Annotated in this window: 204 protein-coding genes, 2 tRNA genes and 2 pseudogenes; 117 read left to right on the top strand and 91 right to left on the bottom strand. The window is 67.8% G+C overall.

Annotation, left to right across the window (positions count from 1 at the left end; translation table 11 throughout):
- Window positions 1-277: 277 nt before the first annotated feature.
- Window positions 278-1,267: a phosphatase PAP2 family protein gene (locus LRA89_RS15320; RefSeq protein WP_230771504.1), complete on the top strand. Its 990-nt coding sequence runs from the start codon at window positions 278-280 to the stop codon at window positions 1,265-1,267.
- On the opposite strand, the gene LRA89_RS15315 is transcribed toward LRA89_RS15320, so the two are convergent.
- Together LRA89_RS15315 and LRA89_RS15310 are read right to left on the bottom strand one after the other, a co-directional pair.
- Complete coding sequence (locus tag LRA89_RS15315; protein WP_230771501.1) at window positions 1,209-2,432, bottom strand: ABC transporter permease; 1,224 nt, start codon at window positions 2,430-2,432, stop codon at window positions 1,209-1,211. The two genes, LRA89_RS15320 and LRA89_RS15315, sit on opposite strands and share 59 nt — an antisense overlap.
- Window positions 2,429-3,367 carry an ABC transporter ATP-binding protein gene (locus tag LRA89_RS15310; protein WP_443024985.1) on the bottom strand — a complete coding sequence of 313 codons (939 nt, stop codon included), beginning with the start codon at window positions 3,365-3,367 and terminating at the stop codon, window positions 2,429-2,431. The genes LRA89_RS15315 and LRA89_RS15310 overlap by 4 nt, the downstream gene beginning before the upstream one ends.
- Window positions 3,368-3,429: 62 nt before the next feature.
- Here LRA89_RS15310 and queG point away from each other — a divergent pair, with 62 nt between their 5' ends.
- Entirely contained in the window at window positions 3,430-4,506 is a 1,077-nt protein-coding gene (queG, locus tag LRA89_RS15305; RefSeq protein ID WP_230771497.1) for a tRNA epoxyqueuosine(34) reductase QueG, read from the top strand.
- Here queG and LRA89_RS15300 read toward each other — a convergent pair.
- From LRA89_RS15300 to LRA89_RS15290, 3 genes are all read right to left on the bottom strand, one after another.
- A complete protein-coding gene (locus LRA89_RS15300; protein WP_230771496.1) occupies window positions 4,482-5,057 on the bottom strand; it encodes a class I SAM-dependent methyltransferase in 576 nt (191 codons plus the stop codon). The two genes, queG and LRA89_RS15300, sit on opposite strands and share 25 nt — an antisense overlap.
- Window positions 5,058-5,067: 10 nt before the next feature.
- Window positions 5,068-5,286 (bottom strand): hypothetical protein, encoded by a 219-nt coding sequence (locus LRA89_RS15295; protein WP_055758498.1) that lies wholly within the window; start codon window positions 5,284-5,286, stop codon window positions 5,068-5,070.
- A gap of 95 nt (window positions 5,287-5,381) precedes the next feature.
- Window positions 5,382-5,732, bottom strand: a complete 351-nt coding sequence (locus LRA89_RS15290; protein ID WP_055758501.1) for a hypothetical protein — start codon at window positions 5,730-5,732, stop codon at window positions 5,382-5,384.
- A 101-nt stretch (window positions 5,733-5,833) separates the two neighbouring features.
- Here LRA89_RS15290 and LRA89_RS15285 point away from each other — a divergent pair, with 101 nt between their 5' ends.
- Window positions 5,834-6,853: a glycosyltransferase family 2 protein gene (locus tag LRA89_RS15285; RefSeq protein WP_055758503.1), complete on the top strand. Its 1,020-nt coding sequence runs from the start codon at window positions 5,834-5,836 to the stop codon at window positions 6,851-6,853.
- 237 nt (window positions 6,854-7,090) lie between these two features.
- On the opposite strand, the gene LRA89_RS15280 is transcribed toward LRA89_RS15285, so the two are convergent.
- The 6 genes from LRA89_RS15280 to LRA89_RS15255 all read right to left on the bottom strand — a co-directional run bounded on the left by LRA89_RS15280 (window position 7,091) and on the right by LRA89_RS15255 (window position 15,155).
- Window positions 7,091-7,774, bottom strand: a complete 684-nt coding sequence (locus LRA89_RS15280; RefSeq protein WP_230771494.1) for a Fe2+-dependent dioxygenase — start codon at window positions 7,772-7,774, stop codon at window positions 7,091-7,093.
- Between the two features lie 85 nt (window positions 7,775-7,859).
- On the bottom strand, window positions 7,860-10,199 hold the full coding sequence (locus LRA89_RS15275) for a TonB-dependent receptor (protein ID WP_230771524.1): 2,340 nt from the start codon (window positions 10,197-10,199) through the stop codon (window positions 7,860-7,862).
- 324 nt (window positions 10,200-10,523) lie between these two features.
- The gene (locus LRA89_RS15270; protein ID WP_230771492.1) at window positions 10,524-10,775 is read right to left on the bottom strand and encodes a ribbon-helix-helix domain-containing protein; all 252 of its coding nucleotides are present in this window, start codon (window positions 10,773-10,775) and stop codon (window positions 10,524-10,526) included.
- On the bottom strand, window positions 10,772-12,601 hold the full coding sequence (gene cobT, locus LRA89_RS15265) for a cobaltochelatase subunit CobT (RefSeq protein WP_230771489.1): 1,830 nt from the start codon (window positions 12,599-12,601) through the stop codon (window positions 10,772-10,774). Before cobT ends, LRA89_RS15270 begins: the two co-directional genes overlap by 4 nt.
- Before the next feature lie 102 nt (window positions 12,602-12,703).
- On the bottom strand, window positions 12,704-14,794 hold the full coding sequence (locus LRA89_RS15260; RefSeq protein WP_230771487.1) for a RelA/SpoT family protein: 2,091 nt from the start codon (window positions 14,792-14,794) through the stop codon (window positions 12,704-12,706).
- Between the two features lie 61 nt (window positions 14,795-14,855).
- Window positions 14,856-15,155, bottom strand: coding sequence for a CC_3452 family protein (locus tag LRA89_RS15255; protein WP_056491964.1), 300 nt, complete (start codon window positions 15,153-15,155; stop codon window positions 14,856-14,858).
- Between the two features lie 136 nt (window positions 15,156-15,291).
- Here LRA89_RS15255 and LRA89_RS15250 point away from each other — a divergent pair, with 136 nt between their 5' ends.
- Entirely contained in the window at window positions 15,292-15,762 is a 471-nt protein-coding gene (locus LRA89_RS15250) for a winged helix-turn-helix transcriptional regulator (RefSeq protein WP_055758515.1), read from the top strand.
- A gap of 48 nt (window positions 15,763-15,810) precedes the next feature.
- Here LRA89_RS15250 and LRA89_RS15245 read toward each other — a convergent pair.
- From LRA89_RS15245 to LRA89_RS15235, 3 genes and pseudogenes are all read right to left on the bottom strand, one after another.
- Window positions 15,811-16,239 (bottom strand): annotated as a pseudogene (locus LRA89_RS15245) (DUF4142 domain-containing protein).
- Between the two features lie 178 nt (window positions 16,240-16,417).
- Window positions 16,418-16,816: an MAPEG family protein gene (locus LRA89_RS15240; protein ID WP_230771485.1), complete on the bottom strand. Its 399-nt coding sequence runs from the start codon at window positions 16,814-16,816 to the stop codon at window positions 16,418-16,420.
- 182 nt (window positions 16,817-16,998) lie between these two features.
- Window positions 16,999-18,210 carry an LL-diaminopimelate aminotransferase gene (locus LRA89_RS15235; protein ID WP_056491973.1) on the bottom strand — a complete coding sequence of 404 codons (1,212 nt, stop codon included), beginning with the start codon at window positions 18,208-18,210 and terminating at the stop codon, window positions 16,999-17,001.
- 77 nt (window positions 18,211-18,287) lie between these two features.
- Between LRA89_RS15235 and LRA89_RS15230 the strand changes: the two genes are divergently transcribed.
- From LRA89_RS15230 to LRA89_RS15210, 5 genes are all read left to right on the top strand, one after another.
- A complete protein-coding gene (locus LRA89_RS15230) occupies window positions 18,288-20,015 on the top strand; it encodes a PHA/PHB synthase family protein (protein WP_230771483.1) in 1,728 nt (575 codons plus the stop codon).
- A gap of 189 nt (window positions 20,016-20,204) precedes the next feature.
- Complete coding sequence (gene phaP / locus LRA89_RS15225; RefSeq protein ID WP_230771481.1) at window positions 20,205-20,942, top strand: phasin family protein; 738 nt, start codon at window positions 20,205-20,207, stop codon at window positions 20,940-20,942.
- Window positions 20,943-21,027: 85 nt separating this feature from the next.
- Window positions 21,028-21,897: a prolipoprotein diacylglyceryl transferase gene (gene lgt / locus LRA89_RS15220; RefSeq protein WP_230771522.1), complete on the top strand. Its 870-nt coding sequence runs from the start codon at window positions 21,028-21,030 to the stop codon at window positions 21,895-21,897.
- A 71-nt stretch (window positions 21,898-21,968) separates the two neighbouring features.
- Window positions 21,969-22,295, top strand: coding sequence for an ATP-dependent Clp protease adapter ClpS (gene clpS / locus LRA89_RS15215; protein WP_230771479.1), 327 nt, complete (start codon window positions 21,969-21,971; stop codon window positions 22,293-22,295).
- Window position 22,296: 1 nt separating this feature from the next.
- Window positions 22,297-22,818 carry a hypothetical protein gene (locus LRA89_RS15210; RefSeq protein ID WP_230771477.1) on the top strand — a complete coding sequence of 174 codons (522 nt, stop codon included), beginning with the start codon at window positions 22,297-22,299 and terminating at the stop codon, window positions 22,816-22,818.
- Here LRA89_RS15210 and LRA89_RS15205 read toward each other — a convergent pair.
- Complete coding sequence (locus tag LRA89_RS15205; RefSeq protein WP_230771475.1) at window positions 22,799-23,260, bottom strand: hypothetical protein; 462 nt, start codon at window positions 23,258-23,260, stop codon at window positions 22,799-22,801. The two genes, LRA89_RS15210 and LRA89_RS15205, sit on opposite strands and share 20 nt — an antisense overlap.
- A gap of 80 nt (window positions 23,261-23,340) precedes the next feature.
- On the opposite strand from LRA89_RS15205, the gene murA reads away from it, so the two are divergent.
- On the top strand, window positions 23,341-24,624 hold the full coding sequence (gene murA / locus LRA89_RS15200; RefSeq protein ID WP_056491991.1) for a UDP-N-acetylglucosamine 1-carboxyvinyltransferase: 1,284 nt from the start codon (window positions 23,341-23,343) through the stop codon (window positions 24,622-24,624).
- Window positions 24,625-25,299: 675 nt separating this feature from the next.
- Here murA and LRA89_RS15195 read toward each other — a convergent pair.
- From LRA89_RS15195 to LRA89_RS15180, 4 genes are read right to left on the bottom strand one after another with little or no spacing between them, the layout of a single operon-like run.
- Window positions 25,300-26,217, bottom strand: a complete 918-nt coding sequence (locus tag LRA89_RS15195) for a cation diffusion facilitator family transporter (protein WP_230771473.1) — start codon at window positions 26,215-26,217, stop codon at window positions 25,300-25,302.
- The gene (locus tag LRA89_RS15190; RefSeq protein WP_230771471.1) at window positions 26,217-26,663 is read right to left on the bottom strand and encodes an EF-hand domain-containing protein; all 447 of its coding nucleotides are present in this window, start codon (window positions 26,661-26,663) and stop codon (window positions 26,217-26,219) included. The genes LRA89_RS15195 and LRA89_RS15190 overlap by 1 nt, the downstream gene beginning before the upstream one ends.
- Window positions 26,664-26,679: 16 nt before the next feature.
- Entirely contained in the window at window positions 26,680-27,729 is a 1,050-nt protein-coding gene (gene queA / locus LRA89_RS15185) for a tRNA preQ1(34) S-adenosylmethionine ribosyltransferase-isomerase QueA (RefSeq protein WP_230771469.1), read from the bottom strand.
- 16 nt (window positions 27,730-27,745) lie between these two features.
- Window positions 27,746-28,426, bottom strand: a complete 681-nt coding sequence (locus LRA89_RS15180; protein WP_230771467.1) for a peptidylprolyl isomerase — start codon at window positions 28,424-28,426, stop codon at window positions 27,746-27,748.
- Between the two features lie 437 nt (window positions 28,427-28,863).
- Between LRA89_RS15180 and petA the strand changes: the two genes are divergently transcribed.
- The 5 genes from petA to LRA89_RS15155 all read left to right on the top strand — a co-directional run bounded on the left by petA (window position 28,864) and on the right by LRA89_RS15155 (window position 33,592).
- A complete protein-coding gene (gene petA / locus LRA89_RS15175) occupies window positions 28,864-29,448 on the top strand; it encodes a ubiquinol-cytochrome c reductase iron-sulfur subunit (protein ID WP_055758552.1) in 585 nt (194 codons plus the stop codon).
- An 11-nt stretch (window positions 29,449-29,459) separates the two neighbouring features.
- Window positions 29,460-30,770: a cytochrome b gene (locus tag LRA89_RS15170; protein ID WP_056492007.1), complete on the top strand. Its 1,311-nt coding sequence runs from the start codon at window positions 29,460-29,462 to the stop codon at window positions 30,768-30,770.
- 9 nt (window positions 30,771-30,779) lie between these two features.
- Window positions 30,780-31,649: a cytochrome c1 gene (locus tag LRA89_RS15165; RefSeq protein WP_230771464.1), complete on the top strand. Its 870-nt coding sequence runs from the start codon at window positions 30,780-30,782 to the stop codon at window positions 31,647-31,649.
- Window positions 31,646-32,197 carry an adenine phosphoribosyltransferase gene (locus LRA89_RS15160; protein WP_230771462.1) on the top strand — a complete coding sequence of 184 codons (552 nt, stop codon included), beginning with the start codon at window positions 31,646-31,648 and terminating at the stop codon, window positions 32,195-32,197. The genes LRA89_RS15165 and LRA89_RS15160 overlap by 4 nt, the downstream gene beginning before the upstream one ends.
- 678 nt (window positions 32,198-32,875) lie before the next feature.
- The gene (locus LRA89_RS15155; protein ID WP_230771460.1) at window positions 32,876-33,592 is read left to right on the top strand and encodes a hypothetical protein; all 717 of its coding nucleotides are present in this window, start codon (window positions 32,876-32,878) and stop codon (window positions 33,590-33,592) included.
- On the opposite strand, the gene LRA89_RS15150 is transcribed toward LRA89_RS15155, so the two are convergent.
- From LRA89_RS15150 to LRA89_RS15130, 5 genes are all read right to left on the bottom strand, one after another.
- Entirely contained in the window at window positions 33,589-34,035 is a 447-nt protein-coding gene (locus tag LRA89_RS15150) for a MaoC family dehydratase (protein ID WP_230771458.1), read from the bottom strand. The two genes, LRA89_RS15155 and LRA89_RS15150, sit on opposite strands and share 4 nt — an antisense overlap.
- A 38-nt stretch (window positions 34,036-34,073) precedes the next feature.
- Window positions 34,074-35,324: an alkaline phosphatase family protein gene (locus LRA89_RS15145; RefSeq protein ID WP_230771456.1), complete on the bottom strand. Its 1,251-nt coding sequence runs from the start codon at window positions 35,322-35,324 to the stop codon at window positions 34,074-34,076.
- Between the two features lie 81 nt (window positions 35,325-35,405).
- Entirely contained in the window at window positions 35,406-36,506 is a 1,101-nt protein-coding gene (ychF, locus tag LRA89_RS15140; RefSeq protein WP_230771454.1) for a redox-regulated ATPase YchF, read from the bottom strand.
- Between the two features lie 60 nt (window positions 36,507-36,566).
- The gene (locus LRA89_RS15135; protein WP_230771452.1) at window positions 36,567-37,151 is read right to left on the bottom strand and encodes a TIGR02466 family protein; all 585 of its coding nucleotides are present in this window, start codon (window positions 37,149-37,151) and stop codon (window positions 36,567-36,569) included.
- A 40-nt stretch (window positions 37,152-37,191) separates the two neighbouring features.
- Window positions 37,192-38,088, bottom strand: coding sequence for an alpha/beta hydrolase family esterase (locus LRA89_RS15130; protein WP_230771450.1), 897 nt, complete (start codon window positions 38,086-38,088; stop codon window positions 37,192-37,194).
- Between the two features lie 202 nt (window positions 38,089-38,290).
- On the opposite strand from LRA89_RS15130, the gene LRA89_RS15125 reads away from it, so the two are divergent.
- From LRA89_RS15125 to LRA89_RS15065, 13 genes are all read left to right on the top strand, one after another.
- A complete protein-coding gene (locus LRA89_RS15125) occupies window positions 38,291-39,403 on the top strand; it encodes a DUF1972 domain-containing protein (RefSeq protein WP_230771448.1) in 1,113 nt (370 codons plus the stop codon).
- An 83-nt stretch (window positions 39,404-39,486) separates the two neighbouring features.
- Window positions 39,487-40,884 (top strand): O-antigen ligase family protein, encoded by a 1,398-nt coding sequence (locus tag LRA89_RS15120; RefSeq protein ID WP_230771446.1) that lies wholly within the window; start codon window positions 39,487-39,489, stop codon window positions 40,882-40,884.
- Window positions 40,884-41,942, top strand: a complete 1,059-nt coding sequence (locus tag LRA89_RS15115; protein ID WP_230771443.1) for a glycosyltransferase family 2 protein — start codon at window positions 40,884-40,886, stop codon at window positions 41,940-41,942. Before LRA89_RS15120 ends, LRA89_RS15115 begins: the two co-directional genes overlap by 1 nt.
- 32 nt (window positions 41,943-41,974) lie before the next feature.
- A complete protein-coding gene (locus tag LRA89_RS15110; protein ID WP_230771441.1) occupies window positions 41,975-42,214 on the top strand; it encodes an acyl carrier protein in 240 nt (79 codons plus the stop codon).
- A gap of 20 nt (window positions 42,215-42,234) precedes the next feature.
- Complete coding sequence (locus tag LRA89_RS15105; RefSeq protein WP_230771439.1) at window positions 42,235-43,773, top strand: MBOAT family O-acyltransferase; 1,539 nt, start codon at window positions 42,235-42,237, stop codon at window positions 43,771-43,773.
- A 7-nt stretch (window positions 43,774-43,780) separates the two neighbouring features.
- The gene (locus LRA89_RS15100; RefSeq protein ID WP_230771437.1) at window positions 43,781-44,833 is read left to right on the top strand and encodes a hypothetical protein; all 1,053 of its coding nucleotides are present in this window, start codon (window positions 43,781-43,783) and stop codon (window positions 44,831-44,833) included.
- Window positions 44,830-45,960, top strand: a complete 1,131-nt coding sequence (locus tag LRA89_RS15095; RefSeq protein WP_230771435.1) for a glycosyltransferase — start codon at window positions 44,830-44,832, stop codon at window positions 45,958-45,960. The genes LRA89_RS15100 and LRA89_RS15095 overlap by 4 nt, the downstream gene beginning before the upstream one ends.
- 39 nt (window positions 45,961-45,999) lie before the next feature.
- Window positions 46,000-46,785 carry a WecB/TagA/CpsF family glycosyltransferase gene (locus LRA89_RS15090; RefSeq protein WP_230771432.1) on the top strand — a complete coding sequence of 262 codons (786 nt, stop codon included), beginning with the start codon at window positions 46,000-46,002 and terminating at the stop codon, window positions 46,783-46,785.
- A gap of 46 nt (window positions 46,786-46,831) precedes the next feature.
- On the top strand, window positions 46,832-49,240 hold the full coding sequence (locus tag LRA89_RS15085) for a sialidase family protein (RefSeq protein ID WP_230771430.1): 2,409 nt from the start codon (window positions 46,832-46,834) through the stop codon (window positions 49,238-49,240).
- 10 nt (window positions 49,241-49,250) lie between these two features.
- Entirely contained in the window at window positions 49,251-51,284 is a 2,034-nt protein-coding gene (locus LRA89_RS15080) for an acyltransferase family protein (RefSeq protein WP_230771428.1), read from the top strand.
- Window positions 51,285-51,323: 39 nt separating this feature from the next.
- Window positions 51,324-51,773, top strand: coding sequence for a hypothetical protein (locus tag LRA89_RS15075; protein ID WP_230771426.1), 450 nt, complete (start codon window positions 51,324-51,326; stop codon window positions 51,771-51,773).
- On the top strand, window positions 51,745-52,059 hold the full coding sequence (locus tag LRA89_RS15070) for a hypothetical protein (RefSeq protein WP_230771424.1): 315 nt from the start codon (window positions 51,745-51,747) through the stop codon (window positions 52,057-52,059). Before LRA89_RS15075 ends, LRA89_RS15070 begins: the two co-directional genes overlap by 29 nt.
- A gap of 9 nt (window positions 52,060-52,068) precedes the next feature.
- Window positions 52,069-53,949, top strand: coding sequence for an HAD-IIIC family phosphatase (locus LRA89_RS15065; protein ID WP_230771422.1), 1,881 nt, complete (start codon window positions 52,069-52,071; stop codon window positions 53,947-53,949).
- A gap of 174 nt (window positions 53,950-54,123) precedes the next feature.
- Here the strand turns inward: LRA89_RS15065 and LRA89_RS15060 are convergent, their stop codons facing one another.
- A complete protein-coding gene (locus LRA89_RS15060; RefSeq protein WP_230771419.1) occupies window positions 54,124-55,110 on the bottom strand; it encodes a cell wall hydrolase in 987 nt (328 codons plus the stop codon).
- Window positions 55,111-55,223: 113 nt separating this feature from the next.
- Between LRA89_RS15060 and LRA89_RS15055 the strand changes: the two genes are divergently transcribed.
- From LRA89_RS15055 to LRA89_RS15020, 8 genes are all read left to right on the top strand, one after another.
- Window positions 55,224-55,592: a Rap1a/Tai family immunity protein gene (locus tag LRA89_RS15055; protein WP_230771417.1), complete on the top strand. Its 369-nt coding sequence runs from the start codon at window positions 55,224-55,226 to the stop codon at window positions 55,590-55,592.
- A 283-nt stretch (window positions 55,593-55,875) separates the two neighbouring features.
- Window positions 55,876-57,216: an EAL domain-containing protein gene (locus tag LRA89_RS15050; RefSeq protein ID WP_230771415.1), complete on the top strand. Its 1,341-nt coding sequence runs from the start codon at window positions 55,876-55,878 to the stop codon at window positions 57,214-57,216.
- A gap of 40 nt (window positions 57,217-57,256) precedes the next feature.
- Window positions 57,257-59,737, top strand: a complete 2,481-nt coding sequence (locus tag LRA89_RS15045) for an ATP-binding protein (protein ID WP_230771413.1) — start codon at window positions 57,257-57,259, stop codon at window positions 59,735-59,737.
- The gene (locus LRA89_RS15040; protein ID WP_055758611.1) at window positions 59,734-60,126 is read left to right on the top strand and encodes a response regulator; all 393 of its coding nucleotides are present in this window, start codon (window positions 59,734-59,736) and stop codon (window positions 60,124-60,126) included. Before LRA89_RS15045 ends, LRA89_RS15040 begins: the two co-directional genes overlap by 4 nt.
- A 121-nt stretch (window positions 60,127-60,247) precedes the next feature.
- Window positions 60,248-60,454 (top strand): 30S ribosomal protein S21, encoded by a 207-nt coding sequence (rpsU, locus tag LRA89_RS15035; RefSeq protein ID WP_055758614.1) that lies wholly within the window; start codon window positions 60,248-60,250, stop codon window positions 60,452-60,454.
- A gap of 87 nt (window positions 60,455-60,541) precedes the next feature.
- The gene (locus LRA89_RS15030) at window positions 60,542-61,153 is read left to right on the top strand and encodes an FKBP-type peptidyl-prolyl cis-trans isomerase (RefSeq protein WP_055758616.1); all 612 of its coding nucleotides are present in this window, start codon (window positions 60,542-60,544) and stop codon (window positions 61,151-61,153) included.
- 380 nt (window positions 61,154-61,533) lie between these two features.
- The gene (locus tag LRA89_RS15025) at window positions 61,534-62,841 is read left to right on the top strand and encodes an exopolysaccharide biosynthesis polyprenyl glycosylphosphotransferase (RefSeq protein ID WP_230771411.1); all 1,308 of its coding nucleotides are present in this window, start codon (window positions 61,534-61,536) and stop codon (window positions 62,839-62,841) included.
- The gene (locus tag LRA89_RS15020; protein ID WP_230771408.1) at window positions 62,831-63,850 is read left to right on the top strand and encodes a M48 family metallopeptidase; all 1,020 of its coding nucleotides are present in this window, start codon (window positions 62,831-62,833) and stop codon (window positions 63,848-63,850) included. Before LRA89_RS15025 ends, LRA89_RS15020 begins: the two co-directional genes overlap by 11 nt.
- A 100-nt stretch (window positions 63,851-63,950) precedes the next feature.
- Here the strand turns inward: LRA89_RS15020 and LRA89_RS15015 are convergent, their stop codons facing one another.
- Together LRA89_RS15015 and LRA89_RS15010 are read right to left on the bottom strand one after the other, a co-directional pair.
- Complete coding sequence (locus tag LRA89_RS15015) at window positions 63,951-64,196, bottom strand: hypothetical protein (protein ID WP_230771406.1); 246 nt, start codon at window positions 64,194-64,196, stop codon at window positions 63,951-63,953.
- 195 nt (window positions 64,197-64,391) lie between these two features.
- The gene (locus LRA89_RS15010) at window positions 64,392-65,150 is read right to left on the bottom strand and encodes a metallophosphoesterase family protein (protein ID WP_230771404.1); all 759 of its coding nucleotides are present in this window, start codon (window positions 65,148-65,150) and stop codon (window positions 64,392-64,394) included.
- A 166-nt stretch (window positions 65,151-65,316) separates the two neighbouring features.
- Here LRA89_RS15010 and galU point away from each other — a divergent pair, with 166 nt between their 5' ends.
- On the top strand, window positions 65,317-66,183 hold the full coding sequence (galU, locus tag LRA89_RS15005; protein WP_230771402.1) for a UTP--glucose-1-phosphate uridylyltransferase GalU: 867 nt from the start codon (window positions 65,317-65,319) through the stop codon (window positions 66,181-66,183).
- A 7-nt stretch (window positions 66,184-66,190) separates the two neighbouring features.
- On the opposite strand, the gene LRA89_RS15000 is transcribed toward galU, so the two are convergent.
- The 9 genes from LRA89_RS15000 to LRA89_RS14960 are packed head-to-tail and all read right to left on the bottom strand — an operon-like array spanning window position 66,191 to window position 73,497.
- Window positions 66,191-66,526: a DsrE family protein gene (locus LRA89_RS15000; protein WP_230771400.1), complete on the bottom strand. Its 336-nt coding sequence runs from the start codon at window positions 66,524-66,526 to the stop codon at window positions 66,191-66,193.
- Entirely contained in the window at window positions 66,514-67,263 is a 750-nt protein-coding gene (locus LRA89_RS14995; protein ID WP_230771398.1) for a HesA/MoeB/ThiF family protein, read from the bottom strand. The genes LRA89_RS15000 and LRA89_RS14995 overlap by 13 nt, the downstream gene beginning before the upstream one ends.
- Window positions 67,260-67,688, bottom strand: coding sequence for a hypothetical protein (locus tag LRA89_RS14990; RefSeq protein ID WP_230771396.1), 429 nt, complete (start codon window positions 67,686-67,688; stop codon window positions 67,260-67,262). Before LRA89_RS14990 ends, LRA89_RS14995 begins: the two co-directional genes overlap by 4 nt.
- Window positions 67,685-68,122, bottom strand: coding sequence for a dUTP diphosphatase (dut, locus tag LRA89_RS14985; RefSeq protein ID WP_230771394.1), 438 nt, complete (start codon window positions 68,120-68,122; stop codon window positions 67,685-67,687). Before dut ends, LRA89_RS14990 begins: the two co-directional genes overlap by 4 nt.
- Window positions 68,119-68,931, bottom strand: a complete 813-nt coding sequence (locus LRA89_RS14980; protein WP_230771392.1) for an alpha/beta hydrolase family protein — start codon at window positions 68,929-68,931, stop codon at window positions 68,119-68,121. The genes dut and LRA89_RS14980 overlap by 4 nt, the downstream gene beginning before the upstream one ends.
- Window positions 68,918-70,093 carry a bifunctional phosphopantothenoylcysteine decarboxylase/phosphopantothenate--cysteine ligase CoaBC gene (gene coaBC / locus LRA89_RS14975; RefSeq protein ID WP_230771390.1) on the bottom strand — a complete coding sequence of 392 codons (1,176 nt, stop codon included), beginning with the start codon at window positions 70,091-70,093 and terminating at the stop codon, window positions 68,918-68,920. The genes LRA89_RS14980 and coaBC overlap by 14 nt, the downstream gene beginning before the upstream one ends.
- A complete protein-coding gene (locus LRA89_RS14970) occupies window positions 70,090-71,187 on the bottom strand; it encodes a hypothetical protein (RefSeq protein WP_230771386.1) in 1,098 nt (365 codons plus the stop codon). Before LRA89_RS14970 ends, coaBC begins: the two co-directional genes overlap by 4 nt.
- Window positions 71,184-72,713 carry a 2-polyprenylphenol 6-hydroxylase gene (gene ubiB, locus LRA89_RS14965; RefSeq protein WP_230771384.1) on the bottom strand — a complete coding sequence of 510 codons (1,530 nt, stop codon included), beginning with the start codon at window positions 72,711-72,713 and terminating at the stop codon, window positions 71,184-71,186. The genes LRA89_RS14970 and ubiB overlap by 4 nt, the downstream gene beginning before the upstream one ends.
- A gap of 52 nt (window positions 72,714-72,765) precedes the next feature.
- Window positions 72,766-73,497, bottom strand: a complete 732-nt coding sequence (locus LRA89_RS14960) for a class I SAM-dependent methyltransferase (protein WP_056492096.1) — start codon at window positions 73,495-73,497, stop codon at window positions 72,766-72,768.
- A gap of 107 nt (window positions 73,498-73,604) precedes the next feature.
- On the opposite strand from LRA89_RS14960, the gene mutM reads away from it, so the two are divergent.
- The 3 genes from mutM (at window position 73,605) to dnaA (ending at window position 76,651) form a co-directional block, all read left to right on the top strand.
- On the top strand, window positions 73,605-74,417 hold the full coding sequence (gene mutM / locus LRA89_RS14955) for a bifunctional DNA-formamidopyrimidine glycosylase/DNA-(apurinic or apyrimidinic site) lyase (RefSeq protein WP_230771382.1): 813 nt from the start codon (window positions 73,605-73,607) through the stop codon (window positions 74,415-74,417).
- 97 nt (window positions 74,418-74,514) lie between these two features.
- On the top strand, window positions 74,515-74,778 hold the full coding sequence (gene rpsT / locus LRA89_RS14950; protein WP_055757092.1) for a 30S ribosomal protein S20: 264 nt from the start codon (window positions 74,515-74,517) through the stop codon (window positions 74,776-74,778).
- 475 nt (window positions 74,779-75,253) lie between these two features.
- Window positions 75,254-76,651, top strand: a complete 1,398-nt coding sequence (dnaA, locus tag LRA89_RS14945; RefSeq protein ID WP_230771379.1) for a chromosomal replication initiator protein DnaA — start codon at window positions 75,254-75,256, stop codon at window positions 76,649-76,651.
- Between the two features lie 302 nt (window positions 76,652-76,953).
- Here the strand turns inward: dnaA and LRA89_RS14940 are convergent, their stop codons facing one another.
- From LRA89_RS14940 to secB, 4 genes are all read right to left on the bottom strand, one after another.
- A complete protein-coding gene (locus tag LRA89_RS14940) occupies window positions 76,954-78,591 on the bottom strand; it encodes an alpha-D-glucose phosphate-specific phosphoglucomutase (protein WP_230771377.1) in 1,638 nt (545 codons plus the stop codon).
- Window positions 78,592-78,660: 69 nt separating this feature from the next.
- Window positions 78,661-79,665, bottom strand: coding sequence for a tryptophan--tRNA ligase (trpS, locus tag LRA89_RS14935; RefSeq protein WP_055757088.1), 1,005 nt, complete (start codon window positions 79,663-79,665; stop codon window positions 78,661-78,663).
- Window positions 79,666-79,676: 11 nt separating this feature from the next.
- On the bottom strand, window positions 79,677-81,257 hold the full coding sequence (gene murJ / locus LRA89_RS14930; protein ID WP_230771375.1) for a murein biosynthesis integral membrane protein MurJ: 1,581 nt from the start codon (window positions 81,255-81,257) through the stop codon (window positions 79,677-79,679).
- A gap of 30 nt (window positions 81,258-81,287) precedes the next feature.
- Complete coding sequence (secB, locus tag LRA89_RS14925) at window positions 81,288-81,788, bottom strand: protein-export chaperone SecB (protein ID WP_055757085.1); 501 nt, start codon at window positions 81,786-81,788, stop codon at window positions 81,288-81,290.
- Window positions 81,789-81,972: 184 nt separating this feature from the next.
- On the opposite strand from secB, the gene LRA89_RS14920 reads away from it, so the two are divergent.
- Genes LRA89_RS14920 through LRA89_RS14910 form a run of 3 tightly spaced genes read left to right on the top strand, consistent with a single transcriptional unit; the run spans window position 81,973 to window position 84,441 of the window.
- Window positions 81,973-82,617 (top strand): Tim44/TimA family putative adaptor protein, encoded by a 645-nt coding sequence (locus LRA89_RS14920; RefSeq protein WP_156349266.1) that lies wholly within the window; start codon window positions 81,973-81,975, stop codon window positions 82,615-82,617.
- A 5-nt stretch (window positions 82,618-82,622) separates the two neighbouring features.
- The gene (gene mltA / locus LRA89_RS14915; protein WP_230771372.1) at window positions 82,623-83,921 is read left to right on the top strand and encodes a murein transglycosylase A; all 1,299 of its coding nucleotides are present in this window, start codon (window positions 82,623-82,625) and stop codon (window positions 83,919-83,921) included.
- The gene (locus tag LRA89_RS14910) at window positions 83,902-84,441 is read left to right on the top strand and encodes a Smr/MutS family protein (protein WP_055757080.1); all 540 of its coding nucleotides are present in this window, start codon (window positions 83,902-83,904) and stop codon (window positions 84,439-84,441) included. Before mltA ends, LRA89_RS14910 begins: the two co-directional genes overlap by 20 nt.
- Before the next feature lie 131 nt (window positions 84,442-84,572).
- Here the strand turns inward: LRA89_RS14910 and dapE are convergent, their stop codons facing one another.
- Window positions 84,573-85,703, bottom strand: coding sequence for a succinyl-diaminopimelate desuccinylase (dapE, locus tag LRA89_RS14905; RefSeq protein WP_230771370.1), 1,131 nt, complete (start codon window positions 85,701-85,703; stop codon window positions 84,573-84,575).
- An 81-nt stretch (window positions 85,704-85,784) separates the two neighbouring features.
- Here dapE and LRA89_RS14900 point away from each other — a divergent pair, with 81 nt between their 5' ends.
- Entirely contained in the window at window positions 85,785-86,756 is a 972-nt protein-coding gene (locus LRA89_RS14900; RefSeq protein WP_230771367.1) for an esterase-like activity of phytase family protein, read from the top strand.
- Between the two features lie 74 nt (window positions 86,757-86,830).
- Here the strand turns inward: LRA89_RS14900 and rpmB are convergent, their stop codons facing one another.
- Window positions 86,831-87,124 (bottom strand): 50S ribosomal protein L28, encoded by a 294-nt coding sequence (rpmB, locus tag LRA89_RS14895; RefSeq protein ID WP_055757074.1) that lies wholly within the window; start codon window positions 87,122-87,124, stop codon window positions 86,831-86,833.
- 164 nt (window positions 87,125-87,288) lie between these two features.
- Here rpmB and LRA89_RS14890 point away from each other — a divergent pair, with 164 nt between their 5' ends.
- Together LRA89_RS14890 and LRA89_RS14885 are read left to right on the top strand one after the other, a co-directional pair.
- Complete coding sequence (locus LRA89_RS14890; RefSeq protein ID WP_056492112.1) at window positions 87,289-87,522, top strand: hypothetical protein; 234 nt, start codon at window positions 87,289-87,291, stop codon at window positions 87,520-87,522.
- Between the two features lie 58 nt (window positions 87,523-87,580).
- Entirely contained in the window at window positions 87,581-88,009 is a 429-nt protein-coding gene (locus LRA89_RS14885; protein WP_230771520.1) for a nucleoside deaminase, read from the top strand.
- Between the two features lie 395 nt (window positions 88,010-88,404).
- On the opposite strand, the gene LRA89_RS14880 is transcribed toward LRA89_RS14885, so the two are convergent.
- The gene (locus LRA89_RS14880) at window positions 88,405-89,082 is read right to left on the bottom strand and encodes an OmpA family protein (protein WP_055757071.1); all 678 of its coding nucleotides are present in this window, start codon (window positions 89,080-89,082) and stop codon (window positions 88,405-88,407) included.
- 154 nt (window positions 89,083-89,236) lie between these two features.
- On the opposite strand from LRA89_RS14880, the gene LRA89_RS14875 reads away from it, so the two are divergent.
- Window positions 89,237-90,538 (top strand): hemolysin family protein, encoded by a 1,302-nt coding sequence (locus LRA89_RS14875; RefSeq protein WP_230771365.1) that lies wholly within the window; start codon window positions 89,237-89,239, stop codon window positions 90,536-90,538.
- Window positions 90,539-90,591: 53 nt separating this feature from the next.
- Here the strand turns inward: LRA89_RS14875 and LRA89_RS14870 are convergent, their stop codons facing one another.
- The 3 genes from LRA89_RS14870 to purD form a co-directional block, all read right to left on the bottom strand.
- A complete protein-coding gene (locus LRA89_RS14870) occupies window positions 90,592-91,416 on the bottom strand; it encodes a serine aminopeptidase domain-containing protein (protein WP_230771363.1) in 825 nt (274 codons plus the stop codon).
- 69 nt (window positions 91,417-91,485) lie between these two features.
- Window positions 91,486-92,175, bottom strand: a complete 690-nt coding sequence (locus tag LRA89_RS14865; protein WP_230771361.1) for a hypothetical protein — start codon at window positions 92,173-92,175, stop codon at window positions 91,486-91,488.
- Window positions 92,176-92,184: 9 nt separating this feature from the next.
- Window positions 92,185-93,453: a phosphoribosylamine--glycine ligase gene (gene purD / locus LRA89_RS14860; RefSeq protein ID WP_230771358.1), complete on the bottom strand. Its 1,269-nt coding sequence runs from the start codon at window positions 93,451-93,453 to the stop codon at window positions 92,185-92,187.
- Here purD and xseA point away from each other — a divergent pair.
- The 5 genes from xseA (at window position 93,452) to LRA89_RS14835 (ending at window position 97,794) form a co-directional block, all read left to right on the top strand.
- A complete protein-coding gene (xseA, locus tag LRA89_RS14855) occupies window positions 93,452-94,948 on the top strand; it encodes an exodeoxyribonuclease VII large subunit (RefSeq protein ID WP_230771356.1) in 1,497 nt (498 codons plus the stop codon). The two genes, purD and xseA, sit on opposite strands and share 2 nt — an antisense overlap.
- A 165-nt stretch (window positions 94,949-95,113) precedes the next feature.
- The gene (locus LRA89_RS14850; RefSeq protein WP_055757058.1) at window positions 95,114-95,311 is read left to right on the top strand and encodes a DUF2093 domain-containing protein; all 198 of its coding nucleotides are present in this window, start codon (window positions 95,114-95,116) and stop codon (window positions 95,309-95,311) included.
- Window positions 95,308-96,123 (top strand): M23 family metallopeptidase, encoded by an 816-nt coding sequence (locus LRA89_RS14845; RefSeq protein WP_230771354.1) that lies wholly within the window; start codon window positions 95,308-95,310, stop codon window positions 96,121-96,123. Before LRA89_RS14850 ends, LRA89_RS14845 begins: the two co-directional genes overlap by 4 nt.
- Before the next feature lie 37 nt (window positions 96,124-96,160).
- Entirely contained in the window at window positions 96,161-96,679 is a 519-nt protein-coding gene (locus LRA89_RS14840; protein ID WP_230771352.1) for a superoxide dismutase family protein, read from the top strand.
- 35 nt (window positions 96,680-96,714) lie between these two features.
- Window positions 96,715-97,794, top strand: coding sequence for a lactonase family protein (locus tag LRA89_RS14835; RefSeq protein WP_230771350.1), 1,080 nt, complete (start codon window positions 96,715-96,717; stop codon window positions 97,792-97,794).
- A 97-nt stretch (window positions 97,795-97,891) separates the two neighbouring features.
- Here LRA89_RS14835 and LRA89_RS14830 read toward each other — a convergent pair whose 3' ends face one another.
- Entirely contained in the window at window positions 97,892-98,497 is a 606-nt protein-coding gene (locus tag LRA89_RS14830; RefSeq protein ID WP_230771347.1) for a 5'-methylthioadenosine/S-adenosylhomocysteine nucleosidase, read from the bottom strand.
- Between the two features lie 345 nt (window positions 98,498-98,842).
- Between LRA89_RS14830 and acnA the strand changes: the two genes are divergently transcribed.
- Window positions 98,843-101,518 carry an aconitate hydratase AcnA gene (gene acnA, locus LRA89_RS14825; RefSeq protein WP_230771345.1) on the top strand — a complete coding sequence of 892 codons (2,676 nt, stop codon included), beginning with the start codon at window positions 98,843-98,845 and terminating at the stop codon, window positions 101,516-101,518.
- Window positions 101,519-101,741: 223 nt separating this feature from the next.
- Here the strand turns inward: acnA and LRA89_RS14820 are convergent, their stop codons facing one another.
- The 3 genes from LRA89_RS14820 to LRA89_RS14810 are packed head-to-tail and all read right to left on the bottom strand — an operon-like array spanning window position 101,742 to window position 103,611.
- The gene (locus LRA89_RS14820; RefSeq protein ID WP_230771343.1) at window positions 101,742-102,488 is read right to left on the bottom strand and encodes an HAD-IIB family hydrolase; all 747 of its coding nucleotides are present in this window, start codon (window positions 102,486-102,488) and stop codon (window positions 101,742-101,744) included.
- 59 nt (window positions 102,489-102,547) lie between these two features.
- Entirely contained in the window at window positions 102,548-102,919 is a 372-nt protein-coding gene (locus LRA89_RS14815) for a hypothetical protein (RefSeq protein WP_230771341.1), read from the bottom strand.
- Window positions 102,886-103,611 (bottom strand): EI24 domain-containing protein, encoded by a 726-nt coding sequence (locus LRA89_RS14810; protein WP_230771339.1) that lies wholly within the window; start codon window positions 103,609-103,611, stop codon window positions 102,886-102,888. The genes LRA89_RS14815 and LRA89_RS14810 overlap by 34 nt, the downstream gene beginning before the upstream one ends.
- A 133-nt stretch (window positions 103,612-103,744) precedes the next feature.
- Between LRA89_RS14810 and LRA89_RS14805 the strand changes: the two genes are divergently transcribed.
- Window positions 103,745-104,743: an adenosine kinase gene (locus tag LRA89_RS14805; protein WP_230771336.1), complete on the top strand. Its 999-nt coding sequence runs from the start codon at window positions 103,745-103,747 to the stop codon at window positions 104,741-104,743.
- A 162-nt stretch (window positions 104,744-104,905) separates the two neighbouring features.
- Here LRA89_RS14805 and LRA89_RS14800 read toward each other — a convergent pair.
- The 9 genes and pseudogenes from LRA89_RS14800 to hisB all read right to left on the bottom strand — a co-directional run.
- Window positions 104,906-106,428 (bottom strand): annotated as a pseudogene (locus LRA89_RS14800) (amino acid permease); the annotation flags it as partial.
- Between the two features lie 107 nt (window positions 106,429-106,535).
- Entirely contained in the window at window positions 106,536-106,913 is a 378-nt protein-coding gene (locus tag LRA89_RS14795; RefSeq protein WP_055757415.1) for a histidine triad nucleotide-binding protein, read from the bottom strand.
- Between the two features lie 5 nt (window positions 106,914-106,918).
- Window positions 106,919-107,236 (bottom strand): phosphoribosyl-ATP diphosphatase, encoded by a 318-nt coding sequence (locus LRA89_RS14790; protein ID WP_230771334.1) that lies wholly within the window; start codon window positions 107,234-107,236, stop codon window positions 106,919-106,921.
- Between the two features lie 2 nt (window positions 107,237-107,238).
- Window positions 107,239-107,385 (bottom strand): hypothetical protein, encoded by a 147-nt coding sequence (locus LRA89_RS14785; protein ID WP_200909856.1) that lies wholly within the window; start codon window positions 107,383-107,385, stop codon window positions 107,239-107,241.
- Window positions 107,382-108,146: an imidazole glycerol phosphate synthase subunit HisF gene (hisF, locus tag LRA89_RS14780; protein WP_230771333.1), complete on the bottom strand. Its 765-nt coding sequence runs from the start codon at window positions 108,144-108,146 to the stop codon at window positions 107,382-107,384. The genes LRA89_RS14785 and hisF overlap by 4 nt, the downstream gene beginning before the upstream one ends.
- Window positions 108,143-108,871: a 1-(5-phosphoribosyl)-5-[(5-phosphoribosylamino)methylideneamino]imidazole-4-carboxamide isomerase gene (gene hisA, locus LRA89_RS14775; protein ID WP_230771331.1), complete on the bottom strand. Its 729-nt coding sequence runs from the start codon at window positions 108,869-108,871 to the stop codon at window positions 108,143-108,145. Before hisA ends, hisF begins: the two co-directional genes overlap by 4 nt.
- Window positions 108,859-109,458 (bottom strand): imidazole glycerol phosphate synthase subunit HisH, encoded by a 600-nt coding sequence (hisH, locus tag LRA89_RS14770; RefSeq protein WP_230771329.1) that lies wholly within the window; start codon window positions 109,456-109,458, stop codon window positions 108,859-108,861. Before hisH ends, hisA begins: the two co-directional genes overlap by 13 nt.
- Window positions 109,455-109,760 (bottom strand): YciI family protein, encoded by a 306-nt coding sequence (locus LRA89_RS14765; protein WP_230771327.1) that lies wholly within the window; start codon window positions 109,758-109,760, stop codon window positions 109,455-109,457. The genes hisH and LRA89_RS14765 overlap by 4 nt, the downstream gene beginning before the upstream one ends.
- A gap of 2 nt (window positions 109,761-109,762) precedes the next feature.
- Window positions 109,763-110,350 (bottom strand): imidazoleglycerol-phosphate dehydratase HisB, encoded by a 588-nt coding sequence (gene hisB / locus LRA89_RS14760; protein ID WP_055757032.1) that lies wholly within the window; start codon window positions 110,348-110,350, stop codon window positions 109,763-109,765.
- Between the two features lie 81 nt (window positions 110,351-110,431).
- On the opposite strand from hisB, the gene LRA89_RS14755 reads away from it, so the two are divergent.
- From LRA89_RS14755 to gmk, 6 genes are all read left to right on the top strand, one after another.
- On the top strand, window positions 110,432-110,914 hold the full coding sequence (locus LRA89_RS14755) for an SspB family protein (protein WP_055757030.1): 483 nt from the start codon (window positions 110,432-110,434) through the stop codon (window positions 110,912-110,914).
- Complete coding sequence (locus LRA89_RS14750) at window positions 110,911-111,327, top strand: GNAT family N-acetyltransferase (RefSeq protein ID WP_230771325.1); 417 nt, start codon at window positions 110,911-110,913, stop codon at window positions 111,325-111,327. Before LRA89_RS14755 ends, LRA89_RS14750 begins: the two co-directional genes overlap by 4 nt.
- A 23-nt stretch (window positions 111,328-111,350) precedes the next feature.
- The gene (fumC, locus tag LRA89_RS14745) at window positions 111,351-112,736 is read left to right on the top strand and encodes a class II fumarate hydratase (RefSeq protein WP_230771322.1); all 1,386 of its coding nucleotides are present in this window, start codon (window positions 111,351-111,353) and stop codon (window positions 112,734-112,736) included.
- Between the two features lie 56 nt (window positions 112,737-112,792).
- On the top strand, window positions 112,793-113,008 hold the full coding sequence (locus tag LRA89_RS14740) for a hypothetical protein (protein ID WP_056492171.1): 216 nt from the start codon (window positions 112,793-112,795) through the stop codon (window positions 113,006-113,008).
- Window positions 113,005-113,211 carry a hypothetical protein gene (locus LRA89_RS14735; RefSeq protein WP_055757022.1) on the top strand — a complete coding sequence of 69 codons (207 nt, stop codon included), beginning with the start codon at window positions 113,005-113,007 and terminating at the stop codon, window positions 113,209-113,211. The genes LRA89_RS14740 and LRA89_RS14735 overlap by 4 nt, the downstream gene beginning before the upstream one ends.
- 98 nt (window positions 113,212-113,309) lie before the next feature.
- Entirely contained in the window at window positions 113,310-113,969 is a 660-nt protein-coding gene (gene gmk, locus LRA89_RS14730) for a guanylate kinase (RefSeq protein WP_056492173.1), read from the top strand.
- Between the two features lie 234 nt (window positions 113,970-114,203).
- On the opposite strand, the gene LRA89_RS14725 is transcribed toward gmk, so the two are convergent.
- From LRA89_RS14725 to LRA89_RS14710, 4 genes are all read right to left on the bottom strand, one after another.
- Window positions 114,204-115,442, bottom strand: a complete 1,239-nt coding sequence (locus tag LRA89_RS14725; protein WP_230771320.1) for an SDR family oxidoreductase — start codon at window positions 115,440-115,442, stop codon at window positions 114,204-114,206.
- Between the two features lie 65 nt (window positions 115,443-115,507).
- Window positions 115,508-115,717: a DUF1289 domain-containing protein gene (locus LRA89_RS14720; RefSeq protein ID WP_055757017.1), complete on the bottom strand. Its 210-nt coding sequence runs from the start codon at window positions 115,715-115,717 to the stop codon at window positions 115,508-115,510.
- A 4-nt stretch (window positions 115,718-115,721) separates the two neighbouring features.
- A complete protein-coding gene (locus tag LRA89_RS14715) occupies window positions 115,722-117,128 on the bottom strand; it encodes a DEAD/DEAH box helicase (RefSeq protein ID WP_055757015.1) in 1,407 nt (468 codons plus the stop codon).
- Window positions 117,129-117,220: 92 nt separating this feature from the next.
- Complete coding sequence (locus tag LRA89_RS14710) at window positions 117,221-117,709, bottom strand: hypothetical protein (RefSeq protein WP_230771318.1); 489 nt, start codon at window positions 117,707-117,709, stop codon at window positions 117,221-117,223.
- A gap of 75 nt (window positions 117,710-117,784) precedes the next feature.
- Here LRA89_RS14710 and LRA89_RS14705 point away from each other — a divergent pair, with 75 nt between their 5' ends.
- From LRA89_RS14705 to LRA89_RS14695, 3 genes are all read left to right on the top strand, one after another.
- On the top strand, window positions 117,785-119,227 hold the full coding sequence (locus LRA89_RS14705) for an FAD-binding oxidoreductase (protein WP_230771316.1): 1,443 nt from the start codon (window positions 117,785-117,787) through the stop codon (window positions 119,225-119,227).
- A 79-nt stretch (window positions 119,228-119,306) separates the two neighbouring features.
- Window positions 119,307-120,092: a SapC family protein gene (locus LRA89_RS14700; RefSeq protein ID WP_055757012.1), complete on the top strand. Its 786-nt coding sequence runs from the start codon at window positions 119,307-119,309 to the stop codon at window positions 120,090-120,092.
- Window positions 120,092-120,610, top strand: coding sequence for a cytochrome b (locus tag LRA89_RS14695; RefSeq protein ID WP_230771314.1), 519 nt, complete (start codon window positions 120,092-120,094; stop codon window positions 120,608-120,610). The genes LRA89_RS14700 and LRA89_RS14695 overlap by 1 nt, the downstream gene beginning before the upstream one ends.
- 174 nt (window positions 120,611-120,784) lie before the next feature.
- Here the strand turns inward: LRA89_RS14695 and LRA89_RS14690 are convergent, their stop codons facing one another.
- Window positions 120,785-121,597, bottom strand: coding sequence for an N-formylglutamate amidohydrolase (locus tag LRA89_RS14690; protein WP_230771311.1), 813 nt, complete (start codon window positions 121,595-121,597; stop codon window positions 120,785-120,787).
- Window positions 121,598-121,735: 138 nt separating this feature from the next.
- Between LRA89_RS14690 and cpdR the strand changes: the two genes are divergently transcribed.
- From cpdR to LRA89_RS14675, 3 genes are all read left to right on the top strand, one after another.
- Window positions 121,736-122,113 carry a cell cycle two-component system response regulator CpdR gene (gene cpdR / locus LRA89_RS14685; protein ID WP_230771309.1) on the top strand — a complete coding sequence of 126 codons (378 nt, stop codon included), beginning with the start codon at window positions 121,736-121,738 and terminating at the stop codon, window positions 122,111-122,113.
- 74 nt (window positions 122,114-122,187) lie between these two features.
- Window positions 122,188-122,262: transfer RNA gene (locus LRA89_RS14680), tRNA-Val, on the top strand.
- A gap of 111 nt (window positions 122,263-122,373) precedes the next feature.
- Window positions 122,374-123,540 (top strand): nucleotide sugar dehydrogenase, encoded by a 1,167-nt coding sequence (locus LRA89_RS14675; RefSeq protein WP_230771307.1) that lies wholly within the window; start codon window positions 122,374-122,376, stop codon window positions 123,538-123,540.
- Here LRA89_RS14675 and LRA89_RS14670 read toward each other — a convergent pair.
- From LRA89_RS14670 to LRA89_RS14615, 12 genes are all read right to left on the bottom strand, one after another.
- Complete coding sequence (locus tag LRA89_RS14670) at window positions 123,512-124,726, bottom strand: glycosyltransferase (RefSeq protein ID WP_230771305.1); 1,215 nt, start codon at window positions 124,724-124,726, stop codon at window positions 123,512-123,514. The genes LRA89_RS14675 and LRA89_RS14670 overlap by 29 nt on opposite strands.
- Window positions 124,726-125,730 carry a glycosyltransferase family 2 protein gene (locus tag LRA89_RS14665; protein WP_230771303.1) on the bottom strand — a complete coding sequence of 335 codons (1,005 nt, stop codon included), beginning with the start codon at window positions 125,728-125,730 and terminating at the stop codon, window positions 124,726-124,728. The genes LRA89_RS14670 and LRA89_RS14665 overlap by 1 nt, the downstream gene beginning before the upstream one ends.
- 2 nt (window positions 125,731-125,732) lie before the next feature.
- Window positions 125,733-126,938 (bottom strand): Coenzyme F420 hydrogenase/dehydrogenase, beta subunit C-terminal domain, encoded by a 1,206-nt coding sequence (locus LRA89_RS14660; RefSeq protein ID WP_230771301.1) that lies wholly within the window; start codon window positions 126,936-126,938, stop codon window positions 125,733-125,735.
- Window positions 126,935-128,095 carry a polysaccharide pyruvyl transferase family protein gene (locus tag LRA89_RS14655; protein ID WP_230771298.1) on the bottom strand — a complete coding sequence of 387 codons (1,161 nt, stop codon included), beginning with the start codon at window positions 128,093-128,095 and terminating at the stop codon, window positions 126,935-126,937. The genes LRA89_RS14660 and LRA89_RS14655 overlap by 4 nt, the downstream gene beginning before the upstream one ends.
- Complete coding sequence (locus tag LRA89_RS20630; RefSeq protein ID WP_443024984.1) at window positions 128,095-128,706, bottom strand: CatB-related O-acetyltransferase; 612 nt, start codon at window positions 128,704-128,706, stop codon at window positions 128,095-128,097. The genes LRA89_RS14655 and LRA89_RS20630 overlap by 1 nt, the downstream gene beginning before the upstream one ends.
- Entirely contained in the window at window positions 128,703-130,010 is a 1,308-nt protein-coding gene (locus LRA89_RS14645; RefSeq protein ID WP_230771296.1) for a lipopolysaccharide biosynthesis protein, read from the bottom strand. The genes LRA89_RS20630 and LRA89_RS14645 overlap by 4 nt, the downstream gene beginning before the upstream one ends.
- Entirely contained in the window at window positions 129,997-131,295 is a 1,299-nt protein-coding gene (locus LRA89_RS14640) for an O-antigen ligase family protein (RefSeq protein WP_230771294.1), read from the bottom strand. Before LRA89_RS14640 ends, LRA89_RS14645 begins: the two co-directional genes overlap by 14 nt.
- A gap of 10 nt (window positions 131,296-131,305) precedes the next feature.
- Window positions 131,306-132,475, bottom strand: coding sequence for a glycosyltransferase family 4 protein (locus LRA89_RS14635; protein WP_230771292.1), 1,170 nt, complete (start codon window positions 132,473-132,475; stop codon window positions 131,306-131,308).
- A 58-nt stretch (window positions 132,476-132,533) separates the two neighbouring features.
- On the bottom strand, window positions 132,534-133,841 hold the full coding sequence (locus LRA89_RS14630) for an SGNH/GDSL hydrolase family protein (protein ID WP_230771290.1): 1,308 nt from the start codon (window positions 133,839-133,841) through the stop codon (window positions 132,534-132,536).
- Window positions 133,838-134,263: a hypothetical protein gene (locus LRA89_RS14625; RefSeq protein ID WP_056492218.1), complete on the bottom strand. Its 426-nt coding sequence runs from the start codon at window positions 134,261-134,263 to the stop codon at window positions 133,838-133,840. Before LRA89_RS14625 ends, LRA89_RS14630 begins: the two co-directional genes overlap by 4 nt.
- 102 nt (window positions 134,264-134,365) lie before the next feature.
- A complete protein-coding gene (locus LRA89_RS14620; protein ID WP_230771288.1) occupies window positions 134,366-136,822 on the bottom strand; it encodes a PepSY domain-containing protein in 2,457 nt (818 codons plus the stop codon).
- A 16-nt stretch (window positions 136,823-136,838) separates the two neighbouring features.
- Complete coding sequence (locus LRA89_RS14615; RefSeq protein ID WP_230771286.1) at window positions 136,839-138,998, bottom strand: TonB-dependent siderophore receptor; 2,160 nt, start codon at window positions 138,996-138,998, stop codon at window positions 136,839-136,841.
- A gap of 396 nt (window positions 138,999-139,394) precedes the next feature.
- Here LRA89_RS14615 and LRA89_RS14610 point away from each other — a divergent pair, with 396 nt between their 5' ends.
- The gene (locus LRA89_RS14610) at window positions 139,395-143,633 is read left to right on the top strand and encodes a beta strand repeat-containing protein (RefSeq protein WP_230771284.1); all 4,239 of its coding nucleotides are present in this window, start codon (window positions 139,395-139,397) and stop codon (window positions 143,631-143,633) included.
- A 55-nt stretch (window positions 143,634-143,688) separates the two neighbouring features.
- Entirely contained in the window at window positions 143,689-143,931 is a 243-nt protein-coding gene (locus LRA89_RS14605; RefSeq protein ID WP_055756983.1) for a hypothetical protein, read from the top strand.
- Between the two features lie 134 nt (window positions 143,932-144,065).
- Here LRA89_RS14605 and LRA89_RS14600 read toward each other — a convergent pair whose 3' ends face one another.
- Both LRA89_RS14600 and LRA89_RS14595 read right to left on the bottom strand, forming a co-directional pair.
- On the bottom strand, window positions 144,066-144,311 hold the full coding sequence (locus tag LRA89_RS14600) for a hypothetical protein (protein ID WP_055756981.1): 246 nt from the start codon (window positions 144,309-144,311) through the stop codon (window positions 144,066-144,068).
- 171 nt (window positions 144,312-144,482) lie between these two features.
- Entirely contained in the window at window positions 144,483-145,850 is a 1,368-nt protein-coding gene (locus LRA89_RS14595; protein ID WP_230771281.1) for a M20/M25/M40 family metallo-hydrolase, read from the bottom strand.
- A 178-nt stretch (window positions 145,851-146,028) separates the two neighbouring features.
- Between LRA89_RS14595 and ettA the strand changes: the two genes are divergently transcribed.
- Genes ettA through LRA89_RS20560 form a run of 3 tightly spaced genes read left to right on the top strand, consistent with a single transcriptional unit; the run spans window position 146,029 to window position 148,094 of the window.
- Entirely contained in the window at window positions 146,029-147,708 is a 1,680-nt protein-coding gene (gene ettA / locus LRA89_RS14590) for an energy-dependent translational throttle protein EttA (protein ID WP_055756979.1), read from the top strand.
- On the top strand, window positions 147,708-147,872 hold the full coding sequence (locus LRA89_RS20565; protein WP_329958521.1) for a hypothetical protein: 165 nt from the start codon (window positions 147,708-147,710) through the stop codon (window positions 147,870-147,872). The genes ettA and LRA89_RS20565 overlap by 1 nt, the downstream gene beginning before the upstream one ends.
- A gap of 12 nt (window positions 147,873-147,884) precedes the next feature.
- Entirely contained in the window at window positions 147,885-148,094 is a 210-nt protein-coding gene (locus LRA89_RS20560) for a hypothetical protein (protein WP_329958520.1), read from the top strand.
- Window positions 148,095-148,395: 301 nt separating this feature from the next.
- Here LRA89_RS20560 and LRA89_RS14580 read toward each other — a convergent pair whose 3' ends face one another.
- From LRA89_RS14580 to dapA, 7 genes are all read right to left on the bottom strand, one after another.
- Window positions 148,396-149,172 (bottom strand): NYN domain-containing protein, encoded by a 777-nt coding sequence (locus LRA89_RS14580; RefSeq protein WP_230771279.1) that lies wholly within the window; start codon window positions 149,170-149,172, stop codon window positions 148,396-148,398.
- Window positions 149,173-149,217: 45 nt separating this feature from the next.
- Window positions 149,218-149,652 (bottom strand): hypothetical protein, encoded by a 435-nt coding sequence (locus LRA89_RS14575; protein WP_230771277.1) that lies wholly within the window; start codon window positions 149,650-149,652, stop codon window positions 149,218-149,220.
- A 71-nt stretch (window positions 149,653-149,723) separates the two neighbouring features.
- Window positions 149,724-151,382, bottom strand: coding sequence for a YbaL family putative K(+) efflux transporter (gene ybaL, locus LRA89_RS14570; RefSeq protein ID WP_055756971.1), 1,659 nt, complete (start codon window positions 151,380-151,382; stop codon window positions 149,724-149,726).
- A gap of 67 nt (window positions 151,383-151,449) precedes the next feature.
- Window positions 151,450-152,004: a DUF2062 domain-containing protein gene (locus LRA89_RS14565; protein ID WP_443024983.1), complete on the bottom strand. Its 555-nt coding sequence runs from the start codon at window positions 152,002-152,004 to the stop codon at window positions 151,450-151,452.
- Window positions 151,997-152,479: an SsrA-binding protein SmpB gene (gene smpB / locus LRA89_RS14560; RefSeq protein ID WP_056492236.1), complete on the bottom strand. Its 483-nt coding sequence runs from the start codon at window positions 152,477-152,479 to the stop codon at window positions 151,997-151,999. Before smpB ends, LRA89_RS14565 begins: the two co-directional genes overlap by 8 nt.
- A gap of 254 nt (window positions 152,480-152,733) precedes the next feature.
- Window positions 152,734-155,346, bottom strand: a complete 2,613-nt coding sequence (locus LRA89_RS14555; RefSeq protein ID WP_230771274.1) for an ATP-binding protein — start codon at window positions 155,344-155,346, stop codon at window positions 152,734-152,736.
- A gap of 12 nt (window positions 155,347-155,358) precedes the next feature.
- Complete coding sequence (gene dapA / locus LRA89_RS14550) at window positions 155,359-156,243, bottom strand: 4-hydroxy-tetrahydrodipicolinate synthase (protein WP_056492242.1); 885 nt, start codon at window positions 156,241-156,243, stop codon at window positions 155,359-155,361.
- Window positions 156,244-156,322: 79 nt separating this feature from the next.
- Between dapA and LRA89_RS14545 the strand changes: the two genes are divergently transcribed.
- The 8 genes from LRA89_RS14545 (at window position 156,323) to LRA89_RS14510 (ending at window position 168,421) form a co-directional block, all read left to right on the top strand.
- Window positions 156,323-158,371, top strand: coding sequence for a lytic transglycosylase domain-containing protein (locus LRA89_RS14545; RefSeq protein ID WP_230771515.1), 2,049 nt, complete (start codon window positions 156,323-156,325; stop codon window positions 158,369-158,371).
- A complete protein-coding gene (gene greB / locus LRA89_RS14540; protein ID WP_230771272.1) occupies window positions 158,368-158,850 on the top strand; it encodes a transcription elongation factor GreB in 483 nt (160 codons plus the stop codon). Before LRA89_RS14545 ends, greB begins: the two co-directional genes overlap by 4 nt.
- Window positions 158,851-159,149: 299 nt before the next feature.
- Window positions 159,150-161,225, top strand: a complete 2,076-nt coding sequence (locus tag LRA89_RS14535) for a M13 family metallopeptidase (protein ID WP_443024982.1) — start codon at window positions 159,150-159,152, stop codon at window positions 161,223-161,225.
- Between the two features lie 449 nt (window positions 161,226-161,674).
- Window positions 161,675-164,065: an ATP-binding protein gene (locus tag LRA89_RS14530; protein ID WP_055756956.1), complete on the top strand. Its 2,391-nt coding sequence runs from the start codon at window positions 161,675-161,677 to the stop codon at window positions 164,063-164,065.
- A 51-nt stretch (window positions 164,066-164,116) separates the two neighbouring features.
- Window positions 164,117-164,470, top strand: coding sequence for a response regulator (locus LRA89_RS14525; RefSeq protein ID WP_230771270.1), 354 nt, complete (start codon window positions 164,117-164,119; stop codon window positions 164,468-164,470).
- Between the two features lie 92 nt (window positions 164,471-164,562).
- Window positions 164,563-165,765, top strand: a complete 1,203-nt coding sequence (locus LRA89_RS14520) for a hypothetical protein (RefSeq protein ID WP_230771267.1) — start codon at window positions 164,563-164,565, stop codon at window positions 165,763-165,765.
- A 262-nt stretch (window positions 165,766-166,027) separates the two neighbouring features.
- A complete protein-coding gene (gene recA, locus LRA89_RS14515) occupies window positions 166,028-167,113 on the top strand; it encodes a recombinase RecA (RefSeq protein WP_200909852.1) in 1,086 nt (361 codons plus the stop codon).
- Between the two features lie 663 nt (window positions 167,114-167,776).
- Window positions 167,777-168,421, top strand: a complete 645-nt coding sequence (locus LRA89_RS14510; RefSeq protein WP_230771265.1) for a glutathione S-transferase family protein — start codon at window positions 167,777-167,779, stop codon at window positions 168,419-168,421.
- A 5-nt stretch (window positions 168,422-168,426) separates the two neighbouring features.
- Here the strand turns inward: LRA89_RS14510 and LRA89_RS14505 are convergent.
- The 3 genes from LRA89_RS14505 to LRA89_RS14495 form a co-directional block, all read right to left on the bottom strand.
- Window positions 168,427-168,499, bottom strand: a tRNA-Thr gene (locus LRA89_RS14505).
- Window positions 168,500-168,556: 57 nt separating this feature from the next.
- Window positions 168,557-169,420, bottom strand: coding sequence for a hypothetical protein (locus tag LRA89_RS14500; protein WP_230771263.1), 864 nt, complete (start codon window positions 169,418-169,420; stop codon window positions 168,557-168,559).
- A complete protein-coding gene (locus tag LRA89_RS14495) occupies window positions 169,417-170,727 on the bottom strand; it encodes a replication-associated recombination protein A (RefSeq protein WP_230771261.1) in 1,311 nt (436 codons plus the stop codon). The genes LRA89_RS14500 and LRA89_RS14495 overlap by 4 nt, the downstream gene beginning before the upstream one ends.
- 143 nt (window positions 170,728-170,870) lie before the next feature.
- Between LRA89_RS14495 and LRA89_RS14490 the strand changes: the two genes are divergently transcribed.
- The 5 genes from LRA89_RS14490 to LRA89_RS14470 all read left to right on the top strand — a co-directional run bounded on the left by LRA89_RS14490 (window position 170,871) and on the right by LRA89_RS14470 (window position 173,671).
- Complete coding sequence (locus LRA89_RS14490; protein ID WP_329958518.1) at window positions 170,871-171,443, top strand: PadR family transcriptional regulator; 573 nt, start codon at window positions 170,871-170,873, stop codon at window positions 171,441-171,443.
- The gene (locus tag LRA89_RS14485; RefSeq protein WP_230771258.1) at window positions 171,440-171,757 is read left to right on the top strand and encodes a DUF2218 domain-containing protein; all 318 of its coding nucleotides are present in this window, start codon (window positions 171,440-171,442) and stop codon (window positions 171,755-171,757) included. The genes LRA89_RS14490 and LRA89_RS14485 overlap by 4 nt, the downstream gene beginning before the upstream one ends.
- A gap of 31 nt (window positions 171,758-171,788) precedes the next feature.
- Window positions 171,789-172,055, top strand: a complete 267-nt coding sequence (locus LRA89_RS14480; RefSeq protein WP_230771256.1) for a UvrB/UvrC motif-containing protein — start codon at window positions 171,789-171,791, stop codon at window positions 172,053-172,055.
- Window positions 172,056-172,120: 65 nt separating this feature from the next.
- Window positions 172,121-172,996: a dienelactone hydrolase family protein gene (locus LRA89_RS14475; RefSeq protein WP_230771253.1), complete on the top strand. Its 876-nt coding sequence runs from the start codon at window positions 172,121-172,123 to the stop codon at window positions 172,994-172,996.
- 51 nt (window positions 172,997-173,047) lie between these two features.
- Window positions 173,048-173,671 carry a glutathione S-transferase family protein gene (locus LRA89_RS14470; RefSeq protein ID WP_230771250.1) on the top strand — a complete coding sequence of 208 codons (624 nt, stop codon included), beginning with the start codon at window positions 173,048-173,050 and terminating at the stop codon, window positions 173,669-173,671.
- A 37-nt stretch (window positions 173,672-173,708) separates the two neighbouring features.
- Here LRA89_RS14470 and LRA89_RS14465 read toward each other — a convergent pair whose 3' ends face one another.
- Window positions 173,709-174,362 carry a peptidylprolyl isomerase gene (locus LRA89_RS14465; RefSeq protein WP_230771248.1) on the bottom strand — a complete coding sequence of 218 codons (654 nt, stop codon included), beginning with the start codon at window positions 174,360-174,362 and terminating at the stop codon, window positions 173,709-173,711.
- Window positions 174,363-174,475: 113 nt separating this feature from the next.
- On the opposite strand from LRA89_RS14465, the gene LRA89_RS14460 reads away from it, so the two are divergent.
- A complete protein-coding gene (locus tag LRA89_RS14460) occupies window positions 174,476-174,748 on the top strand; it encodes a hypothetical protein (RefSeq protein WP_055756933.1) in 273 nt (90 codons plus the stop codon).
- Between the two features lie 51 nt (window positions 174,749-174,799).
- A complete protein-coding gene (locus LRA89_RS14455) occupies window positions 174,800-175,870 on the top strand; it encodes an alpha/beta fold hydrolase (protein ID WP_230771508.1) in 1,071 nt (356 codons plus the stop codon).
- Window positions 175,871-176,099: 229 nt separating this feature from the next.
- On the opposite strand, the gene LRA89_RS14450 is transcribed toward LRA89_RS14455, so the two are convergent.
- The gene (locus tag LRA89_RS14450; RefSeq protein WP_230771247.1) at window positions 176,100-176,579 is read right to left on the bottom strand and encodes a hypothetical protein; all 480 of its coding nucleotides are present in this window, start codon (window positions 176,577-176,579) and stop codon (window positions 176,100-176,102) included.
- 252 nt (window positions 176,580-176,831) lie between these two features.
- Between LRA89_RS14450 and rpsL the strand changes: the two genes are divergently transcribed.
- From rpsL to rplQ, 31 genes are all read left to right on the top strand, one after another.
- The gene (rpsL, locus tag LRA89_RS14445) at window positions 176,832-177,203 is read left to right on the top strand and encodes a 30S ribosomal protein S12 (RefSeq protein ID WP_055757399.1); all 372 of its coding nucleotides are present in this window, start codon (window positions 176,832-176,834) and stop codon (window positions 177,201-177,203) included.
- Window positions 177,204-177,292: 89 nt separating this feature from the next.
- A complete protein-coding gene (gene rpsG / locus LRA89_RS14440; RefSeq protein ID WP_055756929.1) occupies window positions 177,293-177,763 on the top strand; it encodes a 30S ribosomal protein S7 in 471 nt (156 codons plus the stop codon).
- 95 nt (window positions 177,764-177,858) lie between these two features.
- Entirely contained in the window at window positions 177,859-179,952 is a 2,094-nt protein-coding gene (gene fusA / locus LRA89_RS14435) for an elongation factor G (protein WP_055756926.1), read from the top strand.
- Window positions 179,953-180,154: 202 nt separating this feature from the next.
- Entirely contained in the window at window positions 180,155-181,348 is a 1,194-nt protein-coding gene (gene tuf, locus LRA89_RS14430) for an elongation factor Tu (protein ID WP_055756924.1), read from the top strand.
- Between the two features lie 152 nt (window positions 181,349-181,500).
- On the top strand, window positions 181,501-181,809 hold the full coding sequence (rpsJ, locus tag LRA89_RS14425; RefSeq protein ID WP_033921125.1) for a 30S ribosomal protein S10: 309 nt from the start codon (window positions 181,501-181,503) through the stop codon (window positions 181,807-181,809).
- 323 nt (window positions 181,810-182,132) lie between these two features.
- Entirely contained in the window at window positions 182,133-182,855 is a 723-nt protein-coding gene (gene rplC, locus LRA89_RS14420; RefSeq protein WP_055757390.1) for a 50S ribosomal protein L3, read from the top strand.
- A 3-nt stretch (window positions 182,856-182,858) separates the two neighbouring features.
- Window positions 182,859-183,485 carry a 50S ribosomal protein L4 gene (gene rplD / locus LRA89_RS14415; RefSeq protein WP_055756922.1) on the top strand — a complete coding sequence of 209 codons (627 nt, stop codon included), beginning with the start codon at window positions 182,859-182,861 and terminating at the stop codon, window positions 183,483-183,485.
- Window positions 183,478-183,792 (top strand): 50S ribosomal protein L23, encoded by a 315-nt coding sequence (locus LRA89_RS14410; RefSeq protein WP_055756919.1) that lies wholly within the window; start codon window positions 183,478-183,480, stop codon window positions 183,790-183,792. Before rplD ends, LRA89_RS14410 begins: the two co-directional genes overlap by 8 nt.
- Window position 183,793: 1 nt before the next feature.
- Entirely contained in the window at window positions 183,794-184,642 is an 849-nt protein-coding gene (rplB, locus tag LRA89_RS14405) for a 50S ribosomal protein L2 (protein WP_055756917.1), read from the top strand.
- A gap of 4 nt (window positions 184,643-184,646) precedes the next feature.
- Window positions 184,647-184,925 carry a 30S ribosomal protein S19 gene (gene rpsS, locus LRA89_RS14400; RefSeq protein ID WP_055756915.1) on the top strand — a complete coding sequence of 93 codons (279 nt, stop codon included), beginning with the start codon at window positions 184,647-184,649 and terminating at the stop codon, window positions 184,923-184,925.
- A complete protein-coding gene (gene rplV / locus LRA89_RS14395) occupies window positions 184,925-185,302 on the top strand; it encodes a 50S ribosomal protein L22 (RefSeq protein WP_055756913.1) in 378 nt (125 codons plus the stop codon). The genes rpsS and rplV overlap by 1 nt, the downstream gene beginning before the upstream one ends.
- Entirely contained in the window at window positions 185,302-186,012 is a 711-nt protein-coding gene (rpsC, locus tag LRA89_RS14390) for a 30S ribosomal protein S3 (protein WP_055756912.1), read from the top strand. Before rplV ends, rpsC begins: the two co-directional genes overlap by 1 nt.
- A gap of 12 nt (window positions 186,013-186,024) precedes the next feature.
- On the top strand, window positions 186,025-186,456 hold the full coding sequence (gene rplP, locus LRA89_RS14385) for a 50S ribosomal protein L16 (RefSeq protein WP_055756910.1): 432 nt from the start codon (window positions 186,025-186,027) through the stop codon (window positions 186,454-186,456).
- A 2-nt stretch (window positions 186,457-186,458) separates the two neighbouring features.
- The gene (rpmC, locus tag LRA89_RS14380) at window positions 186,459-186,662 is read left to right on the top strand and encodes a 50S ribosomal protein L29 (RefSeq protein ID WP_055756906.1); all 204 of its coding nucleotides are present in this window, start codon (window positions 186,459-186,461) and stop codon (window positions 186,660-186,662) included.
- Between the two features lie 11 nt (window positions 186,663-186,673).
- A complete protein-coding gene (rpsQ, locus tag LRA89_RS14375) occupies window positions 186,674-186,946 on the top strand; it encodes a 30S ribosomal protein S17 (RefSeq protein WP_055756904.1) in 273 nt (90 codons plus the stop codon).
- A 229-nt stretch (window positions 186,947-187,175) separates the two neighbouring features.
- Complete coding sequence (gene rplN, locus LRA89_RS14370; protein ID WP_055756902.1) at window positions 187,176-187,544, top strand: 50S ribosomal protein L14; 369 nt, start codon at window positions 187,176-187,178, stop codon at window positions 187,542-187,544.
- Window positions 187,544-187,858 (top strand): 50S ribosomal protein L24, encoded by a 315-nt coding sequence (rplX, locus tag LRA89_RS14365; RefSeq protein WP_055756900.1) that lies wholly within the window; start codon window positions 187,544-187,546, stop codon window positions 187,856-187,858. Before rplN ends, rplX begins: the two co-directional genes overlap by 1 nt.
- Window positions 187,851-188,435: a 50S ribosomal protein L5 gene (gene rplE / locus LRA89_RS14360; protein ID WP_055756898.1), complete on the top strand. Its 585-nt coding sequence runs from the start codon at window positions 187,851-187,853 to the stop codon at window positions 188,433-188,435. The genes rplX and rplE overlap by 8 nt, the downstream gene beginning before the upstream one ends.
- Window positions 188,436-188,495: 60 nt before the next feature.
- On the top strand, window positions 188,496-188,801 hold the full coding sequence (gene rpsN / locus LRA89_RS14355; RefSeq protein ID WP_055756896.1) for a 30S ribosomal protein S14: 306 nt from the start codon (window positions 188,496-188,498) through the stop codon (window positions 188,799-188,801).
- 12 nt (window positions 188,802-188,813) lie between these two features.
- The gene (rpsH, locus tag LRA89_RS14350; protein ID WP_033921102.1) at window positions 188,814-189,209 is read left to right on the top strand and encodes a 30S ribosomal protein S8; all 396 of its coding nucleotides are present in this window, start codon (window positions 188,814-188,816) and stop codon (window positions 189,207-189,209) included.
- Window positions 189,209-189,742, top strand: a complete 534-nt coding sequence (rplF, locus tag LRA89_RS14345) for a 50S ribosomal protein L6 (RefSeq protein WP_055756890.1) — start codon at window positions 189,209-189,211, stop codon at window positions 189,740-189,742. Before rpsH ends, rplF begins: the two co-directional genes overlap by 1 nt.
- Entirely contained in the window at window positions 189,742-190,098 is a 357-nt protein-coding gene (gene rplR, locus LRA89_RS14340; RefSeq protein ID WP_230771245.1) for a 50S ribosomal protein L18, read from the top strand. Before rplF ends, rplR begins: the two co-directional genes overlap by 1 nt.
- A gap of 3 nt (window positions 190,099-190,101) precedes the next feature.
- Entirely contained in the window at window positions 190,102-190,836 is a 735-nt protein-coding gene (rpsE, locus tag LRA89_RS14335) for a 30S ribosomal protein S5 (protein ID WP_055756886.1), read from the top strand.
- 6 nt (window positions 190,837-190,842) lie between these two features.
- Window positions 190,843-191,019, top strand: a complete 177-nt coding sequence (gene rpmD / locus LRA89_RS14330; RefSeq protein WP_055756884.1) for a 50S ribosomal protein L30 — start codon at window positions 190,843-190,845, stop codon at window positions 191,017-191,019.
- Between the two features lie 97 nt (window positions 191,020-191,116).
- Window positions 191,117-191,647: a 50S ribosomal protein L15 gene (gene rplO / locus LRA89_RS14325; protein ID WP_055756882.1), complete on the top strand. Its 531-nt coding sequence runs from the start codon at window positions 191,117-191,119 to the stop codon at window positions 191,645-191,647.
- 168 nt (window positions 191,648-191,815) lie between these two features.
- Window positions 191,816-193,186: a preprotein translocase subunit SecY gene (gene secY, locus LRA89_RS14320; protein WP_055756880.1), complete on the top strand. Its 1,371-nt coding sequence runs from the start codon at window positions 191,816-191,818 to the stop codon at window positions 193,184-193,186.
- A 28-nt stretch (window positions 193,187-193,214) separates the two neighbouring features.
- A complete protein-coding gene (locus LRA89_RS14315; RefSeq protein ID WP_056492286.1) occupies window positions 193,215-193,856 on the top strand; it encodes an adenylate kinase in 642 nt (213 codons plus the stop codon).
- Between the two features lie 282 nt (window positions 193,857-194,138).
- Window positions 194,139-194,507, top strand: a complete 369-nt coding sequence (rpsM, locus tag LRA89_RS14310; RefSeq protein WP_055756875.1) for a 30S ribosomal protein S13 — start codon at window positions 194,139-194,141, stop codon at window positions 194,505-194,507.
- Window positions 194,508-194,611: 104 nt separating this feature from the next.
- Window positions 194,612-195,001, top strand: coding sequence for a 30S ribosomal protein S11 (gene rpsK / locus LRA89_RS14305; RefSeq protein WP_055756871.1), 390 nt, complete (start codon window positions 194,612-194,614; stop codon window positions 194,999-195,001).
- Between the two features lie 93 nt (window positions 195,002-195,094).
- A complete protein-coding gene (locus LRA89_RS14300; protein ID WP_055756869.1) occupies window positions 195,095-196,159 on the top strand; it encodes a DNA-directed RNA polymerase subunit alpha in 1,065 nt (354 codons plus the stop codon).
- Between the two features lie 227 nt (window positions 196,160-196,386).
- Window positions 196,387-196,809: a 50S ribosomal protein L17 gene (gene rplQ / locus LRA89_RS14295; protein ID WP_055756866.1), complete on the top strand. Its 423-nt coding sequence runs from the start codon at window positions 196,387-196,389 to the stop codon at window positions 196,807-196,809.
- Between the two features lie 139 nt (window positions 196,810-196,948).
- Here rplQ and ogt read toward each other — a convergent pair whose 3' ends face one another.
- A complete protein-coding gene (gene ogt, locus LRA89_RS14290) occupies window positions 196,949-197,533 on the bottom strand; it encodes a methylated-DNA--[protein]-cysteine S-methyltransferase (RefSeq protein WP_329958517.1) in 585 nt (194 codons plus the stop codon).
- Window positions 197,534-197,684: the final 151 nt, after the last annotated feature.

Raw genomic sequence — 197,684 nt, 5'->3', positions numbered from 1 at the left:
TCCCGCAGGTCCATCGATAACGGCTTGCCCATCTGACCGGCCTCCTGTCGCCGGTGACAGGCTTGAATCAGACTTCAGTCCCCTTGGGAATCCCTCAACGATTCACGCCGTTCGGATTATGCTCTAGGCGACCATCGTTCGAGGCGATCTGCCGGTTGGGATTGTCGATCGTGACGTTGGTGGAGCGGGGCTGACCGCCGTCATGCCGCCTGCCGGAGCCTGTCGCGCGGGTGACGGATTTGCGCATCGTTAAGGGATGAGGGTGCAGGAAGTGGCGATGCCGGCCGCCGCCCTCCACGCCATGCCGATCGGGTGCCAGCGACCGTTCGCGGTCGGGGCGGTGCCGGTCTACCTGTTCCTGCTGCTCGGCTGGGTGGGAATGCCGATCGCGCTGCACCGGACCGGGCTGCATATCGCGGTCGACGAGTTCGCGATGTTCGGCGGGATGATGCTCGGCATCCTATGGTTCGCATGGTGCCTGCGCGCGCGCGGTCTGCTCCGGCTGGCGACGATGATCGAGGGCTATGCGCTGTTCACCGCGATCTGCGCCACCGTCTGCCTGCTGACCTTCGTGCTGGCGGCGGGGCCGCATCCCTATTTCGACGGCGCGCTCGCCCGCGCCGACCGGATATTGCTCCCGGGGTTCGACTGGCCGCGCGCGATGCTGGCCTTCGACCGGTCCGGCCTTCCGGTGCGGATCGCCAACATCGCCTATGCCAGCATCGGCTGGCAACCCGCGCTGCTGATCGCGCTCCATGCGCTGGGCGGGCGGCACCGGCGGCTGTGGCATTTCCTTGCCGCATGGGTCCTGACGCTGTGCGTGGTCATGGCGTTCTTCGCCCATCATCCGGCACTGGGCGCCTATCATCACTTCGGCATCGCGGCGGCGCAGGTGCCCGCGATGCTCGATCCGGTGCCGTGGAACCAGCCGCGACTGCTGCTGGCGTTACAGGACGGGACGATCGGCACCATCTCGTTCGCGACGCTGGACGGCATCATCAACTATCCGAGCTTCCATGCCGGGGCGGCGGTGCTGCTCGGCTATGGCTTCTGGCACCTGCCGCCGCTGCGCTGGCCGTTCGCGCTGCTCAACGCGCTGATGCTGGCGGCGGCGGTGCCGATCGGCGGCCATTATGTCGTCGATCTGGTGGCGGGCATCCTCGCCGCCGCGATCGGCATCGTCGGCGGGCGCTGGATGGTCGATCAGGTCAGCCCCGCTTCCACCACCGCCATTTCGGCCCCGCCGACTGCAACACCCCGCGCCTGAACAGCCGCGCGCCCAGCGCGATCGTCAGCGTCACCCACAGCAACTGCCACGCGATCGCGGCGAAATGCGGCCACAGCGCGCCATCGGTCGCGGCGCGGGCGGCCATGGCGAAGGGCGAGCTGAACGGGAAAAGCTGCGCGGCGGTGGCGATCCACGTGCCGGGCTTGCCGACCGCCGAGAGCGCGAAGCCGAACATCGCCATCTGGAAGATGGTGATGGGCAGCGACAGCATCTGGATTTCGCGCGGGGTCGATGCCTGTGCGCCGACGGTCAGGAACACCGATCCGAGCAACATGTACGCCATGGTAAAATAGACGACATAGAGCGCGGCGAAGGCGGGCAGGCCGATCGCGGGGGCGATGCCGCTCAACCCCTGCGCCATATCCTCGGGCAGCAGCGCGCCGACATTGGCCCCGATCGTCACCCAGAAGGCGAGGAACAGCACCGCCACGCCAAACATGCCGATCAGCTTGCCGAGGAACACCGATTCCAGGGGCACGGCGGCGGCGAGCACCTCGATCACCTTGTTCGAACGTTCCTCCGCCATGGTGCCGACCGCCTGTCCCGCCAGCATCAGCGTGACGATGAACAGCGTGACGACCGAGAAGAAGCCCGCCGCATTCTTGCCGCCGAGCGACGTGCCGCTGCGCGCGACGCGGACGAAGGTCGGGCGGGTCAGCGGCGCGTCGGTCAGGTCGGGGCGGGTGCGCAGCGCCTGTTCGGCGAGGCCGGCGAGATAGTCGGCCGAGGTCGAGGTCTTGTTGGCGTGCAGCACGGTCGGCCGGTCGATCGTGCCGTAGAGGACGGCGGGCACGTCGATCTTCGGATCAGCGAGCAGCTTGCGCGCCTGCGCCGCCGGATCGGCCGACGGGGCGAGCGTGAACAGCGGCGGCGGTCCGCGTTCCTCGGGCAGCGCCGGGCGGAGCGAACGATCGACCGCGCGCAGCCGCGCGGCGTCGGCGGGGGCGGCGATGGCGTAGATGCGCACCTTCCCCTCGGTCCCGCCGCGTGCCGCCGACGCGCCGAGGCCGCCAACCGCGCCGAAGCCGACGAAGAACAACGGCGCCAGCAGAAACACGAGGAACATCGGCGTCATGACGGTCGCGGTGAAATCGCGCCGCGCGATGGTCAGCGTCTGGCGGATCAGTTTGCGGGTGCCGCTCATGCCGCCATCTCCGGGTTGGCGGCGGCTTCGCCGACGATGCGGACGAAGGCGTCGTGCAGGCCGGGGCGCTCGATCGACAGTCCCGAAATGCCGTAGCCCGCGTCGATCAGCCGCACCAATATTCCTTCGATGCCTTGCGCGGGCAGGGTGAAGCGCCAGCCGCCGCCGCGCGTGGGGTCGACCGGCTGCGCGTCCGTCGGTAGCAGCCGGGCGATGTCGGGCGAGGGGTGGTGCGGCACGTAGTGCGCCTTCATCGGCAGCATCGCGCGGGCGTCGTCGACGGTCCCCTCGAATCGGCGTTTGCCGCCGGCGATGATGCACAGCCGGTCGCACAGCCGTTCGGCATGGGCCATGACATGCGTCGAGAACAGGATCGTCGCTCCGCGATCGCGCTCGGCGCGGATCAGCCCTTCCAGCCGTTCCTGATTGACCGGATCGAGGCCGGAAAAGGGTTCGTCGAGGACGAGGAATTCGGGCTGATGCACCACGCTGCCGAGCAACTGGACGAACTGCGCCATGCCCTTGGACAGCTTGCGGATCTTCTGGTCTGCGGCGTGGCCGAGGCCGGCGGCCTCCATCATCGAGCCGGCGCGCTTGCGCCCGGTCGACCAGTCGAGCCCGCGCAGCGCGCCCATAAAGGCGATCGCCTCGCGCGCCTTCATGCCGGGATACAGGCCGCGTTCCTCGGGCAGATAGCCCACCCGGTCGGAGGCGTCGCGTGGGGCAATGTGGCCGAGCAGGCTGCGCTGCCCCTCATCGGGTTCGATGATGCCGAGCAGCATGCGCAGCGTCGTCGTCTTGCCCGCGCCATTGGGGCCGAGCACGCCGTAGACCGATCCGGTCGGCACGGCGAGGTCGATGCCGTCCACCACGCGCCGGTCGCCGAACCGTTTGACCAGTCCGGTGGCGCTGAGCGCCAAAGCATCGCTACGCAAACTGATCGCCCCCCTGCTCGCCGGGACTTTTGCCCGGTGCCGCAAGAGGGTAGCGGGGGTTGATGCGCGAACACAAGGCCCCCCCCGCCGATATTGCCGCCGCCATCCGGGCGAAGGCGGCGGAACTGGGCTTCGTCGCCTGCGGCATCGCGCGTGCCGATGCCGCGCCGCGCACCGCCGAGCGGCTGCGCCAGTGGCTGGACGAGGGGCGGCACGGATCGATGATCTGGATGGAGGAACGCAGCCACCAGCGCGGATCGCCCGCCGCGCTGTGGAGCGAGGTGCAAAGCGTCATCGCGCTCGGCATGAGCTATGCCCCGCCGGTCGATCCGCTGGCGCTGGCCGGGGTCGGCGACCGCGGGCGCATCTCGGTCTATGCGCAGGGTGGCGATTATCATGACGTGGTCAAGAAGGCGCTCAAAGCGCTGGGCCGCTGGCTGGCGCAGACGGCGGGCTGCGACCTGAAGGTGTTCGTCGATACCGCGCCGGTGATGGAAAAGCCGCTGGCGGAAGCGGCGGGGCTGGGCTGGCAGGGCAAGCACACCAACCTCGTCAGCCGGACCCATGGGAGCTGGCTGTTCCTCGGCGCGATCTACACCACGCTCGACCTGACGCCCGACCGGGCGGGGGCCGACACCTGCGGATCGTGCGATGCCTGCCAGCGGGCGTGCCCGACCGATGCGTTTCCCGCACCCTATCGGCTCGATGCGCGGCGCTGCATCTCGTATCTGACGATCGAACATGCAGGTCCCATCCCACATGAGTTTCGCGCCGGCATCGGCAACCGCATCTATGGCTGTGACGATTGCCTCGCGGTGTGCCCGTGGAACAAGTTCGCCGATGCCGCCGCCGCCAACCGCGCATTCGCCGCGCGCGCCGAGTTCGCCGCGCCACGGCTGGCCGATCTGCTCGACCTCGACGATGCGGGCTTTCGCGAGGTGTTTCGCGGATCGCCGATCAAGCGCATCGGCCGCGACCGGATGGTGCGCAACGCGCTGATCGCGGCGGGGAACAGCGGCGATGTGGCGCTGGTCCGGCCGGTGCGGGCGTTGCTGGACGATGCCGACGCGGCGGTGGCGGAAGCGGCGCAGTGGGCGCTGGCACGGCTGGAGGGTCAGCCGGCGACGGCATCGACATAGTCGTTCCCACCGGCATCGCGGACGATGTCGGTCAGGCAGCAGCCGGCGTCGGCGAGCAGCGCGCGATACCGCGCTTCGCCCAGCGACTGCGACGGTTGGCCGGTCAGGCTGTCGGTCCAGCGGCAGGCCATGCGCGGCGCGGTGAACAGCAACCGTCCGCCGGGCAACAGCGCACGGCCGATCCGGTGAATCGCGGCCTGCTGCGCCGCTTCGGGCAAAAGGAACAGGACGCCGATCATCACGATCGCGTCGAAGCGGCGGTCGAAGAAGCGGCTGTCCTGCACGGTTTCGCAGGCAGCGCCGGCATGGCGCACCTGTGCGCGGAACCGGGCGAGCATCGTCGGCGACGGATCGATGCCGTACAGCGCGAACCCCGCATCGGCGAGCGTCGTGGCCACCGGCATGCCAGTGCCGCAGCCGATGTCGAGCACGCTGCCACCGGGCGGCAGGTGGCGCGACCAGTGGCGCACGATCTCGGCACCGACCCCTGAGCGGACGGCCGCGAAGTCCGGCGCGACCGCTTCCCAGCCGAGCGACGGGTCGCCGGTCACGCCCTGCCGGTCAGGTACGCTCGACCCGCCGCGCCTTGATCGCGCGCCATGCCGGGTCGGCGCGGTCGTTGCGGACGACGATCGCCTCGACCTCCTCGAACGCTTCGATGTCGAGTGCCTCGGCGACGCTCACCGGGAAATAGCAATTCTCGTCGGTATCCTTGCGGACGCCGAACGCGCCCTTGCCTTCAAGACTGGAGGTGATGATGCAGTGGATGACTTCGGCCACGGTACAGGAGTCCTTGGGGTAAGTAGATAAAATGAGACTGGATGGTAGCTATCCGCCTCCTGCCTAGGGCGGGTGGCGGTGGCGGGCAAGGGGCGTCAGCGGCCGGCCTTGCGCTCGCGACCCTGCGCGCGCCGGGCGTCGACCAGTCCGCGCAGGCCGAGCAACGCCGTGGTTTGCTGCGGGCCGATCCCGGCGGACAGGCCGCCCGAGGTGCGACCGATCGCGCCGGCCTGCGCGCGCAGTTCGCGGCCCTCGCGCCGGGTGAGTTCGCCGCGCCGCACACCGTCGCGGATCGAACGGTCGATCCCGCGCGCCTCGCGCGATCGGGCGAAGGCATCGGGGTCGAGCTGCCGGGGGGCGGGCCGCGCGACGCTGCGCCCCCCGTCCCAGATTTGTGCCATGGCTGGCGTGGCGACGATCAGCAGCGGCAACAGGATGAGGCGCATCGGCGGTTCCTACGGTGGAGGCGATACCCTAACCGCGTGGTGCGGCGATGCAATCGCCACCCGCTTTTCCTGTCGCGCGCCATAGGGTAACGCGGACGCCTATGAACCGTCCCGCGCTCTCCGTCGTCGTCCCCTGCTATAACGAGGCCGCCTGTCTCGACGTGCTGCATGCGCGCGTGTCGGCGGCGGTGCGCGCGGTCGTCGGCGACGATCACGAGATCGTGCTGGTGAACGACGGATCGCGCGACCAGAGCTGGGCGGTGATGGAGCGACTCGCCGCCGTCGATCCCCGGCTGGTGGCGATTAACCTGTCGCGCAACCACGGCCATCAACTGGCGCTGACGGCGGGGCTGGACCTGTGCGCGGGCGAGCGCATCCTCATCATCGATGCGGACTTGCAGGACCCGCCCGAACTGCTCGGCGAGATGCTTAGCGTGATGGACGCGCAAGGGGCCGATGTCGTCTATGCCGTGCGGCGCAAGCGCGAGGGTGAGACGTTCTTCAAGAAGCTGACCGCATCCGCCTTCTACCGCGTGCTCGACCGCGTGACCGACACGCCGATCCCGCTCGACACCGGCGATTTCCGGCTGATGAGCAGGCGGGCGCTCGATGCGCTGCTGAGCTTGCCCGAACAGGCGCGATTCATTCGCGGCATGGTGGCGTGGGTCGGATTCCGGCAGGTGCCGTTTCCCTATGATCGCGACGAGCGGCTGGCGGGCGAGAGCAAATATCCGCTGGGCAAGATGATCCGCTTCGCGCTGGACGCGGTGACGGGATTCTCCACCGCGCCGCTGCGGCTCGCCAGCCATCTCGGGCTGGTGCTGACCGGGCTGTCGCTGCTGCTGTTCGCCTATATCGCGGTCGGCTGGCTGTCGGGCAGCGCGGTGCAGGGGTGGACCTCGACGATGCTGGTCGTCGTGTTCCTCGGCGCGGCGCAGATGTTCGTACTGGGGATGATCGGCGAGTATCTCGGGCGGCTGTACGTCGAATCGAAGCGGCGGCCGCTGTATCTGGTCGCCGACGTCGCCGGACCGGTACGCGGGCGGGCGAGTCTCGGCTATCGCGCGGGCGATCATGGCGAGGTGACGGTGGCGCCGGTGTTGCCCGATCAGGGCGCTTAGGAGTCGTTTTTACGCGAAGGCGCGGAGGCGCTAAGAAGTAGAAGCAATGGTTCGCGCGGAGGCGCGGAGGCGCAGAGGGGTTGCGCATGCGGCAAAGCCGCCTTTCACCCTCCACGAGAACGATAAGGCCGCTGACGCGGCAGACGCACCTGCAAGCGCAACCCCTCCGCGCCTCCGCGCCTCTGCGCGATCAACCCTGCTTCTTCGTGCCTTCGCGCCTTCGCGTGAAACCGACTCTCACACCTCGGCCCACCGCCGCAGCAGGTTGTGGTACACCCCGGTCAGCTCGATCACCGAGCGGTCGCCGTGGCCGACCTGCCCGACGAGCCGCTGGATCGCGCGGTCCATGTCGAACAGGATGCGGCGCTCGCCGTCGCCGCGCACCATCGACTGGATCCAGAAGAACGACGCCACCCGCGCGCCCGCCGTCACCGGTTCGACGCGGTGGAGCGACGAGGCGGGATAGAGCACCAGATGCCCGGCGGGCAGCTTTACCGATTGCGTGCCGAACAGATCCTCGATCACCAGTTCGCCGCCGTCGTACGTCTCGGGATCGGACAGGAACAGCGTCGCCGACAGGTCGCTGCGGATGCGGAAGTCCGAGCCGCGCTGGATGCGCACCGCATTGTCGACATGCGCGCCGAACGCCTGACCCCCGGCATAGCGGTTGAACAGCGGCGGAAAGACCTTCGCCGGCAGCGCGGCGGCGACGAACAGCGGATTGGCCCCCAGCGCATCGAGCACGCGCCCGCCGCCCTCGCGCGCCGCCGCCGACCCCTCGACCAGTTGCGCGTTGCGCTTGGCCAGCGCCGATTGCGGACCGGAGGTGACGTTGCCGTCGATCCAATCGCCACCGTCGATCAGGGCGCGCAGGCCGGCAACCTGATCGGGGGTCAGCACGTCGGGAATGGCGATCAGCATGGGCGGTGGTCCCTCAACCGAAAAATGCCCGTTCCCGGTGGCAGCACCGGGAACGGGCAGGAAATCCGACCGGCGGGGTGCGCGGTCAGAAGCTCTTGAACACGCTCAGCACCGCCTGTCGCCGGTCGCCGGGCATCGCCCAGCCGCCGGTGACGACGCCGGTCGTCGCGTTGATGTTGTTGCGCACGCCGGTCAGATAGCGTTCGTCGGTCAGGTTCTGGACGTTGAGCTGCAGGCTCCAGCCCTGACCGATCGTGTAGCCGAGATAGGCGCGGTGGATCAGATAATCCTCCGCCTTCAGCGCATTGGCGTTGGCGAGGTTCGGGACATAGGTGGTGAAGCTGCCCTGATAGGTCAGGCCGTACCCGATCTCGAGGCCGAAGGGCAGGCGGAAGGTCGTGAACAGGCTGCCCGAATGGTCGGGGGTCTGTACCAGCTTCGCGCCGGCTTGCGGATCGGGATTGGCGACGGAGTTGCCGCAGCCGATGCTGCCGGGGCGGGCGAGGCAGAAGTCGCTGACCGACTGGCGCACTTCGCTGTCGAGATAGGTGTAGTTGGCGAACACCGTCCATGCCGGGGTGATCGTCCCCGAGACGCCGAGCGCCACGCCGTCGACCCGGCTCTTGCCGTCGAGCACCTGGACGGTCGGCAGCGCGGGATCGTTCGAGGGGATGCGGTAATTGGTGCGTTCGTTGCGGAACACCGCCGCCGTCAGTTCGAGCTTGCCGTTCAGCAGCCCGGCCTTGATCCCGGCTTCATAGTTCTTCGCGGTTTCGGGTGCGACGTCGCAGGTGTTGGTCACGACCGTGCCCGACACCGCCACGCAGCCGCCGCGCACGCTGATCGACGAGGGGGTGCGCGCATTGCCATAGCCGGCGTAGACGCTGACCCGCTCGACCGGGTGGAACACCGCGCCGACGCGGTAGCTGAACAGCGTTTCGTCGTTGACCTGCCGCGCCTGAAGCGCCGCCGCCGGCTGGGCCACGCCCGGCGCGAGCGTCAGCAGCGGCAACGCCTGGAACACCGAGCGTTGATGCTCCCAGCGCACCCCGCCGTTCAGTTCGAACATCCGCCCGAGTTCGAGCGTGTCGAACGCATAGACGGCGACGTTGCGCGACGTGCCGCGCGATTTCGCGGTGGTGACGAAGTTCACCGGCCCGCGATAGACCGTGTCGGGGTTGACGATCGCTAGCAGCGGCAGCGGCGTCGTCGCCGATCCGTCGGCGTTGCGCAGCAGCGACCCGCTGGTGATCGCATAATCCTCGATCATGCCGCTGACGCCGATGTTGGCGACGTTGCGGATGCCGCCGCGCGCGCCGTGTTCGAGGCGCAGGTCGGTCTGGTTGACCAGCAACTGGTTCTCCTGATCGCGCACCAGCCCGCGCGGGCCGCTGGGCAGCCAGTTGCCGGGCGTCACCCCCGCCGGACAGGCGAGGCCCGCCGGGTTGGTCGCGCTGGTCGCGACCGGCTGGCGGTTGGTCGACAGGCAGAAGGTGCCCTGCGGCGCGCTGGTCACGGTATCCTGGCCGACGCGCTGCCAGCGGGTGAGGTTGCGCACCGACACATGGGCATCGACCGCATGGGCGAAGGTGGCGGTGAAGCGGTCGACCGTCGTCTGCTGCCGGTCGAGGTTGCGATAGCCGTAATAATCGCTGCGATCGGTGCCGGGCAGGAAGCCGCCGACCGTGCCGTTGTCGAAATAGGGCAGGCCGTACAGCGGCGTATTGTCGTCGCGCTGGTGGACATAGGCGAGGGTCAGGCTGGTCGGCGTGCCGAGCCCGATCGTGATCGAGGGGGCGACACCCCAGCGTTCGAACTTCTCGACATCGCGGCCGGGCACGTCGTTGTGGTGATAGGCGGCGTTCAGGCGCACGCCGACCGTGTCGGTGATACGGCGGTTGGCGTCGATCGCGCCGCGATAATAGCGATCGGTGCCGACCGAGCCCTGCACGATCGTCAGGTCGTCGCCGCCCGGCGTCTTGCTGACGAGGTTGATCGTGCCGCCGACCGATCCCGATCCGTTGAACACCGAATTGGCGCCGTTGTAGACCTCGATCTGTTGCAGGTTGAACGGATCGGTCCGGCTGTATTGCGCGCTGTCGCGGATGCCGTCGACAGTGATGTCGTTGTTCGCCGAAAAGCCGCGCAGGTTGATCGAATCGCCATAACCGCCGCCGCCTTCGCCCGCGCCGAAGGTGATGCCGGGCACGGTCTGGAGGATGTCGCGCAGCGTCTGGAGGTTCTGCTTGCGGATCACCTGATCCGACACGACGGTGATCGTCTGCGGCGTGTCGATCAGTTCGGCGGTCGCCTTCGGGCTTTCGAGCGTCTTGGTGCGCTTGCCTTCGACGAGGATCGTCTGCGGATCATTGTCGGTCGCATCGGCGCGGGCGGCGGGCGCGGCGGTGTCGCGCGGGGCGGCCATGGCCGGGGCCGATGCGATGAACCCCACGCAGGCGAGCGCGAGGAAGGCTGGCGAGCTGCTGCCGGTAGTATGGGTGTCGGTCACGAAAATCCCCTTTCGATACCGACGCCGCTATTGCGATGCGTTCGCAGAGTCAATGCTAATGCGAGTGGCTTTCATGTTTGTCGCAAGATTGTCGCGGGCCGTTCCGATTACTCCCCTCCCTGACAGGGAGGGGTTGGGGGTGGGTCGGGTTGCAAGGGAACGGCGGCATCCGCCCCAGACCTACCCACCCCCGGCCCCTCCCTTGTCAGGGAGGGGAGCAGGTTGTGCCAATGCCTGGCGTCAGCCGGCGGCCACCGCCGCCAGCAACCACGACCGGATCGCGCTTGCGAGGTTCGGCGGATCGGCGCTTTCGATCCGCGCGGCGTCGATCGCCGCGACCAGCGCCGATAGCGGCAGGGCGTGAGCCACCGCCTGCGCCTCCAGCGCCGCCCAGAAACCGGGTTCGAGGCTGATCGAGGTGGCGTGGCCGGCGATGGTGATCGATCGCTTCACCGGCCCGCGAAAGCCGCCGGGCGGGGCGGCGACCTTCACGGGCTGTCGAAGAGCGACGCGAGCTGTTCGATCATCGTGCCCGCCAGTTGCTCGGCATCCATGATCGTGACCGCGCGGCTGTACCACCGCGTCACGTCATGGCCGATGCCGATTGCGACCAGTTCGACCGGCGACTTGCCCTCGATATAGGCGATGACCTGCCGCAGATGGCGTTCGAGATAGCTGCCCGAATTGACCGACAGCGTTGAATCGTCGACCGGCGCGCCGTCGCTGATGACCATCAGCACCTTGCGATCCTCGGGCCGCGCGATCAGCCGGCCGTGCGCCCACAGCAACGCCTCGCCGTCGATATTCTCCTTGAGGAGTCCCTCGCGCATCATCAGCCCGAGCGACTGTTTGGCGCGCCGCCACGGCTCATCGGCCTGTTTGTAGACGATGTGACGCAGGTCGTTGAGCCGGCCGGGCTGCGGCGGGCGGCCGGCGGCGAGCCATGCTTCGCGGCTCTGCCCGCCCTTCCAAGCGCGGGTGGTGAAGCCGAGGATCTCGACCTTCACCCCGACCCGTTCGAGCGTGCGGGCGAGGATGTCGGCGCTGATCGCGGCGATGCCGATCGGGCGGCCGCGCATCGACCCCGAATTGTCGATCAACAGCGTGACGACGGTGTCGCGGAAATCGGTGTCGCGCTCGATCTTGTAGCTGAGCGATTGCGCCGGATTGATGACCACCCGTGCCAGCCGTGCGGCGTCGAGCATTCCTTCTTCCTGATCGAAATCCCACGAGCGCGACTGCTGCGCCATCAACCGCCGCTGCAGCCGGTTGGCGAGCTTGGTGACGACACCCTGCAACTGCACCAGTTGCTGGTCGAGATAGGCGCGCAGCCGTTCCAGTTCGTCGGCTTCGCAGAGTTCGGTGGCCGCGACCACTTCGTCGAACTTCGTGGTGAACGGGCGATAGTCGAACTGGGCGTTCAGGTCGGGCACCGGGCGGTTGGGGCGGACCGGCATCATGCCGCCCTCGTCTTCGCCATCGGCCATGTCGTCGCCCTGCGCGTCGTCGTTCTCGGCGCTGTCGTCCGATTCGCCGGTTTCGCTATCGTCGCCGCTGTCTTGGCCCCGTGCCTCGACCTCGCCTTCGCCGCCCTGCTGTTCGCCGGAATCGTCGCCGTCATCCTCAGGGGTCTGGTCGTCCTCGCCCTCGGCATCGTCGCCGCCGTCGTCGGCCTGTTCGGGTTCGACCTCGCCCTCGATCAGTTCGAGGTCCTCGAGCAATCGGGTGATGCCGCGCCCGAATGCCGACTGGTCGGCGACCAGCGCCGACAGCGTATCGAGCTGCGTGCCCGCGCGCGCCTCGATCCAGTCGCGGATCAGCGCCATGCCGGGGGCCGTGACTGCCGGGGGCAGCCGGCCAGTCAGCCGTTCGCGCACCACCAGTTGCACCGCGGTCGACAATGGCACCTCGGCACGGGTGCGTGCGCGGGTGATCGGATCGGAGCGCATTCGCAGATTGAGCGCATGGTCGAGATTGTCGGCGATGCCGGCATAGCCGTCCGACCCGAGCGCATCGACCCGCGCCTGTTCGACCGCGTCGAACACCGCGCGCGCCACCGCGTCGCCGGGCGCACCGCGCGCGTGGAGCGCGGCGTCGTGGTGGCGCATCCTGAGCGCGAAGCCGTCCGCCAGACCTCGTGCCTCGGCCACCTGATCGGCGGGCAGCGCGCGGGCGGGCATCGGCACCTTGATATGCTTGCCCGACGCGACCGGCGCGTCGGCGGTGAACGCCAGCTCGATCTCGGGTTCTTCGGCGATCGCGCGCGACGTGCCGCGCAATACGTCACGAAACCGGTCGAGCGGGGAGTCCTGTACCATGGGGCATGCTTTGGGGATTGGTGGGGGCGAGGGCAAGGGCGGTCGGCGTCATCCCACAACCTTCGTCATTCCCGCCTGCGCGGGAATGACGAAAGGGGGTGGTTACACCCGCTCCGCCGCGTTCACCGCGTCCGCCGCGCGCAGGCCGGCGAGCAGTTTCATCAGATGCGCCGCGTCGCGCACCTCGACGTCGATCGTGTTGGTGTGGAACGTCGTGTCGCGATTGTCGAGCCGGAGCCCGAGGATGTTCGCGCGGTGGCCGCCGATCACGGTGGCGATCACGCCCAGTGCGCCGGGTTCGTTCTTCAGCGTCACCGCGATTCGCGCGGTCGCCCCTTCGGCATTGTCGCCCCACGTCAGGTCGATCCAGTGATGCGGATCGATCGCGTCGACCTGACGACAGGCGATGTCGTGGACCTCGAACCGGCCGTCGTCGCTGCGCACGCCGATGATGCGGTCGCCAGGCACCGGATGGCAGCAGGTGGCGAGGTCGTAGCCGACCCCGGCAGTCAGCCCCTTGATCTCGATCGGCGCGCGCTGCGCCGGGATCGGTTCGATCTTCGGATCGGCGATGGCACCGGGCATCACCGCCTCCATCACCGCTTCCTCGGTCAGCTTGCCGCGCGCCAGCCCCTCGAACAGCGTCGCCTCGTCTGCGATCTTGAGCCGCTTGAGCGCCTCGCCCAGCGCGTCGCTGCCGGCGGGGACGGGCAGGCGGGCGACCAGTTCGTGGTACAGCTTGGTGCCCAGCGCGACCGTTTCCTCACGCTCGCGGTGGCGGATATAGCGGCGGATCGCGGCGCGCGCCTTGCCGGTGATCGCGAAGTTCAGCCAGTTCGCCTGCGGCCGCTGCGCCTTGGAGCGCAGGATCTGCACCTGGTCGCCGTTCTTCAGTTCGGTGCGCAGCGGCACGACGCCGCCGTTGACCTTCGCGCCCACCGCCTGATCGCCCAGATCGGTATGCACCGCATAGGCGAAGTCGATCGGCGTGGCGCCCTTGGGCAACTGGTGCAGTTCGCCCTTCGGGGTGAATGCGAAGATGCGGTCGGCGTACATCGCCATGCGGGTGTGTTCGAGCAGCTCCTCGGGGCTCTCGGCGTTGTCGAGGATTTCGACGAGGTCGCGGATCCAGCGCACCTGCGTGTCGGGGCGCACCGCATCCTGCTTGTAGGCCCAGTGCGCGGCGAGGCCGAATTCGGCCTGCGCGTGCATCTCGCGCGTGCGGATCTGCACCTCGATCCGCATGTTCTCGGCATGGATCACCGCTGTGTGAAGCGAGCGATAGCCGTTGCGCTTGGGCGTCGAGATATAGTCCTTGAACCGTCCCGGCACCATCGGCCAGCGGCGGTGGATGATGCCCAGCGCGCGGTAGCATTCCTCCTCGCTGTCGACGATCGCACGGAAGGCGACGATGTCGGAGAGCTGTTCGAGGCTGACGTGCCGCTCGGACATCTTGCGCCAGATCGAATAGGGATGCTTGCGCCGTCCCGACACGTCGGCCGCGATGCCATGGCGGTCGAGCATCGCTTTCAGGTCGCCGCCGATCTTGGTGACGCGGTCGCCGCCGCCTTCCTCCAGTTGTTCGAGGCGGCGGGTGATCGATTCATACGCCTCGGGTTCGATCTCGCGAAATGCCAGCGTCTGCATCTCGTTCATGAATTCGTACATGCCGATCCGCTCGGCAAGCGGGGCATAGATGTCCATCGTCTCGCGCGCGATCCGCTTGCGCTTCTCGGGCTTCGATATGTGATGGAGCGTGCGCATGTTGTGCAGCCGGTCGGCCAGCTTCACCAGCAGCACGCGAATGTCGTCCGACATGGCGAGCAGGAACTTGCGCAGGTTTTCCGCCGCGCGCTCGTTCTCGGTCTGCGCTTCGATCTTGCTGAGCTTGGTCACGCCCTCGACCAGCCGGGCGACGTTGACCCCGAATTTGGCCCGAATCTCCTCGTGCGTCGCCACCGTATCCTCGACCGTGTCGTGCAGGATCGCGGTCGCGATCGTCTCGTCGTCGAGGTGCAGGTCGGTCAGAATCCCCGCCACCTCGATCGGATGGCTGAAATAGGGATCGCCCGAGGCACGTTTCTGACTGCCATGCGCGTGCATCGAGAACACATAGGCGCGGTTGAGCAAGGCCTCGTTTGCATCGGGATCATAGGCCTTGACCCGCTCGACCAATTCATACTGGCGCAGCATGGGATCTAGATGGGGCGAGCCGGGCGGGCAATGCAACCGTTTTTGCCCGCCCATCATCCGATCACTTCGCGCGGGCGTTGCACTTTTCGAGCTGATCGGCCGCAAAAGCGGTGCCGTTGGCGACGAACGCGGTCAGCGGACCCAGTTGCCGCGCGGTCAACTGGCACATCGCCAGCGGGCTGCCGGCGGTCTTGCCGGCGGTGCAGACGGTGTCGCCGCAGGTCCAGGGCGTGCTGCGGGTAATGAGGCTGTCGACCGCGGGCGCGGTCGCCGGGGTCGCGCTATAGCCCTTCGCCGGCTGCGCCGCAGCCGCGAACGGCAGGGCGAGGAGGGCGGCGGCGAACAGGGCGAAGGGCTTCATCGAACGGGACTCCGGTGGCTTGAATCAGTCGCCATCGGGTAATGGACATTGTTGTAAGTAGCAATATGCTACTGGTGCTGCATCGCAAGCTTCGCGGTGTTTCCTTTCGCCGGGGCGATGCGCTAGACCGGCGGCCATGACGACGCTTCGAGAGCCGCTGCGCGAACTGGCCAGCCGTTGCAGCCTGCCCGCCGCGCTGGAGGCGATGGGCGAGCGCTGGTCGCTGCTGATCCTGCGCGCCGCGTTCAACGGGTTGCAGCATTTCGAGGAATTCCAGTCGGAACTGGGCATCGCTCGCAACATCCTCGCCAGCCGGCTGTCGCGGCTGGTGGGGCATGGCATCCTCGAGCGCTGCACGGTGGAGGCGGATCGCCGCAAGATCGAATATCGCCTGACCGACAAGGGCCATGCGCTGCTGCCGATGCTGGTGGCGCTGCGCCAATGGGGCGAACGCTGGGAAACCGGCAAGCCCGCCACGCCGGTGCTGGTCGACGCGCGCGATCGGCGACCGGTGGCGGCGGTCGCCGTGCTGTCTGAGGACGGGCGGGTGCTGGGGCAGGGCGACCTGCTCTGGTCGCTGCCGCAGGACGTCGCGGCGGGGGCATGAGGAAATCTCCCCTCCCTTGTCAGGGAGGGGAGCCGCACGGGGCGACCGTTACATCGCCTGCAACATCTCGATATGATGCTGGACGACCGGGGCGGTGGCGGCGGCAACGGTCTTGAGCGGCGCGGCGCTGCCCTGCTGCGCATAGCCGCTGTGCAGCGCCAGCGCCTGCTGGTGCGCGGTCTGCTGCTGCTGGACGTACAGCCGGTCGCGCGCCGGGCCGGTCGCGCGGCGCAGGTCGGCGATCATCCGCGCCTACATCGGCTCCAGCTTCGGCGCGGGCGCGCGGACGCGGGCCTGCATCGCGGCGCGCTTCACGTCGGCGGTGCTCTTGGCATGGTCGCGCACCATCATCGTCGCGAAATCGCGGACCTTGGGGTCGCGGGTCGATTGCAGCACGAGCTGGCTCGACTGGCGCTCGTACATGTCGCTGGCGCCGGCCTTGGCGACATACGTGGTGGCATCGGTGGTCTGCGCCATCAGCGGCGCGGCGGCCGCCATGGCCGCGGCGGCGGCGAACATCGTCAGTCGGAACATCATCATCTCCTTCGCGTTCGCGCAACAGCGGGACAGGCCGCCAACGCGCACCATCGGCGGAAGGGGACGGTGGAACGCAACTAGCTGATTTATATCAGTACGATTGTTCGGGTCGAACCCGTCACACCAATCGGACGAACATCAGCAGCAACCCGACCATCGACGCGAGCCAGACGAGGCTGCGCAGATAGGGCACGCCGAACAGATAGAGCGGGTGATAGACGATCCGCGCGACCAGCCACAGCAGCGCGCCCGCCGATCCCAGCCCCCCGGTCCGCCCACTCACCGCCAGCGCGAGCGCGAGCGCGATGAACGCCGGATAGGTTTCCTTGAGATTGTCGAGCGCACGCTGCGCGCGGCCGGCATAGACATTCTTGGGATGGGCATCGCCGTCGCGTGCGCCCGCGTTCCACCCGACGCCCAGCTCGCGGGTGACGAGTTGGCCTTGCAACATAATCGCGACGACCAGCAGCACCGTCGACCACGCAAGCACCAGCAGTTCGGTCGGCAGGTCGGTCATCGTCGGTGCTCCGGTGTGGTTGTGCGCTATAGCGACGGGTGTGGGCGCGGGTTCCATGGGGGCCGCTCCCCTCCCTTGAACAAGGGAGGGGCCGGGGGTGGGTTGGCTCGTTGTCGCACGGTAGCCTTCCCTCGCGGGCCGACCCACCCCCGCCCCCTCCCTGCCAGGGAGGGGAGAAGAAACTACACCGCGTTGCGTCCAGCCGGCGTGTTGACGCCCATCGACTGGAGATATTTCTTCACGTTGCGCGCCGCCTGGCGCAGCCGCTGCTCGTTCTCGACCATGGCGATGCGGACATAGCCCTCGCCGTTCTCGCCATAGCCGACGCCGGGAGCGACGGCGACTTTGGCCTCGGTCAGCAACTGCTTGGAGAACTCGAGCGATCCGAGATGGGCGAGCGCGGGGGGCAGCGGTGCCCATGCGAACATCGATGCGCGCGGCGAGGGGATGTCCCATCCGGCGCGGGCGAAGCTTTCGACCAGCACGTCGCGGCGCTTGTGATAGAGCTGTCGGTTCTTCTCGACGATGTCCTGCGGGCCGTTCAGTGCCGCGCATGCCGCCGCCTGGATCGGGGTGAATGCGCCATAGTCGAGATAGGATTTCACCCGCGTCATCGCCGCGATCAGCTTCTTGTTGCCGACGCCGAAGCCCATCCGCCAGCCGGCCATCGAATAGGTCTTGGAGAGCGAGGTGAACTCGATCGCCACGTCCTTCGCGCCCTTGACCTGCAGGATCGAGGGCGTCGGGCAGCCGTCGTAATACAGTTCGCTATAGGCGAGGTCGGAGATGACCCAGAGGCCATGTTCTTTCGCAAAGGCGACGACCCGTTCGTAGAACGCCAGATCGACGACCTCGGCGGTCGGGTTCGACGGATAGCCCATCACCAGCACGCTGGGCTTGGGCACGGTGAATGCCATCGCCTTTTCGAGACTCTCGAAATACTGCTCGTCGGGGGTCGTCGGCACCGCACGGATCGTGGCCCCGGCGATGATGAAGCCGAACATGTGGATCGGGTAGCTGGGGTTGGGTGCGAGGATGACGTCGCCAGGCGCGGTGATCGCGGTCGCAAGGCTGGCCAGCCCCTCCTTCGATCCCATCGTCACCACAACCTCGGTTTCGGGATCGATGTCGACGCCGAAGCGGCGGCCGTAATAATTGGCCTGCGCGCGGCGCAGCCCGGGAATGCCGCGCGACTGCGAATAGCCGTGCGCCGAGGGCATGCGGGCGACCTCGACCAGTTTTTCGATCACATGGTCGGGCGGGGGCAGGTCGGGATTGCCCATGCCGAGGTCGATGATGTCCTCGCCACCGCTGCGCGCCGCTGCCCGCATCGCGTTCACCTCGGCGATGACATAGGGCGGCAGGCGTTTCATGCGGTAGAATTCGTCGGACATTCTCGTTCCTTTCGTCATCGCCCTTACGCGAGTAAGCGGCTAATCGGTAGACCTGCACGGCGCCCGAGGAGAGGAAAATGCCCGACGAGACGAAGTCCGCCGTACCACCGGCGGCGATGACGCTCGAGGAACTGCAACACTGGACGCAGATGCTGGGCCGCGCGCAGCAACTGATGCTCGAACAGGGTATCGACCTGATGGAGCGCGCGCCGGTCGGGCCCGATCCGACGGGGATGATCCGGGCGCAGACCGATTTCTGGGCGGATACGATGAAGCTGTGGCAGCGCTTCCTCGACCCCGCCGCGCAGCCCGCGCCCGAATCGCCCGAACGCGCCCGCGACCGCCGGTTCAAGGCGAAGCAGTGGCACGACGATCCGGTCTATGCCTTCATCCGCCAGAGCTATTTCCTCGTCGCCGACCATATGCTCAAGGGCGTCGACGCGATCGACGGCGTCGATCCGAAGCAGAAGGAGCAGCTCCGCTTCGCCACGCGCGGCCTGATCGATGCGATGAGCCCCACCAATTTTCCCGCCACCAATCCGCTGGTGATGGAAAAGATCATCGAGACGCGCGGCGAGAATCTGCTGAAAGGCGTGCAGAACCTGCTCGCCGACATGGCCAAGGGCCAGATGACGCAGAGCGACACCAGCGCGTTCGAACTCGGCCGCAACGTCGCGATGACTCCGGGCAAGGTCATCCGGCGCACCCCGCTCTACGAACTGATCCATTATGCCCCGACCACCGAAAAGGTGGGGGCGGTGCCGCTGCTGATCTTCCCGCCGTGGATCAATCGTTTCTACATCCTCGACCTGACGCCCGAGAAGAGCTTCATCCGCTGGGCGGTGGAGCAGGGGCTGTCGGTGTTCGTCGTGTCGTGGCGCTCGGCCGATGCGTCGATGAAGGACGTGACGTGGGACGATTATGTCGTGCGCGGGCAGATCGACGCGATCGACACCGTGCGCGAGGTGCTCGACGTCGAATCGGTCCACACGATCGGCTATTGCGTGGCGGGCACCACGCTCGCCGCGACGCTGGCGCTGCTGGAGGCGCGGGGGCAGGCGGCGAAGGTCGCCACCGCCACCTTCTTCACCGCGCAGGTCGATTTCGCCGATGCGGGCGAATTGTCGCTGTTCGTCGATGACGAGCAGTTGAAGATGATTCGCCAGGTCGGGAAGGACGGCTATCTCGACGGGCGCTACATGGCGATGACGTTCAACCTGCTGCGCGGGCGCGACCTGATCTGGAATTACGTCACCAACAATTATCTGCTCGGCAACGATTATGCGCCGTTCGACCTGCTCCACTGGAACGCCGACGTCACCAACCTGCCCGCGACCTGGCATCTGGGCTATCTGACCGATCTCTACCGCGACAACCGGCTGGCGCAGCCCGGATCGATGCGCGTCGACGGCGTGGGCATCGACCTCACGACCGTCAGGACGCCGTCCTATATCCAGGCGGGGCGCGAGGATCATATCGCCCCGCCCGAAAGCGTGTGGAAGATCACCGACCATTTCGCCGGCCCGCTGCGCTTCGTGCTGGCCGGATCGGGGCATATCGCCGGGGTGGTGAACCCGCCCTCGGCGCAGAAATACCAGTATTGGACCAACGACCATCCCGCCGCCTCGCTCGCCGACTTCGTCGCCGGTGCCAGCGAGACGAAGGGGAGCTGGTGGCCCGACTGGCGCGCGTGGATCCGCGCTGCCGATGGCGCGGAAGTGCCCGCCACCGGCATCCGGGTGCCCGGGGAAGGCAAGCTGCCCGCGCTGGCCGACGCGCCGGGGGAGTATGTCCGAACCCGTTGATAACGCTACCACAAAATAATTGCTGCACCGCACCATATGGCGTCTTGAAAACGTCATGCGAAGCGCGTAGATGCTGCGGTGCAGCAGCAACATAGTGGAGGATGTCTAGTGGCCAGCAGAGGTCCGAAGACCGGCACGCGCAAGCCTGCCAATTCCCGGTCGAGGCCGGTGACGTCTCAGGCACCCGCCGTGGCTGCCGCGCCGGAACCGGTCGTGGTCGATGCCGAACCGGTGCAGGCGGCCGTGCCGCCCGTGCCCTTCGTCGCCGATCCCGCGCCCGCTCCGGTCGAGCTTGAGCAAAAGATCGAAGCGGCGATCGCCGAGGTGGTCGAGCATCAGGAACCGGTCGCCCCGACCGTGACCGAAACGCCCGCCGAAGCAACGCCCGAAGCAACCCCCGCGGTCGACATCGTCGCCGCCCAAGTCGAGGAAAAGACCATGGACGTCACCAACGAAGCGACCGCCACCGCCCAGACCGCCGCCGACAAGGCGCAGGCCTTCACGCAGGACGCGACCGCCAAGGCGCAGGCGATGACCGCCGAATTCAACGAGAAGGCCAAGGCCGCCATGGAAAAGGGCGCCAAGGGCTTCGAGGAAATGAACGAGATGGCCAAGGGCAACATCGAAGCGATGGTCGAAGCCAGCCGCATCGCCGCCAAGGGCCTCGAGACGCTGGGCCAGGAAATGGCCGAATACGGCCGCAAGTCGTTCGAGCATGCAACCTCGACCGCCAAGACGCTGGCCTCGGTCAAGTCGCCGACCGAGTTCATGAAGCTGCAGTCGGACTATGTCCGCCAGTCGTTCGACTCGTTCGTCGCCGAAGCGTCGAAGACCACCGAAATGATGATGAAGCTGGCCGGCGACGCCGCGCAGCCGATCAGCAACCGCGTTGCGGTTGCCGCCGACAAGGTGAAGACCGCCGCGTAAGCGATGGTTCTGCCGATTGGCAAGCAAGGGGGCGGTCGCGCGAGCGGCCGCCCCTTTCGCGTGATAGGCCTTTCGCGTGATACGGATGCGTGATGGCGGTGAATCGGGGGAAGTGGCGATGACGGGCGATGCGACCGCGGCGTTGCGATGGCAGGATCTCGGCCTGTCGCCGGTGGCGTTCGATCTGGGGCCGCTGCCGGTCCGTTGGTACGCGCTGGCCTTTCTCGCGACGTTCCTGCTCGGCGGCTGGTATCTCCGGCGGCTGTTGCGCGAACCGGGCGCGCCGATGCGGCCGGAGCTGGTCGACGACCTGTTCCTGTATGCCGTGGCCGGTGTGATCCTTGGCGGACGACTGGGCTATGCGACCTTCTATCAGCCGGGGCTATGGGCAGCACCGCTCGAACTGGTGCAGCCATGGCATGGCGGCATGTCGTTCCACGGCGGGCTGATCGGGCTGCTGATCGGTCTGACGCTGTTCGCGCGCAACCATGGCGTGCCGCTGCTGCGGTTGCTCGACTATGTCGGCTGCGCGACGCCGTTCGGGATGATCCTCGTCCGGCTGGCCAATTTCGTGAACGGCGAACTGTGGGGCCGCCCGACGACGCTGCCATGGGGCATGGTGTTTCCGGGCGCGGGCGACGGCGTGCCGCGCCACCCCAGCCAACTCTACGAAGCGCTGCTCGAAGGCGTCGTGATGTTGCTCCTGCTCGGCTTCCTGTTCTGGCGGACCGGCGCGCGCCATGTGCCGGGCCGGCTGGCCGGCGCGGGCCTCACCTGGTACGCGGTCGCGCGCTTTTCCCTCGAATGGGTTCGTCAGCCCGATCGCGGGCTGGAACATCTGTCGTGGGGGCTGACGATGGGACAGACGCTCAGCGTGCCGATCCTGTTCGGCGGGCTGGCGCTGCTGATCCTGCCGCCCCGGATCGGCACGGTCCGCCATCCGGCCGGTGCGTGACGCACCCCCTTGCCCCAAGGCTGTCCGATGCCATATTTCCGTGTGACATGTATCGACAGCTCAGCCCCCTGATGGCCGGTAACGACCGCGACCATGACGACGATCGCACGACCGGCCTCGGCGTCGCGACCCAGACCCGCGTCAAGAAGCCCACGCCCTACCGCGTGCTGATGCTGAACGACGATTACACGCCGATGGAATTCGTCGTCCTCGTCCTGCAACGCTTCTTCCGCATGACGATGGAGGAGGCGACGCGAGTGATGCTGAGCGTCCACCAGCGCGGCGTGGGTGTGTGCGGCGTCTTCACCTACGAGGTCGCCGAAACGAAGGTCGCGCAGGTGATGGACTTCGCCAAGCAGAACCAGCACCCGTTGCAATGCACGCTGGAAAAGGCGTGAGGTGAGTCGCGGCGCGCCGCTCGCCTGCGCGCTGTTGATCGCGGGCTGCTCGACCGAGCCGCCGGCACCGCCACCCCCGACTGAAAATCTCGAGACGCTCGCCGAACGGATGGCGGGCAATCGCACGGCGCCTCCGGTGCGGCCATCGTCCGAACCCGAAACTCCACTCGACGATCGCGCCGCCGCCGCGCTTGCGCGTGAATTCGGCCTGCCGCGCTGCTCCAATATCGCCCGCCTGCGCGACGTGCGTGGGGAGGGGATGCTGGTCGGAAGCTGGCGCGTGCGCGGCGACGACGCCTGTTTCGCCGACTGGGCGGAGCGGCAGCGCAGATTCGGCATCCTGGAACGGATCATGGCCGGCGAGTCGAAGGCCGATATCGATCGCCTGCCATGGCGCTGCGGCGACGGCGGCGATCACGTCGCGCAATGCTCGACCCAGGGCAGACCGGTGACGCTGGTGATCGAAAACCCCAACTTCGCCCCGTTCCTGCTGTTCCGGCGGATTAGCCGCGCGGCGAAGTGAACCGTGCCGGTCGCACGGACCGTGTCGCATCGGCCGCTTCGAACCACCACTGATCGTCGACCGCGCTGCTGGTGTAATATTGCGCGGTCTGGCGCGCCACCTCGGCCGGCGTCTTGCCGCTGGCATGGACGATCGTCCCGGTCACGCAGACCGCAGTGTTCTCCCGCAAATCCACGCCCGGTCGCCGGGGTACGAACACCCCGACCCGTCCGTGCATCACGCTACCCTCGCCATCGGGCGAATAGAGTGGAAATCCGTACGTCTTGCCGTCAAAGCCGCTCTGATAGGCCCCGCCCGGATCGCCGCACAGCCGGATCGTTCGCCCGAAGAACGTTGCCGGGTGTTGCGCCGCCGCCGTAATCGCGACCGACGGTGGCGGCGATGCGCAACTGCCAAGGAACACCGTCGACACCGCAATAAGGCTGATAACCAACCGTGGCATGACGGGAGGATGAGCGTTCCGGCGACCGGCGGCAAGTGTCCCCCCTTGCGCCAGCACCATCAACCATTAGAAGCCACGCGATGGACCGTATCGTCATCCGCGGCGGCAATCGCCTTTCCGGCCGCATCATGATTTCGGGCGCGAAGAATGCCGCGCTCACCCTCCTGCCATGCGCGCTGCTCACCGAAGAGCCGCTGACGCTGCGCAACCTGCCGCGCCTCGCCGACGTCGACAGCTTCGGCCATCTGCTCAACCAGTTCGGCGTGTCGACGATGGTCGAGGGGTCGCACCCGTCCGAATTCGGCCGGGTGATGACGATGCGCGGGCAGCGGCTGACCTCGACGGTCGCGCCCTATGACATCGTGCGCAAGATGCGCGCCTCGATCCTCGTGCTGGGGCCGCTGGTCGCGCGCGCGGGCGAGGCGACGGTATCGCTGCCCGGCGGCTGCGCGATCGGCAACCGCCCGATCGACCTCCACCTGAAGGCCCTCGAAGCGCTGGGTGCCGAGATCGAGCTGGCGGCGGGCTATGTAAAGGCGACCGCGCCGGGCGGACGGCTGCCGGGCGGGCGCTATCGCTTCCCGGTCGTCTCGGTCGGCGCGACCGAGAATGCGGTGATGGCCGCCGTGTTGGCGCGCGGCACCTCGGTCCTCGAAAACGCGGCGCGCGAGCCCGAGATCGTCGACCTGTGCCGCTGCCTCGTCGCGATGGGCGCGGCGATCGACGGCATCGGCAGCGACACGCTGACCATCGAGGGCCGCGCGAAGCTCCATGGCGCGACCTATGCGGTGATGCCCGACCGGATCGAGGCGGGCAGCTATGCCTGTGCCGCCGCGATCACCGGCGGGTCGGTCGAACTGGCCAATGTCGTGCCGTCGGACATGCGCGCGACGATCGACGCGCTGGTCGAGGCCGGCGTGGTGGTGCGCGAGGAAGCGACCTCGCTGTTCGTCGAGGCCGGCGGCGACATCCGCCCGATCGACCTGTCGACCGCGCCCTATCCCGGTTTCGCGACCGATATGCAGGCGCAGTTCATGGCGCTGCTCACCCGTGCGCATGGTGCCAGCGTGCTGACCGAGACGATCTTCGAGAACCGCTACATGCACGTCCCCGAACTGGCGCGGATGGGGGCGGACATCACCGTCACCGGCCGCTCGGCGGTGGTGAAGGGGCCGGCACCGCTGATCGGCGCGCCGGTAATGGCGACCGACCTGCGCGCGTCGATGAGCCTCATCATCGCCGGCTTGGCGGCGGAGGGCGAGACCTCGGTCAGCCGGGTCTATCACCTCGATCGCGGGTATGAACGGCTGGAGGAAAAGCTTCAGGCGGTCGGCGCCGACATCGAACGGTTGGGCGACGGCTAGAACCAATCGACGGTCAGCGGCGACCGGAAATGTTCGTCAGTCCCGCGCAGGCGGGAATCCATAGCCGCTGACGTTTCGGCTGGATTCACGACGCTGGCACCTGTGAACGTCCGCCTCCGCCGGAATGACGACAGGGCAAGGGGCAGTCGTTCCGTGTCTGCGCGTTGAATGCCGGTCCAGTCCAAGGGCTTTGCGCGCAGAGGACGCGAAGGACGCAGAGACGTCTTCGGACGCGGCAGCGTCTCGTCCGTCCAACGGGCGGCGGCATGACGCTACGATAGCGACTCCGCGCAAACCCCTCTGCGCGCTCTGCGTCCCCTGCGCGGACATCTTTTGGCAAAGGAAGGATGGTTCACGCGGAGGCGCGGAGGGGGTTTCCGAATGCGGCGTTGTGGTCGTCCTTCCACTGACCAGCGCCGTATTCGACAGCGCTCCGCACGAACCGACTCCCAGAATGATTCACGCGAAGGCGCGAAGGCGCGAAGGCGCGAAGGGCTATCGCCAGGCGATACCGGTCGCCCGATCCACCGACGCCGGTAACAGGAAAGGACGCTACCGCGTCCGGAACCCGCTTCTCGCCTCCGCGCCTTCGCGTGAATCAAACGCCTCAAACGGAACGGCGGTCACAGCCCCCTCCGCGTCTCCGCGCCTCCGCGTGAACCAATCCTCGCGATCCTAATGCGCGTGCGCCAGCCCGCATTCGGCATCGCGCTCGATCTGGATCGTCGCATGCCCGATCGCAAAGTCATGCTCCAGCCGCTCCGCCGTTTCGCTGAGAAACGGGTCGCCGGGATGGCCCGCTGGCATCACCAGATGCGCGGTCAGCGCGGTCTTGGTCGTGCTCATCGGCCAGATGTGCAGGTCATGCACCCGCTCGACGCCGGGCAGGCCGCGCAGCATCGCCTCGACCGCGCCGGCATCGACGCCCGGCGGCACCGCCTGCAACGCCAGCAGCAGCGATTCGCTGAGCAGCCCCCATGTCCCGATCAGGATCACCGCAACGACGATCAGGCTGACCAGCGGATCGATCCACGTGGCACCCGTCCACAGGATCACCAGCCCGGCGATCACCACCCCGGCCGACACCGCCGCATCGGCCGCCATGTGCAGATAGGCACCACGAATGTTCACGTCGCCATGCCGCCCGCGCGCGAACAGCATCGCCGTGCCAAGGTTCACCGCGATCCCCGCCAGCGCCACCCACACCACCGGCCAGCCATCGACCGGCCGGGGATCGCCCAGCCGCTGCACCGCTTCGAGCAGGATCGCGCCGACCGCCAGCAACAGCACCAGCGCATTGGCGAGTGCGGCGAGGATCGTCGACGCCCCCAGCCCATAGGTGAAGCGCGCCGACGCCGGCCGCTTGGCCAGTTCCGCCCCGCCCCACGCGATCAGCAGCCCCAGCACGTCGGACAGGTTATGCCCGGCATCGGCCAGCAGCGCGACCGAATTGGTCCAGAAGCCGGCCGCCCCCTCGACCACCACGAAGCCGAGGTTGAGCAGCGTGCCGATCAGGAACGCCCGCCCGAAATCGGCCGGAGCGTGGCTATGGCCGTGATGATGCCCATGCCCATGGTCGTGATGCGCGCCCATCAGCGCCGCCCCCGTCGCATATCGCCCGGCATCGCCCGGATCGTCAGCAGTTCGGCGCGGGTCAGCACCCCGTCGCCATTGCGATCGATCCGCGCAAAGATCGCCGCGATCCGCCCCTGCACCTCGGCCAGCGTGATGCGGTTGTCGTTGTCGCGATCGACCTCGAACGGGCCGGGCAGCGCGGCGCGGTCGCCCAGCCAGCGCTCGGCCCAGTCGGCATAGGCGATATAGCCGATCGTCGGCTGCCCCTTCGCCACCTCGGCAAAGCCGCGCGCGATGCCCGCCTCCGCCTCGGCGCGGGTGGTGCGCGCATCGCCATCGGCATCGAACCCCGCCAGCATCATGCCGACCGGCTCGACGACGACGGTCGCCGCCGCCGGCCGCTCGCCGGGGGGCAGGGGCGGTGGTGATACGGCCTGAAGGGCAAGGGCGAGGGCGACGATCATGCCTCCCCTCTGCCAGCTAGTCGGCGCGCTGGCCAGATGCGGGCAGCAGCAGCGACGCATCCCCGTACGAATAGAACCGATAGCCCTGCGCGATCGCATGCGCATAGGTCGCCTGCATCCGCTCGCGCCCCATTAGCGCCGAGACCAGCATAAACAACGTCGATCGCGGCAGATGGAAATTGGTCATCAACCCGTCGATCCCGCGAAAGCGATAGCCCGGCGTGATGAAGATCGCGGTGTCGCCCTCGAACGGCTGGACCTGCCCGTCCTCACCACAAGCGCTTTCGATCAGGCGCAGGCTGGTGGTGCCGACGGCGATCACCCGGTTGCCGCGCGCGCGCACCGCGTTCAGTCGCGCGGCGGTGGCGGCATCGATCCGCCCCCATTCGGCGTGCATCCGGTGGTCGTCGGTATCGTCGGCCTTCACCGGCAGGAAGGTGCCCGCGCCGACATGCAGCGTCAGCGTGGCATGCCCGATCCCCGCCGCTTCCAGCGACGCCATCAAGTCGGGTGTGAAGTGCAGTGCGGCGGTGGGCGCCGCCACCGCCCCGGCCTCGCGCGCGAACAGCGTCTGGTAATCCTCGGCATCGCGGGCATCCGCTCCACCGCGTTTGGCAGCGATATAGGGAGGCAGCGGCATGCGCCCGGCACGCTCCAGCAGCAGTTCGACCGGCTCGTCCCCGGCGAAGTCGAGCACGAAGCTGCCGTCGTCGCCGCGTTCGCCCGCCACCGCCGTCACGCCGTTACCGAAATCGATCGTGTCGCCGTCGCGCAGCCGCCGCCCGTTGCGCACGAACGCGCGCCAGCGCCGTGGACCCTCGCGCTTGTGGAGCGTCGCGCCGATCGTCGCCTCGCCGCGCCGTCCTTCCAGTTGCGCCGGAATGACCCGCGTGTCGTTGAAGACCAGCAGGTCTCCGGCACGCAGGCAGTCGGCTAAGTCGCCCACCCCCCGGTCGAGCGTGACGTCGCCGTCCAGCACCAGCATCCGCGCCGAATCGCGCGGGGCCGCCGGGCGCAGCGCGATGCGCTCGGCCGGCAGCTCGAAATCGAACAGGTCGACGTTCATGGAGCGGGTGAGAGCGTTACTTCGCCGGAGCGGGGCGGCGGGCAGGGGCCGTCCGGCGCGGCGCGGTGGCCGGCAGCGGCGCGACCGTCTCGGGCAGCGGAGCGACCGCGGCGGCTTGATACGGCGGCGGATTGTCGCTCGCCATATAGGCATGGACCACCCGCGTCGGGTTCGCCGGCGGTTCGCCGCGCTCGATCGTGTCGACATATTGCATGCCGTCGATCACCCGGCCGAACACGGTGTATTTCTTGTCGAGGCCAAGGCGCGGGGCAAGCATGATGTAGAACTGGCTGTTCGCGCTGTTCTCGTCATTGGCGCGCGCCGCCGCCACCGCGCCGCGCACGTGGGGGAGATAGTTGAACTCCTTTTCCACGTTCGGCAGCTTCGATCCGCCGGTGCCGTCGCCGGTCGGATCGCCGCCCTGCGCCATGAAACCCTCGATCACGCGGTGGAAGGTGAGGCCGTCGTAGAATTTCTCGCGGGTCAGCGTCTTGATCCGTGCGACCATCTTGGGCGCGACATCGGGGCGCAGCCACACCGTCACCCGCCCGCCGGTCGACAGGTCGAGCAGCCACAGATTGCGCGCGTCGGTGGTCGCAGGCGGCGGGGCGCGGCCGGGCACGTCGATGATCTGGGCAGCCGCCGGCCAGGCGAGGAGCGAGGCGACGAACGCGAACAGCAGGGCGAAGATACGCATGGATTTCCCGTTACACGCAAGGATGGGGAAGGAATATGGTCGCGTCGCATAGACCAAGTCATCGCGCCCGCCAATCCGAACATCGGGTGAGGCGGAAGAGGTCCGTCATTCCCGCGAAGGCGGGAATCCATACACGCCAACGTCCGGGCAGGGGCGCAAGCGTCGCGGCTATGGACTCCCGCCTTCGCGGGAATGACGAACTGGGGACTTGGAATAGAACCCCATCGCGCCGTGACGGCCCCCGATGCGGCCGACCGGACCGCCATCGACACCCGCCATACCCAAAAGGAGGTTGGCAAAGTCGCCCCGCGCCGTCTATCACCCGGTAAGACTGGACGGAACACCGTCTCGGTCCGGCGATGCCTACCGAAATGGGTGCGCCGGAGAGGGGCTTATACAGGGCGCGCACTCACGCGCCCGACGACAAGGGCGGTTGAATGGCGACTGACAACGATCAGCACGAGGCCACCGGCGGCGCGGCGGCGCTGGACGGCGCGCCCGAAAATCCGCGCCGGCGCGACTATCTCTCGATCGGGGCGGTCGCCTTCGCCGGGGTCGGCGCGGGCGTGATCGCGCTCCCGCTCATCAACCAGATGTCGCCTGCCGCCGACACGCTCGCGCTGTCGACGACCGAGATCGATCTGTCGTCGATCGAGCCGGGACAGGCGATCAAGGCCACCTTCCGCAAACAGCCGCTGTTCGTGCGCAACCTGACCCCGGCCGAGATCGCCGAGGCGAACGCGGTCGCGGTCAGCGACCTGCGCGATCCGCAGACGCTGGCCGAGCGGACCAAGGAGGGCAAGGCGAACTGGCTCATCACCTTGGGCGTCTGCACCCATCTGGGCTGCGTGCCGCTGGGCGCGGGCGAGGGTGAGAACAAGGGGCCGTTCGGCGGCTATTTCTGCCCGTGCCACGGGTCGGCCTATGACACCGCCGGGCGCATCCGCTCCGGCCCCGCGCCGCAGAACCTGCATGTCCCCGAATATGCGTTCACGTCCGACACCGTCGTGACGGTCGGCTGAGGAGAGAGACGATGAGCTTCCCCTGGGCCAAGCATTACGCGCCGAAGAACCCGCTGATGCAGTGGGTCGACGCCCGCCTGCCGCTGCCACGCCTCGCCTATAACGCGATCGGTGCTGGCTATCCGGTGCCGCGCAACCTCAACTATTTCTGGAACTTCGGCGTGCTCGCCGGGGCCGCGCTCGCGGTACAGATCATCACCGGCATCGTGCTGGCGATGCACTATGCGGCGAACGGCGCGGTCGCGTTCGATTCGGTCGAGCGCATCATGCGCGACGTGCCGTCGGGCTGGTTCCTGCGCTATGCCCACGCGAACGGCGCGTCGATGTTCTTCATCGTCGTCTACACCCATATCTCGCGCGGCATCTATTACGGGTCGTACAAGGCCCCGCGCGAGATGGTGTGGCTGCTCGGCGTCGTCATCTTCCTGCTGATGATGGCCACCGCCTTCATGGGCTATGTCCTTCCTTGGGGGCAGATGAGCTTCTGGGGGGCGCAGGTCATCACCGGCTTCTTCTCGGCGATCCCGGGCGTGGGCGAGACGGTGCGCGTGTGGCTCTTGGGCGGCTATGCGCCGGACAATGCCGCGCTGAACCGCTTCTTCTCGCTCCATTATCTGATGCCGTTCGTCATTGCCGGCGTCATCATCCTCCACATCTGGGCGCTGCACATTCCCGGCTCGAACAACCCGACCGGCGTCGAGGTGAAGGGCGAACAGGATACCGTTCCCTTCCACCCCTATTACACCGCGAAGGACGGCTTCGGGCTCGGCATCTTCCTGATCGTGTTCGCCTCGCTGATCTTCTTCGCGCCCAACCTGCTCGGCCACCCGGACAATTACATCCCGGCCAACCCGCTCTCGACCCCGGCGCACATCGTTCCCGAATGGTATTTCCTGCCGTTCTACGCGATCCTCAAGGCGTTCACCGTCGACTTCATCTTCCCCGCGAAACTGTGGGGCGTGCTGGCGATGTTCGGGTCGATCCTGCTGCTGTTCTTCCTGCCGTGGCTCGACAAGTCGCCGGTCAAATCGGCCAACTACCGCCCGACCTACCGCATCTTCCTGATCGTGCTGCTGCTCGACGTGCTGCTGCTCGGCTATCTGGGCGGGGCGGAAGCGTCGCCGGTGACGGTGCTGCTCAGCCAGATCGCGGCGGCCTATTATTTCGCGCATTTCCTCGTGATCCTGCCGATCGTCTCGGCGATGGAGCGTCCGCGCCCGCTGCCCAATTCGATCACCGAAGCGGTGTTGAAGGGCGAAGGCGGCACGTCGCCTGCGCAAACCGCCGCCCATGGTCATGCCACCCCGGCCGCGGCCGAGTAAGGATCTCAGATGCTGTCCTTCGCGTCTCGCTTCCTCGCCCGCAATCTCAACCTCGTCATCGGGGCGGGCTTCCTCTTTGCGCTGCTGCTCGGCATTTTCTCGACCGTCGGCGGCATGCTGACCGAGCATCCGGCCGAATCGGCCGAGCATGAATTCCACATTAAGGACATGCGCGACGCCGAGCTGCAATCGGCGGGCCTGTTCGGCACCTTCGACAAGCAGCAGCTCCAGCGCGGTTTCCAGGTCTACAAGGAAGTCTGTTCGGCCTGCCATTCGATCCGGCTGGTGTCGTTCCGCGATCTCGGCCAGCTCGGCTATGACGAGGGGCAGGTAAAGACGATCGCCACCGACTGGCAGATCGAACAGCCGAGCGTGAACCCGGAGACGGGCGAGCCGGCGACGCGCAAGAATCTGGCGTCGGACCGTTTCCCGCTGGTGTTCGCCAACGACGTCGCGGCGCGTGCCGCCAACAACAATGCGGTCCCGCCCGACCTGTCGCTGATGACCAAGGCGCGCGACGACGGTTCGAACTATGTCTATTCGCTGCTGACCGGCTACGGTCCGCAGCCGGCCGAGCTGCTCAAGAAATTCCCGCAGGCCAAGACGCCGCAGGGGCTGCACTACAACCCCTATTTCGCGACGCTGAATCTTGCGATGGCCCCGCCGCTGACGGCGGCCGATCAGGTCCAGTATCAGGACGGCACCCGCGCGACCGTGGATCAGATGGCGAAGGACGTCGCCGCGTTCCTGACGTGGACCGCCGAGCCGAACCTTGAAAAGCGCCATTCGGCGGGTCTGGCGGCGGTGATCTTCCTGCTGATCTTCACCGGTCTGGCCTTTGGTGCCTATCGCAACATCTGGCGCGGCATCAAACATTGAGCGGATTGGAGGACGCCGGGCGCGATGCGATCGCCCGGCGTATCCGCACCATTCCCGACTTTCCCAAACCCGGCATCCAGTTCCGCGACATCACCACGCTGATCCTCGATCCGCAGGGCCTGCGCCTCGCGGTCGACGGACTGGTGGCGATGGTTGACGGCCCGATCGATATGGTGGCGGGGATCGAGGCGCGCGGCTTCGTGTTCGCGCCCGCCGTCGCGCTGGCGCTGGGCGCGGGCGTGCTGCTGATCCGCAAGGACGGCAAGCTGCCCGGCGCGACCATCGCCGAGGATTATGCGCTGGAATATGGCACCGACCGGATCGCGATCCACGCCGACGCTTGCACGCCCGGCGCCCGCGTCCTGCTGGTCGACGATCTGATTGCCACCGGCGGCACCGCCCGCGCCGCCGTCCGCCTGCTACGCAAGGCTGGCGCGACCGTTGAACAGGCCGCGTTCGCGATCGACCTGCCCGATCTGGGCGGCGCCGACGCGCTCCGGGCGGATGGCATCGCCGTTTCGGCGCTGGTCGGCTTTCCGGGGCACTGACCGCCCGAGCCGTTTCAACGGCATATCAGCCCCAGAGCGATCATAACCCTCGCGTGAGGCCATTGGGCTGTAGTTCGCGCGAAGGCGCAAAGCAGGAAGAAGGAATGGTCGCGCAGAGGCGCTGAGGCGCTGAGGCGCTGAGGGGTTGGGTCGTGGCTGCTGCCCTGCCGCGTCAGCGGCCTTCGTCCTCGCAGCCCCGGACACCAACGTCTCCCGGACGCAAAGGAAGCGCCACCGGCGCAACCCCCCTGCGCCTCCGCGCCTCTGCGCGACCATCCTCTTCTTCCTTCGCGTCTCCACACCTTCGCGTGAACCAACGCCACCCGAACGAGTCGCTGTCCTACAACCCAGCTTCCATGCCAGTCTCCGGTCATGTCCGACGCGACTGCCACCAAGCGTCCGAAACGCACCAACCGCCGAAGCGTAAATTTCACCGTGGAAAAGTGTAAATCCGATCCTGCCCAAGTGTAAACTTACCGCCGTCCAAGTGTAAACTTCCGCAGCACATGCCGCCAAACGACCCTCTGTATTCAGACGCTATTCACCCCGAATCCACCACTGTTACGTATAACCTTTGTAAACTTTCGCCGCCCCGGCACCGCTGGAACCGTGTCGGCACCGGCTTCGTTCTTAACCATCATTCGCGGGCGCATTGCCCCGCGGTTCGGGAGCTTTCGCATGATCCAGCGGCTTCGCATGATCGCCTTGGCGATCGCGGCAGGTGTCGGCGTTTCGGCCTGCGTCTACGATGATTACGGCTATGGTGGCGTGTCGGTCGGCTATGGCGCCGGGGGATACGGCAATGGCGGCTATGGCTATTACGACGGCCTCGGCGGTCCGGGCTTCGGCGGGGGCGGCGCGTTCGGCGATCCCTATTGGGGCTGGTACGGCGACTATTATTATCCGGGCACGGGTTATTACGTCTACGACCGCTACCGTCGCCCGTTCCGTTGGAACGATCGCCAGCGCGACTATTGGAGCGGCAGGCGCGGCGCATGGCGTGGCGACCGGTTCGATCGTCCGCGCTGGGATAGCTGGGACCGGCCGCGCGGCGATTACGGCCGCCCCGGCTTCGATCGCCGTCCCGGGTTCCAGAACGTGCCGCGCGGCAGCAGCCAGTCGCCCTATCCCGGCCAGCGTCCCGGCTGGCAACGGCCCGATCGCGGCGCACCCGGAGCCGATCGTGGCACATGGCGTCGCCCGGACGGCGCGACGCCGGGCGCGGGTCGTGGCGGCTGGCGTCGTCCCGACGGTGCCACCCCCGGCGCGGGTCGCGGCGGCTGGCAACGTCCCGAAGGTGCCACCCCCGGTGCGCAAAGCTGGGGTGGCCGGCGCGGTCCAGACGGCGGCGGGCGTGGCAATCGTGGCGGCGGCGGCCGGCCCAACCGCGACTAGACGGGTCGGGTAGCGACCAGCAGGAGCGAGACGAAGGTCAGCACGACCTCGCCCTGCTGGTTGCGCACGTGCATCCGGCTGCGCACCCGCCCCATGTCGCTGCGCTTGGGCGTCGTTTCCTTTTCCAGCACCTCGGTTTCGCAGGTGAGGGTGTCGCCGGGATAGACCGGCCGCCGCCAGCGCAGCTCGTCGATCCCCGCCGCGCCTTGGCTCGCGATCGGGTTGCGTTCCAGTTCCTCGACCAGCATCGCCATGCTCATCGAACAGCTATGCCACCCGCTGGCCGACAGCCGCCCGAAATGGGTTGCGGCGGCGGCCTCGTCGGACAGGTGGAACGGTTGTGGATCATAGCGCCGGGCGAAGTCGAGCACCTCCTCGCGCGTCACCGCATAGCTGCCGAACCGGGCGGTCTCGCCGACCTGCATATCCTCGAAATAGCGCATCGCCGGAGTGTCCGCCCGAACCCGCCCCGCCGCAACCGCTATTTGAGGGCAGGGGCGAACACCGCCGCATCGCCGTCGAGGCTTGGGTCGGCCGCCATCCCCAGTACCCTGCGCAGCAGCGGGTGGATCGCGGTGTTGCGGAACGCCGGCAACCGCCCGGCGGCGCGAAACGCCGGTCCCCCGGCGACGAACAGCGCCTGCATCTCCGGCGCGGCGTCGTCATAGCCATGCGCGCCCTTGTCCGTATCCTTCACGGGCCGGGTCGCCAGCACGATCCAGCCGGGTTCGGCAAGGCACAGCCACGCCGGCACGCGCGGATGGGTGCCATAGCGCAACCGCGCCGGGATCGCCGCCTTGGGCCAGCACCGCATATGCGGCACCGGCCTAGACAGCGCGGCGGCCAGCACCGCTTGCCTGCCCGGCTGCGGCTCGATCGAGGCATAGGGGCCGGTTTCGATCGTGCGGAAGCTGTCCGCCGGGGCGATGGTGTCGAGCGCGATGAACTGCCCCGCCGGGGTCGCCGCCATGCCATGGTCGGCGACGACGATCAGATTGACCGGCTGACCCAGTTCCGCCAGCTCGCGCTGCAACCGCCCGATCTCGCTGTCGACCATGTGCATCGCCGCCCGCGTCGCCGGCGCATCGGGGCCATTGTCGTGCCCGGCAATGTCGACATCGTCGAAATACAGCGTCACGAAGCGCGGCCGGGTGGCGGCGGGACGTCGCAGCCAGTCGACCACCGCATCGACCCGCTTGGGTGCGGGAATGGCGCTGGCGAACGCCTGCCAGTCCGATGGGTAGCTTCCGCCGGCATAGACGCCGTGGTCGGCCTTGCCGCTGCCGCCCCAGCCGATCGTGCTGCCCGGCCAGAACATCGTGGCGCTGCGGATGCCGGCTTCTTCGGCGGCGATCCAGATCGGCTTGGCGGCGTTCCACCAGAACGGATCGTCGGTCGCCATGGTGAAGCGCTCGCCCGGCCGGGCGGCATCCTCCATGGTGTTGCCGACGATCCCGCTGCGGTCGGGCCGGACCCCGGTCGCCATCGTCCAGAAATTGGGAAAGGTCTTGGTCGGGAACGACGGCTGCATCGCCGCCGACACGCCCGCCGCCGCCAGCCGCGCGAGGTTGGGGGTGAGCCCGGCGGACAGATAGTCCTGCCGCGCGCCGTCGACCCCGATCAGGATCGTGACCGGTTCCCGCCGCTCGGGGGCGGCCCGCGCTGCCGGGCGCGGCGTGGCGGCACAACCGGCAAGCGCCGCCAGACCGAGGAACAGGGCAGGGATACGCATGACACAACTCACCGGAACAGGAGGCGAAGCCGCCCCGCTACTCCCGGCCCATGACAGCAATATGGCGTGATGCGCCGGGGGTCAGACGTTGAAGCGGAACAGCAGCACGTCGCCGTCCTGCACGACATATTCCTTGCCCTCGGCGCGCAGCTTGCCTGAATCGCGCGCGCCGCTCTCGCCCTTGTGCGCGACGTAATCGGGATAGGCGATCGTCTCGGCGCGGATGAAGCCGCGCTCGAAGTCGCTGTGGATCGCGCCCGCCGCCTGCGGTGCCTTGGCCCCGACCGGAATCGTCCACGCCCGGGCTTCCTTCGGCCCCACCGTGAAGAAGGTCAGCAGATGGAGCAGCGAATAGCCGGCGCGGATCACCCGGGCGAGGCCGGTTTCGGCCAGACCCAGATCGGACAGGAATTCGGCACGGTCGGCCGGCTCCATCGTCGCGATCTCCGCCTCGATCGCCGCCGAAACCACGACCGCCTCGGCACCTTCGGCCTTCGCCTTGGCGAACACCTTGGCCGACAGGTCGTTGCCCTCGGCGGCATCCTCCTCGTTCACGTTGCAGACGTAGAGAACGGGCTTGGCGGTCAGGAGTTGCGCCTGATCGAACAGCCGCTGCTCCTCCTCGTCCTTCACGTCGGTCAGCCGCGCGGGCTTGCCTTCGCGGAGCAGATCGAGCGCGCGACCGAGCACGGCGGCGGCGATCTTGGCTTCCTTGTCGCCCTGCTGGCCCTTCTTGGCCAGATTGGGAACGCGCTTCTCGAGGCTTTCGAGGTCGCTCAGCATCAGCTCGGTATCGACGGTATCGGCGTCGGCGATCGGATCGACCCGGTCGTCGACATGCTGGATGTCGTCATTCTCGAAACAGCGCAGGACGTGGACGATCGCGTCGACCTCGCGGATGTTGCCGAGGAACTGGTTGCCCAGCCCCTCGCCCTTCGACGCGCCGCGGACCAGTCCGGCGATGTCGACGAAGGCGAGTTGCGTCTCGATGATCTTCGCCGATCCGGCGATTCCCGCCAGCGTGTCGAGCCGCGGATCGGGCACCGCGACGTTGCCGACATTCGGTTCGATCGTGCAGAACGGGTAGTTGGCGGCCTGCGCCGCCTGCGTCTGCGTCAGCGCGTTGAACAGGGTGGACTTGCCGACATTCGGCAGGCCGACGATACCGCAGCGAAAACCCACTTGGCGCAATCCCGGTGATGATGGAAAGCCCGTGCCTTTAGCGGGTGATCCTCCGTTTTGCTACCAGCGATAGTTGAAGCTTACGCTGATCCGCTCGCCCTTGCCGGCATGCGGCAGGACCTCGTGGCGCAGCCAGCTTTCCCACAGCAGCAGCGTGCCTGGGTGCGGTCGTACCGTCTCGAACGTGCCCGGCCGGGTCGGGGCGGCCATCAACAGGCCGAGACGCGGGTCCTCGAACCGGATGCCGCCGGCACCCTCGGGCACCGCGACATAGAAGGTGCCCGACACGACACTGTGCGGATGCACATGCCCCGAATGACCGCCACCGGGTTTGAGCAGGTTGACCCACAGGCTGTCGAGCTTGAGCTTTCGCCCGGCCAGTTCCATGCCGCACTCGGCGGCGAACCTGGCGGCATGTTTGTCGAGCATGCGCTTCAGGTCGGCGAATACGGGATCGCGCAGCGGCAGGTCGTTGAGCGAGGCATAGGAGGTATAGCCGCGATAGCCATGTTCCTTCGACCAACCGTGCCCGGCGCGATCCTCCTGTGCCAGCGCGCGGACCGAGGCGTCGAGCTCCTCGATCAGCCCGGCGTCGTCGATAGCGGCTTCATAGAGCGTGGTCGGGAACAGGGCACGGCTGGTCATGGCTGGAGCGCTTGCCCCAATCGCCGTCCCAAGGAAAGGGTTAGCGCCGGTGCGCCGACAGGAACGTCCACAGCGCGTCATTGTCGACGACCCAGCGATGGCCACCACCGACGGTGATCCGCCCGACGACGTCCGCCCCACCGCGACAGCCGGTGTAGCGCTCCTCATACACGGTCGCGGCGACCCGGCGGGTGGTGGGCGGCGCGGTACAGCCGTTGATCGTCGCCCAGCGCTGCTCGGCGGCGTGCATCGAATAGGACCAGTAGGATGCGCCGCCGCCGGCGATCGGGTTGGTCGTATCGGCATCGCCGGCAAAGGCGATCACCGGGACGGGGCGGGCAGGATGGCAGGTCGCGGGATCGGGCCGGCGAGGATCGCTTGCCAGCGGATTGCCGGCGCGCAGGCCCACGACCGGGGCGATCGCCGCGAACCGACCGGCGGCGACGCAGCCGAGCCACGACGTCATCCGCCCGCCGCCCGACAGGCCGGTCACATAGACCCGCGCGCGATCGACGCAGCCGGCACGGACTAGCCGGTCGATCATCGCGCCGAGGAACGCCACGTCATCGGGAGCATCGGGTCCGGGCACCGTTCCCGCGACGGTCGGCACGCCGGGAATGTTCCAGACATAGCCCTGTTCATGCACGATCCCGGCGTCGGGCGCGACGACGAGGAAGCCATGGCGATCGGCGCTATCGCCCAGCCGGGAGTTGCGCAAAAGCGCCGCGCCGGTACCGCCGCTGCCGTGCAGGAGCAGGACGAGCGGAAGCGGGCGGTTCGGGACTGCCGATAATGGCCGGTGCATCGCCGTCGTCCGTCCGGTCGTACCCGTCGCGACCGAGACGATCGTCCCCGCAGTGCATTGCGGCGCGGCCGTTGCCGGAACGGCGCACAGCGCGAGAAAAAGTGCGACGATGAAACAGGATATGCAGAGCATGGCCATGCTTCTCGCCGATGGTCGACGTGGTGGCAATCCTTGCCCGTCGAGGCGGACCGGCGCAACGCACCCATTATAGCTCGATTATCGTCTCCATTTCGCGATCAAAATAGTCATGGCCTTGTCGGATCGTACATCTTATCCCTTCCGCTGGAGCGATCGTGGCGGTGGGTGCACCGTGCGGGAGTCGAAACGGGGACAGATGCGGCAGCTCGTGGTGCTGGGCGTACGGGGGATTCCTGCGGCCCATGGCGGCTTCGAAACATTCGTCGAAGTCCTGGCGCCGTATCTGGTCGGCATCGGCTGGGACGTACTGGTCTATTGTCAGGGCAGCGAGCGCGACACGCGGTTCGAAGACGAGTGGAACGGTATCCGGCGCGTGCATATCCCGGTGACGGCGAAAGGCCCGATCGGCACGGTCGAGTTCGACATCAAGGCGACGGCGGACGCGCTGCGCCGACCGGGCGTGCTACTGACGCTCGGCTACAATACCGGCTTCCTGTGTTTCAAGACTGCCGCCTTCCGCCGCAGGAACCTCGTCAACATGGACGGGCTCGAATGGAAGCGCGCCAAATACCGGTGGGCGCACCGGATCTATCTCTGGATCAACGAGCGACTGGCGGCGATGGCGGCGACCCGGTTGATCGCCGATCATCCCGCGATCGCCGACCATCTCGCCCGTCATACGTCGCGGCGGCGGATCACCACGATCCCCTATGGCGCCGAATCGATCGAGACGGCCGATCCCGCCCTTCTCGCGCCCTTCGATGTCGAGCCCGATCGCTATTTCACGCTGATCGCCCGGCCCGAGCCCGAAAATTCGGTACTGGAGATCGTGCGCGGTTTCTCGGCCCGGCCGCGCGGGTATCGGCTGATCCTGCTCGGCACCTATTGCCGCAGCAATGCCTATCAGGCCGCCGTGCTCGATGCCGCCGGCAGCGAGGTCGTGTTCGCCGGTGCAATCTATGACAAGGCGATCCTGCGGGCGTTGCGGTTCCATTGTTTCGCCTATCTCCACGGACACCGGGTCGGCGGAACCAACCCGTCGCTCGTCGAGGCGCTGGGGGCGGGCAATGCGGTGATCGCGCACGACAATCGCTTCAACCGCTGGGTGTGTGGCGACGCCGGACGCTTCTTTGCGACCGCGGAGGAATGCGATGCTGCGATCGAGGCGTTGATCGCGGCCCCTGCGCAGCGATCGGCGATGCGATCGGCGGCAAGGGCGCGTTGGCAGGCGGACTTCACATGGGACTCGGTTCTGGCGCAGTATGCGGCGCTGCTCGCCGAATTTGCCGAGCGTGCCGTGAAGCGCTAGACAAAATTGGGTCGCGTCGGAACCAATTGCTGATTCGTCGAACGACGCGCCGACGTTTCCCGAACAACCAATGCCGACGTGGAGTGAAGATCGTCATGGAGCCGTCGGGCGCGAGCAGCCGCTTGTTCGAGCAATTGCAGGTCGGGGCACGGCGTGAAACCGTGACCGGGGGCTATGTCGACCTGCGCGACCAGATGCTGCGCGTCGCGGCCGTCGCCTTCCTCGTCATGGTGGTCTTGGCGCCGCTCATGACGTTGAACGAGGCCAGCCTGACCGGTGCCGGCAGTATCTATCGTCAGACCAGCTACCTCGTCATTCTGGGCATGGCGCTGTGGGCGGTCCGGCCGCTGGAACAGGGCCTCGGCATCATCGCCATTCCCTGGCCGATCCTGCTCGCGCTCGGGTGGTGCTATCTCAGCCTTTTCTGGGCGATCGATCCCGACATCGGTTTCCGGCGCCTGTTGCTGACCACGATCGCGATCTGGACGGTGTTCGTCTTGGTGAAGTTCGGTGGCGATCGCGTGATGATGGATATTTTGCGCGGCGCACTCGTCGTCGCCCTGGTTGTCAATTATTTCGTCGTGTTCAATGATCCAGTAGTCGGCGTCCACTTGCAAACGGATGCCAACACGTTAACCGCGCTGGTCGGAAACTGGCGCGGCATCATGGCGCACAAGAACTTTGCCGGTGCGGCATCGGCGATCCTGATCCTGCTGTTCCTGTTCGACGCCAAACGGATTCCGGCGATATTGCGCATCGTCGTGATCGTCGCCGCCGGCTATTTCCTGTTCAGGACCCAGTCGAAGACGTCGGCCGGCATGGTCGCCATGGCGATCCTGACCGGATGGATGTTCCAGACGCTGACCCGTCGGCTGCGCAACTATCTCGTCCCGATCACCATGATCGTCGGTGCTACGATCTGGGTGATGACGAGCGCCTATCGCGACGTGCTGGAGCTCAACTATCTCGAACCGCGGGCCTTTACCGGGCGGGGGCAGATCTGGGCGGTGCTGGCCCGCTATGCCGGGGACAATCTGGTCACGGGTGCCGGGTTCGGATCGTTCTGGAACATCGGCGGCAACAGCCCGGTGTATCGCTATGCCGTTGGGTTTCCGACGCTCGTGTCGGTCGGGCACAACGGTTATCTCGATCTGCTCGTGACGGTCGGCGTGCCCGGCCTGTGCCTGATCGTGTTCGCGATGATCGTCTGGCCGGTGTGGCGGTTGTTGTCGAGCACCCGAATCACTGCGGCGCGGGGCGCGTTGCTGACCGCGCTGATGCTGTTCTGTCTGGGGCACAACGTCACCGAGAGCAGCATCTTCGAGCGTGACGCGCTGGTCGGGGTGCTGATGATGTTCGCGGTCGCCTTCGCGCAATATGCGACGCCCGATGTCGATCAGCGCCGGACCAAACGCGATGTCGGCGACGACGTGCTGCGCACGATGCGCCGGCGTCGGCGGGGCGGGGCGAAGCTCGCCTGATGCCGCCGCTGGAAGGTTCGCATTCGCCGGTCGCGATCGAGGACCGGGAGGCCGATACCGCGCCGCTGACCATCGGCATCAAGGCGCTGAACGAAGAACGCCATATCGCCGCCTCGCTCGAAAGCGCGCTGGCGGCGGTGGCACTGGTCGGTGGCGAGGTCGTGCTTGCCGACAGCGGATCGACCGACGCGACGATCGCCATCGCCCGGCGCTATCCGGCGGTGCGGATCGTGCAACTCGCCGATCCGGCACAGCGATCGTGCGGGACCGGCGCGCAACTGGCCTTTCAGGCGGCGCGCGGGCGGTATTTCTACCTGCTCGACGGTGACATGGTGCTCGACCCCGCGTTCGTAGCTGCCGGTATCGCGTTTCTCGAAGCCAATCCCGGCCATGCCGCCGTCGGCGGCATCGTCCGCGAGGCCGAAACCAGCAGCATCGAATTCCAGATTCGCCAGCGCAACGACCGTGAAAAGGGCAGCGCGATCAGCGGCGACGTCGACCGGCTCGACTGCGGCGGGCTGTACCGGAGTGCGGCGGTGCGCAGCGTCGGCTGGTTCGCCGACCGCAACCTGCACGCCTTCGAGGAATATGAACTGGGTGCGCGGCTGCGCGCCGCAGCGTGGAAGCTCGCCCGGCTTGGCGTGCATGCAGTCGACCATCATGGCCATGCGACCGGCGGCTATCGCCTGCTGTGGCGGCGGATTCGCAGCGGCTATGCCGGCGGGGCGGGCGAGGTGCTGCGCGCGGCGCTGGTCGGTCCGCACCGGCGGGCAGTGCTGCTCGGCTTCAGCAATCTGCGCCATGCCGCCGTCGTCGTGGTCTGGTGGCTGGTACTGGTGGCGCTGCTGTTCTCCGGCAAATTCGTCGCCACCGGGATCGTGCTGCTGCTGCCGGCGCTGTTCCTGTCGTGGCGGCGCGGGGGGGGGCGCCACGGGCTGTATTCGCTGGCGACGTGGAATGTCATCGCCATCGGGTTGCTGCAAGGCATCGTGCGCCGCCGCCTGCCGCCCGATCAGGCGATTCCGGCGCGGACAATCGCGCCCGACGCGCTTCCTTGACCGGCCGGCGATTTGCGACAAGGGGAGACGGCATGACCCGCGACCAGGTAATCGAGCGACTGACCGACGTATTGATCGACACGTTCGACGATGACGACCTCGTCTATCGCGAGGATCTGACCGCGCGCGACGTGGGCGGATGGGACAGCCTCAGCAACATCCGCTTCATGGTCGCGGTGGAGCAGGCGTTCGGCACGCGGCTGACGATCGCCCAGTGGCAGTCGATGGCGCGGGTCGGCGATCTGGTCGATCTGCTGACCCCCACCGCCTGACCGCACGCGGCGGGGGCGGCGTGGCGTTCAATTCCGACGGCTATCTGCTGCTGTTCCTGCCGCTGGTGGTGCTTTGTCACTGGCTGGCGGTCGCGGCATTCGGGGTGCGCGCGCGCGCGCCGGTGCTGATCGTCGCGACGCTCGCTTTCTATACGCTGGCGGCGGCTTGGGCGCTGCCGGTCCTGCTCGGATCGGTCGTTGGCAACTGGCTGTTGTCGCGGGCGATCGTCCGCAGTACCGGGGCCACGCGGCATCGCTGGGTGACGTTCGGAGTGGTCGCCAATGTCGCCGTGCTGTTCGGCGTCAAATATGGCGCCTTCCTCGGCAGTAATCTGCCGGCGATCGTCGGCGGCAATGCCTTTCTCGTCACGATCGCCCTGCCGCTCGGTATTTCCTTCTTCACCTTTCAACAGGTCGCGTTCCTCGTCGATACCGCGCGCGAGCGCACCGGACCGGCGAAGCCGCTGTCCTATGCCGCCTCGATCCTGTTCTTCCCGACGATCGTCTCCGGCCCGATCACCTATTTCCGTGAGTTCGCGCCGCAACTGGAAGCACCCGCCGATCGGGCACGGGTTCCCGCCGATCTGCTCGTCGGGCTTGTCCTGCTGTCGATCGGGCTGTTCAAGAAGGTCGTGATCGCCGACACGCTGGCCTTGTGGGTCGATCCGCTGTTCGCCGGTGCGGCGAGCGGCGAGACGACGGGGGCTGCTGTGGCATGGGGCATGACGCTCGGCTATCTGATGCAGCTCTACTTCGACTTTTCGGGCTATAGCGACATGGCGATCGGTGCCGCGCGGATGATGGGGGTGCGGCTGCCCGCCAATTTCCATTCGCCACTGCGCGTGACCAGTATCATCGACTGGTGGCGGCGGTGGCACATGAGTCTGGGCCGGTTCGTCGGCGACTATATCTTCCAGCCGCTGGCGCTGCCGCTCACCCGTTTCGCCGCGACCCGCCGCATGGGGCGCCAGGCGATGCAGGCGTGGGGCGTATTGCTGCCGACCTTCTGTTCAATGTTCGTGATCGGGGCGTGGCACGGCGGGAACTGGACGTTCATCGTGTTCGGCCTGCTCCATGCCAGCTACATGGTCGTGGCGGAAAGCTGGCGCTTCGCTTGGCGCAAGCGCCGCAAGGGGCGGGTAACGCGGTGGTGGCACGGCCTGCTCGGCAATCAATTGACGCTGTTGGCGGTGCTCGTCGCGCTGGTGCCGTTCCGCGCCGCCGACATGACGACCGCGCGGCATCTGTGGCAGTCGATGATCGGTGCCGGATCGGGCACGGCCAACCTGCCGCTACTCCCCGCCGCCGGGTGGAGTGCGTTCGCCGCCCTCATCGCGCTGGCGCTCGCGATCTGCTGGATGCTGCCCAATTCGATGCAGTGGCTCGACCGGTTCGAGCCCGTGCTCGACTGGCGCGGCTGGCGCGGGGTGTCGGTGCCGGCGATCCGCCTGACGTGGGCGCCGACCGCCGGCTGGGCGATCGTTACCGCCATTATGCTGTTCCCTGCGCTGGCGTTGATCGCGCGCGGATCGGGCAGCTTCGTGTATTTCGGCTATTGATCCCGCGATGACCACCGACGCCGCCCCCGAACCGATCGCCCCGCGCCGGGTGTTGCGCATATTGGCGGTGATGGCCGCGACGATCGTCCTCGCGCTGGGCGCGACGCTGGCGCTGCCGTTCGATCGCTATCTTGCGTGGCAGGCGGCATCGGGCACGCAGATGTTCCATGCGCGTTGGATCTACGAACGCATCGTCTTCGACCGCACGCCGATCGAGGTCGCGGTGATCGGATCGTCACGGCTGGAATCGGGGATCAGTCCCGCCATTCTCTCGGCCGACCTGTCGCGCCGCCTCGGCCGGTCGGTGCCGGTCGCCAATCTGTCGCTGGTGATGCCCGGCCGCGACTTTACCGCCACAACGGTGCGGCTGCTGCTCGAGCATCATCCGGAAGTGCGGCTGATCCTGCTGACCGATGACGGCGACATCGTCAATTCGCACCCGATGTTCCGCGAAACCGCCAGCGCCCGCGACCTGCTGGCCGCGCCGGCGCTGGTGAACGGCAGCTATCTGCCGAACCTGCTGGCGCTGCCGTACCGCAACCTGACCAACGTTGCGCAGCAGGTCTGGCCGGCGGCGTTCGGCATCACCCGCCGGTTCGATTCCGCCGCCTATGCCGGGGCGGGGCTCGACCGCACACTCGGCTACCGCGTGCCGGGTGGCGAATCGATCAACGGCGATCTCCACCGCCCCGCGCCTGAGTTGGCGGCGATGAGCCGCGCGGCGGTCGCGCGGCAGGTGGCGGGGCTGCGCTGGACCCGCTGGCTGCCTGACGACCGGCGGCTGGCGGTCGACCGCCACTATGTCGCGACGATCGCCGCCGATGCACGCGCAAAGGGCGTCCGCGTCGCGTTCCTCAAGCTGCCGCTTTATGGCCCGGTCCAGTCGCCCGGCGAGGACCGCGCCTATCGCGCGATCGGCCCGGTATTCGCCTTCCGCGACCTGTCGCGCGATCCGACGCTGTACCAGAGCGCGGCGCACCTCAATCGTCGCGGCGCGGAACAGGCATCGGTGCGGGTGGCGGCGGCGGTCGCGCCGTTGCTGGCGGGGGCGGCACGATGACCGGCGGGATCTGGTTCGCGACGACCCATTCGGCGGCCGGTGGTCTGCGCGAATTGTGGAACGATGTCAGCCAAGGGCTGGCGGCGCGGGGCCACGATGTCGGCTGCTTCGCGCTCTATCCCGCCGAATCATGCCTCGAAGCGCCCGATGACGGGACCCGGCCATGGGAGCATGTCGTGCCATGGCGTCCGGCGGGCGGTCGCGATCTGCCCCGGTTGTTGTTCGCACTGGTCGGCTGGCTGCGGCGACAGCGTCCGGCGGCGGTGGTGACGGCGATGCCGCTCGCCAATGTGCTGATGCCGGTCGCGGTGACGTTGGCGCGGGTGTCGACACGGGTCTATCCGTCGCACCATTCGCCGACCGATACCGATCACGCCGGGATCGACCGGATCGACGACTGGACCGGTTGCCTGCCCTGTGTCGCTTCGGTCATCAGCGTTTCCGACGCGGTCGGGGCGTCGCTCGCCGGGAAACCGGGGTGGCACCGCGCCAAACGGCGGACGATCCACAACGCGCTGCCCGTGGGTGTCGAACGCGCGATCGACGCCGCCCCGCGCACCGGTGGTGACGGACATCATGTCGTCGCGGTCGGCCGGCTGACCGCGCAGAAGAATTATCCGCTGCTCCTTCGCGCGATGGCGCTGGTCGGACAGGCGACGCTGACGATCGTCGGCGGCGGCGAGGACGAAGCGATGCTCCGCGCGCTGGCCGATCGCGAGGGGGTCGCCGACCGCGTCCATTTCACAGGGCAAGTGACGCGCGGCGAAGCGCTGGTCCATGCCGCCGCCGCCGACCTGTTCGTGCAGGTCAGCCTGTTCGAAGGCCATAGCCTCGCGCTGATCGAAGCCGCCCGGTTCGGCCTGCCGCTGATCGTGTCGGACATTCCGGTGCAGGTCGAGGGGATTACCGATGCCGCCGGCACGCGCTGTGGCGTGATCGTCCCGCTGGACGATTCCACAGCGCTCGCCGCCGCGATCACCCGGGTGCTGGACGATCCGGTGCTCCGTGCCGATCTTGCCGCCAAAGCCAGTACGCTCGGCCATGCCGCATCCAACCGGGCGATGATCGATGCCTATGAAGCGCTGCTCGTCCCCGGCCACGGTCTTGCCGACGGACAAGGGGCATGACAAAGCGGTACGGACGGACAGCGGGCGGGGGCGGCAACGATGGCTGAGGCGGCTTCGGGTTCCGGCAGGCCGGATACGCTGACGATCGGCGGCCTGCCGATCGCCCGGCTGACCCGGCCCGAACTCGCCGCGCGGATGAGTGCCGATGTCGCGGCCGCCCGCGCCGGAACGCTCGAGCGGCCGCGTATCGTCACGTCGGCCAACGGCAGCGTCGTGGCGGCCTATCACCTCGACCCCGCGTTCCGTCGATCACTCGACGCCGCAGACATCATCGATGCCGACGGCATGCCGCTGGTGTTCGCCAGCCGGCTGCGCTGCCGCCATCCGCTGACCGAGCGGACCGCGACGACCGATTTCCTGCTCGATGCGGCGCAGGCGGCGGCCGAACAGGGGATACGCTTTTATTTCCTCGGCGCGCGGCCGGGGGTCGCGGCGCGCGCGGCGGAGCATCTGCGCAGCCGCTTTCCGGCGCTCCAGATCGTGGGCACGCGATCGGGTTATTTCCCGCCTGACCGGCTGGAGGCGATCTGCGATCGCATCGTCGCGGCGCGGACCGACGTGCTGTGGCTTGCGATGGGCAGCCCGTTACAGGAACGGATCGCAGTCGAGATGCGCGACCGGCTGCCCGGCGTCGCATGGGTCCGCACCTGTGGCGGGCTGTTCGACCATTACGGCGGCGGCGTATCGCGCGCGCCGGCATGGATGCAGGCGGTCGGGCTCGAATGGATCTACCGCGCGGCGCGCGATCCATGGCGGCTGGGGCGGCGTTATCTTGTGACCAGTCCGATTGCCCTCTATCATCTGGCGCTCAAGACTCATGACTGACGAACGGACGACCCCGCGCCGCAGGCCCGCCGGGTCGGGGGATGCGATGCAGCGACGGGACCGAAGTGCGATCCGCTACGACCAGTTCGTCAAGCCCAAGCGCAAACGCTGGCCATGGGTGGTGCTGGGCGCCCTGCTGCTCGTGGCGCTCGCCGCCGGCGCATGGTGGTGGCTGACCCGTCCGGCCGAAGCCGCGCCGACCCCGCCCGCGCTGTCGCAGGCGGGACGGCCGGTGGCGAACGAGGCGTATCAGTGGAAAGCGGTCGCGATCGGTGGCGGCGGCTTCGTCACCGGTCTGTCGCTTGATCCGAAGGGCGAGACGTTCGTCGCGCGCTCGGACGTCTATGGCGCGTATATCTGGGATAAAAAAGCGGATCGCTGGCAACAGCTCGTCACCGCCGCGACGATGCCCGCTGCCGACCGCGTGCAGGACGGGATCGCGACCGGCGTCTATGCGCTGGCGGTCGCGCCATCGCGGTCGCAGCGCATCTATATGGCGGTCGACGGCAAGGTGTATCGCAGCGACGATCGCGGCGCGCATTTCATCCTGACCGGTGCCGGCGGCCCATTCCCGCTGCCATGGGACGCGAACAGCGAATTCCGCCTGCACGGCCCGTTCATGGCGGTCGATCCGGCGAATCCCGATGTGGTGCTGCTCGGCACCCCACAAAGCGGCCTGTGGCGTTCGGCCAATGCCGGGGCAAGCTGGAGCCGGGTCGGATCGGTGCCGGTCAGCGCCGATCGCAAGCCCGGTCCGGGGCTTCAGGCCCCCGGCACGATGCTCTGGTTCGAACCCGGCGCAAACGGGCGCGTGTTCGCGATGGCCGCCGGGCGGGGCATGTTCGTCTCGGCCGATCGCGGCGCCAGCTTCCGTGCGCTCGCCGCCGCCGGGGCCGCGCCGCTCACCCTCAAGCACGGCACGTTCGATCGCAAGGGCGTGTTCTTCGGCGCGGACGAGGAGACGCAGACGCTCTGGTCACTGCGCGACGGGCAATGGCACAATCTGACCAGCGAAGCGGGCCTGCCGACCAAACGCTATGGCGCAATCGCCGCCAATCCCAATGCCGATCAGGTCGTGGTGTTCGATTCGGGCGGCGGCGGCCATCAATCGACCGATGGCGGGCGGACGTGGCGCACGCTGTCGCACACCGCCAGTGCAGGGCCGGGCGATCCGCCGTGGCTGCGGCTCGCCGATCAGGCCTATTTCCCGACCGCCGACATCCGCTTCGATCCCGTCGTGCCCAACCGGCTGTGGGTCGCGGGCGGCATGGGCGTGTTCCATGCCGACGTGACGCCCGACAGCGTCTCGGCCGACTGGGTCAGCCAGTCGCGCGGAATCGAGGAGATCGTCGCCAACGACATCGTCCAGACGCCGGGCCATGCGCCGCTGTTCGCCGGCTGGGACTTCGGCATCCATATCAAGCCCGATCTCAACGCCTATTCGACGACGTTCCAGCCGGGCGAGCGCACGCTGATCGCCGCGCAGCAGCTCGACTGGTCGCCGGCCGATCCGTCGTTCGTCGTCACCAATGCGTCGGACACGCGGATGAACTGCTGTTCGCAGGACGGCAAGGCGGTGATGGCGGGGTACAGCCGCGACGGGGGACAGCGCTGGTCGATGTTCGCCAGCCTGCCGACGCCGCCGGGGACGAAGGACGACGATCCGTGGCGCATGTCGTTCGGCACGATCGCGGTATCGTCGGGCGATCCCGACAATATCGTCTGGGCACCCGCGTTCAACCGGACGCCATTCTACACCACGGACCGTGGCAGTAGCTGGCAGGCGGTCCGCCTGCCCGGCGCCGAGGGCGACAATCCCGGATCGTTCGAACATCAATGGTATCAGCGCAAGACGCTGGCCGCCGACAAGACGACGTCGGGGACCTTCTATCTCTACCACAGCGGCGAAGCGCCCAATCAGGGGCTGACCGGCCTCTGGCGCAGCCGCGACGCCGGGGCGGAATGGCAGCAGGTATATCAGGGCGAGATCGCGCCGTTCGGGAACGCCGCCGCCAAGCTGCGCTCGGTGCCGGGCAATGCCGGCCACCTGTTCTTTACCAACGGTTATGCCGGGGGCGGCGACACCGCGCTTCGCCGCAGCATCGATGGCGGGGCAAGCTGGGCACTGGTGCCAAACGTCACTCGCGTCGACGATGTCGCGTTCGGCAAGGCCGCGACCGGGGCGTCCTATCCGACGATCTTCGTGTCGGGCCGGGTCGGCGGAGCCTACGGTATCTGGCGCTCGGTCGACAATGCGGCGAGCTGGCAGCGGCTGGTCGATTTCCCGGTCGGCAGTCTCGATCAGGTGACGGCGATCGGTGCCGATCCCGACGTGTTCGGGCGGGTCTATATCGGTTACAAGGGGTCGGGCTATATGTGGGGCGAACCCGCCCCCTGCCGCCCGGCGCCGCTCGCCCCACTGGCGAGCGTGCAATGCGCCGCCGTCGGCCGGTGAGGCCGCGGGCATGACCACCGGCGACCGGGCGGCCCCCGCCCGGTATCGCACCGACGTTCAGGGGCTGCGCGCGATCGGCATGGCGCTGGTCGTTATCGGCCATATCTGGCTCGACCGCGTGACCGGCGGGGTCGATGTGTTCTTCGTCGTCTCCGCTTTCTTCATGACCGGTTCGCTGATCGGTCGGGCGGAGCGCGGTACGGTCGACCCGCCCGGCTTCTGGGCGCGGGTCGCGCTGCGCATCCTGCCTGCGGCGATGGCGGTCGCCTTCCTGACGTTCGTCGCGGGCAGCTTCCTGTTGCCGATCACGCTGTGGAAGCCGTTCGCGCTCAACGGCACGATGGCGGTGATCCAGCTCGAAAACCTGCAACTGTTGCGCGAATCCACCGACTATCTGGCGCGCGACACCCCGGCGAGCCCGTTCCAGCAATTCTGGGCGCTCTCCACGCAGATGCAGTTCTTCGCGATCCTGCCGTTGCTGATCCTTGCCTGCGCGCGGATCGGGCGGAGCGGGGGCTATGACCGTCGCGTCCATCTCGCCTGTTTTGGGGTGCTCGGGCTGGCATCGTTCGCCTTCGCCGTCTGGATATTGGCGCGCAACCCCGCACCGCATTACTTCAATCCGGCGGCGCGCTTCTGGCAGTTCGCGGTCGGCGCGATACTGGCGGTCGCGGTCGAACGTTGGCAGCCACGCGAGGCCGTCGCCCGCCTCATGGGCTGGACCGGCCTCGCCGCGATCGTCTCGACGGCATGGGTCGTCCCCGCCGGTGCCGCGTTTCCGGGCGTCGCCGCGCTCCTGCCGGTCGGCGGGGCGGCGCTGCTGCTGCTGGCGGGCGGCGATGCGGGGTTGCGCGGGAGTGCGGCGGCGCTGCTGTCGCGGCCGCTCCTGCAACGTGCCGCCGCCATCTCCTTTACCGTCTATCTGTGCCACTGGCCGATCCTGACCTATGCCCAGGAAGTGCTCGGCACGACGCGACTGACCATCGTGCAGGGCGGGGTGGTGATCCTGCTGTCGATCCTGCTGGCGATGGCGCTCAAGCGGATTGTCGAGGACCCGATGCGCCGCATGGGAGACGCCGGCTGGATCACTCGCCGGCGTCCAGCGCTTCGCCCGGTCCTGCTGCTCGCCGCCGCCGGTGCGCTGACCCTGCCGAACCTTGGCTATGCCTATGGCTGGCAGCGTCATTTCGCCGGTGTCGAGGCGCGGTATCTGGCGATGCCGCGTCTTTATGGTCCGCTGCCCGATCCGTCGCGGGCCGATCGCCGCCTGCCGCCGGGGATCGACGCGCAACTGGTCGCGATCGGCAATCTGCTGCCCGAACCCTATGGCAACGGCTGCGACGTCAAGGAGCAGTCGGCCGGGGTCGTCGTCTGCGCGGTCGGTTCGCGAAAGCCCGACGCGCCGGTGATCGCGCTGGTCGGCGGATCGCATTCGACCCAATTCTATCCGGCGCTGCGCCATATCGCCGAACGCCACGGCCTGCGCCTGCTGTCGATCACCAAAAGCGCCTGCCCGATCGACGGCGAGTATAACGGCTTCGCCCGAACCGGATCGTCGGCGGCGAATTGCCGGGCGTGGGCGAAGGCGGCGGTCGCCCGTGTCCGCGCGCTGCGCCCCGCGCTCGTCATCACCACCGCGACCCGGCCCGGCCCCGGCAATCATGGCGACGAACTGCCGCCCGGTTTCGTCGCGGCATGGCGGGAATGGCGTACGGCCGGCATTCCGGTGCTGGCGATCCGCGACAATCCCCGCGCCGAAACCTACCGCGTGCCCGTGTGTATCGATCGCCACCGGACCGATTTCGCCCGCTGCGCGCTCGACCGGGCGTCGCATCTCTCGACCCCCAGTCCGCTCGACGATGCGCCACCGGTCGCCGGGGTCCGCTACCTCGATCTTACCGATCGCCTTTGCACCGCCACGACCTGTCCGGTGCTGATCGACGGCGTCGTCGTCTATCACGACAACAGCCATTTGTCGGTCCCGTTCGTACAGAGACTGGCTCCGGTGCTCTGGCCCGCCGTCCACAAGATCCTGCGCGACTAAGCGATACTTGGCAGTATTGCGGTGCTGCTCTAGGATCGGATGGCAGGGAAGCGTCTTCCCATAGTCAGCAGGAGGGGCGGGGCGCTGGGCAAGGAACCGACAGGTCTGTGGTCGCAGCGTTTCAACCGCGCGATCGATCTGGTGTGCCTGCTCGCGCTGGTCACGGTGGTCGTGACCGTCATCTATGGCCTGTTGCGGCGTGCCGCCTATGAAGGCAGCTATTATGGCGCCGCCGCTATCGCGGTCGTCGGCGCACTGGTGATGCTGATCGCGCTGGCGCAACAGGCGATCGCCGCGCGTGACGCCGCGACGTGGCGCGAAATGGCCGAGTGGCAGATCCGCGCCGCCCGGACCAAGCTCGCCGCGCGCGGCGTGGCGACCGGGATCGACGTCGGTCCCGAATCGGCGATCTATTACGAATATCTGGTCGAAGCGTTGATCGAGGACATGCAGCACACCGGTGACGATCTGGGCGATGATGACCGGTAATCCGCATACCCAGTTGGGCGAGACGGTGCCGCGCATGGTGGTCCACTGGATCGCTTCGTGCTTCGGCCATTTCCTGATGGTGTTGTTGCCGTTGATCGCGGAATGGCCCTACCGCGTCGATCCGGTGTTCCCGCGCTGGTGGTCGGTGCTGTTGTTCGCCGGCATCACCTCGGTCACGGCGGCGATCATCAACGCCAACCTGCCGGTGACGGCGCGCGAACTCATCAAGAGCGTCGCGCTCGGCTTCGCGCTCAACGCCACCGCCGCCGCGCTGCACTTTACCTGACCGGACCCCATGACGGCTGCCCTGTATCTCGACCTCGCCTGGCTGTTGCCGCCGCCCGCCGACGTGCGGGCGCGGATCGCCGCGATTCGGGGTGGTGCGGCACCGGGCGCGGACATCGCCACGCTCGCCAGCCATGCGCTGTCGCCCAACCAGCTCGACCGGCTGGGGCGGACGATCGATTCGCTGCGGGTCGGCGGCACCCCGCTCGATCCGCTGCTGCCGTTCCGGCTCGGCATCGTCGGCACCGGTACGCTCGACCTGATCGCACCGGCGCTCGTCGCCACCGCCGCCCGGCACGGCTTCGCGCTGGAGATCGTCCGCGCCGATTATGGCCAGGCGATGCAGGACGCGCTCGATCCCGGCTCGGCATTGAACCGGGCACGGTGCGACGCGGTGCTGATCGCGCTAGACCACCGCGACCTGCCGATCGCCCCGACGCTTGCGGCACGCGAGCGCGCGGCAACCGCCGCGCTCGCCCAGATCGATGCGATCCGCGCCGCGCTGCTCGCCCATGGCGGCGCGCCGAGCATCGTCCAGACGATCGCGCCCCCACCCGAAACGCTGTTCGGCAGCTACGACCGGCGCGTCGCGACCAGCCTGTCGCGGACGATCGACGACATCAACGCCGGGCTGGTCGAACGGCTGGCGGGCAGCGGCGACCAGTTGCTCGACTTGGCGGCGCTGGCCGCCACGGTCGGGCTGGCGGAATGGCATGCGCCGAACGAATGGCATCTGGCGAAGCTGCCGTTCGCCACCCGCTGCCTGCCGATCTACGCCGATCATGTCGCGCGGCTGCTCGGCGCGATCCGGGGGCGGGCACGGCGCTGCCTCGTCCTCGATCTCGACAATACGCTGTGGGGCGGGGTGATCGGCGACGACGGGCTGGCCGGTATCCGGCTGGGGCAGGGCGACGCCACCGGCGAGGCGTTCCTCGCGATGCAGCGCTACGCCCTGCAACTGCATGAACGCGGCGTGGTGCTGGCGGTATCGTCCAAGAACGACGATGCGATCGCCCGGTCCGCCTTCCGCGCGCACCCCGACATGCTGCTGCGCGAGGAGCATATCGCGGTGTTCCAGGCGAACTGGACCGACAAGGCCGCCAACATCCGCGCCATCGCCGACACGCTGTCGCTGGGGCTCGGATCGTTCGTGCTGGCCGACGACAATCCGGTCGAACGCGCGCTGGTGCGCCGGTTGCTGCCCGAGGTGGCGGTGCCCGAACTGCCCGCCGACCCTGCACTCTATGTCCGCACGATCGCGGCGGCGGGCTATTTCGAGGCGACCGGCTTCTCCGATGAGGATCGTGGCCGTGCCGCATCCTACCGGGCGAATGCCGATCGCGCGGCGCTGGCAGCGGGGTCGGACGGGCTCGACGCCTATCTCGCCTCGCTCGACATGGTGGTCGGCTTCGCGGCGTTCGACGCGGTCGGGCGCGACCGCATCGTGCAACTGGTCGCCAAGTCCAACCAGTTCAACCTGACGACCCGCCGCTACGACGCCAACGCCATCGCCGCGTTCGAACAGGACGCGGCGGTGACGTTGCAGGTGCGGTTGCGCGATATGTTCGGCGACACCGGCATGATCGCGGTCGTGATCGTCCGCGCCGCCGCGCCCGATGCGTGGGAAATCGATAGCTGGCTGATGAGCTGTCGGGTGCTCGGTCGTGGCGTCGAACGTGCGGTGCTGGCCGAACTGTGTCGGCAGGCGCGCTCGGCGGGGATCGACTGGCTGGTCGGCGTCTATCGCCCGACCCCGCGCAACGCGCTGGTCCGCGATCATTATGCCAAACTGGGTTTTGATCCCGCCGGCGATGGTCCCGATGGTGAAACCCGCTGGCGCTACCCGACCGATCGCCTGGTCGACGTGCCGCCGATGCGCATCGAACGCTGAAAGTGAGTTTCTTGTGCGGTGCCGGCCCGCTCCCCCTCCCGACCACCCACAGCGTATCCTGAATGGGTGGACGGGTGAGGGTAGCCCAGCAAAGTATTACTTTGCTGGGACCCGAGGGGGAGCGGGCCGGCACCGCAAAATGCGTCTCGACGCATTTTCAAACAGCCCGAAGGTTCACGGCCGCCCGATCACCCAGCGTTCGGCGGCGGGCGACGGGGTGTCGGTCGGCGCCGGCGCTTCGGGGGCGGCGGCGTTGCTGAAGATCACCGGACGCTCGGCCTCGGTCACTGCCTTGGGCGGGCCGTCGGCGGTGGCGGTCGGCGTCGCGCTCGGTTCGGCGGCCGGCACGCCGCCCACCGCGGGTTCGTGCCCGGCATAGCGATCGGTGAACGCCGCCCGTGTCCCCTGCACCCCGGGCCAGCGATAGAAGATGTGCGCGCCGATCGTCGTGACCTTGGTCAGTGACGCCGCCCAATAGGGGACGACGTAATCGGCGTGATAATGCGTCGCCCAGCCGACCGGACCATAGACATAGCCGCCCAGTGCCGTCTCCGCGACCAACCGTGCCCGCGCCCAGCCGGCGGGGCTGCGCGGCCGGGCGAGCGATCCGTCGCACACGAAGCTGAACTGGCACCCCGATCGCCGCGCCGCGCCCTGATAGACCACGCCGCAGACGCTGTTGGGATAGGCCGGGTGACGAACGCGGTTCAGCACCACCTGCGCCACCGCGCGCTGCCCCTCGGTCGGCTCGTTGCCGGCTTCGTAATAGATCGCGTCGGTCAGGCAGTCGACCGAACGGGTGAGATCGAGCGCGGCCGCCGTCGTCCCCGCGAAACCGGTGGCGGCGGGCGTCGCGGGATCGGCGGCGGGGATGGCGGCATTCCACTGCTGCGCCTGTCGCGGATCGAGCGGGCGGAGCGCTTCGGGGGCGAACGGGGCGCGCAGCAACTGTGCGGTCCGCCGGGCAAGGCCGGTCTGGCCGGCCGGCGCGGCGTTCCGCGACTCGGGCCACCACCACCATGTCGCGAGCGCGGCACCGACCGCCAGCAGCAACAGCAGGACGATCCGTCCGGTATGCGGCCGTCGGCGCGGTCGCGGCGCAAGCAGCCAGTCGAGCGAGGGCTCGTCAGCCGGGCGGGAATCGGGAGCAGGAGAATCCACGGACAGGGCGCTACCGCGCCGCCTGTTCCTCCGCAACTGCGGTTCAGCCCTATCCCGGCTTCGGCAGGCGATGTACCCGATGGTCCACTGACGATCGTTCGAGGTTTCCGCCGATGCTGCTGTCCGCCCTGCTACTCGCCGCAACCGTCCAGATCGGCGACGACTCGCCGATCGGCTTCCTGCGCGCCGGCGATCTCGAAACGCGCTGCCAATCGAACGCGCCGGCCACGGCATCCTATTGCTTCGCCTATGTCACCGGCGCGTACGACACGGTGAAAGCGTATGAGTCATGGCTGAATCTCAAGGAGTTCTGCGTGCCGCTCCGCCCGCCGCAGGGCGATCTGCGCCGCGTGTTCCTAGAATATCTCGCGCGCAATCCCGCCTATCGTTCGGGCGAGGCCTCGTCGGTGGTCGTGGTCGCGCTGAAGCAGCGCTATCCCTGCGTCACGGGCAGCACGCCTGCGCTGCCGACACCCAAATAACAGGAGCAAAAATCGTCTGGGCCGCGCGGGCCAGGCCGTTGCGGCCCAGACGACGGTTCCGCTTACAAGGGACGAAGATCGTCGCCGTAAGTGTCACGGAACAGAGCGAAAAACGCCTGCATTTTCTTTCTCCCAGTTGCGCCGAAGCGCATTCGCATGGTTAACACCGAATTAACCAGCACACAAACCGGAATCATGCGGGGCGAACGGTCGTGCGACGTTAACCGTTAGTTCGTCCATTCCGGGCTAATCCCGATGCAGGATGCCGTCGTCGAATGTCCCTTTGTCGGCCACCCGAGCCGCGCCCGAGCCGCCGACCGGTGCATCGGTGGCTTGGCAGCGCCTGCCGACTCCGACCGGGGCGGATGTCGTGCCGCTATCCCGCACCGGATACCAATTCGTTCTGCTCGTCTTCATCGTGAACTTTCCGGTCGTTCGTCGCCGGGCGGGATTGGCGCAGGGCGAGCGATTGATGGCCTGCATCGCCGATCATCTCGAACGATCGGTCGCCGATGCGACCGTCGCGGTCATCGGCAGCTCGACGATCGAGATCACCTTCGACGTCGAGGACTTTGCTGGCGGCCGCATGCTGCTCGATCGTCTGCACCAGGCGCTGGTCCATCCGGTCAGCTTCGATGGCGAATGTCATATCGTCCGTACGGCGATCGGCGGGGCCGGCGGGCCGAAAGCCGACATCGCCGACATCGATCTGATCGAAGCCGCCGAACGTGCCCTGCACGATGCGCGGCTGCGCGGGGGGGATCGCCTCGACGATCTGGGCGATCCGCGATTCGCGATCGATCCGATGGACCTGATGCGCGATCTGCCCGCCGCGATCGCCAATGGCGAAATCTTCCTGCACTATCAGCCCAAATTGCACGTCCGTCGCCAGTGCGTCGCCAGCGCCGAAGCGCTGGTCCGCTGGCGGCATCCGACGCGCGGGCTGATCCTGCCGGGCAGCTTCATCGAAATGGCCGAGCGCTGTCTGGAGATCGCCGGTCTGACGCTCTGGACCTTGCGCCAGGCGGCGGTGGATCAGCGCGCGCTGGCGGCCGAGGGCCATGATTTTCCGCTGTTCGTCAACATCTCGGGCGTGTTGCTGTCCGACGAGGTGTTCGTTGCCGAGGCATGCGACCTGATCCGCGACAGCGGCGCGCAGATCGGGATCGAGATCACCGAAACCGCCGTCATCCGCGATCCCGAAACCGCGATCGCGAACCTCAAACGGCTGGCGACGATCGGCGTCCGGCTGGCGATCGATGATTACGGTGCAGGACTGTCGTCGCTGTCCTATCTCAAGCGCCTGCCGGCAGGCGAATTGAAGATCGACAAGTCGTTCGTCACCGAACTGACCAGCAGCAACCGCGATCCGCTGATCGTCCGTTCGACCATCGACCTTGCCCATGCGCTCGACATGGAAGTCACCGCCGAGGGGGTCGAGACGCCGGCCGTCATGGCGTTGCTGAGCGTGATGGGGTGCGACATGGTGCAGGGCTATCTCATCAGCCGCCCGATCGAACTCGACGCGCTGCGGCGGTTCCTCGACGATCGGGCGCATATCGAAACCGTTGCCAGCCCGCGGCTGTCGTTCCGGCGATCCGAAGCAGGCTGGATCGGCCGGTGATGGTTACACCGCCTTAACTTTCACCTGCGAAAACCCCGTCATGCGCCGCCCCGCCCTGGCCCTGCCGGCATTCCTTGTCCTCGCGGTCGTTGTCTCGGCCGCGCCGCTGCCGGCTGTCGCCAATCCACAGTTCGACCGGAGGGTCGCGGAATTGCGCGCGAAGGCAGTCAGCGACCCGGAAACGGCGTTGCGCGAAAGCATCGCGCTCGAACGTCTCGCGAGACGCAGTCCGGCCGAATCGGCGACGATCCAGTGGCTCCGCGCCGAGAGCAACGCACGGCTCGGCCGCGACGACGTGGCGCGCCGGCTGGTCGAACAGGGCCTCGACACCGTTCGGGGGCAGCGGACCGCGATCGAAGGCGATCTGCTGCGGACGCGCGGCGACATCGCCACCGACGCGGGCGACGTCGCCTCGGCGCTGGGCGATTATCAGGCCGCGCATCACATCTATGTCGCGCATGGCAACACGCGCAGCCGGGCGCTGGCGCTGACCAGTATCGCTTCGCTCTATCGGCAGGGCGGCGATTTCGAATCGGCGCTGCGCTATCTGGGAGAGGCGGCGGATATTGGCGGCGATCCGACGCTGATGGCGTCGATCTACAACAATCGCGGCAACGTGCTGTCGGAAATGGGTCGCGACCGGCAGGCGCTGCGCGACTTCCAACGGGCGCAGACCTTCGTCGGCCGCACCGACAATTCGATGTTCGCCGCGCGCATCTGGGGAAACCTCGCCCGGTCGCAGGTAGCGATCGGCGACTTCGCGGCGGCATGGACGTCGGTGTCGCGGGGCATCGCCATCGCCCGGCGCGGTGATTCGCCGCAGGCGCTCGGCGCGTTGCAGTCGATCTCGGCGCGGATCGCGATGGAACGCGGCGATCGGGCACGCGCGGTCGCGCTGATCGATCGCATCTTCACCGGCGTCGACCTCAAACGCACCTCGCTTGCCGAGCGCGACAATCACCGCAACGCCTATGTCGTCTACGCCGCGGCAGGTGACACCGCCAAGGCGCTCGCCCATCTCGAAGCGCTCAACCGGCTCGACGATCAGGCGACTCAGGTCGCGACCTCGGCCAAGACCGCCTTGATGTCCGCGCGGTTCGATTTCCAGAATCAGGAACTGCGCATCGCCGGATTGAAACAGGCCGAACTGCGCCGCAATGTCGCGTTCGAACGGTCGCGCGCCCGGTTCGAACGGATCCTGTTCGGGATCGGCGCCGGCGCGGTCGCGGTGGTCATCGGGCTGCTCGGCTTCGGCATCTTTACCCTGCGCCGCAGCCGCGACGAGGTGCGCGCCGCCAACACCGAACTCGAACACAGCAACGATGCGCTGGGCCGGGCGCTGGCCGCCAAGACCGAATTTCTGGCGACGACCAGCCATGAGATCCGCACCCCGCTGAACGGTATCCTCGGCATGACGCAGGTGATGCTGGCCGATGGATCGCTGCCACCGGTGGCGCGCGATCGGTTGAGCGTGGTGCAGGGGGCGGGACTGGCGATGCGGGCGCTGGTCGACGATATTCTCGATGTCGCAAAGATGACGACCGGCAAGCTGGCCGTGGCGATCGAACCGACCGATCCCGCCGCCGTGCTGCGCGACGTCGCGCGACTGTGGCGCGCCCAGGCGGAGGAACGCGGGCTGACGTTCGCGCTCGACATCGCCGACCTGCCGCCGTGGATCGAAAGCGATCCGGGACGGCTGCGGCAGATCGTCTATAACCTGTTGTCCAACGCGCTCAAATTCACCGCCGACGGCGGCATCGCGCTGCGCGCCTCGGCGCTGGACGGGCGGTTGCGGATCGCCGTCGCCGATACCGGCATCGGCGTGCCCGAGGATCGGCAGCAGGACATCTTCGAATCGTTCCGCCAGGCCGATACCAGTACTACCCGGCGATATGGCGGCACCGGCCTTGGCCTGACCATCTGCCGCAATCTCGCGCAGGCGCTGGGCGGCGACATCCTGCTCGACAGCGCCGTCGGCAGGGGATCGACCTTCACGCTCGACCTGCCGATCGTCGAGGTCGCCGCGCCGGCAGGCGCGACCGAGGTAGCCGAGGGCGAGGAACTGATCGTGATCGAGCCCAATCCGATCGCGCGGGGCAAGATTCGCGGGCTGTTGGGCGGACGGGTCGCCGGTATCCGGTTTGCCGATGGCGTCGGGGACCTGATCGCCGCATTCGGCACCGGTTCGCATCGGTGCGTGCTGATCGATCTGCCCGGACTCGCGACGATCTCGGCCACGCCGGTAGAGGATCTGCGTGCCATCGCGACGGCGGCGCAGGCGGCGGGTATGACCGCGATCGTGCTGGCGGCACCCGATCAGTCGATCGGCGAGGACGAACTATTTTTCACCGTGCTGCGCAAACCCGTTTCTGGAACGAAACTAATTTCGACGGTATTGGGGTCGGTGGACACGGCCCCTCGCGACGGGCTCTTGTGTCCGGCGCAAGGGAGGGCGATAGCGACATTGCATATGTCCGACATTGTTGCCCCCGTTCCGGCTGCCTTGCGGCAAGCGTCATGAACATCCTTTACATAGAGGATGATGCGATGAACCGCCGGGTGGTTCGCGACATGCTCGACGTTGCCGGGGCGACCATGGTGGAGGCCGATGGCGCGGAGGCCGGCTTCGACCGGATCGACCGCGAATCGTTCGATCTGATACTGCTCGACCTGCGCATGCCCGGCATGGACGGTTTCGAGGTGATCCGCAGCATCCGTGGGCGCGACGATGCCAAGCGCGATCTTCCGATCATCGTCGTTACCGCCGATGCGGCGGTCGATCTGTCCGAACGGTGTATCAATGCCGGTGCCGATGAAGTGTTGTTCAAACCGGTGGCGATGGACGCACTGTTCGATGCGATCGGCCGCATTCTCGCGCGCAAGTCCGACGAGGACGAGATGCTGTTCTGACCGGCGGGCCGTCGCGCTTGCCGATCCGTGCCGCTATCGATAGAGGAACGCCGATAACGCCGGGCTATGCTTTGGCGAGCCTCGTACTGTTGCTATGAGAAATTCGGAGTCTGGCGGCCTCATGCAGATCATCGTCCGCGATAACAATGTCGATCAGGCCTTGCGCGCGCTGAAAAAGAAGCTCCAGCGCGAGGGCGTGTATCGCGAGATGAAGCTGCGCCGTCATTACGAAAAGCCTTCGGAAAAGCGCGCGCGCCAGCATGCCGCCGCCGTGAGCCGCGCCCGCAAGCTTGACCGCAAGCGCGTGGAGCGCGACAGCGCCCGGTAAGGTGTCGCGGCGTGGACGTTCCGGTTCGCGTCGTTCTTGAATTCAGGTGATGAGGCGGTCGGTTTGATCCGCCGGTTAGGGGTTTTGATGTCGGTTACTGCCGTTCCGCTCCATCCCGTGAAGCGTGGCTATATCGTCTGGCTATGGGTCGGTATCGCGCTGGCGCTGCTATGTGCCGTTGGACTGGCGTGGGCCGGCACGCGCAGCGGCTCCGATTCGTTCCTCGCCTCGAACGCTTCGCGCGCCGGTGTGGTGACGACGGCCAGCGGCCTTCAATATGAAGTGCTGACCAAGGGCAGTGGTCCGACGCCGACCGACGCCGACGTCACGCTCGTCAATTATGTCGGAAAGTTCACCGACGACACGGTCTTCGATCAGAGCCAGCGTCCGACGCCGATGTCGCCCAAGGGCGTCGTGCCGGGCTTCGGCGAGGCGCTCAAGCTGATGCCCAAGGGATCGCGCTACCGCTTCTGGCTCAAGCCCGAACTGGGCTATGGTGCCCCGCGTCCGGCCGGCGCGCCGCCGATGTCGCCACAGATGCAGGAGATGGCGAGCAAGGTGCTGGTGTTCGACGTCGAGATGGTCGACTTCATCCCCGAAACCGTGCTCCAGCAGTTGCAGATGCAGCAGATGATGCAGCAGCAGGGCGGGGGTGCCGGCACGCCGCCTCCGGGGGCGCTGCCGCCGGCTGGACGCTGAGCGCATCGACCGGTTCTTGAACAACGGCGTCGGGAGCAATCCCGGCGCCGTTTTGTTGTAATAACGGTCGGCAGGCGATGGCCGATATTGTTGCGGCGTCATGATCGCCGATCGTTTTGTTGGCTTGGATCAAGTCAAACATCGACGACGGTCGGTCGGGGCGGTTGGCTTGATTGACGATGTGTTGTATCCGCCCGAACGATCACGCCGTATTGAGCGGATGCAGCAAATCCGGCTATGTACTGTCGGGCAGCCGATCGGAGATCCGACTTGGCGGAAAAGGGGCGATGAACGTTATTCCCGGGGGCATACCGTTGGATAAGGTGGCAGGCCGTCCCGGTTCGGGGGGGCGCAGTCGCTGGCAACCGTCGCGCCGGCTGTTGCGGGTCCGCCTTTACGCCGGTCTGGTGCTGCTCGACCTGTTGTGCATCCTGTGCAGCTTCGCCGGGATCGGCTGGGCCTATGAGAACAAGATTCAATCGGTCGCGGTCATCGGGTCGTCGCTCCTGCCGATCTATCTGTTCGCCGCCTTTACCACCGGGGCCTATAATGTCGGCGTCATGGACCGGGTCGGCACCGTCATCGGGCGGGCGATACGGGCGTTCCTGTTCGCGGCGGCGGCGGTCCTGTTCCTGGCGTTCATCCTGAAGGCGAGCGAGGATTTCTCCCGACTGGTCTTCGCGCTCGGCGTGGCGATCGGCGTCCTGACGCTGGCCACGGCGCGCTATGTGTTCCTGCGCCGTGTCGCGCATATCCTCGGCGGAAATCCCTACAACATCGTCATGATCTGCGACGAGGGGCATATGCCGGTCGGGCGGAGCGTTTCGATGGTGCTGGCGACCTCGGCGTTCGATGCCGCCGGGCAGGACCCGGAGATGTATGATCGCCTCGCCCGTGCGCTCGAACAGGTCGACCGGGTGATCGTCGCCTGCAGCGTCGCCAATCGCGAGAAATGGGTCCATCTGCTGCAAGGCGCGAACGTTCAGGCGGAGATCGTCATGGACGAGCTTCAGCCGTTCGGTCCGCGTGGCCTCGGCCGGTTCGGCGGCAGCCCGACGCTGGTCGTCGCGCATGGCCCGATGAGCCCGCAGGGGCGACTGCTCAAGCGATTGTTCGACATCGTCTTCGCTGGCGGCACGCTGTTGCTGCTGTTGCCGGTGTTCCTGCTGGTCGCGGCGGCGGTGAAGCTCGAATCGCGTGGGCCGGTGTTCTTCGTCCAGACCCGCATCGGCCGCGCCAATCGCCAGTTCCGTATCCGCAAGTTCCGCAGCATGCGCGTCGAACAGAGCGACTCGGCCGGCGCACGATCGGCGGCGCGCGACGACAACCGCATCACTCGTGTCGGCGCGTTCATCCGCCGCACCAGCATCGATGAGCTTCCGCAGTTGATGAACGTGCTCGACGGGACGATGAGCATCGTCGGCCCGCGCCCGCACGCTCTAGGCTCGCGTGCCGAGGACAAGCTGTTCTGGGAGATCGACGGACGCTATTGGCATCGTCATGCGGTCAAGCCGGGGCTGACCGGTCTGGCGCAGGTGCGTGGCTATCGCGGCGCGACCAATGTCGAGAGCGATCTGACCAACCGCCTCCACTCCGACCTTGAATATCTCGATAACTGGACGATCTGGCGCGATCTCGTCATCATCCTCAAGACGTTCGGCGTGGTCGTTCACCGGAATGCCTTCTGAACGTCGCCTCCGCCGCGTGACGCGGTTGCGCCGGTCACTGGCCTGCGCGGCGATGCTCGCCTTGGTGCCGCTTGGCGGTTCGGCGATCGCGGCGACCGACCGGGCCACGCTGGAGCAGTTGCGGCGCGGCGACGTCCGCCTGGCGGCGATCGGCCATCGTCTGGCGACGGGCAACGCCGTCCTGTGCGACGATCGGGTGCCGGCGATCGGGCTGGTCGTGCATGCGATCGACCAATATTCCGCCGACGAACAGGGTGATGCCCGCGCGATATTCGGCTTCGATACCGCCGTCGCGATCGAAGGCGTGGTGCCGGGGAGCGCGGCGGCACGTGCCGGCATCCGTCCCGACGAATCGATCGTCAGCGTGAACGATCGACCGATTCCCCGATCCGATGGCGCAGGGCACGTCCACACTCGCGATTCGTTCGTCGCGCTGCTCGACGCCCAGCCAGTCGACCGGCCGTTGCGGTTGACGCTGCGCCGGGCGGGGCGCGACCGGGCGGTCGTCGTCCCGCCGTCGCCGGGTTGCCGCAGCTATTTCGAGCTACGCCCCGGTCCCGCACTCGACGCCAGCGCCGATGGCGTACAGGTGCAGATCTCCGGTGCCTTTCTCGACCGGTTCAGCGACGATCAGGTGGCGGTCGTCGTCGCGCACGAACTGGCGCACAACATCCTGCGGCATCGTCGCCGGCTGGATGCGGCCGGCATAAGCCGGGGCGTGTTCCGCGAATTCGGACGCAATGGCCGCCTGTTCCGCGCGACCGAGGACGAGGCGGACCGGCTGAGCGTGTATCTGCTCCGCAACGCCGGCTGGGACCCGGAGCTTGCCGTCCGCTTCTGGCAGGGGCCGGGCACACGGATTGCGGGCGGCATCTTCTACAGCAGGACGCATTCCTCTCCCGCCCGGCGTGCCGAACTGATCGCGCAGGAGATTGCCGCCTTGCCAGCCGGCGCGCCGATTCCCTATCGCCCATCCCTGCTCGCGCGGCAGGATGCGCCGTTGCGGTGAACCACGCGCTGGCCGGTCGGGAAGCCAACGCGATCTACGGAGCACAAAAAAATAGCGGCCCGAAGGCCGCTATTCTCCACTCCGGCTTTCGCCGAAACGATTAGTTGCTGTCCGAATCGTCGTCGCTGTCAGCGACAACGACGATGCCGACGACAACAGCGGCTGCTGCGAGCAGCGCGACGATGATGCCGCCGCCAGCCAGCTCGTTCTTGCCAGCGGTCGTGCCCGACGCACGTGCCGACTTCGCAACCGACAGGCTCGAAGCAACGTTGGCCGGGGCCGCAACGGCCGGGGCAACTGCCATCGAAGCGGCAGCGGCGGCGAGGATGATCTTACCGAAACCCATAATCTACTCCCTTCACGCTCAATTTGCCGCTCACTCACACAAAAGGATGTGTTTGGCAAGCGGTACGATCACAACCCGAAACGCCGGTTCCTGGTTGTTGCCGACAGGTCGCAATGTCCTGTGGGAGTCATCCCTAGCACGGGTTTGTGACTTTTCACACATGTCATCGTAATAATCTGCCGCGTTGCACAACGGTCAAACGTTCTGAACGATCCATCTGTCGCGTTCGCCGAGGCCAAGCGCGGTCAATACGCCGGTACGATAGGCGCCGGTGTCGATACCGATACGATTGTCGCGAAATTCGGGTTCTTCGGTAACGGTATGACCATGGACGATGATTTTTTCATGCGGTCTGGCATGTTCGAGGAAGGGCGATCGCATCCAGCGCAGATCCGATGGCCGCTGCCGGTCGATCGGAATATTGGGACGGATGCCCGCATGGACGAACGCATAATCCCCGCGAACGACGAAATCCTCGCCCGCCGCCAGAAAGTCGCGATGCGATTGCGGTACGCAGCGTACCAACAATGCGTGGAGCTCGTCGAAATCGGCCAGATCATAGTCCGCTTCGCTGACGCCGTAGCTCAGCATCGTCTCGCGTCCGCCGATTCGCGCGAACAGCCGCAACGCCTCGCGATCGCCCTCGAGCGCCGACAGCATCACTTCCTCGTGATTGCCCATCAGGAATGCGGCGTCGATCCCGCTGTCGGCCAGCGTGCGACACCGCTCGACCACCCCCGCCGAATCGGGACCGCGATCGACGAGGTCGCCGAGAAACACGATCAGCCGGTCGGCCTGTCCCCGCGCGGCATCGTCGGTCATGATCCGGTCGAGCAGGACGTCGAGCTCACGCCGCATCCCGTGGACGTCGCCGATCGCATAGATTCGCGTGCCCTCGGGCGTGATCGACGCGGGCGTCGTGCGTTTTGGTTGGCCGAACAGACGCTTGAACATGCAATTCCCGTGCAACCTCGATAGCCGCCGCAGATAGGTTGTGCCGGCCGGAGCGGCAATGGCCGTCCGCCGCGAGTCATCGCGATTTCCGGTGCAATGCAGCGATACGCGCGATATGGCGCGGTTCATCCGGATCCATCGACAACAGCGATCAAGGCACGACCCCATGACCATTCAGCGCGTTCGCAAGGCAGTCTTTCCCGTGGCGGGTCTTGGCACCCGGTTCCTGCCGGCGACCAAGGCGATGCCCAAGGAAATGCTGACCGTCGTCGACAAGCCGCTGATCCAGTATGCGGTCGAGGAAGCGCTGGAGGCGGGGATCGAGCAGATCATCTTCGTCACCGGCCGCGGCAAGGGCGCGCTGGAGGATCATTTCGACGTCTCCTACGAACTCGAAGCGACGATGAAGGCGCGCGGCAAGTCGATGGCGGTGATCGAGGGAATCCGCCAGAAGCCGGGTTCGCCGGTCTATGTCCGCCAGCAGGAGCCGCTGGGGCTGGGCCATGCGGTATGGTGCGCGCGCGAGATCGTCGGCGACGAGCCGTTCGCGGTGCTGCTGCCCGATGAGCTGATGGTCGGCGGTTTCCTCAAGCAGATGGTCGAGGCGTACAACCAGGTCGGCGGCAACGTCATCGGCGCGCTGGAAGTGCCCGACAGCGAGACCGACAAATACGGCATCATCTCGCCGGGCAAGGTCGACGGCAAGCTGACCGAAGTGACCGCGCTGGTCGAAAAGCCCAAGGGCAAGGCACCGTCCAACCTGATGATCCCCGGCCGCTACATCCTCCAGCCCGAGGTCATGGACATCCTCGACGCGCAGGAGCCGGGCGCGGGCGGCGAGATTCAGTTGACCGACGCGATGGCCAAGCTGATCGGGCGGCAACCCTTCCACGGCTTCACCTTCGACGGCAAGCGCTACGACTGCGGCGACAAGGCGGGCTGGGTCCAGGCGAACATCGCGCTCGCGCTGGCGCGTGCCGACATCGGCCCGGCGGTGCGGGCGTTTGCGGAAGAAGCACTCGCCGCTAAGTAAAGGCGGCTCAGGCGACGACCAGCCGGTCGTCGCCGAGGCTCGCCAGCAATTCGATCATCCCCCCGCCGCTGACGCCGATCGCGTCAGCGGCCAATCCGGCGAGCGCGAGGCCGCTCTGGCAGGCGATGACCTCGACGCCGCTTTCCGCCCCGATCTCCCGTAATTCGCCAAGCGTTGGCTGTCCCGCCGGGGCCGACGCGTCACCCGCGAACGCCGCCACTGCCGCTTCATGAAGATAGACCCGCGCCCGCGCGCCCAGTGCCGCCGTCGCACAGGCCATAGTCAGTGCCGCGCGCAGCCGGTCGCCCTCCGCGCCGGCGACGATGATCGTCAGCCCGCGCACCGGCAACCGGGGTCCTTGGGCAGCGTCAGCGTGCGGAAGCGGAAAGCGAGCAGATCGGCGATCAGCACTTTACCCGCCGGGTCCTCGCCGAAGCCGACGATCGCGCGCATCGCCTCCAGCGCGGCCATGCTGCCGATCACCCCGGTCAGCGCGCCCAGCACTCCCTGATCGGCGCAACTCGTATCGGCGCGCGCCGGATCGTCGCCAACGAAACAACGGTAGCACGGCCGCCCCGCCTCCCAGCCGCGAAACACGCCCAGTTGCCCCTCGAACCGCCCGACCGCCGCCGAGACGAGCGGCACCCGTGCCGTCAGCGCGGCATCGGCCACCACCAGCCGGGTGATGAAGTTGTCGCAGCCATCGACCACCACATCGGCCCCGGCGAGCAGCTCCGCCGCATTGGCGCCATCGATTCGCGCCGCGACCGGCTCGACCCGGACGAACGGGTTGATCCGCGCCACGGCGTCCGCCGCCGCCGCCACCTTCGCCCGGCTAATATCGACATCGCCGAACAAGGTCTGGCGTTGCAGGTTGCTGGCATCGACGCTGTCGTCGTCGATCACGACCAATGTGCCGACCCCGCCCGCCGCGAGATATTGCAGCACCGGCGATCCGATTCCGCCGGCACCGATCACCACGACCCGCGCCGCCTTGAGCGCCGCCTGACCGGCACCGCCCACCTCGTGCAGTACGAGATGGCGGGCATAGCGATCGAGTTCGGCGTCGGAGAAGGTCATGCCGCCCAGTCGAACGCCAGCGACGCGCGATACCACGCGCCTTCGCTTACCAGCCGGGGGACGAGGTTGCCGCGCGCGAAGCTGACCACCAGCCCGGCGGCATATTGTTCGACCGTGGGACAATCGATCGCACGGGGAATGGTGGCGCGCACCAGCCCGTCGACGCCGATCAGCACCGCGACGTCGACCTGCACCTGCACCCGGCCGCCGACCGCGACCGGCATCGGGCAGGCGGTCCGGCGCAGCTCGGTCGCGACGAAGCGGGTCATGCGGGGCGTCGGACGCGGAACGTGGCGATAGGGGAGGGGCGGCAGCGCGGCCCAGTCGATCGTGCGTGGCACGACCGGCGTCTCCACCGGCGCCGCAGGTGCCGGCGGCACGGCGCTTCCCGGCTGGGCTAAGGCGAACAGGGCAAGCGCGATCATCGGCCGGTCGATCCGAACCCGCCCGCCCCCCGAGCGGTATCGTCGAGCGAGTCGACCTCCATGAGCGTCGCGTGCAGCACCGGGGCGGGGACCAGTTGCGCGATCCGCTCGCCCCGCACCACCGCGAACGGTTCCTGCCCGAGATTGGCGAGAATCACCTTCACCTCGCCGCGATAGTCGCAGTCGATCGTGCCCGGCGTGTTGAGGCAGGTGATGCCGTGCTTCAGCGCCAGCCCCGAGCGCGGGCGCACCTGCACCTCATAGCCATCGGGTATCGCCAGCGCGAAGCCGGTCGCCACCGCATGGCGTGCGCCCGGTGTCAGCGTCACCGTCTCGGCCGCGACCACGTCCATCCCGGCCGCGCCGGCGGTGGCATAGGCAGGCAATGGCAGGCCAAGCCCGTGGGGCAGGCGGAGGAGGCGCAGCGCGATCATGGTGTCACCATCGCATTGCGCATCGGTGCCGTCCCCGGCGCGGCGGCGATGCGGCGCACCGCGTCGATCAGGGCGCCATCGGCCAGCAGGTCGTGGCCGCGTCCGGGCAGCACATGGTAATCGGTCGCGATCCCGCGCAGCGCCAGCGCCTCGGCATAGGCGCGCGAGAAACGTTGCGGCGTCTCGGCATCGTCCGCCCCGACCAGCAGCGTCACCCGCGTCTGCGGCGCGACACCGCCGACCGTCATCAACGGGTCGAAGCTCGTCACCGGCCGGGCGAAATCGCCGCCGCCGCGCCGCGCGCGATATTTGCGCCATTCGGGCAGCATGCACGGGCACCCGGCCAGCACGATGCCGTCGACCAGCCCCGGCCGCAATCCGGCGACCACCGCCGCCATCGCCGCGCCACCCGACTGGCCGACCAGCACGGTGCGCGCCTGTGGATAGCGTTTGCGCCAGCGCAGGATGCTGTCGGCGACCGCCGCGATCCGGTCGGCGGTATAGCTGTCGCCCCCCATCCCGCCGCGCTCGCCCGGCGACTGGTTGCCCGCGCTGTCGCGATAGCCCGGCCGCAGCAGCGCTACCGCGCGCGTGTCCGGTATCGCATCGGCGATCCGGTGCGTCGCCTGCGCGAAGTCGGCGGGGACCAGCCCGTCGCCATCGCCGTGCAGCACCAGCACCAGCGTCCGCACGTCGCGCACGGCGTCTGGCCCGAACGCCTGACCCGCCAGCGCGGGCGCACGCCCGTTCGTCCCGCTGCCAGCGCATCCGGCAAGCGCCATGGCAAGGATCAGCTCACGCCAGCGCATCGGCGATCCGATCGGCAAGGCGGCCGGCGACATCGGCCTTGGGGGCATCATCCCACGCCTCGACCCCCGTGGCAGTGACGAGATGGACGCGGTTGCGATCGCCGCCCATCACGTCGCCCGACACGTCGTTGGCGACGATCCAGTCGGCGTTCTTGGCGCCCAGCTTGGCGGTGGCATGGGCGATCACATCCTCCGTCTCGGCGGCGAAGCCGACCAACAGGCGCGGGCGGCGTGGACTGCGCCCCAGCATCGCCAGAATATCGGGATTGGGCTGGAGCGTCAGCACCGGCGCGCCATCGCCTTTCTTGAGCTTGGACGGTGCGGCCTCGACATGCCAGTCGGCCACGGCGGCGACCATCACCGCCGCATCGACAGGCAGCGCCTGTGCCACCGCATTGGCCATGTCGCGCGCGGTCTCGACATCGATCCGCTCGACGCCCGGCGGAGTCGCCAGCGTCACCGGCCCGGCCACCAGCGTCACCCGCGCGCCCCGCGCGGCACAGGCGGCGGCGATGGCGAAGCCCTGTTTCCCCGACGATCGGTTGGCGAGATAGCGCACCGGATCGATCGGTTCGTGCGTCGGCCCCGCCGTCACAAGGACATGGCGGCCGGCGAGCGACGCGGGAAGCGGCGCGGTCGCCGCCTCGATTGCCGCGACGATAGCATCGGGCTCGGGCAGGCGGCCGGGGCCGTATTCGCCGCAGGCCATCGCGCCTTCGTCGGGCTCCAGCACCGTCACGCCGCGCGCGCGCAACGTGGCGACATTGGCCCGGGTCGCGGCATGCTGCCACATGCGCACGTTCATCGCCGGGGCGGCCAGCACCGGCTTGTCGGTCGCGAGCAGCAGCGTGGTGGCGAGGTCGTCGGCATGGCCCCCAGCCATCTTCGCCAACAGGTCGGCGGTGGCCGGCACGACGACGACCAGATCGGCCTGGCGGCTGAGCTGGATATGGCCCATCTCCGCCTCGTCCTTCAAATCCCACAGGCTGGTATGCACCGGTTGTTCGGACAGGGCGGCCAGCGTCATCGGCGTCACGAATTGCGCGCCGCCATCGGTCAGCACGCAGCGCACGCCATGCCCCCGGCGGCGCAGGCCCCGGATCAGCTCGCACGCCTTATAGGCGGCGATACCGCCGCCGACGATCAGCAATATGCGCGTCATCGAACGATCCTCTGCACCCGAACGCGCCGCCTGTCGAGCAGCGCGACCGCCAGATCGCGCGCGGCGTCGGGCAGAAACGCCAGTCCGAGCAGAAACGCGGGTGCCGCCGCCAGCACCCAGTAGAAATTGTCGATCCGCGCGAACAGCGCGATCGCCAGCGCATAGCCACCGAAGGTCAGCGCGGCGCGAAAGCCCACCGGCCCCGGTGCCGCCGCCCATCCGGTCAGCGCCAGCATCGCGACCGGCGCGCCGATCCACCACGGCAGCAGCGTCAGCACCGTCGATCGCGCCATCGCATCGGCGAACAGCCCCGGACCATGGCCGCCGGTCCACCCCGGCGACACCGGATCGAGTGGACCCACCGCGATCCCCGCCGCCCGCGCATGCAGCGACAGGATCGCGACGAACACCAGCAGCACCGCGCCCCAGCCGATCGCCTCGCGCCGCTGCCGCTCGATCAGCGCCGCCGCCAGCATCGCCAGTGCGAACAGCGCCGCCGTCTCGCGGATCAGCATCGCGCACAGCGCGATCGCCGCCGCCTCGATCCAGCGTTCCTCGCTGCGCAAGGCGAGCGCCCATGCGATGAGCAGCCCGGCCCAGATTTCGTGGAACGCGACCAGCCCCGGCTGGACGAAGGCGATCATGCCGCCCGCCAGCAGGAACCACGCGACGGCGCGGGTCGTGCCCCTGGCGAACCACGCCTCGATCACCCGCCGCCACGTCAGCACCGTGGCCGCCGCCACCCCCGCCAGCAACGCCAGCACCAGCAGGTTCGGCAGCGCCGCCTGCACCACCGCCAGCGTCGGCAGGCGGAAGGTAACGAAGGGCTTGAGCGGATAGCCACCCGCGCGCAGCGCCTGCGCCGCGACGGTGTAGTAATCGCCACCGCCGCGCACCCCTTCGACGATCGCAGCATAGAGGCCGAGGTCGGTCTGCCCAGCGACGCTGGCGGTGCCGCCATCGTCGGCCGGCACGAACCACGACGCGGCGATCAGGAACAGCGCGGCGAGCGCGACCGCCAGCGCCGCCACCGGGGGCACCCCCGCGAACCGTCCCGGCCGCGCCAGCCACACCGGCGGTCGCGCCCGGCTCATCCCAGCAGCGCCACCAGCCCCGCGCCCGCGATCCCGCTGCCCAGCGCCACCAGCGCATAGCGCCAGCCGTCGCCGCGCACGACGGTGACTTCCTTGAGCGGTGGGGAAGGGGGGGCGCCGCCCGGCGAGGGATAGCGTGCCTCGATATTGCGGAGCAGCTCGGGCAGGCGGGCGAAGGTGCGCAGGTCGGTGATGATCCGGTCGGCGACGATCGCCTCCGGCCCCAGCTCGTCGCGGATCCAGCCGCGCACGAACGGCGCGGCCGTCTCCCACAGGTTGATCTCGGGATCGAGCGCGGTGGCGACGCCCTCGACCATCACCATCGTCTTTTGCAGCAGCAGCAGGTGCGGCTGGGTCTGCATGTCGAAATCGCGGGTGATGTTGAACAGCGAATCGAGCATCATGCCCACCGACATGTCCTTGACCGCGAGGCCGCGCATCGGCTCGCCCACGGCACGCAGCGCGGTCGCGAACTCGGCGACATTGTGGTGCGCGGGGACGTAGCCCGCCTCGAAATGGATTTCCGCGACGCGCTTATAGTCGCCGGTGATAAGGCCGTAGAGAATCTCGGCCAGCCACACCCGCGCCCGCCGGTCGATCCGCCCCATGATGCCGAAATCGATCGCCGCGATCCGCCCGTCGGCCAGCGCGAACAGATTGCCCTGGTGCATGTCGGCGTGGAAGAATCCTTCGGCGATCGCCTGCCGCAGGAACGCGCGCACCAGCCGCGTCGCCATTGCGCCCAGATCATGGCCCGCCGCGACCAGCGCCGGCCGGTCCGACAGCTTGATTCCGTCGATCCATTCGGTGGTCAGGATGCGCGACGTCGTGCGCTGCCAATCGATCGCGGGAATGGTGAAGTCGGGTTCGGCCTCCATCCCGTCGGCCAGTTCCGACGCCGACGCCGCCTCGCGCCGCAGGTCCAGCTCGCGCGCGGTCCAGCGCTTCATCGTCTCGATGACGAGGCGCGGGCGCAGGCGCTGCAACTCGCCGCCCATCGTCTCCATCTTGGCGGCGGCCCATTCATAGGTGTCGATCGCGTCGAAGAACTGCGCCTCGACGCCGGGGCGCAGCACCTTCACCGCCACCTGTCGCCCGTCGGTCGTGATCGCGCGGTGGACCTGCGCGATCGACGCTGCGCCGACCGGCGTCTCCTCGATCGAGGCGAATTTCGATTCGATCGACGCGCCCAGCCCCGATTCGATCGCCGGGCGGATGACGTCCCACGACAGCGGCGGCAACCGGTCCTGCAGGCTCAGCAGATCCTGCGCGACATCCTCGCCGACCATGTCGGGCCGGGTCGCCAGCGTCTGCCCCAGCTTGATCGCCGCCGGGCCCAGCGCGGCGAACGCCTCGGCATAGCGCGGCACCTCGGGCACCCGCGCGCCGAACCGCGCCAGCCGCACGATCCGCCGCAGCCGCGCCGGGCTGCGCGGATTGCGCTCGATCTCGATCAGCGCGCCATGCCGCGCCAGCGTGCGCCCCCATTTCAGGATGCGCCAGTAATGGGTGAGGGTAGAGGTCATGCGGTTCTTTGTTCTGGACCCCGGCCTGCGCCGGGGTTTGATGCCTGCGGCATCAAATCTTCCACCCGCTGTGGATCGCGACCAGCCCGCCCATGATCGGCTCCACCCGCGTCCGCACGAAGCCCGCCTCGCCGATCATCGCCTCGAACGTCGGCATGTCGGGGAAACGCCGGATCGATTCGATCAGATAGCGATAGCTGTCCTCGTCGTTCGCCAGCAGCTTGCCGAGCTTGGGCACCAGCTTGTGCGAATATTGGTCGTAGACATCGGCGAACCCCGGCCAGGTGACGGTCGAGAATTCGAGGCAGAAGAACCGCCCGCCGCGCTTCAGCACGCGGTGCGCCTCGCGCAATGCCTTGGGGATGTCGGTCACGTTGCGGATGCCGAACGCGATCGTATAGGCATCGAACGACTTGTCGTCGAAGTGCAGCACCTCGGCATTCTGTTCGGACCATACGAGGCCTTCGATCCCGCGCTTGGCGGCGCGTTCCATGCCGACACCCAGCATCGCCGGGTTGATGTCGGCGACGGTGATCGCCGCCCCCGATTTCGCCATGCGGAACGCGATGTCGCCGGTGCCGCCGGCCATGTCGAGGATCGTGTCGCTGAACTGCGGCTTCACCCGTGCGACGAACCGGTCCTTCCACAGCCGGTGCATGCCGCCCGACATCGCATCGTTCATCAGGTCGTAGCGCCCGGCGACGCTGGCAAAGACATCGCCGACGCGCTTGGTCTTTTCGGCGGGGGCTACCTGTTCGTAACCGAAGGATACCGTGTCGTTCATGGCGCACAGCCCTAGCCGCGCCTTGTGGCTGGAGCAAACCGAACCTAGCTTTCTTGTGAGCAGATTCGGTGCCGGCCCGCGCGCGTGCAGCGCGCCAAAAGGACCCCATGCCCGAACTTCCCGAAGTCGAAACCACCGTCCGCGGCCTTGCCCCGGTCCTCACCGGCCAGCGTCTGACCCGCGTCATCGCCAATCGCGCCGACCTGCGCCGTGCGTTCCCGGTCGACCTCGGCCAGCGGCTGACCGGCGCGACCGTCACCGGGCTTGCCCGGCGCGCCAAATACGGCCTGATCGATACCGATCGCGGCGACACGCTGGTCTTTCACCTCGGCATGTCGGGGCGCTGGCGGGTCGACCCGAGCGAACGGCTGGCGCACGATCATCTGGAGATCGACACGGGCAGCGGGCGGCAGGTGGTGCTGAACGATCCGCGCCGATTCGGCTCGATCGACCTGATGCCGACCGCCGAGATCGCCGCATGGCCGCCGTTCGCCGCGCTCGGCCCCGAACCGCTCGGCCCCGATCTTACGCCTGAGCATCTTGAAGCGCGATTCGCCGGGCGGATCGCCGCGGTGAAACTGCTGCTGCTCGACCAGCGGATCGTCGCGGGACTCGGCAACATCTATGTCTGCGAGGCGCTGAACATCGCCCGCATCGCGCCGACCCGCCCCGCCGGCCAGATCGCACCCGAACGACTCGCCGCCCTCGTCGATGCAATCCGCGCGGTCCTGCTGTCGGCGATCGAGGCGGGGGGATCGACCCTGCGCGACTATGCGCGCCCGGACGGCGAACTGGGCTATTTCTCCAAGCAATTCCGCGTCTATGGCCGCGAGGGTGAGGCATGCCCGTGCGGGGGCACCGTCGAGCGGCGAATCGACGGCGGACGCTCCACCTTCTGGTGCGCGACCTGCCAGCGATAGTTGACCGGCAGCGCACCATTCGCTAAGGGGCGCACCTTCACCGGACGGGTGTCTGCCCGATCGGTCCCTATTCATTTTCGATAGAGTCGAGGACGGCATGGCGAATACGCCACAGGCGAAGAAGCGTATCCGGCGCAATGCGCGTCGCGCGGAAATCAACGGAGCGCGGGTCGGCCGCATCCGTACCTTCGTGAAGAAGGTCGAAGCAGCGATCGTCGCGGGCGACCGCGAAGCCGCCACCACCGCGCTCGCGAGCGTCCAGCCCGAGCTGGCGCGTGGCGTCGCCAAGGGCGTGCTGCACAAGAACACCGCATCGCGCAAATTCTCGCGTCTGACGAAGGCGGTCGGCGGAATCGCCTGACCCCTTAACGTTGCCGCGACCTGATTACCCCGCCGGCGAGTGCGCCGGCGGGGTTTTTCGCGTGCCCGTTTCCGGCGCCGTTTACCGCTTGGAAACCCCTTGCGGATCGTTTCGGGAACACCGCGCCGGTTCCCACAAACCACCCCGAATCACGGGTCGAGGAAATGGCGGAATTTCAGGGATTCGGCTGATTCCCACGCGCCATGTCATCATAAGTTATTGATTTAGAACGATAAGAAATAAATCCAACGCAGTTCTGCGGCGCAGCGCGTGTCAACCGGCTTTATTTCGGTTTCGTGACTTGATCCCGATCCGCTCCCGTTCCTAAACAGCACTCCCGCCGCCGATCTGCGACGTGCGGGGCCCACGCCTATGCAAGCGTGCGGTCGTCCGCCGGGCGACCGAAGGGGGATTTTGAAACGATGGCCCTGTTGGCCGGGAACACGTGTTTTCCGGGACGGGAGAGGTGTGTCTGGTGACGATTGCGGTGGATCATGGTCAGGTTGAGGTCGCAGCGGCATGGGCCCGCGTGCGCCAGAACCTGCGCGTGTCCGCCGGGCAGCGGCTGTTCGACCGCTGGCTGAAGCCGATCGAACTGGTCGCCGACGACGACAGCGCGGTGATCCGCCTGACGCTGCCGTCGGCGTTCATGACCGACTGGGTCCGCAACCATTATGCCGAACGGCTGACCCACGCCTTCCGGGCCGAACTGCCCCATGTCCGCGAAGTGCTGGTCGAAACCGCCAGCCCGCTCCAATCGCGAATCGTCCCCGCCGCGCCGCTGGGCGAGTCGGACGATGTCGACTTCCCGCCCTATGCCCCGTCGATCGCGCCGCGCCCGGCGGGCGAGCGCCCGACTTTCGATCCGCGCTACCGCTTCGAGACGTTCGTCACCGCCGCCTCCAACCGGGTCGCGTTCAACGCCGCCCGCGCGCTCGCCGAACCCGGCACGCCGCGCTTCAGCCCGCTGTTCCTCCACAGCGCCACGGGCCTCGGCAAGACGCATCTGATGCACGCCATCGGCCACGCCTTCCTCGCCGCCGATCCGTCGGCCAGCGCGGTCTATCTGCCCGCCGAGCGGTTCATGTTCGAGTTCGTCGCCGCCATGCGCGCGCGCGACACGCACAGCTTCAAGGCCCGCCTGCGCGGCGTCGACCTGCTGATGATCGACGACCTCCAGTTCGTCGCCGGCAAGGACGCGACGCAGGAGGAATGCCTCCACACGATCAACGCCTTCATGGACGCCGGCAAGCGCGTGGTGATCGCCTGCGACCGCTCGCCCGCGCTGCTCGACGGGATCGATCCGCGCCTGATCTCGCGGCTGGGCGGCGGCCTCGTCGCCGACATCAAGGCCCCCGAGGAGGCGCTGCGCCACGCGATCCTCGCTGCCAAACTGTCCGATTCGCCCAAGGGGCTGGTGCCCGACGATGTGCAGGAACTGCTCGCCGGGCGGATTCGCGGCAGCGTGCGCGAGCTGGAGGGCGCGCTCAACCGCCTGCTCGCCTATGCGCAACTGACCGGCGACGTGATCGATATGCCGTTCGCCCACGCGACGCTTGGCGAGATGCTGGCGGGGCCGGCGCGCCGGGTGACGATCGACGACATCCAGCGCGCGGTGTCGGTACATTTCGAGGTGAAGCAGCTCGACCTGATCTCCGCCCGCCGCGCGCAGGCGATCGCCCGCCCGCGACAGGTGGCGATGTACCTCGCGAAGAAGCTGACGACCCGCTCGCTGCCCGAAATCGGCCGCAAGTTCGGCAACCGCGACCATTCGACGGTGATCCATGCGGTTCGCCGAATCGAGGAACTGCGCGGCGTCGACCGCGAAATCGACGGCGCGGTCCGCTCGCTGCTGCGCTCGCTCGAAGCGTAACGGCCACCGGCCACCGCCCACCACCATCGTCATTCCGGAAGGCCGGAATCCATACACGCTGACGATTCGACTCGATTCGCAGCGGTAGTGGCTCTGCGTGGTCCAGTAAAAGATGGGTTCACGCGGAGGCGCGGAGGCGCGGAGGCGCGGAGGCGCGGAGGCGTTGCGCCCGGTGCTACCGCACCCGCGCCAGCGGCCTCATCCTATCGGCGGCCGGAAGCACAGGCGTCTCCCGATCGCGGAGGGGCATGCCCGAGTCGCACCCCCTCCGCGCCTCCGCGCCTCTGCGCGAACCAAGCTTCTTACGTAATAACGTCCGGCTCGCTCCGCCCGGTATGCTCGCGAATCGACGCGACCGTCTCCGCCGCCGCCACCAGCGGGGCCAGCGCATCGCCAGTCGCCTGCGCCAGATCGCCCTCCGCCGGCTCATACCGTTCGATATACACGCGCAGCGTCGCGCCCTGCGTCCCCGTCCCCGACAGGCGGAACACGATTCGCGACCCGTCGGCGAACAGGATGCGGATGCCCTGATTGCGGCTGACCGACCCGTCGGTGCTGTCGTGATAGGCGAAATCGTCCGCCTCGGACACCGTCAGCGCCCCGATCGCCGTCCCCGGCAAGGTCGCCAGCCGCCCGCGCAGGCTCGCCATCAGCGCATCGGCCCCGACCTGCGCGACCCCCTCGTAATCATGCCGCGCATAATAGTTGCGGCCATAGCGCGCCCAATGGTCGGCCATGATCTCCGCCACCGGTTGGCGCCGGACCGCAAGGATGTTGAGCCACAGCAGGACCGCCCACAGCCCGTCCTTCTCACGGACGTGATTCGATCCGGTCCCCGCGCTTTCCTCGCCACAGATGGTGACGAGGCCGGCATCGAGCAAATTGCCGAAGAACTTCCACCCGGTCGGCGTCTCGTACAGCGGCACGTCCAGCGCCTGCGCGACCCGATCGGCGGCGGCCGACGTCGGCATCGACCGCGCGATGCCGGCAATGCCATCCTTGTACGCCGGTGCGAGGTGCGCGTTCGCCGCCAGCACCGCGAGCGAATCGGACGGGGTGACGAAGATGCCGCGCCCGATGATAAGGTTGCGGTCGCCATCGCCATCCGACGCCGCGCCGAAATCGGGGGCATCCGCGCCCATCATCCGCTCGTAGAGTTCGTGCGCATGGACCAGATTGGGGTCGGGATGATGCCCGCCGAAGTCGGGCAACGGGGTAGCGTTGACCACCGAACCGGGGGCCGCGCCCAGTCGGCGTTCGAGAATCTCGGTCGCGTACGGCCCGGTTACGGCGCTCATCGAATCGAACGACAGCCGGAACCCGCCCGCGATCAGCGCGCGAATCGCGTCGAAGTCGAACAGCCCTTCCATGCACTCGGCATAATCGGCGACCGAATCGATCACCTCGACGGTCATGCCGTCGACCATCTGCTCGCCGGGCGAATCGAGATCGACGTCGCCGGCGTCGCTGATGACGTACGCATCAATCTCCAGCGTGCGGGCATAGAGCGCGTCGGTGAAGCTCTCGGGCGCGGGGCCGCCGTTCGACACATTGTACTTGATGCCGAAATCCTCGTCCGGCCCGCCGGGATTATGGCTGGCCGAGAGGACCAGTCCGCCGATCGCACCGCGCTTGCGGATCACGTTGGACGCGGCGGGGGTCGACAAGATGCCGCCTTGCCCCACGATCACCCGGCCGAACCCGTTGGCGGCGGCCATGCGGATCGCGGTCTGGATGACCTCGCGGTTCAGATAGCGCCCGTCGCCGCCGATCACCAGCGTCGCACCGTCCTTGCCCTCGACCACGTCGAACACCGACTGGATGAAATTCTCGGCATAGCGCGGCTGTTGGAACACCCGCACCTTCTTGCGCAGGCCCGACGTGCCGGGCTTCTGGTCAGTAAAGGCTGAAGTGACGACGGTATTGCTGGGCACGAACATTTCCCCCGATGCTGCGAAACGGGGGATTCATTATCGCGGCGGCCTGACCTGCGACAGTTAATTCGCAGATCAGACCTGCAATCCCAATGCCTCCTGCGCCGCGCGCAACGTCGGCCGCGCCAGCGCCTCGGCCTTCGCCGCGCCTTTCGCCAGCGCCACACCGACCGCCGCCCGATCCTCGAGCAGCGCCACCAGCCGGTCGCGGATCGGCCCCAGCGTCGCTACCGCCAGATCGGCCAGCGCCGGCTTGAACGCGCCGAACCCCTGTCCCGCGAACCGGTCGAGCACGTCCTGCGACGTCTCCCCGGCAAGCGCGGCATAGATGGTGACGAGGTTGCGTGCCTCGGGCCGCTCGGCCAGCCCGGCGACCGCATCGGGCAGCGGCTCGGGATCGGTCTTGGCCTTGCGGAACTTGGTCGCGATCAGCTCGTCCGAATCGATCAGGTTGATCCGGCTCATGTCCGACGGATCGGACTTGGACATCTTGGCCGTGCCGTCGCGGAGCGACATGATGCGCGGCGTGTCCTCGGGAATCATCGGTTCGGGCAGCGGGAACAGCTCGACCCCGAAGTCGAGGTTGAACTTGGTCGCGATGTCGCGCGCCAGTTCCAGATGCTGTTTCTGATCCTCACCCACCGGCACATGCGTCGCCCGGTACGCAAGGATGTCGGCGGCCTGAAGCACCGGATAGGTGAACAGCCCGACGCTCGCGCCTTCGCGGTTCTTGCCGGCCTTGTCCTTCCACTGGGTCATGCGGTTGAGCCAGCCGACGCGCGCCGTGCCGCCCAGGATCCACGCCAGCTCGCTGTGCGCGGGCACCCGCGCCTGATTGAACAGGATCGACCGGTCGGGATCGATTCCCGCCGCCAACAATGTCGCCGCCATCTCGATCGTGTTCGACGCCATCAGCTTCGGGTCCTGCGTCACCGTCAGCGCGTGAAGATCGGCGAGGAAGAACAGGCAGGTATCGTCCGGTCCCATCCGGTCCTGCAACCGCACCCAGTTGCGGATCGCGCCCAGATAATTGCCAAGGTGGAGATTGCCGGTGGTCTGGATGCCGGAGACGACACGCATGGAAAGTTCCTTCAAGCGGCGCGCCGCCGCAGCAGCGCGCGAAGATCGGTCAGCCGGAACGCTCCGGTGAGCATGCAGGCAAGGCCATAGACGACCGCCCCGGCCCCGACGAGTGCGGCCATGCCGATGATCCGGGTCAGCACCGCGCCGGTGGTCCATGGCGCGACCAGCCGGTCGGCGAAGAACAGCGCCGCGCCCATCAGCAACGCGGCGACCGCGAAGCGCGGCAGCCGGTGGGTGAGCTGGCGGTCGAGCGTGAAATGCCCCCGCCGCCGCAGCGTCGTGTAGAGCATCGCGACATTGATCCACGCCGAAATCGCGGTGGCGAGCGGCGGGCCGACATGGGCGATCGTCGGGATCAGCGCTAGATTGAACGCGATGTTCACTCCGATCGCGATCATCGCGAATCGCACCGGTGTGCGCGTATCCTGTCGCGCATAAAAGCCCGGGGTCAGCACCTTGATGAGCACATAGGCCGGCAGCCCGAGCGAAAAGGCGGCGAGCGCCTGCGCGCAGCGCGCCGTATCTTCCGGCCCGAACGCGCCATGCTGGAACAGCGCGCGGATGATCGGTTCGGCGACGGTCAGGAAGGCGATGGTCGCGGGCAGGGTGAGAAGCAGCGCCAGCTCGATCCCCCGGTTCTGCGTATCCATCGCCCCGGCATCATTCTTTGCCGACAATTGCCGCGAGATGGTGGGCAGCAGGATAGTGCCAAGCCCGATACCGATCAGCCCCAGCGGCAACTGGTTCAGCCGGTCGGCATAATAGATGTACGAGATCGATCCTTCGCCCAGCAGCTTGCCCGACAGCGCGGTCGAAATGACGAGGTTGACCTGCATCGCCCCCGCGCCGATCGCGGCGGGCACGATCAGCCGCAGCATCCGCCGCACGTCGTCGGTCATCCGCGGCCGGCGGGGCTTAAGCGACACGCCCGACCGGCGACAGGCAAGGATCAGCCAGCCGAGCTGCAACGCGCCGCCCGCCGTCACCGACCACGCCTGTACCCGCGCGGTCGCATACGGGTCGGGACCGTGGAAGAACAGCAGCCCGGCGACCATCGCCACGTTCAGCAGGATGGGAGCGGCGGCATTCACCCAGAATTTGTCGAGCGAATTGAGGATCGCGCCCAAGAGCGACACGATCGAGATCATCAGCAGATAGGGGATGGTGATCCGCGACAGCGTAACCGCAAACGCGAACTGCTCCGGCGTCGGATCGTTGAACCCGCCCGACAACACCCACGTCAGCGGCCACGCCGCGATCAGCATCACCACCGTCGCGGCGATCAGTACCGGCAGCAGTACCGACAGCACGTCGCGCGCAAAGGCGAGTGCCACGGGCAGGCCCTTGTCCGCGCCGGCCGCATCGCCTTCGGCCACCTTCTGGTTGAATAGTGGTACGAAGGCGGCGTTGAACGCCCCTTCGGCGAACAGCGCGCGGAACATGTTGGGCAGGCGGAACGCGACGAGGAACGCATCCGAGGCGAACCCCGCGCCGACGAATGTCGCCTGCAACGAATCGCGCCCCACCGCCAGCACCCGGCTGGCGAGCGTCAGCCCGCCGACCGAACCCAGCGATTTCGCCAGTTTCATGGCAATCGTTCCGCCGCCGCGCCGCTGCTATCAGGCGTGGCCGGCGACCTCGCCGATCGCGCCCTGCCCATTGGCCTGCGAGACATAGAGCTGCGCGAAGTCGATCGGCTCCAGCATCAGCGGCGGGAAGCCGCCGTCGCGCACCGCATCGGCCAGCACGCGGCGGGCGAAGGGGAACAGGATGCGCGGCGCTTCGCCGAGCAGGAACGGCTGGAGATGCTCTTCGGGAATGTTGCGCAGCGCGAACAGCCCGGCGAACGACAGGTCGACGAGGTACATGACCTGTCCGTCGATCTCGGCGCGCGCCTCGATCTTGAGCACGACCTCGTTCACGCCGTCGCCGACCTGCGCCGCGCCGATGTTGAACTGCACGTCCAGCTTGGGCTGGCCGGGGATCTGGTACACGCCGGGCGCGTTCGGATTTTCGAACGACAGGTCCTTCACATATTGGGTGATGACGTTGACCGACGGCTGGCCATCGTCGTCGCCTTGAAAGCCCTGGGGGTCGATGGCGTCGTTCTGTTCGTCCATTCGGTGTTCCTGACCGGTCGGGCGGAAAGCTTTGCCGCTTGCCGCGTTCTATACTGCTGGCGCGACTAGCAGCGGCGCGGACGCGATTCAACGGGTCGGCCGGCGCAAACATCGTGTCCGCGTGACGGCGTTTGAAACACTGCCCGATCGGGCCTATGTCGGGTGGATGGAAGGAACTGAAGGCATGCTCGTTTTTGTCGTCCTGCTCGCGATGGTCGCCGCGTTTCTCGCGATGCGGCTCTACGCCGTCCTCGGCAAGCGCACCGGGGCCGAACCGCTGCCACGCGCGGCGGAGGAACGGCTCGGCACGCCGCCGGTCGCCCGCCCGGTCGAGGTGCAGGGCGAGCCCCGCGCCATCGGCCCGCGTCAGGTGGATGCCGGCGCGGAGAACGGCCTGCGCGCGGTGATCGCCGCCGATCCCTCGTTCGACGTTGCGCAGTTTCTCGACGGCGCGAAGTCGGCCTATCGCATGATCCTCGAAGCCTATTGGAAGGGCGACCAGGACTCGCTCGAATGGCTGACCGAACGCGAGGTGCGCGACGCCTTCGTCGAAGCGATCGCCGAGCGTACCGCCGCCGGGCATGTCCTCGACAACCGGCTGGTGACGATCGAACGCGCCGCCGTCACCGAAGCCTCGGTCGAGGCCGGTGTCGCCCGCATCACCGTGCGTTTCGATGCCGACATCGCGTCGATCACCCGCGATGCCGATGGCACGATCATCGCCGGGTCGATGTCCGACGCGGTCGAGACGCATGACATGTGGACCTTCGCCCGCGCGGTGCGCAGTGCCGATCCGAACTGGAAACTCGCCGACACCGACGAAGCCTGATCGGAATGCACCGGGGGGGATGGGCGGCATTTGCCGTAGCACTGCTGCTGGGCGGCTGTTCGAACGCGATCGTGCCGCGCGGCGCCGAGACGATCGGCGCGCGTCCGGCACCCGATCGCCCGCCGACACGCGATACCACTCGCGCGCCGGTCATGCGGCCGGTGCCGGTGCGCCAGCCAACCGCCGCCGTACCGCTACCCCCGGTACTGGGCGTCACGCCCATCGCCGGGGCGACGACCGCCGCCGCTGCCGGCGTGGTCGCCGGTCCGCCGGTCGCTACGCTGCCGATCACCGAGGATACCGCCACGCGGGCGCTGTCTGCCTTCCGCACCAGTTGTGCCTCGCTCGTCCGTCGCACCGATCCAACCGGGCTGACGCGCGGCGCCGACTGGCAGCCGGCATGCGACGCCGCCCGCGTTACCGACCCGGCCGATGCCCGCGCCTTCTTTGCCCGCTGGTTCGAAACGGTGCAGGTCGGCGACGGCAAGGCGTTCGCCACCGGCTATTACGAACCCGAAATCCACGGCGCACGCACCCGGCGCAACGGCTATGAAACCCCGATCTACGGCGTCCCCGCCGATTTGATCGAGGTCGACCTCGGCCTGTTCTCGACCGACCTCAAGGCTAGGCGCATCCGTGGCCGCGTCGATGGCAGCAAGTTCGTGCCCTATTATGATCGCACCGCGATCGAGGAAGGGGCGCTGGCCGGACGCGGGCTGGAGATCGGCTGGGCTGCCGATCCGGTCGAAATCTTCTTCCTTCAGGTCCAGGGATCGGGACGGTTGCTGCTGCCCGATGGCGGCGTCATGCGCATCGGCTATGCCGGGCAGAATGGCCGCGACTATACCGGCATCGGCAAGCTGATGAAGGATCGCGGGCTGCTCGCCCCCGGACAATCGTCGATGCAGGGCATCATGGCATGGCTCCGCGCGAATCCCGAAGAGGGCCGCGCGATCATGCGCGAGAACAAGAGCTTCGTGTTCTTCCGCGAACTGACCGGTCCCGGTCCGCTGGGCGCGATGGGCCTGCCGGTGGTGGGGCAGGGGAGTGCGGCGGTCGACGTGAAGTTCGTACCACTGGGCGCACCGGTGTTCCTGTCGATGGACCGCACCGATGCCACCGGCCTGTGGATCGCGCAGGACACCGGCGGCGCGATCAAGGGCGCCAATCGCTTCGACACCTTCTGGGGCGCGGGCGACGAGGCGCGCGCGATCGCCGGCGGCATGAGCGCGCGCGGCACCGCCTTCCTGCTGCTCCCCCTCGGCACGCTCGCCCGGATCGGCAGTGGCACCCAGACGCCTTGATCCGGCCGAGGCGGCGCTATGGGCACGGGTGGTATCGGCGATCAAGCCGCTCCACCCGGCTCGCGTCGCGCCGCTCCCGCTCGCTCGCCTCGAAAAACACGGCGCCCCCGCGCCCAAACCGGTCCGCGCGCCTGTCGCTCCCGCACCCGTCGCTCCGACGCGCGCGCGCCAGCCGGGGCCGACGCTCGACGCAAGCTGGGACCGGCGAATCGCCCGCGGCATGGTCATCCCCGATTCGACACTCGACCTGCACGGCCACACGCTGGCCTCGGCGCACGGGCTCCTCGATCAGGGGCTGGCGCGATCGATCCAGCGCGGCGACCGCGTGCTGCTGCTGGTGACGGGCAAGCCGCCGCGCCCCGATTCGGAACGGCCCCATGCGCGCGGCGCGATCCGCTCGGCGATCACCGACTGGATATTGGCCGGCCGCCACGCCGACCGCGTCGCCTCGATCCGCCCCGCCCACCCCCGCCACGGCGGGCAGGGTGCGCTGTATCTGGTGCTACGTCGCGAGCGGTGAGCCGCCCTCGCCACCGCTTCGTCGTTCCCGCGCAGGCGGGAACCCATAGACGCGACGGTCGCGAATCTTGCCGAAACGTCGGCGGCTATGGATTCCCGCCTGCGCGGGAATGACGAACGTCTGGGTAGCGCTTACCCCGCCAATCCCGCCACCGCGATGTCGGCATAGATGTCGACCAGCCGCCGCAGGTCGTCGACCGCCACCGCCTCGTCGACCTTGTGCATCGTCGCGTTCAGCAACCCGAACTCCACCGTCGGGCACAGCGCCGACAGGAACCGCGCATCGCTCGTGCCCCCGGTGGTCGACAGCTCGGGCATGATCCCGGTGTGTCGTTCGATCGCCCCGGCAATCAACGTCGAGAACGCGCCGGGCGGCGTCAGGAACGCCTCGCCCGACACCCGCCCTTCGACCACCGCCTCCGGGGCATGCGCCTGCACGACCGAGCGCACCCGCTCGATCAGGTCGTGCCCACGGTGTTCGTCGTTGAACCGGATCGACAGCCGCGCGCTCGCCTGCGCCGGGATCACGTTGGTCGCCGGATTGCCGACCGTGATGTCGGTGATCTCGATGTTCGACGCCTGAAACCACGCATTGCCGGTATCAAGCGTCACCGCATCAATCGCCGAGAGCGCCGCGACCAGCCTCGGCACCGGATTGTCGGCCAGATGCGGATAGGCGACATGCCCCTGCCGCCCGGGCACGGTGATCCAGATATTGACCGACCCGCGCCGTCCGATCTTCACCATGTCGCCCAGCCGCACCTGCGACGTCGGCTCGCCGACAAGGCACAGGTCGGGGGCTAAGCCACGCGCGCGCATCCGGTCGATCAGCGCGCGCGTGCCGAACACCGCCGGCCCTTCCTCGTCGCCGGTCAGGATCAGGCTGACGATCCCCGCCTCGGCCGGCACCCGCGCGGCGGCGGCGATGAACGCCGCGACCGCGCCCTTCATGTCCACCGCGCCGCGCCCATGCACCAGCCCACGCTCGACCCGCCCGTCGAACGGCCCGCCCCGCCAGCCCTCGCCCGGCGGCACCACGTCGAGGTGGCCGGCAAAGGCGAAATGCCGTCCGCTGTCCCCCCGCACCGCCAGCAAATTCTCGACCGGCCCGTCGGGCGCCTCACCGACGATGAAGCGGTCGACATGGAACCCCAGCGGCACCAGCGCCGCTTCCGCCACGTCGAACACCGTGCCGATCGCGGGAGTCACGCTCGCGCAGGCGAGCAGGCGGCTGGTCAGGTCGACGACATCGGGCTGGATCATGGGGAGCGCTGATCGCGCAAGCCGCGCCGTTGTGCAATGCCGCGAGTTGCCGTGCGCGGCGCCCACCACTACGGCACATCCATGCGGGTCTTGTTCGTCATCCTCGCCGGACTCCTGCTCGTGCCCGGCTGGTCGGGGTCCGAACGATTGCCGCTGCTGCGCCCCGGCGCGATGGCGATCCGCGCGACGCCGGTAGCGATCGATCGCGGCGGCAACCGGCGGGTCGGCGCGCTTACCTATCTGGGCGGGGTCCAGCTTCACAGCGATGATCCGGCGTTCGGCGGCTTCTCGTCGATGCACGTCGCGGGCGACCGTTTCACGCTGCTGTCCGACGGCGGCGGCCTCGTCCGCTTCACGATGGGGCGCGACTGGCGCATCCGCGACGCCAGCGCTGCCGAACTGCCCGGCGGTCCCGGCACCGGCTGGCAGAAACAGGACCGCGACAGCGAATCGATGGCGGTCCGCCCCGACGGCAGCGTCCTCGTCGGCTTCGAGCGCGCCAATGCGATCTATCGCTACGACGCCGGCTTCACCCGGACGCTCGCGTCGGTCCGCCCGCGCGGCATGCGCAAATGGTGGGAGAACAGCGGCCCCGAATCCATGGCGACGCTGCCCGACGGCACGACGCTGGTGTTGAGCGAAAGCCATATGCTCCCGCGCAAGCCGGGCTTCTCCGCGCTGCATTTCCTCGGTGACCCGACCCGGCCGGGCACGCGCTGGTATCGCTTCCAATATGTCGCCGACAAGGGCTGGAGCGTCACCGACGCGGCGGCGCTGCCCGATGGCCGGCTATTGGTGCTGTTGCGCGACTTCGACCCGCGTCAGCTCTTCACCGCGCGGCTACAGATCGCCGACCTGACGCAGCTTCGCCCCGGCGCGGTCATTCGCGGCCGCACCATCGCCCGGTTCGAGGGGGCCGTCGCCCACGACAATTTCGAGGCGCTGTCGCTGGAGATCGAGAACGGCCGCCCGATTCTGTGGATCGCCTCCGACGACAATCAGCAATTCTGGGAACGCTCGCTGCTGCTCAAGTTCCGCGTCGACCTGCCCTGATACAGCACACACACCAAAACCCCCGAGCGGCGACACCGCTCGGGGGTTTTGGTACTTGTCGAACGTCGAGAAGATCAGGCGGCGGTTGCCGTCGCCGCCTTCTTCACGTCACGCTTCAGGCGGCGGGCGCGCAGCGACAGATCGTCGTCGCTGGTCTTGAGCAGCCAGTTGTCGAGGCCGCCGACATGCTCGACCGAGCGCAGCCCGTGGGTCGACACGCGCAGCCGGATCGAACGCGCCAGCGCATCCGACATCAGCGTGACGTTCTGCAGGTTCGGCAGGAACGTGCGCTTGGTCTTGTTGTTGGCGTGGGAAACATTGTGACCCACCTGCCGGCCCTTGCCGGTCAGTTCGCAGATGCGCGACATGATCGTTGATCCTGATTCTTGGGCAGGGGCAAGTCCCCCGGAAAGACGGCGCGGATAGCGATTACCGGGCCCCGCGTCAACCTGTCGCGGACCGGTGCAACCCCGGCTTGAGCGATGCGTTGTTACGCTATCGATTCGGATCGGCATATAGTGGGAGGACGAGCATGCGCGCGATTTTGGCTATTCTGGGACTGGTGGCGCTGATCGGCGCCGGACTCATGGCGCTTGGCTTCATCAGCATCGACCAGACCCGCACCGCCGCACTCCCCAGCGTCAAGGTGGAGGGCGGACAGGCGCCGAAGTTCGACGTCGACGTCAGCAAGGTCGAGGTCGGCACCGTCAACCGCACGGTCGAAGTACCGGCGATCAGCGTCGAAAAGCCCGCCAACGCCAACTGACGCTCTGGCGCGCCGCCTGCCCGGATGGCAGGGCGGGGCGATGTTCGACGCCACGCCCATGGCCCACGCCCTTGCCGCCGCCGCCCAAGCGGCGGGCGCGGGCGAAGTGCCGGTCGGCGCGGTGGTGATGCGCCGGGGTGAGGTGGTGGCAGTCGCCGCCAATGCCCCGCGCGCCTTGTGCGATCCGACCGCCCATGCCGAAATCCTCGCGATTCGCGCGGCGGCGGCAGCGCTCGGGCAGGACCGGCTCGACGACTGCGACCTGTGGGTCACGCTGGAGCCCTGCGCGATGTGCGCCGGCGCCATCGCCCATGCCCGCATCGCCCGGCTCTATTACGCGGCGAGCGATCCCAAGGGCGGCGCGGTCGAACACGGCCCGCGTTTCTTCACCCAGCCGACCTGCCACCATCGCCCCGACATCTACGGCGGCATCGCCGAACGCGAGTCGGCCGATCTGCTCCGCACCTTCTTCGCCGGCCGCCGATAGCCTGCGGGAAATCCTGCTTCGTCAAATAGCAGAAATTTGGTTCACGCGGAGGCGCGAAGGGATAACCCGACACCGCCTGCACCCACCACACCTGCCATGGTCGTCATCCCGGCGAAGGCCGGGATCCATAACCGCAACGCCAGCGCTTCCTGCTTCGGCCTCGGAGAAGATGCGTTCCGGCCTGCGCCGGAAAAACGAAGCTCACCCCGCGCGACTCCGAAACTCCCGGCAACGCCGCGCCAACGACGGAAACCCAACGCAAGCCCCGGGCAAAACCCCTCCGCGCCTCTGCGCCTCCGCGCCAACCAACCTTCTTCTCACTCCCCGGGAAGCGAAAACGAAAACGGCCCCGCACGCCAACCGCGTGCGAGGCCGCCTTCGTGAAAACCGAAACCTTACCGCAGGTCGCCCTGCTCGATCGGCACGATCTTGATCTCGACCCGGCGGTTTTCCGCGCGGCCTTCCTCGGTTTCGTTCGACGCGACCGGCTGCGATTCGCCGAAGCCGCGCGTGCCGATCCGCGCCGCCTGCACGCCGCGCCCGGCCAGCGCATCGGCCACCGCCGCCGCGCGCCGTTCCGACAGGGTCTGATTGTACGCATCGGACCCGGTCGAATCGGTGTGGCCGTACACGTCGATATAGGTCTGGTTGTACTCGCGCAGCACGTCGGCCACCCGGTCCAGCGTCGGGCGGAACTGCGACGAGACGGCCGCGCTGTCGGTGGCGAAGGTGATGCTGGAGGGCATGTTGAGGAACAGGTCATCGCCACGCCGCGTCACGTCAATGTCGGTGCCGGCGGTGCGGGCGCGCAGGTCGCGCTCCTGCTTGTCCATGTACGCGCCGATCCCGGCACCCGCGAGGCCGCCGATGCCCGCGCCGAGGATCTTCTCGGTCCGGTCGCGCCGCCCGCCGACGAGGTCGCCGAGCAGATAGCCGCCCACCGCGCCGCCGATGCCGCCGATCGCCGCGCGCGAGATGGTGCGTTCCCCGGTTTCGGGATCGGTCACGCAGCCGCCGGTCAGCAATGCCGCCGATAATGCACCCGCAACCCAGAATTTCGATGCGCCGCCCATGTTGTCCTCCACGATGATAGCAATGGTTTGTTGCCCCCGGAACGCCTGTTTCCACGCGCTTGTTCCGTTTGCGTTTTGATATGCTCCGGTTGAACAAAGGCTGACAGCGCGGTTGTGCTGGGGTCAGCATTGCGGCATGGGTGATCGCAGTTCGATGGAACCTCTCTCCCCCTTCCCCTGGTTCGACGTTGTCATCATCCTTGCGCTGGTGGCGTTGAACGGCGTGTTCGCCATGTCCGAACTCGCCATCGTCTCTGCGCGCAAGGCCCGGCTGGAAGGGTTGGCAAAATCGGGGGGCAAGGGTGCGCAGACCGCGATGCGGCTGGCCGAGGACCCCGGAAAATTCCTCTCCACCGTCCAGATCGGCATCACCCTGATCGGCATTCTCTCGGGTGCCTATTCGGGGGCCAGCCTCGGCGGGCCGGTCGGCGAGCGGCTGGTGCTGCTGGGCGTCCCGGAAGCGCTCGGCCCCAACGTCGGTTTCGGCGTCGTGATCGGCATCACCACCTTCGCCAGCCTCGTGATCGGCGAACTGGTGCCCAAGCAGTTCGCGCTGCGCTCGCCCGAACCGATCGCGGTGCTGGTCGCGCTGCCGATGCTGTATCTGTCGCGGATCACCGCGCCGTTCGTCTGGGCGCTCGACACCACCTCGTCGCTGATCTTCAAGCTGCTGCGCATGAATCGCGAATCGGAAAACCGGGTGACGGCGGAGGAACTCCACCTGCTCGTCGCCGAGGCCAGCCGCTCGGGCGTGATCGAGGAGCATGAACGCTCGATCATTTCCGGCGTCGTGCGCCTCGCCGACCGGCCGGTGCGTGAAGTGATGACCCCGCGTACCGCCGTCGAATGGCTCGACGTGACGCTGGACGACGCCGGCATCCGCGCGGCGATGGCCGCCGCGCCGCACACCCGCATGCCGGTCGCCGAAGGATCGGTCGATGCGGTGATCGGCGTGGTGCAGGCGCGCGACATCGTCGGCGCGATGGCGCGCGGCGAGGTGCTCGACCTGCGCGTGCTGCTCCACGACGCGCCGGTGCTGCCCGATCAGGTCGACGCGATGGACGCGCTGCAGGCGATTCGCCGTGCCGACGTGCCGATGGGCCTCGTCCACGACGAATATGGCCATTTCGAAGGCATCGTGACCCCCGCCGACCTGTTGCGCGCGATCGCGGGCGATTTCGCGTCGGATGCGGAGGTCGACCATCCGCACATCTTCCGCCGCGAGGACGGATCGCTGCTCGTCTCCGGGCAAACCCCGGCCGACCAGCTTGCCGAACGCATTGGCATCGATCTCGACGAGGATCGCGACTATGCGACCGTCGCCGGTCTCGCGCTGGCGGTGCTCAAGCATCTGCCGACCGAAGGCGAGCATTTCACCGAACAGGGCTGGCGCTTCGAGATCGTCGACATGGACGGCCGCAAGATCGACAAGCTGCTGGTCGCGCAGGTCGAATAGCGGCTCGGCACCGCCCCGGAACCCGCCTGCGCGCGTGTCCCGGACGCCCCTACTTACCGCCTCGTCCACGCCTCCTGCGCCGTGTCGGCTTTCCGCGCCAGCGTGCGCTTCGCCGCCTTGTCGTCCAGACCGTACGCTTTCAGGAACAGCACGCTGTTGGCGATCGCGGCGGCATGGCCCGGCGCATCGGCCTTGCCGACCAGTTCATGGCCGCCGCCGCGATAGACCACCGCGAACTTGTCGCCCGCCGGCGCGCTCTGCACCGGGAACAGGTGGTCGTGCCAGTCGGTGACGAAGCCCGGCACGACATCGGCATCGCCGGTTATGACCATCATCGGCAGCGCATCGGTGGCATAGGCGGTGGGGGTGATGAGGCCGGGGATGCGGCCGGGCGAGGAAAAGCCCAGCACCGCCTTCACCGCCGGTTCGCGGAACGGCGCGATATGCGCCAGCCCGCCGCCCATGCACAGCGCGATCAGCGTGCCGAAGCTGTGTCCGGCCGCGACCACCGGCTTGCCCGGCCATGTCCGCGCGGCATAGGCCGCCGCCGCGCGCTGGTCGGCGATGCGCTCCATGAAGCTGGCCTGCATCGTGAACTTCGCGCGATCTGGATAGTGCATCGAATCGACGTGGACCGGCGCGATCACCGCAAATCCGGCATTGCGCCACGCGGCGGCCGCCTCCTCATAGCGTTCCGGCCACGACCCGTGCCCGGTCGACAGCAGTACGACACCATGCACCCGGTCGGGCACCCATGTCACCATCGTCGTCGACCGGGTCGGCGATACGGTCAGCGGCACGGTGGCCGATGGCGCGGCGAGCGCCGGTGCGGCGGTCGCCACCACCGCGACGGCAAGGGCGGTGATGATCGGTGACATGGCTCGCTTCTCCCCGGAACAATCCGCCGGGGATAGGCGGTCGAGAGGCGAACCGCCAGCCGCTCCGGGTCAGAGCTTCCCGAACACCGCCTCGAACCCGGCCTTGTCTCCCGCCGCCAGATAGCGCGCCTGTTCGACCCAGCGATCGCGCGCCATGCGCGGTGCGAAGGTGCCGAGCGTCGCGGCGACATCGTCCGCCTGCGCATCGTCGAGCCGGGCGAGCGCCGCGATGTCGGCGATGCCCCGATCCACCAGCATCGCCGCGACCTTTGGCCCCAGACCTTTCAGCAGCGTCAGGTCGGTTGCCTCCGCTACCGGCGCCACGGGAGCGGCAACTGGTGCTACCGGCGCAGGCGCAACGACCGGGGCAGGGGCAGGGGCAGGGGCAGGGGCAGGGGCAGGGGCAGGGGCAGGGGCAGGGGCAGGGGCAGGGGCAGGGGCAGGGGCGACCGTCCGGGCCTCCTCGCGCACCGGCTCGGCCACTTGCACCACGTCCGCGCTTGCCGGCACCGCATCACGTGCCGCCACCGCTTCGCCTGGCGCATCGGGATCGTCGACCGCGCCGTCACCGGTGCGCTCCAGATGCCCGGCCTCCTCCAGCTCGCGCGTGCCCTCGCGCCGCCGGCGCGCCAGCTTCATGCCATAGGCGATGCCGACGATCGTCAGCACCATCAGCACCGCGATCAGCACGAAATGCGCGGTCGTCAGCACGCCGAGCACGCCCGGCGACTGGAGGGGAGTGGTGCCGCTGTCCTGCATGATCCGTCCTTATGCCTGTCCGTTCTCGCGCGCGATCTCGCGCCAGCCGATGTCGCGCCGGCAGAAGCCGGGGAAATCGAGCGCGTCGACCCCGCGATACGCCGCCGCCTGCGCCGCCGCGACGCTGGCCCCGCGCCCCGTCACCGCCAGCACCCGGCCACCGGCGGTCACAACGCCCGTGTCGCCGCTTCGGGTTCCGGCGTGGAACACCGTCGTCCCCGCCGCCTCCGCCGCGTCGATCCCGCCGATCGGCCGGCCCGTCTCGGGCGTGCCCGGATAGCCCGGCGCGGCCATCACCACGGTCAACGCCACGTCCGGCAAGAATACCGGCGCCGCCGCCTCGCCCAGCCGTCCCTCGGCCACTGCCAGCAGGGTCGGCAGCAGGTCGCTGTCGAGCCGCGCCATCAGCACCTGCGCCTCGGGATCGCCGAAGCGCGCATTATATTCGATCAGCTTCGGGCCGCGCTCGGTCAGCATCAGCCCGGCATAGAGCACCCCCGAATAGGGCGTGCCCCGCGCCGCCATCGCCGCCACGGTCGGCGCGACGATCGTGTCGATCGCCAGTCGCTCCAGCGCCGCCGTCAGCACCGGGGCGGGGGAATAGGCCCCCATGCCGCCGGTGTTCGGTCCGACATCGCCGTCGCCGACCCGCTTGTGGTCCTGCGCCGATCCGAACGGCATCAGCGACACGCCATCGGTCAGCACGAACAGGCTGGCTTCCTCGCCCGACAGGAATTCCTCGATCACCGCCTCGCCGCCGGGCTGTTCGAAGATCGCGGCCAGCGCAGCCTCCGCCTCGGCGCGGTCCATCGCTATCGTCACGCCCTTGCCCGCCGCGAGGCCGTCGGCCTTGATGACCACCGGCAGCGAGAAGGGCGACAGCGCCGCGATCCCCTCGTCCAGCGCCTTCACCCGGACATAGCCGGCGGTCGGAATGTCCGCCTCGCGGCACAGGTCCTTGGTATAGCCTTTCGATCCTTCGAGCTGCGCCGCCGCCGACGACGGCCCGAACACGGGGATCGCGGCCGCGCGCAGATCGTCGGCCAGCCCCGCCACCAGTGGCGCTTCCGGCCCCACCACCACCAGCCCGACCGACGCCTCGCCACAGAAGCGCACCACCGCATCGTGATCGGTCACGTCCAGCGGCACCAGCTTGGCGCAGCGGCCGATGCCGGGGTTGCCGGGCGCGGCATAAAGCGTATCGAGGGCATCCGACTGCGCCAGTTTCCATGCCAGCGCATGTTCGCGCCCACCCGATCCGATCAACAGGACATTCATGGACGATCGCTTCCCCGATTTCACAACCAGCCGGCTCGTAGCCGAGCCGCGCGCCAACGACAACGCCGCCCCCGAAAGCGTGTCGGAACTCGCCGGCCGGCTAAAACGCATGGTCGAGGGCGAATTCGGCCGCGTCCGCCTGCGCGGCGAAATATCGGGCTACAAGCGCGCAACCTCGGGCCATGTCTATCTGGCGCTCAAGGACGATGCCGCGCTGATCGACGGCGTGCTGTGGCGCGGATCGGCCAGCAAACTCGCCTTCACCCCGCAGGATGGCGTCGAGGTGATCGCCACCGGCAAGCTCACCACCTATCCCGGCCGCTCGCGTTACCAGATCGTGATCGATCACCTCGAACTGGCCGGCGAAGGCGCACTGATGGCACTGTTCGAGAAACTGAAGGCCAAGCTCGCCGGCGAGGGACTGTTCGCGGCGGACAAGAAGCGCGCGCTGCCGTTCCTGCCGCGCACGATCGGCATCGTCACCTCGCCGACCGGCGCGGTGATCCGCGACATCCTCCATCGCCTCGCCGACCGCTGCCCCAGCCATGTGCTGGTCTGGCCATGCAAGGTGCAGGGCGAAGGCTCGGCGGCCGAGATCGCGGCGGCGATACGCGGCTTCGGTGCGCTGCCGGTGCGTCCCCCCCTTCGTCACCCCGGACCTGTTCCGGGGTCCACCGATCCGCAAACGCCGCAGCCGTTGCTCCTGCCCAACGGTGGACCCCGGAACGAGTCCGGGGTGACGGAAGCAGAAGCCGACCCTCGCATCATCTACCGCCCCGACCTCCTCATCGTCGCGCGCGGCGGCGGCTCGATCGAGGATTTGTGGTCGTTCAACGAGGAGATCGTCGTCCGGGCAGTCGCCGCCTCGCCGATCCCGGTCATCTCGGCGGTCGGCCACGAAACCGATACCACGCTGTGCGACTTCGCCGCCGACCTGCGCGCGCCGACGCCGACCGCCGCCGCCGAAATGGCGGTGCCGGTCCGTGCCGACCTCGCCAACACCATCGCCAGCCTGTCGCTGCGCACCGAACGCTATGTCCGCCGCTATCACGAACGCGGCAGCGAACGCCTCGCCGCGCTGGTCCGCGTGATGCCCCGGCGTGACGCGCTGCTCGGCCCGCAGCGCCAGCGGCTCGACGACGTCAGCGCCCGGCTGTCACTGGCGCTCGAACGGCGGCTGGCCGGCGCGCGCCGCGACCTCGACCGGCGCGGCGGCGCGCTGCGCCCGGCGATGCTGACCCAGGCGCTGGGGCGCGCCCGCGCCCGGTTCGACGGCACCGCGCGGATGCTCGACAGCGTGAACCCCGACAATCTGTTGCAGAAAGGCTATGTCCGCGTCGTCGCCCGCGCGACCGGCAAGACGATCGCGTCGGCCGCCGAAGCACGCGCGGCGGGCGGACTGCAACTCCACTTCCGCGACGGCACGCTCGACGCAAAGGTTGAGCGCGCGGGCACCAAAGCCTATGTCGAACCGACCCAGCCGAGCCTGTTGTAGCAAGGCAAACTCCCCTCCCTGACAAGGGAGGGGCCGGGGGTGGGTCGGCCTGCGAGGAAACGCCACGCCCGCCACCGGCCAACCCACCCCAACCCCTCCCTTGTCAGGGAGGGGCAAGAAAGTGCCATCGGACGCCCGCCCGTCCCACAAACACCGGAACGCCCCATGTTGAAGCCCGACGCCCGCCCCGCCAAGCTCCAGTATCTCACCAACAATTTCCGCGTGCTGGTCGACGGCGACTACGTCACCTGCGCGGTCAGCCAAACGCGCATCCCGCTCGACGACCTGAAATACTGGAACGCCCCGCGACAGGAAGCCTATGCCACCGCCGAGGCGGCGACCGAGGCGCTGGCGCCGAAGTGATCGCGTTCCCCCCGCCCGCGATCGTCCAGCCCGCGCCGGTTCCCGCGATCGACCTCACCGGCACCCCGGGGCAGGGGGCGGTGCTGACCGGCCGGGCACCCGCCGGCACCACCGCGCTGACGCTCGACGGCACGCCGGTCCGGCTCGCCCCCGACCGCGCCTTCGTGATCGCGTTCGATCGCGACGCCGGCCCCGCCGCCACGCTGATCGCGACGCTCGCCGATGGCCGGCGCATCACCCGCACCCTCGCCATAGCGCCACGCACGTGGCGGATCGAACGCCTGCCCACGCTCCCGCGCGTTTCGCAACCGTCCGCCGAGTTCCAGCGCCGCCGCGCTCCCGAACTGGCGCAGATCGCCGCCGCGCGCACCCGCGCCAGCGACTCGGGCGGCTGGCGACAGCGCTTCGTCTGGCCCGCGACCGGCCGCATATCCGGCCTGTTCGGCTCGCAGCGAATCTATGCCGGCGAACCCGGCGCCTATCATTCGGGCGTCGACGTCGCCCGCCCGACCGGCACGCCCATCGTCGCCCCCGCCGACGGCGTTGTGATCCTTGCCGCGCCCGCGCCGTTCACGCTGGAGGGCAATCTGCTGATGATCGACCATGGCATGGGGCTGAACTCGGCGTTCCTCCACCTGTCGCGGATCGACGTGAAACCGGGCGATCGCGTGCGGCAGGGCCAGCCGATCGGCGCGATCGGTGCTACCGGCCGCGCCACGGGTCCGCATCTCCACTGGGGGATGAAGTGGAACGACGCGCGGATCGATCCGCTGCTGCTGGCCGGGCCGATGCCGGAACCCGAACGCCGCTGAACCATTGCGTTCCATAACCAACGGGGAGTCCTGAACGATGCTGCGCGCCACCCTTCTGACCAGCCTTGCCGCCACCGCGCTCGCCGGTTGCGCCACCACCACCGGCGAAACCGCCGGACGCAGCGCCACCGCGCCGTTGCGCACCGCCGCCGGGGCCGATGTCGGCACCGTCACCGCGACGCAGGTCGGCGACGGCATCCGCGTCCGCATCGTCGCGCGGAACATGCCGGCGGGCACCCACGGCGCACACGTCCACACCACCGGGCGCTGCGACGGCCCCGACTTCACCACCGCCGGCGGCCACTGGAACCCGACCCAACGCCAGCACGGGACCAGCAACCCCGCCGGCCCGCACGGCGGCGACGCGCCCAATCTGACGATCGGCGCGGACGGCAGCGGCTCGCTCGACATCACGCTACCCTCGGGCACGATGGACGGCCTGCTCGATACCGATGGCGCGGCATTCGTCATCCACGCCAATGCCGACGACTATCGCACCGATCCGTCGGGCAATTCGGGCGGCCGCATCGCCTGCGGCGTGTTCGCCGCCGCCTGATTGCGTGAACGCCCGGTCGGGGGCATGGTGCGGGGATGACCACCCGCCGCCATGTCCTCGCCGGGGCCGGAGCCGCCTCCGCGCTCGCCATCCTGCCTGCCGCCGCCCGCACTACCCGCCCGGCGCTGGTTGCCGGCACCTATTCGTCGCGCGGCGGGGCAGGGCTCTACCCAATTAATCCGACCGCCACCGGCTGGCAGGTCGCCGAACCGATCGGCAAGCTGACCGACCTGTCGTTCGGCGTGTCGCGGGGCGACAAGGCGTATTTCGTCCATGAAAGCGCGAAGGGCCGGCTGATCGCCACCGACCGCGCCGGCGGCATCCTCGCCGACCTGCCCAGCGGCGGCGACGATCCGTGCCATGTCGCGATCGACCGCGCGGGCAGGATGCTTGCCGTAGCCAACTATTCCTCGGGCACGGTCGCGGTCTATCCGCTGAATCGCAACGGGATTCCCGCCGCGCCCGTCGTCCGCCAGCAGACGGGCACCGGCCCGAATGCCGATCGTCAGGCCGGTCCGCACGCGCACTGGGTCGGCTTCACCCCTGACGGCCGCTACCTCCACGCGGTCGACCTCGGCGCCGACGCGGTCTTCGCCTACACGATGCAGGGCACGACGCCGTCGCAGCCCCGCCTCGCGTGGCAGGCCCCCGCCGGCTCCGGCCCCCGCCACCTCGCGCGTCATCCCCGGCTGCCGGTCGCCTATGTCGTGACCGAACTCGCCAACACCCTCGTCACGCTCGACGCGAAACCGGACGGCAGCTTCACGACCCGCGCGTCGCAGTCGCTACTCCCGCCCGGCTTCACCGGCGCGTCCGCCGCCGCGCATCTCTGGATCGACCGCACCGGCCGCCGCCTCTACGCCTCGAACCGCGGGCATGACAGCATCGCGGTCTTCGCCCTTGATGCGAAGGGCGACGCTCGCCCGATCCAGCACATCCCCTGCGGCGGCCACTGGCCGCGCTTCTTTCTCGCGCTGGAGGATGCCCGCCGGTTCCTCGTCGCCAACGAACGCAGCGGCACCGTCACCGTGTTCGGCATCGAGGCCGACGGCCGCCTCACCGCCACCCCCGAACGCCTCGCCATCCCCGGCGTGGTGTTCCTCGATCTGGCCTGACCCAAATTGTCGCCCCAGCGAAGGCTGGGGCCTCAACCGGCGCCTGCCGTGCGTCATCACCGGGATGACGTTCGTGGCGAACCAGTCAGCGCGACCGCTAACCCAACCGGTCCACCGCCCCGGCCAGCCGCTCGTCGAGCACCCCCAGCATCGCCGTCCACCCGCCGAGCGACTCCAGCTCGCCCGGCCCGTCCGAAATTCCGCGCAACCCCATCACCGCCACGCCGAAGCGCTGGCACGCGCGCAGCACCGCGAACGTCTCCATATCGACCATGTCGGCATCGATCGCGTCATACTCATCGCCCCCGACGATGTTCGCGCCGGTCGACAGCCGCGCCACCGGCCAGCCGGCGATCGGCGTCGCCAGCGGCAGTTCGGCGGCATGGTCGCTGAACGGCGTCACTCCCTTCGCCACACCGATCCGCGTCGCGTCCATGTCACGCCACGATACGCTCGCTACCTGCCACACCGATCCCAGCGGCAGCGTGCGCGACCCCGCCGACCCGATCGACACCACCAGATCGGGCAGCACCCCGGTGGCCGCCAGCCCGCACAGCGCCTGCGTCACCCCGATCGCCGCCTCGACCGGGCCGACCCCCGTCACCAGCGGCACGAAGCGTTTGCTGAGGGAAGGTCCATATTCATGGTCCGTCGCCATGACGAACATCACCCGCCGTCCCCCGATCGTCGCCATCCGCATCATCGCCTCTCCGTATCCTGCCCGTCCCTGCGCGCGGTGTCGGGCGCGGGCAAGACCCTTGCCGCCTCGCGATCACGCCTCGCGCACCCGGTTCCTTCCACCCCGGCACCGCGCGTTCCTGCGCCGCCGGTGCAACCCACAATTGCTATTGCAAATCGCGATCAATTACGCTATGCAATGATACCGCTACCAGCGCCCGAAAGCCCGGATTCACCCACTTCCCCCGGCACGTCCACGTTGCTAAGGCGCGGCGGTAAGCTACGCATTCGCGACCGCGGCGCGCCCATGGGCACTCCTCCCGAACCGGCGGTGTCCATCCCCGCCGCGTCACCCATGGGAAGGACCCGCATGACCGCAATTGGCCAGGACACGCTCGGCACGCGCGACACGCTCGATGTCGGCGGCAAGACCTATTCTTACTATTCGCTGGCCAAGGCCGCGGCAAAGCTCGGCGACGTGTCGCGGCTGCCCTTCTCGATGAAGGTGCTGCTCGAAAACATGCTCCGCTTCGAGGATGGCGTCACCGTCACCGGTGAAGACGCACAGGCGATCGTCGACTGGCAGAAGGACGCGCGCTCGGATCGCGAAATCCAGTATCGCCCGGCACGTGTGCTGATGCAGGATTTCACCGGCGTGCCCTGCGTCGTCGATCTCGCGGCGATGCGCGACGCGATCACCGGCCTTGGCGGCGATGCGGCCAAGATCAACCCGCAGGTGCCCGTCCACCTCGTCATCGACCATTCGGTCATGGTCGACGAATTCGGCACGCCGAAGGCCGCCGAGCAGAACGTCGAGCTGGAATATCAGCGCAACATCGAACGCTATGAATTCCTCAAGTGGGGTTCGAAGGCGCTCGACAACTTCTCGGTCGTGCCGCCGGGCACCGGCATCTGCCATCAGGTGAACCTCGAATATGTGGCCCAAGCGGTCTGGTCGTCGGAATCGACCGACGGCTCGGGCATGATCGCATACCCCGACACGCTGGTCGGCACCGACAGCCACACCACGATGGTCAACGGTCTGGGCGTGCTCGGCTGGGGCGTCGGCGGGATCGAGGCGGAAGCGGCGATGCTCGGCCAGCCGGTGTCGATGCTGATCCCCGAAGTCGTCGGCTTCAAGCTGACCGGCAAGCTGGGCGAAGGCATCACCGCCACCGATCTGGTGCTGACCGTCACGCAGATGCTGCGCGCCAAGGGCGTCGTCGGCCGCTTCGTCGAGTTCTACGGCCCCGGCCTGTCGTCGATGACCCTCGCCGACCGCGCGACCATCGCCAACATGGCCCCCGAATATGGCGCGACCTGCGGTTTCTTCCCCGTCGACGACAAGACGATCGACTATATGCGCCTCACCGCGCGGCCCGAGGAAGTCATCGCGCTCACCGAAGCCTATGCCAAGGCCAACGGCTTCTGGCGCGACGAAAATGCGGTCGACCCGATCTTCACCGACACGCTCGAACTCGACATGTCGTCGGTGGTCCCCTCGCTCGCCGGGCCGAAGCGTCCGCAGGACCGCGTCGAGCTGCCGATGGTCGACGACGTGTTCAACGGCGACCTGACCAACGTCTACAAGAAAGCCGCCGCCGTCCGCGTGCCCGTCGAGGGTGCCACGCACGACATCGGCGACGGCGACGTGGTGATCGCCGCGATCACGAGCTGCACCAACACGTCGAACCCGTCGGTGCTGGTCGCCGCCGGCCTCGTCGCGCGCAAGGCGAACAAGCTGGGCCTCAAGCCCAAGCCGTGGGTCAAGACGTCGCTCGCCCCCGGTAGCCAGGTCGTCACCGACTATCTCGACAAGGCCGGGCTGACCGAGGATCTGAACGCGGTCGGCTTCAACCTCGTCGGCTATGGCTGCACCACCTGCATCGGCAACTCGGGTCCGCTTAGCCCGCCGATTTCGGCCGCGATCAACGGCAACGACATCGTCGCCGCCTCGGTCCTGTCGGGCAACCGCAACTTCGAAGGCCGCGTGTCGGCCGACGTCCGCGCCAACTTCCTCGCATCGCCGCCGCTCGTCGTCGCCTATGCGCTAAAGGGCACCGTGACGCAGGACATGGTGTCGACCCCGATCGGTCAGGGTTCGGACGGGCAGGACGTCTATCTCAAGGACATCTGGCCCTCGAACGAAGAGGTCGCCGACCTCATGGCCGCCAACATCGACGACGGCATGTTCCGCTCGCGCTATGGCAACGTCTACGCCGGCGACAAGCACTGGGCCGGGATCGAGGTCGAAGGGTCGGATACCTACAACTGGCCGACGTCGAGCACCTATATCGCCAACCCGCCCTATTTCGACGGGCTGACGATGACGCCGAACCCGGTCGCCGACATCATCGAGGCGAAGCCGCTGGCGATCCTCGGCGATTCGATCACCACCGACCACATCTCGCCCGCCGGATCGATCAAGGCGGACAGCCCGGCCGGCAAGTGGCTGATGGAGCGGCAGGTCGCGCGTACCGACTTCAACAGCTATGGCGCGCGTCGCGGCAACGACAACGTCATGGTGCGCGGCACCTTCGCCAACATCCGCATCAAGAACGAGATGGTCCCCGGCGTCGAGGGCGGCATGAGCCGCTACGAGGGCGAGGTCATGCCGATCTATGACGCCGCCATGCGCCACAAGGCCGACGGCACGCCGCTGGTCGTCATCGCGGGCAAGGAATATGGCACCGGATCGTCGCGCGACTGGGCGGCGAAGGGCACCAACCTGCTCGGCGTCCGCGCGGTTATCACCGAAAGCTTCGAACGGATCCACCGCTCGAACCTCGTCGGCATGGGCGTGCTGCCGCTCCAGTTCGCCGAAGGCGTGACGCGCCAGACGCTGGGGCTGACCGGCGATGAAACCTTCACGATCCAGAACGTGGCCGGCATCCGCCCGCGTCAGGACGTCGAGGTCATCATGGTCCGCGCCGACGGCACGACCGAGACGTTCCAGACCCGCTGCCGGATCGATACCGTCAACGAACTGGAATATTTCCTCAACGGCGGCATCCTCCAGTACGTGTTGCGCAAGCTCGCCGCGTAAGCGGTAGAGCCTGACGGCAAAAAAGGGCCGCGTCTCCCACAAGGAGGCGCGGCCCTTTTCATTGTCCTACACCTGCCGGGTCATGCGATGACCGGATACGCTCCTTGAACCGTTCGATCTCAACGGCTTGCCACCGCCCGGCCACGGTGCGCACGAAACGCGCGCAAGTGTAAACTTTGTAAACTTCGGACCTGCCTCGCACGACGCGGGGCAGGGGAAGCGGTCACTTCTGACAGGCGATGATCGCCTCGATCACGGCCAATGTCTCCTGCGGGTCGCGGATCTTCACCGTGTCCATCCCCGCTGCCTTGGGCGCGTAATCATTGCCGCCGGGGAAGATCGCATCGCCGATGAACAGCATGGCGTCGGTGGCGATGCCGCTGATGTCGGCCAGCTTGGCAAGGCCGGTCGCCTTGTCGACGCCTTCCTTGGTGATGTCGATCGACGTCGCGCCGCCCATGTTGATCGACAGGCCGGGCAACCGCTGCCGCAGGTCCGCCTGGATGATCTTGCGCTTGGCGAAATCGGGGTCCCAATGTTCCTTGGCGTCGATCGGCGCCTGCTGGCCGAGTGCCGAAAAGGTGATCTGGCTCCCGCGATCCTCGATGCGCGGCCCCCAGGTCTGTTCGGGGGTAAAGCCGGTCGCTTCCAGCGCGGCGTCGAACGCTTCGAGGATGTTCGCCTTGGTCGCATCGTCGAACAGGTCGGCATAGACCGTGTTCCAGCGACCGTCGCCATAGGTGTACAGCTTGGTCCCGCTGGTCGGCATCATCCACAGCCGGTTGAGGTCGGCGCGCTCGGGAAGGTGCCCCGCGACCTGCTTCTCGAACTGCGGCCAGTCGCCACCCGAAATGATCGCGACATGCGCGACGCCGAGCAGATCGGCCAGCGCCTCCGCCATCGGCGCGCCCATCTGCTGCTTGCTCTCGGCAAGCGTTCCATCGAGGTCGAAGGCGACCAACTGCTTCATCGTCTGGCTCCGGTAGAAAGCGTCACCGGGCACGATGCCCGGCCGCAGGGAAAAGGGGTTCAGCGGCCGCCGCGCGCGCGGGTCAGCGCGGCGACGCAGCTCGCGCGGTCGATCGGCGCGCCGCTGCGCTGCCGGGCATCGACATGGCGCACCACCGGCACGCCGCCGGTCGCGGGGGGATAGAGATAGGCGTCGAGGACGCAGATGTCCGACCCATATTGCAGCTTGCGTCCCGGCCCTTCGCTGAGATCAAGCAACGGCTGGCCGAACAACTGGCCGATCGTCGTGGCATTCTGCCCCATCACCCGCTCCAGCCCGATCGTGCCATAGGCGGGGGCAGGGGGCATCGGCAGCGCGTTCTGGCGCACGACCGGGCCGGTCGCGCAGGCCGAAAGCGTCAGTCCCGCAAAGAGCGCGGCGGTGCGTCGCATGTCGTCATCCCCCTTGGGCGCATCCGATGGAACCGATGCGTCGCCATCGCCGCGCCGATCAGCGGCGCAACGAAGTTGACGAACGGAATCATCAGCAATCCGGTTCCCGCCAGCCCCAGTATAAACCGCCGGGTCCGCGTCGCCTGCCGTTCGGTCCGCAGCTCGGCACGGGTCAGGTGCCGCACCGCCACCATGTCGAACAGGTCGCGCCCCAGCAGCCAGCCATTGACCAGCAGCAGCGCGATCGGCGTGCCGATCCCGGTCGGCAGCAACAACAGATACAACGGCGCGCACAACAGGTTCACGCCCAGCGTCCGCAGGCCCGATCGCACTCCCATCATCGCCGAACGCGCGAACGGCACCGGCCGCGCGCTCGCCAGCGCCTCGGGGTAATGCCGCGCCTCGACCGCCTCGACGACATCGTCGGCGAACACGCCCACGACCGCGATCGCGACGATGCGAAACAACAGCCACGCCAGCGCGACCGCCGCCAGCGTCGCCGCCACCGCCGCCAATGCCCCGGCACCGTCACCCAGCGCGAAGCCGTCGCGCGCCACCCAATGCGCGCCCCATGCCATCGCCGCGCCGACGCCCAGCAGCAGGATCAGCGTCACGGTCAGCGACTTGGCCAGCACCTTCAGAAAGGCCCGGTCGCCAAGCTGCGCCACCGACAGGAAAAAGGCACCGACCATCGGGAGCGGTCATGCGGGGCGCGAAGGCCGGCGTCAACGCCCGACCCTTGCCTGTCCCCGCCACGCTGGCTAACGCGCGGCCATCGCCGCTCCGGCCCTTCGGTCGCGGCCCATGACTTTCCGGAGAGCCAGCTTGACCGAACCCACCCTCGACGTCGTCGCCATCGGCAACGCCATCGTCGATATTCTCGCCCAGTCCGACGATGCGTTCCTCGCCGCCGAGGGGATGACCAAGGGCTCGATGCAGCTCGTCTTCTCCCCCGCCGACGCCGACGCGCTCTATGCCAAGATGGGGCCGGGCCGCGAAGTGTCGGGCGGATCGGCCGCCAATACCGTCGCCGCCATCGCCGCGCTGGGCGGCAAGACCGGCTTCATCGGTCAGGTCGCCGACGACCAGTTGGGCGCGGTGTTCGCGCACGACATCCGCGCCGCCGGGGTCCGCTTTGATACCGCCGTCCGCGCCGGCGAGCCGACCACCGCGCGCTGCCTGATCTTCGTAACGCCCGATGGGCAGCGCACGATGAACACCTTCCTCGGCGCATCGCAGTTCCTGCCCGAAGCTGCCCTCGACGCCGATCTGATCGCCAGCGGCGCGATCCTGTATCTCGAAGGCTATCTGTGGGATCCGGAAGAACCCCGCGCGGCGATGCGTGCCGGCATCCGTATCGCGCGTGACGCGGGCCGCAAGGTCGCCTTCACCCTGTCCGACACCTTCTGCATCTCGCGCCACGGCGACGATTTCCGCGCGCTGATCGCCGAAGGGCAGATCGACATCCTGTTCGCCAACGAGAACGAGCTGCTGGCGCTGGCCGAGGTCGAGGATTTCGACGCGGCGGTCGACAAGGTCGCAGGCCAGGCGCCGCTACTGGTCGTGACGCGCGGCGAACACGGCGCGATCGCGGTGACGGCGGGCAAGCGCACCAGCGTCGCCGCCGAGCCGATCGCGCGGGTGGTCGACACCACCGGCGCGGGCGATCTGTTCGCCGCCGGCTTCCTCCATGGGCAGGCGCAGGGCCATGACGTCGAACGCTCGCTGAAGCTGGGTGCGCTGTGCGCCGCCGAAATCCTGTCGCACTATGGCGCGCGGCCCGAAGTCGACCTGAAGACGCTGGCGGCGACGAAGCTCGGCTGAACCGACCGATGGCGGGGTCGGCTTTTCCGGTCCTGCAGTCGCCCGCCGCATGTCGGCTCAACGCCGATGATGCCGGGAACGTCCGGGCATCCGATAGCGCAAAAAGGAAAGGGTCCGGGAGTTGCCTCCCGGACCCTTTCCTTTTGCGCTTCGAGCATCGTCAGGCGTCGGGGTCCGCGGTAGCGGCGGCGTACCGCTGCCGGTTTCCGGCGTATCCGTCAGAGACCACGTCCGACATGGCTGTGCGAACGGCTGTAACCGAAATACACGACCAGTCCGAGCGCCGCCCATCCGAAGAACAGCGCCAGCGTGTAGAACGACAGGCTGAAGAACAGGTACAGGCATCCGGCCACCGCCAACGGCGCGACGAGAATCACTGCCGGGGTACGGAACGGACGACGCCGACCCGGATCGGTCCGCCGCAGCACCAGTACCGCGATCGCGACCATCGCGAAGGCGAACAACGTTCCCGAATTGGAGATGTCAGCGAGCGCACCGACCGGAAACAATGCCGCGAAGAACGCGACGAACACGCCGGTGATGATCGTGACGACATGCGGGGTGCCGTATTTCGGATGCACCTGCGACAGCTTCTCCGGCAGCAGGCCGTCCCGGCTCATCACGAAGAAGATGCGCGTCTGGCCGAACATCATCATCAGCACGACGCTGGGCAGGGCAAGGCCGGCGGCAAGGCCGACCAGATTGCCGACCTGACGCCAGCCGATTTCACGCAGCGTCCATGCCAAAGCTTCCTTGGAACATACGACGGCCTGCGAACCGATATTCGCGCAGGCAGCGGCCAGCTCGGTGCTGCCCGGCGCAATGCCGTTGCCGTTCGCGTCCAGCATCGGCTGCGCACCGACCGTGCCGATGACCCCGGCGGCCACGAGGATGTAGAAGACCGTGCAGATGGCAAGGCTGCCGATCAGGCCGATCGGCATGTTGCGTTGCGGGTTCTTGGTTTCCTCGGCCGCGGTCGAGACTGCATCGAACCCGACATAGGCGAAGAAGATCGACGCTGCCGCCGCCGATATGCCGCCAAAGCCCAGCGGCGCGAACGGTTCGAAATTGGCCGATTTCATGACCGGCAGCGCGAGGACGCAGAACAGGACGAGCGCAGCGATCTTCACCGCGACGAGGATGGCGTTGATAAACGCCGATTCCTTGGTCCCGATCACCAGCAGCCACGTCACCAGCAACGCGATGATGAACGCCGGCAGGTTAATGATCCCGCCATCGATCGGTCCCAGGGTCAGCGCTGCGGGCAGGTCGATACCCGCGAACTCGCGCAGCAAACCGACGAAATACCCCGACCAGCCGACGGATACCGCGCCAGCGGCGACCGCATATTCAAGCACCAGTGCCCAGCCGACCATCCATGCCAGCAACTCGCCCATGACGGCGTAGCTGTAGGTATATGCCGATCCCGATACCGGGACCATCGACGACATCTCGGCATAGCACAGCGCGGCTACGGCACAGACGAATCCAGCGATGATGAAGGCGATCATCATGCCCGGTCCGGCCTTTTGCGCAGCCTCCGCGGTCAGGACGAAGATGCCGGTGCCGATGATCGCACCGACCCCCAGCATCGTAAGCTGGAACGCGCCGAGCGTGCGCGCGAGCGACTTTTTTTCCGCGGTCGCGAGGATCGCGTCCAGCGACTTGATACGGCCGAAGATCATGCAGGCCCCCCATAGGTGGTCGCAACCGACGCGCCACCGGAATTATGATGCGTGAAACCTACCCGCAAATCCGCCCGGTGCAATTCCTTTCGTGTAATAAAGCTGTCCTATCGCGACAGCATCGGTCCCAACGGCTGCCCACCGAACAGGTGAACGTGCAGGTGCGGCACCTCCTGTCCGCCATGTCCGCCGACGTTGGCGAGCAGGCGATAGCCCGGTTCGACCAGCCCGTGTTCGCGCGCGACATGGCCGACTGCGCGGACGAATCCGGCGATCTCGTTATCGCTCGCCCGGCCTGAGAAATCGTCCCACGACACATAGGCACCCTTGGGGATCACCAGCACATGCACCGGGGCCTGCGGGGTGATGTCGTGGAAGGCGAGCGCGTACTCGTCCTCATAGACCCGCTTCGCCGGAATCTCGCCGCGCAGGATGCGGGCGAAGATGTTGGTGTCGTCATAGGGGAGGGTGGCGTCGATCGGCACGGGCTTCACTCCTTGGGGCGGGCGGCTTTCTCGGCGATGCCCGACAGGCCGTCGCGCCGCGTCAGCTCGGCGCGGACCTCGTCCAGCGTGATTCGCTTCTCGGCGAGCAGCACCAGCAGATGAAAGAGCAGGTCAGCAGCCTCGCCGATCAGGCCGTCTCGATCGTCGGCCATCGCCGCGATCACGCACTCGACCGCCTCCTCGCCGACCTTCTGCGCCATCTTCGGCACGCCCCGCGCATGGAGCTTCGCGACATAGGATTGCGCCGGATCGCCTTGGAGCCGGGTGGCGATCACCGATTCGAGATGGTCGAGCGCGTCCATGGTCAGTCCTTGCGGTTGCGGTTGCGGATCGCCCGCCGCGCCAGCACCACCATCAGCGCGACCGCGACGAAGGTCGCCACGTCGGACAGCGCGAAGCCGGTGCGCGGGGGCACGGTGCCCGAATGGGCGGCGAGGACCACGGGTATCATGCGGGCGACCGCACCGGCACGCCCGCCCTCGCCAGCGCGGCATGCGCATCGGCGACAGACGCCTCGCCGAAATGAAAGATCGACGCGGCCAGAACCGCGCTCGCATGGCCCTGCGTCACGCCCGCGACCAGATGGTCGAGCGTGCCGACTCCGCCCGATGCCACCACCGGCACCGATACCTGGTCAGCGATGGTGCGGATCAGGTCGAGGTCATAGCCGTCGCGCGTGCCGTCGCGGTCCATCGACGTGACCAGCAGTTCGCCCGCGCCCAGTTCGGCCAAGCGTAGCGCATGCTCCACCGCGTCGATGCCGGTCGCCCGCCTGCCGCCATGGGTGAACACCTCCCACCGGTCGCCGGCCCGCCGCGCGTCGACCGAGGCGGTGACGCACTGGCTGCCGAAGCGCGCGGCAATATCGGCCACCAGTTCGGGCCGCGCCACGGCGGCGGAATTGACCGCGACCTTGTCGGCGCCGGCCAGCAGCAGCGCACGAGCATCCTCGGGCGTGCGCACCCCGCCACCGACGGTCAGCGGCATGAAGCACACCTCGGCAGTGCGGCGCACCACGTCGATGATCGTGTCGCGCCCTTCGTGGCTGGCGCCGATGTCGAGGAAGGTCAGTTCATCGGCGCCCGCCGCGTCATAGGCTCGCGCCTGTTCCACCGGATCGCCGGCATCGCGCAGCTCGACGAAATTCACGCCCTTGACCACCCGCCCGGCATGGACGTCGAGACAGGGGATGACGCGGACGCGGACGCTCACGCGCGCGCCACCGCGATCGCCTCGGCCAGATCGAGGCGCCCGTCGTACAGCGCGCGGCCGGTTATGACGCCTTCGATTCCCGCCTTGCCTTTCAGCGCATGGATATCGCCGATATCGGCCACGCCGCCGCTGGCGATGACCGGAATCGATACGGCAGCCGCCAGCGCGGTCGTCGCCTCGACATTGCAGCCTTTCAGCATCCCGTCGCGCCCGACGTCGGTGAACAGAACTGCTGCGACGCCGGCATCCTCGAACCGGCGGGCGAGGTCGACCACCGACACGTCGGACACATCGGCCCAGCCACGCGTCGCGACCATGCCGTCCCACGCATCGACCGCAACGACGATCCGGCCCGGACAGGCGCGGGCCGCCTCGCGCACGAAATCGGGGTCCTCCAGCGCGGCGGTGCCGATCACCACCCGCGCGACGCCGAGGTCGAGCCAGCGATCGACGTTGGCGCGGTTGCGGATACCGCCGCCCAGTTGCACCCGGCCGGGAAAGGCGTTCAGGATGCCCGCCACCGCATCGCCGTTGACCGACTGGCCGGCGAAGGCCCCGTCGAGGTCGACGACGTGGAGATGATCCGCGCCGGCATCGGCAAACATCGTCGCCTGCCGCGCCGGATCGTCGCCATAGACGGTGGCGCGGGCCATATCGCCTTCGGCCAGTCGGACGATCTGCCCGCCCTTGAGGTCGATGGCGGGGAAGACGATCAAGGACGCCATTCGAGAAACCTCTCCAGCAGCGCCAATCCGTAGCGCTGGCTCTTTTCAGGGTGGAACTGCACGCCCAGCAGATTGTCGCGACCGATCGCGGCGCTCACCGGCCCGCCATGATCGGTGGTGGCGAGCACATGGTCGCCGTCGAACGCATAGCTGTGTAGGAAATAGGCTTCGCCCGGCACCAGCAGCGGATGATCGGCCATCGGCACCACGTCGTTCCAGCCCATGTGCGGCACGGTGACGCCGGGCGCGGGATCGATCCGGCGGACGGTGCCGTCGATCCAGCCGAGGCCGGCATGCGTCCCGAACTCCTCGCCGGTCGTGGCCAGCAACTGCATGCCGACACACACGCCGAGGAAGGGCACGCCGCCGTCCAGCGCCCGTGCGCGTAGCGCCTCGACCATGCCGGGGATCGCGGCAAGCCCGCCCATGCACGCGGCGAACGCGCCGACGCCGGGCAGCACGATGCGATCGGCGCGCAGTACCAAATCGGGGTCGGCGGTGATCGCCAGATCGCGCGAACCCGCTGCCTTCAATGCGTTGGCAACCGAATGCAGGTTGCCCGCACCGTAATCGATCAGCGCGATCACAGCGCGGCGGCCACCGCGTCGACGGCAAGGGTGGCGGTGAAGGCGACGACCTCGACCGTGGCGACGCCGTTCAGAACGAACGGATCGGTTTCGGCCAGCGCTTGCACCGTGTCCGCATCGCCACGGAACAGCAGCACGCCACCGGTCGGCGGATTGCGCCGCCCGGCCAGCAGCATCTCGCCCGCCGCCATTCGCGCCTCGATCCACGCGACATGTGCCGCGCGGTGCGTGTCGACTTCTTCCAGCGGCTTCACATAGCTCAGCATGGCGAGGCTCAGCGGCTGCATCGGACGGGCGACCATCGTTACAATACTCCCTTGGTCGAGGGGATGGCGTCGGCTTTGCGCGGGTCGATCTCGGTCGCCATGCGCAAGGCTCGCGCCAGTCCCTTGAAGACGCTTTCGACGATATGATGATTGTTGGTGCCGTACAGCGTCTCGATGTGCAGCGTGATGCCCGCCGCCTGCGCGAAACTGTGGCAGAAATGCTCGAACATCTCGGTATCCATCGTGCCGAGCGACTGCTGGCTGAACGCGACCTTCCACACCGTCCACGGCCGCCCCGAAATGTCGAGCGCGACGCGGGTCAGCGTCTCGTCCATCGGCGACAATGCCTCGCCATAACGGGCGATGCCGCGCTTGTCGCCGAGTGCTTTCGCGAATGCCTCGCCGATCGCGATGCCGGTGTCCTCGACGGTGTGATGCGCGTCGATATGCAGGTCGCCCTTGGTCCGGACGGTCAGGTCGATCAGCGAATGGCGGCTGAGCTGTTCGAGCATGTGATCGAAGAAGCCGACTCCGGTCGACACGTCGTAGGTGCCGGTGCCGTCGAGGTTGACGGTGACGTCGACCGACGTCTCGCTGGTGTGGCGGGCGATGGTGGCGGTGCGCATGGGCGTCCCATAGCGCGGTGTCGGCCCCATGCAACGCAACGAATCTTGACCGGGCACGAAACCCCGCTACCCAAGGTCGCCATGAACCAGATCATCGCCGACAGCCTGATCCCGTATGACGAGATCGTCCAGGAAGCCCTGCGCGCGGTGGTCGGCCGCGTGCTGGGGCAGGTGTCCGCCACCGGCGCCTTGCCCGGCGAGCATCATTTCTACATCACCTTCAAGACGCAGGCGCCCGGCGTAGACATCCCCAAGCGGTTGATCGAACGCTTCCCGGACGAGATGACGATCGTCATCCAGCATCGCTTCTGGGACCTGACCGTCGACGATACCCGTTTCTCGGTGGGCCTGAGCTTCGGCGGCATTCCGTCGACGCTCATCATTCCCCATGCGGCAATCACCGGCTTCCATGATCCGGCGGTCAATTTCGAGCTGCGTTTTCAGGCGACCGAGGACGGCGGGATCGATTCCGAACCGCACGACCAGCCGGAAAACGATGCGCCGATCGCAACGAGCGAGGACGGGTCGAACGTCGTCGCGGTGGATTTCAAACGCAAGAAGTGACGATCGAGGTCGTCGCCGCGCCGGGTGATGCCGAACGCGATGCGATCCTGCGCGTCCTCGTCGCGCACAACGACGCGGCGGTCGGGCCGACCGGACGGCGGCAGGTCGCGATCGTCCTGCGCGACGAGGGCGGCGCGATCCTCGGCGGGCTGTGGGGCAGGATCGGCTATCGCTGGCTGTTCGTCGAATATCTGGCGGTGCCGCCATCGCACAAGGGGCGCGGGATCGGCCGTGACCTGATGCAGCGGGCCGAGGCAGAAGCGCGGGCCGGCGGGTGCATCGGCATCTGGCTCGACACCTTCAGTTTCCAGGCGCGCGGTTTCTACGAAAAGCTGGGTTTCGCCGTATACGGCGACATTCCCGATTTCCCGCCGGGCGAGACGCGCTTCTTCCTGTCGAAGCGGATCGACTGAGCCGCTGACGGGTTTTGGCGGATATGACCAATACCCGCACCGAAACCGATTCGATCGGCCCGATCGAGGTTCCTTCGCAAGCCTATTGGGGGGCGCAGACCGAGCGATCGATCGAGAATTTTCCCTTTGCCGTTAGCGAACGCATGCCGATCGGCATCGTCCACGCACTGGCGATCGTGAAGCAGGCGGCGGCGCGCGTGAACCGTACGCACGGCCTTCCCGACAACATCGCCGACACGATCGATTCGGCGGCGGGAGAGGTGATCGCCGGCAAGCTCGACGACCAATTCCCGCTGGTCATCTGGCAGACCGGCAGCGGCACCCAGTCGAACATGAACGTCAACGAAGTGATCGCCGGCCGCGCCAACGAGGTGCTGGGCGGAACCCGCGGCGGCAAGGTGCCGGTACATCCCAACGATCACGTCAACATGGGGCAATCGTCGAACGACAGCTTCCCGACCGCGCTGCATGTCGCCGCCGTCATCGCGCTCAACCGCGATCTGCTGCCCGCGCTCGACCGGCTGGCGGGATCGCTGGAGGCGAAGGCTCGGGACTGGGCGGAGATCGTCAAGATCGGCCGCACCCATTTGCAGGATGCGACGCCGCTCACGCTGGGGCAGGAGTTTTCCGCTTACGTCGCGCAACTGCACGATGCCGACCGCCGGTTGCGCTCTGCCGAGGGTGATCTGCTGCGGTTGGCACAGGGCGGTACGGCGGTCGGCACCGGCCTGAACGCCGCGCCCGGCTTCGCCGAAGCGGTTGCAGCGGAGATCGCCTCGATCACCGGCCACGCCTTCGTCACCGCGCCCAACAAGTTCGAGGCGCTGGCATCGAACGATCCGCTGGTGCAACTGTCGGGCACGCTCAACACGCTGGCGGTGGCGCTGACCAAGATCGCCAACGACATTCGCCTGCTCGGTTCGGGGCCGAGGTCGGGGCTGGGGGAGATTGATCTTCCCGCCAACGAACCGGGCAGCTCGATCATGCCGGGCAAGGTCAACCCGACCCAGTGCGAGATGCTGACGATGGTGTCGGCGCAGGTGATCGGCAATCACCTGTCGGTGACGGTCGGCGGCATGCAGGGGCATCTCGAACTCAATGTGTTCAAGCCGTTGATCGGGGCGGCGGTGCTGCGGTCGATCGATCTGCTGAGCGTCGGCATGGTCAGCTTCGCCAAGCGCTGCGTCGACGGGATCGAGCCGAACCGGCAGCGGATCGGCGAACTGGTCGAACGCTCGCTGATGCTGGTGACGGCGCTGGCCCCCGAGATCGGTTATGACAATGCCGCGAAGATCGCCAAGCACGCCCATGCCGCAGGGCAGACGCTGCGCGAAGCCGGCCTCGCGCTCGGGCTGATCGACGAAGCGACGTTTGACCGGCTGGTCCGGCCCGAATCGATGGTCGGGTAAGGGAACCGACGCGCGTTTCCCGCGCTATACCGGTGTAACGACATGCAGGTGACAACATGGGTGCGACAACTATCGGCGCGCTGGTCGGCGGCTTCATCGACAGTCTCGACGGCGGTGACGATTCGAACGTCGATGGTGCGATCAAGGGTGCGATCGTCGCCAATGTTCTGAAAGTCGTGATCCCCGTCGCCATCACCTATGCCATCGGCTGGGCGGTATTGCGTGGCGCGGGCGAATTGAAGGCACAACTCTTTGAGGAGACGGCAGCATGATCGGACGTATTATCGGAGCGCTGGTTGGGCGCCAGATTGATCGTCGTGACGGTCGCGGCGGTGCCAAGGGCGCGGCGATGGGCTGGCTCGCGGGCAGCGCGATGCGGCGGATGGGGCCGCTCGGCATGATCTTGGGCGGCGGCTATGCCGCGAAGAAGGCGTACGACCGTCGCAAGGGTGATCGCTTGCGACGCGGCTACTGATCTCGACACCAGGCTAATCCAAATACGGGCAAGGGGCGACGGTTTCACGACCGTCGCCCCTTGACGTTGTGGCAGGCCGCACGCCATCAGGCGGCCCCATGACCCAAGTGCCAGACCCCGACCTCCACGGCTTCAAGCGCCGCGGGGTGTTGTTCGTCCTGTCGTCGCCTTCGGGCGCGGGCAAATCGACGATCGCGCGCAAGCTGCTGGCCGCCGAAGCCGATCTGTCGATGTCGGTGTCCGCTACCACCCGTGCCCCGCGCCCCGGGGAGGTCGACGGCAAGGACTATCACTTCGTCGATCTGGAAGAATTCCGGCGCATGGCGACGGCGCACGAATTCCTCGAATGGGCGCATGTGTTCGGCAATCGCTATGGTACGCCGCGCGAGGCGGTCGATGCGATGCTGAGCGCGGGCAAGGACGTGCTGTTCGACATCGACTGGCAGGGCGCGCAGCAATTGTTCCAGATCGCCGGCGGCGACGTGGTGCGGGTGTTCATCCTGCCGCCGTCGATGGCCGAACTGCATCAGCGGCTGATCGCGCGGAACACCGATTCGGCGCAAGTGATCGATGGCCGCATGGCGCGCGCCGCCGCCGAGGTCAGCCACTGGGACGGCTATGACTATGTCCTCGTCAACGACGATGTCGACGCCTGCTTCCGCAAGGTGCAGACGATCCTCGCTGCCGAGCGGTTGCGCCGGTCGCGGCAAACCGGGCTGATCGGGTTCATCCGCAAGCTGATGAACCCGGCACCGTAGGGCCGATCGACCCTTCGCACGTCGTCACCCCGGACTTGTTCCGGGGGCCACCTGGCCCCAGACGCTGTCGATACAGCCTCAAGGCGCACCGACTGCCGAGCCGTGGACCCTGGAACACGTCCGGGGTGACGAAAGGGGTGGCTGTTTCGGCCGAAAATGACGAAGATCGGCCGGCAATGCTGAAGGTCGATCGGCCCTAAGCCCCTCCCCGCGAAGGGGGAGGGGTACGACGGGTCAGGCGGTCGCGACCGTGATGTCGGCCGCATTGGGAGCGATCGGGCTGCCGATCGGCTTTTCCGAAAAGCGTTCGCCGGCCACGGTGCTGACGATGCCCGAGGGTTCGGGAATCGTGTTTTCGTCGGCGATCGCTGCGGCGAAGGACGCCGATGAGTCGCTGCCGCCCGCCTGATGCGCTTTCGGTTCGGGTGCGGGCAGCAGCTTCGGCGCAGCCTTGCGCGGGGTCGATCCGCGCAGCGACAGCAACATGCCGGCGACCGCGCCGACCGCGCCGAGGATCGCGAGCGTCGTCAGCGGACGCATCTGCGCTTCGAGCGCGAGGCTCTGCTTGCGGACATGGATGTCCTGGTTCGACCGTTCGCGGCCGTCCTTGCGTGGCTGGTAGAGGTTGTCCTTCGCACCCGGTTCGGCCGGAGTATCGATCGTCTGCGCCGCTTCGCCGAAAAAGGCTTCCATGAAGCGGTCGGCGCTGCGCGGCAGCAGGTTGCTCATCTTGGTCATCACCATGCCGGTGCCGCCGACGGTCAGATCGCGCTTGGGATTGGCGACCGCAAAACAGATCGCCTTGGCGACCAGTTCGGGATCATAGACCACCGGCGGCACGCGCGCGGGCTTGTCCATGCGGTTGCGGGCATGTTCGGGGTACGGGGTGTTGATCGCCGCCGGCTTGATGAGCGTGACCGACACCGGCTTGCCGTCTGCTTCCAGCTCCATGCGGAGCGCTTCGGTAAAGCCCTGCACCGCATGTTTCATCGCGCTGTACGCGCCCTGCAACGGGACCGAGCGGTCCGACAGGATCGAACCGACATTGACGATCGCGCCGCCGCCGCGCGCGGTCAGTTCGCGCGCGGCATAGAGCGAGCCGGCGACCGTTGCGAAATAGCCGACGTCGAACGCCCGGCGCTGTTCGTCGAGACCGGTGTCGAGCAGCGGCGCGTAGAGTGCGACAGCGGCGTCATTGACCCATGCGTCGAAGCCGCCGAACGCCTCGCGCGCCTTTTCGCCGATTCGCTCGGACGCGTCGGCGGCGGTCACGTCGATCGCGAGATGGGTGGCGCGGCCGCCCTTGTTGCGGATCGATTCGACCGCTTCGGCCAATGCGTCCTCGTTGCGGGCGACGAGCACGACGCGCGCGCCTTCGCGCGCGGCACGGCGGGCGGTGGCGAGGCCAATGCCCGACGAGGCTCCGGTGATGACAATTGTCTGTTGTGACAAGGGCTTGAGGCTGACGGCCATGATAACGCTCCCGACGGGGTTTGCACCGGCGCTGAACGCGCAGGAGACCAGTCGGGGTCCGAAGGTCAGCCGTCGAGGATCGCCATCCGTTCGGGTAGCGTCGCCATCACCTGCCGCCGGGCGGCGGGATCGATGCTGGTCCAGCAGGCGATCTCGTCGCGGGTGCGGCCACAGCCGAAGCACCAGCCGGTGGCGCTATCGATCGAACAGACCAGCGTGCAGGGGCTTTCGATCGCGACGGGGGCCACCGCCTCGAACGGATCGTCGGCGTCCATCGCCTCAGCCGGTCAGCCGCACCGAAAGGAATGCCGGGACCGGGCCGTTCCAGCCGCCATCCTCGATCGCGTCCTGCTGGACATAGCGGGCCGGGCGCTCGTCGCGCACCGGTTCACGCCGTTGGGGTTCCTCGCGCCGGGGGGCTTCCTCGCGGCGTTGCGGTTCCTCGCGACGGCGGCGGGGCTGGGGCGCGGCTTCCTCGGGCGCGGCGGCGGCACGGGGACGGCGCGCGCGGCGGGGAGCCTCCTCCTCGGCCTTCGCAGCGGCTTCTGGGACGTCGTCGGCGGGAGCGGAGGTGCCCATGTCGAGGATGGGAATCGTCTGGCCGGTCAGTTTCTGGATATTGGCGATGTTCTCGGCATCGTCCTCGGTAATCAGCGTCCACGCGGTGCCGGTGGCGCCGCCGCGACCAGTGCGGCCGATGCGGTGGACGTAATCGTCGGGGTGCCACGGCGCGTCGAAGTTGACGACATGGCTGACCCCCTTCACGTCCAGCCCGCGTGCCGCCACGTCGGAGGCGACGAGGATGCTCACGTCGCCGCGCTTGAAGCGTTCCAGTTCGGCGATGCGCGCGGCCTGTTCCATGTCGCCATGGATTTCGGCCGAGCTGAAGCCGGCGCGTTGCAGGCTCTTGTTCAGTTCGCGCACCGTCGTCTTGCGGTTGCAGAACACGATGGCGTTGCGAAGATCGGCGCTGCCGAGCAGCTTGCGCAGCACGTCGCGCTTTTTCGCCGCGCTTACCGGCACCAGATGCTGGGTGATGTTGGTGTTGGTCGTCGCCGGCCGGGCGACCTCGATCGTCTTGGGATTGTCGAGGAACTTGTCGGCCAGCTTCTTGATCGGCGGCGGCATGGTGGCCGAAAACAGCAAGGTCTGCCGCTGCTTGGGCAGCTTGGTGCAGATTTCCTCGATGTCGGGGATGAACCCCATGTCGAGCATCCGGTCGGCCTCGTCGATCACCAGCATCGAACAGCCGTTGAGCAGGATCTTGCCGCGGGTGAACAGGTCCATCAGCCGGCCCGGCGTCGCGATCAGCACGTCGACGCCCTTTTCGAGCGCCGCCAACTGGTCGCCCATCGACACGCCGCCGATGAGGAGCGCCATCGAGAGCTTGTGGTTCGCGCCATATTTTTCGAAATTCTCGGCGACCTGTGCCGCCAGTTCGCGCGTCGGTTCGAGGATCAGCGAGCGCGGCATGCGGGCGCGGCTGCGGCCGTGCGCGAGGATGTCGATCATCGGCAGCACGAACGACGCGGTCTTGCCGGTGCCGGTCTGCGCGACGGCGACCAGATCGCGCATCATCAGCACCGAGGGGATTGCCGCCGCCTGAATCGGGGTGGGCTCGCTATAGCCCGAATCGGTGACGGAACGCAGCAGTTCGTCGGACAGGCCGAGATCGGCGAAGGTCATGCAGGTTCCAGCTTATGGAAGGGCGACGAAACAGCGTCGCCAAATGGGGTTGCCGCTGCAGGAAATCCGGCGAAAAGTCAAGGAGGCAGCGCCTAGCGCGCCGGGACCAGCGTGCGGAACTGGGCGATGCGGCACTGTCCGCCCGAACGCGAGCGCAACACATCGCGCGCGGCGCACATTTGCCCGTCGCCGCTGGGCTTGAAATACAGGCCCGCATAGAAATCGAGCGCGGCGCAATCATCGGCGAGGCGGGCGCGCAACCGCTTGCCCCCGGCGAGCAGCAGGTCGACGCTGTCGGGGCGGCTGACGGTGACGGCAGCAAGGTCCTGCACGGGCACGCAGCGGTCGGCGCGCTTTTCGACCCACTGGATCGGCGGCAACGGACGCGGCGTGCTGAACGATGCCGGCGCGATCGGCGCGCGGGGCACGCGGATGATGACGCGCTGGATCCGCATTTCGGTCCGCACCGTCGTCACCCCGCCGGGCGGCAGCGGATTGTCGACCAGCCGCCGCTGCGCCGACCCCGGCAGCGCCAGCATCAGCAGCGCCATGACAGCGACAGGGAACGGCAGGGTACTCACGCGACAAACATTCACCCCGACGTTTTAACCTGCGATGAACTGGCGGCAAGGGGGCGGGGGTGATAGCGCGTGCCGATGCGTACCGATGCCGTCGCCGCGATGGTCGCCGATGCCCGCGAATTGCTGGGCGAGCGGGCCGTCTCCACCGATCCCGGGCGGATCGCGCCGTGGTTGACCGACTGGCGCGGCCGGTTCCACGGGGCCAGCGCCGCGCTGTTCGAGCCGACAGATACCGCCGGGGTCGCCGGAATCGTGACGCTGGCGGCACGGCACGGGGTCGCGCTCGTGCCGCAGGGGGGCAATACGTCGATGGTCGGCGGGGCGACGCCGCCGACCGACGGATCGGCGGTGATCGTGTCGCTCCGCCGGATGAACCGGATTCGCGCGGTCGGCGAGGGGCAGGCAGTGGCGGAGAGCGGCGTGATCCTCCAGCATTTGCACGACGCGGCCGCGCAGGCTGGACAGCGGTTTCCGCTGACGCTGGGCGCGCGGGGGAGCGCCACGATCGGCGGGCTCGTGTCGACCAACGCCGGGGGCACGCAGGTGCTGCGCTGGGGCACGATGCGGCGGCTGGTGCTGGGCGTCGAGGCGGTGTTGCCCGACGGATCGGTCCACGACGGGCTGGCGGCATTGCCCAAGGACAATCGCGGCTATGACCTGACGCAGTTGCTGGTGGGGGCGGAAGGGACGCTGGGCATCGTCACCGCCGCGACGCTGCGGCTGGTGCCGGCGATCGGCGCGCGGGCGGTGGCGTGGGCCGGAATCGCCGATCCGCAGGCGGGGCTGACGCTGCTGCGCCGAATGCAGGCGGCGACCGACTCGATCGAGAGCTTCGAGATCATTCCGGCTGATTCGCTGGCGCTGGCGGTGGCGCATCTGCCCGGTGCCCGCCCGCCGCTCGCCGGGCGGCACCCGTGGCATCTGCTGATCGAGGCGGTGGCGGGCACCGGCGAGGCGTCGCCCGATGCGCTGCTCGTCCGCCTGCTCGGCGAGGCGCTGGTCGACGGGGTGGTCGGCGATGCGGTGCTTGCCACGTCGGACGCGCAGGCCGAAGCGTTCTGGCGGCTGCGCGATTCGCTGTCGGCGGCGGAGAAGGCGGCGGGGCCGGCGGTGCAGCATGACATTTCGGTGCCGGTGGCGGCGATGCCGCGCTTCATGGTGGAGACGGCCGCCGCCGCCGAGGCGCGCTTTGCCGGGACCCATGCCACCGCCTTCGGCCATCTGGGAGACGGCAATGTGCATTTCCATGTCCGCGCACCCGCCGGGGCCGATCCCGCGCACTGGTATGCGCAGGATGCGCCGGTCGTCACCCGCTTCGTTCATGACGCGGTGGTCGCGGCCGGCGGATCGATCTCGGCGGAACATGGCATCGGCCAGATGAAGCTTGGCGAACTGGCGCGCACCGCGCCGCCCGCGCGGCTGGCGGCGCTGCGCGCGGTGAAGGCCGGGCTGGACCCGCGCGGATTGTTCAATCCGGGGAAGCTCGTACCGCTTGCGCCCGCGCCACCCAGCAAATAGACGAAAATCCCAAGTTCGCCGGGGGGCGGACGTCCGGCGGGTACTGCCGGACAGGGTATGATTACTTGGAGATCCTGAAATGGCCAGCGCGCCGCAGAACCAGTCGCTTCCGCTTTTCTACAACCAGCTCGAACCGCTTTCGAGCCAGACGCATGCCGACTGGAAGGTCCGCAGCACCGATCGCGCGCCGTTCCTGGTCGGCCAGCATGCCGTGCCGGTGACGGTCGAGGAATTCCCGCTGGTACAGCGGCGGATGCCGATCGTGTTCTCGGTCGGTGACGATCCCGTGCCGCTGGCGCTGATGGGCCTGAACGAAGGCGTCAACACCTTCCTCGACGACGAAGGCCGGCTGATCGATCCCGAGACCTATGTCCCGGCCTATATCCGCCGCTATCCCTATCTGCTCGCGCGGCTGCGCCCCGAATCGGAAGAGCTGTCGCTGTGCTTCGACCCGACGTCGGACGTGATCGGCCAGTTCGACGAGGGCGATGCGCTGTTCGACGGCGACAAGCCCAGCGAAGTGACCCAGCAGATCCTCGCCTTCAACGAGCAGTTCGAGCAGGCCGGCCAGAAGACCGGCATGTTCATGAAGGAACTGAAGGAACTGGGCCTGTTGATGGACGGCGAAGTGTCGATCCAGCAGGACGGCAACGACCAGCCGTTCGTCTATCGCGGCTTCCAGATGGTATCGGAAGAAAAGCTGATGGAACTGCGCGGCGACCAGCTTCGCAAGATGCAGCAGTCGGGCATGCTGCCGCTGGTGTTCGCGCACCTGTTCTCGCTGTCGCTGATGCGTGACGTGTTCGCGCGGCAGATGCGGCAGGGCAAGGTACAGGCGCAGCCGGTCGGCGTGCCGACCTTCTGATGGTGCGGGCCGTCCCGGGCGCACGCTATTCGCGGGTTGCGATCGCCTTTCACTGGGTGATCGCCTTCCTCGTCGTCGTGAACCTGTGGATCGGCCTGATCGGCGGGTCGATGGGGCTGCACAAGTCGATCGGCCTGACCGTGCTGGTGCTGACGATCGGGCGGATCGGCTGGCGAATCGCCAATCCGCCCCCGCCGTTGCCCGTCTCCACGTCCGCGTGGGAACGGGCGGCGGCGCATCTGACGCATGCCATCTTCTATCTGTTCCTGATTGTCCTGCCGATGAGCGGCTGGGCGATGGCGTCGGGCACGACCCGGCGGCCGCTCGAATGGTTCGGGCTGTTCGCCGTGCCCTATCTGCCGATTTCACCCGCCGCGGCAGGGGCGGGGCATGAGGTCCATGAGATCGTCGGCATCACCATGGCCGTGCTGGTCGCGCTGCATGTCGGCGCGGCGTTGCGGCATCATTTCGTGCTGCGCGACGCGGTATTGGCGAGGATGCTGCCGGGCGTGCGATGAGTCGTTACAAACGGATACAATTTCGCTCTTGAAGCCTGCCGACGCCTTTCCTAGATTGTTGATACACGGTTCGATGTTCCCCCCTTTCGTCGGGCCGTGCGGCGCGTTTCACGCGCCTCCTCCCTGAACCTTGGCCACTCCGTGCTTCATGCACGGGGTGGTTTTTTTATGTGCTTATTCCGCAGCGCGGCGGAGCGGATCGGCAAGCGTCGCCAGCGTGTCGAGCACGGCGCGAACCGTCTTCGCGGTGCGGGCCAGCCCCTCGCCCGGCTGATCGAGCGCCGCATCGAGATACAGCGTCCGGTCGAGTTCGAGCTGGAGCGCATAGACGCCGCCGCGCGGATCGGCATGGGCGTCGAGAATGTGGCCGCCGGCATAGGGCCGGTCGATGGCGACCGGGCACCCGTGGCCCCGCACAACCCCGGCGATTCGCGCGGTGACATGGCCGGGGCAGCTTCGCCCGAACCGGTCGCCGAGCACCACCTGCGCCGGATCGGGGCCGGGGAGCGGCGGCATCGAATGGAGATCGAGCAGGATCGCCGTACCGAACGCCGCGCGGGCGGCGGCGAGCGCCTGCCCGAGTGCTGCATGATAGGGCGCATGGGTTTCGACGATCCGCGCCCGCACTTCCGCGTCGGTCAGCTTGCGCCGCCACATATTGTCGGCACCACCCGCACGGCGCGGGATCAGGCCGATGCCGCTCTTCACCTTGTCTGACCGGGCGAGGGCAGCCGGGCGGGCGCCTTCGTCGATCCACGGATCGCGATCGGCGTCGGGCGAGCGGTTGAGGTCGATCCATGCCCGGGCATGGCTGGCGACGAGCATCGTTTCGTCCCCCCGCGCGGCATGGGCGACGGCATCGACGTGGCGGTCCTCCAGCGGGACCAGCGCGGCCATCGGCACGCTGACGAGATCGGCGAGCGCTTGAGGATAATATCGCCCGGCGTGCGGCACCGATACGACCACCGGCGACCGTGGCGGACCCATGCCGAAGCGATGGAACGGGGGCGGGGCGGTGTCCATTTTTGCCACAGACCATGTCGTCCCCGGTGTGTCGAGGCGGGACGTCTGGAATTTCTTAACCGCTCCCGGCATATGCGGAGCCATGACGGCCAAGGGGTGCCCATGTTCAAAATTCTGCTGGCCGAGGACGATCAGGTGATGCGCGAGTATCTGGCGCGCGCGCTGGAACGTGCCGGCTATCATGTCAGTGCGGTCGATCGCGGTACGGCGGCGGTGCCGCTGCTGGAGCGCGAGCCGTTCGACCTGCTGCTGACCGACATCGTCATGCCCGAGATGGACGGCATCGAACTGGCGCAGCGCGCGGGCGAGATCGCGCCCGACCTGCGTGTCATGTTCATCACCGGTTTCGCCGCCGTCACGCTGAAGGCTGGCAAGACGGTGCCGCAGGCGCGCATCCTGTCCAAGCCGTTCCACCTGCGCGAGCTGGTGGCCGAGGTCGACCGGATGTTCGAGGGAGAAAAATTGCCTACGGGCAATTAGGCTCTTGTCAGCCCGAAACGACGCCGCTAACAGCGCCACTCCGGTTTCGCTCTCCCCTTACGGGGAACAGCGCCGGGCGCGTAGCTCAGTGGTAGAGCACTGTGTTGACATCGCAGGGGTCGCAAGTTCAATCCTTGCCGCGCCCACCATCTAAGAGCCGTCGGTCCCACCGGACCGGCGGCTTTTTGCTGTTTGCAGCATGGCATCACAGACCCTAAGCGAACCCGGCCGGGTCGGCCGGTCACACACGGGACACGCGCATGAAGATCGTCGTTTTCGGGCTGGGCTATGTCGGCATGTCGAATGCGGTGTTGCTGGCGCAGCATCACCATGTCGTCGCGGTCGACATTTCGGCGGAGCGGGTCGCGCTGGTCGAGGCACGCCAGTCGCCGATCATCGACAAGGAACTCGACGAATTCCTGCGCGACCGTCCGCTCGACCTGACTGCCACGCTGGACGGACAGGCGGCGCTCGCCGGCGCGGACTATGTGATCGTCGCGACGCCGACCAATTATGACGAACAGACCAACAAGTTCAACACGACCTCGGTCGAGGACGTCATCGCGTTGGCGAGCCGGACCGCTCCGCGAGCCACGATCGTCGTCAAGTCGACCGTGCCGGTCGGCTTCGTCGACGATGTGCGCGCGCGGCTGAACGCGCCCCAAGTGATCTTCAGCCCCGAATTCCTGCGCGAAGGGCGCGCGCTGCACGACAATCTCCACCCGTCGCGGATCATCGTCGGCGAACGCTCGCAGCGCGCGAAAATCTTCGCCGACCTGCTGGTCGAGGGGGCGGAAAAGACCGACATCCCGGTGCTGTTCACCGATTCGCGCGAGGCTGAGGCGATCAAGCTGTTCGCCAACACCTATCTCGCGATGCGCGTCGCTTTCTTCAACGAACTCGACAGCTATGCGATCGCCGGCGGGCTCGACACGCGGCAGATCATCGAGGGGGTCGGCCTCGATCCGCGGGTCGGCATGCACTACAACAACCCGAGCTTCGGCTATGGCGGTTATTGCCTGCCCAAGGACACCAAGCAGCTCCTCGCCAATTATTCCGAGGTGCCGCAGAACCTGATCCGCGCGATCGTCGACGCCAACCGGACGCGCAAGGACTTCCTCGCCGACCAAATCCTCGCTCGCAAGCCGACCAGGGTCGGCATCTTCCGCCTGACCATGAAGGCGGGATCGGACAATTTCCGCCAGTCGTCGATCCAGGGGATCATGAAGCGGATCAAGGCCAAGGGGATCGAGGTCGTCGTCTACGAACCGACGCTGGCCGACGACCAGTTCTTCGGATCGCGCGTCGTGCGCGATCTGGCGGGGTTCAAGGGCGAGTGCGACGTCATCATCGCCAATCGCAACGACCCCGAGCTGGCCGATGTCGCCGCCAAGGTCTTTACCCGCGACGTGTTCGGCGCGGACTGAGCGCGGCCATCCCCTCGGCCAGTGCCCGCGCGATGGTGGCGTGGCCGAAATGGGTTTCGATCAGCGCGCTGCGGTCGTGGGGTCGTTCTCCGCTGCGGGCCGCATGGATCGCGGCCACCAGCGCGGCGGCGAAGCCTGACGGGTCGTCGGCGAGGATCAGGTGATCGACGACGGCGGGCGGCAGGCCGCGCGCGCCCTTGGCGGTCGTGACGACCGGGCGACCGCTGGCCAGCATGTCGATCGTCTTGATGTTGACGCCGCTGCCGTGGTGGATCGGGTTCATCAACACATGCGCCCGCCCGACCAGCGGCGCGACCGCCGCCGGATCGGGCAGCGTTTCGATTCCCGCATCGCCCAGTTGGCCCAGCAGCGCGGACGGCGGCGAGCGGCCGGCGATCACTACCCGTACATCGGGCAGCGCGTCGCGGACGAGCGGGTGGACATGGCCCAGATACCACGCCAGCCCCGCCTGATTATTGGGGCTCGACAGGCTGCCGACGAAGAACAGGTCGATGCTGCGCGAGCCATCGGCACTATGGCTGGCGATCATCGGGTCGGGCTGCGGCGGCAGCCAGCGATTGTGCGCGATGCCCCGGCCACGCCACCAGTCGCGGTCGTCGGCCGAAATCTCGAACACCTGCGCGGCATCGCGTTGCAGCGCGGTTTCGAACCGGCGCATCCCCAGCACATTGGCGGCGATGCGCCAGCGGGTCCGGCCGCGTGCCAGCCGCGCCTGTTCGGCAAGATAGCGGTGCTCGATATTGTGTGAGCGGTAGAGCAGCGGCACGCCCAGCGCCCGCGCCAGCCAGCGGCCGAGCGCCCCGGCGTGGATGCCGTCGACCCAGACACAGTCGGGTGCCGGCACCCGCGCCCGCAACCGGTCGAGCAGCGCGTGGCGATCCCCTGCGGTCGGCCAGCGCCCGGCGACTTGCGAGGGGAAGCGGGCAAGGTTGGCGACCCGCCGCCAGCCCCGGTCGATCGGCAGCACGTCCAGCGAGGCGGTAAGCCGCGCCGCCGCCGTCACGTCCGCGTCGCGCAACACCGGATCGAGCCGGCCGCCGGTCCATGCGATGGCGTGGACCTCATGCCCCAAAGCGTGGAGCGTCGCGAGCCGGCGCGAAATGTCCGATCGCATGCCGTTGTTCGCGGGGAACGGAAATTCCTGAAACAGCGCGACGATCCGCATCAGCGCGGCACCCGCACCCGGCCGGTCAGCGCCCGCACGGCACCGATCGCCCGCCCGGTCCGGCCGCGCAGCAGCGCGCGACCGGCTTCGCTCAGGATGCAGGCGGCGACCCATGGCAGCCGCCGGGGCGCGAACCGGCGCGCGCAGGCGAGGCGGCTGCGATAGAGGAAGCCGACCGACCGCGCCGACAGCCCCTGCGGCGTCGATCCGGCGGATGCGCCGACCTTGTGATACACGATACTGTCGTCGGCGATGGCGACGCGGTAGCGCGGATGGCCGCGGAGCGCCCAGTCGGCTTCTTCATAATAGAGGAAGTAGCGCTCTTCCATCAGCCCGACATCGCGCAGGAAAGTGGCGGTGACGAGCATCGACGCGCCGATCGGGTAGCAGCGTTCGTGTGGCCGCACCGGATCGACCAGCATCGCCGCCGCCGGGTCCGACGCGGCGACACCGATGCCGAGATGCCGCCCCTTGAAGCTGCGCAGGTCGAGCACGCCAGCATAGCCCTGTAGCCGGCCGGGGCGGTGATATTCGGCCAGCACCGACCCGACGAGGCCGATCGCGGGATCGCTGTCGGCGAGGCGGACCAGCGCGCCCAGCGCGTTTGCGGCCACGACGGTGTCGTTGTTGAGCAGCCACGCATGGGTGCAGCCGCGCGCGAGTGCCCAGCGCAGGCCGACATTGTTGCCGCCGGCGAAGCCGAGGTTGCCGCCGGTGCGGATCAGCAGCAGCTCGGCATCGCCGCCCTCGCCCCGCTCGGCCGCCGCCCGGTCGAGAATCACGACTCCGCTTGGGCGACGCCCGCTGAGCGGCACCGGGCTGTCGGGCACGTCGGGGGCGGGGGTTTCGCCGCGTGCCCATGCGGCGATGCGCTCGACCGATCCGTCGTGCGAGCCGTTGTCGCACACCAGAATGCGCGCGGGATGATCGAGCGCGAGGCAGGCGCGGATGCAGGCGATGCTGTCGCGCCAGCCGTTCCAGTTGACGAGGATGACCGGGACCATCGTCAGCCCGGCCGCCCGCGTCGCGCCCGGCGGAACGTGCCGACAAGGTTGCGCAGCAGCTCGACGGGCGACGTCGAGACCGTCAGCCGGAGCAGCGACAGGCGGGCAAAGCGCGGCCCCCGGCCCCGTACCGCCCAGAGCGCCACGCTGCGCACCAGCGCATTGCGTTTGCGCGTCGCCTGATAGGGCTGCATTCGCGCGATCTCGCTCACATCGAGCGCTTCGGTCGCCACCGTGCCCGCGGCCACCGCCTGCGCCAGCAGCGCCACACCGGTGGCGGTGCGCGCGACGATCAGGCTGCGGCCGTCGCGTTCCGAAAAATCGGGATAGCCGGACTCGCCGACCCACGCATCGGCACAAGCGATGTCGGCGAACTCGCCGGTGCCGTCGGGGCAGATCTTGCAACGGAATTGGAGATGCCGGTTGAGGATGCGGCCCCAGCTTTCGGCATAGGTCATGCTCGCCTCGCTACCGTCGCGGCGGCTGGCACGGGTGCGGCCGGGCCAGCCGTCACCGCGATACTGGAAGCGCGCCACCTCGTCCTCCGCGACGTCCAGCGCCGTAAGGACCGCCTGCGTACCGCGCCGGCTGGGCACGCCGGCGCAGAAAAAGGCGAGCATCACCGGGATCAGCCGGTCGATGCGCGGGTCGCGGGCGGCCATGCGGCGCAAGGTTGCGACGTCGCACGGCTTGCCGATGAACGCGAAGCGACGCCCGGCGGCCAGATGCCGTTCGAGATCGGCGAGCGGCGCGGACGGGGCATAGCGCGACCCGGCGGCGGCGAGGATCGCGTCGCGGTCGGCGCGCGGCGCGGTGCGGTTGCCGATCGGATCGTCGGGGTCGGCGGCAGTGGCGAGAACGAAATCGACCGTGCCGCTTGTCACCAGATGGATCGCCAGTGCCGACAGCACCCCGCCCGACGATCCGCGAAAGCGCACCTCGGGATCGGTCGCATGGCCGGTCGCCAGTTCGCGGATCGGTCCCCATAGCGGGTGATAATCGGCCGGGCGCGGGTCGTGCGACAGCGCGCGTCCGGTACAGACCTGATCGAGCGTGGCGCGCTGCGCCGATGTGAGCGGCACGACGGTCGGGTGAAGAAAGCCGGCGGGATCGAACGCCATCGTCAGCCCCGGCGTATCGATCGCCGCGACGCAGCCGCCGCAACCGGTACACAGCCCGCTGCCGACGATCGCCTCGATGCCGCTCATGGCAACTCGCCAAGGATCGCCGTCAGCCGCGCCGCATAGGCGTCGAGCCGCTCGGCGGCCAGCGCAAGCCCGGGCCGGATCGTGGCGGCCAGCGCGTCGCGCCCGGCAAAGCCGGCGAGGATCGTGGTAAAGGCGTGGTCGGTATCGTCCACGCGACCGTCGACGAAATGCGGATAGCCGAGCGTGCCGAACAGCCCGTTGAACTTGCGGCTATAGGCGATCGGCACCACCGGCACCCCGGCCGAAAATGCACCGATGCAGGCGTGCATTCGCCCGCCGACCACGAAATCCAGCCCTGCCATCCACGACTTGGCGGCGCTGGCATCGGCGAAGCGCGGCGGCACGATGATCGCCGGATAGCGTGCTTTCAGCAGCGCGATGAGGCTGAAATCATCGTCGTTGCCGGCCGGCGCGGCGACATGCGGGATCAGGTGAACTTCCAGCCCCGCCGCCAGCCAATGCTCGATCAGCCGGTGGGTGAGCGCGGCATAGTCGAGCGTCAGCGCGAAATCATTGCCGCCGCGATACCCGCCCCGATAGAGCAGGCCCGAGACGTTCAGCCCGACGCGCACCGGGCGATCACTTCGGGCCGGGCGGGTGAAGGGCAGGCGGAACGCGACGTCGATGAACGTATCCGTCTCGCATTGCAGCCGGCGGCTGGCGAGATACCCGGCCGAGAGCGTATCGCGCGCATAGACCGCGCGGGCGCGCTGCATGATCGTATCGGCCAGCCGCCGCCGCCATGGCGAGGCGAACGGGCCGATCGTCTGGGGAGCGAGCACTAGCGGCTTGCCCAGCGCCAGCGCGGCGAGCTTGGTCCCGGCGTGGAAGGCAAAGCGGCGGCCGCCGTACAGGTCGGTCCAACTATCGCCCTCGCCGATGTCGACCACCAGATCGGCATCGCGCAGCACTTTGAGGAACGGCGAACGCCCGGTCAGCGCCGCGCGCGGGCTGGGCATCGGCCCGATCGTCACGTCGTCGGGCAATACCACGTCCGCGCCCGGCGCGGCGCACAGCGTGGTGAAGCGGACGTCGCGCCCGATCCGTGCGGCGGCGGCGCGCAGGATGGCGATGTTCGACCGGGTCAGTGCATCGATGCCGAGGTTGCCATGGCCGATCGCATGCCATGGCAGCGCGATGTGGAGCGGACGGGCCATCATGCCCCTCCCGCAAAATAACGGGCGGGATCGAACGCAAGACCGGGCTGCTCGCGTACTAGCCGGCGCAGGTCGTCGGGCGTGCCCTCCCACCACCGCGTCGCCTCGACCGCGGCGATAGTGGCGGCGTCGAAGCGCATCCGCAGCAGCCGCGCCGGATTGCCGGCGACGATGGCATAGGCCGGGACCGGGCGGGTGACGACCGCGCCGGCGCCGATCACCGCGCCGCGCCCGACGCTGCCCACGCCGGGCAGCAGGATCGCGTCATGGCCGATCCAGACATCGTCGCCGATGATCAGGGTTGCGGGCGCAAGGGTGCTGCCGTCGACGACGCCCAACGCCTCGTTGTAGAAGTACGGGGTGAGCCCGAGGAAGCCGAGCCCATGGTTGCGCAGGAACATCCGCGCGCCCGCCGCGACCGAGCAATAGCGGCCGATGGTGACGCCCGGCGGCACCCGCGCGAGATCGAAACAGCCGTAGCTGTAGAGCCCGACCGTGACGCCGCGTGCCGCGAACCGCTTACGCAGCGCGCTGCCGGTCAGTTGCTCGGCCAGCGTCGGCTGGCCACGCCAGCGGCGGCGCAGATCGTCGATCCATCGTGCGATGCTCATCCCCCGATCCACGCCCCCCATGCCAGCCCCCCGGCGACGGGCGGCACCATCAGCAGCACCGCCGCCACGGCGCGATCCGCCCGGCCGCTCCGCCACAGGACCGCCCCCAGCCCAATGAAGGTCCCGCCGCCGATCGCCGCCAGCGCCCATGCCGTTACGCCAAGTCCGTGCCCCGGCACCAGCAGGATGATGGCGATCGTATATCCCAACAGCGTCGCGATCTGGACGAGGATGCGCGGACCGATCCGGCCGAGTGCTGCAAGCTGGATACCGAAGCCCGCCGCCGCGAACCGCAGCATCGCATAGGCGGCGAGCCCCGGCCACAGCGGCAGCAGCGGATCGAATGCCGGTCCATAGAGGTGGCGCGTGACGAACGGCCCGAGCAGCGCGAAGCCGATCCCGCCGATCAGCCCGAGGCCCGCGAACTCGGTAGTGATCCGGCGTGACTGGCGACGAAAGGCGTCGTCGTCGCCGCGCAGCGCGTTCGCCGAGAGCGCGGGCAGGTGGACGCTCGACAGCACGACCGCGAACGGCACGATCACCTGCACCAGCCGCCCGCCCGCCTGATAGATGCCGAGGTCGTGCGCCGACAGCAGCAGCGCGAGCAGCAGCACGTCGACCTGCCCGGTCAGGACGGTCAGGATATTGTCGACGGCATAGGGCGCAGCCTGGCGCAGCGTGGCACGGATAGCGTGCTGGCCGGGGCGATGGTCACGGTGGAGCAGCGCGCGCAGCCGCAACCGGGTAGCGACCAGATACGCAAGGCGGGTCAGCGCGAAGGCAGCGGCAGTGGCGAGCGTGTCGTGCGTCACCATCGCGACCGTCGCGGTGATGGCGAGGATGCCGATGCTGGTGGTGACGACCAGCCCCGCTTCGGTGGCGAAGCGGCGGTGCGCCCGCGCGGCGACCAACGTCAGATCGGCGAAGGAATAGGCAAGCGTGCCGATGAAGACGAGGAGATAGACGCCGGTATCCCCCGCCGGCACCGTCCACAACGTCAGCGCCGCGCCGGCGGGAAAGGCAAGCGCGACCAGTATCGCCTTGGTCCTGAGCGCATCGCCGACGATCTCGCCCGACCGCGCCGGATCGGCCGCCGCCAGCCGCAATGCCGAGGTGGCGAGGCCATAGTCGGTCGCAAGCGCCACCAGCGTCGCATAGGCGGCTGCAGCGGCGAACATGCCGAACCCGGCGGGGCCGAGCGCGCGGGCCAGCACCATGAAGGTCAGCAGGCCGACGCCCATCCGCGCCAGCGTGGCGGCGAGCATCAGCGCCCGGTCGCGCCGGTCCGGTTCAGCCTGGCGCATGTGGCGGCCGCCCGGCATGGGCGACGAACACCCCCGCCGCGAGATAGGTGAAGGTCAGCATGTCGTCGATCGCGACGATCGAGAGGCCGGCGGCATTGCCGCAGACCAGCGCGGTCCAGAAGCCGAGGATGCTGCGCCGTCCGGGATCGCGCGCGCCGATCGCCAGCCGCGCGCCGGTAAGCACGATCGCCAGCGTCATCAGCGCGTAGAGCGCGAGGCCGACCAGTCCGTGATCGACGGCCAGCACGAGATACTGGCTGTCGACCGTCAGCACGTCGTTGCGGCCGACGACGCCGGCATGATATTTGGCCTGCCCCCCGCCATATCCGGCGAGCGCACGCTGGTCGAGCGCGGTACGGGCACGCTGGAACTGGAGCGCGCGAACCTGCGTACTGCCGATCTCGCGGGCGTCGGTGCCGGTGACGAGGTTCTGGGTCGCGTCCACCACGACCGGCAGCGCGATCAGCGCGCCGACGCCCGCCACGTTCAGCACCAGCAACCGGGCGGGACGCCGCACGTCGAACTGGCGCAGGACGCCATAGACGATCAGCGCCACGCCGAACACGATCAGCGGCGAGCGCGATCCGCACAGGACCAGCGCCACCACGATCGCCACCGCCAGCAGCGTACCGCCCAGCCGCCGCGCGATGCCACGGCTCAGCAGGCAGTGCAGCGACAGCGGGGCGAGCACCGCCATCGCCTGGCCATAGACGATCGGATGGGCGAAGCTGGCCTTGATGCGAAACCCCGACGCGGCGTCGGACGAGGCGGAGGCGATCGCGCGGAGCTGGTTGGCGTCGCCCGCCGCGATGCGGTTCAGTCCAAGCGCGGCAAGCAACGGCTGGCCGCTGGCATATTCGATCAGACCGAAGCCGGTGGCGGCGATGCCGGCGATCAGCAGCACGGCGGGCAACCGCGCCATCGCCACCGGATCGGCGAGGAACACCATCCCGATCCACAGCCAGCCGGTGGTGAAGACGAGGTCCTGCATCGTCTCCATCAGCGATGCCGCAGGGGTGAGGCCGGTCAGGTCGGTCAGGATGCGCCATGCCGACCACGCAACGATCGCGAGCAGCATCGGCAGGGTATGCGCCATGCCGCGTGCGACGATCGCACGGGTCGCCCCCGAACCGAGCAGCGCGACGATGGCGCCGACCAGCATCGGCAGGGTGATCGCGGTATAGCCGCTCACGCCCTTGCCCGCGACGTTCACGAAGAAATAGCGCGGCCACAGCAACGCGACCGCGGTCGCGAGCAGAAAGCCGTTCCTGCCGATGTCCCCCACGGCCGCGATCCTATGCCGGGTCGCGGCGCATGTCGCGGGCGCTTTGTGGCGGCAGCCATGATGCGATCGTCGTGCGCAGCGCGGTATCCATGATTGCGGTCGCGAAGTGGGTGCCGAACCGGTCGAGCGCCTCCGCACCGCGCCGGGCGATCTCGGCCGGATCGTCCTGCGCTGCGGCGATCGCCCGGGCCAGTGCCGCCGGATCGTTCGGGGCGACCAGCCAGCCCGAATCGCCATCGGTGACGATTTCGGTCAGGCCGCCGTGCGCGGCGGCGATGACCGGGCGGCCATGCGCCATCGCCTCGATCGCGACCCGGCCGAACGGTTCGGGCAGGCGCGAGGGCACGATGCACAGGTCGGCCCAGCCATAAACCCCGCCGGGATCGTCGCGGAACGGCTCCAGCGTGACGCTGTTCTCCAGCCCGTGCGCGGCGATGGCGGCGGTCAGCGCGGCGACGGGTTGGGGGGTGTCGCGGTAGCTGCCGCCGACGATGCGCAGGCGGATCGCCGCCGTCCGCCCGGCGGGCAGACGGCCAAGCGCCTCGATCAACAGGTCCTGCCCCTTCCAGTCGCTGATCCGGCCGAGCATCGCGAGCCGCAGCGGGCGTTCTGGGGTGAAACGGGGCGGCAGGTCTGGTGCCGTTGCCCCCTCCATCGGATCGACGCCGTTATGGATGACGGCGTGACGCTGGTCGGCAAGGGTCGCGAAGATGGCGCGGGTCGCCGCCGAATTGAAGATCAGCCCGGCGCGGCTCCAGCGCAGCAGGGCGCGGAGGATCGGAAGCGCGCGCGGCTTGGGAATTTCGCGGACATGGATCACGCTGCGCCCCGGCATCATTCGGGCGGCGGCGGTGAAATCGGCAATGACGATGGTATTGATATAGACCAGATCGGCGCGCGCCATGTCATAGGCGGCGGCGGCCAGATACCATGGCGCGGCGACAGTCGCCTTGCCCAGCGTGCGGACGGGCGTGGCGAGGCGCAGGACGCACAGGTCGCGCACGCGAACCCGGTCGGCGACATCGGCGAGCGCGGTGCCAAGCGGCCCGTCGACCGCGAGCAGTACGTCGATGCGCGCATCGGGCCAGCCGTCGCGCAGGCTCCGTACCGCCTGCAGGAAGCTCCGGTCCGATCCGTAGAGTTCGGCGCCCTGATGGACGCAGAGAAACCGCTTCGCCATCCATGCCCCCCAGCTTGCGATGCGATACCGTATCCTATCGCGCCGCAAGCCCCCGGGATTAAGCGGCGCGATAGCCCGGACGGCAATCGGCCATGCGGTCAAGCGCGGCGCGCAGCAGGTTGGCGAGGATGGCATTGCCCGCATCGCCGGGGTGGATGCCATCGGGCATCAGATTTGCCGGCGGTACGCTCTGCCCCTGCGCGTCGGGCGGGCCGGACAGCGCCTCGGCGAAGTCGCACACCATGCCGCCGCCCCGCGCCATCGCCGCCGCATCGGCGCCATAGGCGCGGCGCAGCGCGTCGCTGGCGCCATAGGCGCGAATGCGCGGGTCGGTCGGCGCCCATGTGAATGGCAGGACGGGCACGCCGGCGCGTTCCAGCGCGGCGGTCGCCTCCGCCACCTGCAACCGCATCGCGCCGACCTGCGCCGGGGTGATCGCCCCGCCAGAGGCATTGTTCGGCGATCCGAGGGGCACGACCGCCAGCGACGGGCGCAGGCCGAAGGCGATCGCCGCCTGCACCTGCTCGGTGGTCTGCGCCATGGCATGCCCCGACCAGCCGAGGTTCGACCATTCGAACGCGATCCCGCCCGGATTGCGCGACGCGGCGACACAGGCGGGCAGGCCGAACCCCTCGTTCAGATAGGTGCCGCGCCCCTCGGCGATGCTGTCGCCGAAGCCCATCACGCTCACCACCTTGCCGCGCGCCAGATATTCGAGGCCGACGACCGGCGATCCGGTGGCAGCGATGCTGTTCGCATCGGTCATCCCCGCCCAGTTAGTCGCCGACACGCCGATCTTGGAGCGCATCCGGAACAGCCGGCCCGAGGGGTGCGCGTCCCAATTGTCGAACCGGTCGGTGCCGTTGCCGAGCAGCACGACGTTCCCGCCGCCATCGGCCAGCGACAGCGAGGTGCGCACCGCATAGAGCGCGCCGCCATGGCCGTCACCGCGCGGCATCGAGGGCAGCGACACCCACGCGCTGCGATAGAACACCCGCCGGCCCGCCGCCCCTGCGGGCGCGAACTGCGGGATGGTGCCGCCGGACGGCACGCAGTCGGGCACCGGCACCAGCACCGTCTCACCCGCCTGGATCTGCCCGATGGAGGCGACGCTGGCGGCGGTGACAGTGGCGCGCGGCGTCACCGCATCGCCCGCCACCGTCTGGCCGAACGCAAACAGCACGCGGATCGCCTCGGCCGGCGCGGCGAGCGCGATCAGCGTTTCATAGGTGACGACGTCGGTCGTGACCGGCCGGACGTTGTAGATGCGGCCACCGAAGATGCGGGTGGCGACCCGCTGCGGCCGGACGAGGGCCGGCATGGCGGCCCGGACGGCGAGCGCGCGGGCAAGGCTGTCGATGCTCATTGGCGCACCTCATAGCCCAGCGTGCCGCCGGTCCGCTCGAAGCGCAGCCACCATCCCGCGCCCGCCACGCTTTCCTCGCCGACCGGTTCCTGCGCATTGGCGGTGAACAGGCCCCAGTCGCTGCCGCCGATCGTCAGTGGCAGCGGGGTAGCGGCGGCGTCGCTCGCCCGCAGTACGCGCACGGTGCCGCGCCAGTCACCAGTCAGCGCGATCCAGATCGTCCGGCCGGGCTCGGGCAGGAACGGGCCGATCAGCCCGGTATCGCTCGCTTGCCCGACCAGTGCGACGGTATCCGCCGGGGGCAGGGTCGCGCGCACCGGCAGCGGCGTCGCGCGCGTCACCGCCGCCGCCGCACCGCCGCGATTGCCGAAACTGAGCGCCAGTTGAGGGACGAACCCCCCGGGGGCTTCGATCGTCGTCATGCCTTCCTCCTCGATGTTCGCTGTATGTTCCAGCGAACGTCGCGTGTAGGAAAGTGGTTTTTGGGGAGCGGCACGTTCTTTCCGCTCCCACGATGAGTCCGATCAATACACGTCGCGGCGGTAGCGGTCTTCCTGCGCCATCGTCTCCAGCACCTCGTCGCCGAGGATCGCCCGCAGCGCGGCGTCGACCGCGCCGGCCATGCCGGTCAGGCTGCCGCAGACGTAGATCGCCGCCCCCCACGCCGCCCAGTCGGCGATCCCGTCGGCCGCCTCGGCGACGAGATGCTGGACGTAGCGGCCGCACTCCGCATCGCGCGAGAAGGCGAGATCGAGGCGGGTAAGCGTGCCTTGCGCCTGCAACGAATCGAGTTCGGCGGCATAGGGCCGGTCGTGGGCGCGGGTCCGTTCGCCATAGAGCAGCCATGCCGGCGCACCCCCAATCCGCGCACGGGCACGCAGATGTGCCATCAGCCCGGCGATGCCGGTGCCGTTGCCGATCAGCACGATCGGCACATCGTCCGCCGCCGGCGCGAAGCCGGGGTTGTCGCGGACGCGCAGCGCGATCGTCCCGCCGAGCGGGGCGACCCGCGTCAGCCAGCCCGATCCGAGGCCGAGGCCGCCGTCGGGGGCAGGGCAGGCGCGCACCAGCAGTTCGGCCGCGCCCGATTCGGCGATCGAGGCGACCGAATAGTCGCGGTGCGCCAGCGGGCGGAGCGGGGCGGCCGGATCGTCGGGCAGGACCTTGTCGACAAGCGATGCGCGCAACGTGGCATCGTCGTCCCGTCCGGCCGTGGCGAGCCAGCGGTCGACCCGTGCCGGATCGTGTCGCGGCATCACTTCGGCGATCGCGCCGGGTTGCCAGGCGACCGGCACCTCCGGGGTCAGGATGACGCGGAACACCGGCGCGCCGGGGCTGCCGGGATTGACCTGCTCGCGCGCGGTGAGCGTCCAGCGGCCATAGTCGGCGCGCTGCCAGTCGGGCTGGATCGCATGGCCGGCGATCGCGGCCAGTTGCTGCTGCCAATGGCGTTCGGCGTCATTGTCGGCGCCGTCCACCTCGACCCGGTCGAACAGGCGTCGCCCGCCACTTCGGTGCAGCCACGCATCAACCCGCTGACCGAACGCGCAAAACTCGGGATATTGCCGGTCGCCCAATGCCAGCACCGCATAGTCGAGCTGCGCGAGATCGGCGGGCGCTGCCATTACGCGCCCCTCGAAGCGGCGGGCGCGGTCGGGGGCATGGCCCTCGCCATAGGTCGCGACGACGAACAGCGCGCGGCGCGCCCGGGCCAGCGTGGCGGGATCGAGATCGCCCAGCGCGGCGACTTGCGCGCCGGGAAAGGCGGCGGCGGACAGGCGGGCAAGCCGTTCGGCATTGCCGGTCTGCGAGGCGTGGACCACCAGCAGGTCGTGCCCGTCGTTTCCGGTCGCGGCGGGCAGGCTCGCCGCGACCGCCGCCAGCGCGCGCTTGCTCCGCCGCCGCGCCAGATAGAGCAGCAGCCCGGTGATCGTGAACAACGGCATCGTCAGGCTGGTCAACAGCATCATGATCCGGCCGGGCAGACCGAAGAACGCTCCGGTGTGCAGCGCATAGAAGTTCGCGGCGATCGTCTCGCCTACCCCACGCGCTGCATAGCGTTCGGCCTTCACCAGCGCGCCGGTCGCCGCGTCGAAGCGCAGTTCGTCGGTCATCCGGTCGAAGCGGGCACCGCGCGGCAGCATCCGCATCGTAACCGGCGCATTGCCGCCCGGGATCGTGATCGTGACGCGGTCATAGCGCGCGCCGTCGCTCCCGACGAACGCCGCCCATGCCGGGGCAAGCGCGGGGGCGGGGCCGTCCGTCTCCGCCCCGCGCCGGTCGCGCTCGTTGCCGGCCTTGCCGGTCAGGACATAGCGTGCGCCCTGCTTGTACCAGTCGTACGACCAGGTCAGCCCGGTCAGCGCGCTCAACAGATAGAAGACCAGCATCCAGCCGCCGACCACGGCATGCAGCGCGCGGTACAGGTTGCGCCCGGTCTTGCGCAGGTCGAGCACCAGCCACGCCCGCCAGTCGAGCGCGCGGCGCGGCCAGCGCAGATACAGGCCGGAGAGCGCGAAGAAGATCAGCGCGATCGCCGAAAAGCCGGTGATCTGCCGCCCGATCCCGTTCGCCCCGCCGGGCAGCGCCAGCCAGCGGTGGAGGTCCTCGACGAAGCGGAAGAAGCCCTCGCCTGCGGGATGGGGCAGCAGCGCGCCGCTGCGTGGATCGATATAGCGCGTCTCGCCGCGCCGCTGTCCCTTGGGCGGGGCGAAGGTGACTTTTGCCGCCAGCGTCGGATCGCGCTGGAGCGTCAGGCGCGTCACCTTCCCGCCATGCGCACGCAGCGCTGCGGCGACCAGTGCGTCGGGCGCAAGCGGTGGGGCGGCGGCGGGCGCGAGGGTGACGATGCCGGGATTGAGCGCGGCGACGATCTCGTCCTCGAACGCGATCGTCGCGCCGGTGACACCCATCACCGCCAGCACGAAGCCGGCGGTGATGCCGAGGAACCAGTGGATCTGGAACAGTACGCGGCGGGTCATCGGGTACGGTCTCCGGTCACAGGCGGAAGCGCAGCGTGCCGATCGCCCGGCGCGGGTCGCCGATCGCGACGCCATATTGGTTGATGGCGGAAGTGTAATAGGTCGTATCGAAGAGGTTGCGCAGGTTGAACTGGAGCGTTACCGCGCGTCCGCCGAGCCGCAGGTCGTAGCTGACGAACGCATCGGCGATCTGATAGGCCGGCAGGAAGAAGCTGTTGGCGCTGTCGCCCGCGCGCCGCCCGACATGGCGGCCACCGCCGCCGATGCGCAGGCCATCGCCGCCGGCAACCGGCCCGACGTCATAGACCAGCGACAGTGACGCGGTGTCGGGCGCGACATTGGCGAGCATATTGCCGGCGAACAACGGGTCTTCAGTCGTGCGGGCGCGGGTATGGGCATAGCTGCCGATCAGGCTGAGCGCGTTCGTCACCTGTCCGGCGACGTCCAGTTCCACCCCGCGCGAGGCGGCGCGGCCGGCGGTGCGGAATTCGGTAAGCGTGGTCGCCGGGTTGAGCTGCGACACCAGCACGTTGCGCTTGTCGATGTCGTACAGCGCCAGCGTGGCGGTGATCCGCCCCGGCAGGTCGAGCTTCGCGCCCGCCTCCAGCGAACGGCCGCGTTCGGGGGCGAAGGCGGCGGTGATCGTCGTGCCCCCGGCCAGCGGCGCGATGGTCGAGGTCGGGCGGACCGACCGGGTATAGCCGGCATAGAGCGAGAACACCGGCGTCGCGCGCCACACCAGTCCCGCCTGCGGCACCACGTCCCACCCCGACAGGTCGGTATTGGCGGTGAACGGCCGCCCGCGCCCGGCGCGCTGGTCATACCCCAGCAGCCGCCCACCGGCGATGACGATCAAGTCGCCGATCGTCACCGAATCCTGCGCGAACAGCGAGTAGTTAAAGAGGGTGTCGGTCTGGTCGCTGTCGCTGGCCGATACCGTCGTCGGAAACGGCTCGCGGCCATAGACCGGGCTCACATAGCTGAACGCGCCGCCGCGCACCGCCTGGCGGATCAGGTCGCTGCGATAATAGCGGCGATACTCGCCCTCCGCGCCGATCAGGACCTTGTGGTCGACGCCCAGCGCGGTGAACCCGCCGTCGACATAGGCCTGCGCATAGGCGTCGGTGCTGACCGATCCGATCGTCGCGTCGTTGCTGCGCGTTAGCGTGCCGCGCGCGAGATTGACCCCGGTGACGCGAAGCTGGCCCGCGTCATAGCGTTCGCTGTTGAAGCTGGTCGCGAGATGCGCGCTCCACCCGCCGCCCAGCCGATGGTCGACCGCGAGCTGCACCAACTGGCTGTCGCCGGTCATCCGGTTGTTCGGTTCGTCCAGCCGTCGCCGCCGGGGCACCGCCAGCGGGGTCAGCGTCACCGGATTGAGCGAGGTGCCGCGATCGAACGGCGTGTCGAATGTCCGCAGCTCGACCCACAGGATCGCCTGCGTGGCCCCGCCATACCAGCCGAGCGACGGCGCGATCAGCGTGTCGCGCCGCTCGCCGAAATTGCGCCAGTAATCCTCTTCCTGATGGTCGACCACCAGCCGTCCGGCCAGATTGCCGGCGATCCGCCCCGTCACATCGCCCATCGCCTCCAGCCCGACGCGCCCGGCGGCATAGGCCGATCCGGTCAGCGCGGCGCTGCCCTGCGCGTCGAGCAGCGGCTTGCGGCTGACGAGGTTGATGACCCCGCCGGGGTCCATGATGCCATAGAGCAGCGAGGCGGGGCCCTTGAGCACCTCCACGCTCTGCGTCGCGGCGTTGAACGCGCGGCCCTGCACCACCGGCATCCCGTTGTGCATCACCGATCCGTCACGATTCGCCCCGAATCCGCGCTTGAGCACCGTATCCTGCGTCGCTGCCAGCGTATTGCCCTGGGTGATGCCGCTGACGTTGGCGAGCACGTCGTCGAGGAAGCGCGGGCGTTGGTCGACGATCACCTGTGCAGGAACGATATTGACCGCCTGCGGCACGGTGAGCGGCGAGGCGGCCGAGCGCAACGTCGAGGCATCGGGCACCGGCTGGTAGCGATCGTCCGCCGCCGCCGGGGCGGGGGAGGCGCGGCCGGTGACGACGATGTCGCGCTGCGCATCGGGCAGGTCGACCGGTCCGGCATGGCCGGGCGTCGCCACCGCCGTCAGCGCCAGCGCGAGCAACTGCTGCAAAGGAATATCGTACACCAAGTTCAAACCCCCCCGAGCGCTGCCGCCTAGCGGACATGCGAAAGCTTCGCAATAGCAGGATTGTCGTGCGTTCGGGATCGATACGGATCGATAACGATTGGTCCGTATCGGGAGGGAAAGGGAGCGATAGCGGCGATATTCGCCCAGCGATCAATGTCTTGCGTGAAACGGTTCCCGCTTTGTCCGTCACCGGACCGTCCTGCGCGATTTACCCCGAATTTTCGCAAAGCGGCTGAACGGCCGGCGATTAATCCGGTCTCCAAAGTTCCCGTGCAGGGCAAGCCCCTCGCGTAAATACTGGAATTCGCGTATTTTTTCTGAAAAGCGAACGTTCGCCAACCGGGGAGCAGCATCCGTCCGACGAGATAGAAATCTCGGCACACAGGAGGATGTATGCACCCGGCCATTGCCCCAACCCGTCCCGCCGTCTCGCGCCTGTTCCTGCGCACGTTGATGGGAACCACAATGCTGATCGGCACCGGTATCGCCGGTCAGGCCGCCGCCCAGAACCGCGTCGTCAGCGCGTGCAGCGGCGTCCAGCTCCCGCGTTCGGTCGTCACCGATATTCTCTCGCCGGTCGTCACCGGCATCACCGGTCCGCTGGAAGGACGGGTCAACAGCATCCTCGGCATTCCGCTGCTCAGCACCCTGCTGCCGCTGCCGCCGCTCAACACCAATGTCACCGGGCTGCTCAATCAGGCCGCGTCGGGCCAGCCGATCACGCTGCAGGTGCTCGATACCGGCGGCAACGTCGTCGGCCCGACCGACCAGTGCCAGCTCACGACCGATTCGATCAGCCTCGACACGCCGGCCGGCATCTCGATCGGCGGCAATCGCATCAGCGGGCTGGGCGCGGAGGGTGTCGCCTCGTTCGCCTCCGACATCAACGCCATCGCTTTCGGCAACAACGCCCGTGCCGAAGCCGGCGCGACTGGCAGCATCGCCTTTGGCACCAATGCGCAAGTGACCGCCGCCAACAGCGTGGCGCTGGGCGCCGGATCGCTCGCCACACGCGGTGCGCTCGGCGGCTATACCGCGGTCGGCCTCACCGGCACGCAGACCTCGGCCGGCGAAGTCTCGGTCGGTGCCGCCGGTGGCCTGCGTCAGATCACCAACGTCGCCGCCGGATCGGCCGCGACCGATGCCGCGACGGTCGGACAGGTTGCGGGCGTCGCGGGGCAGGTCGACGCGCTCTCGGCGGTCGCGCTGCGCTACGACGACGCGACCCGCGCCCGCGCGACGCTGGCCGGGGCGGCGGGCACCGTGCTCGGCAATGTCGGCGCGGGTGCCGTGACCGCGACCTCGACCGAGGCGGTCAACGGATCGCAACTGTTCGCGACCAATACGCAGGTCGCCGCCAACACCGGCGCGATCACGACCGTGCAGGGCGATGTCACGGTGTTGCAGGGGCAGAGCGCCAATGCGGTCCGCTACGACACCGATGCCGCCGGGGTGCGGACCGGCGGCGTGACGCTCGCCGGGGCGACGCCGGGCGCCACCGTGACGCTCGGCAACGTCGCACCGGCGGCCCTGAGCGCGACCTCGACCGAGGCGGTCAACGGATCGCAGTTGTTCGCGACCAACACGCAGGTGGCGGGCCTCGACACCCGCGTTACCACCAATAGCCAGAACATCGCGACCAACGCGCAGAATATCACAACATTGCAGGGGCAGACCGCCAATGCGGTACGGTATGACACCGACGCGGCGGGTGCGCGGACCGGCGGCGTGACCTTCATCGGCACCACGCCGGGCGCGGCGGTGACGCTCGGCAATGTCGGCGCGGGTGCGCTGACCGCGACCTCGACGGACGCGGTCAACGGGTCGCAACTGTTCGCGACCAACACGCAGGTCGCGACGAATACCGCCGGGATCGGCGCGCTTGATACGCGCGTCACGACCAACACCACCGCGATCGGCGGCCTCGACACCCGCGTGACCGACAACACGACCGCGATCGGCGGCCTCGATACCCGGACAACCGGCAACACGACCGCCATTGCCGGACTAGACACCCGCGTCACGACCAACACGCAGGATATTGTCACGCTTCAAGGCGGCGTTGCCAACTCCGTACGCTATGATACCGATGCGGCTGGTGCCCGGACCGGCGGCGTGACGCTGGTCGGCACCACCCGCGGCGCGACGGTGACGCTCGGCAACGTCGGCGCAGGCGCGTTGAGCGCAACCTCGTCCGAGGCGGTCAACGGATCGCAACTGTTCGCAACCAATACGCAGGTCGCGACGAACACCGCCGGGATCGGCGCGCTTGATACGCGCGTCACGACCAACACCACCGCGATCGGCGGCCTCGACACCCGCGTGACCGACAACACCACGGCGATCGTCGGCAATACCACCGCCATCGCCGGCCTCGACACCCGCGTCACGACCAATATGCAGGACATTGCGGCGCTTCAGGGCGGGGCGGTCAATGCGGTGCGCTACGACACCGACGCCAGTGGTGCCCGGACCGGCGGCGTGACCTTCATCGGCACCACCCCCGGCGCGACCGTGACCCTGGCCAACGTCGGCGCCGGAGCGCTCACCGCCACCTCGACCGAGGCGGTCAACGGCGCGCAGCTCTTCGCGACCAACACGCAGGTCGCCGGGCTCGACACCCGCGTGACGACCAACACCCAGCAGATCGCTTCGCTGCAAGGCGGGGTCGCCAACGCCGTGCGCTACGACGTCGATGCGGCGGGCAATCGCACCGGCGGGGTCACGCTGGTCGGCACGACGCCCGGTCAGGTGGTGACGATCGGCAATGTCGGTGCGGGTGCGCTCAGCGCAACCTCGACCGAGGCGGTCAACGGGTCGCAACTCTATGCCACCAACCAGCGGCTCGACGGCGCGCTGACCTCGATCGGCGGGCTCGATACGCGCGTCACCGCCAACACCGCCGGCCTCGCCGCGCTGAGCGCCAGCGCCGCGCAATATGACAATGTCGCGCGCGACCGGCTGACCTTCGGTGGTGCGAACGGCACGGTGCTCGGCAATGTCGCGGCGGGGGCGCTCTCCGCCACCTCGACCGAAGCGGTCAACGGCGCGCAGCTCTTCGCCACCAATACGCAGGTGGCGGCCAACACCGCGCTGATCGCGCAGATCGGCAGCGGATCGGCCGGCCCGGTGCGCTATTCGACCGCCGCCGCGCCGACGACGCCGAACGGCGGCACCGTGACCGACGAACTGACGCTGGTCGGCGCGAGCGGCGGCGCGGTGGCGCTCCACAACGTTCGCGGCGGCACCGTGGGAGCCGGGTCGACCGATGCGGTCAACGGCGATCAGCTCAACACCACCAACCAGGCGGTGGCCGCGCTCGACACCCGTGTGACCGGCACCGAAGGGCGGCTGACCACGGTCGAGGGCAATGTCGCCAACCTCGACACCCGCGTCACGAACAACACTACGCAGATCGCGAACAACACCACCGCGATCACCAACCTGCAAAGCAATATCGCGGGCACCGGCACCGCCGTCACCAACCTGACGACGCGGGTCGATGCGAACAGCACCGCGATCACCAACCTCCAGACGCAGGTCGGCAATTCGCCGATCAAATATGCCGATGCCGCCACGCCGACGACGCCCAACGGCGGCACCCCGACCGACGATACGACGCTGGTCGGCGCCAGTGGCGGTCCGGTGGGCCTGCGCAACGTCCGCGACGGCGTGCTGGTCGCCGGATCGACCGATGCGGTTAACGGCGGACAATTGGCGACGACCAACGCGCAGGTCGCATCCAACACCTCGGCGATCACCACGATCCAGAACACGATCACCGGCAGCACCGTGGCGGCGATCCAGTACAGCAACCCCGGCAGCCCGACGACGCCCAACGGCGGCACGCGCACCAACGACGTGACATTGGTCGGCGCCAACACCGCCGCGCCGGTCGGGCTGCACAATGTCGCCAGCGGCACCGTTGCCGCCGGATCGACCGACGCGGTCAACGGCGGGCAGTTGTTCGCCGTCGCCCAGCAATCGTCGAACAGCCTGCAATATGATCGCAACGCCGCGGGGCAACGCACCAATCAGGTGACGCTCGCAGGGGGCAATGCGGCCGCGCCGGTCACGCTCGCCAATGTCGCGGCCGGCACGGTGTCGGCCACCTCGACTCAGGCGGTCAACGGGTCGCAGCTTTATGCCACCAACCAGACGGCACAGGCGGCGCTCGCGCTCGGCAGCAACTCGGTGCAATATGATCCGAGCGGCAACGTCAGCCTCGGTAACGGCAACACGCCCGTCGCTCTGCGCAACGTCGCGGCGGGCACGGCGGCGACCGACGCGGTCAATCTCGGGCAGCTCCAGTCGGGGATGCGCGACACGCTGTCGCAGGCGACCAGCTACATCGATGCCCGGCTGACCGATGTCGGCTTCGACCTCGGCACGATCCGCCGCGACATGAGCGCGGGATCGTCGGCGGCGATGGCGGTGGCGGCGCTGCCGCAGGCGATGGAGCCGGGTGCGACGATGGTCGCGGTCGGCGGCGGCACCTATCGCGGACAGTCGGCGATCGCCTTCGGAGCGTCGCGTGTCTTCAACGACGGACGCGCGGTCGTGAAGGTCGGCGGCACTTATGACAGCCGGGGCTATGCCGGAGCGAATGCCGGTGTCGGCTTCCAGTTCTGAAACCTCGTGGCCGGGGTGCAACGACGCCCCGGCCATTCGCACGGGAGAAGATGCGATGTGGGGGTTGCGCAACTGGTGGCGGCCGACCGACCGGCCGACGGAGGACGACGAGGCCCGCGCCTATCACACCCGCCGGTTCGTGCAGGAACAGGCACTGGCCCGCGAAGCGCAATCGGGTGCTGCCCGTGATGCCCACCGCCGGCTGGCGGCGGCACACCGGGTGGCGATGGAACAAGGCGACGATGCGTTCGATCATGGCAGCGGCACGACGCAGGTCGACGCCCCAATCGTGCCATGATCGCGCCATCCGGTCATGGCTGACTTCGCACTTGCGAAGCCATCGGCCAGCCAAAAAAAAGGGGCATCCCGTCGCCGGGGTGCCCCTTTTTTCGCATCCGGTTTCCGGCCGGGCGAACCCGGCCGGAAAGGGGATTACATGCCGTTCAGCTCGGCGGTGTTCTCGATCGCGTCCGAAGCGTCTTCGGCGTTCTCCGAAGCGTTCATCAGGTCGGCCGCAACGGCCTCGTTCGAGGTGTTCTCAGCCTGTGCTTCGAGGTTGTCGGCCATCATTTCCAGGTTGTCCGAAGCGGCATCCGCGGCGTTGTCGGCCGGGGTGTTCTTGCAAGCGGCGACCGAGAGGAGGCCGGCAGCAGCGGCGACGAGCAGGATCTTCTTCATGTGGGTGGCTCCCGAAAATTGACTTCGCGTTGGTCCGGCGAAACCGCCGCCGCGACACCAGCCGCAATAACGTATGCTGCGCCGCCGTCAATCTCCAATTGTGGCAGCAATGCGGCTTTGCGACCAATGGAGGACCGGTTCGGCAACAGTTCGGACACAAGTCGCCGCGTTTCAGCGTGGCCGGACGACCCGCCCGATCGGTTCGGGCGCATGGGCGACGACCGCCAGCATCGCGGTCCATGCCGCTACGTTCTGCTGGAGTTGCGCGGGGTCGATCTTGTCGAGCGTGTCGTCGGCGGTGTGGTGCAGATCGAAATAGCGCAGGCCCGATTGGGACAGATCGACCCCCGCGACGCCCAGTGCCAGCGTCGGACCAATATCGGTGCCGTCGCCCGCGAACTTGTTGCCGCGCGTGATGCCGAGCGGGGCGAGCGCGGTGGCGAGTCGGTCGCCTACCGCCGCCGCTTCCGCCGGCAGGCCGACGTCGAACTGCCACACCCGGTCGGCCCCGAAGTCGCTTTCCGACGCGGTGGCATGGATGTCGCCCTTGTGTGCCTCGGCATAGGCACGGCCGCCGACGCCGCCGACCTCTTCCGCGCCGAACCAGACCAGCCGGATCGTGCGGCGCGGCTGGCCCGCCGCCATGATCCGCCTGGCCGCCGCCGTGGTGATGCCAAGCCCCGCCGCATCGTCGATCGCGCCGGTGCCCAGATCCCAGCTATCGAGATGCCCGCCGATCAGCACGATGCCGGCGGAGGGATCGCTGCCCGGCACCTCGGCGATGACGTTGCCCGATTCGCGCGTGCCGGTCTGGCTCGGGGTCAGCAGCAGCTTCAGCCGCACCGGCTGGCCGCGCTTCAGGACCCGTTCGAGCTGTTCGGCATCGGGCACCGACAGCGCGCCCGCCGGAATCGCCGTCGTTCCTGCCGGAAAGACGGTGCTGCCGGTATGCGGCACCCGGTGCCGGTCGGTCCCGATCGAGCGGATGACGATCGCCGCCGCGCCCTTCTGCGCTGCGATCGCCGGGCCCGCGCGGCGCACCTGTCCGGCGGGGCCGTACGCCGATCCGTCCTGCGTCGCCGCCATCGCATGGCTGACGAACGCGATCCTGCCCTTGAGACTCCCGTCGGGCGCGGCCTTCAGATCGTCGAGCGTCGGGAAGAACGCGACCTCGCCGATCAGCCCGTCGTTACCGGTCGATCCCGAATTGCCGAGCGCGGTGATCGCCAGTGGCTGCGGGAAGGGGGCGAGGATCGCCGCCTTCTCCTCGCCGCGCACCCACACCGGCATCGGGAATGGTTCGATCCGTACATTGCTGAACCCCAGCGCCTTCAACCGCGCCACCGCCCAGACGCGGGCGCGTGCCTCGTCGGGGGTGCCGGCAAGGCGCGGCCCGATCTCGGTCGTCAGCCCTTCGGTAATGTCCCACGCCAGCGTATCGCCAAGCGCCGCATCGCGCAGGGCGGCGACTTGCGCGGTGGTCGGCTGGGCCAGTGCCGGCAAGGGCAGGAACAGGGCGGCAAGAAGCAGACGGCGCATGGAAATCCCCCGTGGAACTCGGTTCGCCTGCGTTCCATACGTTCGACAGCGATGCAAGGCGCGTGTGCGCGGGCACGCAAGCGTGCCGTCGCCCGCGTTGCCAACCCATCGCCCCGACGCTACATCGCGGAACAACACGTCTGACCATCCCCGACAATATGAAACGGAGCCTTCGGCAATGGCCGTGCAGTACAGCTATGTGATGAAGGGCCTGACCAAGACCTTCCCCGGCGCCAACAAGCCGGTGCTCAACAACATCCACCTGCAATTCCTGCCCGACGCGAAGATCGCGATCATCGGGCCGAACGGCGCGGGCAAGTCCACGCTGATGAAGATCATGGCGGGGATGGACACCGAATTCACCGGCGAGGCATGGGCCGCGGAGGGGATCAAGGTCGGCTATCTGGCGCAGGAGCCCAAGCTCGACAACACCAAGACGGTGATCGAAAACGTCAAGGACGGCGTGCGTCCGGTCGCTGACCTGGTCGATCGCTTCAACGCCATCTCGGCCGAAATGGGCGATCCGCAGGACGACACCGATTTCGACAAGCTGCTCGAGGAAATGGGCGACCTTCAGGCCAAGATCGACGCGGTCGACGGCTGGAGCCTCGACAACCAGCTCGAAATCGCCATGGAGGCGCTGCGCTGCCCGCCGGGCGACGCCTCGGTCGAAAACCTGTCGGGCGGCGAGAAGCGCCGCGTCGCGCTGTGCAAGCTGCTGCTCGAAAAGCCGCAAATCCTGCTGCTCGACGAACCGACCAACCACCTCGACGCCGAAAGCGTCGGCTGGCTGGAGAATTATCTCAAGGAATATACCGGCAACGTCATCCTCGTGACGCACGACCGCTATTTCCTCGACAATGTCGTCAACTGGGTGCTCGAGCTCGATCGCGGGCGCTACTACACCTATGAATCGAACTATTCGGGCTATCTGGAAAAGAAGGCCAAGCGGCTCGAACAGGAAGAGCGCGACGAGGCCGGCAAGGCCAAGGCGATCCAGGACGAGCTGGCATGGATGCGCCAGACCCCCAAGGCGCGCCAGACCAAGTCGAAGGCCCGCATCCGCGCGTTCGACGAACTGGTCAAGAATCAGGAGAACCGCGTCGTCGGCAAGGCGCAGATCCTGATCCAGATTCCCGACCGTCTGGGCGGCAAGGTGATCGAGGCCGAAGGGCTGACCAAGGCCTATGGCGACAAGCTGCTGTTCGAGAATCTCGATTTCAGCCTGCCGCCGGGCGGCATCGTCGGCGTGATCGGCCCGAACGGGGCGGGCAAGTCGACGCTGTTCAAGCTCATCACCGGTCAGGAACAGCCCGACGGCGGCACCATCGACGTCGGGCAGACGGTGAAGCTCGGCTATGTCGACCAGTCGCGCGACGACCTCGATCCCAACAAGAACGTGTGGGAAGAAGTGTCGGACGGCCTCGACGTGTTCCGCTTCGGCAAGCAGGAACTGGGCACGCGCGCCTATGTCGGCGCGTTCAACTTCAAGGGGCAGGACCAGCAGAAGAAGGTCGGCCAATTGTCGGGCGGTGAGCGCAACCGCGTCCACATCGCCAAGATGCTCAAGGAGGGCGGCAACGTCCTGCTGCTCGACGAACCGACCAACGATCTCGACGTCGAGACGCTGCGCGCCTTGGAAGAGGCGCTCGAATCTTTCGCCGGTTGCGCCGTGGTCATCAGCCACGACCGCTTCTTCCTCGATCGTCTCTGCACCCACATCCTCGCGTTCGAGGGCGACAGCCACGTCGAATGGTTCGAGGGCAATTTCGAGGCATATGAAGCCGACAAGCGCCGCCGCATGGGCGACGCCGCCGACCGGCCGACGCGTCTCGCCTACAAGAAGCTGACCCGCTGATGTCGACGCCCCCGGACCATGGCGGTCCGGGGGCGATCGCCGACGTCGCGCGGGTCCGCGCGCTGTTGATCGACGCCGCGCGCGAGGGGCAGGCGCTGACTTATTCCGGGCTGCTGCTGGCGCTCGGCCATGGCTTTACCCGGCCGAAGATGCGCGCGCTGTGACGCACGCTCGACGTGATCGATGCGGCGGGCGCCGGGATGGGGGAACCGGGCCTCGCCGTCCTTGTCGTGCGCCAGTCGGATGGGCTGCCGGGGCAGGGCTGGTGGATCGATACCGCCACCCCGGCGGGCTATGCCGACGCATGGACCGGCCCAAAAGCCGCCGCCTACGTCCGCAGGCACCAGCAGGCGGCCTTCAGCTACTGGCAGGGGCCGGGTGTTTGATTCGGTCCAGTCCGGGCCGGTTCGACATCCAGGAAAATGCCTTTCCAACCTGCTCCCCTCTCTGGAAGGGAGGGGTTGGGGGTGGGTTGGCCGGTTGTGGAGCGCTTACGTTTCCTCTCGGGCCGACCCACCCCCGGCCCCTCCCTTGTCAGGGAGAGGAGGTGTCCACGAAGCGCCGTCTTATGACCGCCGATCGATCCTGTCGGCAGGGTATGGCCGGTGCCGCCCAACCGCCCCAGCCTCCGCTGGGGCGACGTTAAATGCCAAAAGGCTTAAATGCCAAAAGGCCGAACGTTTCCTCTCACACCCGCTTGACGAAGATCCCGGTGTCGCGCCGCTCGACCTCGAACTCGCGGACCTTCTCGATCAGGTCGGACAATCGCTTGAACCCATAGTTGCGCGTGTCGAAGCTCGACCGGTTGGCGGCGCGCTGGCCAACTTCGGACAGGCTGGCGAAGCCGCGCTTGTCGACCTTCGACGCATCATAAGCATCCGACAGCAATTTGACGAAGGCAACGTCGACCTTCTGGCTGGTGCGCGCCGGGGCGGGGGTGGGCTTGGCCGCCGGGGTCGCAGCGGTCGCGCCGACGCCGCCGATCGCGGGGGGCAGCGGCATGTTGGCGACATCCTCGACATCCAGCGACGCGACGTCGATGAAGCGGGTGCAGCTCTCGCGGAACCCCTGCGGCGTGCGTTCGGTGCCGAAGCCGTACACCGGCACGCCTTCCTGGCGGATGCGCTGCGCCAGCGGCATGAAATCACTGTCCGACGACATGATGCCAAAACCGGTGATCCGCCCGCGCAGCAGCAGGTCCATCGCATCGATGGTCATCCGCATGTCGGTGGCGTTCTTGCCCTTGGTGATGTCGAACTGCTGGAACGGTTCGATCCCGTGGCGCATTAACAGCTTTTCCCAGCTCTTGAGGCCCGGCTTCTGCCAGTTGCCATAGGCGCGGCGGACGTTGACCGTGCCGAATTCGGCCAGCACCGTCAGCACCGAATCGAGATAGGCGGCGCCGGCATTGTCGGCATCGATCAGCAACGCGACGTTGCCGGTGGGGTGGGGAAGCTGGACCATGACGCCCGGCCTACCGCATGGACGGCGGCGGCGCGACCGAAACCGTCAGCGTTTCGCGCAGGACGGGTCGATCGCCGCCGGATCAATGGCCAGTTCGATCCGTACCGCCGTGCCGCCGGGACGGTCGATCGCCATCGCGGCGTCGCCGCCGCACCCGACCAGTAGCACCGGCCGGCTGACCGTCGTCCAGCGTCCCGCCTGTTGCCGCGCTACCTCGACCGCGACCTGTGCCGCCGGCTTGCCGGCGATGGTGGCGCGCTCCGACCGGACGCTGATGGCATAGCCGCCGGGCCGGTCGAGCCGGATCGTCGTTGCCTGGCCGTAGGGGGTATAGACGATCGGCGTCGCGATCAGCCGGTCGCCTTCATAGAGCCGGATCGCGATCGGTACGTGGACGGCATCGCCCGCCTCCGCGCCACTCGCCACCGTCATCGCGATCAGCGCCAGCATCATCCGCACGATCGACCAGAATATCGCCACCGAATCCACCCCCGTTGCTTCGATCGTGCGATGCTACGTCGGCGCGAACCGTGGGGCAACCGGGTGTCGGGTCATCCCGTTGCCGCCCGCTGCTCGCCCGCCCGGCGCAGCATCGTGCGCGCCAACTCCTCCTCGCCCAGCACGACCTCGTCGACGCCGTGGCGCTTGAGATAGGCGACCTCGTCCACCGAATGCGCGCGCGACAGGACATAGAGATCGGGGTTCAGCGCCCGTGCCCGCGCGGCGATCGCCCCGGCCTCGAACCCGCCGGGGATCGCGATCAGCAGCTTGGTGGCGCGCGGCACCCCTGCGTCGCGCAGCACCCGGTCGTCGAGTGCATTGCCGACGACCACGCTCCACCCCTCGCTTGCCGCCGTGTGCGCGGTATCGCGCTGGTCCTCGACGATCACGAAGGCGCGGCCGGCGTCACGGCATCCCTTGGCGATGATCCGCCCGACCCGGCCGGCACCGATGACGACGACATGGTCCTCGCGCGCTTCCTCGCGCGCTTCCTCGCGTTCGGTTTCCTGTCGGCTGGGGTCCTGCGGCGCGGTGCCGCGTCCGGCGACCATCGCGAACAGCACCGGATTGACCAGGATCGACAGGATCGCCCCGCCCAATATCAGGTCGCGCGCCTCTGCCGGCAGGATGCCGAGCTTGGTGCCCAGCCCGGCGAGGATGAACGAGAATTCGCCGATCTGCGCAAGGCTGGCGGCGACCGTCGCGGCGGTGCGATTCGGATGGCCGAATGCGCGGACGATCACCCATGCCGCCGCCGACTTGCCGATCACGATGATGCCGACCGTGGCGAGCAGCGGCAACGGCTGTTCGATCAGCACCTTGGGGTCGGCCAGCATGCCGACCGACACGAAGAACAGCACCGCGAACGCATCGCGGAGCGGCAGCGTTTCCTGCGCCGCGCGGCGGCTGAGTTCGGTTTCGCCAAGGATCATGCCGGCGAAGAAGGCGCCCAGCGCGAACGACACGTCGAACGCCAGCGCCGATCCGAACGCGACGCCCAGCGCAATGGCCAGCACGGCGAGGCGGAACAGCTCGCGCGACCCGGTATGCACCACCCAGTGCAACGCCCATGGGATCGCCCGCCGCCCGACGATCAGCATCAGCGCGACGAACCCGCCGACCTTCACCAATGTCGTCGCGATCGACCACAGGATCGCCGGCATCGCCACCGCCTTGTCGGGGTCGAGCGCGGCGGCGACGACCGGCAGCAGCACGAGCGCCACGACCATCGCCAGATCCTCGACGATCAGCCAGCCGACCGCGATCCGCCCCCGCTCGGTCTGGACCAGCGAGCGCCCCTCCAGCGCGCGCAGCAACACCACGGTACTCGCCACCGACAGCGCGAGGCCGAAGCAGAGGCCCGCGACCAGCGGCCAGCCGAGCCATGTCGCAAGGCCCAGCCCCATCAGCGTCGCGGCGGCGATCTGCACGATCGCGCCGGGCACCGCGATCCGCCACACCGACATCAGGTCCTTCAGGCTGAAGTGCAGCCCGACGCCGAACATCAGCAGGATGACGCCGATCTCGGCCAGTTCGGTGGCGATCCCCGAATCGGCGACCACTCCGGGCGTGAACGGCCCGATCAGCACCCCGGCCATCAGATAGCCCGCGATCGGCGACACCCGCAGCCGATGCGCCAGCGCCCCCATGAAGAACGCGACGACCAGGGCGAGGACGATAGTACCGATCAGGGGCGTGTAATGCGGCATCGGCGCTCCGTTTTAGGAATATGTACGGAACGAACTGTCAGGACGCGACCGGGTTTCGCCGGACCGGCTATTCCTGCTGGTGCCGCCGCTTCCACTTGGCGGCGATCCACCACCGCCAGCCCAGTGCGGCGATGGCATAGCCCAGCACCGCGCCGATCACCGAACACACCACCATGCCGAGCGCGGTGGCCGGACCCACCTCGGCGATCAGCCAGTCGAGCCAGCCCGGCGGGGCCGCCACCGCATCGCCGATCGGCTGGCCCGGCACCACCCGGTCGAGGTGCAGCAGCCACGCCCCGACCTTGTAGTATAGGATGAACAGCAGCGGTGTGGTGATCGGATTGGTGAAGAAGGTCGTCAGCGCCGCCGCCGGCACATTGGCGCGCAAGGGCAGCGCCAGCACCGCCGACGCCGGGATCTGCCCCAGCGGGATCAGGATGCCTGTGAACATGCCCAATGCCACGCCGCGCGGCACCGACCGGCGGGTGAAGCGCCACAATTCGGGGGCGAGGACGCGGTGCGCGACCGGGCGCAGGAAGCGGTTCGCCTCCATCGATTCGCGGGTCGGCAGATTGTCACGGATCCAGCGCAGCGCGCGGACCCCCAGCGTCTTGTCAGCCACGGTCGCGCAGCAACCTTCCCGCTTCGCGCTTCCACTCGCGCTCCTTGATATGCTCGCGCTTGTCGTGGTTTTTGCGCCCCTTGGCCAACGCCAGTTCGACCTTCGCGCGGCCCTTGGAATTGAAATAGACCGACAGCGCGATCAGCGTCATGCCGTCGCGGGCAACCGCGCCGTGCATCTTGTTGATCTCGCGTTCGTGGAGCAGCAGTTTGCGCGGGCGGCGCGGTTCGTGATTGAACCGGTTGCCGTGGCTGAATTCGGGCACGTTGGAATTGATGAGCCACACCTGCCCCTCACGGACGTCGGCATAGCTTTCCATGATCGATCCCTCGCCGAAGCGCAGCGACTTCACCTCGGTCCCGGTCAGCGCGATGCCGGCTTCATAAACGGTGTCGATCTCGTAATCGAAGCGCGCGCGGCGGTTTTCGGCGACGATCTTCTTCTTGTCGAACAACTGGGGACGCGGACGGCTCATGCGCGGGACATAGGGGGTCGGGGGGCATAGGGGAAGCGGGCAGGCGTGATAGTCTGATCCGCGCACTCGCAGGGTCCGGTGCGACCGGCAGGGGAGGGGTGCTTCCTCCCCTCCCTGACAGGGAGGGGGAGGGGGCGGGGGTGGGTCGGCCCGCGAGGGACCGGAAGCGCACCTCGCAAGCCGACCCACCCCCAGCCCCTCCCTTGTCAGGGAGGGGAGCCACGAACCGTCCGAACCCCGATCCGCTCCGAACCCTATCCGTCCAGCGCTTCCCGCACCTTGCGCGCCAGCTCGTCCACCCCGAACGGCTTGGACAGCAACCGCGTCCCCGGATCGAGCACGCCGTTATGCACCACCGCGTTGCGGGTATAGCCGGTGGTATACAGCACCCGCAGCCCCGGCCGCAGCACGCCCGCCCGGTCGGCGAGTTCGCGGCCGGTCATCCCCGGCATCACCACGTCGGTGAACAGCAGCGACACCGGCTGCCCGCCCTCGATCAGCGCCAGCGCTTCCGGCCCGCTCGCCGCCTGCACCACGCGGTAGCCAAGGTCGCGCAACACCTCGACCGAGAAGCTGCGCACGCGCGCCTCGTCCTCGACCACCAGCACCACTTCGCCGGGGCTCCCGCCGCGAACGTCGGGCACCGCGGTGCGCGGCCCCGGCGTCGGTGCCTCGCCATAGAAGCGCGGCAGATAGAGGCGGACGGTGGTGCCGACGCCTGCTTCCGAATACAGGCGGACATGGCCGCGCGACTGGCGGACGAAGCCGAACACCTGGCTCAGCCCCAGTCCCGTTCCGCGCCCGACCGGCTTGGTGGTGAAGAACGGGTCGAACGCCTTGGCCAGCACCTCGGGCGCCATGCCGCTGCCGGTGTCGCTGACCGCGATCAGCACATATTGCCCCGCCGCCATCTCCGCCTCGCGCGCATAGTCGTCGCCGACATGGGCGTTGGCGGTTTCGATGGTCAGCTTGCCGCCGTCCTCCATCGCGTCGCGCGCGTTGACCGCGAGGTTCACGAGCGCGTTCTCCAACTGCCCCCGGTCGGCCTCGGCGCGCCACAGCCCGGCGCCCAGCACCGTCTCCACCGCGATCCGTTCGCCCAGCGTGCGGACGAGCAGGTCGGTCAGGTCGGCGATCAGGCGGTTGCCCTCGACCGGTTCGGGCGACAGCGGCGACTGGCGCGAAAAGGCGAGCAGGCGCTGCGTCAGCGCCGCCGCGCGGTCGGCCCCCTCGCGCGCCGCCTCGACATAGCGAGTGACGTCGATCCGGCCCTGCGCCAGCCGGCGGTCGATCATGTCGAGGCTGCCGATGACGATTGCCAGCATGTTGTTGAAATCATGCGCGATGCCGCCGGTCAACTGGCCGACCGCCTCCATCTTCTGCAACTGGCGCACCTGCGTCTCGGCGGCGGCGCGGGCGGACGCCGCGTCGTGCAATTCGGTCGCCACCCGTTCGAGCTGCGCGTCCTGCCGCCCGACCTTGGCCTCCAGTTGGCGCAGCGCATCGGCGCGCTGGATCGCGATCCAGCCGGTTTCGGCGATCTCGTTGGCCAGCGCCACCTCGCCAGGTGTCCAGCGCCGCGCGGTGGCGTGGTTGAGGATCAGTATCGCCTCGGCCCGACCGTCGTGGCGCAACGGAATCACGATGCCCGACCGCGCCGAATAGGTCGCGACGATCGCCGGATCGAACGCCGGATCGGTCGTGAAATCGTCCGACACGATCGGCTGGCCACTGCGCAACAGCGCGGTGCCCGCCCGTCCGAACCGGTCGAGCGAGTGATCGCCGGTGAGCGGCGGCAGCGCGCCGTCGTTCCAGCCCGCGCCATAGCGGACACGGTGGCCGATGATCCGCGCGAAGCCGACGCGGTTGATGCCCAGCCGCTCGCCCAGCGCCTGCGCGGTGAAGCGCATGATCGCCGCCGGATCGGTCGCGGACCGCTGGCGCGCGGATAGCGACAGGACGAAATCGCGTTCGGCCTTGGCTGCCAGCGCCGCCAGCTCGGCCCGCTTGCGATCGTCGATGTCGTAGCTGACGCCGGGGAAGCGGACCGGGCGGCCGGCATCGTCGAACACGCAGCGCCCCTGCGCCGATACCCAGCGGCTGTGGCCATCGGCCCCGAGCAGGCGATATTCGGCGAGGAACGTGCCGTCGCCGTCCGGGTCCATCGCCTCGGCGATCGCGCGCTGCGCCGCCTGAAGATCGTCGGGGTGCAGGCCGCCGAAGAACACGTCGATCGACGCGCCCTGCGCCGCCTGCTTGGGATCGACGCCATAGAGCAGCGCGAAGCGCGAATCGGCGCGCACCACGTCGTTCTGCACGTCCCAGTCCCATGCGCCGATGTTGCGCCCGGCGGACAAGGCCTGTTGCAGCCGTTCGTCGGCGGCGGCGCGCTCGCGCTCGGCCATCACCCGCCCGGTCGTCTCACCGGTGATGCACAGTAATCCGGCGACTTGGCCGTGATCGTCGAAGGCGGGCGAGTAGGTGAAACTCCACCAGCTTTCCTCGCTCTCGCCAGTGCGTTGCAGGTCGAGCTGCATGTCGGTCGCGACCACGTTGCCACCGGCCAGGGTGCGTTCGACCAGCGGCAGCAATTCGTCCCAGATGTTCGCCCAGACCACGTCGAACCGCTCGCCCAGCGCCATGTCGACCCGGTGGCCGAGCAGCGGGCGATAGGCGTCGTTGTAGAAGCAGCGCAGGTCCGGCCCCCACGCGAGGAACATCGGCGTGGGACACGACAACATCATCGCCAGCAGCGCGCGCAGCGACACCGGCCAGCTATCGACAGCGCCCATCGGCGTCGTGGACCAGTCGCGCGCCGCAAGCTCGCGCCCGGTAAGCGTTTGAATCGAAAACTGTCCGTTTGGCATACGCCCCGCGTGTTAGCCGATGAGTCCGCCATGCGCGAGCGCCGCGTCGACCGCCGCGCACGATGCCGCCGACGGCGGAGTCATCGGCAGGCGCAGATCGGTCGGGAAACCGGGCCGGACGCGCCCGAGCGCATATTTGACGGGTCCGGGCGACGCATCGCTGAACAGCGCCGAATGCAGCGGATACAGCCGGTCCTGGATCGTCAGCGCGCGGGCATAGTCCCCGGCAAGGCAGGCGTCCTGAAACTCGGCGCACATCGCCGGCGCGACATTGGCCGTGACCGAGATCGCGCCGGCGCCGCCCATCGCCATGAAGGCCAGCGTCATGTCGTCGTTGCCCGACAATTGCACGAAATCCGGCCCGCAGCGCGCGCGGTGTTCGGCGACGCGCGCCATCTGGCCCGTAGCGTCCTTGATGCCGACGACCGTGTCGGGGAACGCCTTGACGATCCGCTCGACCGTTTCGACCGCGATGTCGGTGACGGTACGTCCCGGCACGTTGTAGAGCATGATCGGCAGGCCGCCGCGCGATGCCAGCACCTCGAAATGGCGGAACACGCCTTCCTGGTTCGGGCGGTTGTAATAGGGCGGGACCAGCAGCGCGGCGGCCGCGCCCGCCGCCTTGGCCGCATGGATGTGATGCAGCGCGACGGCGGTGTCGTTCGATCCGCAGCCCGCGATCACCGGCACGCGCCCGCCCGCCTGGTCGACGCAGACCCGCACGACATGATCGTGTTCCTCGATGGTCATCGTCGCCGCCTCGCCGGTGGTGCCGCAGGGCACCAGCGCCGACGATCCGCTCTCGATCTGCCAGTCGACGAGCGCGCGGAACGAGGCTTCGTCGAATCGGCCGTTGGCGAACGGCGTGACGAGCGCCGGGATCGAACCGGAAAACATGGGGATAATCGCTCCGTCGAAAGGAAATTGGGCCGAAAAGGTGGCGACAGATAGGGCGGGCTTCCATATCATGTCCAGTATGCTGACCACCGTGTTCAAGAGCGCGTTCCTGCTCGCCGGCGTCGCGAGCGCCGCCGTGGCCACCGGGGTGTTGCAGACGCCCTTCCCGCAATCCGCCCCCGTGCCCGCTACGGTCACGCGCCAGCCGCTGCCGGCGGGCTATGTCCCCTCGGTCCCGGCCCCGGCCGTCCAGAGCGCACCGGTGCCCTATGATCCGGTCCAGCCGGTGCTGGCCGACTGGAAGCGGTTGCAGCAGTCGGACAATTATCCGTTCGCCGATTATGCACGGTTCCTGCTGGCCCACCCCGGCTTCCCCGGCGAGACCAGCCGCCGCGCGGCGGCGGAGACGGTGCTGGCCAACGGCGCGCAGGACCCCGCGACCGTGCTGCGCTTCTTCGATCGCTATCCCCCGCTCACCGCCGCCGGGCAGCTCCGCCGCGCCGAGGCGCTCGCCGCGACCGGCCGTCCGGGCGAGGCGAACGAGGCGGCCCGCGCGGCATGGCGCAGGGGAAGCCTGCGCACCGCCGACGAGACGGCGCTGTTCGCCCGCTTCGCCGCCGCGCTGACCCCGGCCGATCACGACGCGCGGATGGACCGGCTGTTGTGGCAGGGCGCGACCAGCAGCGCGCAGCGTCAGATCGGTTTCGTCTCGGCGGCGATGCGCCCGACCTTCGATGCCCGCCTGGCGTTCAAGGGCGGCGGCGCCGACGCCACGGTGCGCGGCGAGCAGGGCGGCGTAGACCGTGCCGATCCGGGCTATGTCGCCGACCGGGCGATGTGGCTGCGCGCCACCGGCCAGTCGCCCGCCGCCTGCGCGTACCTCGCCCAGCCGCGCCGCCTGTCGCGCAGCCCCGGCGATGCCGAGAAATGGCTGGAGGTGCTGCTGACCAACGCCCGCGCCGCGCAGGCCGACGGGCAATATGGCGTAGCTTACCAGATCGCGTCGCAGATCGATGACGCCTTTCCGGCGGGCACGGTCATCGCCGATGAATCCTATGGCGAGCGTGACGACTATACCAGCCTCGCATGGCTGGCGGGGACGGTCGCGTTCCAGAATCTGAACCGGCCGGGCGACGCGGCGGGCATGTTCGCGCGCTACGCCAGCGGGTCGCGCACCCCGACCGTCCGCACCAAGGGCTATTACTGGGCGGGCCGCGCCGCCGAGCGCGCGGGCGACCGGCCGACCGCCGACCGCTGGTATGCGCAGGCCGCCGACCTGTCCGACCTGTTCTACGGCCAGTTGGCGAGCGAGCGGATCGGCCGCCCGCTGCGTGCCCCCGCCGCCACCGCCAGTCCGGCGATGGTGCCCGCCGCCGTCCGTACCGCCTACATGAACGGCGAGGTCGCCCGAGCGGTCCGCTATCTCGGGCGCACCGGCCAATATGCCGACCAGACGCTGTTCGTCCGCAAGATCGCCGAGGATGCGAGGAGCGATACCGACCATGCGCTGGCGGTCGAGCTGTCGCGCGCGATCGACCGCCCCGACCTCGGCGTCATGGTCGGGCGCAGCGCGTTGCTGAACGGGCACAGCGACTATACGCTGGCGGGCTATCCGTCGGTCGCGGTGCCGGGGTCGCAATCGGGCCAGTTCACGCTGATCCACGCCATCGCGCGGCAAGAAAGCCAGTTCGACCGCACCGCCGTCAGCCGCGCTGGCGCGCGCGGGCTGATGCAGTTGATGCCCGGCACCGCGCGCGAGACGGCGGGCAAGCTCGGCCTGTCGTACAATGCGTCGTCGCTGAACGATCCCGGCTACAACATGGCGCTGGGCTCGTCCTACATCCAGCGGATGCTCGACTATTACGGCGGCAGCTATCCGCTGGCAATCGCCGCCTATAATGCGGGGCCGGGCAATGTGAACAAGTTCATCCGCGCCAACGGCGATCCGCGCACCCCCGGCGTCGACATGATCGAATGGATCGAGAAGATTCCGCTCTCCGAAACGCGCGGTTATGTGCAGCGGGTGCTGGAAAACGCGGTCGTCTACGACCTGATCCATGCCGACAAGGCGCGCTCGCGGGGCCCTAACAACCTGAGCTGGTATCTTGGCAAGAACCGGCCGGGATGAGCGAGCCGCGTCCGAACTACATCACGCCCGCCGGCTATGGCGTGCTCAAGGCAGAATATGACCAGTTGCTGGGTGACGAACGCCCCAAGCTGCTGGACGTCATCGCGTGGGCGGCGGGCAACGGCGACCGCTCGGAAAACGGCGACTATATCTATGGCCGCAAGCGCCTGCGCGAGATCGACCGGCGGCTGGGCTTTCTCGCCAAACGGATGAAGGCGGCGCGCGTGGTCGACCCTGCGCAACAGGCCGACCGGACCCGCGCATGGTTCGGCGCGACCGTCACCATCGCCGATGAGGACGACCGCCACCGCACGCTGATCCTCGTCGGCGATGACGAAACCGATGCCGGCGCGGGCCGGATCGGCTGGAACTCGCCGATGGCGCGCGCACTGCGCGGCAGCGCGGTGGGCGACGTGCGCACGGTGCAACTGCCCGGCGGGGTCAAGGAATATGAGGTGATGGCGATCGCCTATCCGTGAGCGGACGGCGGATCGTGTTCACGGTCGGGGATGGATCGACATTCAATTTCTCCCCTCCCTGACAAGGGAGGGGCCGGGGGTGGGTTGGCCCGAGAGGAAACGCAAGCGCTCCACAACCGGCCAACCCACCCCCCAACCCCTCCCTTGTCAGGGAGGGGAGGAAACTGGAACAGCCCCGGGACGACTGTAAGAGCATGAATGTCAGTCCACCCCGGTCCAAAATCACGCCAATCATATTGACGATCGATATGCCCCGGGTGCAGCATCGCCGTATCACCTGATACGAAAAGGCATTTCCCATGCGGCGTAGTTTCGTCCTGACCATCCTGCTCGCGGCGTCCGCGCTGTCGGCTTGTGCAAACAAACCGCCAGTCATTCGTGCCAACGACGTGCCATCCACGCCGATGGACATGACGGGAATTGCGCCCCCTCTGGTGGAGAAGCCCGAGATCGGCAGCTTCGGCTTCGACACCGCCGGCATGGACACGGCGGTCAAGCCCGGCGACAATTTCTACAAATACGCCAACGGCACGTGGGAAAAGATCACCCCGATCCCCGCCGACAAGTCGAACTACGGCATGTTCACCGCGCTGGACGACCTGTCCAAGACGCGCACCCGCCAGTTGCTCGACGCGGTGAAGGGCGATCCCAATTCGAAGATCGGCACCGCCTATGCCACGTTCCTCGACCAGAGCGCGATCGAGGCGAAGGGCTTGGCCACGATCCAGCCGTGGCTGACCGAGATCAAGGGTCTCACGTCGAAGGCCGGCTATGCCGCGCTGGTCGCCAAGGCGGCGCAGGCGGGCGTCGGTGCGCCGTTCGGTGCCTATGTCGGCCCCGACGACAAGCAGCCCGACGTCTATGCGCTGTCGGCGGGGCAGGCGGGCCTCGGCCTGCCCGACCGCGACTATTATCTCTCGACCGATGCCAAGCTGGCGCAGACCCGCGCTGCCTATGAGCAGCATCTGGCCAAGATGCTGACGCTGGCGGGTGAACCGAACGCGGCGGCGCGGGCCAAGGCGGTCGTGGCGTTGGAAACGCGCTTCGCGCAGGCGCACTGGACGCGGATCGAAAGCCGCGACGCCAACAAGACCTACAACAAGATGACCGTCGCCGCGCTTCAGGCCAAAGCGCCGGGCTTCGACTTCGCGACCTATTTCCGGGGCCTTGGTGCCGATACCCAGAGCGTGATCGTCGCGCAGCCAAGCGCCTTCACCGGCATGGCGAAGGTGATCGGCGCAGCCCCGCTGGCGGTGCTGAAGGACCAGTTGCTGCTGCGCTTGCTCGACGGCTTCTCCAGCGTCCTGCCGCGCAGCTTCGATGCCGAGAATTTCGCCTTCTTCGGCACCGTCCTGTCGGGCACGCCCGAGCAGGAGGAACGCTGGAAGCGCGCGGTCGACTTCACTTCGGACGCGGTCGCCGACGATGTCAGCAAGGCCTATGTCGCGCAATATTTCCCGCCCGCGACCAAGGCGGCGGCCGACGAACTGGTGCGCAACGTCACGACGGCGATGGGCCGCCGCATCGATCAGCTCGACTGGATGGCCCCCGAAACCAAGGCGAAGGCGCGCGCCAAGCTCGCCGCCTTCACCCCCAAGATCGGCTATCCCGACCGCTGGCGCGACATGAGCGACCTGCAAATCGTCGCGGGCGATGCGTTCGGCAACATGCTGCGCGCGAACCAGTGGCAGCAGCGCTACAACGTGCAGCATCTGGGCAAGCCGATCCAGAAGTGGGAATGGTTCATGACCCCGATGACCGTGAACGCCTATGCGAACCCTGTGATGAACGAGATCGTGTTCCCCGCCGCGATCCTCCAGCCGCCGTTCTTCGATCCGGCGGCCGACCCGGCAGTCAACTACGGCGCGATCGGCGCGGTGATCGGTCACGAGATCAGCCACCATTTCGACGATCAGGGCCGCAAGTACGACGTGAACGGCAGCCTCACCGACTGGTGGACGCCGCAGGACGTGAAGCGCTTCGACGAACGCACCGCCGCGCTGGTCCGGCAGTATGACGCCTATGAACCGCTGCCCGGCATGAAGGTGAAGGGCGAACTGACGCTGGGCGAGAACATCGCCGATCTGGCCGGGCTGACCGTGGCGTGGGACGCCTATACCCACGCCTATCCCGGCAGCCAGCCGGCGATCGAGGGCTATACCCCCGAACAGCGCTTCTACCTCGGCTGGGCGCAGGTCTGGCGGCGCAGCTACCGCGAGGCGAATTTGCGCCAGCGGCTGCTGACCGACCCGCACAGCCCGTCCGAACAGCGCGCATGGGTCGTGCGCAACCTCGACCCATGGTACGCCGGCTACAAGCCCGGCGCGACGGACAAGCTGTTCCTGACCCCCGAACAGCGCGTCCGCATCTGGTAAGGGCAGGGGGCGCGGCGCGGATGCGTTCCCGCTCCCCCCGTGCCGTCATTCCCGCGCAGGCGGGAATCCATACACGCTACCGTTCCGGCTCCAGCATGTTCGTCAGCGCCTATGGATTCCCGCCTGCGCGGGAATGACGAACATTGGACCGGCCAACCTCATCCCCCCGGCGAACGAGGGAAGGACGAACACCGGACCAATCCACATCGTCACCCCGGACCTGTTCCGGGGTCCACCATACCGCAAACGCTGCCGATCGAACCTCAAATCGCACCGATCGCCGCGCCGTGGACCCCGGAACCAGTCCGGGGTGACGGTAGGGACAGGGCGATTGATTCCGCTCTGCACGGCCGGCCGCTCCACCCTCCACCACCACGAGTCCAGGACGATTCACCCCGACCCCGACCACCCCGCTTGACGCCATCGCCCAAGCGCCGCAACAGCCTGTCATGGTGTCGCTTTCCCCCCGCTCTCCCTCGCCACTGGTGCCGATCGCCATCGCGGTGGCCAGCGGTATCGCGGCGGCGGCGGTGATCCTGTGGTTGCTCGGCGATTCGACCATCGCCGGCGGCTTTCTCGCCACCGCGCTGGTGCTGGCCGGCGCGCTGTTCGGCTGGACCCGGATGCGTGGGGTCGCGCAGCCCGACGAACCGCGCATCGACTGGTCGGTGGCGCAGGCGCTCGCCGCCGTCTCGCCGCACGCCACCGCCGTCACCGACCGCGCCGGGCGGCTGATGTGCGCCAACGACCGCTATGCCGCGCTGTTCGACGGCTATCCGACCCCACCGGGCGTGGTGGGCGAGGGCGGCGACGCCACGTTGCTCGCCGGTGCCGCCCGCGCGGCATGGCGCGACGGCCATGCGCAGGTGACGCTCCGGCAGGGCGAGGCCCCGCTGATGGCGACGCTCACCCGCGCCGGCGACACGATGCTCGTCTGGCGGTTCGAGGGCGGACAGGCGATCGCCGAGGCCGCCGGCATCGGCATGATCCTGTCGGGTGAGATCGGCGAGCGGCTGGGATCGGCCGGGATCATGGTCGCGCTGCTCAGCCCCGACGGCCGCATCCGCAGCGCCAACCGCGTGTTTCAGGCGCGCGCGATGGGGCAGGAGGATGCGACCTTGATCGACGGCCGCGACTTCGCCCGCTTCCTCGTCACCGACACGCGCGGTCGCGTCCGCTTCGAGCGCGAGGGGCTGGGCGGCGACCCCCTGCGCATCCTGCAGGTCCCGCTGGCCGAGGAAAGCGGCGGTCCGATGCTGGTCGCCCTGCTCGACGAGGAGGAAGCCCCCGCCGGCCTGCTCCCCATCGCCACGCCGGGGGCGGCGGGGCAGGTGCGCGCGCTCGTCTCGCTGCTGCCGGTCGGCATGGCGCTGGTCGATCGCGACGGGCGCTTCCTGCACATGAACGACGCCTTCGTCCGCGCGACCGGCGTGAACCCGGTCGCCCCGCCGCTCTATCCGGGCGATCTGGTGGTGCGCGAGGACAAGGCGGCGCTGGCCGATGCCGTCCGCCGTTTCGCCGGCGGCGCGCAGCACAGCGCCGACATGGCCGTCCGCCTGACCGATCGCCCCGACGAGCCGATCGCGCTGTCGATCGCCGGCGCGCGGGGGCTGGGCGAGGCGGCGGTCGTCGTCTCGCTGCGCGATACCGGCGAGGAGGGCAAATTGAAGCGTCAGGTGGCGCAGGCGACCAAGATGCAGGCGGTCGGGCAACTGGCCGGCGGCGTCGCGCACGACTTCAACAACATCCTCACCGCGATCATCGGCCACTGCGACCTCATGCTGATGCGCCATTCGCCCGGCGACAGCGATTACGACGACATCCAGCAGATCCGCGCCAACTCCAACCGCGCCGCCAGCCTGACGCGCCAGCTCCTCGCCTTCTCGCGCCAGCAGACGTTGCGCCCGCAGGTCCTGCAACTGCCCGACGTCATCTCCGAAGTGTCGAACCTGCTCAAGCGGCTGCTCGGCGAAACGGTGCAACTGGTCGTCAACCACGGTCGCGGCCTCGGCTCGGTCCGCGCCGATCCGGGGCAGTTGGAGCAGGTCGTCGTCAACCTCGCGGTCAATGCCCGCGACGCGATGCTCGCGCGCGGCGGCAACGGCGGCACGCTGACCATCGAAACGCTGTCGACCAGCGCGCAACAGGTCCGCGCGATGGACGACGACGTGCTGCCGGTCGGCGATTACGTGACGCTCACCGTCTCCGACACCGGCACCGGCATCCCGCCCGACATCCTGCCCAAGATTTTCGAGCCGTTCTTCACGACCAAGGAAGTGGGCAAGGGCACCGGGCTTGGCCTCTCGACCGTCTATGGCATCATCAAACAGTCGGGCGGCTACATCTTCGCCGAATCGCGGCCGGCCAAGGGATCGACCTTTACCATCCACCTGCCGGTCCACGCCGCCGAACCTCCGCGCCAGTCGACCCGCCCGGTCCGGCGCGAGGCGGAGGGCGCGCCGGCATGGGGATCGGGCACGATCCTGCTGGTCGAGGACGAGGACATGGTGCGCGCCATCGCCGAACGCGCGCTGACGCGACAGGGCTATACCGTGATGACCGCCGAACATGGCGAGGCCGCGCTGGAGCTGCTCGCCGACCGGCCGCACATCGACCTGCTGATCTCCGATGTCGTCATGCCGACGATGGACGGACCGACGATGGTCCGCCACGTACGCAAGGCATATCCGACGCTGCCGATCCTGTTCATGTCGGGCTATGCCGAAGAACAGTTGCGCCGCTCGATTGATCTGGATCAAGTTTCGTTCCTGCCGAAACCCTTTTCGGTGCAGCAACTTGCCATGGCGGCGCGCGATGCGCTGGCCAAGCCGCCGGGTTAACCGCGAATTGAGTTGCGGCGTTCGCGCTTTGACCGCTAAGGACCGCGCGTTATGATCTCGCCAGTGCGTATCCTTGTCGTCGAAGACGAACCCCTCATCGCGATGATGCTGGAGGATTTTCTCGACATCCTCGGCAAGTCGGTCGCCGGCACCGCCGACACCGTGGCCACCGCGCTCGCCGCGATCGATGCGGGGGGCATCGATGCTGCCATCCTCGACGTGAACCTGCGCGCAGGTGAGAAGAGCTGGCCGATCGCCGACCGGCTGGCGGCGGCCGGCATCCCCTTCGTCCTCGCCACCGGCGGCTCGGGCGACACGATCGAACCGGCGCACCGCGACCGCCCGGTCCTGTCCAAGCCGTTCACGATGGACGGCATCGAACAGGCGCTGAACGAACTGGGCTGAGGGCTCGGCGGGAAGTTCGCAGACGAGCAGGCCGGCACCCCGGAACGCATAGGCAGGTGTTTTGAAATAGCGCCATATTCGGGAACGTTCCCATGCTTGACAGCGCATGGGGAGCGGATGACCATCCGTATATGATCGTCTCCGCGCTGCTCCTGCTGGCCCAGGCCGCTACCCCGCAACCCGCCCAGCCGGCGGACATCATCGTCGTCGGCCAACGCGCCGAACAGGCGCTGGCCGATTGCCTCGCCCGCGCCTGTCCGCCGGCGGAGGACGTCGAGGCCTCGCTCCAGGCATCGGTCGAACAATTCACCGGCGGCCGCTACGTCGATGCCCGCCGCACCCTGCAGGCATCGATCCGTCGCAACCGCGATCATGCCGCGCAACTCCCGGGGCCGGTGTCCAGCCTGTACGCGACGCTCGCGACCGTCGCCGAACATGAAGGCGATGCGGACCTGTGGCGCACGTCGGCGCGCAACAACGTGCTGGTGCTGCGCGAACATGTCGGCGAGGGCAATCCCGCGACGCTGACCGAAGAACTGAGCTTCGCCGACAATATCCTCGGAATGGGCCAGACCGCGACGGCCGACGAGATGTACGGCACCGCGCAACGCCACGCGATCGAGGCGGGGCACGCCAATATCGCCGCCGGTGCCGCGTTCCGTCGCGCATGGCTGGCGATGCTGCGCGAGCAATATGACCGCGCCGAACGCTTCGCCACGCAGGCCGTGACCCTCGCCGGCCCCGGCGACCGCACCATCGTCGAACTGCGTGACATCCTGCGCGCGCGCATCGCCATCCGCAAGGGCGACAAGGGCGCGGTCGACGCGCTGGCCGCCCGCCTGCGCCAGTCGGCCGACGCGCAGCCCAGGCTGCTGTTCTCGCGCCCGATCGAGAATATCGATCCGGCGCAATTTATCGACCTGTCCTTCCCCATCGGCGGCTGGAACGACTCGCGCATCCGTTTCGCCGATGTCGGCTATTGGGTCCGCCCCGATGGCCGGACCGCCGATGCAGAGGTGCTGCAAACCTCGGGTCTCGGCCAATGGCGGCAGGTGATTCTCGATCAGGTCGCCGACCGGCGCTACGTCCCGCTCGACGTCCCGGCGGGCAGCCCCGGCACTTACCGCATCGACCGCTTCACCATACGTGGCACGATCGGCATCGCGACCGGCACCCGCATCCGGCAGCGGGTCGGACAGTTGACCGTCCACATCGTCGACCTGACCGAAACCGAGGCGATGAGCGCGGCGGCCAAGCGCCAGATGGCCGAGGTTCGCAGCCGGCAGGGTAGCTAAAGGTTGATTCGCCCATCCCTAAACAAGCGTCATCCCAGCGAAGGCTGGGATCTCCCGGGGCTGATGCGCGACAAATGCCGCCTGAGGCCCCAGCCTTCGCTGGGGCGACGTTCCTATCCACATGAATAAGACTCTGCGACCACGCGCAAGCCGGATGGAACGCCGTTCCACCGGACTTGCGGAACGGGAACAAAACGAATACATGAGTGTCAACGGATTGCGTTGAACCCTCGACGCGGTTGCTCTACGCGAAAGGCTGGACATGGCGGCAAATCTTAAGGCGGTCGATAGCAAGATGGCGGCAGCAAACGACAAGGCGGCAAGCGAGCGGCAGAAGGCGCTCGACGCCGCGCTGGCACAGATCGACCGTGCCTTCGGCAAGGGGTCGGCGATGAAGCTGGGCCAGAAGGAGACGATGCAGGTCGAGGTGATCTCGACCGGGTCGCTCGGCCTCGACATCGCACTCGGCGTCGGTGGCCTGCCGCGCGGCCGCGTGATCGAGATCTACGGCCCCGAATCGTCGGGCAAGACCACCTTGTCGCTGCACGTTCTGGCCGAAGCGCAGAAGGGTGGCGGCACCGTCGCCTTCGTCGACGCCGAACACGCGCTCGATCCGGTCTATGCCAAGAAGCTCGGCGTCAATATCGACGAGCTGATCGTGTCGCAGCCCGATACCGGCGAACAGGCGCTGGAAATCGTCGACACGCTGGTCCGCTCGAACGCGATCGACGTGCTGGTGGTCGATTCGGTCGCGGCGCTCGTGCCGCGTGCCGAGATCGAGGGCGAGATGGGCGACAGCCACGTCGGCCTTCAGGCCCGCCTCATGTCGCAATCCCTGCGCAAGCTGACCGGTTCGATCAGCCGCTCGCGCTGCATGGTGATCTTCATCAACCAGCTCCGCATGAAGATCGGCGTGATGTACGGCAACCCGGAGACGACGACCGGCGGCAACGCGCTCAAATTCTACGCCTCGGTCCGTCTCGACATCCGCCGCACCGGCCAGATCAAGGACCGCGACGAGATCATCGGCAACGCAACCCGCGTGAAGGTGGTCAAGAACAAGGTCGCCCCGCCGTTCAAGCAGGTCGAATTCGACATCATGTACGGCCAGGGCATCTCGAAGATCGGCGAAATCCTCGACTTGGGTGTCAAGGCGGGTCTCGTCGAGAAGTCGGGCGCGTGGTTTAGCTACGACAGCGTGCGCATCGGGCAGGGGCGTGAGAACGCCAAGACCTTCCTGAACGAACACCCCGAACTGCGCGACAAGCTCGAAGCCTCGATCCGCCAGCGCACCGAAAAGGTCGCCGAGGAAATGATGGCCGGCCCCGATGCCGAGGACGATCTGTAAGGATCGCGTCGATCGATTGGTGATCCTTGCCGCCGCCGTATCCCAACCGGATACGGCGGCGGTTCCGTTTCAGGCATCCCCTCCCTCGAAGGGAGGGGCCGGGGGTGCGTAGGATCCTGCAAGTACGACCGGTCGGTAAGCCAAGGCCCTGTCCTACACACGACGTTTCAAGCCATGCTCGCCCAATGCCACGCCGTGACCCAACCCGACCCTCTCCCCTGGATAGGGGAGAGGGATACCGAAGCTTGCCAGCTTTGCTGGCTAGGGCAGGTTGGGAGAGGGGTGAAGCGAGCCAAAGGCTCGCACGATCGCGCCAGCGATCGTAGCTGCGACACGTTCGCAACAAACACGTCGTTAGTGTAAACTTTGTCAACTTTGGGGGGAATTGCATGCCGAGCGTCGTCCGCGCGAACCTTCTCCACCCCCCTCGTCATTCCGGCGAAGGCCGGAATCCATACACGCCAACGCTGCGGCCCTCGGCGGACAGCAGTTCCACCCGCAGCCAACACCTGCCACGGGCAAAGCCCGTGCCGTCGGACGGCGCTGCCAGCGCCGCCGGCGTGGCGCGGCGCTGCTTCGCTGCGCCTCGCCCGGCGCGCCGTGCAACGCTTTCCGCTTTGCCGCATTGCCCTGTCGAATCCTATGCCCCGGGGAGGCCCGCCGATGATTACCGTCCACCACCTCGAAAACTCCCGCTCGCAGCGCGTGCTTTGGCTGCTCGAGGAACTGGCCATGCCCTACGCCGTACGCCACTATCAGCGGAACAAGGCGACGATGCTCGCCCCGCCCGAACTGCGTCGCATCCATCCGCTCGGCAAGTCGCCGGTGATCGAGGACGGCGACGCCGGCGTCCCCGGCGACCCGCTGGTGGTGGCGGAAACGGGGGCGATCGTCGAATATCTGGTCGAGAAGGCCGACGGCCGGCTCGGCATCCCGCGCCATCGCCGCGCGGCGCTGCACTATCGCCACTTCCTCCATTATGCCGAAGGCTCGCTGATGCCGCCGCTGCTCCTCAAGCTGGTCCTCGGCCGCGTGCCGCTGCTCGGCAAGGCCGCGCAAAGGAAGGTGCAGCCGATGATCGATGTCCATCTCGACTATGTCGAGGCGCATCTGGCGGCGAACGACTGGTTCGCCGGCGACGCGATGACCGCCGCCGACATCATGATGAGCTTCCCGCTCGAAGCCGCGCGCAGCCGCGCCGGCCTCGACGCCACCCGCCCGCGCACCATCGCGTGGCTCGATCGCATCCACGCTCGCCCGGCCTATCAGGCGGCGCTCGCGAAGGGGGGGACCTATGCCTATGCATGATCCGGTGCCGGTTGCAGGAATCGAACCCGCGACCTTCGGTTTACAAAACCGCTGCTCTACCATCTGAGCTAAACCGGCTAACCGGACCCTTGCGTTAGATTTGCCGCGCGCCGTGGTCAATCCCGAACCGGAAGGTCAGCCGATGCCGAACGTCCACCCCTCGGTCCGCGCGACCGCCGGCGTCATCCCCGCTGGCGCCCACAACGCCGGGGCATCGGCCGCCCGCCGCAACCATGCCGCGCTGAGCAACGCATCGGTCGCATGATCGTCATAGCGGACGAGCGGCGCATGCCCCGCGCTGCCCAGCACCGCCAGCGCGGCGTCGAGCGCCGGGGCATCGCGCAGCTTGCTCCGCCCGGGCCGCACCCCCGCCGCCCGCGCGGCGATGGTGGTATAGATTTCGACGATCACCGGCCCCCGCTCAGGCACCGGATCGAACGGCCACACCGGTACTTGTCCACCCAGCCGGTGCAGCACGCGCATCCCGGTCAGGCTAGACTTGCCGACCTGCGCCGCGCCGATCAGGTTGAAGCAACTGGTCGGCGACAGCCCCGCCGCGCGCTGCGCCACCTCGCACACCCGCAACCGCCCGCGTCCCGCCTCGAATCGATCGCCACACGCGAAGCGTTGGCGGAAATGCCGGGCGATCTCGCCATGCGCCACGACCGACGATACTCCCAGATGCGGATCGTCGCCCGCCAGCGCGTCGACCATCGCCCACAGCGCCTTCGCGTCGCCGGGCGAGGCATCCCACCCCGGGAAATAGCCGCCATGGTCGCAGAACGGCAGCGCGGGCGACAGGTCGAGCCCGATCAGCACGTCGTCGCGTGTCGCCAGCAGCCAGTCGCACACGTCATCCCGCGACCACCCGCCCGGCCGCTCGACCAGCACCGGGGCATCGTCTCCCACCCCGGCCACCGCCACCGCCAGCCCCCTGGGCCGCGCCACCGCCTGTCCCGACCAGTCGATCCCGGCGAAGCGGGTGAAGCGTGACCTCACTCCCCCGTCCGGCGGCGCTTGTCCCACCATGTCATCCGCTCGGCGATCCGCTGCTCGAACCCGCGTCCGCTGGGTTCATAGAAGCGCTGCGCCGCCATTGCTTCGGGCCAGTAATCCGCGCCGGAAAACCCGTCCGCATGGTCATGGTCGTAGGCATAGTCCTTGCCATAGCCGATGTCCTTCATCAGCCGGGTCGGGGCGTTCAGGATCGATGGCGGCGGCATCAGCGATCCCGTCTCGCGTGCCGATTTCCACGCCGCCTTCTGCGCCGTGTACGCCGCGTTCGATTTGGGCGCGGTGGCGCAGTAGAGGCACGCCTGCACGATCGCCAGTTCGCCCTCGGGACTGCCGAGAAAGTCATAGGCGTCCTTGGCGGCAAGGCATTGCACCAGCGCCTGCGGGTCGGCGAGTCCGATGTCCTCCGACGCGAACCGCGTCAGCCGCCGCAGCACGTAGAGCGGTTCCTCGCCCGCGCTCAGCATCCGCGCCATATAATAGAGCGCCGCCTGCGGGTCCGATCCGCGCAGCGATTTGTGCAGCGCGGAGATGAGGTTGTAATGCCCCTCGCGGTCCTTGTCGTACACTGCCACCCGCCGCTGGAGCAGTGCCGACAGCCCCGCCGGGTCGAGCGGTGCGTCCAGCCGGATCGCGAACAACGTCTCGGCCTGGTTCAGCAGGAACCGCCCGTCGCCATCAGCGCTCGCGATCAGCGCGGCGCGCGCCGCTTCGTCGAGCGGCAGGGCGCGTCCCTCGACAGCTTCCGCCCGCGCCAGCAACTCGGCGAGCGCGCCCGCGTCCAGCCGGTGGAGGATCAGCACCTGCGCCCGGCTGAGCAGCGCGGCGTTCAGCTCGAACGACGGATTCTCGGTCGTCGCCCCGACCAGCGTGACGGTGCCATCCTCGACGTACGGCAGGAACCCGTCCTGCTGCGCGCGATTGAACCGGTGGATCTCGTCGACGAACAGCAACGTCCGCTTGCCCAGCCGGCCGTGGTCGCGCGCCTCGGCAAACACCTTTTTGAGATCGGCGACGCCCGAAAAGACCGCCGAAATCTGGGCATAGCGCAGCTCCACCGCCGCCGCGAGCAGCCGTGCGATCGTGGTCTTGCCGGTGCCGGGCGGCCCCCACAACACCATCGACGACAGCCGCCCCGCCGCGACCATCCGCCCGATCGCGCCATCGGGACCGGTCAGATGCGTCTGCCCCACCACCTCGCCGAGCGAGGTCGGTCGCAACCGGTCGGCCAGCGGCCCGTCGGAGACCGGTTCGGGGGCAGGGGGCGCGAAGTCGGCGAAAAGGTCGGCCATGTCCACCATGTAGGCGCGGCGCGTCCGGCGGCCAAGCAGATGCGGTACGCCGCACGAACGATGCAGCGAAAATATATCTTGGACCTACTTGCCGCGAAGCGATCAAGATATATCTTGGCGCTATGACAATCGACAGGAACCTCATGTTTTCACATCATCACCATCACGCCGCCGGTCGCGGCGATCCTTCACGCGGCGGACCATTTGGTCGCGACTGGCCGATGGGCCGGGGCGGTCGTCCCGGCGGCGGCGGCGGGCGGCGCATCTTCGATGGCAGCGAACTGCGGCTGCTCCTGCTGCGCCTCGTCGCCGACGAACCCCGCCACGGCTATGAACTCATCAAGGCGGTCGAGGCGTTGAGCGGCGGGGCCTATGCGCCGAGTCCCGGCGTCGTCTATCCCACGCTCACGCTGCTGACCGACATGGGGCTGACCGAGGAACAGGCCGCCGAGGGCACGCGCAAGCGCTTCGCCGCGACCGAAGCGGGACACACGCATCTCGCCGAAGCGTCGGCGCAGGTCGCCGAGTTGTTCGCCCGGTTGCAGGCGCTGGGCGAACGCCACGCCCGCACCGACGGTGGCCCGATCCACCGCGCCAAGGCCAATCTTCGCGCCGCGATCCACCACCGGCTGAGCGGCAGCGAGATCGATCCTGACACGCTCCATGCGGTCGCCGCGATCCTCGACGACGCGGCGCAGAAGGTCGAACGGCTATGAGCACGCATACCGGCACCGCAACCGTCCAGACCCCGAATGCCAGCCGCTATCTCCAGCAGCTCTGCAAGCACTGGCAGCACAACCTGACCGTCGAGTTCACCCCTGACCATGGCACCGTAGTGTTTCCCAAGGATGCGCGTGGTGCCGACTATCCGGGCGACGCGCTGGTGACGTTCGACGCCGGCGCCGACGCGCTGACCGTCCGCATCGACGCGACCTCCGGCGAACAGCTCGCCGCGCTGGAGGGCGCCGTTGCCCGCCACCTCGACCGATTCGCCTTTCGCGAAGGTGCGCTGACCTTCGACTGGCGCTGATCCGTTCGTCCCGGTCGTGCGTTTGCCTCGCATGACCGAGACGATCGAATCCCTGCGCGCCGAGATGGAAGCCGCCGCCGCCGCGCTCGATTTCGAGCGGGCGCGGCAGTTGCGTGACCGGATCGCGCTGCTGCGCGGCGGTGCGGAGGCCGATGCCGCGCGTGCCGCCGAAACCGCCGGGCTGACCCGCCAGCAGCCGGGGGCGATGGGGCTTGGCACCAGCCGCCAACGGGTCGAGCCGCCTGCCGGCTGGAAGCCGCCGCCCAAACCCGACCCGATGGTCATGCGCAAGCGATAGCCATCGCCGCTTTCCCGATCGTCCGGTCTGTGCCAGCCTCCCGCCATTCCCTGGGAGAGACGGCCATGACCGACCTGCGCGACCGTGCCATCGCACTCTACGATGCCTTTACCCACGATCACCGCGACCGCCGCGCGTTCATGAAGGAGATGGTCGCGCTGGCCGGATCGGTCGCGGCGGCCGAGGCGCTGGTCGCCAGCATCGCTGCTTCTCCGGCAGCAGCGCAGCAGGTGAAGACCGACGATCCTCGGATCGAGGCGGCGCGGGCCAGCGGCACCGAAGCCGGGGCACCAGCGACCGCCTATTTCGCCGCGCCCAAGGCATCGGGCGGACGGCGACCGACGATATTGGTGATCCACGAAAATCGCGGGCTGAACGCGCATATCGAGGATGTCGCCCGCCGCCTGGCGCTCGCCGGCTTCCGCGTGATCGCGCCCGATTTCCTCGCCCCCCAAGGCGGGACCCCGGCCGACGAGGATCGCGCCCGCACGCTGATCGGCAGCATCGACTATGATCTGGCGCTGTCACAGGCCAAGGCGTTTCTGGCGAAGGCGCGGAAACAGGCGAGCGGCAACGGCCGGACCGGCGCGGTCGGCTTCTGCTGGGGCGGGGCGTTCGTCAACCGGCTGGCGGTCGCCGATCCGGCGCTGACCGCCGGCGTTTCCTATTATGGCCCCGCGCCCGATCCGGCCGAGGCGGGCAAGGTCCGCGCCGCGCTGCTGCTGCAACTGGCGGGCAAGGACACGCGGGTCAACACGACGGCCATCCCATGGGGCGACGCCCTGCGCGCGGCGGCCAAGCGGGCGACGACCCATGTCTATCCGGGCGTCGACCATGCCTTCAACAACGATACGTCGGCGGCGCGCTACGATGCCGCGGCCGCCACGCTGGCATGGGAGCGGACCGTCGCCTTCCTGCGTCACGAACTTGACGCGCGATAGCATTATGTTCCACTTCCGTTCCAACCGAATTGTTTGAGAAGGGAGCCGACCATGACCGGACTGACGCTATACACCAACCCGATGTCGCGCGGACGGATCGCGCGCTGGATGCTGGAGGAAGTCGGCGCCGACTACGGGGTCGAAATGCTCGGCTATGGCGGCACGATGAAGGACGACGCCTTTCTGGCGGTCAATCCGATGGGCAAGGTGCCGGCGATCGTTCACGACGGACGGGTCGTCACCGAATGCGCCGCGATCTGCGCCTATCTCGCCGATGCCTTTCCACAGGCGGGCCTCGCCCCGCGCGCCGACGAGCGTGCCGACTATTACCGCTGGATGTTCTTCGCCGCCGGCCCGGTCGAGGCGGCGATCACCAACCGGTCGCTGGGGGTGGTCCCGACGAGCGACCAGCAGCGCATGGTCGGTTATGGCGAATACGACCGGGTCGTCGCGGTGCTCGAAGCGGCGGTATCCGCGCATCCCTATATCGCCGGCGACCGCTTCACCGCCGCCGACGTCTATGTCGGCTCGCATGTGATGTGGGGAACGCAATTCGGCTCGCTGCCGAAGCTCGATGCGTTCATGGCCTATCTCGGCCGGCTGGTCGACCGGCCGGCGCATGTCCGCGCGAGCGCGCTGGACGATGCGGCAATGGCCGACATGCAGGCAGCGTAACAGGGGAGTGGCGGGCGCGGCCGGTGCCGCGCCTGCCTCACCGCTTGATGTTGATGAGCCAGACCTTGGGAAGTCCGGTCGGGCGCGGGGTGCCGTCCAGCCGCCGGGCGCGCAGGATGCGGACGGGATCGAGGATCATCTGCCCCTTCATCGCGTCGAGGCCGCCGCCGGTCGGCACCGCGAGGATCTTTTTGACGGTCGCCATGCCACCGACCACCCGCCCGAACGCGGCATAGCCGTCGAAATCGCCCTTGGCGTCCATGCTCGTCATTGCGCCGACCAGCAGCACGAAATTGCCCCCCGCCGAATTGGCCTCGGGCCGCCTTGCCATCGAGATCGCACCGTCGACGTGACGCACTCCGGTCTTGTCGGTGCGTTCGTGGGGGAAGGGCGGCAGGATGCGCCGCGCGTCGGTGCGGATGCCGCCCTGGACGAAGCCCAGCTTCGGGTCGCTCTTGCGTCGGGCCGAGCGGTAGAACACCGTATCGTCGAACCGCCCGTCGTCGACATAGGCGAGGAAGTTCTTCGTCGTCGCCGGCGTCCGCTTCGCATCGAGCGCGACGATGATCGGCCCGGCCGAGGTGTCGAACCGGACACGGATATAGCCCGGCGTCGCCCGGGTGGCGGACTGGGCGGCGGCGGGGACAGGTGCCAGCAGGGCCAGCGACAGGGCGGCGAACAGGATACGCATCGGCGCTCTCTAACGCCTGCCGCCCGCAGGGGAAAGGATCGCGGGTCGCCGCACGGGGAACGACGGCGCGGGACGCGACGTTCTGAACCCCGACTTTCAGGAGAGCCACGCCCATGACCCGAATCCTCGCCGCCGCCGCCCTTCCGGCTTTCGCGCTGCTCGCCGCCTGCGGTGGGCAGGAGATCACCGTGACGAACGACAGCAACGTCGTGCTGAACGATACCTATGCCAACGCCGCCTTCCGCAACGACGGCGAGGTCGGCAACGAGATGATCGCGATCAATCCGATGGATACCGGCGAAAATTCGGTGACGGCTGCTGGCGACGCGATGATGGGCAACACGCCTGACGCGGTGAACGCGCAGATGGGCAACACTGCCAACTGACCACGGCCTGCCGCGCCGGTTCGGCCGCGCAACGAAAATTGATTGACCTCCATGCCCCTGCTGCGCGACGACGCGCGCGGGGGAATGGGGTTGATGGACATGCTGAGCGCGATCATCCTGACGGCGGCACTGGCGAGCGCGCCGGTAACGGCAGCGCCGGTCCCGGCTGATCCGCCGGTCGCCGACACCGGTGCCGATCTCGAAACCGTTCCCTATCCCTTTCCGCTGATGCGAATGGAAACCAGCGTCGGCGGTGTGCCGGCGGGCATGGCCTATATGGACATCCGCCCGACCGCCGCCGCCAACGGCCGCACCGCCGTACTGCTCCACGGCAAGAATTTCTGCGGCAATAGCTGGGAACGCACCGCCCGGACGCTTGCCGCCGCCGGCTGGCGGGTGCTGGTGCCCGACCAGATCGGCTTCTGCAAATCGTCGAAGCCGCGCACCGCGCAATACAGCCTGCACCAGATGGCGCGCCTCACCACCCGGCTGATGACCGAGCGCGGCATCGCCAAGGCGGTGATCGTCGGCCATTCGATGGGCGGCATGCTGGCGTTGCGCCTCGCGCTCGCCCATCCCGACCGGGTCGAACGGCTGGTGCTGGTCAACCCGATCGGGCTGAAGAACCGCGCCGACGACGGCATTCCCTATACCCCGATCGACCGGTTGTTGCAGGATCAGCGCGCGACGACGCTGGCCAGCATCCGCGCCTATCAGCGCGACACCTATTATCACGGCACCTGGACCCCGGCGTATGAACGCTGGGCGCGGATGCAGGCGGGGATGTATGTCGGGCAGGGGCGCGATACGGTGGCGATGGCACAGGCCAAGACCAGCGAGATGATCTATACTCAGCCGGTCGCCTATGAACTGGGCCGGATCAAGCTGCCGATGACGTTGATCGTCGGCACGCTAGACCGCACCGCCTTCGGTCGCGAACAGGCATCGCCGACGCTGGCGCAATATCTCGAAACCGCCCCGCAGCAGGCGGCACGGCTGGCGACGCAGTTGCCCAACGCGACGCTGGTGCGGCTGGCGGGCGTCGGCCATGTCCCCCAGATCGAGGTGCCCGAACGGTTCGAACGCGCGTTGCTGGGCGCGATGGGGACCGACGTCCGCTAGGACCGATCGACATTCAGCCATTCCGGAGCAGTTCGTAGTCGAAAACACCACCCTCTTTCGTCACCCCGGACTTGTTCCGGGGTCCACCTGGCCGCGAACGCTGTCGCAAGTGCTTCGAGCGGCATCGATCGCTGCACTGTGGACCCCGGAACAAGTCCGGGGTGACGGAAATGTTCTTCGCTGGCCTCACGGCCGACTGAATGTCGATCGGCCTTGGGCCGCTGCCGGACTACGCGCCGGCCCCGATCCGCACATTGTCGTTCGCACAGTCCGGCAGGCGCAGCGCGGCCGCCAGGTGCCACATCGCCATACCGATCGCCGCCGGGCCAAGGACGGGAACCGCGATCGCCACTATGAGGCAGGCAATGACCATCGCCCCGGATCGCGCATATAGTGCGAACGGAACGACGGCGACCAACAGCGCGATCGGCACCGGCAGCAACACGCCCATCGCCAGCATCGCCAGCGCCGCCGCCTCCGCCCATGGCCGCGCATGGCGGACATGCGCCAGCGGCTGGGTGAGCGCGACCGCGACCGATCCGGCGGCCAGCACCGGCAGCAGATGGGCGAACGGCGCCACCATCCCGAATCGATCGAGCAGCCACCACAGCCCCGGCGCGGGCACCGCCGCGAATCCGCTCGCCTGCGTCGCCTGCCACAGTGCCAGACTGCATGTGGCGGCGGCGGAAAGGGGCGGGGCGGGGCGCATCGTCTATCCCTAGCGCGGCAACCCTTGCCAATTCCTTGTGGGCGCGGCGTCATTGACGCTGGCGGGCGTCCGCGATATAGGCCCGCCCTGTCCCGCTGGGTCGGCTTCGTATCCGCGCCGCCAGCCTGCATGTGGGCAAGAGCTGAACATTGCTGGAGACATCGGCCTCGTGGAGAATCCCGCGCGGCCTTTGCGCATTTCTGATGAAGAAGGGCTCCGGCAAAGTAACCGCAAGATAAGGTGAAGGGCTTCATGCCGACGATCAACCAGTTGGTCCGCAAGGGCCGCGAACCGCAGAAGGCCAAGTCGAAGGTCCCTGCGATGGACCAGAACCCGCAGAAGCGCGGTGTCTGCACCCGCGTCTACACGACGACCCCGAAGAAGCCGAACTCGGCGCTGCGCAAGGTGGCCAAGGTCCGCCTGACCAACCAGCGCGAAGTCATCAGCTACATCCCGGGTGAAGGCCACAACCTGCAGGAGCACTCGGTCGTGCTCATCCGCGGCGGTCGTGTGCGCGATCTTCCCGGCGTGCGCTACCACGTCCTGCGCGGCGTGCTCGACACGCAGGGCGTCAAGGATCGCCGCCAGTCGCGTTCGAAGTACGGCGCCAAGCGTCCGAAGTGATTTCGCGCCGCATCGGCGGCGTGAAATCCACCTACCCCAGTAAGCCCCCGACAGGTTCGGGAACCGGCTGAAGATTAAAGGAATATCTGATGGCTCGTCGTCGTCGTCCCGAAAAGCGGGAAATCCTGCCTGATCCCGTATACGGGGATGAGGTTCTGTCGAAGTTCATGAACTCGGTCATGCTGGACGGCAAGAAGTCCGTCGCCGAGGGCATCGTCTATTCGGCGTTCGAAACCGTCGAATCGCGCGCCAAGCGTGATCCGCTGGGCGTGTTCCACGATGCGCTGAACAACGTGAAGCCGAACATCGAAGTGCGTTCGCGCCGCGTCGGCGGTGCGACCTATCAGGTGCCGGTCGAAGTCCGTTTCGAACGCGCCCAGGCGCTGGCGATTCGCTGGCTGATCTCGTCGGCGCGCAACCGCAGCGAGAACACCATGTCGGCGCGCCTGTCGGGCGAGTTGATGGATGCCGCCAACAACCGCGGCAACGCGGTCAAGAAGCGCGAAGACACGCACCGCATGGCGGAAGCGAACCGCGCTTTCTCGCACTACCGCTGGTAAGCTTCGGCGGTGGCTTTTCACCGCTGATCTAACCGCCTATATCGTGGGGAGCGGGCGTCATGCCTCGCTCCCCACATTGCTAAGGAAGCACGACCATGGCCCGCAGCCATCCGCTCGAACGGTATCGTAACATCGGCATCATGGCGCACATCGACGCCGGCAAGACGACCACGACCGAGCGCATTCTCTATTACACCGGCAAGTCCTACAAGATCGGCGAAGTGCACGAAGGCACCGCGACCATGGACTGGATGGAGCAGGAGCAGGAACGCGGCATCACCATCACCTCGGCGGCAACCACCTGTAAGTGGCGCGCGGAAGAGGGCAAGGGTGAAGAGCACCTCATCAACATCATCGACACGCCGGGCCACGTCGACTTCACGATCGAAGTCGAGCGTTCGCTGCGCGTGCTCGACGGTGCGGTCGCTTGTTTCGACGGCGTTGCCGGCGTGGAGCCGCAGTCGGAAACCGTGTGGCGTCAGGCCGACAAGTACGGCGTGCCGCGCATGTGCTTCGTCAACAAGCTCGACCGCACCGGTGCCAACTTCTACTTCTGCGTCGACTCGATCATCGAACGCCTCGGCGCGCGTCCGGCGGTCCTGTATCTCCCGATCGGTATCGAGGGTGGCTTCAAGGGTCTGGTCGACTTGGTAGAGAACCGCGCGATCATCTGGCTCGAAGAGTCGCTGGGCGCCAAGTTCGAATATCAGGACATTCCGGACGACATGGCCGAGAAGGCCGCGAAGTATCGCAGCGAGCTGATCGAGATGGCCGTCGAGCAGGACGACGACCTGATGGAAGCCTATCTCGAAGGCAACGAGCCGTCGGTTGCCGACCTCAAGGCGCTGATCCGCAAGGGCACGCTGGCGATGAACTTCGTGCCGATCGTGTGCGGTTCGGCGTTCAAGAACAAGGGCGTGCAGCCGCTGCTCGACGCCGTGGTCGACTATCTGCCGTCGCCGCTGGACATCCCGGACGTGCAGGGCGTGAAGCTCGACGGCGAAACCCCGGATTCGCGTCCGGCCACCGACGATGCGCCGATGTCGCTGCTGGCGTTCAAGATCATGAACGATCCGTTCGTGGGCACGCTCACCTTCGCCCGCATCTATTCGGGCACCCTCACCAAGGGCGGGTATCTGAACTCGGTGAAGGACAAGAAGGAAAAGATCGGCCGTATGCTCCTCATGCACGCGAACTCGCGTGAGGACATCGACGAGGCGCGCGCCGGTGACATCGTCGCCATCGCGGGTCTGAAGGAAACGACGACCGGCGACACGCTGTGCGACCAGTCGAACCCGATCATCCTCGAGCGGATGGAGTTCCCCGAACCCGTCATCGAGCTGTCGGTGGAGCCCAAGACCAAGGCCGACCAGGAAAAGATGGGCATCGCGCTCAATCGCCTCGCCGCCGAGGATCCCTCGTTCCGCGTGTCGACCGACCATGAATCGGGCCAGACGATCATCAAGGGCATGGGTGAGCTTCACCTGGAAATCCTCGTCGATCGCATGAAGCGCGAATTCAAGGTCGAGGCGAACGTCGGTGCGCCGCAGGTGGCGTATCGCGAATATCTCGCCAAGCCGGTCGAGCTGACCTACACCCACAAGAAGCAGTCGGGTGGTTCGGGCCAGTTCGGCGAAGTCAAGGTGAAGGTGATTCCGGGCGAGCGCGGCACCGGCTACCAGTTCTTCGACGAGATCAAGGGCGGCAACATCCCGCGCGAGTACATCCCGTCGGTGGAAAAGGGCATGCGCGAGACGGCACTGACCGGTTCGCTGATCGGCTTCCCGATCATCGACTTCGAAGTCCACCTGATCGACGGCAAGTACCATGACGTCGACTCTTCGGCGCTGGCGTTCGAAATCTGCGCGCGCGGCGCGATGCGTGAAGCGGCGCAGCGCGCCGGCATCAAGCTGCTCGAGCCGATCATGAAGGTCGAGGTCGTCACCCCCGAGGATTATCTCGGCGACGTCATCGGCGACATGAACAGCCGTCGTGGCCAGATCCAGGGCACCGACAGCCGCGGCAACGCGCAGACGGTCGAAGCGATGGTCCCGCTGGCCAACATGTTCGGCTATGTGAACCAGCTCCGCTCGTTCACGCAGGGTCGCGCGCAATACTCGATGCAGTTCTCGCACTATGACGAAGTGCCGCAGAATGTTGCTGATGAGGTGAAGGCGAAGATGGCCTGAAGCGCACGGGGCTAAGCAAGCTTAGCCCCGAGACGCTGAAGGCCGGCCGGCGGAGCGGCTTGCCGCTTCGACCGACGACCGGGGATTTACTCTCCGGTCGGCCCCCTCCCACGAGGGGCTGGCAATCCCCCCAAACAACCGCTAAAGGCGCGCCTTCGCGTTGCCCTGATGCGGCACCGAAATCGAATCAGAAGGTAGGAAAATGGCAAAGGCAAAATTCGAGCGGAACAAGCCGCATCTGAACATCGGCACCATCGGTCACGTCGACCATGGCAAGACCTCGCTGACCGCCGCGATCACCAAGGTGCTGGCCGAAACGTCGGGCGGCGTCGCCGTCGACTTCGCCAACATCGACAAGGCACCGGAAGAGCGCGAGCGCGGCATCACCATCTCGACCGCGCACGTCGAGTATGAGACGGCCGCCCGTCACTATGCGCACGTCGATTGCCCGGGCCACGCCGATTATGTGAAGAACATGATCACCGGCGCCGCGCAGATGGATGGCGCGATCCTGGTCGTGTCGGCCACCGACGGCCCGATGCCGCAGACCAAGGAGCACATCCTGCTCGCCAAGCAGGTCGGCGTTCCCACCATGGTCGTCTTCCTGAACAAGGTCGATCTGGTCGACGACGAGGAAATCCTCGAACTCGTCGAGATGGAAATCCGCGAAGAGCTCTCGAAGCGCGAATTCGACGGCGACAACATTCCGATCATCCGTGGTTCGGCCACCTGCGCACTGTCGGGTTCGAACGACGTGTTCGGCAAGGAAGCGGTTCTCGCGCTGATGGCAGCGGTCGACGAGTCGATCCCGCAGCCGGAGCGTCCGCTTGACAAGCCGTTCATGATGCCGATCGAAGACGTGTTCTCGATCTCGGGTCGCGGCACCGTCGTCACCGGCCGTGTTGAAACCGGCATCGTGAAGGTCGGTGAGGAAGTCGAGATCGTCGGCATCCACGAGTCGGTCCGCAAGACCGTCGTCACCGGCGTCGAAATGTTCCGCAAGCTGCTCGACCAGGGCCAGGCCGGCGACAACATCGGCGCGCTGATCCGCGGCGTCGCTCGCGACGAAGTGGAGCGTGGTCAGGTTCTGGCGAAGCCGGGTTCGATCACGCCGCACACCGACTTCCAGTCGTCGGTGTACGTGCTGTCGAAGGACGAGGGTGGCCGTCACACGCCGTTCTTCGCCAACTATCGCCCGCAGTTCTACTTCCGCACGACGGACGTGACCGGCACGATCGAGCTGCCCGAGGGCACCGAAATGGTCATGCCGGGCGACGAAGTCGCGCTGGGCGTGAAGCTGATCGCACCGATCGCCATGGACGTCGGTCAGCGTTTCACCATCCGTGAAGGCGGTCGTACCGTCGGCGCAGGGGTTGTCAGCGGCATCGACAAGTAATATAGCGACTCTACTGACGGCCGCTCCCGGCGACGGGGGCGGCCGTTTGCTATTTAATGAGGGCGACTCGCTTCGAGCTGGGTCATCCAACTAACCATTCGTTGTTAATCAAGAGCCGTCCCAACGGCCCGCTCTTTCGCATCGGTAGGACCATGGACAACAATATCCGTATTCGCCTTAAGGCGTTCGACCATCGCGTGCTCGACCAGGCGGCCGGCGATATTGCCGATACCGCGCGTCGCACCGGCGCCCTGATCCGTGGACCCATTCCGCTGCCCACGCACATCGACAAGTTCACGGTCAATCGCGGCCCGCACATCGACAAGAAGTCGCGTGAGCAGTTTGAAACCCGCACCTACAAGCGTCTGCTCGACATCGTGCAGCCGACCCCGCAGACCGTCGACGCGCTGATGAAGCTCGACCTCGCGGCAGGGGTGGACGTAGAGATCAAGCTGGCGTAATGCCGGCTTTCCGCGACGTAGGGTGATTCCGCCCTGCGTCGCGCTTTCGCTTCCCGCCGGTTCGCGTCAGAACCCGCTGCGGTCGAGGCAGGGAAAGCACCAACGGGATACCGAACGGCAGGTCGTCCGCAAGGACAAAAGCCGTTGACCGAGTCCCCGCTATCGCGCGTGACATTCCCCCGGGAACGATCCGCGATGTCTGGCCCTGGCGGGGGCATGGTTTTCGCAGGGGCTGGGGCTTCGGAGGCGGGCGACCGCGCACCGGAGCCTTTTTCGTTAGGCAAGCTCGTCGTCAAGACGAGCCTCTGTTGGAGGAGATGGTCATGCGTACTGGTGTGATCGCGAAGAAAATGGGTATGACCCGGTTGTTCAAGGATGATGGGCGCCACGTGCCCGTCACCGTGCTGCAACTGGAAGACGTGCAGGTCGTCGCCCGTCGTGAACTGGATCGGGACGGCTACGTCGCGGTGCAGCTCGGCGCCGGTGTCGCCAAGGCGAAGAATGTCGCCAAGCCGCAGCGTGGCCATTTCGGCAAGGCCGAAGTGACCCCGAAGGCGCGCGTGGTTGAATTCCGCGTGGCGGAAGACGCGCTGCTTGACGTGGGTGCCACCATCGGTGCCGATCACTATGTCGCGGGTCAGCTCGTTGACGTATCGGGCCGTACGCAGGGCAAGGGCTTTGCAGGCGCGATGAAGCGGTGGAACTTCGGCGGTCTGCGCGCGACGCACGGCGTGTCGGTGTCGCACCGTTCGCACGGTTCGACCGGTCAGCGTCAGGATCCGGGCAAGGTCTTCAAGAACAAGAAGATGGCCGGCCACATGGGCGACCGCAACCGCACGCAGCAGAATCTTGAAGTCGTGTCGACCGACGCCGAGCGTGGTCTGATCTTCATCAAGGGTTCGGTTCCGGGCCACAAGGGCACCTGGCTGACGGTCAAGGACGCGGTGAAGGTCGCGCGCCATGCCGACGCGCCGTATCCCGCAGGGCTCAAGACCGCGAACAGCAACGAGGCGCCGGCAGCGGCCGCCGACGGCCAGGAGGGCTGATCCATGAAGGTCAAGGTACAGACCCTCGACGCCGTCGAAAGCGGTGACATCGAGCTCAACGACGAGGTGTTCGGCCTCGATCCGCGTGCGGACATCCTGCACCGGGTCGTGACGTGGCAGCTCGAAAAGCGTCGTGGCACTGCCCGCGGCACCCGCGAGCGCGCCGACGTCGCGCGTTCGGGCAAGAAGCTGGGTCGCCAGAAGGGCGGCGGTGTCGCCCGTCACGGCGATCGTCGCGCTCCGGTGTTCATCGGTGGTGGTAAGGCACACGGCGCCCGCGTCCGTGACTTCAATCCCGGCCTGAACAAGAAAATCCGCGCACTGGGCCTCAAGATGGCGCTGTCGAGCCATGCCAAGGCGGGTTCGCTGGTCATCCTCGACGGCCTGACCGTCGAGAACGGCAAGACGCAGGTCCTGCTCGGCAATCTCGCCAAGCTGGGCTTCGGCAAGAAGTCGCTCGTCATCGATGGCGACGCGGTCGAGAACAGCTTCGCGCTGGCCGCCCGCAACCTGCAGCAGGTCAACGTCCTGCCCGCCGGTGGCGCCAACGTCTATGACATCCTGAAGCACGACACGCTGGTGCTCACCCGCGCCGCGATCGAAAAGCTGGAGGCCCGTTTCAATGGCTAAGCAGCAGCAGGCGATCGACATCCGTCATTACGACGTGGTCCTCGCGCCGCACATCACCGAAAAGTCGACGATGCTCTCCGAGCATAACGCCGTCGTCTTCAAGGTCGCGACCAAGGCGTCGAAGCCGGAGATCAAGGCAGCGGTCGAAGCGCTGTTCAACGTCACCGTCACCGGCGTCAACACGATCGTGACCAAGGGCAAGACCAAGAAGTGGAAGGGCGCGCCCTACACCCGGTCGGACTTCAAGAAGGCGATCGTGACGCTGGCCGACGGCCAGTCGATCGACATTACCGAGGGGGCCAAGTAACATGGCACTCAAGCAATATAATCCGACCACGCCGTCGCAGCGTGGCCTGGTCCTGATCGACCGTTCGGCCCTGTACAAGGGTCGTCCGGTCAAGGCGCTGACCGAAGGCAAGACCAAGTCGGGCGGCCGCAACAACAAGGGCCATGTGACCTCGCGCGGCATCGCGGGCGGTCACAAGCAGCGCTATCGCATCATCGACTTCAAGCGTCGCCTGTGGGACGTCGAAGGCACCGTGGAACGGATCGAATATGATCCCAACCGCACCGCATTCATCGCGCTCGTCAACTATGGCGAGATCGAGGGCAAGGCCAACGTCGCGTACATCCTCGCGCCGCAGCGTCTGAACGTCGGCGACAAGGTGATCGCCGGCAAGAAGACCGACGTGAAGCCGGGCAACGCGATGGAACTGGGCCAGGTGCCGGTCGGCACGATCGTCCACAACGTCGAGATGAAGCCGGGCAAGGGTGGCCAGATTTCCCGTTCGGCCGGCACCTATGTGCAGGTCGTCGGTCGTGACAAGGGCATGGTCATCGTCCGCCTGAACTCGGGCGAGCAGCGCTACATCCACGCCACCTGCATGGCAACGATCGGCGCGGTGTCGAACCCCGACAACCAGAACCAGAATCTGGGCAAGGCCGGCCGCAATCGCTGGAAGGGCATCCGCCCGCTAACGCGCGGCGTCGCCAAGAACCCGGTCGACCATCCGCACGGCGGTGGTGAAGGCCGGACCTCGGGCGGCCGTCATCCGGTCACGCCGTGGGGCAAGCCGACCAAGGGCGCGCGCACGCGGCATAACAAGGCGACGGACAAGATGATTATCCGTAGCCGTCACGCGAAGAAGAAGGGCTAAACGAATGGCTCGTTCCGTATGGAAGGGTCCGTTCGTGGACCTCAACCTGCTGAAGAAGGCGGAAGCCGCGCAGGACGCCGGCACCCGCGCCGGTCCGATCAAGACGTGGTCGCGTCGCTCGACCATCCTGCCGCAGTTCGTCGGACTGACGTTCAGCGTCTATAATGGCCGCAAGTTCGTGCCGGTTTCGGTCAACGAGGACATGGTGGGCATGAAGCTCGGCGAATTTGCGCCGACCCGCTTCTTCCCCGGCCATGCCGCCGACAAGAAGGGCAAGCGCTGATGAGCAAGCAGGCAGCACCGCGCCGCGTCGGTGACAAGGAAGCACTGGCCGTCGCGACGCAGGTTCGCGGTTCGGCGCAGAAGCTGAACCTCGTCGCCGCGCTGATCCGCAACAAGAACGTCGGCGATGCGATGAACATCCTGGCGTTCTCGAAGAAGGCGATGGCGGTCGATGTCCGCAAGTGCCTCGCTTCGGCGATCGCGAATGCGGAAAACAACCACAACCTCGACGTCGACGCACTCGTCGTCAAGGAAGCCTCGGTCGGCAAGTCGATCACGATGAAGCGTTTCGCGACCCGTGGTCGCGGCAAGTCGACGCGTATCCTGAAGCCGTTCAGCCGCGTGCGCATCGTCGTGTCCGAGGTGGAGGAAGCGTAATGGGTCACAAATCCAATCCCATCGGTCTGCGTCTGCAGATCAACCGCACCTGGGACAGCCGTTGGTACGCCGAAGGCGCCGACTATGGCCGTCTGCTGCTGGAGGATCTCAGGATCCGCCAGTTCATCATGAAGACGCTGCCGCAGGCAGCGATCTCCAAGGTGGTGATCGAGCGTCCGGCCAAGCTGTGCCGCATTTCGATCTTCGCGGCGCGTCCCGGCGTCATCATCGGCAAGAAGGGCACCGACATCGAAAAGCTTCGCAAGAAGCTCGGCTCGATGACCTCGTCCGACGTGTCGCTGAACATCGTCGAGATCCGCAAGCCCGAAATCGACGCCAAGCTCGTCGCCCAGGGCATCGCCGATCAGCTCGAGCGTCGTATCGCCTTCCGCCGCGCCATGAAGCGTGCGGTGCAGTCGGCGATGCGTCTGGGTGCCGACGGCATCCGCGTCGCTTGCGGCGGTCGTCTGGGCGGTGCGGAAATCGCCCGGTCGGAAGGCTATCGTGAGGGCCGCGTGCCGCTGCACACGCTGCGCGCCAACCTCGACTATGCCGAGGCCGAAGCGCACACCGCGTACGGCGTCTGCGGCGTCAAGGTCTGGATCTTCAAGGGTGAGATCCTCGGCCATGACCCGATGGCGCAGGACCGGCTGATGATGGAGGCCCAGACCTCCGGCGTGCGCCCCGCGCGCGACGATCACCGCCGCTAAGGATGATGTGAGATGCTGCAACCAAAGCGCACCAAGTTCCGCAAGGCCTTCAAGGGCCGCATCCATGGCGATGCCAAGGGCGGTACGTCGCTGAACTTCGGGTCGTATGGCCTGAAGGCGATGGAGCCCGAGCGGATCACCGCCCGTCAGATCGAAGCGGCTCGCCGCGCGATCACTCGTCACATCAAGCGCCAGGGTCGCCTCTGGATCCGGATCTTCCCGGATCTGCCGGTGTCGTCGAAGCCTGCCGAAGTCCGCATGGGCTCGGGCAAGGGTTCGCCCGAATTCTGGGTCGCCCGCGTCAAGCCGGGTCGCATCCTGTTCGAACTGGACGGCGTGCCCGGCCCGCTCGCCGCGGAGGCGTTCGAACGCGCCGCGATGAAGCTGCCGATCGCGGTCAAGGTCGTCGCCCGTCTGGGCGACACCTCGCACCTGGAGGGTTGAGAATGACGAAGGCAACCGATCTTCGCACGAAGAGCGACGACCAGTTGGTCGAGGAACTGTCGAGCCTGAAGCGTGAGGCATTCAACCTCCGTTTCCAGGCCGCGACCAGCCAACTGGAAAAGCCGACCCGCGTGAAGGAAGTCCGTCGCGACATCGCGCGGATCAAGACGCTGCAGGGCGAGCGTTCGCGCTCGTCCGACAAGTAAGGACGAGAGACATGCCGAAGCGCGTGCTGACCGGGATGATCGTCTCGGACAAGACCGACAAGACGGTGGTGGTCAAGGTAGAGCGGAAGGTGAAGCACCCGCTCTACGGCAAGATCATCCGCCGTTCCAAGAAGTACCATGCCCATGACGAGGGCAACGAGTATCGCGAAGGCGAGACCGTGCGCATCGAAGAGACCGCGCCGATCTCGAAGCTGAAGACCTGGAAGGTGATCGAGCGGGTGAACACCCACGCGACTCCTTCGGAAGTCGCGGCCGAGGCGTAAGCCTTCGCGTGAGCGGGGGCGGGGACTTTCGGGTTCCCGCCCCCCCCCCCACGCAATTCCGGGGTTAGACCCGGATCGCAGGAACGCCGACGGACGGGCCTTGCCTTTTCGTCACGGGGCGGTTATTGGGCCGCTCCCCCGGCGTGGACTTGAACAGTCCGCTGCCGGGGTTCATTTTTAGCAGGCGGGGACCGGTCGGAATCGGCCCCATGGACAAGGAATCGCATCGATGATCCAGATGCAATCCAACCTTGACGTCGCTGACAACAGCGGCGCCAAGCGGGTGCAGTGCATCAAGGTGCTGGGCGGCTCGAAGCGCCGCACGGCAGGCGTTGGCGACGTTATCGTCGTCAGCATCAAGGAAGCCGCTCCGCGCGGCCGCGTGAAGAAGGGCGACGTGCATCGTGCCGTCATCGTTCGGACCGCCAAGGACATCCGTCGCGCCGACGGCTCGGTGATCCGTTTCGACGGCAACGCCGCGGTGCTGGTCAACAAGAACGAGGAGCCGATCGGCACCCGTATCTTTGGCCCGGTGGTCCGCGAGCTGCGCTCGAAGGGCTTCATGAAGATCATCTCGCTCGCCCCTGAGGTGCTGTAATGGCTTCCGCAAAGATCAAGAAGGGCGACACCGTGATCGTCCTGTCGGGCAAGGACAAGGGCAAGACCGGTCAGGTCGTGCTGTCGATGCCCAAGGACGACAAGGTCGTCGTGTCGGGCGTCAACATCGCCGTCCGTCACAAGAAGCCGACGCAGGCGGAGCCGCAGGGCGGTCTCGTCCGCTCGGAAGCGCCGCTGCACGTCAGCAAGGTCGCGCACGTCGTCGACGGCAAGCCGACCCGCGTTCGCTTTGAAATCCGTGACGGCAAGAAGGTCCGGGTCGCCGTAAAGGGCGGGGAGGTCATCAATGGCTGATACGTATACGCCACGCATGAAGTCGATCTATAACGATCGCATCATCAAGGCGATGACCGAGAAGTTCGGTTACAAGAACGCGCTCGAAGTGCCCCGGATCGAAAAGATCGTCCTGAACATGGGTGTGGGCGAAGCGACGCAGGACAAGAAGAAGGTCGAGCAGGCCGCTTCCGAAATGGAGCTGATCGCCGGCCAGAAGCCTGTCGTGACGAAAGCCAAGAAGTCGATCGCACAGTTCAAGCTGCGCGAAGGCATGGCAATCGGTTGCAAGGTGACGCTGCGTCGCGAGCGGATGTACGAGTTTCTCGACCGCTTCCTGACGATCGCGCTGCCCCGTGTCCGCGATTTCCGTGGCCTGAGCCCCAAATCGTTCGACGGCCGCGGCAACTATGCCTGCGGCATCAAGGAACAGATCGTGTTCCCCGAAATCAACTATGACCGCATCGACAAGGTGCGCGGCATGGATGTGATCGTGACCACCTCCGCCAAGACCGACGACGAGGCTCGCGAGCTTCTGCGTCTCTTCGGTTTCCCCTTCCCCCAGGAAGCGGACGCTGAGGAAAAGAAGGCGGCATAACCAAAACCGCTCCCCTTCGCCGGGGAGCGGCCTATGCTTTACTAGAGAGAGCTTAAGTCCATGGCGAAACTGAGTTCCGTGAACAAGAACGAGCGTCGGCGCGCGCTCGTCAAGAAATTCGCGCCCAAATATGCGAAGCTGAAGGCGATCGCAGCCGACCAGTCGCTTGACGAAACCGAGCGTCTGATCGCGCGGCTGAAGATGGCCGAGATTCCCCGCAACGGGAATCCGACCCGTATCCGCAACCGTTGCGAGCTGACGGGTCGTCCCCGCGGCTATTATCGCAAGTTCCGTCTCGCCCGCGTCATGCTGCGGGAACTGGCCAACAAGGGCCTGATCCCCGGCGTCACGAAGTCGAGCTGGTAAGGAACCTACAGCATGGCATTGACCGATCCCCTGGGTGACATGCTCACCCGCATCCGCAACGGCCAGCGCGCGCGCAAGGACAGCGTCCTGACGCCCGCCAGCAAGTTGCGTGCCCGTGTCCTCGACGTGCTTCAGCGCGAGGGCTATATCCGTGGCTACAGCGAAGAGCAGATGGGCCCCGCGGCCGGCATCCGCATCGAGCTGAAGTATTTCGAGGGCCAGCCCGCGATCAAGCATGTCGCGCGCGTCTCGAAACCGGGTCGCCGCGTCTATTCGGGTTCGCAGGAACTGCCGAAGGTCCGCAACGGCCTTGGCATCACCATCGTCTCGACGCCGCGTGGCGTTCTGTCCGACGCCGAAGCGCGCGAACAGAATGTCGGTGGCGAAGTGCTCGCGGAGGTCTTCTGATGAGCCGCATCGGTAAGAAGGCAGTCCCGGTTCCGGCCGGCGTCACCGCCAACATCGCAGGGCGCGAGCTGAGCGTCAAAGGTCCCAAGGGCACGCTCACGCTGCCGCTGGCCGACGACATCGCCTATGCCGTTGAAGGCGACACCATCTCGGTGCAGCCGGCGAACGAAACCAAGCGCGCTCGCGCGTTCTGGGGCATGCAGCGCACGCTCGTGCAGAATCTGGTCACTGGTGTCACGACCGGCTTCACCAAGAAGCTGCTCATCACCGGCGTCGGCTATCGCGCCGCGGCACAGGGTCGTAACCTGAAGCTGCAGCTCGGCTACAGCCACGACGTCAACATCGACGTGCCGGAAGGCATCGAGATAAAGACGCCCGATCAGACCACGATCGAAATCAGCGGGATCGACAAGCAGAAGGTCGGTCAGATCGCTGCCGAGATCCGTCGTTGGCGTAAGCCCGAGCCGTACAAGGGCAAGGGCATCAAGTACGACGGCGAGTTCATCTTCCGCAAGGAAGGGAAGAAGAAGTAATGACCAAGGGTCTCTCTCTCTTCGCGAAGCGCCGTCGGCGCAATCGCACCGCGCTGAAGGCGCGTTCGGGCGGCCGTGCGCGGCTCTCGATCCATCGTTCGGGCAAGCACATCTATGCCCAGGTCATCGACGACGCGGCGGGTCGCACCGTCGCTTCGGCGTCGACGCTGGAAAAGGACGTGCGTGGCACCTCGGGCGCGAACGTCGATGCCGCCAAGGGCGTCGGCACCCGCGTTGCGGAAGCGGCGAAGGCCGCCGGCGTGACGCAGGTCGTGTTCGACCGTGGCGGCTTCCTGTTCCACGGCCGCGTCAAGGCGCTGGCCGAGGCCGCCCGTGAAGCCGGATTGGAGTTCTAAGATATGGCTGACGAAAACAATCAGGCCGAAACCCCCGCCGCCGACGTGTCGGCAGCGCCGGGTGGCGAGCAGCCGCAGGGCCGTGGTCCCCGCGGTGGCCGTGGTCGTGGCGGTCCGGGTGGCCCGGGCGGCGGCGGCGGTCGCGGTGGTCGCGACGGCAATCGTGGCGGTCGTCGCGACGATCGTCGCGGCGGACAGGACGATGGTGGCGAGGAGCTGATCGAAAAGCTCGTCCACATCAACCGCGTGTCCAAGACGGTGAAGGGCGGCAAGCGCTTCGGTTTCGCGGCGCTGGTCGTCGTGGGCGACGGCAAGGGTCGCGTCGGCTTCGGCCATGGCAAGGCACGCGAAGTGCCCGAAGCCATCTCGAAGGCGACCGCCGCTGCCAAGAAGGCGATGGTCCGCGTTCCGCTCAAGGACGGTCGCACGCTGCACCATGACGGCAACGGCCACTTCGGTGCCGGTCGCGTGACGCTGCGTTCGGCGCCTGCCGGGACCGGCATCATCGCGGGTGGCCCGATGCGCGCCATCTTCGAATCGCTCGGCGTCGCCGATGTCGTGACGAAGTCGGTGGGCACGTCGAACCCGTACAACATGATCCGCGCGACCTTCGAGGCGCTGAACGACCAGTCGTCGCCGAAGGCGGTGGCCCAGCGTCGCGGCAAGAAGATCGCTGACCTGCTGGGTCGCGGTGGATCGCAGACCGCCGAGGCTGATGCCGCGGCGATCGTGGAGTAACGAGCGATGGCAACCGTCAAGATCACCCAGACCGGGTCGCCGATCCGCCGGACCAAGGACCAGCGCGCGACGCTGATCGGTCTCGGCCTCAACAAGATGCACAAGACCGTGGAACTGACCGACACCCCCGAGGTGCGCGGCATGATCCGCAAGGTGCAGCACATGCTGTCGGTCGAGGGCTGAGGCTCTTACCTTCACCAGTGACAAATGCGGGGAAGGGGGCTAATCGGCCCCCTTCCTCATTTTTTCAGCGCGAACATAGCGAAAGCGAGTGCAACTCATGAAACTCAACGAACTCCGCGACAACAATGGTGCCCGCAAGAGCAAGATGCGCGTCGGACGCGGCATCGGCTCGGGCAAGGGCAAGACCGCCGGTCGCGGCCAGAAGGGCCAGAAGAGCCGTGAAGGCGTCTCGATCGCCGGGTTCGAGGGCGGCCAGATGCCGCTCCACATGCGGATCCCGAAGCGTGGCTTCAACAACATCTTCGCCAAGGACTATGCCGAGGTGAACCTCGGCGCGATCCAGAAGGCGGTCGACGCCGGCAAGATCGAAGCCGGCGCCACGCTCGACCATGCGGCGCTCAAGGCTGCCAACCTTGCCCGTGGCGGCAAGGACGGCGTGCGCCTGCTCGCCAAGGGTGAACTGACCGTGAAGCTCAGCTTCACCGTCGCCGGTGCGTCGAAGTCGGCGATCGAGGCGGTCGAGAAGGCCGGCGGTTCGGTGTCGGTGATCGACGTCGTGCCGGCCGCCGAAAAGGCCAAGGCCAAGAAGGGCCAGACGCTCGCCGCCAAGAAGGCCGCGCACGCCTGAATCCCGCTCCCGCCCGGTCCCGGTCAACGCGACGGTTCGCCGCGCGACGACCGGGCCGGGCGGTATCCTAGGGGGTGGGCAACCACCCCTTAGACATCCCGGCCGCAACCCCTATATGGTCGCCGGGGGGTGGGCTTGCGGCCCGCCAGCATCATTCGGGACAAATCCATGGCATCGGCCGCCGATGGTCTTGCGACCAACATCAATCTATCGAAGTTCGGCAAGGCGACCGAACTCAAGAAGCGCCTGTGGTTCACGCTCGGCGCGCTCATCATCTTCCGCCTGCTCAGCTATGTGCCGCTGCCGGGGATCGACCCGACGCAGCTCGGCCTGCTGGCCAATCAGACGCAGGGCGGCGTCCTCGATTTCTTCAACACCTTTTCGGGCGGCGCGCTGACGCGCATGTCGGTCGTGGCGCTGGGCGTCATGCCCTACATCACCGCCTCGATCGTCGTGCAGCTCGCGACCTCGCTCTCGCCGCAACTCGCCGCCATCAAGAAGGAAGGCGAATCGGGCCGCAAGAAGCTCAACCAGTATACCCGCTACGGTACGGTCGCGCTGACCGCGATCCAGGGCTATACCATCGCGGTCGGCCTAGAGGCGTTCGGCGCGTCGCAGGGCGTGGCTGCGGTGATCGAACCGGGCCTCGCCTTTCGCGTCGCGGCAGTCATCTCGCTGATCGGCGGCACGATGTTCCTGATGTGGCTGGGTGAACAGATCACCAGCCGGGGCATCGGCAACGGCATCAGCCTCATCATCATGGCCGGCATCGTCGCGCATCTGCCGACCACGCTGCTGCAACTGTTCGAAGGCAGCCGTTCGGGCACGATGAACCCGATCACGCTGCTCGGCATCATCGTTGCGGTCGCCGGCCTCGTCCTGTTCATCTGCTTCATGGAGCGCGCGCAGCGCCGCATCCTGATCCAGTATCCCAAGCGCCAGACCGCGCGCGGGGTGCAGGCCGATCGCAGCCACCTGCCGCTCAAGATCAACACCGCCGGCGTCATTCCGCCGATCTTCGCGTCCTCGCTGCTGCTGATGCCGGTGACGATCACCCAGTTCGCAGGGCAAGCGACGGCGGGCGAGAGCCGCTGGGGCGATTTCATCATCTCGCTCAACCAGTATCTGGCGCATGGTCAGCCGCTCTACATGGCGCTGTACGGCCTCGGCATCGTGTTCTTCTCGTTCTTCTACACCGCCATCGTCTTCAATCCCGAAGAGACGGCGGACAATCTGAAGCGCTACGGCGGCTTCATTCCCGGCATTCGTCCGGGCAAGAATACCGAGAATTATTTCGATTACGTGCTGACGCGCATCACCGTGCTCGGCGCGGCGTATCTGGTCATCATCTGCCTGCTGCCCGAATATCTGGTGTCGGCGCTGTCGATTCCCTTCTATCTCGGCGGCACCAGCCTGCTCATCGTCGTCAACGTGACGATGGACACGGTCACGCAGATCCAGTCGCACCTGCTGGCGCACCAGTATGGCGATCTCATCAAGAAGGCGAAGCTGAAGGGCGGCAACCGCGTCCGCGGTTGACCGGTCCATGGGCGCAAGGGGGCACACTATGGATATTATCCTTCTCGGACCGCCAGGTGCTGGCAAGGGCACGCAGGCCGCACGACTCGAGGCACGCGGCATGGTGCAACTGTCGACCGGTGACATGCTGCGCGCGGCGGTGAAGGCCGGCAGCCCGGTGGGGTTGCAGGCCAAGGCGGTGATGGACGCAGGCGAGCTGGTGTCCGACGCGATCGTTTCGGCACTGATCGGCGAGCGGCTCGACCAGTTGGGCGACGATGGCGCGATCTTCGACGGCTATCCGCGCACCGCTGCGCAGGCCGACGCGCTTGACCTGCTGCTCGAACATCGCGGTCGCAAGCTGACCCATGTCATCGAGCTGCTGGTCGACGAGGATGCGCTGGTCGAACGTATCGTCGGCCGCTTCACCTGTGGCAATTGCGGCGCGGGCTATCACGACACGTTCAAGCAGCCCGTCGTCGACGGCGTGTGCGATGTGTGCGGTGCGACCGAGTTCAAGCGCCGTCCCGACGACAACGAAGCGACCGTGCGTACCCGCATGGTCGAATATCGCGCCAAGACCGCGCCGATCCTGCCGCTCTACGAATCGCGCGGCCTCGTCCAGCGGGTCGACGGCATGGCGCCGATGGACGACGTGACCGCTCAGATCGCGGCGATCCTCGACAATTGACGGTTTCCCTCCCCGCATCGGGGAGGGAATACCCCCGGGGTTACGCCCCGGCGGCAAAGTGGTTGATGTCGCGTGGCAAATCACCCACGTCTCGTCCCGAAAATGGTTCCGTTCGGCGGTTGACACACGCCCGGCCCCTCTCTAGTAGCGCTCTACTCCGACACCGATGATTTGCGGCGGCGTGTTTGCGCGCGCTGCCATCGCGCGTATCGGAAGAAGCAACGCTACGAGATGGGGTGCCGCTGCCATGCAGTGCCCCGTGGAGCTGGGAGAACCTAATTCATGGCACGTATCGCGGGTGTTAATATCCCGACCAACAAGCGCGTCATCATCGCGCTGCAGTATATCCACGGCATCGGCCCGGCCAAGGCCAAGCAACTGACCGACCAGCTCGGCATCGCCGCCGAGCGTCGCGTGCAGGACCTGTCGGACCAGGAAGTGCTCCAGATCCGCGAAGCGATCGACGCCTCGCACACCGTGGAAGGCGATCTGCGTCGCCAGACCGCGATGAACATCAAGCGCCTGATGGATCTCGCCTGCTATCGTGGCCTGCGTCACCGCAAGGGCCTGCCGGTCCGCGGCCAGCGCACGCACACCAATGCGCGCACCCGCAAGGGCAAGGCGAAGCCGATCGCCGGGAAGAAGAAGTAAAACCGGTCCCCGGGATCGTTTTCACCTTCTTTTCCGCCGGAGGCCGGTCGCCGATCGATCGCCTCCCGGTCGCAGCATGATATTCAGGTCAGGATACACACCAAATGGCACGTGAACCGCAGCGCCTTCGCCGTCGCGAGCGCAAGAACATCACCGCCGGCGTCGCGCATGTGAACGCCAGCTTCAACAACACCATGATTACGATCACCGACGCGCAGGGCAATGCGATCTCGTGGTCGTCGGCCGGTGCGATGGGCTTCAAGGGCTCGCGCAAGTCGACCCCGTACGCAGCCCAGGTCGCTGCCGAGGACGCCGGCCGCAAGGCCGCCGATCACGGCGTGCGCACCCTCGAGGTCGAAGTGAAGGGTCCGGGTTCGGGCCGTGAATCGGCGCTCCGCGCGCTGCAGGCCGTCGGGTTCCAGATCACGTCGATTCGCGACGTGACCTCGATCCCGCACAACGGCGTGCGCCCGTCGAAGCGTCGCCGCGTCTGATCCGTGCCTGCCCCCCCGCCGGGTTCGTCCGGCGGGGTTGTTCTTTCATGGCGCGGAACCGTCCCTTCCGCGCCGCCAAGCTAGGGGAAGCCCGTGTCCGTCAACGCTAAGAACTGGCAGGAACTCAAGAAGCCCAGCGGCCTCGAAAAGAAGCCGGGTGGCGATCCCAAGCGTCGGTCGACTTTCGTCGCGGAGCCGCTGGAGCGTGGTTTCGGCCTGACGCTCGGCAACGCGCTGCGCCGCGTGCTGCTCTCGTCGCTTCAGGGTGCCGCCGTCACCTCGATCAAGATCGAGAATGTGCTGCACGAATTCTCGAGCCTTGCCGGCGTCCGCGAGGACGTGACCGACATCGTGCTCAACGTGAAGCAGGTCGCGCTCAGGATGCAGGGCGAAGGCCCCAAGCGCCTGCAACTCTCCGTCACCGGCCCGGCCGAAGTGAAGGCGGGCGACATCGCCGTCACTGGCGACATCGAGGTGATGAACCCCGAACTGGTGCTGTGCCATCTCGATGATGGCGCGACGCTGAACATGGAACTGACCGCGGATGTGGGCAAGGGCTATGTCCCCGCCGCCGGCAACCGCCCGGCCGATGCGCCGATCGGTCTGATCCCCGTCGATGCGCTGTATTCGCCGGTCCGTCAGGTCAGCTACAAGGTCGAGAACACCCGCGTTGGGCAGGAACTCGATTACGACAAGCTGACGCTGACGATTGAGACCGACGGCACCGTGACCCCGGAGGACGCGCTCGCCTATGCCGCGCGCATCCTGCAGGATCAGTTGGCGCTGTTCGTCCACTTCGACGATTCGTCGCTGCCGCGCGCGGCGACGACCGGCACGCAGGTCGCTGCACCGCAGAGCGAAGGTCAGGGTGACACCGCCCAGATCAACCGTTATCTGCTCAAGAAGGTCGACGAGCTCGAACTGTCGGTTCGCTCGGCCAACTGCCTGAAGAACGACAACATCATCTACATCGGCGATCTGGTTCAGAAGACCGAGGCCGAGATGCTGCGTACGCCGAACTTCGGCCGCAAGTCCTTGAACGAGATCAAGGAAGTGCTCTCCTCGATGGGTCTGCGCCTCGGCATGGACATCCCGGGTTGGCCGCCCGAGAACATCGAGGAAATGGCGAAGAAGCTGGAACAGGAGATTATGGGTTGATTTTGCACCGGGGCAGGCAAGCCTGCCCCGGAGACAAAACCAGCCCGGCCGGCGGGTGGCCTTCAGCCAACCCGACCGACGCCAGCGGCTTTGCCGCTGGCCGCCCGGCAGAACTACGGTGACGGCCCAAACCGCCACCTAGAAGACAGGCGACGGGTGGCGGCCTCCAACAGCCACCTGCTCTGGGGTTCCGTGACACGGCCCCTTAACGAACGAAGGACTTTCCCATGCGTCATCGCGTCGGCGGCCGTAAGCTGCAACGTACCTCGGCCCATCGTATTGCGCTGTTCCGCAACATGTCGGCTGCGCTCATCAAGCATGAGCAGATCACCACGACCGTCGCCAAGGCGAAGGAACTGCGCCCCTACGTCGAAAAGCTCATCACGCTGGCGAAGAAGGGTGGCCTGTCCAACCGTCGTCTGGCGCATGCGCGGCTGCTCGACGATGCGCAGCTCGTGAAGCTGTTCGACGTGCTGGCGACCCGTTATGCCGATCGCAACGGCGGCTACACCCGCATCATCAAGGCCGGCATCCGCGCGTCGGACGCCTCGCCAATGGCGATCATCGAGTTCGTCGACCGCGACGTGTCGGCCAAGGGTCAGGATTCGGGCCCGGTCCTGAACGATGAGGATTTCGACGAAGCCGCCTGATCGGGCAGCCTGATCGAACCGGACAAGGGCGGTCGCACGATGGTGCGGCCGCCCTTTTCCTTATGGTCGATCCGACGATGCCGCGAGCCATCCCGATCGTCACTCCGGAACAAGTCCGGGGTGACGATCGGGGCAGGACTCACCCCCCGAACAACCCGTCACGCCGCTCATGCGCCAGCAACCACCGCTTGCGCTCTACGCCGCCGGCATAGCCGGTCAGCGCGCCCGACCGGCCGATGATCCGGTGGCACGGCACGACGATCGCGACCGGGTTCGCGCCATTGGCCATGCCCACCGCGCGCACCGCACTCGGTCGGTCGATCATCGCCGCAATGTCGCCATAGCTGACCATGTCGCCCGCCGTTACCCGCCGCAACGCCGCCCATACCGCGCGCTGGAACGTGGTGCCGCCGGTCACGGTCGGCAGCGAATCGATCGCCGTCAGATCCCCCGCGAAATAGGCCGTCACCGCATCGACGGCAGCGCCGGTCGCCGCGGCCGGAGCGATCGACCAACCCGCCACCCCGTAATGCCGGTCGAGCAGTCGCCGCATCCGCGCATCATAATCGGCGAAGTCGAGCGCGCGCAGCGCTCCGCTGGCATCGGTCAGCAGGACGACCTCGCCGATCGGAGTCGACAAACGGTGTTCGGACAGTGGCAGGGGCTGGATCATGGCGCGCACCGTGCCGGGCACGCCGCGACCGTGCCAGCGGAATCCGGACATGGCACTACGGTCAGGTCCGTTTCCCGCTAGAGCATAATCCGAACGGCGTGAATCGTTGAGGGATTCCCAAGGGGACTGAAGTCTGATTCAAGCCTGTCACCGGCGACAGGAGGCCGGTCAGATGGGCAAGCCGTTATCGATGGACCTGCGG

Origin of the sequence: Sphingomonas sp. Leaf4, assembly GCF_920939515.1 — a bacterium.
In the GTDB taxonomy this organism is placed as follows: Bacteria; Pseudomonadota; Alphaproteobacteria; order Sphingomonadales; family Sphingomonadaceae; genus Sphingomonas.
The sequence above is the reverse complement of the archived record's forward strand: the minus strand, read 5'-3'. Positions and strand labels throughout refer to the sequence as shown.

Excerpts from the sequence above, each read along its gene's own strand:
- LRA89_RS15320 (WP_230771504.1), top strand. The coding sequence starts at position 278 with ATGCCGGCCGCCGCCCTCCACGCCATGCCGATCGGGTGCCAGCGACCG.
- LRA89_RS15315 (WP_230771501.1), bottom strand. The coding sequence starts at position 2,432 with ATGAGCGGCACCCGCAAACTGATCCGCCAGACGCTGACCATCGCGCGG.
- queG (WP_230771497.1), top strand. The coding sequence starts at position 3,430 with ATGCGCGAACACAAGGCCCCCCCCGCCGATATTGCCGCCGCCATCCGG.
- LRA89_RS15290 (WP_055758501.1), bottom strand. The coding sequence starts at position 5,732 with ATGCGCCTCATCCTGTTGCCGCTGCTGATCGTCGCCACGCCAGCCATG.
- LRA89_RS15285 (WP_055758503.1), top strand. The coding sequence starts at position 5,834 with ATGAACCGTCCCGCGCTCTCCGTCGTCGTCCCCTGCTATAACGAGGCC.
- LRA89_RS15280 (WP_230771494.1), bottom strand. The coding sequence starts at position 7,774 with ATGCTGATCGCCATTCCCGACGTGCTGACCCCCGATCAGGTTGCCGGC.
- LRA89_RS15275 (WP_230771524.1), bottom strand. The coding sequence starts at position 10,199 with ATGGCCGCCCCGCGCGACACCGCCGCGCCCGCCGCCCGCGCCGATGCG.
- cobT (WP_230771489.1), bottom strand. The coding sequence starts at position 12,601 with ATGGTACAGGACTCCCCGCTCGACCGGTTTCGTGACGTATTGCGCGGC.
- LRA89_RS15260 (WP_230771487.1), bottom strand. The coding sequence starts at position 14,794 with ATGCTGCGCCAGTATGAATTGGTCGAGCGGGTCAAGGCCTATGATCCC.
- LRA89_RS15255 (WP_056491964.1), bottom strand. The coding sequence starts at position 15,155 with ATGAAGCCCTTCGCCCTGTTCGCCGCCGCCCTCCTCGCCCTGCCGTTC.
- LRA89_RS15250 (WP_055758515.1), top strand. The coding sequence starts at position 15,292 with ATGACGACGCTTCGAGAGCCGCTGCGCGAACTGGCCAGCCGTTGCAGC.
- LRA89_RS15240 (WP_230771485.1), bottom strand. The coding sequence starts at position 16,816 with ATGACCGACCTGCCGACCGAACTGCTGGTGCTTGCGTGGTCGACGGTG.
- LRA89_RS15235 (WP_056491973.1), bottom strand. The coding sequence starts at position 18,210 with ATGTCCGACGAATTCTACCGCATGAAACGCCTGCCGCCCTATGTCATC.
- LRA89_RS15230 (WP_230771483.1), top strand. The coding sequence starts at position 18,288 with ATGCCCGACGAGACGAAGTCCGCCGTACCACCGGCGGCGATGACGCTC.
- lgt (WP_230771522.1), top strand. The coding sequence starts at position 21,028 with ATGCGTGATGGCGGTGAATCGGGGGAAGTGGCGATGACGGGCGATGCG.
- clpS (WP_230771479.1), top strand. The coding sequence starts at position 21,969 with ATGGCCGGTAACGACCGCGACCATGACGACGATCGCACGACCGGCCTC.
- LRA89_RS15205 (WP_230771475.1), bottom strand. The coding sequence starts at position 23,260 with ATGCCACGGTTGGTTATCAGCCTTATTGCGGTGTCGACGGTGTTCCTT.
- murA (WP_056491991.1), top strand. The coding sequence starts at position 23,341 with ATGGACCGTATCGTCATCCGCGGCGGCAATCGCCTTTCCGGCCGCATC.
- LRA89_RS15195 (WP_230771473.1), bottom strand. The coding sequence starts at position 26,217 with ATGGGCGCGCATCACGACCATGGGCATGGGCATCATCACGGCCATAGC.
- LRA89_RS15190 (WP_230771471.1), bottom strand. The coding sequence starts at position 26,663 with ATGATCGTCGCCCTCGCCCTTGCCCTTCAGGCCGTATCACCACCGCCC.
- queA (WP_230771469.1), bottom strand. The coding sequence starts at position 27,729 with ATGAACGTCGACCTGTTCGATTTCGAGCTGCCGGCCGAGCGCATCGCG.
- LRA89_RS15180 (WP_230771467.1), bottom strand. The coding sequence starts at position 28,426 with ATGCGTATCTTCGCCCTGCTGTTCGCGTTCGTCGCCTCGCTCCTCGCC.
- petA (WP_055758552.1), top strand. The coding sequence starts at position 28,864 with ATGGCGACTGACAACGATCAGCACGAGGCCACCGGCGGCGCGGCGGCG.
- LRA89_RS15170 (WP_056492007.1), top strand. The coding sequence starts at position 29,460 with ATGAGCTTCCCCTGGGCCAAGCATTACGCGCCGAAGAACCCGCTGATG.
- LRA89_RS15165 (WP_230771464.1), top strand. The coding sequence starts at position 30,780 with ATGCTGTCCTTCGCGTCTCGCTTCCTCGCCCGCAATCTCAACCTCGTC.
- LRA89_RS15155 (WP_230771460.1), top strand. The coding sequence starts at position 32,876 with ATGATCCAGCGGCTTCGCATGATCGCCTTGGCGATCGCGGCAGGTGTC.
- LRA89_RS15150 (WP_230771458.1), bottom strand. The coding sequence starts at position 34,035 with ATGCGCTATTTCGAGGATATGCAGGTCGGCGAGACCGCCCGGTTCGGC.
- LRA89_RS15145 (WP_230771456.1), bottom strand. The coding sequence starts at position 35,324 with ATGCGTATCCCTGCCCTGTTCCTCGGTCTGGCGGCGCTTGCCGGTTGT.
- LRA89_RS15135 (WP_230771452.1), bottom strand. The coding sequence starts at position 37,151 with ATGACCAGCCGTGCCCTGTTCCCGACCACGCTCTATGAAGCCGCTATC.
- LRA89_RS15130 (WP_230771450.1), bottom strand. The coding sequence starts at position 38,088 with ATGCTCTGCATATCCTGTTTCATCGTCGCACTTTTTCTCGCGCTGTGC.
- LRA89_RS15125 (WP_230771448.1), top strand. The coding sequence starts at position 38,291 with ATGCGGCAGCTCGTGGTGCTGGGCGTACGGGGGATTCCTGCGGCCCAT.
- LRA89_RS15115 (WP_230771443.1), top strand. The coding sequence starts at position 40,884 with ATGCCGCCGCTGGAAGGTTCGCATTCGCCGGTCGCGATCGAGGACCGG.
- LRA89_RS15110 (WP_230771441.1), top strand. The coding sequence starts at position 41,975 with ATGACCCGCGACCAGGTAATCGAGCGACTGACCGACGTATTGATCGAC.
- LRA89_RS15100 (WP_230771437.1), top strand. The coding sequence starts at position 43,781 with ATGACCACCGACGCCGCCCCCGAACCGATCGCCCCGCGCCGGGTGTTG.
- LRA89_RS15095 (WP_230771435.1), top strand. The coding sequence starts at position 44,830 with ATGACCGGCGGGATCTGGTTCGCGACGACCCATTCGGCGGCCGGTGGT.
- LRA89_RS15090 (WP_230771432.1), top strand. The coding sequence starts at position 46,000 with ATGGCTGAGGCGGCTTCGGGTTCCGGCAGGCCGGATACGCTGACGATC.
- LRA89_RS15085 (WP_230771430.1), top strand. The coding sequence starts at position 46,832 with ATGCAGCGACGGGACCGAAGTGCGATCCGCTACGACCAGTTCGTCAAG.
- LRA89_RS15080 (WP_230771428.1), top strand. The coding sequence starts at position 49,251 with ATGACCACCGGCGACCGGGCGGCCCCCGCCCGGTATCGCACCGACGTT.
- LRA89_RS15075 (WP_230771426.1), top strand. The coding sequence starts at position 51,324 with ATGGCAGGGAAGCGTCTTCCCATAGTCAGCAGGAGGGGCGGGGCGCTG.
- LRA89_RS15065 (WP_230771422.1), top strand. The coding sequence starts at position 52,069 with ATGACGGCTGCCCTGTATCTCGACCTCGCCTGGCTGTTGCCGCCGCCC.
- LRA89_RS15055 (WP_230771417.1), top strand. The coding sequence starts at position 55,224 with ATGCTGCTGTCCGCCCTGCTACTCGCCGCAACCGTCCAGATCGGCGAC.
- LRA89_RS15045 (WP_230771413.1), top strand. The coding sequence starts at position 57,257 with ATGCGCCGCCCCGCCCTGGCCCTGCCGGCATTCCTTGTCCTCGCGGTC.
- LRA89_RS15040 (WP_055758611.1), top strand. The coding sequence starts at position 59,734 with ATGAACATCCTTTACATAGAGGATGATGCGATGAACCGCCGGGTGGTT.
- rpsU (WP_055758614.1), top strand. The coding sequence starts at position 60,248 with ATGCAGATCATCGTCCGCGATAACAATGTCGATCAGGCCTTGCGCGCG.
- LRA89_RS15030 (WP_055758616.1), top strand. The coding sequence starts at position 60,542 with ATGTCGGTTACTGCCGTTCCGCTCCATCCCGTGAAGCGTGGCTATATC.
- LRA89_RS15020 (WP_230771408.1), top strand. The coding sequence starts at position 62,831 with ATGCCTTCTGAACGTCGCCTCCGCCGCGTGACGCGGTTGCGCCGGTCA.
- LRA89_RS15015 (WP_230771406.1), bottom strand. The coding sequence starts at position 64,196 with ATGGGTTTCGGTAAGATCATCCTCGCCGCCGCTGCCGCTTCGATGGCA.
- LRA89_RS15010 (WP_230771404.1), bottom strand. The coding sequence starts at position 65,150 with ATGTTCAAGCGTCTGTTCGGCCAACCAAAACGCACGACGCCCGCGTCG.
- galU (WP_230771402.1), top strand. The coding sequence starts at position 65,317 with ATGACCATTCAGCGCGTTCGCAAGGCAGTCTTTCCCGTGGCGGGTCTT.
- LRA89_RS14995 (WP_230771398.1), bottom strand. The coding sequence starts at position 67,263 with ATGACCTTCTCCGACGCCGAACTCGATCGCTATGCCCGCCATCTCGTA.
- LRA89_RS14990 (WP_230771396.1), bottom strand. The coding sequence starts at position 67,688 with ATGATCGCGCTTGCCCTGTTCGCCTTAGCCCAGCCGGGAAGCGCCGTG.
- dut (WP_230771394.1), bottom strand. The coding sequence starts at position 68,122 with ATGATCGCGCTGCGCCTCCTCCGCCTGCCCCACGGGCTTGGCCTGCCA.
- LRA89_RS14980 (WP_230771392.1), bottom strand. The coding sequence starts at position 68,931 with ATGCGCTGGCGTGAGCTGATCCTTGCCATGGCGCTTGCCGGATGCGCT.
- coaBC (WP_230771390.1), bottom strand. The coding sequence starts at position 70,093 with ATGACGCGCATATTGCTGATCGTCGGCGGCGGTATCGCCGCCTATAAG.
- LRA89_RS14970 (WP_230771386.1), bottom strand. The coding sequence starts at position 71,187 with ATGAGCCGGGCGCGACCGCCGGTGTGGCTGGCGCGGCCGGGACGGTTC.
- ubiB (WP_230771384.1), bottom strand. The coding sequence starts at position 72,713 with ATGACCTCTACCCTCACCCATTACTGGCGCATCCTGAAATGGGGGCGC.
- LRA89_RS14960 (WP_056492096.1), bottom strand. The coding sequence starts at position 73,497 with ATGAACGACACGGTATCCTTCGGTTACGAACAGGTAGCCCCCGCCGAA.
- mutM (WP_230771382.1), top strand. The coding sequence starts at position 73,605 with ATGCCCGAACTTCCCGAAGTCGAAACCACCGTCCGCGGCCTTGCCCCG.
- rpsT (WP_055757092.1), top strand. The coding sequence starts at position 74,515 with ATGGCGAATACGCCACAGGCGAAGAAGCGTATCCGGCGCAATGCGCGT.
- LRA89_RS14940 (WP_230771377.1), bottom strand. The coding sequence starts at position 78,591 with ATGTTCGTGCCCAGCAATACCGTCGTCACTTCAGCCTTTACTGACCAG.
- trpS (WP_055757088.1), bottom strand. The coding sequence starts at position 79,665 with ATGCGTGTCGTCTCCGGCATCCAGACCACCGGCAATCTCCACCTTGGC.
- murJ (WP_230771375.1), bottom strand. The coding sequence starts at position 81,257 with ATGAAACTGGCGAAATCGCTGGGTTCGGTCGGCGGGCTGACGCTCGCC.
- secB (WP_055757085.1), bottom strand. The coding sequence starts at position 81,788 with ATGGACGAACAGAACGACGCCATCGACCCCCAGGGCTTTCAAGGCGAC.
- LRA89_RS14920 (WP_156349266.1), top strand. The coding sequence starts at position 81,973 with ATGCTCGTTTTTGTCGTCCTGCTCGCGATGGTCGCCGCGTTTCTCGCG.
- mltA (WP_230771372.1), top strand. The coding sequence starts at position 82,623 with ATGCACCGGGGGGGATGGGCGGCATTTGCCGTAGCACTGCTGCTGGGC.
- dapE (WP_230771370.1), bottom strand. The coding sequence starts at position 85,703 with ATGATCCAGCCCGATGTCGTCGACCTGACCAGCCGCCTGCTCGCCTGC.
- LRA89_RS14900 (WP_230771367.1), top strand. The coding sequence starts at position 85,785 with ATGCGGGTCTTGTTCGTCATCCTCGCCGGACTCCTGCTCGTGCCCGGC.
- rpmB (WP_055757074.1), bottom strand. The coding sequence starts at position 87,124 with ATGTCGCGCATCTGCGAACTGACCGGCAAGGGCCGGCAGGTGGGTCAC.
- LRA89_RS14890 (WP_056492112.1), top strand. The coding sequence starts at position 87,289 with ATGCGCGCGATTTTGGCTATTCTGGGACTGGTGGCGCTGATCGGCGCC.
- LRA89_RS14885 (WP_230771520.1), top strand. The coding sequence starts at position 87,581 with ATGGCCCACGCCCTTGCCGCCGCCGCCCAAGCGGCGGGCGCGGGCGAA.
- LRA89_RS14880 (WP_055757071.1), bottom strand. The coding sequence starts at position 89,082 with ATGGGCGGCGCATCGAAATTCTGGGTTGCGGGTGCATTATCGGCGGCA.
- LRA89_RS14875 (WP_230771365.1), top strand. The coding sequence starts at position 89,237 with ATGGAACCTCTCTCCCCCTTCCCCTGGTTCGACGTTGTCATCATCCTT.
- LRA89_RS14870 (WP_230771363.1), bottom strand. The coding sequence starts at position 91,416 with ATGTCACCGATCATCACCGCCCTTGCCGTCGCGGTGGTGGCGACCGCC.
- LRA89_RS14865 (WP_230771361.1), bottom strand. The coding sequence starts at position 92,175 with ATGCAGGACAGCGGCACCACTCCCCTCCAGTCGCCGGGCGTGCTCGGC.
- xseA (WP_230771356.1), top strand. The coding sequence starts at position 93,452 with ATGGACGATCGCTTCCCCGATTTCACAACCAGCCGGCTCGTAGCCGAG.
- purD (WP_230771358.1), bottom strand. The coding sequence starts at position 93,453 with ATGAATGTCCTGTTGATCGGATCGGGTGGGCGCGAACATGCGCTGGCA.
- LRA89_RS14850 (WP_055757058.1), top strand. The coding sequence starts at position 95,114 with ATGTTGAAGCCCGACGCCCGCCCCGCCAAGCTCCAGTATCTCACCAAC.
- LRA89_RS14840 (WP_230771352.1), top strand. The coding sequence starts at position 96,161 with ATGCTGCGCGCCACCCTTCTGACCAGCCTTGCCGCCACCGCGCTCGCC.
- LRA89_RS14835 (WP_230771350.1), top strand. The coding sequence starts at position 96,715 with ATGACCACCCGCCGCCATGTCCTCGCCGGGGCCGGAGCCGCCTCCGCG.
- LRA89_RS14830 (WP_230771347.1), bottom strand. The coding sequence starts at position 98,497 with ATGATGCGGATGGCGACGATCGGGGGACGGCGGGTGATGTTCGTCATG.
- acnA (WP_230771345.1), top strand. The coding sequence starts at position 98,843 with ATGACCGCAATTGGCCAGGACACGCTCGGCACGCGCGACACGCTCGAT.
- LRA89_RS14820 (WP_230771343.1), bottom strand. The coding sequence starts at position 102,488 with ATGAAGCAGTTGGTCGCCTTCGACCTCGATGGAACGCTTGCCGAGAGC.
- LRA89_RS14815 (WP_230771341.1), bottom strand. The coding sequence starts at position 102,919 with ATGCGACGCACCGCCGCGCTCTTTGCGGGACTGACGCTTTCGGCCTGC.
- LRA89_RS14810 (WP_230771339.1), bottom strand. The coding sequence starts at position 103,611 with ATGGTCGGTGCCTTTTTCCTGTCGGTGGCGCAGCTTGGCGACCGGGCC.
- LRA89_RS14790 (WP_230771334.1), bottom strand. The coding sequence starts at position 107,236 with ATGGACGCGCTCGACCATCTCGAATCGGTGATCGCCACCCGGCTCCAA.
- LRA89_RS14785 (WP_200909856.1), bottom strand. The coding sequence starts at position 107,385 with ATGATACCCGTGGTCCTCGCCGCCCATTCGGGCACCGTGCCCCCGCGC.
- hisA (WP_230771331.1), bottom strand. The coding sequence starts at position 108,871 with ATGGCGTCCTTGATCGTCTTCCCCGCCATCGACCTCAAGGGCGGGCAG.
- LRA89_RS14765 (WP_230771327.1), bottom strand. The coding sequence starts at position 109,760 with ATGGTCGCCCGTCCGATGCAGCCGCTGAGCCTCGCCATGCTGAGCTAT.
- hisB (WP_055757032.1), bottom strand. The coding sequence starts at position 110,350 with ATGCGCACCGCCACCATCGCCCGCCACACCAGCGAGACGTCGGTCGAC.
- LRA89_RS14755 (WP_055757030.1), top strand. The coding sequence starts at position 110,432 with ATGAACCAGATCATCGCCGACAGCCTGATCCCGTATGACGAGATCGTC.
- fumC (WP_230771322.1), top strand. The coding sequence starts at position 111,351 with ATGACCAATACCCGCACCGAAACCGATTCGATCGGCCCGATCGAGGTT.
- LRA89_RS14740 (WP_056492171.1), top strand. The coding sequence starts at position 112,793 with ATGGGTGCGACAACTATCGGCGCGCTGGTCGGCGGCTTCATCGACAGT.
- LRA89_RS14735 (WP_055757022.1), top strand. The coding sequence starts at position 113,005 with ATGATCGGACGTATTATCGGAGCGCTGGTTGGGCGCCAGATTGATCGT.
- gmk (WP_056492173.1), top strand. The coding sequence starts at position 113,310 with ATGACCCAAGTGCCAGACCCCGACCTCCACGGCTTCAAGCGCCGCGGG.
- LRA89_RS14725 (WP_230771320.1), bottom strand. The coding sequence starts at position 115,442 with ATGGCCGTCAGCCTCAAGCCCTTGTCACAACAGACAATTGTCATCACC.
- LRA89_RS14720 (WP_055757017.1), bottom strand. The coding sequence starts at position 115,717 with ATGGACGCCGACGATCCGTTCGAGGCGGTGGCCCCCGTCGCGATCGAA.
- LRA89_RS14715 (WP_055757015.1), bottom strand. The coding sequence starts at position 117,128 with ATGACCTTCGCCGATCTCGGCCTGTCCGACGAACTGCTGCGTTCCGTC.
- LRA89_RS14705 (WP_230771316.1), top strand. The coding sequence starts at position 117,785 with ATGCGTACCGATGCCGTCGCCGCGATGGTCGCCGATGCCCGCGAATTG.
- LRA89_RS14700 (WP_055757012.1), top strand. The coding sequence starts at position 119,307 with ATGGCCAGCGCGCCGCAGAACCAGTCGCTTCCGCTTTTCTACAACCAG.
- LRA89_RS14695 (WP_230771314.1), top strand. The coding sequence starts at position 120,092 with ATGGTGCGGGCCGTCCCGGGCGCACGCTATTCGCGGGTTGCGATCGCC.
- LRA89_RS14690 (WP_230771311.1), bottom strand. The coding sequence starts at position 121,597 with ATGGGTCCGCCACGGTCGCCGGTGGTCGTATCGGTGCCGCACGCCGGG.
- cpdR (WP_230771309.1), top strand. The coding sequence starts at position 121,736 with ATGTTCAAAATTCTGCTGGCCGAGGACGATCAGGTGATGCGCGAGTAT.
- LRA89_RS14675 (WP_230771307.1), top strand. The coding sequence starts at position 122,374 with ATGAAGATCGTCGTTTTCGGGCTGGGCTATGTCGGCATGTCGAATGCG.
- LRA89_RS14670 (WP_230771305.1), bottom strand. The coding sequence starts at position 124,726 with ATGCGGATCGTCGCGCTGTTTCAGGAATTTCCGTTCCCCGCGAACAAC.
- LRA89_RS14665 (WP_230771303.1), bottom strand. The coding sequence starts at position 125,730 with ATGGTCCCGGTCATCCTCGTCAACTGGAACGGCTGGCGCGACAGCATC.
- LRA89_RS14660 (WP_230771301.1), bottom strand. The coding sequence starts at position 126,938 with ATGAGCGGCATCGAGGCGATCGTCGGCAGCGGGCTGTGTACCGGTTGC.
- LRA89_RS14655 (WP_230771298.1), bottom strand. The coding sequence starts at position 128,095 with ATGGCCCGTCCGCTCCACATCGCGCTGCCATGGCATGCGATCGGCCAT.
- LRA89_RS20630 (WP_443024984.1), bottom strand. The coding sequence starts at position 128,706 with ATGAGCATCGCACGATGGATCGACGATCTGCGCCGCCGCTGGCGTGGC.
- LRA89_RS14645 (WP_230771296.1), bottom strand. The coding sequence starts at position 130,010 with ATGCGCCAGGCTGAACCGGACCGGCGCGACCGGGCGCTGATGCTCGCC.
- LRA89_RS14635 (WP_230771292.1), bottom strand. The coding sequence starts at position 132,475 with ATGGCGAAGCGGTTTCTCTGCGTCCATCAGGGCGCCGAACTCTACGGA.
- LRA89_RS14630 (WP_230771290.1), bottom strand. The coding sequence starts at position 133,841 with ATGAGCATCGACAGCCTTGCCCGCGCGCTCGCCGTCCGGGCCGCCATG.
- LRA89_RS14625 (WP_056492218.1), bottom strand. The coding sequence starts at position 134,263 with ATGACGACGATCGAAGCCCCCGGGGGGTTCGTCCCTCAACTGGCGCTC.
- LRA89_RS14620 (WP_230771288.1), bottom strand. The coding sequence starts at position 136,822 with ATGACCCGCCGCGTACTGTTCCAGATCCACTGGTTCCTCGGCATCACC.
- LRA89_RS14610 (WP_230771284.1), top strand. The coding sequence starts at position 139,395 with ATGCACCCGGCCATTGCCCCAACCCGTCCCGCCGTCTCGCGCCTGTTC.
- LRA89_RS14605 (WP_055756983.1), top strand. The coding sequence starts at position 143,689 with ATGTGGGGGTTGCGCAACTGGTGGCGGCCGACCGACCGGCCGACGGAG.
- LRA89_RS14600 (WP_055756981.1), bottom strand. The coding sequence starts at position 144,311 with ATGAAGAAGATCCTGCTCGTCGCCGCTGCTGCCGGCCTCCTCTCGGTC.
- LRA89_RS14595 (WP_230771281.1), bottom strand. The coding sequence starts at position 145,850 with ATGCGCCGTCTGCTTCTTGCCGCCCTGTTCCTGCCCTTGCCGGCACTG.
- ettA (WP_055756979.1), top strand. The coding sequence starts at position 146,029 with ATGGCCGTGCAGTACAGCTATGTGATGAAGGGCCTGACCAAGACCTTC.
- LRA89_RS20565 (WP_329958521.1), top strand. The coding sequence starts at position 147,708 with ATGTCGACGCCCCCGGACCATGGCGGTCCGGGGGCGATCGCCGACGTC.
- LRA89_RS14580 (WP_230771279.1), bottom strand. The coding sequence starts at position 149,172 with ATGGTCCAGCTTCCCCACCCCACCGGCAACGTCGCGTTGCTGATCGAT.
- ybaL (WP_055756971.1), bottom strand. The coding sequence starts at position 151,382 with ATGCCGCATTACACGCCCCTGATCGGTACTATCGTCCTCGCCCTGGTC.
- smpB (WP_056492236.1), bottom strand. The coding sequence starts at position 152,479 with ATGAGCCGTCCGCGTCCCCAGTTGTTCGACAAGAAGAAGATCGTCGCC.
- LRA89_RS14555 (WP_230771274.1), bottom strand. The coding sequence starts at position 155,346 with ATGCCAAACGGACAGTTTTCGATTCAAACGCTTACCGGGCGCGAGCTT.
- dapA (WP_056492242.1), bottom strand. The coding sequence starts at position 156,243 with ATGTTTTCCGGTTCGATCCCGGCGCTCGTCACGCCGTTCGCCAACGGC.
- LRA89_RS14545 (WP_230771515.1), top strand. The coding sequence starts at position 156,323 with ATGCTGACCACCGTGTTCAAGAGCGCGTTCCTGCTCGCCGGCGTCGCG.
- greB (WP_230771272.1), top strand. The coding sequence starts at position 158,368 with ATGAGCGAGCCGCGTCCGAACTACATCACGCCCGCCGGCTATGGCGTG.
- LRA89_RS14535 (WP_443024982.1), top strand. The coding sequence starts at position 159,150 with ATGCGGCGTAGTTTCGTCCTGACCATCCTGCTCGCGGCGTCCGCGCTG.
- LRA89_RS14530 (WP_055756956.1), top strand. The coding sequence starts at position 161,675 with ATGGTGTCGCTTTCCCCCCGCTCTCCCTCGCCACTGGTGCCGATCGCC.
- LRA89_RS14525 (WP_230771270.1), top strand. The coding sequence starts at position 164,117 with ATGATCTCGCCAGTGCGTATCCTTGTCGTCGAAGACGAACCCCTCATC.
- LRA89_RS14520 (WP_230771267.1), top strand. The coding sequence starts at position 164,563 with ATGCTTGACAGCGCATGGGGAGCGGATGACCATCCGTATATGATCGTC.
- recA (WP_200909852.1), top strand. The coding sequence starts at position 166,028 with ATGGCGGCAAATCTTAAGGCGGTCGATAGCAAGATGGCGGCAGCAAAC.
- LRA89_RS14510 (WP_230771265.1), top strand. The coding sequence starts at position 167,777 with ATGATTACCGTCCACCACCTCGAAAACTCCCGCTCGCAGCGCGTGCTT.
- LRA89_RS14495 (WP_230771261.1), bottom strand. The coding sequence starts at position 170,727 with ATGGCCGACCTTTTCGCCGACTTCGCGCCCCCTGCCCCCGAACCGGTC.
- LRA89_RS14490 (WP_329958518.1), top strand. The coding sequence starts at position 170,871 with ATGTTTTCACATCATCACCATCACGCCGCCGGTCGCGGCGATCCTTCA.
- LRA89_RS14485 (WP_230771258.1), top strand. The coding sequence starts at position 171,440 with ATGAGCACGCATACCGGCACCGCAACCGTCCAGACCCCGAATGCCAGC.
- LRA89_RS14480 (WP_230771256.1), top strand. The coding sequence starts at position 171,789 with ATGACCGAGACGATCGAATCCCTGCGCGCCGAGATGGAAGCCGCCGCC.
- LRA89_RS14475 (WP_230771253.1), top strand. The coding sequence starts at position 172,121 with ATGACCGACCTGCGCGACCGTGCCATCGCACTCTACGATGCCTTTACC.
- LRA89_RS14470 (WP_230771250.1), top strand. The coding sequence starts at position 173,048 with ATGACCGGACTGACGCTATACACCAACCCGATGTCGCGCGGACGGATC.
- LRA89_RS14465 (WP_230771248.1), bottom strand. The coding sequence starts at position 174,362 with ATGCGTATCCTGTTCGCCGCCCTGTCGCTGGCCCTGCTGGCACCTGTC.
- LRA89_RS14460 (WP_055756933.1), top strand. The coding sequence starts at position 174,476 with ATGACCCGAATCCTCGCCGCCGCCGCCCTTCCGGCTTTCGCGCTGCTC.
- LRA89_RS14455 (WP_230771508.1), top strand. The coding sequence starts at position 174,800 with ATGCCCCTGCTGCGCGACGACGCGCGCGGGGGAATGGGGTTGATGGAC.
- LRA89_RS14450 (WP_230771247.1), bottom strand. The coding sequence starts at position 176,579 with ATGCGCCCCGCCCCGCCCCTTTCCGCCGCCGCCACATGCAGTCTGGCA.
- rpsL (WP_055757399.1), top strand. The coding sequence starts at position 176,832 with ATGCCGACGATCAACCAGTTGGTCCGCAAGGGCCGCGAACCGCAGAAG.
- rpsG (WP_055756929.1), top strand. The coding sequence starts at position 177,293 with ATGGCTCGTCGTCGTCGTCCCGAAAAGCGGGAAATCCTGCCTGATCCC.
- fusA (WP_055756926.1), top strand. The coding sequence starts at position 177,859 with ATGGCCCGCAGCCATCCGCTCGAACGGTATCGTAACATCGGCATCATG.
- tuf (WP_055756924.1), top strand. The coding sequence starts at position 180,155 with ATGGCAAAGGCAAAATTCGAGCGGAACAAGCCGCATCTGAACATCGGC.
- rpsJ (WP_033921125.1), top strand. The coding sequence starts at position 181,501 with ATGGACAACAATATCCGTATTCGCCTTAAGGCGTTCGACCATCGCGTG.
- rplC (WP_055757390.1), top strand. The coding sequence starts at position 182,133 with ATGCGTACTGGTGTGATCGCGAAGAAAATGGGTATGACCCGGTTGTTC.
- rplD (WP_055756922.1), top strand. The coding sequence starts at position 182,859 with ATGAAGGTCAAGGTACAGACCCTCGACGCCGTCGAAAGCGGTGACATC.
- LRA89_RS14410 (WP_055756919.1), top strand. The coding sequence starts at position 183,478 with ATGGCTAAGCAGCAGCAGGCGATCGACATCCGTCATTACGACGTGGTC.
- rplB (WP_055756917.1), top strand. The coding sequence starts at position 183,794 with ATGGCACTCAAGCAATATAATCCGACCACGCCGTCGCAGCGTGGCCTG.
- rpsS (WP_055756915.1), top strand. The coding sequence starts at position 184,647 with ATGGCTCGTTCCGTATGGAAGGGTCCGTTCGTGGACCTCAACCTGCTG.
- rplV (WP_055756913.1), top strand. The coding sequence starts at position 184,925 with ATGAGCAAGCAGGCAGCACCGCGCCGCGTCGGTGACAAGGAAGCACTG.
- rpsC (WP_055756912.1), top strand. The coding sequence starts at position 185,302 with ATGGGTCACAAATCCAATCCCATCGGTCTGCGTCTGCAGATCAACCGC.
- rplP (WP_055756910.1), top strand. The coding sequence starts at position 186,025 with ATGCTGCAACCAAAGCGCACCAAGTTCCGCAAGGCCTTCAAGGGCCGC.
- rpmC (WP_055756906.1), top strand. The coding sequence starts at position 186,459 with ATGACGAAGGCAACCGATCTTCGCACGAAGAGCGACGACCAGTTGGTC.
- rpsQ (WP_055756904.1), top strand. The coding sequence starts at position 186,674 with ATGCCGAAGCGCGTGCTGACCGGGATGATCGTCTCGGACAAGACCGAC.
- rplN (WP_055756902.1), top strand. The coding sequence starts at position 187,176 with ATGATCCAGATGCAATCCAACCTTGACGTCGCTGACAACAGCGGCGCC.
- rplX (WP_055756900.1), top strand. The coding sequence starts at position 187,544 with ATGGCTTCCGCAAAGATCAAGAAGGGCGACACCGTGATCGTCCTGTCG.
- rplE (WP_055756898.1), top strand. The coding sequence starts at position 187,851 with ATGGCTGATACGTATACGCCACGCATGAAGTCGATCTATAACGATCGC.
- rpsN (WP_055756896.1), top strand. The coding sequence starts at position 188,496 with ATGGCGAAACTGAGTTCCGTGAACAAGAACGAGCGTCGGCGCGCGCTC.
- rpsH (WP_033921102.1), top strand. The coding sequence starts at position 188,814 with ATGGCATTGACCGATCCCCTGGGTGACATGCTCACCCGCATCCGCAAC.
- rplF (WP_055756890.1), top strand. The coding sequence starts at position 189,209 with ATGAGCCGCATCGGTAAGAAGGCAGTCCCGGTTCCGGCCGGCGTCACC.
- rplR (WP_230771245.1), top strand. The coding sequence starts at position 189,742 with ATGACCAAGGGTCTCTCTCTCTTCGCGAAGCGCCGTCGGCGCAATCGC.
- rpsE (WP_055756886.1), top strand. The coding sequence starts at position 190,102 with ATGGCTGACGAAAACAATCAGGCCGAAACCCCCGCCGCCGACGTGTCG.
- rpmD (WP_055756884.1), top strand. The coding sequence starts at position 190,843 with ATGGCAACCGTCAAGATCACCCAGACCGGGTCGCCGATCCGCCGGACC.
- rplO (WP_055756882.1), top strand. The coding sequence starts at position 191,117 with ATGAAACTCAACGAACTCCGCGACAACAATGGTGCCCGCAAGAGCAAG.
- secY (WP_055756880.1), top strand. The coding sequence starts at position 191,816 with ATGGCATCGGCCGCCGATGGTCTTGCGACCAACATCAATCTATCGAAG.
- LRA89_RS14315 (WP_056492286.1), top strand. The coding sequence starts at position 193,215 with ATGGATATTATCCTTCTCGGACCGCCAGGTGCTGGCAAGGGCACGCAG.
- rpsM (WP_055756875.1), top strand. The coding sequence starts at position 194,139 with ATGGCACGTATCGCGGGTGTTAATATCCCGACCAACAAGCGCGTCATC.
- rpsK (WP_055756871.1), top strand. The coding sequence starts at position 194,612 with ATGGCACGTGAACCGCAGCGCCTTCGCCGTCGCGAGCGCAAGAACATC.
- rplQ (WP_055756866.1), top strand. The coding sequence starts at position 196,387 with ATGCGTCATCGCGTCGGCGGCCGTAAGCTGCAACGTACCTCGGCCCAT.
- ogt (WP_329958517.1), bottom strand. The coding sequence starts at position 197,533 with ATGTCCGGATTCCGCTGGCACGGTCGCGGCGTGCCCGGCACGGTGCGC.